This window comes from Pseudomonas sp. BR20, assembly GCF_050780135.1.
In the GTDB taxonomy this organism is placed as follows: domain Bacteria; phylum Pseudomonadota; class Gammaproteobacteria; order Pseudomonadales; family Pseudomonadaceae; genus Aquipseudomonas.
In genome coordinates this window covers 3399070-3627560 of the sequence record NZ_CP172012.1, presented here as the reverse complement: position 1 = coordinate 3627560, position 228491 = coordinate 3399070, and the positions used below count along the sequence as shown (strand labels likewise).

At 59.4% G+C, this 228491-nt stretch carries 197 protein-coding genes and 11 pseudogenes (2 of these 208 only partly in view); 119 read left to right on the top strand and 89 right to left on the bottom strand.

Translation table 11 applies throughout. The annotated features are described in order from the left end of the window. Together ACHPFG_RS16730 and ACHPFG_RS16725 are read left to right on the top strand one after the other, a co-directional pair. Positions 1-161 carry the 3' portion of a hypothetical protein gene (locus tag ACHPFG_RS16730; protein ID WP_431699859.1) on the top strand. It extends 28 nt beyond the left edge of the window, so only the last 161 of its 189 coding nucleotides appear in the window; its start codon lies beyond the left edge, outside the window; it ends in the stop codon at positions 159-161. After that, on the top strand, positions 158-412 hold the full coding sequence (locus tag ACHPFG_RS16725) for a hypothetical protein (RefSeq protein ID WP_431699858.1): 255 nt from the start codon (positions 158-160) through the stop codon (positions 410-412). The genes ACHPFG_RS16730 and ACHPFG_RS16725 overlap by 4 nt, the downstream gene beginning before the upstream one ends. A 31-nt stretch (positions 413-443) precedes the next feature. Here ACHPFG_RS16725 and ACHPFG_RS16720 read toward each other — a convergent pair whose 3' ends face one another. Beyond that, positions 444-653, bottom strand: a complete 210-nt coding sequence (locus ACHPFG_RS16720) for a hypothetical protein (RefSeq protein WP_431699857.1) — start codon at positions 651-653, stop codon at positions 444-446. A gap of 74 nt (positions 654-727) precedes the next feature. Here ACHPFG_RS16720 and ACHPFG_RS16715 point away from each other — a divergent pair, with 74 nt between their 5' ends. From ACHPFG_RS16715 to ACHPFG_RS16595, 25 genes and pseudogenes are all read left to right on the top strand, one after another. Continuing rightward, positions 728-1351, top strand: coding sequence for a putative metallopeptidase (locus tag ACHPFG_RS16715; protein ID WP_431699856.1), 624 nt, complete (start codon positions 728-730; stop codon positions 1349-1351). Between the two features lie 31 nt (positions 1352-1382). Then, positions 1383-1844, top strand: coding sequence for a DUF2280 domain-containing protein (locus tag ACHPFG_RS16710; RefSeq protein WP_431699855.1), 462 nt, complete (start codon positions 1383-1385; stop codon positions 1842-1844). Next, complete coding sequence (locus ACHPFG_RS16705; RefSeq protein ID WP_431699854.1) at positions 1831-3132, top strand: terminase large subunit domain-containing protein; 1302 nt, start codon at positions 1831-1833, stop codon at positions 3130-3132. The genes ACHPFG_RS16710 and ACHPFG_RS16705 overlap by 14 nt, the downstream gene beginning before the upstream one ends. Beyond that, on the top strand, positions 3129-4547 hold the full coding sequence (locus tag ACHPFG_RS16700) for a DUF4055 domain-containing protein (protein ID WP_431699853.1): 1419 nt from the start codon (positions 3129-3131) through the stop codon (positions 4545-4547). The genes ACHPFG_RS16705 and ACHPFG_RS16700 overlap by 4 nt, the downstream gene beginning before the upstream one ends. Then, complete coding sequence (locus ACHPFG_RS16695) at positions 4522-5607, top strand: minor capsid protein (protein ID WP_431699852.1); 1086 nt, start codon at positions 4522-4524, stop codon at positions 5605-5607. Before ACHPFG_RS16700 ends, ACHPFG_RS16695 begins: the two co-directional genes overlap by 26 nt. A 36-nt stretch (positions 5608-5643) precedes the next feature. Beyond that, entirely contained in the window at positions 5644-6072 is a 429-nt protein-coding gene (locus ACHPFG_RS16690; protein ID WP_090403891.1) for a hypothetical protein, read from the top strand. Positions 6073-6188: 116 nt separating this feature from the next. Beyond that, positions 6189-6917: a hypothetical protein gene (locus ACHPFG_RS16685; protein ID WP_431699851.1), complete on the top strand. Its 729-nt coding sequence runs from the start codon at positions 6189-6191 to the stop codon at positions 6915-6917. A 12-nt stretch (positions 6918-6929) separates the two neighbouring features. Further along, entirely contained in the window at positions 6930-7895 is a 966-nt protein-coding gene (locus ACHPFG_RS16680; protein ID WP_431699850.1) for a major capsid protein, read from the top strand. A 48-nt stretch (positions 7896-7943) separates the two neighbouring features. Next, positions 7944-8528 carry a hypothetical protein gene (locus ACHPFG_RS16675; protein ID WP_431699849.1) on the top strand — a complete coding sequence of 195 codons (585 nt, stop codon included), beginning with the start codon at positions 7944-7946 and terminating at the stop codon, positions 8526-8528. Between the two features lie 59 nt (positions 8529-8587). Continuing rightward, positions 8588-9091 carry a DnaT-like ssDNA-binding protein gene (locus ACHPFG_RS16670; RefSeq protein ID WP_431699848.1) on the top strand — a complete coding sequence of 168 codons (504 nt, stop codon included), beginning with the start codon at positions 8588-8590 and terminating at the stop codon, positions 9089-9091. Positions 9092-9126: 35 nt separating this feature from the next. Continuing rightward, on the top strand, positions 9127-9348 hold the full coding sequence (locus ACHPFG_RS16665) for a hypothetical protein (protein ID WP_431699847.1): 222 nt from the start codon (positions 9127-9129) through the stop codon (positions 9346-9348). Positions 9349-9367: 19 nt separating this feature from the next. After that, positions 9368-9736, top strand: coding sequence for a hypothetical protein (locus ACHPFG_RS16660; protein ID WP_431699846.1), 369 nt, complete (start codon positions 9368-9370; stop codon positions 9734-9736). Beyond that, positions 9733-10329, top strand: a complete 597-nt coding sequence (locus ACHPFG_RS16655; protein WP_431699845.1) for a hypothetical protein — start codon at positions 9733-9735, stop codon at positions 10327-10329. The genes ACHPFG_RS16660 and ACHPFG_RS16655 overlap by 4 nt, the downstream gene beginning before the upstream one ends. Continuing rightward, the gene (locus ACHPFG_RS16650) at positions 10326-10742 is read left to right on the top strand and encodes a DUF4128 domain-containing protein (protein WP_124363520.1); all 417 of its coding nucleotides are present in this window, start codon (positions 10326-10328) and stop codon (positions 10740-10742) included. The genes ACHPFG_RS16655 and ACHPFG_RS16650 overlap by 4 nt, the downstream gene beginning before the upstream one ends. A gap of 387 nt (positions 10743-11129) precedes the next feature. Further along, positions 11130-11801 carry a phage tail protein gene (locus tag ACHPFG_RS16645; RefSeq protein WP_124386749.1) on the top strand — a complete coding sequence of 224 codons (672 nt, stop codon included), beginning with the start codon at positions 11130-11132 and terminating at the stop codon, positions 11799-11801. A 2-nt stretch (positions 11802-11803) separates the two neighbouring features. Continuing rightward, on the top strand, positions 11804-12184 hold the full coding sequence (locus tag ACHPFG_RS16640) for a phage tail assembly chaperone (RefSeq protein ID WP_124363518.1): 381 nt from the start codon (positions 11804-11806) through the stop codon (positions 12182-12184). Then, a complete protein-coding gene (locus ACHPFG_RS16635) occupies positions 12181-12504 on the top strand; it encodes a DUF1799 domain-containing protein (protein WP_431703485.1) in 324 nt (107 codons plus the stop codon). The genes ACHPFG_RS16640 and ACHPFG_RS16635 overlap by 4 nt, the downstream gene beginning before the upstream one ends. A gap of 27 nt (positions 12505-12531) precedes the next feature. After that, the gene (locus tag ACHPFG_RS16630; RefSeq protein WP_431699844.1) at positions 12532-15588 is read left to right on the top strand and encodes a phage tail tape measure protein; all 3057 of its coding nucleotides are present in this window, start codon (positions 12532-12534) and stop codon (positions 15586-15588) included. Beyond that, entirely contained in the window at positions 15588-15926 is a 339-nt protein-coding gene (locus ACHPFG_RS16625) for a phage tail protein (RefSeq protein WP_231421714.1), read from the top strand. Before ACHPFG_RS16630 ends, ACHPFG_RS16625 begins: the two co-directional genes overlap by 1 nt. A gap of 11 nt (positions 15927-15937) precedes the next feature. Beyond that, positions 15938-16690 carry a phage minor tail protein L gene (locus ACHPFG_RS16620; RefSeq protein WP_431699843.1) on the top strand — a complete coding sequence of 251 codons (753 nt, stop codon included), beginning with the start codon at positions 15938-15940 and terminating at the stop codon, positions 16688-16690. Between the two features lie 2 nt (positions 16691-16692). After that, positions 16693-17454, top strand: coding sequence for a C40 family peptidase (locus tag ACHPFG_RS16615; protein ID WP_431699842.1), 762 nt, complete (start codon positions 16693-16695; stop codon positions 17452-17454). A 161-nt stretch (positions 17455-17615) separates the two neighbouring features. Continuing rightward, positions 17616-18392, top strand: a pseudogene (locus ACHPFG_RS16610) (PAS domain-containing protein); the annotation flags it as partial. 99 nt (positions 18393-18491) lie between these two features. Further along, entirely contained in the window at positions 18492-18929 is a 438-nt protein-coding gene (locus tag ACHPFG_RS16605; protein WP_431703484.1) for a methyl-accepting chemotaxis protein, read from the top strand. Between the two features lie 240 nt (positions 18930-19169). After that, on the top strand, positions 19170-19520 hold the full coding sequence (locus ACHPFG_RS16600; protein ID WP_431699841.1) for a hypothetical protein: 351 nt from the start codon (positions 19170-19172) through the stop codon (positions 19518-19520). A gap of 52 nt (positions 19521-19572) precedes the next feature. After that, positions 19573-20154 (top strand): tail assembly protein, encoded by a 582-nt coding sequence (locus tag ACHPFG_RS16595; protein WP_431699840.1) that lies wholly within the window; start codon positions 19573-19575, stop codon positions 20152-20154. 47 nt (positions 20155-20201) lie between these two features. Here the strand turns inward: ACHPFG_RS16595 and ACHPFG_RS16590 are convergent, their stop codons facing one another. Continuing rightward, positions 20202-20540 carry a YceK/YidQ family lipoprotein gene (locus ACHPFG_RS16590; RefSeq protein ID WP_431699839.1) on the bottom strand — a complete coding sequence of 113 codons (339 nt, stop codon included), beginning with the start codon at positions 20538-20540 and terminating at the stop codon, positions 20202-20204. Positions 20541-20617: 77 nt separating this feature from the next. Here ACHPFG_RS16590 and ACHPFG_RS16585 point away from each other — a divergent pair, with 77 nt between their 5' ends. From ACHPFG_RS16585 to ACHPFG_RS16550, 8 genes and pseudogenes are all read left to right on the top strand, one after another. After that, entirely contained in the window at positions 20618-24193 is a 3576-nt protein-coding gene (locus ACHPFG_RS16585; RefSeq protein WP_431699838.1) for a phage tail protein, read from the top strand. A 331-nt stretch (positions 24194-24524) separates the two neighbouring features. Beyond that, complete coding sequence (locus ACHPFG_RS16580; protein ID WP_431699837.1) at positions 24525-25181, top strand: hypothetical protein; 657 nt, start codon at positions 24525-24527, stop codon at positions 25179-25181. Between the two features lie 9 nt (positions 25182-25190). After that, positions 25191-26549 carry a pyocin knob domain-containing protein gene (locus ACHPFG_RS16575; protein WP_431699836.1) on the top strand — a complete coding sequence of 453 codons (1359 nt, stop codon included), beginning with the start codon at positions 25191-25193 and terminating at the stop codon, positions 26547-26549. A gap of 1 nt (position 26550) precedes the next feature. Further along, the gene (locus tag ACHPFG_RS16570; protein ID WP_431699835.1) at positions 26551-26946 is read left to right on the top strand and encodes a hypothetical protein; all 396 of its coding nucleotides are present in this window, start codon (positions 26551-26553) and stop codon (positions 26944-26946) included. A 59-nt stretch (positions 26947-27005) separates the two neighbouring features. Then, a complete protein-coding gene (locus tag ACHPFG_RS16565; RefSeq protein ID WP_431699834.1) occupies positions 27006-27539 on the top strand; it encodes a glycoside hydrolase family 19 protein in 534 nt (177 codons plus the stop codon). Next, a complete protein-coding gene (locus ACHPFG_RS16560) occupies positions 27536-27856 on the top strand; it encodes a DUF6527 family protein (protein ID WP_431699833.1) in 321 nt (106 codons plus the stop codon). The genes ACHPFG_RS16565 and ACHPFG_RS16560 overlap by 4 nt, the downstream gene beginning before the upstream one ends. Further along, entirely contained in the window at positions 27841-28377 is a 537-nt protein-coding gene (locus tag ACHPFG_RS16555) for a lysis system i-spanin subunit Rz (RefSeq protein ID WP_431699832.1), read from the top strand. The genes ACHPFG_RS16560 and ACHPFG_RS16555 overlap by 16 nt, the downstream gene beginning before the upstream one ends. Positions 28378-28445: 68 nt before the next feature. Further along, positions 28446-28583: pseudogene (locus ACHPFG_RS16550) on the top strand (DNA adenine methylase); the annotation flags it as partial. A gap of 13 nt (positions 28584-28596) precedes the next feature. Here ACHPFG_RS16550 and ACHPFG_RS16545 read toward each other — a convergent pair. From ACHPFG_RS16545 to ACHPFG_RS16530, 4 genes are all read right to left on the bottom strand, one after another. Continuing rightward, entirely contained in the window at positions 28597-30249 is a 1653-nt protein-coding gene (locus ACHPFG_RS16545; RefSeq protein WP_431699831.1) for a ShlB/FhaC/HecB family hemolysin secretion/activation protein, read from the bottom strand. A 3-nt stretch (positions 30250-30252) separates the two neighbouring features. Continuing rightward, the gene (locus ACHPFG_RS16540) at positions 30253-36348 is read right to left on the bottom strand and encodes a YDG domain-containing protein (RefSeq protein WP_431699830.1); all 6096 of its coding nucleotides are present in this window, start codon (positions 36346-36348) and stop codon (positions 30253-30255) included. 1161 nt (positions 36349-37509) lie between these two features. After that, the gene (locus ACHPFG_RS16535) at positions 37510-37677 is read right to left on the bottom strand and encodes a hypothetical protein (RefSeq protein WP_431699829.1); all 168 of its coding nucleotides are present in this window, start codon (positions 37675-37677) and stop codon (positions 37510-37512) included. Between the two features lie 976 nt (positions 37678-38653). Further along, on the bottom strand, positions 38654-40219 hold the full coding sequence (locus tag ACHPFG_RS16530; protein WP_431699828.1) for a methyl-accepting chemotaxis protein: 1566 nt from the start codon (positions 40217-40219) through the stop codon (positions 38654-38656). A 159-nt stretch (positions 40220-40378) separates the two neighbouring features. Between ACHPFG_RS16530 and ACHPFG_RS16525 the strand changes: the two are divergent. Continuing rightward, positions 40379-40681: pseudogene (locus tag ACHPFG_RS16525) on the top strand (hypothetical protein); the annotation flags it as partial. An 11-nt stretch (positions 40682-40692) separates the two neighbouring features. Here ACHPFG_RS16525 and ACHPFG_RS16520 read toward each other — a convergent pair. From ACHPFG_RS16520 to ACHPFG_RS16495, 6 genes are all read right to left on the bottom strand, one after another. Continuing rightward, positions 40693-41604: a DMT family transporter gene (locus tag ACHPFG_RS16520; protein ID WP_431699827.1), complete on the bottom strand. Its 912-nt coding sequence runs from the start codon at positions 41602-41604 to the stop codon at positions 40693-40695. Between the two features lie 264 nt (positions 41605-41868). After that, positions 41869-42831 carry a GNAT family N-acetyltransferase gene (locus ACHPFG_RS16515; RefSeq protein ID WP_431699826.1) on the bottom strand — a complete coding sequence of 321 codons (963 nt, stop codon included), beginning with the start codon at positions 42829-42831 and terminating at the stop codon, positions 41869-41871. A 462-nt stretch (positions 42832-43293) separates the two neighbouring features. Then, positions 43294-43800: a ClbS/DfsB family four-helix bundle protein gene (locus ACHPFG_RS16510; protein WP_431699825.1), complete on the bottom strand. Its 507-nt coding sequence runs from the start codon at positions 43798-43800 to the stop codon at positions 43294-43296. Positions 43801-43899: 99 nt separating this feature from the next. After that, positions 43900-44226, bottom strand: coding sequence for a DUF2388 domain-containing protein (locus ACHPFG_RS16505; protein WP_431699824.1), 327 nt, complete (start codon positions 44224-44226; stop codon positions 43900-43902). A 71-nt stretch (positions 44227-44297) separates the two neighbouring features. Next, positions 44298-44885: a hypothetical protein gene (locus ACHPFG_RS16500; RefSeq protein ID WP_431699823.1), complete on the bottom strand. Its 588-nt coding sequence runs from the start codon at positions 44883-44885 to the stop codon at positions 44298-44300. 49 nt (positions 44886-44934) lie between these two features. Further along, positions 44935-46173 carry an MFS transporter gene (locus tag ACHPFG_RS16495; RefSeq protein WP_145338632.1) on the bottom strand — a complete coding sequence of 413 codons (1239 nt, stop codon included), beginning with the start codon at positions 46171-46173 and terminating at the stop codon, positions 44935-44937. Between the two features lie 155 nt (positions 46174-46328). Between ACHPFG_RS16495 and ACHPFG_RS16490 the strand changes: the two genes are divergently transcribed. Then, on the top strand, positions 46329-47141 hold the full coding sequence (locus ACHPFG_RS16490; protein WP_431699822.1) for a class I SAM-dependent methyltransferase: 813 nt from the start codon (positions 46329-46331) through the stop codon (positions 47139-47141). Between the two features lie 136 nt (positions 47142-47277). On the opposite strand, the gene ACHPFG_RS16485 is transcribed toward ACHPFG_RS16490, so the two are convergent. After that, positions 47278-47664 (bottom strand): TIGR03067 domain-containing protein, encoded by a 387-nt coding sequence (locus ACHPFG_RS16485; RefSeq protein ID WP_431699821.1) that lies wholly within the window; start codon positions 47662-47664, stop codon positions 47278-47280. A 393-nt stretch (positions 47665-48057) separates the two neighbouring features. Here ACHPFG_RS16485 and ACHPFG_RS16480 point away from each other — a divergent pair, with 393 nt between their 5' ends. Together ACHPFG_RS16480 and lpxO are read left to right on the top strand one after the other, a co-directional pair. Then, the gene (locus tag ACHPFG_RS16480) at positions 48058-49365 is read left to right on the top strand and encodes a Wzz/FepE/Etk N-terminal domain-containing protein (protein ID WP_431699820.1); all 1308 of its coding nucleotides are present in this window, start codon (positions 48058-48060) and stop codon (positions 49363-49365) included. Positions 49366-49629: 264 nt separating this feature from the next. Then, positions 49630-50529, top strand: a complete 900-nt coding sequence (gene lpxO, locus ACHPFG_RS16475) for a lipid A hydroxylase LpxO (RefSeq protein WP_431699819.1) — start codon at positions 49630-49632, stop codon at positions 50527-50529. Between the two features lie 18 nt (positions 50530-50547). On the opposite strand, the gene ligD is transcribed toward lpxO, so the two are convergent. Next, complete coding sequence (gene ligD / locus ACHPFG_RS16470; protein WP_431699818.1) at positions 50548-53025, bottom strand: DNA ligase D; 2478 nt, start codon at positions 53023-53025, stop codon at positions 50548-50550. 24 nt (positions 53026-53049) lie between these two features. Further along, positions 53050-53889 (bottom strand): Ku protein, encoded by an 840-nt coding sequence (locus tag ACHPFG_RS16465; protein ID WP_431699817.1) that lies wholly within the window; start codon positions 53887-53889, stop codon positions 53050-53052. A gap of 184 nt (positions 53890-54073) precedes the next feature. On the opposite strand from ACHPFG_RS16465, the gene ACHPFG_RS16460 reads away from it, so the two are divergent. Beyond that, entirely contained in the window at positions 54074-54388 is a 315-nt protein-coding gene (locus tag ACHPFG_RS16460; protein ID WP_431699816.1) for a hypothetical protein, read from the top strand. A 12-nt stretch (positions 54389-54400) separates the two neighbouring features. Next, positions 54401-55558 carry a PQQ-dependent sugar dehydrogenase gene (locus ACHPFG_RS16455; protein WP_431699815.1) on the top strand — a complete coding sequence of 386 codons (1158 nt, stop codon included), beginning with the start codon at positions 54401-54403 and terminating at the stop codon, positions 55556-55558. Positions 55559-55600: 42 nt separating this feature from the next. Here the strand turns inward: ACHPFG_RS16455 and ACHPFG_RS16450 are convergent, their stop codons facing one another. Together ACHPFG_RS16450 and ACHPFG_RS16445 are read right to left on the bottom strand one after the other, a co-directional pair. Beyond that, on the bottom strand, positions 55601-56080 hold the full coding sequence (locus ACHPFG_RS16450; protein ID WP_431699814.1) for a DUF1348 family protein: 480 nt from the start codon (positions 56078-56080) through the stop codon (positions 55601-55603). 54 nt (positions 56081-56134) lie between these two features. After that, complete coding sequence (locus tag ACHPFG_RS16445; protein WP_259242482.1) at positions 56135-56698, bottom strand: TetR/AcrR family transcriptional regulator; 564 nt, start codon at positions 56696-56698, stop codon at positions 56135-56137. Positions 56699-56823: 125 nt separating this feature from the next. On the opposite strand from ACHPFG_RS16445, the gene pssA reads away from it, so the two are divergent. Together pssA and ACHPFG_RS16435 are read left to right on the top strand one after the other, a co-directional pair. Next, complete coding sequence (pssA, locus tag ACHPFG_RS16440; RefSeq protein ID WP_431699813.1) at positions 56824-58167, top strand: CDP-diacylglycerol--serine O-phosphatidyltransferase; 1344 nt, start codon at positions 56824-56826, stop codon at positions 58165-58167. 208 nt (positions 58168-58375) lie between these two features. Then, positions 58376-62044, top strand: coding sequence for a hypothetical protein (locus tag ACHPFG_RS16435; RefSeq protein WP_431699812.1), 3669 nt, complete (start codon positions 58376-58378; stop codon positions 62042-62044). 42 nt (positions 62045-62086) lie between these two features. On the opposite strand, the gene efeO (ACHPFG_RS16430) is transcribed toward ACHPFG_RS16435, so the two are convergent. The 6 genes from efeO (ACHPFG_RS16430) to ACHPFG_RS16405 all read right to left on the bottom strand — a co-directional run bounded on the left by efeO (ACHPFG_RS16430) (position 62087) and on the right by ACHPFG_RS16405 (position 69011). Beyond that, the gene (gene efeO, locus ACHPFG_RS16430) at positions 62087-62905 is read right to left on the bottom strand and encodes an iron uptake system protein EfeO (protein ID WP_431699811.1); all 819 of its coding nucleotides are present in this window, start codon (positions 62903-62905) and stop codon (positions 62087-62089) included. Positions 62906-62930: 25 nt separating this feature from the next. Continuing rightward, positions 62931-64235, bottom strand: a complete 1305-nt coding sequence (efeB, locus tag ACHPFG_RS16425) for an iron uptake transporter deferrochelatase/peroxidase subunit (protein WP_431699810.1) — start codon at positions 64233-64235, stop codon at positions 62931-62933. A 14-nt stretch (positions 64236-64249) separates the two neighbouring features. Then, entirely contained in the window at positions 64250-65452 is a 1203-nt protein-coding gene (gene efeO / locus ACHPFG_RS16420; RefSeq protein WP_431699809.1) for an iron uptake system protein EfeO, read from the bottom strand. 10 nt (positions 65453-65462) lie between these two features. Then, positions 65463-66308: an iron uptake transporter permease EfeU gene (gene efeU, locus ACHPFG_RS16415; RefSeq protein ID WP_431699808.1), complete on the bottom strand. Its 846-nt coding sequence runs from the start codon at positions 66306-66308 to the stop codon at positions 65463-65465. A gap of 115 nt (positions 66309-66423) precedes the next feature. Next, positions 66424-67416 carry a hypothetical protein gene (locus ACHPFG_RS16410; RefSeq protein WP_259242485.1) on the bottom strand — a complete coding sequence of 331 codons (993 nt, stop codon included), beginning with the start codon at positions 67414-67416 and terminating at the stop codon, positions 66424-66426. Then, a complete protein-coding gene (locus ACHPFG_RS16405; protein WP_431699807.1) occupies positions 67413-69011 on the bottom strand; it encodes a J domain-containing protein in 1599 nt (532 codons plus the stop codon). Before ACHPFG_RS16405 ends, ACHPFG_RS16410 begins: the two co-directional genes overlap by 4 nt. Before the next feature lie 127 nt (positions 69012-69138). Between ACHPFG_RS16405 and ACHPFG_RS16400 the strand changes: the two genes are divergently transcribed. Then, positions 69139-70155, top strand: a complete 1017-nt coding sequence (locus ACHPFG_RS16400; RefSeq protein WP_431703483.1) for an AraC family transcriptional regulator — start codon at positions 69139-69141, stop codon at positions 70153-70155. 19 nt (positions 70156-70174) lie between these two features. After that, positions 70175-70699 carry a hypothetical protein gene (locus ACHPFG_RS16395; protein ID WP_431699806.1) on the top strand — a complete coding sequence of 175 codons (525 nt, stop codon included), beginning with the start codon at positions 70175-70177 and terminating at the stop codon, positions 70697-70699. 127 nt (positions 70700-70826) lie between these two features. Here ACHPFG_RS16395 and ACHPFG_RS16390 read toward each other — a convergent pair whose 3' ends face one another. From ACHPFG_RS16390 to glnH, 14 genes are all read right to left on the bottom strand, one after another. Next, on the bottom strand, positions 70827-72242 hold the full coding sequence (locus tag ACHPFG_RS16390; protein ID WP_092489102.1) for an efflux transporter outer membrane subunit: 1416 nt from the start codon (positions 72240-72242) through the stop codon (positions 70827-70829). Next, positions 72239-75418 (bottom strand): efflux RND transporter permease subunit, encoded by a 3180-nt coding sequence (locus ACHPFG_RS16385; RefSeq protein WP_431699805.1) that lies wholly within the window; start codon positions 75416-75418, stop codon positions 72239-72241. Before ACHPFG_RS16385 ends, ACHPFG_RS16390 begins: the two co-directional genes overlap by 4 nt. A 15-nt stretch (positions 75419-75433) precedes the next feature. Beyond that, on the bottom strand, positions 75434-76675 hold the full coding sequence (gene mexE, locus ACHPFG_RS16380) for a multidrug efflux RND transporter periplasmic adaptor subunit MexE (protein WP_090410005.1): 1242 nt from the start codon (positions 76673-76675) through the stop codon (positions 75434-75436). 257 nt (positions 76676-76932) lie between these two features. Continuing rightward, a complete protein-coding gene (locus tag ACHPFG_RS16375; protein ID WP_431699804.1) occupies positions 76933-77781 on the bottom strand; it encodes an HNH endonuclease in 849 nt (282 codons plus the stop codon). Then, positions 77778-80234, bottom strand: a complete 2457-nt coding sequence (locus tag ACHPFG_RS16370; protein WP_431699803.1) for an AAA family ATPase — start codon at positions 80232-80234, stop codon at positions 77778-77780. Before ACHPFG_RS16370 ends, ACHPFG_RS16375 begins: the two co-directional genes overlap by 4 nt. Before the next feature lie 5 nt (positions 80235-80239). Beyond that, positions 80240-82450, bottom strand: coding sequence for a GMC family oxidoreductase (locus ACHPFG_RS16365; protein WP_431699802.1), 2211 nt, complete (start codon positions 82448-82450; stop codon positions 80240-80242). Beyond that, complete coding sequence (locus ACHPFG_RS16360; RefSeq protein WP_431699801.1) at positions 82447-82959, bottom strand: sorbitol dehydrogenase; 513 nt, start codon at positions 82957-82959, stop codon at positions 82447-82449. Before ACHPFG_RS16360 ends, ACHPFG_RS16365 begins: the two co-directional genes overlap by 4 nt. Beyond that, positions 82956-84323 carry a cytochrome C gene (locus ACHPFG_RS16355; RefSeq protein WP_431699800.1) on the bottom strand — a complete coding sequence of 456 codons (1368 nt, stop codon included), beginning with the start codon at positions 84321-84323 and terminating at the stop codon, positions 82956-82958. The genes ACHPFG_RS16360 and ACHPFG_RS16355 overlap by 4 nt, the downstream gene beginning before the upstream one ends. 156 nt (positions 84324-84479) lie before the next feature. Further along, entirely contained in the window at positions 84480-84995 is a 516-nt protein-coding gene (locus ACHPFG_RS16350) for a sterol desaturase family protein (protein WP_431699799.1), read from the bottom strand. A 276-nt stretch (positions 84996-85271) separates the two neighbouring features. After that, positions 85272-86177 (bottom strand): MurR/RpiR family transcriptional regulator, encoded by a 906-nt coding sequence (locus tag ACHPFG_RS16345; protein ID WP_431699798.1) that lies wholly within the window; start codon positions 86175-86177, stop codon positions 85272-85274. 40 nt (positions 86178-86217) lie between these two features. After that, the gene (locus ACHPFG_RS16340; RefSeq protein WP_431699797.1) at positions 86218-87279 is read right to left on the bottom strand and encodes a C45 family autoproteolytic acyltransferase/hydolase; all 1062 of its coding nucleotides are present in this window, start codon (positions 87277-87279) and stop codon (positions 86218-86220) included. 9 nt (positions 87280-87288) lie between these two features. Then, complete coding sequence (gene glnQ, locus ACHPFG_RS16335) at positions 87289-88011, bottom strand: glutamine ABC transporter ATP-binding protein GlnQ (RefSeq protein ID WP_027605666.1); 723 nt, start codon at positions 88009-88011, stop codon at positions 87289-87291. After that, on the bottom strand, positions 88008-88664 hold the full coding sequence (gene glnP, locus ACHPFG_RS16330; RefSeq protein WP_027605667.1) for a glutamine ABC transporter permease GlnP: 657 nt from the start codon (positions 88662-88664) through the stop codon (positions 88008-88010). The genes glnQ and glnP overlap by 4 nt, the downstream gene beginning before the upstream one ends. A 30-nt stretch (positions 88665-88694) precedes the next feature. Next, entirely contained in the window at positions 88695-89438 is a 744-nt protein-coding gene (gene glnH, locus ACHPFG_RS16325) for a glutamine ABC transporter substrate-binding protein GlnH (protein ID WP_027605668.1), read from the bottom strand. 360 nt (positions 89439-89798) lie between these two features. Here glnH and ACHPFG_RS16320 point away from each other — a divergent pair, with 360 nt between their 5' ends. Together ACHPFG_RS16320 and ACHPFG_RS16315 are read left to right on the top strand one after the other, a co-directional pair. Next, the gene (locus ACHPFG_RS16320; RefSeq protein ID WP_431699796.1) at positions 89799-91127 is read left to right on the top strand and encodes an aspartate aminotransferase family protein; all 1329 of its coding nucleotides are present in this window, start codon (positions 89799-89801) and stop codon (positions 91125-91127) included. 11 nt (positions 91128-91138) lie between these two features. Beyond that, the gene (locus tag ACHPFG_RS16315; protein WP_431699795.1) at positions 91139-91702 is read left to right on the top strand and encodes a carboxymuconolactone decarboxylase family protein; all 564 of its coding nucleotides are present in this window, start codon (positions 91139-91141) and stop codon (positions 91700-91702) included. An 18-nt stretch (positions 91703-91720) separates the two neighbouring features. Here the strand turns inward: ACHPFG_RS16315 and ACHPFG_RS16310 are convergent, their stop codons facing one another. Genes ACHPFG_RS16310 through ACHPFG_RS16295 form a run of 4 tightly spaced genes read right to left on the bottom strand, consistent with a single transcriptional unit; the run spans position 91721 to position 96367 of the window. Beyond that, positions 91721-92230: a response regulator gene (locus ACHPFG_RS16310; protein WP_431699794.1), complete on the bottom strand. Its 510-nt coding sequence runs from the start codon at positions 92228-92230 to the stop codon at positions 91721-91723. Next, complete coding sequence (locus ACHPFG_RS16305) at positions 92227-94542, bottom strand: ATP-binding protein (RefSeq protein WP_431699793.1); 2316 nt, start codon at positions 94540-94542, stop codon at positions 92227-92229. Before ACHPFG_RS16305 ends, ACHPFG_RS16310 begins: the two co-directional genes overlap by 4 nt. Further along, the gene (locus ACHPFG_RS16300) at positions 94539-95192 is read right to left on the bottom strand and encodes a response regulator (protein WP_167655294.1); all 654 of its coding nucleotides are present in this window, start codon (positions 95190-95192) and stop codon (positions 94539-94541) included. Before ACHPFG_RS16300 ends, ACHPFG_RS16305 begins: the two co-directional genes overlap by 4 nt. Continuing rightward, positions 95189-96367, bottom strand: coding sequence for a sensor histidine kinase (locus ACHPFG_RS16295; RefSeq protein WP_431699792.1), 1179 nt, complete (start codon positions 96365-96367; stop codon positions 95189-95191). The genes ACHPFG_RS16300 and ACHPFG_RS16295 overlap by 4 nt, the downstream gene beginning before the upstream one ends. A 166-nt stretch (positions 96368-96533) precedes the next feature. Between ACHPFG_RS16295 and ACHPFG_RS16290 the strand changes: the two genes are divergently transcribed. Continuing rightward, the gene (locus ACHPFG_RS16290; RefSeq protein WP_259242499.1) at positions 96534-97052 is read left to right on the top strand and encodes an SgcJ/EcaC family oxidoreductase; all 519 of its coding nucleotides are present in this window, start codon (positions 96534-96536) and stop codon (positions 97050-97052) included. Positions 97053-97301: 249 nt separating this feature from the next. Here the strand turns inward: ACHPFG_RS16290 and ACHPFG_RS16285 are convergent, their stop codons facing one another. The 7 genes from ACHPFG_RS16285 to ACHPFG_RS16255 form a co-directional block, all read right to left on the bottom strand. After that, positions 97302-99389 carry a TonB-dependent receptor gene (locus ACHPFG_RS16285; RefSeq protein ID WP_431699791.1) on the bottom strand — a complete coding sequence of 696 codons (2088 nt, stop codon included), beginning with the start codon at positions 99387-99389 and terminating at the stop codon, positions 97302-97304. Between the two features lie 83 nt (positions 99390-99472). Beyond that, positions 99473-99862: a DUF2946 family protein gene (locus ACHPFG_RS16280; RefSeq protein ID WP_431699790.1), complete on the bottom strand. Its 390-nt coding sequence runs from the start codon at positions 99860-99862 to the stop codon at positions 99473-99475. A gap of 325 nt (positions 99863-100187) precedes the next feature. Then, on the bottom strand, positions 100188-101819 hold the full coding sequence (locus tag ACHPFG_RS16275; RefSeq protein WP_431699789.1) for a dipeptide ABC transporter ATP-binding protein: 1632 nt from the start codon (positions 101817-101819) through the stop codon (positions 100188-100190). Beyond that, on the bottom strand, positions 101816-102700 hold the full coding sequence (locus tag ACHPFG_RS16270) for an ABC transporter permease (RefSeq protein ID WP_431699788.1): 885 nt from the start codon (positions 102698-102700) through the stop codon (positions 101816-101818). Before ACHPFG_RS16270 ends, ACHPFG_RS16275 begins: the two co-directional genes overlap by 4 nt. A 3-nt stretch (positions 102701-102703) precedes the next feature. Continuing rightward, on the bottom strand, positions 102704-103654 hold the full coding sequence (locus ACHPFG_RS16265; RefSeq protein WP_431699787.1) for an ABC transporter permease: 951 nt from the start codon (positions 103652-103654) through the stop codon (positions 102704-102706). Continuing rightward, positions 103651-105264: an ABC transporter substrate-binding protein gene (locus ACHPFG_RS16260; protein ID WP_431703482.1), complete on the bottom strand. Its 1614-nt coding sequence runs from the start codon at positions 105262-105264 to the stop codon at positions 103651-103653. Before ACHPFG_RS16260 ends, ACHPFG_RS16265 begins: the two co-directional genes overlap by 4 nt. Positions 105265-105308: 44 nt before the next feature. After that, a complete protein-coding gene (locus tag ACHPFG_RS16255; protein WP_431699786.1) occupies positions 105309-107741 on the bottom strand; it encodes a TonB-dependent receptor plug domain-containing protein in 2433 nt (810 codons plus the stop codon). A gap of 507 nt (positions 107742-108248) precedes the next feature. Here ACHPFG_RS16255 and ACHPFG_RS16250 point away from each other — a divergent pair. From ACHPFG_RS16250 to ACHPFG_RS16185, 14 genes and pseudogenes are all read left to right on the top strand, one after another. Continuing rightward, entirely contained in the window at positions 108249-109637 is a 1389-nt protein-coding gene (locus tag ACHPFG_RS16250; protein ID WP_431699785.1) for an MFS transporter, read from the top strand. Positions 109638-110230: 593 nt separating this feature from the next. After that, entirely contained in the window at positions 110231-113128 is a 2898-nt protein-coding gene (locus ACHPFG_RS16245) for a PAS domain-containing sensor histidine kinase (RefSeq protein ID WP_431699784.1), read from the top strand. Beyond that, the gene (locus ACHPFG_RS16240; protein WP_145338659.1) at positions 113128-113757 is read left to right on the top strand and encodes a response regulator; all 630 of its coding nucleotides are present in this window, start codon (positions 113128-113130) and stop codon (positions 113755-113757) included. Before ACHPFG_RS16245 ends, ACHPFG_RS16240 begins: the two co-directional genes overlap by 1 nt. A 277-nt stretch (positions 113758-114034) precedes the next feature. Beyond that, positions 114035-115105: a methyl-accepting chemotaxis protein gene (locus tag ACHPFG_RS16235; RefSeq protein ID WP_272954106.1), complete on the top strand. Its 1071-nt coding sequence runs from the start codon at positions 114035-114037 to the stop codon at positions 115103-115105. Positions 115106-115118: 13 nt separating this feature from the next. Beyond that, positions 115119-115487, top strand: a complete 369-nt coding sequence (locus ACHPFG_RS16230; RefSeq protein WP_027605685.1) for a response regulator — start codon at positions 115119-115121, stop codon at positions 115485-115487. 33 nt (positions 115488-115520) lie between these two features. Further along, positions 115521-115838 (top strand): STAS domain-containing protein, encoded by a 318-nt coding sequence (locus ACHPFG_RS16225; RefSeq protein WP_131696443.1) that lies wholly within the window; start codon positions 115521-115523, stop codon positions 115836-115838. Positions 115839-115842: 4 nt separating this feature from the next. Next, on the top strand, positions 115843-117987 hold the full coding sequence (locus ACHPFG_RS16220) for a chemotaxis protein CheA (RefSeq protein WP_431699783.1): 2145 nt from the start codon (positions 115843-115845) through the stop codon (positions 117985-117987). Continuing rightward, a pseudogene (locus ACHPFG_RS16215) lies at positions 117984-119528 on the top strand (methyl-accepting chemotaxis protein); the annotation flags it as partial. The gene ACHPFG_RS16220 and the pseudogene ACHPFG_RS16215, both read left to right, overlap by 4 nt. 147 nt (positions 119529-119675) lie before the next feature. Further along, positions 119676-120428 carry a methyl-accepting chemotaxis protein gene (locus ACHPFG_RS16210; protein ID WP_311772004.1) on the top strand — a complete coding sequence of 251 codons (753 nt, stop codon included), beginning with the start codon at positions 119676-119678 and terminating at the stop codon, positions 120426-120428. 3 nt (positions 120429-120431) lie between these two features. After that, complete coding sequence (locus ACHPFG_RS16205; protein WP_431699782.1) at positions 120432-120944, top strand: chemotaxis protein CheW; 513 nt, start codon at positions 120432-120434, stop codon at positions 120942-120944. A 55-nt stretch (positions 120945-120999) separates the two neighbouring features. After that, complete coding sequence (locus ACHPFG_RS16200) at positions 121000-121524, top strand: chemotaxis protein CheW (RefSeq protein ID WP_431699781.1); 525 nt, start codon at positions 121000-121002, stop codon at positions 121522-121524. 21 nt (positions 121525-121545) lie between these two features. Beyond that, entirely contained in the window at positions 121546-122349 is an 804-nt protein-coding gene (locus ACHPFG_RS16195; protein ID WP_431699780.1) for a CheR family methyltransferase, read from the top strand. After that, positions 122342-122860, top strand: coding sequence for a chemotaxis protein CheD (locus tag ACHPFG_RS16190; RefSeq protein ID WP_431699779.1), 519 nt, complete (start codon positions 122342-122344; stop codon positions 122858-122860). The genes ACHPFG_RS16195 and ACHPFG_RS16190 overlap by 8 nt, the downstream gene beginning before the upstream one ends. Next, positions 122857-123927: a protein-glutamate methylesterase/protein-glutamine glutaminase gene (locus tag ACHPFG_RS16185; protein WP_131696437.1), complete on the top strand. Its 1071-nt coding sequence runs from the start codon at positions 122857-122859 to the stop codon at positions 123925-123927. Before ACHPFG_RS16190 ends, ACHPFG_RS16185 begins: the two co-directional genes overlap by 4 nt. A 30-nt stretch (positions 123928-123957) precedes the next feature. On the opposite strand, the gene ACHPFG_RS16180 is transcribed toward ACHPFG_RS16185, so the two are convergent. The 8 genes and pseudogenes from ACHPFG_RS16180 to oxdA form a co-directional block, all read right to left on the bottom strand. Beyond that, positions 123958-125598, bottom strand: coding sequence for an AMP-binding protein (locus tag ACHPFG_RS16180; RefSeq protein WP_431699778.1), 1641 nt, complete (start codon positions 125596-125598; stop codon positions 123958-123960). A gap of 116 nt (positions 125599-125714) precedes the next feature. Next, positions 125715-125954: pseudogene (locus ACHPFG_RS16175) on the bottom strand (methyl-accepting chemotaxis protein); the annotation flags it as partial. 15 nt (positions 125955-125969) lie between these two features. Continuing rightward, positions 125970-126647 (bottom strand): annotated as a pseudogene (locus tag ACHPFG_RS16170) (PAS domain-containing protein); the annotation flags it as partial. A 355-nt stretch (positions 126648-127002) separates the two neighbouring features. Further along, complete coding sequence (locus ACHPFG_RS16165) at positions 127003-128262, bottom strand: GTP-binding protein (RefSeq protein ID WP_431699777.1); 1260 nt, start codon at positions 128260-128262, stop codon at positions 127003-127005. Beyond that, on the bottom strand, positions 128259-128921 hold the full coding sequence (nthB, locus tag ACHPFG_RS16160; RefSeq protein WP_431699776.1) for a nitrile hydratase subunit beta: 663 nt from the start codon (positions 128919-128921) through the stop codon (positions 128259-128261). The genes ACHPFG_RS16165 and nthB overlap by 4 nt, the downstream gene beginning before the upstream one ends. A gap of 40 nt (positions 128922-128961) precedes the next feature. After that, the gene (nthA, locus tag ACHPFG_RS16155) at positions 128962-129546 is read right to left on the bottom strand and encodes a nitrile hydratase subunit alpha (RefSeq protein ID WP_431699775.1); all 585 of its coding nucleotides are present in this window, start codon (positions 129544-129546) and stop codon (positions 128962-128964) included. A gap of 84 nt (positions 129547-129630) precedes the next feature. Further along, positions 129631-131145 (bottom strand): amidase, encoded by a 1515-nt coding sequence (locus tag ACHPFG_RS16150; protein WP_167655304.1) that lies wholly within the window; start codon positions 131143-131145, stop codon positions 129631-129633. 332 nt (positions 131146-131477) lie between these two features. Next, positions 131478-132536: an aliphatic aldoxime dehydratase gene (oxdA, locus tag ACHPFG_RS16145; RefSeq protein ID WP_431699774.1), complete on the bottom strand. Its 1059-nt coding sequence runs from the start codon at positions 132534-132536 to the stop codon at positions 131478-131480. A 241-nt stretch (positions 132537-132777) separates the two neighbouring features. On the opposite strand from oxdA, the gene ACHPFG_RS16140 reads away from it, so the two are divergent. Beyond that, a complete protein-coding gene (locus ACHPFG_RS16140; protein WP_431699773.1) occupies positions 132778-133713 on the top strand; it encodes a helix-turn-helix domain-containing protein in 936 nt (311 codons plus the stop codon). Between the two features lie 172 nt (positions 133714-133885). Here the strand turns inward: ACHPFG_RS16140 and ACHPFG_RS16135 are convergent, their stop codons facing one another. Continuing rightward, entirely contained in the window at positions 133886-134467 is a 582-nt protein-coding gene (locus ACHPFG_RS16135) for a helix-turn-helix domain-containing protein (protein ID WP_431699772.1), read from the bottom strand. After that, positions 134464-134667, bottom strand: a complete 204-nt coding sequence (locus tag ACHPFG_RS16130; RefSeq protein WP_431703542.1) for a hypothetical protein — start codon at positions 134665-134667, stop codon at positions 134464-134466. The genes ACHPFG_RS16135 and ACHPFG_RS16130 overlap by 4 nt, the downstream gene beginning before the upstream one ends. On the opposite strand from ACHPFG_RS16130, the gene ACHPFG_RS16125 reads away from it, so the two are divergent. Next, positions 134624-135517, top strand: coding sequence for a DMT family transporter (locus ACHPFG_RS16125; RefSeq protein WP_431699771.1), 894 nt, complete (start codon positions 134624-134626; stop codon positions 135515-135517). The two genes, ACHPFG_RS16130 and ACHPFG_RS16125, sit on opposite strands and share 44 nt — an antisense overlap. A 228-nt stretch (positions 135518-135745) precedes the next feature. Next, positions 135746-137554 carry an ABC transporter ATP-binding protein gene (locus ACHPFG_RS16120; protein WP_431699770.1) on the top strand — a complete coding sequence of 603 codons (1809 nt, stop codon included), beginning with the start codon at positions 135746-135748 and terminating at the stop codon, positions 137552-137554. 52 nt (positions 137555-137606) lie between these two features. On the opposite strand, the gene ACHPFG_RS16115 is transcribed toward ACHPFG_RS16120, so the two are convergent. After that, positions 137607-138350, bottom strand: a complete 744-nt coding sequence (locus ACHPFG_RS16115) for a GntR family transcriptional regulator (protein WP_431699769.1) — start codon at positions 138348-138350, stop codon at positions 137607-137609. A gap of 136 nt (positions 138351-138486) precedes the next feature. On the opposite strand from ACHPFG_RS16115, the gene ACHPFG_RS16110 reads away from it, so the two are divergent. From ACHPFG_RS16110 to ACHPFG_RS16095, 4 genes are all read left to right on the top strand, one after another. Next, a complete protein-coding gene (locus tag ACHPFG_RS16110; RefSeq protein WP_431699768.1) occupies positions 138487-139326 on the top strand; it encodes an ABC transporter ATP-binding protein in 840 nt (279 codons plus the stop codon). Continuing rightward, the gene (locus ACHPFG_RS16105) at positions 139323-140324 is read left to right on the top strand and encodes an ABC transporter substrate-binding protein (RefSeq protein ID WP_431699767.1); all 1002 of its coding nucleotides are present in this window, start codon (positions 139323-139325) and stop codon (positions 140322-140324) included. The genes ACHPFG_RS16110 and ACHPFG_RS16105 overlap by 4 nt, the downstream gene beginning before the upstream one ends. A 13-nt stretch (positions 140325-140337) precedes the next feature. Further along, entirely contained in the window at positions 140338-141087 is a 750-nt protein-coding gene (locus ACHPFG_RS16100; protein ID WP_431699766.1) for an ABC transporter permease, read from the top strand. 61 nt (positions 141088-141148) lie between these two features. Further along, positions 141149-143521, top strand: coding sequence for a hypothetical protein (locus tag ACHPFG_RS16095; RefSeq protein WP_431699765.1), 2373 nt, complete (start codon positions 141149-141151; stop codon positions 143519-143521). Positions 143522-143595: 74 nt separating this feature from the next. Here the strand turns inward: ACHPFG_RS16095 and ACHPFG_RS16090 are convergent, their stop codons facing one another. From ACHPFG_RS16090 to glcD, 4 genes are read right to left on the bottom strand one after another with little or no spacing between them, the layout of a single operon-like run. Next, entirely contained in the window at positions 143596-143997 is a 402-nt protein-coding gene (locus ACHPFG_RS16090; protein ID WP_131696426.1) for a heme-binding protein, read from the bottom strand. After that, the gene (gene glcF, locus ACHPFG_RS16085; RefSeq protein WP_431699764.1) at positions 143994-145235 is read right to left on the bottom strand and encodes a glycolate oxidase subunit GlcF; all 1242 of its coding nucleotides are present in this window, start codon (positions 145233-145235) and stop codon (positions 143994-143996) included. Before glcF ends, ACHPFG_RS16090 begins: the two co-directional genes overlap by 4 nt. Positions 145236-145238: 3 nt before the next feature. Continuing rightward, positions 145239-146303: a glycolate oxidase subunit GlcE gene (gene glcE / locus ACHPFG_RS16080; protein ID WP_431699763.1), complete on the bottom strand. Its 1065-nt coding sequence runs from the start codon at positions 146301-146303 to the stop codon at positions 145239-145241. Next, positions 146303-147802, bottom strand: a complete 1500-nt coding sequence (glcD, locus tag ACHPFG_RS16075; RefSeq protein WP_431699762.1) for a glycolate oxidase subunit GlcD — start codon at positions 147800-147802, stop codon at positions 146303-146305. Before glcD ends, glcE begins: the two co-directional genes overlap by 1 nt. A gap of 232 nt (positions 147803-148034) precedes the next feature. Here glcD and glcC point away from each other — a divergent pair, with 232 nt between their 5' ends. From glcC to ACHPFG_RS16025, 10 genes and pseudogenes are all read left to right on the top strand, one after another. Next, positions 148035-148802: a transcriptional regulator GlcC gene (glcC, locus tag ACHPFG_RS16070; protein ID WP_431699761.1), complete on the top strand. Its 768-nt coding sequence runs from the start codon at positions 148035-148037 to the stop codon at positions 148800-148802. 133 nt (positions 148803-148935) lie between these two features. Continuing rightward, positions 148936-149148 carry a hypothetical protein gene (locus ACHPFG_RS16065; RefSeq protein WP_053187656.1) on the top strand — a complete coding sequence of 71 codons (213 nt, stop codon included), beginning with the start codon at positions 148936-148938 and terminating at the stop codon, positions 149146-149148. Between the two features lie 134 nt (positions 149149-149282). Further along, entirely contained in the window at positions 149283-150227 is a 945-nt protein-coding gene (locus ACHPFG_RS16060; RefSeq protein WP_339450595.1) for a fatty acid desaturase, read from the top strand. A gap of 30 nt (positions 150228-150257) precedes the next feature. Then, positions 150258-151289 (top strand): ABC transporter ATP-binding protein, encoded by a 1032-nt coding sequence (locus tag ACHPFG_RS16055; protein WP_339450597.1) that lies wholly within the window; start codon positions 150258-150260, stop codon positions 151287-151289. Beyond that, on the top strand, positions 151286-151915 hold the full coding sequence (locus tag ACHPFG_RS16050) for an ABC transporter permease (protein ID WP_339450599.1): 630 nt from the start codon (positions 151286-151288) through the stop codon (positions 151913-151915). Before ACHPFG_RS16055 ends, ACHPFG_RS16050 begins: the two co-directional genes overlap by 4 nt. After that, positions 151915-152598 carry an ABC transporter permease gene (locus ACHPFG_RS16045; RefSeq protein ID WP_339450601.1) on the top strand — a complete coding sequence of 228 codons (684 nt, stop codon included), beginning with the start codon at positions 151915-151917 and terminating at the stop codon, positions 152596-152598. Before ACHPFG_RS16050 ends, ACHPFG_RS16045 begins: the two co-directional genes overlap by 1 nt. Positions 152599-152647: 49 nt before the next feature. Then, entirely contained in the window at positions 152648-153553 is a 906-nt protein-coding gene (locus tag ACHPFG_RS16040) for an ABC transporter substrate-binding protein (RefSeq protein ID WP_339450603.1), read from the top strand. A gap of 36 nt (positions 153554-153589) precedes the next feature. Then, positions 153590-154918 (top strand): LLM class flavin-dependent oxidoreductase, encoded by a 1329-nt coding sequence (locus ACHPFG_RS16035; RefSeq protein WP_431699760.1) that lies wholly within the window; start codon positions 153590-153592, stop codon positions 154916-154918. Between the two features lie 34 nt (positions 154919-154952). Next, a complete protein-coding gene (locus tag ACHPFG_RS16030; RefSeq protein ID WP_339450606.1) occupies positions 154953-155735 on the top strand; it encodes a phosphate/phosphite/phosphonate ABC transporter substrate-binding protein in 783 nt (260 codons plus the stop codon). A gap of 289 nt (positions 155736-156024) precedes the next feature. After that, positions 156025-156398 (top strand): annotated as a pseudogene (locus ACHPFG_RS16025) (OprD family outer membrane porin); the annotation flags it as partial. A gap of 210 nt (positions 156399-156608) precedes the next feature. Here ACHPFG_RS16025 and ACHPFG_RS16020 read toward each other — a convergent pair. Next, on the bottom strand, positions 156609-157016 hold the full coding sequence (locus ACHPFG_RS16020; RefSeq protein ID WP_431699759.1) for a hypothetical protein: 408 nt from the start codon (positions 157014-157016) through the stop codon (positions 156609-156611). 152 nt (positions 157017-157168) lie between these two features. Between ACHPFG_RS16020 and ACHPFG_RS16015 the strand changes: the two genes are divergently transcribed. After that, complete coding sequence (locus ACHPFG_RS16015; RefSeq protein ID WP_339450609.1) at positions 157169-158023, top strand: AraC family transcriptional regulator; 855 nt, start codon at positions 157169-157171, stop codon at positions 158021-158023. 186 nt (positions 158024-158209) lie between these two features. Here the strand turns inward: ACHPFG_RS16015 and ACHPFG_RS16010 are convergent. Continuing rightward, positions 158210-158347 (bottom strand): annotated as a pseudogene (locus tag ACHPFG_RS16010) (methyl-accepting chemotaxis protein); the annotation flags it as partial. Continuing rightward, positions 158347-158809 (bottom strand): annotated as a pseudogene (locus tag ACHPFG_RS16005) (chemotaxis protein); the annotation flags it as partial. The pseudogenes ACHPFG_RS16010 and ACHPFG_RS16005, both read right to left, overlap by 1 nt. 361 nt (positions 158810-159170) lie before the next feature. Between ACHPFG_RS16005 and ACHPFG_RS16000 the strand changes: the two are divergent. Then, the gene (locus ACHPFG_RS16000; protein ID WP_431699758.1) at positions 159171-161417 is read left to right on the top strand and encodes a TonB-dependent siderophore receptor; all 2247 of its coding nucleotides are present in this window, start codon (positions 159171-159173) and stop codon (positions 161415-161417) included. A 590-nt stretch (positions 161418-162007) separates the two neighbouring features. Continuing rightward, positions 162008-163927 carry a Tat pathway signal sequence domain protein gene (locus ACHPFG_RS15995; RefSeq protein ID WP_431699757.1) on the top strand — a complete coding sequence of 640 codons (1920 nt, stop codon included), beginning with the start codon at positions 162008-162010 and terminating at the stop codon, positions 163925-163927. 513 nt (positions 163928-164440) lie between these two features. Here the strand turns inward: ACHPFG_RS15995 and ACHPFG_RS15990 are convergent. Further along, positions 164441-164833, bottom strand: a complete 393-nt coding sequence (locus ACHPFG_RS15990) for an MAPEG family protein (RefSeq protein ID WP_431699756.1) — start codon at positions 164831-164833, stop codon at positions 164441-164443. 210 nt (positions 164834-165043) lie between these two features. Continuing rightward, positions 165044-165925 (bottom strand): SDR family oxidoreductase, encoded by an 882-nt coding sequence (locus ACHPFG_RS15985; protein ID WP_431699755.1) that lies wholly within the window; start codon positions 165923-165925, stop codon positions 165044-165046. A gap of 93 nt (positions 165926-166018) precedes the next feature. On the opposite strand from ACHPFG_RS15985, the gene ACHPFG_RS15980 reads away from it, so the two are divergent. Further along, complete coding sequence (locus tag ACHPFG_RS15980; protein ID WP_431699754.1) at positions 166019-166624, top strand: TetR/AcrR family transcriptional regulator; 606 nt, start codon at positions 166019-166021, stop codon at positions 166622-166624. A gap of 199 nt (positions 166625-166823) precedes the next feature. Here the strand turns inward: ACHPFG_RS15980 and ACHPFG_RS15975 are convergent. The 7 genes and pseudogenes from ACHPFG_RS15975 to ACHPFG_RS15945 all read right to left on the bottom strand — a co-directional run. Then, positions 166824-167027: pseudogene (locus ACHPFG_RS15975) on the bottom strand (OprD family outer membrane porin); the annotation flags it as partial. A 130-nt stretch (positions 167028-167157) separates the two neighbouring features. Beyond that, positions 167158-167391, bottom strand: a complete 234-nt coding sequence (locus ACHPFG_RS15970; RefSeq protein WP_431699752.1) for a helix-turn-helix transcriptional regulator — start codon at positions 167389-167391, stop codon at positions 167158-167160. A gap of 128 nt (positions 167392-167519) precedes the next feature. Next, on the bottom strand, positions 167520-168050 hold the full coding sequence (locus ACHPFG_RS15965; protein ID WP_431703481.1) for an AraC family transcriptional regulator: 531 nt from the start codon (positions 168048-168050) through the stop codon (positions 167520-167522). 279 nt (positions 168051-168329) lie between these two features. Continuing rightward, complete coding sequence (locus ACHPFG_RS15960) at positions 168330-169748, bottom strand: sugar porter family MFS transporter (protein ID WP_131696418.1); 1419 nt, start codon at positions 169746-169748, stop codon at positions 168330-168332. Positions 169749-169844: 96 nt separating this feature from the next. Further along, positions 169845-170804, bottom strand: coding sequence for a sugar phosphate isomerase/epimerase family protein (locus ACHPFG_RS15955; RefSeq protein ID WP_431699750.1), 960 nt, complete (start codon positions 170802-170804; stop codon positions 169845-169847). Then, the gene (locus ACHPFG_RS15950) at positions 170801-171829 is read right to left on the bottom strand and encodes a Gfo/Idh/MocA family oxidoreductase (protein WP_431699748.1); all 1029 of its coding nucleotides are present in this window, start codon (positions 171827-171829) and stop codon (positions 170801-170803) included. Before ACHPFG_RS15950 ends, ACHPFG_RS15955 begins: the two co-directional genes overlap by 4 nt. Positions 171830-171842: 13 nt before the next feature. Beyond that, positions 171843-171971 (bottom strand): hypothetical protein, encoded by a 129-nt coding sequence (locus ACHPFG_RS15945; RefSeq protein ID WP_259242521.1) that lies wholly within the window; start codon positions 171969-171971, stop codon positions 171843-171845. 198 nt (positions 171972-172169) lie between these two features. Between ACHPFG_RS15945 and ACHPFG_RS15940 the strand changes: the two genes are divergently transcribed. Beyond that, a complete protein-coding gene (locus ACHPFG_RS15940; RefSeq protein WP_339542025.1) occupies positions 172170-173195 on the top strand; it encodes a LacI family DNA-binding transcriptional regulator in 1026 nt (341 codons plus the stop codon). 108 nt (positions 173196-173303) lie between these two features. Here ACHPFG_RS15940 and ACHPFG_RS15935 read toward each other — a convergent pair whose 3' ends face one another. Next, entirely contained in the window at positions 173304-174206 is a 903-nt protein-coding gene (locus ACHPFG_RS15935) for a LysR substrate-binding domain-containing protein (RefSeq protein WP_339542024.1), read from the bottom strand. 158 nt (positions 174207-174364) lie between these two features. On the opposite strand from ACHPFG_RS15935, the gene ACHPFG_RS15930 reads away from it, so the two are divergent. From ACHPFG_RS15930 to ACHPFG_RS15880, 11 genes and pseudogenes are all read left to right on the top strand, one after another. Continuing rightward, on the top strand, positions 174365-174910 hold the full coding sequence (locus tag ACHPFG_RS15930) for a sugar ABC transporter (RefSeq protein ID WP_339542023.1): 546 nt from the start codon (positions 174365-174367) through the stop codon (positions 174908-174910). Between the two features lie 4 nt (positions 174911-174914). Then, on the top strand, positions 174915-175241 hold the full coding sequence (locus ACHPFG_RS15925) for a hypothetical protein (RefSeq protein ID WP_339542022.1): 327 nt from the start codon (positions 174915-174917) through the stop codon (positions 175239-175241). Between the two features lie 21 nt (positions 175242-175262). After that, entirely contained in the window at positions 175263-176102 is an 840-nt protein-coding gene (locus ACHPFG_RS15920; protein ID WP_431699746.1) for an MBL fold metallo-hydrolase, read from the top strand. Between the two features lie 263 nt (positions 176103-176365). Beyond that, a pseudogene (locus tag ACHPFG_RS15915) lies at positions 176366-176491 on the top strand (hypothetical protein); the annotation flags it as partial. A 202-nt stretch (positions 176492-176693) separates the two neighbouring features. Then, the gene (locus ACHPFG_RS15910; protein WP_431699744.1) at positions 176694-176852 is read left to right on the top strand and encodes a hypothetical protein; all 159 of its coding nucleotides are present in this window, start codon (positions 176694-176696) and stop codon (positions 176850-176852) included. Between the two features lie 372 nt (positions 176853-177224). Further along, positions 177225-177542, top strand: coding sequence for a helix-turn-helix domain-containing protein (locus tag ACHPFG_RS15905; RefSeq protein WP_057008794.1), 318 nt, complete (start codon positions 177225-177227; stop codon positions 177540-177542). After that, entirely contained in the window at positions 177535-178821 is a 1287-nt protein-coding gene (locus ACHPFG_RS15900; RefSeq protein WP_431699742.1) for a type II toxin-antitoxin system HipA family toxin, read from the top strand. Before ACHPFG_RS15905 ends, ACHPFG_RS15900 begins: the two co-directional genes overlap by 8 nt. Positions 178822-179364: 543 nt before the next feature. After that, positions 179365-180810: a hypothetical protein gene (locus tag ACHPFG_RS15895; protein ID WP_431699740.1), complete on the top strand. Its 1446-nt coding sequence runs from the start codon at positions 179365-179367 to the stop codon at positions 180808-180810. Continuing rightward, the gene (locus ACHPFG_RS15890; RefSeq protein WP_431699739.1) at positions 180810-181616 is read left to right on the top strand and encodes a hypothetical protein; all 807 of its coding nucleotides are present in this window, start codon (positions 180810-180812) and stop codon (positions 181614-181616) included. The genes ACHPFG_RS15895 and ACHPFG_RS15890 overlap by 1 nt, the downstream gene beginning before the upstream one ends. Continuing rightward, positions 181617-183107 carry a hypothetical protein gene (locus ACHPFG_RS15885; RefSeq protein ID WP_431699738.1) on the top strand — a complete coding sequence of 497 codons (1491 nt, stop codon included), beginning with the start codon at positions 181617-181619 and terminating at the stop codon, positions 183105-183107. Then, positions 183107-184159 carry a hypothetical protein gene (locus tag ACHPFG_RS15880; RefSeq protein ID WP_431699737.1) on the top strand — a complete coding sequence of 351 codons (1053 nt, stop codon included), beginning with the start codon at positions 183107-183109 and terminating at the stop codon, positions 184157-184159. Before ACHPFG_RS15885 ends, ACHPFG_RS15880 begins: the two co-directional genes overlap by 1 nt. A gap of 263 nt (positions 184160-184422) precedes the next feature. Here ACHPFG_RS15880 and ACHPFG_RS15875 read toward each other — a convergent pair whose 3' ends face one another. Beyond that, a complete protein-coding gene (locus ACHPFG_RS15875) occupies positions 184423-185337 on the bottom strand; it encodes a LysR substrate-binding domain-containing protein (RefSeq protein WP_120448544.1) in 915 nt (304 codons plus the stop codon). A gap of 268 nt (positions 185338-185605) precedes the next feature. Here ACHPFG_RS15875 and ACHPFG_RS15870 point away from each other — a divergent pair, with 268 nt between their 5' ends. From ACHPFG_RS15870 to pgm, 4 genes are all read left to right on the top strand, one after another. Further along, positions 185606-186628 (top strand): zinc-dependent alcohol dehydrogenase family protein, encoded by a 1023-nt coding sequence (locus ACHPFG_RS15870; protein WP_131696393.1) that lies wholly within the window; start codon positions 185606-185608, stop codon positions 186626-186628. Positions 186629-187333: 705 nt separating this feature from the next. Beyond that, positions 187334-188734 (top strand): hypothetical protein, encoded by a 1401-nt coding sequence (locus tag ACHPFG_RS15865; RefSeq protein ID WP_431699735.1) that lies wholly within the window; start codon positions 187334-187336, stop codon positions 188732-188734. Next, positions 188731-190137, top strand: a complete 1407-nt coding sequence (locus ACHPFG_RS15860) for a PLP-dependent aminotransferase family protein (protein ID WP_431699734.1) — start codon at positions 188731-188733, stop codon at positions 190135-190137. Before ACHPFG_RS15865 ends, ACHPFG_RS15860 begins: the two co-directional genes overlap by 4 nt. 96 nt (positions 190138-190233) lie before the next feature. Then, entirely contained in the window at positions 190234-191877 is a 1644-nt protein-coding gene (gene pgm, locus ACHPFG_RS15855; RefSeq protein ID WP_431699732.1) for a phosphoglucomutase (alpha-D-glucose-1,6-bisphosphate-dependent), read from the top strand. A 65-nt stretch (positions 191878-191942) separates the two neighbouring features. Here pgm and ACHPFG_RS15850 read toward each other — a convergent pair whose 3' ends face one another. Continuing rightward, positions 191943-192638, bottom strand: coding sequence for a pirin family protein (locus ACHPFG_RS15850; protein WP_131696389.1), 696 nt, complete (start codon positions 192636-192638; stop codon positions 191943-191945). A 218-nt stretch (positions 192639-192856) separates the two neighbouring features. Here ACHPFG_RS15850 and ACHPFG_RS15845 point away from each other — a divergent pair, with 218 nt between their 5' ends. Continuing rightward, positions 192857-195304, top strand: a complete 2448-nt coding sequence (locus tag ACHPFG_RS15845) for a UvrD-helicase domain-containing protein (RefSeq protein ID WP_431699731.1) — start codon at positions 192857-192859, stop codon at positions 195302-195304. A gap of 144 nt (positions 195305-195448) precedes the next feature. Here the strand turns inward: ACHPFG_RS15845 and ACHPFG_RS15840 are convergent, their stop codons facing one another. Next, positions 195449-195721, bottom strand: coding sequence for a DUF1652 domain-containing protein (locus ACHPFG_RS15840; protein ID WP_027605770.1), 273 nt, complete (start codon positions 195719-195721; stop codon positions 195449-195451). 257 nt (positions 195722-195978) lie between these two features. Here ACHPFG_RS15840 and ACHPFG_RS15835 point away from each other — a divergent pair, with 257 nt between their 5' ends. Genes ACHPFG_RS15835 through ACHPFG_RS15820 form a run of 4 tightly spaced genes read left to right on the top strand, consistent with a single transcriptional unit; the run spans position 195979 to position 199753 of the window. Beyond that, entirely contained in the window at positions 195979-196788 is an 810-nt protein-coding gene (locus ACHPFG_RS15835; protein WP_145338129.1) for a helix-turn-helix transcriptional regulator, read from the top strand. Positions 196789-196837: 49 nt separating this feature from the next. After that, entirely contained in the window at positions 196838-198244 is a 1407-nt protein-coding gene (locus tag ACHPFG_RS15830) for an NAD(P)/FAD-dependent oxidoreductase (protein WP_431699729.1), read from the top strand. Between the two features lie 27 nt (positions 198245-198271). Beyond that, positions 198272-198613, top strand: coding sequence for a cupin domain-containing protein (locus ACHPFG_RS15825; RefSeq protein WP_431699727.1), 342 nt, complete (start codon positions 198272-198274; stop codon positions 198611-198613). Between the two features lie 60 nt (positions 198614-198673). Beyond that, entirely contained in the window at positions 198674-199753 is a 1080-nt protein-coding gene (locus ACHPFG_RS15820) for a polyamine ABC transporter substrate-binding protein (protein ID WP_431699726.1), read from the top strand. 342 nt (positions 199754-200095) lie between these two features. Here the strand turns inward: ACHPFG_RS15820 and ACHPFG_RS15815 are convergent, their stop codons facing one another. Next, a complete protein-coding gene (locus ACHPFG_RS15815; protein ID WP_167655342.1) occupies positions 200096-200881 on the bottom strand; it encodes a helix-turn-helix transcriptional regulator in 786 nt (261 codons plus the stop codon). 200 nt (positions 200882-201081) lie between these two features. Here ACHPFG_RS15815 and ACHPFG_RS15810 point away from each other — a divergent pair, with 200 nt between their 5' ends. The 8 genes from ACHPFG_RS15810 (at position 201082) to ACHPFG_RS15775 (ending at position 211746) form a co-directional block, all read left to right on the top strand. Further along, positions 201082-202446: an APC family permease gene (locus ACHPFG_RS15810; RefSeq protein ID WP_431699724.1), complete on the top strand. Its 1365-nt coding sequence runs from the start codon at positions 201082-201084 to the stop codon at positions 202444-202446. A 9-nt stretch (positions 202447-202455) separates the two neighbouring features. Then, positions 202456-203559, top strand: a complete 1104-nt coding sequence (locus ACHPFG_RS15805; RefSeq protein WP_431699723.1) for a P1 family peptidase — start codon at positions 202456-202458, stop codon at positions 203557-203559. 366 nt (positions 203560-203925) lie between these two features. Further along, positions 203926-205359, top strand: a complete 1434-nt coding sequence (locus ACHPFG_RS15800; RefSeq protein ID WP_431699722.1) for a serralysin family metalloprotease — start codon at positions 203926-203928, stop codon at positions 205357-205359. A gap of 49 nt (positions 205360-205408) precedes the next feature. Beyond that, complete coding sequence (locus ACHPFG_RS15795) at positions 205409-205777, top strand: AprI/Inh family metalloprotease inhibitor (protein WP_431699720.1); 369 nt, start codon at positions 205409-205411, stop codon at positions 205775-205777. Positions 205778-205879: 102 nt separating this feature from the next. Then, positions 205880-207631: a type I secretion system permease/ATPase gene (locus ACHPFG_RS15790; protein ID WP_431699719.1), complete on the top strand. Its 1752-nt coding sequence runs from the start codon at positions 205880-205882 to the stop codon at positions 207629-207631. Further along, entirely contained in the window at positions 207628-208941 is a 1314-nt protein-coding gene (locus tag ACHPFG_RS15785; protein WP_431699717.1) for an HlyD family type I secretion periplasmic adaptor subunit, read from the top strand. The genes ACHPFG_RS15790 and ACHPFG_RS15785 overlap by 4 nt, the downstream gene beginning before the upstream one ends. Before the next feature lie 2 nt (positions 208942-208943). Then, a complete protein-coding gene (locus tag ACHPFG_RS15780) occupies positions 208944-210281 on the top strand; it encodes a TolC family outer membrane protein (RefSeq protein WP_131696376.1) in 1338 nt (445 codons plus the stop codon). 40 nt (positions 210282-210321) lie between these two features. Further along, on the top strand, positions 210322-211746 hold the full coding sequence (locus ACHPFG_RS15775) for a polyurethane esterase (RefSeq protein WP_431699716.1): 1425 nt from the start codon (positions 210322-210324) through the stop codon (positions 211744-211746). A 113-nt stretch (positions 211747-211859) separates the two neighbouring features. Here the strand turns inward: ACHPFG_RS15775 and ACHPFG_RS15770 are convergent, their stop codons facing one another. Next, positions 211860-212084 carry a YgdI/YgdR family lipoprotein gene (locus ACHPFG_RS15770; protein ID WP_131696374.1) on the bottom strand — a complete coding sequence of 75 codons (225 nt, stop codon included), beginning with the start codon at positions 212082-212084 and terminating at the stop codon, positions 211860-211862. Between the two features lie 184 nt (positions 212085-212268). Between ACHPFG_RS15770 and ACHPFG_RS15765 the strand changes: the two genes are divergently transcribed. Beyond that, positions 212269-213918 (top strand): VRR-NUC domain-containing protein, encoded by a 1650-nt coding sequence (locus ACHPFG_RS15765; RefSeq protein WP_431699715.1) that lies wholly within the window; start codon positions 212269-212271, stop codon positions 213916-213918. Further along, entirely contained in the window at positions 213915-216176 is a 2262-nt protein-coding gene (locus ACHPFG_RS15760) for an ATP-dependent DNA helicase (protein ID WP_431699714.1), read from the top strand. Before ACHPFG_RS15765 ends, ACHPFG_RS15760 begins: the two co-directional genes overlap by 4 nt. A gap of 131 nt (positions 216177-216307) precedes the next feature. Here ACHPFG_RS15760 and ACHPFG_RS15755 read toward each other — a convergent pair whose 3' ends face one another. Beyond that, entirely contained in the window at positions 216308-217258 is a 951-nt protein-coding gene (locus tag ACHPFG_RS15755) for an alpha-E domain-containing protein (RefSeq protein WP_065941447.1), read from the bottom strand. 2 nt (positions 217259-217260) lie between these two features. Continuing rightward, positions 217261-218670 carry a circularly permuted type 2 ATP-grasp protein gene (locus tag ACHPFG_RS15750; protein WP_131696370.1) on the bottom strand — a complete coding sequence of 470 codons (1410 nt, stop codon included), beginning with the start codon at positions 218668-218670 and terminating at the stop codon, positions 217261-217263. 452 nt (positions 218671-219122) lie between these two features. Between ACHPFG_RS15750 and ACHPFG_RS15745 the strand changes: the two genes are divergently transcribed. From ACHPFG_RS15745 to ACHPFG_RS15735, 3 genes are all read left to right on the top strand, one after another. Continuing rightward, positions 219123-219668 (top strand): hypothetical protein, encoded by a 546-nt coding sequence (locus tag ACHPFG_RS15745; RefSeq protein ID WP_431699713.1) that lies wholly within the window; start codon positions 219123-219125, stop codon positions 219666-219668. 72 nt (positions 219669-219740) lie between these two features. After that, positions 219741-219953: a hypothetical protein gene (locus ACHPFG_RS15740; RefSeq protein WP_431699712.1), complete on the top strand. Its 213-nt coding sequence runs from the start codon at positions 219741-219743 to the stop codon at positions 219951-219953. 11 nt (positions 219954-219964) lie between these two features. Then, positions 219965-220099, top strand: a complete 135-nt coding sequence (locus tag ACHPFG_RS15735; protein WP_256221203.1) for a hypothetical protein — start codon at positions 219965-219967, stop codon at positions 220097-220099. A 71-nt stretch (positions 220100-220170) separates the two neighbouring features. On the opposite strand, the gene ACHPFG_RS15730 is transcribed toward ACHPFG_RS15735, so the two are convergent. The 6 genes from ACHPFG_RS15730 to ACHPFG_RS15705 form a co-directional block, all read right to left on the bottom strand. Then, a complete protein-coding gene (locus tag ACHPFG_RS15730) occupies positions 220171-221523 on the bottom strand; it encodes a cation:proton antiporter (RefSeq protein WP_431699711.1) in 1353 nt (450 codons plus the stop codon). A gap of 93 nt (positions 221524-221616) precedes the next feature. Continuing rightward, complete coding sequence (locus ACHPFG_RS15725) at positions 221617-222870, bottom strand: EAL domain-containing response regulator (protein WP_167655353.1); 1254 nt, start codon at positions 222868-222870, stop codon at positions 221617-221619. Between the two features lie 9 nt (positions 222871-222879). Continuing rightward, positions 222880-223266 (bottom strand): response regulator, encoded by a 387-nt coding sequence (locus tag ACHPFG_RS15720; protein ID WP_131696366.1) that lies wholly within the window; start codon positions 223264-223266, stop codon positions 222880-222882. Beyond that, positions 223251-224600 (bottom strand): sensor histidine kinase, encoded by a 1350-nt coding sequence (locus ACHPFG_RS15715; RefSeq protein ID WP_259242553.1) that lies wholly within the window; start codon positions 224598-224600, stop codon positions 223251-223253. The genes ACHPFG_RS15720 and ACHPFG_RS15715 overlap by 16 nt, the downstream gene beginning before the upstream one ends. Before the next feature lie 204 nt (positions 224601-224804). Further along, entirely contained in the window at positions 224805-225368 is a 564-nt protein-coding gene (locus ACHPFG_RS15710) for a GNAT family N-acetyltransferase (RefSeq protein ID WP_145338116.1), read from the bottom strand. Between the two features lie 18 nt (positions 225369-225386). After that, complete coding sequence (locus ACHPFG_RS15705) at positions 225387-226310, bottom strand: universal stress protein (RefSeq protein ID WP_431699708.1); 924 nt, start codon at positions 226308-226310, stop codon at positions 225387-225389. Between the two features lie 233 nt (positions 226311-226543). On the opposite strand from ACHPFG_RS15705, the gene ACHPFG_RS15700 reads away from it, so the two are divergent. Continuing rightward, positions 226544-227617, top strand: coding sequence for an NAD(P)-dependent alcohol dehydrogenase (locus ACHPFG_RS15700; protein WP_145338115.1), 1074 nt, complete (start codon positions 226544-226546; stop codon positions 227615-227617). A gap of 37 nt (positions 227618-227654) precedes the next feature. Next, positions 227655-228491: the 5' portion of an MgtC/SapB family protein gene (locus ACHPFG_RS15695; RefSeq protein ID WP_431699707.1), read on the top strand. Its footprint extends 396 nt past the window's final position; 837 of the gene's 1233 nt are visible here — the first part of the coding sequence; it begins with the start codon at positions 227655-227657; its stop codon lies off the right edge, out of view.

The following is a 228491-nucleotide window of genomic DNA, read 5'->3' as shown; positions in this document are numbered from 1 at the left end:
ACCAGCGCCATCATCTGATGGTGGTAGCCAGTGATGGCGCCCACGTAATCCCGCACGCTCTGGTTCAATCGGTGATCACCGGCGAAAAGTCTTCCTCGATCCTTACCGAACCGGTGGTGAAGCGTATCATTGAAGAGTGGCTACAGCAGGTGACCACATGAGCGTGAAGCTCGTTGAGCTCAAACGCGAGGGCTGGCGAGATGCTGCCAAGACCCTGCGCAAGATTGCCGATGGCCTCGACGCGGGAGAGCATCCCGAGTGCACCGTAGGCGCCTTGACGCTGATCGGTGCGAAGGGAGAGGTGACCGTGTTCGGCCTCGACCCAAAGTGCGACGACCTGCAGTGCCTGGGTGCGATGCGCCTGGGGGAGCAGAAGCTGATTGATGTGCTGCTGGATGGCGGGGAAGGGTAGGCGTGCCGCAGGTGAGTGCGGCAAGGGTGGATCACTTCACTTTCAGGGCTTCTTGGATCTGGTCAATGTACCCAGACAGCCTGCGCAGTTCGTTCTCAAGGTCATGCGGCTTTGCTGAGGACACAGCTCCCAGTATCAACTCAAGCGCAATAGATCCTGCTATCCCGCGCTGCGCGTCAGGTTGAAGCTTGTTGTAGGCGTGATTGCCTACAGTGGCGATTGCTTTGAGTGCGTCTGACATGTTGCATTCCTTGCTGTTGAATTGATATTCACCAATACCGGCAACGAGCCACTATTACAAGCGTAAGGTGATCTATGGATAGGCCATACCCTCCATCGTCGCTTCTTGAGCTGTCCGAGCTTTCTTACTTCGGCATTCGCCTGACACCGGCACCTGAGGTGTGGGAATGGCTCCAGGCTGAGATCCTCGCCGACACCGGCACCATTCACAACGAAGACCATGCCCACCTACTGGATGCAGGCATCCGGATCATGTGGGCGTCGTCGAGCTTCGAGAAGCAGGGTAGGACAGTCCTGGGTCAAGCCGAGCAGGTAGCGTTCCGTGCCGGTGGTTGGCAGAAAGCCCGGATGGAGCAACAAATGCGTGACTGGTTCGGCGACGTGCCGGCCTTCATCATCACCCTGGCAGCCGATTACTGCGCCCAGTGCAGCGACCTTGAGTTCTGCGGCCTGATCGAACATGAGCTGTACCACCTGGCTCACGCGACCGACAAGTACGGTCAACCAGCATTCACCCAAGACGGTGCACCGAAGATCAAGCTGCAGGGCCACGACGTCGAAGAGTTCATCGGTGTGGTCCGCCGCTACGGTGCGAGCCCTGACGTTCAAGCGTTGGTGGATGCTGCAAACAGTCCTGCTGAGGTGGGGAAATTGAACATTGCGAGGGCCTGCGGAACCTGTCTGCTGAGATCGGCCTGATTCTTGACAGGCTCTAGACGGATGAGAATTTATGGCAGCCCTGAAAAATGAGGTGAAGAGCTTCATCGTTCAGGCGCTGGCGTGCTTTGACACCCCCTCCCAAGTGGTGGAAGCCGTCAAGAACGAATACGGGGTTGTGGTGAGCCGCCAGCAGGTGGAGACGCACGACCCAACCAAGTCGGCCGGGAAGGGGCTTGCGGTGAAGTGGGCGACCCTGTTTCACGACACCCGCAAGAGGTTCCGCGAAGAGACAGCTGACATCCCGATCGCCAACCGCGCCTTCCGCCTACGCGCGATGAACCGATTTGTGGAAAGGGCCGAGTCGATGAAGAACATTGGCTTGGCTATGCAGATACTGGAACAGGCGGCGAAAGAAACCGGCGATATGTTCGTCAACCGCTGCAAGAAGGAAGAGGCGGGCGACGAACCGGTGATCCCGAGCCGCATTCAGGTCGACGTGGTGGACGCGAGGAAGCCGAATGCCGAGCCTTAACGTTCCGCAGGCTCAGTTCCTCACGCTGCCCCACAAATTCCGTGCGTTCGTTGCCGGGTTCGGCTCAGGCAAGACCTGGGTGGGCTGTTCTGCACTGAGCAAACACTTCATGGAGTGGCCCGGCGTCAACGCTGGGTACTTCGCGCCGACCTACCCGCAGATCCGGGACATCTTCTATCCGACCATGGATGAAGTGGCCTATGACTGGGGGCTGAAGACCAAAATCAACCAGGCGAACCACGAGGTTCACATCTACAGCGGCCGGCAGTACCGCGGCACTGTGATTTGCAGGTCGATGGAAAAGCCGCAGACGATTGTCGGTTTCAAGATCGGCCATGCCCTGGTGGATGAGCTGGACGTGCTGACAGCCATCAAGGCGCAGCAGGCCTGGCGCAAGATTATTGCCCGGATGCGCTACAACTTGCCCGGGCTGAAGAACGGGGTGGATGTCACCACGACGCCGGAAGGCTTCAAGTTCGTCTTCCTGCAGTTCGTGAAGCAGTTGCGCGACAAGCCCTCGCTAAAAGAGATGTACGGCCTGGTGCAGGCCAGCACCTTCGACAACGAGCTGAACCTGCCGGATGACTACATCGCCTCCTTGATGGAGTCGTATCCGCCGCAGTTGATCATGGCGTACCTCAGGGGCCAGTTCGTCAACCTGACGTCGGGAACGATTTACACGGCGTACGACCGCAAGCTCAACGGGTGCTTCGACACCGTACAGCCCGGCGAGCCGCTGTTCATCGGGATGGACTTCAACGTCGGCAAGATGGCGGCGATCACCCACGTCAAGCGCGATCAAGGCTTGCCCAGGGCAGTGGATGAGCTGATCGACGGCTACGACACGCCCGACATGATCCGCCGCATCAAGGAACGCTACTGGCAGCACGATGGGAATGACTTCAAGAAGACATGTGAAATCAGGATCTACCCGGACGCCTCGGGCGATTCGCGCAAGTCTGTGAACGCCAGCATCACCGACCTGGCCATGCTCAAGCAGGCCGGGTTCACGGTCATCGCTCCAGCGGCAAACCCGCCGGTGAAGGACCGAATCAACGCAATGAACGCGGTCTTCTGCAATGCGCAGGGCGAGCGCCGCTACCTGGTCAACCCGCTCACCTGTCCGACCTACGCCGATGGCCTGGAGCAGCAGGTGTGGGGCGCGAACGGGGAGCCAGACAAAACCGCCGGCATCGATCACGCGAACGACGCCGGCGGCTACTTCATCCACCGCGAGTACCCGATCATCAAACCGGTCACCGCTATCAAAATGGGATACGCCCGATGAGCAACGACGTCTCCTTCAAGCGGGCGGAATACACAGCAGTGCTGGACCGCTGGGCCACCGTTCGCGACGTCTGTGCCGGCCAGCACCGGGTTGTCGATCGGCTCCCGTACATCAACGCACACGATAAGTCGCCGGAGAACGAAGATCGGAATCGGGCTTACCGAGAGCGGGCAGTGTTCAAGAATGCCACCGGTCACACCCGTAACGGGCTGCTGGGCCTGGCCTTCCATAAAGACCCGACCCTCACGGTGCCGAAAAAGCTGGAATACCTGCAAGACAATGCCAACGGCTCCGGAGTGAGCATTTACCAGCATTCACAAGGCACGCTTGAGAAGGTGCTTGAGGCTGGCCGCCACGGCCTGTACGTCGATTATCACCAGGACGACGGCATCGGTGGTCACTCGGTGATCCTGTCTTATTGCGCTGAAGACATCATCAACTGGCGCACGGGCATGGTGAACGGTCACAGTGTGCTGACGCTGGTGGTCCTGCGCGAGTCTCCGGAAATTCCTGACGGCTTCGGCTACAAGACGGCTGAGCAGTATCGGGAGCTGGCGCTTGAGGATGACGGTTTCGTTTGTCGTGTTTGGCGCCGGTCCGGTCCGAAAGGTGGCGGGCCGCTGGCGGTGATCGAAGAGTTCAGGCCGGAAGGCGTCACCGGGCGTCTCAAGGAGATCCCGTTCACCTTCGTCGGCGCGCAGAACAACGACCCAAGCATCGACGAGTCGCCGCTGTACGACATCGCCATGATCAACCTGGGCCATTACCGGAACAGTGCCGATTACGAAGACAGCGTCTTCTGGTGTGGCCAGGCCCAGCCATGGATCAGTGGGCTCGACGAGTCCTGGCGCGACTGGATGGAGAAAAACGGCATCTACGTTGGTTCCAGGGCCCCGATGATGCTGCCCGTTGGTGGCGCTTTCGGTTATGCGCAGCCCACGCCCAACACGCTGGTCAAGGAGGCCATGGCCGACAAAAACCAGATGATGATCGAACTGGGCGCGCGGATGGTGGTTGCGTCACTTGCTACCAAGACCGCAACGGAGTCCCGCGGCGATCAGTCGGCATCGACATCAGTTCTTGCTGGGTGCGTAGCGAACGTCAGCGAAGCCTATACACGGGCGATTATGTGGTGCTGCACCTACATGGGCATTACCGACAAGAAGGTCGCCTACCAGGTGAATCAGGAGTTCGTCGAACTGTCGGCTGATCCGCAGATGATCACGGCCTTGGTTGGCTTATGGCAGAACGGCGGATTCGCCAAGGCTGACTTGCGGGCTTACCTGCGCAAGCTTGGACTGATTGCACCAGAGCGCACCGACCAACAGATCGACGGCGAGCTGGAGGAGCAGGGCGACGGTCTTGGGCTGGACGACGAGGGCAAAGTAGATGGCAGCGAACCAAGCAATACTTGACGCGACCATCCGGCACGCCGTCTTCCTCGAAAAGCTCAAGGCTGGAGAGGTGGCCAAGTTCGCCCCCTTTCTCAAAGAGATCGACCGATCGATTCGCGACCGGCTCACCCAGTCGGACCTGACTGAGTACAACGTCAAGCGCCTTGAAGCGTTGCTGAAGGAAGTGGATAGCCTGCTGTTAGGCATCTTCGACCGCTACAGCGCGCAGCTGAACCTTGACCTGGTGGACATCGCCAACTACGAGGCTGAATTTGAGGCGACCAGTCTTTCCAGATCGGCGCCGGTTGGCGTATCGCTAGATGTTGTTGCACCGACGGCCGCAGCAATTCGCACCGCTGTACTGACGAATCCGCTAAGTGTGCGCGGCACAGGCGGCGGGAAGCTGCTGAAGGCCTTCATCAAGGACTGGACAGGTGCAGAGCGTGATCGGGTAACCGGTACGATCCGGCAGGGCTTTTTCGAAGGGCAGACGAACTTCCAGATCATCCGCAACATTCGCGGTACCAAGGCCGCAGGGTACAAAGACGGCATCCTGGTCACCACCAACCGCAATGCCAGCACGGTCGTGCACACCGCGATTCAGCATGTGTCCTCCCAAGCACGGATGGAGGTGGCCAAGGCCAACAAGGACATTGTGTCCGAGGTTGAGATGGTCTCCACGCTGGACAGTAAGACCAGTCAGCAATGTAGGTCGATGGACAAACGACGGTTTCCGGTTGATTCAGGGCCTCGGCCACCGTTTCACCCGAACTGCCGAACTACCTTCATCCTGCTGACCAAGCTCAGTGAAATGTTCGCCAAAGGCGCTACCCGCGCTTCAGTGGGTGCCGATGGCGGCCAGCAGGTCAGTGCGAGCCTGGATTACTACCACTGGCTCCAGCAGCAGCCGCCATCGTTCCAGGACGTGGCCATCGGACCTGTACGGGCCAAGCTGTTCCGGGAGGGCGGGTTGACCGTCGAGCGCTTCACTGAGCTGCAGCTTGATCGCAATTTCGCTCCGCTGACCCTGGCGCAGATGAAAGGGCTTGAGCCTCTGGCATTTGAAAGAGCAAACATTTAGATTTCGTACCTTAAATGGATTTCAAGGTAGCGTAAAATGTCGAGATATAAGCAGCTTTCAGATGCATACGCGGTGAACACTCAGGCGTTGATTGTTTATAGGCAAGAGGCGAGAGATGCGCTCACGAAAATTCGTGATGCCGTTCGGAAGCACCTCGGGCTCATTGTTGTCGACACCGATATAGTGCGAATAGTCTCAGAGAATGGATCAAACGTTTTCTCGACTCTTGCAGTGCTTGAACATGGAGAGTCGGTCCACTTCGAACTTGTTGTGAGCCTTGGCGGCGACGGTGGACTACCGAAGTCAGACATCGCCATCCCCGCAGTGATCGGTAAAAAATCGAACCACATCAATTTATCTATACCTGGAATAAATTTTGAAATTGTCCTGGATAGCGATGATCGCTATCAGGCAGTCGCCGAATCGGTCTTTGAAGCCATTCTCAGCCGGCTGGAAAAATTCTAATAATCATTGATAGCTGCGCTCCGTAATTGGAGGGCTAACAAACAAGACCTCGGTTAATTGCCGGGGTTTTTTTATGCCTGCAAAGCGGGCCGACCAAACCCAAGGGGTGCATCAACGTGGCAGAAGAAAACGAAATCGACCTGGAAAACCCGGCAATCAAGGCCGCTATCGCGACTGCCGTTGAAGCCTCCGTGACTGGGTTGAAGTCCAAAAACAATGAGCTGCTGGGCAAGCTGAAGGAAACCTCCGGCAAGCTGACCCAGTTTGAAACACAGTTTGAAGGCATCGACATCGACGCAGTCAAAGGCCTGCTCAGCCGCGCCGGGCAGGATGAAGAAACCAAGCTGCTGACCGAGGGCAAGGTGGACGAGGTCTTCAACCGTCGCACCGAGCGCCTGCGTGGCGACTACGACAAGCAGTTGAAGACCATCAGCGAACGCGCCGAGAAGGCTGAATCCTTCGCTGCCAAGTTCCAGGGCAAAGTCCTGGGTGACTCGGTGCGCGGCGCAGCACTGAAAGCCGGCGCACTGCCGGAAGCAACCGACGACATCATCCTGCGCGCCAAAGGCGTGTTCACCCTCAACGAAGATGGCGATGCGGTCGCCGTTGATGAATCCGGCCAGGTCATCCTCGGCAAAGACGGCAAGACCCCTCTGACTCCGCTCGAATGGGCGGAATCTCTGCGCGAAAGCGCACCTCATCTGTGGCCAAGGGCCTCAGGGACATTTGCCCCGGGCGGGGGTGGCGGCAAGGCTGCATTCAAGCGCTCCGAAATGACCTCCGAGCAGAAGCGCGATTTTCAGCGCAAGCACGGCCAAACCGCATATCTCGCACTGCCCAAGTAAGGGGATTGACCCATGGCTACAACCGTTAACAGCGACCTGATCATCTATAACGATGAGGCGCAAACCGCATACCTGGAGCGTGTCCAGGACAACCTGGATGTGTTCAACGCATCGTCCAACGGCGCGATGGTCCTGGACAACGAGCTGATTGAAGGCGACTTCCGCAAGCGCGCTCTCTACAAGCTGAACGGCTCCCTGGAACACCGCGACGTTAACTCCGACGGCAAGGTAACTGCCAAGAAGATCAGCGCCGGCGAAGCTGTCGGCGTCAAAGCTCCCTGGAAATACGGCCCTTACCAGACCACCGAAGAGGCATTCAAGCGCCGCGGTCGTCCGGTCGAGGAGTTCTCCCAGATCGTCGGTGCCGACGTTGCTGACGCGACCCTGGAAGGCTTCATCCAGTACGCAACTGCTGGCCTTCGTGCCGCCATCGGCTCCAACGCTGACATGGTGGTTTCGGCCAACATCGAAACCGACGGCAAGAAGACGCTGACCCGTGGCATGCGCAAGTTCGGCGACAAGTTCGGCCGGATCGCTCTTTGGGTCATGCATTCCAGCGCTTACTTCGACATCGTCGACGAAGCGATCACCAACAAGATCTACGAAGAGGCCGGTGTCGTGATCTACGGTGGCCTGCCGGGCACGCTGGGCAAGCCTGTACTGGTGACTGACACCGCGCCGGCGGACGTGATTTTCGGCCTGCTGCCAAACGCCGTGACCATTACCGAGTCGCAGGCCCCAGGCTTCCGTTCCTACGAAGTGAACGACGAAGAGAACCTGAGCATTGGCTACCGCGCTGAAGGCACCGTCAACATTGATGTGCTGGGTTACAGCTGGAAAGCCACCACTGGCGGTTCCAACCCAACCCTGGCTGCGGTCGGTTCCGCTGCCAACTGGGTCAAGCACGCGGGCAGTAACAAGGTCACCGCTGGCGTGATGATCACGCTCACCGCAACGCCTCCGGTCAATGGTGGCTAAAGTCTCAAACTCAACGCGCGGTCAGAAATGGCCGCCTTGGAGAAACACATGGAATTGACTTACAGCAACCAGCTCAATGGCTTCGACCCGGAGAAGCGCTACCGCAATCCGGAACACTTCGATAAGCCTGAAGCCGGTGTGACCAGCGTGCTGGTGATTGGCGATTGGCCAAACGTGGTCGACGCATATGAAGGGGCCGGTATTGACGTGTCGGTGAGGGAGGCTAAGCGTGTGCAGATGGTTGGCGCCACCAACCAGGCCGACCTCGAAAAAGTCGTTGCGGCTTTGCGTGCTGAGCATGGATCGATCGAGATCCTGATTGGTGGCCTGGAAGCTGGCGAGATGCACCGTCCCGAGTCGGGCGAACTGGCGTCGCGCTTGTTTGATCTGCTCGGAACCATCCATACCTCGGTTAGCACCCTGACCACTGAACGCGACGACCTGCTCTTTACCGTTAAGGAGCTGCGTGAAGAGTTGGAGGTGCTGAAGACGGCGACCATCACGCCGCCAGCTGACGAGGCCAGTGAAATCGTGGCGTTGAAAGCGAAGCTGGACGAAGCGAAGGTGCCGTACCGGGCGAACGCCTCGAAAGACTCCCTGGAAAGACTCGTCGCTGAGTTGGCCAAGGAGTGATACTGCTGGCTGCCGGTGACCCAGCGGCCAATCTTCAAACCATTCAAGCGAGTTGACACATGACACTCATCATCGAGGACGGCACCGGCAAGCCTGACGCCGAAAGCTACGCGAGCGCCGAGGACCTGGCCCTGTATGCCGTGAAGTTCGGCACGGTCATCCCTGCGGGCGCTCTTGAGCAGGAAGCGTTGCTGCGCCGGGCCGCCTTGGTGATGGATGGCATGACATGGAAAGGCCGCAAGACCAGCGGCGAGCAGGCCTTATCCTGGCCGCGCCGGGAAGTGCTGCTGGATCGCGAGATCAAGCCGGACAACTATCTGCCAGCGCGCATTCAGTACGGCCAGATGGCCCTGGCCGCCGAGATCCATCAGGACGACATCGACCCAATCGACAGGCGCAAAGGGGCTGTAACGCTGGAGCGTGTCGAAGGCGCGGTAACACGCGAGTACGCCACGATTTCCAACACCAGCGGCCGACTGTTGCCCGCGGCGCCGGACCGGCCGAGTGCTACGCAGTTTGCCGACTACCTACAAAAGCGCGGGCTGTTTGCGGTTCGCGCATAGTGGTAGCGTTAGAGCTCAATCACAGGAGTTCTACCATGGCTGATAAATACACCGACGAAGAACAGCAGGCGTGGGATCTTTATTTTTCTGCAGCGCTGCCTCTTGCAAAGGCCGAGGGGGAAGCTACTGGTAGCAAGGTTGACGGCTCTTGGTCCGAGGTGCTTAAGCAGGCCGCGGGTATTGCTGACAACATGGTTGAGGAGCGCAGGAAACGGAAGCCTTTGCCTGAATATCACATAGGTATGTTCAGCGTTTAATTTCATATCTGGAGCCATCATGGACTTTTACGACGAAATGGCCGTGATGGCTCTGGAAATGATCACAGAGTTCGGCCATCCCGTGACCATCAGCAAAACGGAGCCGGGCGAGTACGACCCTGAGACGGGCGGCGAAGCGCCGGGCGCAACCATCGAACAGATCGCCCGGGGCATCCTGCTCGACTTCACTGGCCAAGAATTCCAAAACAACAGCCTCATCAAGCAGGGCGACAAGAAGCTCAAGATCGCGGCGCAGGGATTGGGCTGGGTGCCGGGTCTGCTCGACAAAGTGGTCGCGCAGGGGCGCACCTGGTCAATCGTGCCGCCGCTGAAAGAGGTTAACCCGGCCGGAACGCCAATCTTGTATGAGCTGCAGGTACGGTCGTGAGCCGGGCAGGCGCCGGACAGCCCGGCAGTTTTGCGCTCAGCCTGGCCGAGTTCGTCGCTCAGACGGGTGAAGCCATCGACGCCAGCGTGCGCGAGATCATCATCGAGGTCGGCAGCAGCCTGATCCGCATGTCTCCGGTGGGTAACCCGGAGATCTGGGCCCAGAACGCTGTAGCGACTGAGTACAACAAGGCCGTCGACGATCACAACAGCGCGCTGCGCAGCGATCCGGCCAATCTAACGAAGGGCGGCAGGCTGAAGAAAGGCCGCAAGCTCAACGACGGTATGGACGTCAAGGCGCCTGAAGGCTACGTCGGCGGTCGGTTCCGCTCGAACTGGCATATCTCGCTGGGTGTTGTCGAGAGCGTCACCTTCGACGAGGTAGACCCAAGCGGCGCTGAAACCACCGCTGCGCTGGTTTCAGCTATGAGCGATTTCACCGCCGGCCAGATGGCCTACATCATCAACAATTTGCCCTATGCGATCCCGCTGGAGTTCGGCCACTCAACTCAGGCCCCTGGCGGCATGGTTCGGGTAACCGTGGCACGGTTCCAGCAGATCGTGCTGGAGGCCATCAGGAACAATCAGGTATGAGCCACAAGTTAATCCGCGCTTTGCTGGAATCGCGCCTGAAGGCCTGGGCATCCGCCCGAATGCCTGCGTTGCGCATCGCCTACCAGAACGTGCCCTTCACCCCGAACAGCGGCGAAACGTACCTCAGGGCGTTTCTTCTACCAGCCGGAACCGACAGCAACGACTTGGCCGGCGAGCATCGGCTCTACACTGGTCTATTTCAAATCACCATCGTAACGCCGACAGGCAATGGTCCTGGCGGTGCCGAGACGATTGCCGATGAACTTGCCGCGCTGTACCCGTTGAACGATCGTCTAATCCGTGACGAGCTAACGGCTTTGATCATGACTCCTGTTGAGCCAGGCCCCGAGCAGACTGAGGACACAGCCTTCACCCTGCCGGTGTCCTTCCAATACCGCGCCGAAACCTACTGAGCCCCTAGAGTACAATCCCATCACAGATTGGTTGGGCGGACCCGTGATGGAAGAAAATAGGAAGCAACGTCTTCAGTATTTGAGCGAGTTGGTAGATGACCACTGCTATCGGAATCGTGATGAAATTAGCGAGAGCGACAGGTGCCTTTGTACTGGCTGCGGCGCATGGCTGAAACCTGAAGAGATCATCAAGTGGTACGAGGATCGGCATGCTTGCTGCCCCATTTGCGGGCTCACCGGCGTCGTCGTCGGTTCAAAGTCTGGAATCCCTCTAGACGAGGTTCGTAGCAATATGGAACTTGAATAGCGCCAAACAAATTCGCCCGTTGGGCAACTCCGGAACCCGCCATTGAGCGGGTTTTGTCATTTCTGCACAGAGGAAAACCCATGTCTGTTTATTTCCCCAACGGGGCAACACTTTCGATTTCCAGCGGATTCGCTGCCGCCAAGCTGATTTCCGCAATCAGCAACGCAAACCCGGGTGTTGCTACCAGCGCCGCGAACGGTTTCGCCAATGGCGATATTCTGCTTGTCACCTCCGGCTGGGAGGACATCAACGAGCGCGCCGTGCGTGTATCCAACGCCGCCGCCGGCGCATTTACCCTGGAGGGCATCGACACATCCAATGTTGCTTTCTTCCCGGACGGCATCAGCGGCGGTACCGCCAAGAAAGTTACCGGCTGGGTAGCCGTCAACCAGGTGATCGGCAACTCCATGTCCGGTGGCGAGCAGCAGTACTGGACTTATGCGCCGCTTGAGGCTCGTCGCGACAAGCAGATCCCAACCACCAAGAACGCACAGGCTTTCGCCTTCCAATTGGCTGACGATGACAGCCTGGCTTGGTACGAAGAGCTCGATAAGGCTGACCGCGAGAAGGAAGTCCGCATCCTGCGTATGTCGCTGCCCAACGGCAAAACGATCTACTACGCTGGCTACGCATCGTTCAACAAGACGCCGACTCTGGTGCGTAACGAAGGCGCTGCTGTCTCCTTCGGGTTCACCATCAACGCGGAAATCACTGCGTATCGCGCGCCTGTTGCTGCTGGCGGCGGAGCTTAATCATGGCGAAATTCAAGATTGCCCAGGCGCCGACATTTCTGGGCGCGGTGATGATCCCCGTCGTTGGCCAGGAGCCAGTGAAGGTTGAATTCACGTTCAAGTATCGAAACCGTATCGAATTGGCAGCCCTGTTCGATGAGTGGAATCAGCGGCGCAAGGACGGCCAAGAGCGCTTTGGTGAAAAGCCAACGGTATCGGAAATTATTGCCGTGGATACCGAAAACCAGATGCAGCAAATCAAGGATCTGGTCGTAGGCTGGGAGTTCGACGACAAGTTCGATGACGAGAGCATCAAGGCCTTGGTGACTTCGTGTCATGGGACGACCGAGGCCGTCGTGGATGCGTACCAGGCAGCTTTCGCCAAGGCTCGCACGGGAAACTGATCCGCGCCGCCCGCGCCCTGTATGAGTCCCCGCCGGATGCCGAGCAGATCGCGGCTTTTGGCTGGGACGCAGAGGACATGGAAGAAGAGTTCGAGGTTTGGCCGTGCCTTTGGCCTGCCTTCCTCCTATTCAACCGAATGTCCACCCAGTGGCGAGCAGGCGCCGGCGGCGCGATCGGTCTCGACTACAGCTGCATCCGCGATGTGGCCGGCTTCCTCGGCATCAAGAAAAAGAAACTCGCTGAAATCTTCCCAGACCTCCAGGTGCTGGAAGGCGAGGCTCTGCGCGTCATGGCGGAGGAGAGGGAAAACAGCCCGTAACCGCGGGCACTTATTCAAGGTGAGTCGATGAACATTGCAGAACTCGGCGTCAAGATCGACTCGGCCGATGCAATCCAGGCGAAAACGAGTCTGGATGAAATGGCGAAGGCCGGCGGCCGGGCCGAGCAGTCCGCCGTTTCGCTGATGAACGAAATGCAGGCGCTGGAAAAGTCTCTGTCCACCAGCGCCAAAACCACCCAGGACTTGGCAAAGCAGCGTGACGCCCTCGCCAAGCTGACCAAGACCGGCGCCTATGGCGAGGCCGAGGCAGCGAAAATCTCGGCACAGCTCGACAAGCAGCAGGTGGCCCTGGCCAAGTCTGCGATGGATGAGCAGAAGGCCTTGAACAGCTTGCTGGGGGCGATTGACCCTGCCCGTGCCGCGCTGGCTAAGCTGGACACGCAGGTCGAGCAACTGGGTAAGCATCTCGACGAGGGTCGAATCAGCCAGGACCAGTACAACAGCGCCCTGGCCAAGATCGACAAGGATTATGGAAAGCTCGAAAAGACCACCACCGGTTTCGACAAACTGCGACTCGGCACCCGCCAGGCACAGGAAAACGTTGTACAGCTGGGTAACGCGCTGTCGTCGGGTGACTGGGGGAGTGGTGTTCGTGCCGTGGCTCAGTTGGGCGCCGGCGCTGGTGCAGGTGCCGCGGGTTTGCTCGCCATCCTGGCGCCTCTAGCGCTTGCCACAGCAGCCGTGGGCGCCCTGGCCTATGCCTATCACCAAGGCAGCGAAGAGCAGGACAGCTACAACAAGTCGCTGATCCTCACCGGCAACTACGCCGGCCTGAGTGCCGGACAACTGGGCGACATGGCGCGTCAGGTCGGCGCTACCGTCGGGACCACCGGGCAGGCAGCTGCGGCTCTGGCCATGCTGGCAGACAACGGCAAGATCGCCGGCGAGAGTTTCGCCAGTATCACCCAGGCCGCCGTTTCGATGCAGGAGGCGACCGGCAAGGCTGTCAGCGAGACCGTATCCGAGTTCGTCAAGTTGGCAGACGAGCCGGTCAAGGCATCCGCGGCGCTTAACGAGCAGTACCACTACCTAACCGCCTCGGTTTTCTCTCAGATCGCCGCTCTTGAAGAACAACGCGATCACGCTGGCGCCGTGAAGCTGGCCACCGAGTCCTATGCCGACGCTATCAACGAGCGCACGCCGAAGATTCTGGAGAACCTGAGTTTCTGGGAGAAAGGTTACAACGCAGTCGCACGGGCCGCCGACAGCCTCAAGAATATCGGCCGTCCGGACATCGGCGCCGACATCGAACAGGCCCGCCGAGACTTGGCAAGTGCGCAGTCCGGCGACGTTGGTCTGTTCCAAAACAAGCAGGAGATGATTGATCTCTATCAAAACCGCTTGAATATGCTTGAGGACCAGAAGGCGGCTCAGGCCGAAATCGCCAAGCTGGAAGGCGACCAGGCGAAGGCTCAGCAGTCTGCAATCACTTCGATGCAGAAGGTTGATGCTCTCACCAAGTCTTCATGGACGAATGAGCAGAAGCGGGCTGACGCGCTCAAGGACTACAAAAAACAACTCGACGATATCCGCAAGGTAGCGCCGAACGATCCTCGCCTGGCCCAGGCAACGGTCGATAAAAACATCGCGAACATCAACGACAAATTCAAGGATCCGAAAGCCGCCGGTACGCAGGTCGATCTGACCAGCTTCAATACCGCCAAAAACGACCTGGCGGCGATCACCGACACCTACAAAAACTACCAGAAGGAACTGGAGGCCGCGCAAAAGGCCGGACTACTTTCGGAAGAAGACTACCTGCTTCGCCGCCAGGCCCTGATCGGCAACGAGCTTGATCAGGTCACGGCGGCCTACGAGGCCGAGATCTCGGCCCTGGAAGCATCCAAGGCCAAGAAGAGCACCTCGGCGGCGCAGAGCATTCAGCTCGACCAGAAGATCGCCGACGCGCGCGCAGGAATGGTCAAGGCGCAGAAGGATGCCGACAGCCAGCTTGAAGTGCTCGCCACCAACGAAACCGGGCGCCTGGCAAAGCAGGAGCGGGCGATCAGCACGTACGTGCAGGCGCTGGGGCAGCAACAGCGGGCTTTGGAATTGGCAGGCCAGCGCGCAGTGCTCGGCGTTGGGCAGGGCGATCGACAGAACGCGCTCAGCGGCGAACTGAACAGCCAGCAGGACCGGTTTGCTCAGCAGTCGCTGGAGCTTGCCAACCAGAAATCCGACCCGTCGCGCAACATGTCGGAGGAAGAGTTTAAGCGAAAATCGCAGGCTCTCGCAGACGCGAACAAGGCCGCCACCGACCAGATCCGGCAGAACTATGCGGATGTGGAGAATGCCCAGGGCGATTGGACGAAGGGCGCAACGGCAGCCTGGGATAACTACCTGGATTCGGCGCGCAACATCGCCGGGCAAACCAAAAGCCTGTTCGGCAACGCCTTCAGTTCCATGGAGGATTCCATCGTCAACTTTGCCATGACCGGTAAGGCGTCGTTCTCGGACTTCGCCAAATCGATCCTGGCCGACATGGCGCGTATCGCTACCCGCCAAGCCAGCTCCGCGTTGCTGGGCAGTCTGGTGGGTGCAGCGGCAAGCTACCTCGGAGGTAGTGCTGCTGGCGGCGGCAATGGGCTGGCTGCCGGGTCTGCTGGCGCCACATCGTCAAACCTCGGCGCCTCTTCGGCCGGCTACTCCAACACCTACTTCCCGCAAGCCAAGGGTGGCGCGTGGTCGAGCGGTGTGCAGATGTTCGCCGACGGCGGTGCGTTCACGAACTCCATCGTCAGCAAACCCACGGCTTTCGGGATGGCCAATGGCAAAACCGGCGTCATGGGTGAAGCTGGTGAGGAGGCAATCATGCCGCTGACCCGGACGTCGAGCGGCAAGCTTGGGGTTATGGCCATGGGCGGCGGTGGGGCTGGCGGAACGCAGATCAATGTCGAGGTGCATATCGATGGCGACGGCAACGCTACCGCCTCGGCTGATGCACCTGGCTATGACCTCTTCGGCAAGGAGTTGGCGACGTTCGTAGAGCAGAAGTATCAGGAACTGCGGAGCAGGGACATGCGCCAGGGCGGCGTGATCAACAACGCAATCAAGGGGCGATGATGGCTATCGAACGATTCACCTGGGCGACAGAGAAGGGCGCGGAGGGCGATATTGCCCAGCGCGTCCGCTCCAAGCAGTTTGGCGATGGCTACGAGCAGTCGGTCGAGGATGGCCTCAATAACCGGTCGCAATCATGGCCCGTGACCTTCACGGGCTTGAAGGGGCGCATCAAGGACATCATGGCGTTCCTCGACCGGCACAAAGGGGCGAAGGGCTTCCTGTGGGAGCCGCCCCTCGGTGAGCTGGGCCTCTACAAGTGCAACGGCTACAAGCCAGTGCACCGTGGAGGCCAGGTCTACGCCATCACCGCGACTTTCCAGCAAACCTTTCATCCCTGAGATAACTGCCCATGGCCCTGATCACGGACATCCAGAAACTGGAGCCCGGCGGCGAGATTCGCCTGTTTGAAATTGACGGTACCGAATACGGCGCCGATTACCTGCGCTTCCACGGGCACGCCATCCCGCACACGCCAGAGGAATTGCTGGTCTATGAGGGCTCGGAAGAAGATCTGCCCGCCAAGTCGATTATCTGGCAGGGCCAGGAGTACGCGGCGTGGCCGGTGCAGATTGAGGGTATTTCCTCGAGCAGTGACGGCACCGCCTCTCGGCCTACTTTCGCCGCCGGCAACGTCAACGGGCGCGTCACGGCGCTGTGCCTGGCTTTCGAGGACATGCTCAAGTTCAAGCTGACGGTACGCGAGACGCTGGCACAGTACCTGGATGCAGCGAACTTCCCTGACGGTAACCCAACTGCCGACCCAACCCAGGAAGCGCTGGAGATCTGGTACATCGACCAGAAAACCAGCGAGGACGGTGAAGCGGTGGTCTGGGAGCTGTCCTCCCCGGGCGAGATCGATAACCACGGGCTTCCCGGGCGCCAGATGACAACCTTCTGCCACTGGGCCATGACCAATGGGTATAGGGGGCCTGATTGTGGCTACACCGGCGCGGCCATGTTCGACGACGAGGACAACCCCACGGATGACCCTGCCAAGGATCAGTGCAAGGGCTGTCTGTCGTCGTGCAAGTTGCGCTTCGGTGAGAACAACGAACTGTCCTTCGGTGGATTCCCTGCCGTTTCCCTGATTGCCCGGAGTTGACCATGCGCAAGCACATCATTGCGGCCATCCAGGCGCATGCGGCGGCCGAGTACCCGCGCGAATGCTGCGGCCTGTTGATTGCCGTCGGACGAGCGCAGAAGTACTTCCCGTGCCGGAACATCGCCACGGAGCCTAACGAAGAGTTCCGCCTCGACCCAGAGGACTACGCTACGGCGGAAGACATGGGCGATGTGATCGGTATTGTCCATTCACACCCGGACGCCACCAGCAGGCCGTCACCGCATGACTTGGCCATGTGCGAGGCCACGGCCTTGCCCTGGCACATTTTGTCGTGGCCCGAGGGCGACATGCGCACGATCATCCCAACGGGCAGCACGCCACTGCTCAAGCGCCCGTTCGTGCACGGCGCCTGGGACTGCTGGCAGGTTTGCGCTGATTGGTATGCCCGCGAGTGGGGCCTGGAATTCGAAGCCTTCCAGCGCACCGATGGCTGGTGGGAAAGCGCGGAGAACGCCAGCCTGTACGAGGAGAACTACGAGGCCGCTGGTTTTGTACGCGTCGACCGACCGCAGCGAGGGGATATGATCGTTATGCAGGTAGGGCGAACGGTTCACCCGAATCATGCCGGGATCTACCTGGGCATCGATCCGGCGTTACCTGGTGAAGAGGCGGGCACTTTCGGCCCAGGACCGTTCCTCCTGCACCACCTATACGGCAGGCCGTCCGAGATCATCGTCTACGGCGGCCCTTGGAATGACCGGACACGCCTGATCCTCAGGCACAAAGGTTCTCAGAGCCATTAAGATTCCATATAGGAATAGTGAGATCGAGTTTTTCAGCTTTAGAGTGTCGCAACGTCTTTGTTTTACTAAGCTTCGCGTAGCAAAACTGTTTTCCCTCGGATGCCCTCAATTTACGCCAGGGCATGCCGATAGAATTGCTATGACCTAAGAGGCGATTTCCTATGTTCAACGCTAAGCTTAAAAAGCAGCTTCAATCACAAGAAAACGAACTGCTTGAGCTACGCCAGCTACGCGATGGCCTGAACCGTGAAATGTTGACGTTGAGTATTGACTCGACATTTAAAATTACGGAATGCAACGAAAACTTTGGAGCGGCGCTGGGGTACGCCCCGGGTCGACTTCTAGGTCGTGCCATGGCAGAGATTGTTCCACAGTACGTTTCCCAGTTGCCATGCTTTCATAACTTCCGAGCAGCAGTTGCTGCAGGCAAGTCTATAACCGATGATTACAGATACCTTCATGCTGATGGTTCATTGGTGTGGATTCATGCACATTGGCAGCCGATCATGGATGCGGGCGGCCAATTGATTCATGTCACTTGCTATGCGACAAATATTACATCACGAGTTGAAAAAGCTTCAGAAAATGCATCATTCATTGAGGCGTTATTACGCTCTACGGCGGTAATCGAGTTCGATCTCTCTGGGCATGTACTAAAGGCAAACGATCAATTTTTAAAAGCCATGGGCTATAACCTGGAACAAGCCAAAGGGAGCCACCACCGTATTTTCTGTAATCCAGAGCAAGTTTCGTCTCAGGAATACAAGGATTTCTGGTCAACTCTGAACAGGGGTGAGTTCGTTGCTGGCCGATTCGAACGTATAGACAGCCGCGGCCAAACAGTATGGCTGGAGGCAACCTATAACCCGGTTTACGACACCGAAGGGAAACTTTGCAAAGTGGTAAAGTTCGCGACGGTAGTATCCGATCAGGTGGCCCGTGAGCAAGAAGTCAGCGGTGCAGCTCAAACAGCATTTGAAATATCTCAGCAAACTGATGTCAGCGCACAGCGAGGAGCTGTCGTAGTCAACGATACTATGCATACAATGCGTAAAATTGCCCTTGACATGCAGGCGGCCTCCGGGGGAGTAGAAGCGCTGGGCAAGCAGTCACTGTTGATCAGCTCCATTATTCAGACGATCAGTAGTATCGCCCAGCAAACCAACCTTTTGGCTTTAAACGCAGCTATTGAAGCTGCTCGCGCAGGCGAGCAAGGTCGAGGATTTGCCGTTGTGGCTGATGAGGTTCGCCAGTTGGCTGGGCGAACCAGCACGGCGACTGAAGAAATCGCGTCGGTTGTGTTGCAGAATCAGAAACTGGTAGATGAAACCGTCGCGGAGATGGCAAATAGCAAATCCCAAGCCGAGCAAGGCCTTGACCTTGCCACTCAGGCAGGCCAAGTCATTGTTGAAATTCAAGATGGAGCCAAGCGTGTGGTTGAGGCCGTGGGTAGGTTCGCTACGCAGGTGGCTTAGCAATTGAGTGGGCTCTATAAAACTTTCAGCTAGGGTTTGACGTTCGTCTCATTGGGAAATCATCGCAAGGAAACATTGGCAATGTCTCAATACTTACAATTGGCGAAGCCAGATGCAAATATCACATCGTATAAATGCCGGTTAACCTCTTGCGAATCCCAAGATCCACACATGTGTGAGGTTTTCGTGTTGCTCACTTGTAGGTGATAAAGTCTCGCCATATCTCAGCGAGGGAACGACATGAAATTATTTATTGGGGCGTTGGCTTTGGTTGCGCTGGCGGGGTGCTCGACTCCATCAGACTTGATGGCGGGAAAACCTGTCACGACGCAATTTACGACGAAGGATCCGCGTGAGGTCGCAGTATGCGTGTATCCAGCTTGGCAGGATTACCGTTCCAATGCTGTGATGAGCGAAACCACAACTGGTTATCGCATCGTTGCTGGATCTGATGCCGGACAGACGGACGACGTTTTGGATATCGAGCGCGTAGGCCAGGGAGAGGGAAGTATCGTGAAGCATTACCAGCGAGCTGCATGGTCGCAAATTGGGCGCGGTGGACTTCTGCCAGCCCTAAATAGATGTCTTTGAGTTAAACCGTAAAGGCCGCCTTCGGGCGGTTTTTTTATGCCTGGAGAAAGCCATGTCAGCATTAGCAATCAACTATCAACCAATGACGACGATTCTGCTTTACGGCCAGCTACGCCAGTTCGGCAGATCATTCCGATTAGCTGTGAGATCACCAGCTGAAGCGATCAAGGCGCTATGTGTGCAAATATCAGGGTTTGAAAGGTTTATTTCAAACGCCAAATCGCGAGGGATAGAGTTTGCTGTTTTTCGGGGTAAGAAGGCTATTGGCGAGAAGGAGGTAGCGTTTTCAGGCGCTGGTGACATTCGAATCGCACCAATTATTACCGGTAGCAAACGAGCCGGTCTCATCCAGACAATCATCGGTGCGGTACTGATAGCTGTGTCTTTCATCCCTGGATTTCAGGTACTTGCTGCACCAGGCATTGCGCTTGCGGCCGGTGGGGTAATCCAAATGCTTAGTCCGCAAGCCACGGGCCTCAAGACTAGCGCCGCGCCAGAAAATACGCCTGGCTACGCTTTCGGCAGCGCCAAGAACACCACGGCATCGGGAAATCCGGTCCCGCTCTGCTACGGAAAGCGGCGGGTGGGTGGCGCAATCATAAGTGCCGCGATTTACGCGGAAGACCAGATGTGACCACGCATGGAGCAAGCTGCTGGTCTCTTTAGATTTTTCTTCTTTGACTATTCAAATCTTGCCTTTTTTATATCTCCGTGTTTGCTCTGTAGATAAACCGAATAAGGCAAAAGCAAGGTATCGGCAATTCCAGATAGCCCCATATCCAGTAAAATCAGTGAGGCAGATGGGTACCCGTCGTACCCAGTAGTGTGGCGTGGCGCTGCATCGAGTGTGCAGTAGTCGAAAACAGCACCGCTATAAATCCTCGGTACCGACTCACAGTGCGATTTCCACCTAGCTAATTTATTACTCGCGACCGCGTCGTCTCGGAAAGTGGTATTCACAGTTCCACAGCCGGACGCGGCTAATGCTGCGATAAGCACGAAGGCGATTTTGTATTTCATCAAGTTGGCTCCTTGCCAGAAAATTCAAGGTTACCCCAAGCCGCGATATCGCGGTTTTTTATTGCCTGGAGGAAAGTATGGGCGCAGCACGCGAGATTGACGTCTATGGCGCCAAGGGAGGTTCCGATAAACCGAAATCCCCAATCGAGGCCCCAGATAGCTTGCGCTCTGTCGCTATCGCCAAGATGCTGATTGCTGTTGGAGAGGGTGAGTTCGAAGGCACTCCGACCGCCAAGGACATCTACCTCGACAACACCCCGCTGCAAGACCCCCAGGGAAACATGAACTTCCCGAACGTGAAATGGGAGTGGCGCACCGGAGCGGTGGATCAGACCTATATCCAGGGCATCCCCGCGATCGAGAACGAAACCACCATCAGTACCGAGCTGCGCAGCGGTACGCCATGGGTCCGAGCCATCAACAACACGCAGCTCTCTGCTGTTCGTGTGCGTTTCGCCTGGCCGGCGATCCAGTCTGTGGATGCCAGCGGCAACATCAACGGTTACCGGATTGAGTACAAAGTTGAGTTGGCCACCGACGGCGGCGCCTACCAGCAGGTGCTTAGTGAAGCGGTCGACGGCAAGACCACCAGCCTTTACGAGCGCACCCGCCGCATTGATCTTCCCAAGGCAACCACCGGCTGGTTGATGCGTATCACGCGGCTGACCATCAACCAGAACAACAACAAAATCTCCGACACGATGCAGATTGCCGGCTTCACTGAGGTCATCGATGCGAAAGTTCGATACCCAAACACTGCGCTGCTCTACATCGAATTCTCCGCTGAGCAGTTCCGCAGCATCCCGGCCGTAACGGTCGAGACCAAGCTGAAGAAGATGCAGGTGCCGAGCAATTACGATCCGGTGTCGCGTACTTACTCAGGTGTCTGGGATGGCACGTTCAAGCAGGCATGGACCGATAACGCGGTCTGGATGACCTACGATATCACCACGGCCGACCGCTTCGGCCTAGGCCGCCGCATCAAGCCATGGATGGTGGACAAGTGGGAGCTGTACCGAATCTCGCAGTACTGTGACCAGCTGGTACCGGACGGGAAGGGCGGGCAGGAGCCGCGCTTCATCTGCAACCTGAATCTGCAAAGCAAGGCTGATGCATGGTCGCTGCTGCGCGACATCTCGACCATCTACCGAGGCATGACTTACTGGGCCCAGGGCCAGGTGTTCACGCTTGCGGATATGCCGCGCGCTACTGATTTTGACTTTGCTTATACCGCGGCGAACGTGATAACCGAAGGCAAGCAGCCGTTCAAGTATTCCAGCGCATCGGAGCGCACCCGCTATACCCGGGCGCTGATCAGCTACGACAATCCGCTCAATAACTACGACACTGGCGTCACCGCAGTGACCGACTCCAAGCTTCAGCGGCGCTACGGGGACAATCCGCTGGAGATCAGCGCTATCGGCTGCACCCGTGAGTCGGAGGCCCAGCGCCGCGGTAAGTGGGCGCTGCTGACCAACTCCAAGGACCGGGCGGTTACTTTCAGCGTCGGCCTGGATGGGCGTATCCCGTTGCCTGGGTATGTGATCCCGATCGCTGACGAACTTATTGCAGGTCGGCCTGTGGGCGGGCGTATCTCGGCAGTGAATGGCAAGGTGATCACACTCGACCGTGATACCCAGGCCAAACCCGGTGACCGGCTGATCCTCAACCTGCCCGACGGGAAATGTGAGGGGCGTACCGTGCAACTGGTCAGCGGGCGCCAGGTCACCGTGACCGTGGCTTACTCTGTGCCGCCTGAGCGCGAACTGGTGTGGGCGCTGGATGCTGATGACCTGGCCATCCCGCTTTATCGCGTGGTCAGCGTGGCCCGGCCAGAGCCCGGCGTGTTTGAGATCTCGGCGGTGCAGTACGACCCGAGCAAGTTCGATCACATCGACACCGGCGCGCGCCTTGAAGAGCGGCCAATCAGCGTTGTGCCTATCACCGTAGTTCCTGCCCCCGCGAGCGTCGACATCACGTCGAACTACTCCGTGGACCAGGGGCTGGCCATCAGCACCATGAACATCTCGTGGCCCGCTGTGGCTGGCGCGGTCGCGTATGACGTGGAGTGGCGCAAGGACAGCGGCAACTGGATCAAGGTGCAGCGCACAGGCTCGACGAGCGTGGACGTCACCGGCATTTACTCGGGCGCCTACCTGGCCCGGGTGCGTTCGGTGAGCGCCTTCGAGATCTCTTCGATCTGGAAAAGCTCGAACCTGACCAACCTGGAAGGGAAGGTCGGCCTTCCGCCGGCGGTTTCGTCCCTGACCACCACCAGCGAACTGTTCGGTATCGGTATCAAGTGGGGCTTCCCTGCTGGCGCCGAGGACACCCAGCGCACCGAGCTGTGGTATGGCCCGGCGAACGACCTTGCGGCCGCAACCAAACTGGCGGACCTGGCATATCCGCAACACGATTACCGTATGCAGTCGCTTCTGGCTGGCGCCACGCTGTTCTTCTGGGCCCGCCTGGTGGACCGTACCGGCAACGTCGGGCCGTTCTATCCGGTCGGCAATGGCGTAATGGGCCAGGCCAGCTCAGATGCGGAGCCGGTACTGGAGTTGATCGCCGGGCAGATCGGCCGCACTGAACTGGGCCAAGAGATCGTCGACGAGATCGACAAGATACCGGGTCTGCAGGCGCAGATTGATGCGCTCGACGGTCTGTCGGCCTATGACCCTGAGCAAACCTACATCGAGGGTGACCTGGTGGTGGTGGGCAAGAGGATCTACCAGGCCAACGGCCCGGTGCCCGTCAACACTGCGCCGCCTAACGTCGGTTACTGGATAGACGTGGGTCAGGTGCTGGTTACCGCCAACGGCCTGGCGCAGCAGGTGGAGATCAACATTACCAGCATCACCGAGTTGGACGGTGTGGTCACGGCCCAGGCGTCGAGTCTTCAGGCGTTGCGTTCGGCCTATCGGGATGACTCCGGAGAGGGCGACCTGGCGGATGCGCTCCAGGGCTACAACGCCTCGGCGAGTTTCGCGCAGGAAGTGAAGACGCGGGCATCGCAGAACGAAGCCATGGTGCAGCGCCAGACCGAACTCACCGCGTCGGTGGGCGAAGTCGCGGGCACTGTGACCGATCTGGAAAGCGTCGTGGTCACGGATCGCCAGGCCACGGCCCAGGCTATCCAGCAGATCGGCGTAGAGCTTGGCGAGACCTCAGCGGCGGTTCAAACCGTGAGCCAGGCCCAGGTCGACACCGACGGCAAGCTCTCCACCATGTGGTCCGTGAAGATGCAGCTCAATCAAAACGGGCAGTACGTGTATGCAGGTGTCGGCCTCGGAATCGAGAACGTTGAAGGGGTTCTGCAAAGCCAGTTTCTGGTCAGCGCTGACAGATTCGCCCTGGTCAACACCACTGCTGGCGGAGCTGTAAGCATCCCGTTCGCAGTGCATGGCGGCCAGGTGTTCATGAACTCGGCCTTCATCCAAGACGGCACTATCACGAACGCCAAAATCGGAAACTACATTGCGTCCAACAACTATGTTGCGGGCGTTTCCGGTTGGAAGCTGTTCTTCGACGGGACTTTTGAAATCAACAGCGCTTTCGGTGGCCAGGCGCGGCAGGTCATCAATAGCTTCGGCGGCAAGGTCTTCGACGAGAACGGAATCAAGCGCTACCAGTGGGGAGACCTTTCCGCATGAGCTACGGGGTAAGAGTTTGGGGGCCGACCGGCCTCCTTGAGCTTGATGAAAACTCGTTCACAGTTCGGATTGTTTACTCGGAAATCGTTCAGTCCGGCGGCGGGCAGGGCAGGAGCAGGTTCATCGCCATTGCCGGAGTTTCGCCAGCCACTCACTCAGCTGTCTGCGTTCCTATCGCTGCGTACGACACTACTGCACAGAGTAACTATGCAATTCAATATACGCCGCTAGTTTCAAATGGCGGGGTCACGGTGTATTACGGATTTCCTGGTACGAATACTGGCCCCATTGGATTAAGCCCACAAAGGCTCCTAGTCACGAGGTACAGGTAATGTCATTTGGCGTTGAGTTTTCAAATAATAATGACGTTGTCGTACTGGATTCGGAATTCTCACGACTCGTGACACTAGATAGAGGCACTTGGAGCGGTAATGGTTCTGGTGTGTTTGTTCCTTTTGCGAAGGTCATTACCTCTGAAGAACCTCCCCTTGTGTTTGTAAGACTTAACCAATCGAACACACTTTCCTTTTGTGTGATCAATGGGGCATCCGGTAATTGGACGGGATTTTCCTTCAAGGGAATCTCCGGGACGGGGACTTCAGGATCTTGGTTTGCGAGTGCGTTCAAATCGGTACCTACAGCTAATTTCGGTTTCAGAATTTGGGATGCTTCATCAAAGTTGCTTTTTGATAGCGGAACACCGGCGGCGCAATTCACGAGGACGATTACCGGCTGGAGTTACCTCGGGGCTGTGCAGACTGATCAGGGTGTTTCTAGATTGAGCTGGACGGCCTATACCCCGCTTGATACGGGCGACTATATGCTTCTGAATAATATTGCGATGGATGTTGCAGGCGGTACGTCTCGACAAGGAAACATGTATGCAGTATGGGATTACGCAAACAACAGACTAGTTATTCAAGTTGTTGGTGTCGATATTCAAACCACCTTATATACCCCAGTTGTCTGGGCCAAACCAATTTCGTAGGGTGATTATATGGGCTGGTACAAAACGGGAACAGTTTCTGTAACGGCGGGCAGCAATGCTGTGATCGGCACGGGCACATCCTTCATCGCGAACGGGAGGGTGGGTGACGCTTTTCGCGGTCCTGACGGAAGATGGTATGAGGTTTCCAATATCGCCAGTGATACGGCGCTGTCTATTGCCCCGAACTATCTTGGCGTAACGGCCGCTGGTGGCAGCTACTCTCTCGCCCCGATGCAGGGTTACGTCAAGGATTCGGCTGACGCTTTACGTGCGGCTACTCAGGTGATTGCAAGCACAGCAACCGACATGACTGCGCAAGTCGGCTTAGCTCAAGCTGCGGCGGCTTCTGCGACCGCTTCCAAGGATGCAGTAACAACGCTGGAGGCATCGGCGACCCAGAGTAAAAATGCTGCAGCTTCTTCGGCGACTACAGCGTCTAGCGCCAAAGATCAGGCAGTGCAGAGTGCGAGCGAGGCCTTGGCCAGCAAGAACGCATCCAAAACCAGTGAAACAAATGCGGGAAACTCTGCAACAAGGGCGGAGGCGGCAGCCGCCTCGGCTGCGAATAAGGCATCGGCTGGAGCTAACAGCGACATCACATCCTTGAGCGGTTTGACGACAGCCCTTTCCGTAGCACAAGGCGGGACCGGCGGTAAAACTCAGGCTGCCGCACAAACAGCTCTTGGCTTAGTAAAGGCGGCCGCAAGCAGTTCAACGGCCGGGGAGGTTCTACAAGTTGGGCACGCTGGGTGGAATGGTGGTGTCGCGATCCTCATGGGCGCCGGCACCGACTGCAATACCATTCAACGGTCTGGCTTATATGCTCTAAATGCAACTTATACAAATGGTCCGGCTAACTTCTCGGGCGGCCCAATTTATATAAGGGTGTCCGTGCATGGTGCTGCGGCGTACATAACTCAGGAAGCCTTCGGCATCACCAGCAACCTTAGGGCGATTCGGAGCATGGTTGGCGGAACATGGGGCGCATGGGCGGCTGAGGGCGCCTTCTCAGGATTGGCCGGATCTCCAACTGATAACTCAGCATTAGCAACCTCCCTAAATTCAAAAATCAGTATCGTTTCCAGCGGCGGCACAGCTACCAATGGATGGATTAAGTATTCAGATGGGACTATTGAGCAATGGGGGACTGTGAGCGTTAGTAATGACCAGGCTGGGGTTGTGTTCTCTTTCAATACACCTTTTACGACTGCGATACGGTGCTTTTTGACAACTACCGCAATGATCGGGCGGGGAGCAGCGGCTGAAGCAAATAATACGGCTATCCCGATAAGCTTGACTCAGTTCAGGATTGCCTCGGGGCACTCTAATACGCCGATCAATGTGACTTGGTACGCGAAAGGAATTTGATATGTATTTCGACCGCGAGACGATGACTTTTCAATCTGAGTATCAGGAGGGCTTTGTTCTTCTGACAGATGAAGAATATTGCCGATTACTTGATGGGCGCGGGGAGGGCAATAGCATTGTGCTGGATGATTCCGGCATGCCATCTCTGGAGCCTATTCCTCTGCCTACAGAAAGTGATTTACAGGCTGTTTCTGAGAGCGCCTGGCGTATCGCCGAACTTCCCGTTGTCGCGCGTCAGCTGGAAGCCATCGAAGAGGCTGATGCAGATGTGCCGCCCGTGGATCTTCTATCCGGTACTCGAAAGCAGTGGTTGAAGTACCGAGGCCAGGTCAGCAACTGGACCGACGCCAATGCGGATTTTCCCGACGTTACCAAGCGCCCGGTCCGACCTGCCTGATTAATTCACCGAACACCGCCACCCGCCCTGAGCGGGTATTTTTTTGCCTGGAGAAAAGCATGCCGATCACTGAGCAGCAGTTGCTGCAGATCCTCCCGAACGCCGGCCGCCAAGCCGGCGTTTTTGTTCCTGCCCTGAATATGGCCATGAACCGTTACGGCATCGTGGGCACCGCGCGCGCTGCTGCATTCATCGCCCAGGTCGGCCACGAGTCGGGCCAGTTGCGCTACGTGCGCGAGATCTGGGGCCCAACAGCTCAGCAGGCCGGCTACGAGGGTCGTGAGGACCTGGGCAACACTGTGCCGGGCGATGGCTCCAAGTACCGTGGCCGTGGCCTTATCCAGATCACCGGGCGGGCGAACTATGCCGCGTGCGGGGAGGCACTGGGCCTGGACCTGATCAGCAAGCCTGAACTGTTGGAGCTGCCACAGAACGCGGCGATGTCGGCGACCTGGTTCTGGTCTACCAAGGGCCTGAACGCGCTGGCTGACCAGGGCGAGTTCGTGAAGATCACCCGGCGCATCAACGGCGGGATCAATGGATTGGCAGACCGCCAAGCGCTGTACGGCAAGGCGCTGGAGGTGCTGGCGTGAGCGAAATAAAAACGATCTCCCGCGTCCTGGGCCAGGCGGCCGACGGCTCGCTGTGGTTCTTCTGCAATGGCTGCGATCTTCCGCATAGCCTGAATGTTGGAACTGGCCCTGGCCCACGCTGGGGCTACAACGGTAATGCCGAGGCGCCAACTTTCACGCCTTCTGTGCTATCGCGCTATGGGATGCATGGAAAGGATGTGGTCTGCCACTCATTCGTCACCGATGGTCGAATCCAGTACCTGGACGACTGCACGCATGCTCTGGCTGGTCAAACTGTCGATCTGCCGAATTGGGAGGAGTCATGGGCGAATTGGTAGCGCAGTACAAGGTCGCGCTGATCCTATTTTCGTGCCTGCTGCTGCTCGGCATTGGTGCTGGCGCCGCCTGGCAGGTGCAGGACTGGCGGATGGGCAAGCAGCTCGCCGAGCAGCTGGCGGCGCAGGGCTTCGCGCACCAGAAAGCCCTGGACGCGATCACCGGCGAGGCCTGGCGGCAACAAAAGGCAGAGCAGGACAAGCGCCTGGCCACCGAGCAGCAGCTCGCCACCCAAGACCAACAACACACCAAGGAATTATCCGATGCCCAGCGCAACCAGGCTCGCCTGCGTGACCAGCTTGCTACTGCTGATGTCCGGCTGTCAGTCCTCATCGCCGAGGATTCAACCAGTGGCTGCAACGTGCCTGCCCCCACCAGCACCGTCGGCATGGTTCATGCAACCCGTCGTGCCCAACTTGACCCAGCGCATGCGCAACGAATTATCGCCATCACCGACGACGGCGACCAAGGACTGATCGCTCTGCGGGCTTGCCAGGCGTATGTGAACGCTATTTCCCGCTGACCTACATTTGAGGTCGCAAAAATTAGCATGACACCCAATGAACACCTACCTTGCAAAGGATTGCAAAGATGACAAACCCAATCGTTCGATGGATGGGCGGCAAGCACCGCATGGCTGACAGCCTGATTCCGCTTTTTCCGCCGCATGAACGCTACGTCGAAGTATTTGCCGGCGGTGCCGCGCTTTACTTTATGCGGCCCCAGGCCCAGTGGCCGATTACTAGAAGAACCTCACCACCTGCGCCCAAACCCGTGGGCTACGCTCGACGTCGCTTTGCGCATCGGCGTTGCCGAGCTTCCACGCGGCTACGGTGTTGATCTGCCAGCCGTACGCGGCCCAGCGTGCGCCGACGCCTGCAGCCGAGAGGCTGCGGTGGTTTTCGCCGTTGCTCCAGGTGTCCTTGTTCAGGCGCACTTCACCGTGGTCGGCGAAGGTGCTGAGTTGCCAGGCATTGGTCAGCGCATAACGCAATTCTAGGTTGGCCAGCCAGCCCTGGTCGCCGGACGCCTCACCCTGCGGGTAAGCACGCACACCGTAGGCACCACCGAGGCTGATTTTCTCAGAGCTGTCCAGGTTGCCGTCGGACCACTGGCCTTGCAGTTGACCATACAGGCTGAAGCGCTCGCTCAGGCGTTGCAGGCGCACCAGGCTTGGATTGAGCTTGTTGAACTGGCCGCGCGTGCCAGCGGTGAGGTCGTCGCTACGTTTGGCTGCCGCGCCGTCGATATTCAGGCTGCCCTGGCTCCAAGCTAGGGCGAAGCTGTTGATGCCCCCGCCGAACAGGGTGTCACGGCTGTTGCCGCTGACAGTAGTTGTGATCATGCGTGAGCGCTTGTCGCTCTTGCTGTCGAACTGGTCGATGTCGTCCTTGAGGCGCTTGTCGTCGAATTGTACTTGCGCATACAGAGAGAAATCGCGGCTGCGTACCAGCGGCTGAATTGCGTACAGGCTCGTGATCCGCGCATTGCCGTGGGCCTTGAGGTCGGCGAAATCCTTGGCTAGCTGGTAGTCCATGTCCGAATAGGCCACGCCCACTTGCGTGGCCCAGGGTCCAATCGGCAACTGGTAGGCGATGCGCCCGTACTGCTGGTCTTCATCCGAACCTATGGCGCGCAGCGACAACCGATCACCCAGGCCCAGCGGGCTGTTGACGTTGAGCGTGCCGCCCAAGCGGTACTCGCCAGTAAAGCGGTTGCCGTAGTTGTCGGCATCCACCGAGCCGGACAGCAGCGGGCCGGGTTGCACGTCCACCAGCAGGTCGGTAGCCCCGACTGATGCACCCGGTTTAAGGGTGGATTTCACCTCCACCCCGGGCGTGTCGGATAGCAACAGCAGGCTGCGCTCCAGTTCGGCGCCGCGCACGGCATCACCGCTCTTGAGCGCCTCAAGTGGCGTTAGTGCTACGTCGGCAACCCGTGAAGTGTTGTTGAGCACGACCTCGCCATAACGGCCTTCCATTACCGCGATCTGCACCACGCCGCCGTCGATTTCCTGCGCCGGAACGTAAGCACGCGCCAGCGGATAACCGCGCTCGCGGTACGCCAGGGTGATGCGGTTGGCAGCTACCTGTAACTGGCCGAGCGTAACCGTGCGGCCTTGCAGGTCGCTGAGCAGGGGTAACAGCTCAGCGCTAGCGATGGCACTGTTGCCTAGCAAAGTAAAACCTCTGACTTGCAGGCTTGGCCCGTTGCCGGTCGCCTCGGTCGAGGGGGCATCTGGCAGGTTAAGCTCCAGGCGCTGCTTGCCTGGCAATTGCAACGGGCGTTGATCGATGTTCTGTTGTGACTGGCCGGCGTCCGGCAAGGTGGCCGCCACCACGGACAGCGACAATAGAGAAACGGCACTGCCGATCGAAGAATAAGCAAATCGCATGAATCAGATTCCTTCTGGCAGACGTATACCGTCGCTAATGACTTGCAGGTTTAAGCCAACATTGAGGGGGTTGGTAACCAGCATGTTCTGGTTCAAGGCTTTAGGCTCATTGTCCTGTTGCTTGGCTGGCGTCAAAACGCTTTGGCCATTCGACGCCAGTACGCTGATATAGGGCTGGCTGCTGGCCGTAATTGGTGTGGCTGGCGTGGTTGCCGCAGGGCTGACCAGCAAGGTGCCGTCCTGGTAGTTGATGTTGTAATTGCTCAAGGCTGCGCCGACCGCGTTGCTGGCGACGATGGCATAGCTGCCGGCTGTAGCAGTGGTGGGTTGGCCCAGGCTGCTGAGGCTGACGGTGCTAATGCTGTCAGCACCCAGCAGGCCACTGGCAGTGTAACCGCTCAAGGCGATGCTTTGCCCGGCAACCTTACTGGCGTCATTGGCGGTGAGGGTCAGCGCGGCCTTGCTGATATCAGCAGTCAACCCCACGGGTTGAACGATTCTGTAGTTGTTGGCATCGGTGCCGCTCAGGGTGTAGCCGCTGACGGTGACGGTTTTGTTCGTGTTTGCATTGGCGTCGGCAAAGCTTCCACTACCGGTGCCTACAACCGAAACAACGTCACTCAGCAGGGCACTCACGCTGGCACTACCGGCAAGCGTGGCGGTGGTCGTGGCATCATAGGTTTTGTTTACGCCGGAAATACCGGATACCACCAGATCGGCCTTGCTGATCGACGCGGTCAGGCCGGTCGGTTGCGTAACGACGTAGTTGCCAGCGTCGGCGCCGCTCAAGCCGTAGCCTGATACCGTCACTGTTTTATTGGTGCCGACATCCTTGGTAGCAAAGCTGCCGGCCCCACTGCCACCCAGTGAAACACTATCGCCATTGACGATTCCGGAGTACGACACATTCGTGGTGTTGAGGGCTGCCGACGTTGTGGCATCGTAGGTTTTATCGGAGGCGGTGATGCCCGTCAGTGTGATCCCCTTGGCATTCACGGCGTAACTGCTTCCGGCCACGCTAGGCGCATTGTAATTGCTGGCCAGGCCGCCGTTGCTGCTGCTGCCCAAGCTCAGGCCCGTGGTGCTGGCGAGTGCCGCACCGCTTTGCACATTTTTGCTGGTCAAATTCGAGGCGTCACCGGCCCCGGTGACGGTGAAGGTTTGGCCGGCCACGCCGGTCGCCGTCAAGGAGCTGCCCGCCACGGAAGTCGTGCCATCGTAGGTTTTGCTGCCGGACACGATGACATCGGCCTTGTTGATGGTGGCGCTCACGCCGGCCGGCTGCACCAGGTTGTAGTTGCTGGCATCGGTGCCGCCCAGCGCATAGCCGGTGACGGTAACGGCCTTGCCAACGCCGGCATTGGCGTCGGCAAAGCTGCCGGTGCCGGTACCCGTGACCGTGACGCTGTCGCTGCCCAGCGCACTAACCGCAGCCGTGCCGCTCAGAGTGGCGCCGGTGGTGGCATCATAGGTCTTGTTGGCAGCGGCGATACCCGATACGGCCAGGCTGGCCTTGCTGATGCTGGCCGTCAGGCCGGTCGGCTGGGTGACCACGTAGTTGCCGGCGTCGGCGCCGGACAGCGTGTAGCCGCTCACCGTCACGGCTTTGTTGACACCGATATCCTTCGTCGCAAAACTGCCCGTGCCGCTGCCGGCCAGCGACACCGAGTCGCCCGAAACCAGGCCCGAGTAGGCAACGCTGGCGGTGTTGAGTGCGGCCGTGGTAGTGGTGTCGTAAATTTTATCGAACGCGCTGATTCCGGTCAGTGTGATCCCCTTGGCCGTCACGACGTAACTGCTTCCGCTGGTGCCAAGCACGTTGTAGTTGCTGTTTAGGCCGCCATTGCTGCTGGTGCCCAGACTGAGGCCGGCGGTGCTGCTGAGCGTGCTACCGGTTTGTACATTCTTACTGGCCAGATTGGAGGCATCACCCGAGCCCGTGACGGTGAAGGTCTGTCCTGCAACTCCGGAGGCCGTCAGCGTGCTGCCTGCCACGGTAGTGCTGCCGTCATAGACCTTGCTGCCGCTCAAGGTTGCGTTGGCCTTATTGATGGTGGCCGTCACGCTGGTCGGCTGTACCACGTTGTAGTTGTTGGCATCGGTGCCGCTCAGCGTGTAGCCGGTTACGGTAATGTTCTTACCGATACCCGCATTGGCGTCGGCAAAGCTGCCACTACCGGTGCCGACAACCGAAACGACATCACTCTGCAGAGCACTTACGCTAGCACTACCGCTGAGTGTGGCGGTGTTCGTGGCATCGTAAGTTTTATTAACACCGGAAACCCCGGACACCACCAGATCAGCCTTGCTGATCGACGCGGTCAGGCCGGTCGGTTGCGTAACAACGTAGTTACCGGCATCGGCGCCGCTCAAACTGTAACCAGACACGGTGACCGATTTATTGATGCCTACGCCCTTGGTCGCAAAGCTACCGGTACCGCTGCCGCCCAGAGAAACATCATCGCCGTTGACTATTCCGGAGTACGACACATTCGTGGTGTTGAGGGCTGCCGACGTTGTGGCATCGTAGGTTTTATCGGAGGCGGTGATGCCCGCCAGTGTGATCCCCTTGGCCGTCACGGCGTAACTGCTTCCGCTGGTGCCAAGCACGTTGTAGTTGCTGTTTAGGCCGCCATTGCTGCTGGTGCCCAGACTGAGGCCGGCGGTGCTGCTGAGCGTGCTGCCGGTTTGTACATTCTTACTGGCCAGATTGGTGGCATCACCCGAGCCCGTGATGGTGAAGGTCTGTCCAGCCACACCAGTAGCTGTCAGTGTGCTGCTCGCCACAGAGGTGGTGCCGTCATAGACCTTGGTGCCACTCAAGGTCACGTCGGCCTTGTTGATGCTGGCGGTTACACCAGTCGGTTGCACGAGGTTGTAGTTTCCGGCATCGCTTCCGCTCAGCGCATAGCCGGTGACCGTGACGGCTTTGCCCGTATTGGCATTGGCGTCGGCAAAGCTGCCTAAGCCTGTGCCGGCAACCGTGACGCTGTCGCTGCCCAGCGCGCTGACCGCCGCCGTGCCGCTAAGGGTGGCACCGGTGGTGGCGTCATAAGTTTTATTGAGGGCGACGATACCCGACACCGCCAGGCTGGCCTTGCTGATGCTGGCCGTCAGGCCGGTCGGCTGGGTGACCACGTAGTTGCCGGCGTCGGCGCCCAACAGCGTGTAGCCGCTCACCGTCACAGCCTTGTTGACACCGACGTTCTTCGTCGCAAAACTGCCCGCGCCGCTGCCGGCCAGCGAGACCGAGTCGCCCGAAACCAGGCCCGAGTAGCCAACGCTGGCAGTGTTGAGCGCGGCCGTGGTGGTGGCGTCGTAGGTTTTATCGACTGCGCTGATGCCGGTCAACGTAATGCCTTTGGTAGTCACGGCATAGCTGCTGCCAATAGCGCCGAGCGCATTGTAATTGCTGGCCAAGCCACCGTTGCTGCTGCCGCCCAGGCTCAGGCCCGTGGTGCTGGCGAGCGCCGTACCGCCTTGCACATTCTTGCTGGTCAAATTCGAGGCATCACCGGCCCCAGTGACGCTGAAGGTCTGGCCGGCCACGCCGGTGGCCGTCAAGGTGCTGCCTGTCACGGACGTCGTGCCATCGTAGGTTTTTGTTCCCGCCAAGGTAAGATCGGCCTTATTGATGGTGGCGGTCAGGCCGGTCGGCTGGGCGACCACGTAGTTGGTGGCGTCGGTGCCGCTCAGCGTAAAACCGGTGAAGGTAACGGCTTTGCCAACGCCGGCATTGACATCGGCAAAGGTGGCGGTGCCGGTACCGAGTGTGACGCTGTCGCCGCTGACGATACTGGCGGCGGCACTGGCACTGCCGGACAGGGTGGCCGATGTGGTGCCATCATAGGTTTTGCTGTTGGCAGTCACGCCAGAGAGGTTGATGGTTTTGGCCGAGATCGAGGCGGTCTTGCTGTCGAGACCGCTGATGAAGTACTTGTTGCTGTTATAGCTGATGACCGTGGCGCCATCGCTGGCGGTGCTGGTGACGGCACCGGTGCCAGTAGCGGTAACGCCGGTGATGGTGACGGTTTTGTTGACGCCGGCACTCTTGTCGGCAAAGGTGCCCAGCGCACTGGCGGTATTGAGCGTCAATCCGGTCGGCAGGGCCACTACGGAAGTCAACCCTGACACGGACGTTGTCGCGGAGCCATCGTAAATCTTCGAGGCTGCCGTGCCGCTCACATTGATGGCCATATAGGCCGTCAACTGACTGGGGTCACTAGCCATATAATCGCCATAGGGCGTCGGAGTGTTATAGCTGCTCGGATTGTAATAGATGGAGATGGTGCTTGCGATATCATTCAAATAAAGGGTGTTTAGGTGGGGACCTTCAAAATTGACCGTGCCTGTCCCTGTGGCGGTATTGTCTGCCCTGAGCACGACATTGCCGGAAGCGTAAGAGAAGATGCCACCATCAAACGTATCGCCGGTGGTTGGGTTGCCTGCATATTTCACATTATTAGATGTTTTGAAATCAATGTTACGGTAGGCACTCAGCGTGAGCGTTTTGTTACCGGTGTCCCAATTGATGCCTACATTGCCGTTGTCATAGTCAGTCGTGTTGCCGATCAAATCGAGCACGATGATATCGCCATTACCGGACGCTCCCGTACACGACGTACCCGTGCAACTGGCCGAAGATCCGGTGGTCTTGATGGTCACGTTGCCATGATTGAGCGCAGCCGACAAAGCCCGCGAGTCGACATTGATAGCGTAGGAAACACTATTCAAACCGCTATTAAAGACACTTTTATTACCTATCGTAATATCATCGGGGTCCAGCAGCCAGTCGCCTGACACTCCATGGGGCGCTGCTGTATTGACAGCCGCGCTGGCGTTGATGTTCAAGCTCTTGCCGGAAGTTTCCACTTGGCCGCCGTTGCCTGAAGTGCTGCCGCCGCGTGCCGTGATGCTGCCGTTGAACTGCGTGGCGCCATCCGACCAGACCGCCACACTCCCGCCCTTGCCGGCGGTGATGGCATCGGCCTTGATGGAGGCGCCAGCCTCGACTGTGGTTGTCTTGGCATTTTGTTCGGGGCCGGCGCCGAGGAAATTGCCACCGATCAGCGCGGTGCCCCCCCTAGCATCGCCGGAAACGTCAATGGCGCTGGTGGCCAGCAGCTTGACCGCGCCACCCAGCACTTTCACGGTGCCGCCGGTTTCGCCGCTGCTGACACCGGAGGCATTGAGCATGCCGCTGTTCGTGACGGTGTTCGTAGCACCCGCTTCCAGGACAATCTTGCCGTTCTTCTCGCCGAGGGTTTGCGCCTCAATCACGCCGGTGTTGTTTACCACGGTTTTGACTAGGGCGTCGCCGGCGCTTGCGGTAAGCAGCACCTGGCCGCCATCGGCTTTGATCAGTTTATGGTTTTCCACCAAAGCATCGACCACCACCTCATCGACCTGCACTTTAAGCAGGCCATCACCTGCAAAATCCAGGGTGACCGCATTGCCAGCGGCCAGGGCCACGGTGCCCTGGTTGGCGACGATTACGCCGTTGTTGCTCACCGTACCGCCCAGCAGGGCAACGCTACCGCCATCAGTTGCAGTGATTTGGCCGCTGTTGATGACGTTGGCGTTGCTGCCATCGCCCTTGAACCTGTAGTTGCCAGCTGCGAAATCGCTGTCGCTGATGTTCAGCGTGGAGGCAACCAGGCCGCCGACATTAACCTGCGAACCGGCACCGAACAGCACCCCGTTGGGGTTGATCAGGAACACCCGGCCATTGGCATTGAGCTGGCCCATGATCTTGGAACCGTCGGCACCGAGTACACGGTTCAGTGCAATAGAGTCGCTGCCAGGTTGGTTGAAGGTTACCTTGTGGCCGGCGGCTATATCGAAGCTCTGCCACTCGATGGCGAGTTTGTTGCTGGCTTGGTTGATGACCATCTGGTTGGCGCTTGGCGTATTGATCTGGCCGCTGCCAGCCACCACGATGCCACCCGCTGGCAGATCGGCGGCTATAGCTGCGGCCGGCAGCAGCAGCGTTGCCGCTAGTACGGCACCTGCGCCCTTGCCGCGCCGACGGGCGCGTTCATCCGTAACGTTCCAGGTGGCGAGGCTTGGGTTCCAGACAAGGGCATAGGTGCGGTTCATGGTTAATCCCTTTAACGATAAATACCGACCGGTTTTTCGATGCGCAGGGCGACAAGGGGAACCGGAAATTTAGCTCGCGGGCCGATGCTGATCTGCAGGCCTGGCAAGATGAGTGATTAAACATGAAAGTGTTGGCAATTCGCTACTACTGGAATTAGGTTATTTCACCGGTTTTCGAGTGAAGCGATTGCTAGCTGTAGCGGGAAATGCCGGGTGCACGATTCCAGTCCGCTTCTGAGTACGTCTCGCGTTCAAAACGGTTTTACATAGCCTCGGCCGAAAGCGGTCATGATGTGTCTCGTGTCTTTGGCTTTCTGATGGATTGTGTTCGGTCGGCAGGAGGTCAGGGAAGGGTTATGCAGTTTCGGCATGGGCTGAAATTTGCCCGCTGGGACCAATCTTGGGACCAACGGGTGAATTTCGGTGGTTTATCGTTGATTGCTCATGACGACTTGACCCAGTAAACACTGATCAGCAGTAATCATCAGAATGCGTTTCATACCGCATGGTGATGTTAGCTGTGGAGATCAATTACTTTACCTATCAATGGGTTGCGAGCGTGGCGGCAGGAGCCTTCAGGCATGCATCAACAGCGACATCAAGGCGCGAAACCCGGTCGCTGAGCAAAAAATGGGGGATGTGTGTTGGAATTTGGCGCGCATTGTCGCATATGTGAGGCGACAGTTGTATGGCGGCCGACGAGGGATATTCAGCGCTCTGAATGTGGCAAGCCATTGCGGGTGCAGGTCGGATGCCTGCTTGACGTACTCCGAGTTCGTTGGCGGCGGGAAAATGGAAGGTGTTTCCAGCACCTGACCTTTGTTTTTTTCGCGCGCTCAGCTGCTTTCCCTGGCGAATAGAGGGCTTTGCAGGGGGCTATCATTCAACAAAACGAAGCGCTCAATAAATCGTATTGGGCCAGTGATAGTGCTCGTACATCTTCGCTATCTGGTCTGCTTATTCCAGCGTGAAGGGTCAACCTCCTTTTTGTTGCTCTTGGGTAGGGGAGCGTTTCACTGCGCCGGCTGCCGTTCCACATAAACCGGATGCGGATCGATCCGTCGTTGAGTTGTTCTGCTGCTGACATGTGTGGTCCTGGCCGCGCGGGGCGGCGGAGAGTAGCCCACCGGTTTCCGGCAGGCTTATTCAGAGGGGAAAGGGCTACATCAAGGAGGCAACATATGCCCCTGCGGTTTGCTGCCGCATACCCTGTCGCGTTTTAAGATTGATGAAGCCCAGCCGAAGCAATGGCGCGCCGGTGATGACCAGTTTTGTGACTGTCGAGCGCTCGACCTTTAGCGGCGCGGCGATGTGGTTTTCTGTAGGCATGAGGAGTCTTTGCCGGGCCATGCCCGGCGGTGGAGTAGATTGATTTGAACTGCTGATTCCATCAGGTGCCGAAACAGCTACCACCCAGAGGACATAGCGATGACTAAAGAAAAGAAGAAAGAGCCCGAGCAGGAAACCCCGGCGCACTCCACCGAGCAAGAGCGCGAACGCTTGAAGGACTTCAACAAGGACGGAATTCCGCCTGGTTCAAGCTGATCGTCAAGCAGCGCGTGCTTGTCGCTGTTCTGTTCGCCATGCCGTCCTGACCTGGGCCATTCCTCAGGTTGCCGGTGCCGAGGGCAAGCGCTCCGCTGCGGTGCTGCCGGCTGCTTGTTACGACATCACCAATTGGGATAATGAGGGCAAGCTGGAGTCGACCCGGTACCGTTGGCGCTCAGGGATCCGCAAGACATTGGATGACCCAGTGAACGAGGCGCTCACTGCCGCTCAGGAACTGCTCGACGCAGAGGGATTAATCGAAGGCCGCGCGGCGTAGCAAAGAGCCGTTGCAACGAGTGAGAAAGTGAGAGAAGGATTTATCCATCCTGTCAATCTTGCGCATAAGGGATTGATATTAGAGAGCCTCGTCACTGGACGGTTTTTTTTCGTCCGCTCGTCGAGGCAGAAGCACTTTCTGTCTAATTAATCCCTCCCAGTTATACGCGCAACCCCGCGCTACAGACAGGAGATGATTTATGGTGGATGACAATAATGGTCCTGCAGCGGCATATCCGGGACCAAAAGAGGAAGTGCCTGAGACGGGCGAAGGTCATGACTCCGGTCTTGAGCAAGCTGAGTCCGAGCCCAAGCAGGGTACTGGTGAGAGTCCAGAGGATTGGAATCCGCCGCCTGGAAACCCAGGATCGGATCAGGACGCTCAGAATGATCGCAGCAACGGCGGCGCTAAGTAGTCTTCAGCGGTTAAAAGTTAAAACACAGAGCCCGGCCATCGGCGGGGCTCTGTGTGTCCGATTAGCTACAGGCGAAATTGGTTAACCATTCGGTTCAGTTCAGCCGCCAGCTTCGACAGTTCCGAACTGGCTAACGCGGTCTGGTTTGATCCTTCAGAGGCCTGGCTCGACAAATCGCGGATACTGACCAGGCTTCGATCCACTTCCCGGGCTACTTGAGCTTGCTCCTCGGATGCTGTGGCAATCAGCACGTTGCGTTCCGTGATGTTGTCAATGGTTTCGGTAATTTCCACCAATGCCGAGCCAGCACCACGCGCTGTGTCGAGTGTTGTTTGTGCTTGGATGTTGGTATTGCTCATTGCAGAAACGGCGGCTCCAGTGCCTTTCTGGATGGACGTGATCATCTGTTCGATCTCGCTGGTTGAAGTTTGCGTTCTATGCGCGAGCGCTCGGACTTCATCGGCTACCACTGCGAATCCGCGGCCTGCTTCTCCTGCCCGGGCGGCTTCGATTGCAGCGTTGAGTGCAAGCAAATTCGTCTGTTCGGCGATGGCCCTGATGACGTCTAGCACCTTACTGATGTCGGTAGCCATCACCGCGAGACCTTGAACCTCATTGGATGCGTCTCCCACGCTTGAGACCATCAGGCTAATCGCTTCGACGGTTTCATCCACTCGTGCGCGGCCGGCAATAGCCGCCGAATTGGAGTGTGTAGCGGCCTCAGATGCCGCAGAGGCATTTCGGGCGACTTCTTCAACTGCAGCGCTCATCTCGGTAACAGCCGTAGCGGCCATTTCTACCTCGTGGCTCTGTTGCTGCATGCCGGTATTCGCGTTTTCGGTTACGGCATGCATTTCCTCGGATGTTGATGCCAGCTGGTTGGATGAGTCGGATATCGACAGAAGCGTGGTTCGCAAGTTGGCCTGCATCGCTTTCAAAGCATGCATCAGCCGCGCTACTTCGTCGGTGCCTTGCACATCGATCACTTCGCTAAGGTCGTTTTTCGCGATCCGCTCAGCGATGGCCAATGATCGATTCACTGGGGTGGTGAGGCTTCGGGTGTACATCAAAGCAAGGACGATCGCAGCCAGCGTACTCACCAAAATGAAACCGCCGACGATCAGTTTGCTTTGTTCATAAATACGCGTTGCATCTCTGCCAGCATTCATTGCTTTATTGTTATTGAGTTCGGTCAGGTTCTGGAGAACGGTGTTTACGCCATCCGCCCCAAACTTCATTACCTCGCTGGACAGCTTGACTGCATCCTCGAATTTCCCGGCACCTGTAAGGGCCAAATATTGATCCTGAACGACCTCATACGTGCTGTAACCTTTCGCCAACTCCTCGATAAGCTGTTTGCCTTTAGCCGTTACGATGAGCGGTTGGAGTTTCTGAATAAGATCCTTAAAACTTCCGCGCGATGTTTGGACCTCTACAAGCGCTTGAGCTCTGCGCTCGGCAGGCTCAATAGGGTTACGCAATCTCGAATTATTATTTCGAATGCTTAAAAACTCGCGGTCCATCTTGGCGAGTATCGAAATGCTGGGCACCACGTTGTTTTCTACAAACTTTTCAGCGTCGTTCAAGCTTGATGCCTGGATGAGAGCTACCACTCCCAACCCAATAATCATCGAGCAAAAAAACCAAAGCTAAGTGCGGAGCGTGGGGCGATATTGAGTTTGCGCAGAATCATACTGATACCTCTTCATGATCCCATTCTATCGGCAGCAAACTGAGCAGCAGCCCGTTCATCGCTGCTACGCATTCTATTGCTACGAGTACGAAGGCATTTGCACCTGTTTCTAGCGTCTGCATATGCAGACGCTTTTCTTTGCCGGTTCCTTTCGAAGGACCCGACCGACCGAGCCATGAACAGCGCCGATATCGGCACGTTGAAGCGCCTAAACGAACTGCTGAACCAGGAACGCGCAGCCAGTAAAGAGGCCGAGTCCCGCGCCGGTCAGTTCGCCAAGGAACGCAACGACCTTGCCGCCGCAGTCGGCCGCATGGAAGGAAAAATCGAAGCCCTCACCAGTCAGGTGGGCCGGCTCACCGAGCGCGTCACAGAGCAGAGCGAAGAGATTCACCGCCTGTTGTTGTTGGATCAATCCGAAGCTGTTGAGGGTTCTTGCTTCGGCTTGCTCTTGCTGAGAACGAACCACACAGCTAAACAGATGAGCCCGCCGCCGTACAAATGCGCGGCCGAAAGATGTTCATCAAGGAACATCACACCCCACAGCACGCCGAAGGGAGGGATTAGGAAGGTCACGGTCAGCGAACGCACCGGCCCGATATCCGCGATCAAGCGGAAGTACAGAATGTACGCACACGCAGTGCAGATGAAACCCAGCGCAACCAGTGCTATCCAGACCTCTGGGTTACCCCAGCTCGCCGGTGGGTTTATTGCGGTTGAGATTCCGAAAAACGGAACGAGAAACAGCGTCGCGCCAATCTGACTACCAAAAGCTACGAGTTTCGCGTCAAGCCCACCCTTGTCAGCTACCCATCGTTTAGTCAGAAATCCTGCTGCACCGTAGCAACTGGTGGCGACTAAACATGCCAACGCGCCCATGACCACGTTCATTGAAAGTGTGACGGGGCCGGTGCTGGTCAGCAACGTAATGCCCATAAGCCCGATCAAAACGCCGACACCTTTTTTCAGTGTCAACGAATCGCTGAAACACATCCAACCGATCAAGACGCCCATCATCGGTGTGGTCGCATTGAAAATTGCTGAATAGCCGGCAGGTAACAGCAGTGCCGCCACGCTATACATCAAAAATGGGATGCCCGAATTGATAACGCCCAAGACCATGATCTGCTGCAGCTTGCCTTTGAAGTCGACTTTGGTTTTTAAAATGGCAAGAATGACGGCCAAGCCAATAGCACCCAACAACACGCGAAAAAATGCAGTCGGCAATGCGCCCAAAACAGGAGCCGAGATGCGCATGAAGAGGAAGCTGGCGCCCCAGATCGCCGCCAGAGCAAGTAGTCGAACATAATCGGATAATTTCATGGGCTGCCTTCAGCGCTGTTCGTTAACTCAAAAATGACTCGAGAATTGCATAGCTAATGCCGCGCAATCCAAGAATTTATTGGAGTGTTTAAGGGGAAAAGGCCAGCTATACGGAAGCCATGGTGGACTTCTCTAAGTTTGGAGTCTCATCGTAAGAATCTTCGAAATGTGCTCGCACTCCGATTCTTGCTGCCGAAAATGTATGTGCGTTTGGGCATCACGCCTTTCGGCGTCTGATGGATGAGTACTGAGCCAAAGGCGCAGTTATAGGTGGAAATCGCCCGCAGCCTCCGGCTGGTAAAGCACTTTCTTGATCTCAATCCGGCGGGTCCGATCAGAAATTCGCCAGTCGATGGCATCTCCCTCCTGATAGCCAAGGATGGCGGCGCCTATATCAGAAGACACGGAATGCTTCCCTGCATTGCTGTCCGCGTCTTCAGGGTAGACCAACGCCACTTCGAGCTCTTCGTCGTCCAGTTGCAGCAAAGCCCTAGAGTTCATCGTGATGACATTGCACGCCACCTGCTGCGGCTTGACGACAATGGCTCGTTCAAGCTCATGTTCGAGCTCAACAACCGCCGAGCCTTGCTCGAACGCGATTAGACCGTAGAGCCTGGCCTTGTCGATTTCAGTGATGTAGATCCTACTGGAGTCGCCACCGGCTCCTTCGCGTAAGAACTGGAGATAGCGTTCCTCCGTCATGGAAAATGACTTCAATGTCGGCGTTTCGCTCTCAAGCATAAAGCCGCTGCGCAAAAAGGCTTTTAGCGAGCGCGAGTTGTCCGGGTGAATCTTGGCGATGAGCTTCTCGGCCCGCATGTCGAGGAAAGCCAGTTTCATGCCTTCGCGGATCGTGCGGGCGCCTAGGTTTCGGCCCCATTTGTCGCTGTCTCCGATGACCAGGACTATCTCGCAATTTGAGCCGGTCTTGACCAGACGGACAAAGCCCACCGGGGCGTCATGCCGGTCATAGGCCATAAAGAATCTGCCGCCCCGGTTGAATAGATGGGTCAGGATCGGCAACTGAGTTCGATCAATGGCTTGCTCGATGGAGCGGGAGACATGACGCGAATCGCTCAGGTAGCAGGTGACGCGTTCATCCTCTAACCAATTCATTAATGTCAGCGCATGCGCCCGAGTAATTTCAGGGCAGAGCGAAATGAAAGGCCTGTTCATCTTAACCACGCTTATTTGTAAAGGATGGAAGGCCTTCATGGATATGAACATGGCGGCTCTTCGGCAACCGGGCATTTTAAGATATACCGCGTGTAATGGCGAACATCCTAGAGAGTTTGAAGAAACCATCGTTTTGCCGAGCCCATGCCCAAACCAGTCAAGCGCTCAAGCCTCGATGAAGCCGACTACATTCGGAATGATCAGCGCTGTATCGTTCTGTCCCTCTCTTCCGTAATGCAGTGGATGCTGAACGGCACCACCCATAGCGAGATGCCTATTTTGGGTGGCAACTTCATACCAACTGGCGTTCTGATCGCCGCATAAAGTCGACGCTGCTTTGCAGGTCGGATGCCTGCTTGACGTACTCCGAGCTCGTTGGCGGCGGGAAAATGGAAGGTGTTTCCAGAACGTTGCCTTCGCTTTTTCCGGCGATCCGTGTGTTTCCTGGCGAATCTCAACGTGTGCGGGGCGGGATCGTTGATTTTATAGCGCTGAACAACCGCGGCTGCATTTTCAGCCTTGCACCTTCAGCCACGCACGAATGCGCGTTCGGGCATTGGCGTAAGGAGACGAAGTATTGAACTGAATCATGCGGCCCTTGGGCCATTTTCCGTACCAGGCGCTGCCATAGAGTTCATCCTCTGACCTTGCCGTGATCGTCGCCGCGAGCCGTGTTTTTGCTTCTACCAGACGGGCAATCAGTTCTTGCCATTCGAGTGCGTTGTGATCTGCATAAAACTTCTGCGCCAGCAGGCCGAGCTGGTTCCATTTGAAGCCGATCTCAGGAAACTCAACCGGTTCACCCCGGTCGTCGCGGTCCAGCCATTTCAGTACCAACTCGTTCCATCCAATCAGGTAGGCCACCAGATCGGCCGGACTCATGGTGGTACCGTCGACATGACCCTTCAGTGTGGCTTCACGCGCACGATCAGGCGCAACCTTGGCCAGATCGCTCATCAGCGTGTTGAAGGTCGTCGTAATGGCCGCAAGCAATTCTGCCTTGGAGGCTGGAACAGCCATGAGTTCCTCCTTCTATCTGCTCTTACGACTGGCACGGAGGGTATGGAAAACTCAGGTTTCCCGAAGCGTTGAGATCAGTCTCGACGAGGCCCCCCGCGCTCAGTAAGTGGTTGCGATCGCCTGCGCGAGCTGCATGTCGGTCATGGGACGCGTGTGAGGGGCCGAGCGGTAGTGTAGAGATGCCTGCTCAAACTGAGCGCCGCGAATTTCGCCCTCGGAGCCAATGAATGCAAGGGCATCATCCTTCGCTTTTTTCATTATTGAGGGCGAGTAGACCGTAAATGCCGTGGTCCCGCCGAGGATAATGGTCGGGAACAGGGTGGTGGCGCTCAGCGCTCTCTCGACCGGATTCTCCACATACCATGCCATAGCGTTGGTGCTGATCGATGCCATGAGGGCGATTGTCAGCGTCTTCCAGGAATTCACTCTTCGATGCTTCCATTGCGTTCGAAGGACGCACGATAACAGAGTCGGCTGAGCGCCAGAAACTCGGCCCGTCAGCAATTAAACACAGGCGCATAACGCTCTTCGCGTTTCTTGAAATGAATCGGGGCCATAGGGACTTTTTCACCGTTGACGAATATGTCCGGGAAGGTGAGCGTGAAATCATCCATATCGCCTTGACCCAACGCTGTTCCTTTGAACCCGTCGTGGAATGTTTTCCTGGGGTCGAAACCAGTTTTGAGTTGTTCAATGGTGACAGGATAACTTTGCCCATTAGCCAGCGTGACCGTGACAACGGGCGATGCCGCGCTGACCCAAAGCGCCGGGTCGGGCTGTTTGACGGCTGCTGTGCGCTGCACCGAGGTAATAGATGGGTAGAGCCGCCCAAACAGGCGCAGTTCAGCTGCGGTTGAGCGCTGGTTGCCCGGCCAACTGGAGGTGCCGGGTGGCGCCACATAGACCAGCACATGAACCCAGTTGAGTGCTTCTGACAGCGGGGCATAGCTCATCGCCGCTTTCGGGCCGGGGCAGGTGCGCGAAAGCAGGGCGTTGCTGCCCACCGTCGACTCCGGATGCAGATAGGGCCCCGTGCTGCATCCTGCAAGCAGAAGCAATAGCGGATACAGGATGTTTTTCTTCATAGGGGCAACTCCATTTGCTGTTTGGGTTCGGCGCACAGTATCGCTTATATCAGGCGGCAGATGCGTGGGGCGCGAAGATGGGCTTCGCCAGCGTCTCCGGCATCGCCAGCCATAACAGCGCCAACGCGACGAAAGCCACACCGGCCAGGGTGAGGAATGCTGCGTTGTAGCCCGCCTGTTGCACCACGAACCCGGCCAAGCTGCTGCTCAGTGCCGCGCCCAGGCCAAATACCGTGGACAGCGCGCCCAGGCTGACGTTGAAACGCCCGGTGCCCTGGGTCAAGTCCTTGACGATCACCGGGAACAGCGCTCCGAAAATCCCCGCGCCGATACCGTCGAGCATTTGCACAGCCACCAGCCAATAGGGATCGCTGGACAGGGTATAGAGCACACCACGCAGCGGCAGAATCATGAAGCCGAACAGCAGCAGCGGTTTGCGCCCCCACACGTCGGCCTTGCTGCCCACCAGCCAGGCCATCGGCACCATCACCAATTGTGCGGCGACAATACACGCCGAGGTCAGCGGTGTGGCCATCTGCAGGTTGATCTGCGAGAGCTTCTGGCTGACCAGCGGCAGCATGGCTGCATTGGCCAAATGGAACAGGGCGCAGCAGATGGCGAACAGCAACAGCGGGCGGTTCGCCAGCAGCACCTTAAGCCCGGACGGCTGCTCGTGATCGGCCGCGTGGGCGGGGTCGAAGCCTCGGGCAACCTCATGGTCGATAGCCTTGGCCGAGACACAACTGACCGCGACGACACTGGCCACCGCCATAAAGGCCATCAAGTAGAACACCACAACGGGCCCAAACAGATACGCCAGGCCACCGGCGAGCAGTGCAGCCACAGCGTTGCCGGCATGGTTGAAGGTTTCATTGCGCCCGGTGCGGCGGGTAAAGGCACGTGGTCCGGTAATGCCCAGGGAAATCGCGGAGATGGCTGGAGCGAACACCGAGGCGGCGACGGCGCTGGCCGCCTGGGTCAAGGCCACGAGGCTGAATGAACTGACGAAGGGCAGCAGCAGGCAACTGCCCGTCACCAGCAGGGCGGCAATGGCAATCACTGCGCGTTTGCTGTGCGTGCGGTCGATCAGTGCGCCCGCCGGGCCCTGGGTGATCAGTGCGGCGATACCCGCCAGGGTCATGACCACGCCGATACTGGCGGGGTCCCACTTGTGAACCGCCAGCAGGTAGATGGCCAGGTACGGGCCAAGGCCGTCGCGCACATCCGCCAGGAAAAAATTCAGGCTGTCCAGGGACAGGGTATTACGCAGGTCGGAGGCTCTGGCCATGGCGCAGTCTTCGGAAGGGGCGTTCAACGGCTGAACACTCGATGGGCTAATGACCTGTGCGCTCCACATTAAGTTTCGCCCGCTCCCCCGGGGTTTTAATCCTTGCCCACTTGGCTTATTTTCTGATCCCCCCTGTAAGAATATCTGGAGACGCAATGGACATGCCCTCAGCTCAACAAGCGATTGCCTGCAACAAGGACGCCTGGGACCAATCCGCCGACCTGCACAAAACCACCGAGACCTGGAGCGCACTGCTTGGCGGGGTCCGCGACCCTGATTTTTCGTGCCTGGACTCCACCCTTACCGGGCTGTTGCAAGACATCGGCGTTGCCGGCAAAGAGGTGGTGCAGGTGTGCTGCAATAACGGTCGCGAAAGCCTGTCGCTGTTTGGCCTGGGCGCGCGCTCGGTCGTCGGTGTGGATCAATCCCGGGCGTTCCTGCAGCAGGCCCGCGAGCTTGCCGACGTTTCGCCCCATAACCCGGAGTTCATCGAAAGCGATATCCACCAGCTGCCTTCCCGCCTGCACGAGCGCTTTGACATCGCCTTGGTGACCATCGGCGTGCTGGGCTGGATGCCGGATGTGGCACTGTTCATGCGCCATGTTGCCAGGACCTTGAAACCCGGTGGCACGCTGGTGATGTATGAAACCCACCCGTTTCTGGAAATGTTCGACCCGCGCGCGCCAGACCCGCTCTTGCCGGCCAGTTCGTACTTCCAGCGTGAGCCTTTTGTGCTGCAGGAGTCGATTATCTATGAGGGGCTGGGCGAAGTGGCGGGGCCGACCTCCTATTGGTATGTGCACACTCTGGGAGATGTAGTAAGCGCGGCGATTTGCGCTGACTTGCAGATCAACCACTTGCAGGAGTATGCCCATTCCAACCGCGAAGAACTGTACGACCAGTACGAGCACCAGCCTGCTCAACTGCCCTTGTGCTTTACGCTGGCCGCCACCAAACCGTGCGTCTGAGTGGAATTTTGCACGCAAAAAAGGCCCGCCAGGGCAGGCGGGCCAAAGGATTCACTGGAGTAGATAGGTCTCACCCTATAGAGCTGAAAGTAAAGGTATTGTGAAAACGCTGTCGCAAGTTCGGATGGCGTGCGCCTCAGGAGCGCCGTATGAAACTGCGCATGGTTTGGCCTGCACCCGTCCTGAATGAGACGGGCCTGGGCATACCTTCATCCGCCGCAATGAACACAAACGTATCCCCTTCGAGGCGATAGCTGGCGGGCAAGTGCTTGCCGGCGTCATCGCCTATGGCGTCTACCCAGGTGATGCTCTTGGGGCGCGTGGTGCTGTCCAGGAAAAATCGGCCAGCCAACAACACCTCGCCACTGACGGTCCTCACTTCGAAGCGGTCGCTGATAATAGTGGTTAATGCACCCGGAGCGCTGTGGGCATCGATGGGATTGAGCACGCCACTGTCTTCGAGTGAGGTTTGCTCCCAGGTGCCTTGAAGGGCTTGAATATCCGGGTCTGAAGTGGATGACATACAAATTCCTTTTGCTGAAAAATTAGTTGCCGGTCGTTCTGAACAAAGCGGTGTTTTCTTTATCTAAAGCGAAAGTCTATGTAGGAACTATCCTATTTTCTATTTTTTTGTAATTTTGCGTTTACCGGCAGGCAATTTGCGTTATTTTGCCTGCCTGTCGGGTAACGTCTCGTAACGAATCGTCTGTACTCAAGGTGGGTGCCACATACAACAGTCGTGTAACCGAAATGAAACCTCCCGCTGCTTAAGTGTGAGGGCTAAGTTAAATAGATGGCCTTTTGATGGCGAAGTGCCGCATTTGTGGTATGCCGGGAAGTTGCCCCCTGTTTATTCGTCGTTAGTCCGATCTGGGTGTTTGGGCGCCGGATTCCAACTCATCAGAGTGTACGAACTTTGAACAATACCCCCCAGCGTCATCAATATTTGGTATCGGACGAAATTGATCTTCTCGAACTGTTTCACGGGATATGGAAGCAAAAAAAACTGGTAATCGGTTGCACGATTCTGGCGTGTGTTCTGGGGGTAGGCTATGCGTTTCTTGCACCCAGGGTTTACCAGGTCAGCAGTGTGCTACGACCTGCGGCGATCAATGAGTTGGATGCTCTTAACCGTTCCGAAGTCTACAAGTTGCCGCCAGCCGAGGCCTTGGCCAAGGTGGGGGCGCAGCTGGACTCCTATGAGGTTCGGCTGGGCTTTTTCAGGGCTAATCCTGCGCTGTTCGAAGCCTTCCAACGCCCAGGGCAAAGCCTGGAGCAGAGCTTTGAAGCGTTCAACCAGAACTCCATAAACCTGGTGACGCCTGATCCGAAGAGGCCTGACGCGGCCAGTTCCTATCTGCGCCTGGAAATGCAGTACCCCAAGGGAGTTGACGGCGCGGCCATTCTCAACGGCTTCGTCGACTACGCCATTGCGCAGGAGCGCAACCAGGTGGCGTCCGACCTCAAGGTGATCGTTAATAACCGCCTTAACGAACTCAAGGGCAAGATCGATGCTGCGCGTACCAACTACGAGGCGGATAAAGCGTCGAAGACCGCCATGTTGCTGGAGGCTGACGAAGTCAAACGCGCTAGCTTGCAGGACGAGCTCACGGCCTTGCGGTTGCAGATGAAAATGGAACGCACCAACCGCTTGGCCGAACTGGCCGAGGCGATCTCGATTGCCAAGTCCATTGGCATCAAGAACCCCACCACTCCCTCTGCCCTGGATCGGAATGGACCTCGTGGCTCGAACCAGTTGACGAGTATTGTTTTGACCAATCAGCCGATTCCTTTGTATTTCATGGGCACCGAAGTGCTGGAGGCGGAGAGGGCTGCGCTGCAACAGCGTACCAACGATGATTTCACCAACAGCAGGGTGGCCGAGATCGGCAAGGAACTTCGCATGCTCGACGTCAACCGCGAAGTCGAAATACTCAACGGCCGCAAGAACGAAGATATGTTCCTGCAGGACGTAGAGCCCCTTCGGGCGGAAGAGGCGCGGTTGCGCGGACTGAATATCGACATGAGCATGCTGAAACTGGTCACCGTGGATCGCCAGGCACTGGAACCGCTGAGTCCGATAAAGCCAAGGGTGGGCGCGATCATCGCAATCAGTTTCGTGGGCGGGCTGGTGCTGGGAATATTCTTGGCATTAATTCGACATTTTGTGCAAGCACGGCGTAACCGTGCCGTGTTCGATGATCGCCGGTCGCCACACCAATAGGTCGGGCTGAATACGGCGTGGGGTAGTTGCAAGGTCGGCCGCAGAGGCGCCAGCCCAGCACCTTCAGTAGACAGGTTTTCACAATTCTTGATTAACTTTTGGTTACAAACTGTGGCTAAATAACTGCCACGGACCACGTATCGGGTCATTACCCAGCCGATCGTGCCAATTGTGTGAATTGTGATTTCAGACGCTGCTATCCATCCTCAGCCGTTGTGGGCGCGCAGGAGCAGCCTGTTTTCTTCTGACATGTGACGAAATCTCTTGAAACTCATCATTGTTGTTCTTTACGTTGCCTCCATTGCGTATGTACACCTGCGTGGTCGGGTGCGGCATAAGCTGGGCCGCCAACTCAGTGATCATTCGACCTTCCTTGCACCGATCAACTGCTTTCTTTACCTGTTCTCCAAACTGCCCGGCCGCCCTTATTTATCACCCAGCGATTTTCCCGACCTGAGCCCGCTGCAAGAGCACTGGGAGGAGATTCGCCGGGAAGGCCAGGCCCTGATGCGCGCGGGCGAAATCAAACGCTCCGACCAATACAACGACGTAGGCTTCAACTCGTTCTTCAAGTCCGGCTGGAAGCGTTTCTACTTGAAATGGTACGGCGACAGCCACCCGTCGGCGATGAAGCTGTGCCCCCGTACCACCGAGCTGGTGCAGGGCATAGGCTCGATCAAGGCGGCGATGTTCGCCGAGTTGCCACCGGGCTCCAAACTGGTGCGTCACCGTGACCCGTATGCCGGTTCCTACCGTTACCATCTGGGCCTGGACACGCCGAATGATCCGGGCTGCTACATCAATGTGGATGGCGAAAGTTACTACTGGCGTGACGGCGAGCCGGTGATGTTTGACGAGACGTATATTCACTATGCTGAAAACACCACGCAGCAGAACCGCATCATCCTGTTTTGCGATATCGAACGCCCGATGAAATACCGTTGGGCCGCAACCTTCAACCGCTGGTTCAGCCGCAATGTGATGGCGGCCGCAGGCTCGCCCAATGACGCCGGTGACAAGACCGGCGGGCTCAACCGTGCGTTTACTCGCCTGTACAAAATCCGTTTGCGTGGCAAAGAACTGAAAAAGCGCAACCGCACGCGTTACTACCTGGAAAAGTGGGCGATCTTCGCTGCCCTGGCAGCCATCTTCCTGCTGATCTGAAGCGGGTCTGGGCGCCACTCATTTCGGTGGCGCGGCGTCTAATTGGTCCCACATCTTCTTGTTGATTTTTTGCCGATTGGCATAGCCCGCCCACGGGTCTTCCTTCAAGCCTTGCAAACGTTCCAGCAAATTGGCCACCGTCCATTGCTGGGCACTGCGCAAGCTTTTCAACTCTTCACGACTGACGGGTACCGACACGGGCAGGCCCGGCCGTGCGCGTACCGAATAGGCCGCCACTGTACTGGCGCTACGGGCATTGCGCAGGTAATCGATAAAGATCTTGCCTACGCGGTTTTTTGGCCCGGAGGTGGCAGTAAAACGCTCGGGCAACTGACGGGCCATGAACTGGGCGATGGCTTTGGCGAAGGCTTTTACCGTGTCCCAGCCATCCCGCCGCGCCAACGGTACGATCAGGTGCAGGCCCTTACCGCCGCTGGTCTTGACGAAGGCCTCGAGCCCCAACTCGTCCAGTACCGACAGGGTGAGGTGCGCGGCCTCCAGCATGACTTTCCAGGGCAGCGCCGGGTCTGGGTCCAGGTCCAGTACAAACAGGTCCGGCGTTTCGATCTTGTCCGAGGTGGCGCCCCAGGTGTGAAACTCGACGCTGCCCATTTGCACGGCCCCGATCAGGGCTTTCGTCGTGTCGATCTCCATCAGGCGCGCATGGCCTGGGTCCAGCGCCGGGTCCAGTTGTTTGATATTGGGAATGGCCAGGCGTTCCGAGTGCTTCTGGAAAAACTGCTCACCCTCGATGCCTTCCGGAGCCCTGAGCAGGGACACGGGGCGATGGCGCAGGAAAGGCAGGATCCACTCGCTGATGCCCTCGTAGAACTGCGCCAGTTGATGTTTTTGCGTGCCGCTCTGCGGGTCGATGACACGCTCGGGGTGAGTGATGTTTACGCCGCCGCGTGGCTTAGGGGCTTTCACCGCTTTGAGGGAGTTTGCCGCGCGCGGCTGTTCATGGATGATCTGCGTTGCTGGCTTGTCGGTACGCAACCCCACGAAGGCTGCCTGGCGCACCACGCCTTCACGGGTCCACTCCGTAAACTGCACTTCGCCGACCAGGCGCGGTTCCACCCAGTGCACACCTCGTGCCTGGGCGCTGGTGAGGGGTTTTTCCAGGGGCGATGCGTCGCGCTCCAGCGGGGTGAGCTGTGCGTAGATGTTTTTCAATGAGGCTTGGTCGAAACCAGTGCCCACCCGCCCGGCGTAGACCAGCCCGCCATCGTCATTGACTGCCAGCAGCAGCGCGCCAAAACCGCTGCGTGACCCCTGGGGCCGGGTGTAGCCGACAATCACGAACTCCTGGCGCAGGCGGCACTTGAGTTTGATCCAATCGGTATTTCGACTGGAGACGTAGGGGCTGCCCTTACGTTTGCCGATCACGCCTTCCAAGGCCAGGTCGCATGCACTTTCGAAGATATCGCGTTGATTGGCGGCAAACGCTTCGGAGAAGCGCAGCAGTTTGCTGCGGCTACCAGACAAGGCGTTCTTGAGCGCGGCGCGACGCTCCTCCAGCGGCGCCTTGCGCTGATCGCTGCCGTTTAAAAACGGCGCGTCGAACAGGTAGTAGACGATGTCCAGACTGCGGCCGATATCAAAGGCGTTTTGAAGCGCCTGGAAGTCGGGCAAGCCCTCGTCATTGAGGCTGACCACTTCGCCGTCGAGCCAACTGTCTTTGAGCTTGAGGGCCTGCAGGGCCTTGACCTGGCGTGGCAGGCGTTCGGTCCAGTCGTGGCCGTTACGTGTAAACAGGCGGACCTCGCCGTCGCGGATGCGGGCGAGCATGCGGTAACCATCGAACTTGATTTCGTAGTGCCAATCGCCTTCTGGCGCGCGGTCTACCAGGGTTGCCAATTGCGGTGCGAATTGCTCGGGGAGGGCTGTCGCCTGCTTCTGTGGTTTGGCGCGAGGCTTGGCCTTGGGTTTACCGATGGATGCATCACTGAGGACGCTCTTTGGCTGGGCCTCCACAATGTCATAGTCGGCCGCGGAGCGGGCCTGTTGGTCGTGTTCCTTGATCAGCAGCCACTGCTCCTTGTCGCCGCTGCCCTTCAGGCGCGTACGCACCAGCGCCCAGTCACCCGAGAGCTTCTCACCGACCAGGGTAAATTTGAGTTTGCCGGCGGCGTAGGCCTTGTGCGGGTCGCCATGGGGTTGCCAGATGCCGCGGTCCCACACGATCACGTCGCCGGCGCCGTACTGGCCGGCCGGGATGCTGCCCTCGAAACCGCCATAACTGAGGGGGTGATCTTCAACATGCACCGCCAGGCGTTTCTGGCTCGGGTCCAGGCTCGGCCCCTTTGGCACTGCCCAACTGAGCAGCACGCCGTCGAGTTCCAGGCGGAAGTCATAGTGCAGGTTGCGCGCATCGTGCTTCTGGATCACGAAGCTCAGGGCCGATGCCTCGCGCTTTCGACCTGCTGCGCTACCTGATGGCTCAGCGGTGACCTCGAAATCGCGCTTGCGGTTGTATTCGCTCAGGGGCTTTGCCATGGAGTTCTCCTGTATATGGCAGGCTCAAGAGGCCTTTTTGCCGGCTTTTTTCGCCGCCGGTTTTTTCGTCGTTGGTTTGCCGGCCAGGCTGCGTTTGAGCAGCTCGGTCAGGTCGATCACATCGGCCGACTTGCGTTCCTCGCTGCCTTCCTGGGATTCCACGTCTTCAATCTTGCCGGCCTTGGCTTTCTTCGCCACCAGCGCCATGATTTTTTCCTGGAAACTGTCGCGATAGTCCTCGGGCTGCCAGTCGGCGCTCATGTCTTCCACCAGACGCTTGGCCATGTCCAGCTCGCCCTTGGCCAGGTCGGGTTTGGTCACGTCGCTGGGGAGTTCCAGTTCATCCAGGCTGCGCACTTCAGCTGGCCAGCGCAGCATCACCAGCACCAGCGCCGACTCCAGGGGCATCAGTGCCGCCAGGTGTTGCTTGGTGTGCAACACCACATTGGCCAGGGCGACCTTGCGGGTTTTCTTCAACGTTTCGCGCAGCAGTGCGTAGACCTTGCCACCGCGTTTATCCGGGGCCAGGAAGTAGGGTGTGTCGATGTTCTGCAACGGAATTTGGTCACTGGCGACAAACGCGATGATCTCGATGGTCTGGGTCGACTTGGGGTGGGCCGAGCGGATCTCATCTTCGCTGAGTACCACATAGCGGCCTTTCTCAAATGCCACGCCCTTGACGATATTCTCCTTGGTGACCTCCTTGCCGGTACTCTTGTTGATGCGCTTGTAGCCCACCGGGTCCATGCTGCGCTTGTCCAGCCAGTCGAAATCCACGCCCTGGGCGGACGTGGCCGAGACCAGCGATACCGGAATATGAACCAGGCCGAAACTGATGGCGCCTTTCCAGATTGCCCGTGGCATACGTGCGATTCCTTAAGAAGAAGCTGTGTTCTGGTGACTCGACGGCTGCGTGAAAAGTTTCCCCCGGCAGATGCGCGGACAGATCGTGTTACACCTGATGAGAAACTATTTAGTTACGAAAGCCGAACCCAGGGCGTAGCGTGGTATCGAAAGCACGTACTCCTCGCCCCAGAGAGGCTTTGTCATGAACAGCTGTGTGCGACATCTCGCGGTGCTGGTGTTAGGCCTGGCACTTGGGCCATTTGCCCACGCGCAAAACCTGCCCGGCAGAAGCGATTCCAATAACGGTCCGATCCACCGGGCCAATCCCAACAGCATGCAGGGCACCCAGCCCAATACGCCGGCGGTGCGTGGCATTCAGACCGTGCCGACCCCGCGTGCGCCGACCCTGGAAAACGGTGGTATCGGCAATCGCTATCCGCAACGCGATGCGACCCCCAGCCGCCCGGCCACCGACACCAAAGCCCCCACCTATGATGCCAACGGCAATCGCCGGTAAGGACGCTGTCTTATGTTTATACGCAAAACCCTGCTAGCCACCCTGTGCGCCACCACGCTGCTTGGGCAGACGTCCGTTTATGCGGCCGATGCGCAGCAGTTCCCCAGCGAACAAGGCAGCATTTTCGCGACGCCGATCGCCAAAGGCCTCGATCACCCGTGGGCCGTGGCATTTCTACCCGACCAGCAAGGTTTCCTGGTGACCGAGCGTCCAGGCCGCCTGCGCTTTGTCAGTCCGGACGGCAAGCTGTCTGCGCCGTTGACCGGCGTGCCTGAGGTGTGGGCCAAGGGGCAGGGCGGTTTGCTCGATGTGGTGCTGTCGCCGGACTTCAAGCAGGACCGCATGGTCTACCTGACGTACGCCGAAGGCGGTGGCAAAGGCGGTACGGCCGGCACGGCAGTGGGTCGCGGGCGCCTGGCGACGGACATGAGTGGCTTGAACGATTTCAACGTGATCCTGCGCCAGGAGCCGAAGCTCTCCACCGGCAACCACTTCGGTTCGCGCCTGGCCTTCGACCGCGATGGCTACCTGTTCGTGACCCTGGGGGAAAACAACGATCGCCCGACCGCCCAGGACCTGGACAAGTTGCAAGGCAAAGTCGTACGGATCTACCCGGATGGCCGCGTGCCCGATGACAACCCGTTTGTCGGTCAACCCGGGGTACGCCCCGAGATCTGGTCCTACGGCCAGCGCAATCCGCAAGGGCTGGCGCTGAACCCATGGAGTGGCACGATCTGGGAAAACGAACACGGGCCGCGCGGCGGTGATGAAATCAACATTATCGAGCGGGGCAAGAACTACGGCTGGCCGCTGGCGACTCACGGCATCAACTATTCGCTCACACCGATTCCCGAGGCCAAGGGCAAGACCGCAGAAGGCACCGTGGCGCCTCATCATGTGTGGGAGAAATCACCGGCTATCAGTGGCATGGCTTTCTACGACGCCGATCGGTTCAAAGCGTGGCAGCACAACGTGTTCATCGGTGCGCTGGCCAGTCAGGAACTGATTCGGTTGCAGTTCGACGGCGACAAGATCATCCATGAGGAGCGTTTGCTGGGCGGCTTGAAGGCACGTATTCGCGATGTGCGGCAGGGGCCGGATGGCTTTCTGTATGTGCTGACGGATGAGGATGATGGGGTGCTGTATCGGGTAGGCCTCAATCAGGATTGAGCAATAAGCCGCAAGCTTGAAGTTTCAAGCTTGCGGCTTCAGTCAAAGCCCCAGGGCGGACAACCCCGGATGCTCATCCGGGCGTCGTCCCAGCGGCCAGTGGAACTTGCGCTCGCTGTCCTTGATCGGCAGGTCGTTGATGCAGGCAAAACGATTGGCCATCAGGCCATTCTCGTCGAACTCCCAGTTCTCATTGCCATAGGAGCGGAACCAGTTACCCGAGTCGTCGTGCCATTCGTAGGCATAGCGCACGGCGATGCGGTTGTCGGTAAAGGCCCATAGCTCTTTGATCAGCCGATAATCCAGCTCCCTGGCCCATTTTCGAGTGAGAAAACCCTTGGCCTCTTCGCGGTTATGGGCGAATTCGGCACGGTTACGCCATTGCGTGTCCAGGGTATAAGCCAGCGACACCCGGTGTGGGTCGCGGGAATTCCAGCCGTCTTCGGCCAGGCGCACTTTTTCAATCGCCGATTCACGGGTAAACGGCGGCAAGGGCGGACGTGTTTCTGCGGTAGATGACATCAGGTGGCTCCTTAAAACCCTACAGCGTTATCGAAAGTTGCCAGGCATGTGGGTTCACAGTCCCAATAACGTTCGCGCCATGCATTGCGCGTTATCAGCAGCTGTTGAATCACCCATGACCAGGGCAACGGTAATGGCGCCATCGATCAGGATCAGCAGTTGCGCGGCCTGCCGTTCGGGGTCGGGGGTACCATGTGCCTGGCACAGTTCGAGTGCGTACTCGAACAATTTCTGTTTATGGGCCTTGGCCAACAGGCGTACCGGGTCGTGCGGGTCGCCGGTTTCGCCACTGGTGTTGATAAAGGCGCAACCTCGAAAGTCCGCCGAGGCGAACCAGGCCTTGAGGGCGTCGAACAGCGCGAGCAAGCGTTCGCCGCTGCCATCGACGCGCTCCACTTCGCCGTGCAGCCATTGCATCCAGCGCTCGTCGCGGCGCTGCAGGGCTGCGATCACCAGCTCATCTTTATTGGCGAAGTAACGGTAAATACTTTTTCGCGAGACGCCGGCGGTTTTCACCAGGAAGTCCATGCCGGTGGCGGCGATGCCGTGGCGATAGATCAACTTTTCAGTGACGTCGAGGATAATGTCGCGAGTTTCATTGTGGGTCATGTCGTTCATGCTTATGAAAGTAGAACGATCATTCTTCTTGGTCAATAAAAATTTTACTCTCTGGCGCTGCGAGACCTGAGCACCCCCATGGTGTAAGCTCGGGGCCTCCTCGGATTCGACCCATTGCGAGCCCTATGCCGTCGTTCTTCAAACGCTCCCTGTTGCCCAAGCTGCGTGGCTTCCCCCTCACTCCCGACGCCCTTGACGTGCTGTCCGGCGCTGACGCGTTTCGCCGCTGCCTGCTGGAAAAAATTGCCCAGGCCACTCGACGCATCTACATCGTTGCGTTGTACCTGCAGCAGGACGAAGCAGGGCAGGAGATCTACGACGCCCTGCACGCCGCCAAGGCGGCGCGGCCGGAGCTGGACATCGTGGTAGTGGTCGACTGGCTGCGCGCCCAGCGCGGGCTGATTGGCGCCGGCAAGCAACCGGGCAACAGCGCCTGGTACCAGGCCATGACGCAGCGCCATGCCAGTGAAGTGCCGGTGTATGGCGTGCCGGTGCAAACCCGCGAGCTGTTCGGCGTACTGCACCTCAAGGGCTTTGTGATCGATGACAGCGTGCTGTACAGCGGTGCCAGCCTGAACAACGTGTACCTGCACAAGTTCGATAAATACCGCTTCGACCGTTATCACCTGATCCACAGTCAGCCGTTGGCCGATTCGATGCAGCATCTGGTGGAGCACGGCCTGGTGACCTCCAAGGCCGTGCACCGTCTCGACCTGCCCAACCTGCCGACCACCCGCAGCCTGCGCAACGACATCGGCGACCTGCGCAGCCGCCTCAAGCACGCGGCCTACGACACCACCGCAGGGCAGTTACCCAACGGTCACCTGTCGGTCAGCCCGTTGCTCGGCGTGGGCAAGAACAACCCGTTGAACCGGGTGATCCTCGAACTGATCGCCAGCGCCCAGCATCAACTGACTATCTGCACACCGTACTTCAACCTGCCGCTGCCGGTGACCCGGGAAATCAACCGCGCCCTCGCGCGTGGGGTGACGGTCGACATCATCGTCGGCGACAAAACCGCCAACGATTTCTACATCCCGCCCAGCGAACCCTTCAAGGTGATCTCGGCACTGCCGTATCTCTACGAAATCAGCCTGCGCCGTTTCGCAAAACGCCATCAATCGGTGATCGACAGCGGCCAGTTGAACCTGCACCTGTGGCGCGACGGTGACAACACCTACCACCTCAAGGGTATGTGGGTCGACCAACGCTACACCTTGCTCACCGGCAATAACCTCAACCCTCGGGCGTTCCGCCTTGATCTGGAAAACGCCTTGCTCGTCGATGACCCGCAAGGCCAGTGGCTGGAACCGCGACGTGCCGAGCTGGCGCAGATTTTCCAGCACACTACGCGGATCGAGCGTTACCAGGATTTGCAAACCCTGGTGGATTATCCCGAGGCCGTCGGCAAGTTTTTGCGCCGTGTCAGCCGTGTACGAATCGAGCGGTTGTTGTACCGAATTCTCTAGTAACGGGTGCGTTGCGGCAGACTCGACTTCTTGAGACTTTGCCTCTGCAGCGGCTTTGGCGTGTGCTGTACGTTTTCTATTGACTGTTCTAAGGGACTAGAACTCTCGCCGTTCAATTGGCCAGGGGTTAATAGATATGTACACCACTCGATTCAACAGTACTGTCCCGGCGCTCAGTGAGTTTCAGACGCCCTCCCAGGGGGCGGTGTTGCACCCTGTCGCTGTACCTGACAGCCGGTCCAAACGTGCTGCTTTGGATACCGTAACGTCTCGGCGCCATTTCCCCAGCGCCGCTGTTGCCGCTGCCGCGGATATCACGCTGCACAAAAGGCTGGTTCAGTGGTTGACCACGGGCAGCGCGCCCGAAAACCTCATCCCGCCCAATGCATCCATCGCCCCCTTTCTCCAGATGTACAACGCCGCAATCAATGAGCCGGCCGTGCTTGCCTGGTTTGAAGCCAAGGGCCTGAAGCTGTCGACCGTGCGGGTCTTTCGAGATTCGGTGGCAGGCACGGTGACGCGTGATGGCAAGGATACCTTTGAGCGGTTTACAGCCACGGATGGTTCGGGCTGGTGGGAGGTGAGCACAAAGATCAACGCCATCCAGCAGGTTCTGTCACCCCATGACCTGGGTGTGCCCGTTGCTGAAAGCCCGACCCAAGGTGCGGTGCCACGGGACGTGGTGCTGGATTTCTACGGGGTAAGGCCGCCGCTCAATGAACGGGCCTCGGCGGCAACGGGCATACAACTCAAGCGCGAGGGATGGCCCGCGATTTCTTCCACCTTGCGTGATCAGTGGGAGAAACAGTTCAAGCTCCTGCTGCAACAGAACGATGACCAGGCAGTGCGCCGGCAATTGGTTGGCCAGTTGCGGCCGATGATCGCGGGCAAGGCGGACGGCGAATCACTCAAGCTGGATAACCATACGGTCTCCGTTGCGAGGGGATCGACCCTGGATCAACTCAGTCAAGAGGCACGAAAGCAGTTCAATGCCTTTCTGACGACGCCGACCTTCCGGGATTTCCTGACGAAAGTGGGGTTCGCGGGAGAGGGCCGCACATACAGGTTGTCCGAGGGGGAGTTCCAGATGCGCAACGCTGCCGGTCCATGGCGATCGTTGCAGGCGTATTTCGACGATGAAATCCAGAAAACCCTGGCCGCCGGCAGCGAAGAAGCACAACAGTCTGCCCGCCAGATGAACGCGAATCTCGATGATTTGCTGCAGATGAGTGGCAAGACCGGGAATGCCCTGTACAGCACTCGCACCTATGACGCGCGGCAGGCGTTGGCGTTTTATGCCCCTGATGTGCCGCAGACCGTGAGTGACGTGCGTGCCACATTGAGTTGGTTCAATACGTCGTTCCCGCCGCCGCTGCCGGCAGCCGATTACGCAGCCATGCTGCCCTATGAGCAGAGCGTGGGCGCCGCTTTGTCGGCCGATGCTCGTGAGGTATTGAAAGGCATGGCGCCAGCGGTGGTGTCATTGCTTGGACGCTTTACAGGCTCCAGTGTGGTTGAGCAATCGCCGCATGATCCGGACCGCCGTCTTGCCGACTTTTTCGATTCGCCACCGTGTATCGCCAAGGCCGACGAATTGGCCAAGCGGCTGAAGCTTTACGCCGTGGCCGACGGCCAGCCCTTGAGTAAAGCCAAGCGCCATCAACTCCTCGCGGCGGCGCTGAAGCTGAGTGTGAACGCTCCAGTGCCCGGCCAGCCAGGCGTGGTGGCCGGGTATTGGCTTTACCAGCCAGGCAACCTGGGCCGCACACTCAAGGATGTGCGCCAGGACGTGGAAAAACACCTGGAAAGCAAAGGGGTCGATGCCACGCTTTCGTCCCTGTTCGCCCACCTGTTCCTGGCCCACTGCGCACCGGAGATGCTGATCAAGGCCGATCCGGATGTGCCGAGGGAGGCCGCGCAGGCCTTCAACCGTGACCCGCAAAGCATCAAGATCGGCTCCACCGGCTGGCTGGAAATGCGCCTGGGCTGCGCAATAGCCGATGCACTGTCCGGCGCGGGCAGTTCGCGATTGATGAACCTTACGCAAATCATGGCCCTCTCGCGGCTTGACGCGGGTGGTGCAACACAAGAGACGCTGCTCAAGACCCTGGCGACGAGGCCCTTGTTGGACTGGGCGGTCATGACCGGTATTTTCCCCATGACCCACGACGGCCAGTACTCCCCAGGGGATTATCAGGCCGCAGCACAGGCCTTTACCTCGCGGGAGAAGCAGATCCGCGAGGCCTTCAGCACGCTGACGAAAGAGCCGCCGACTCAGCGCAGCTTGCTGATCGAGCAACTGGTGCCGTTGTTCCCGGAAATGACCGCCGATGAAATACGTGAATTCAGGCTTGAACTGGACACTGACGTGCCCTTTGATCCTCGCCAGCATGCTCACTTGGAATCCCGTCGGCCGTTGCTGACCGATGTCATTCTGACGGAGCAGGTTCGCGATGACCCGTTGCTGGCCGTCGATCATTGGCTCAATACCCGGATCAGTGGGGAGCGACGCTACCGGTTCACCCATCCTGGAGTTTCCCAGGCAACCTTCGAGGCGCGCATCCGGCAGGTGCCAGAGATTGCCCCATTGGTGGAGGCCGCCGTTGATCGGCACATTGCCGATACCCGCGTGGCTCAGGCTACTGCATTGAAACTGATGATTGCCCAGTTGCCTGCGCAGGAACGTCTAGCGCTGGAGGCAGGCAAAATAGAATTTTTCACCGTACGCCAGGAAACCGGGGAAGCCCTGGAGGACGATCAGGGCCCCGACTCCAAAGTCGACGAAAACTGCGGCAAGCATGGTCTGCTGCTGCGTTATGAAACGGGCGCGGTAGAACCCAGGTTCGGTTACTACGAGGTGTTCCCGCGATCGATGCAGATGGTCAAGCGCACCGATTTGCCTTATCGGTTGACACTCAACGGTACTGTCGAGGAGGGCCGCAAGCCCCACGGGCCATTTGCTTATGTGCGCACTCCGTTCCGGCTGGGGACTGAACAAGCCTTGGATGTGAAGGCCTACCGTTCAGGTTCGCCACCGCGTACGGGGGCCAAATCGAAGGTGATTCTCGACAAAGCCTCCACAGAACTGCCGCCGACGCCGCTGCCACGTCCTGGGGATACGGCGATCCAGCGTGTGCCCGATACCTTTGCTTCGACCAAAACCCAGCGAATTGTCAGCGATTTGCTGGCGCACAGTTTTGACGACAAGCGCGAGGCGCTGATTGAGTTTGCCAACCAACCCACGGGTTTACAGAGTCGACGCACCTATCCGTTTACCTCCGGCAGTCAGCTGTTCAACGCCGAGACCGCTCGTATGATGCTGAGCCTGATCCCGTTTGTGGGGGCGATTTCAGATATTGCACAAGGCAATGTGAAGGAGGGACTCAAGGGCTTGCTGATTGATTTCGCTTCGTTCGCCGCCACAGGAGGGCTGAGTGGGGCGAGCCGATTTTTGCGCGGCGTAAAAAAGTTGGTGCTGTTCAATGGCAAGTCATTCAGCCTGCCAGGGCTCAAAGACGCCGCGCCGTTGCTGCGTAGCCTGTTCAATCCTCTGGACGGTACGGTTGACGTCTTCAAATCGGGATCGAATACCATCGATGCAATGCGCAAAATCATGAAAGGTGAAGTCGCTCGCCTGGCGCCCGGCCTCTATATGCCGACCACGGCATTCGAGAAGTGTCGCTGGGCGGTGGGCGTTCAAGGTTGCCTCTTCCCGGGAGGCGTTCGATCGTTCAGGGCTGTGTCGGGCGTTCGAACGGGCAACGTGGGGGCTCTTGAAATCCAGGCGATCCAGAAAAATGCCGGGTGGTATGCGATCAATCCCAGCTCTGGCGAGCCTGAGGGTGCACCGCTGAAGCATTTCAGGGTTCGGGATTGATAGGGGCCGCCCAGGCTCATTGCAAACCTGGGCGACCACGGATCAGTTCAGGCCCAGCTTGCCACGCAGGGTCGACAGGTCTTCGGCCAGGGTGTTAACCGGACCCACCAGCGCCTTGCGGTCGTTTTCCTTGACCTTGTCGTAGGTCTCGAAGCCGCCGTCCTTGGTCTTGTACTTGGCCAGGATCTTGTCCACGCTGGCGAAGTTCTTGTCGACCTTGGCCAGGAAGGCCTTGTCCTGTTTCTCGATCTGGCCACGGAACAGGTCGACGATTTTCTTCGCGCCGTCGATGTTGCCCTGGAAGTCATACAGGTCGGTGTGGCTGTAGCGGTCTTCTTCACCGGAGATCTTGGTGGCCGCGACTTCTTCCAGCAACGCTGCGGCCCCGCCGACAACTTTCTCCGGCGGGAAAGTCAGGCCATCGACACGGGTTTTCAGGTCGTTGACGTCGGTGTTGAGCTTGGCCGTCAGGGCTTCCAGGCCTTTGGTCGAGTTCTGCGAGAACAGCGCGTACTCGATGCGGTGGAAACCGGTGAAGTCTTCGGCGGTCACGCCTTTTTCGTGGTCATCGACACGGGAGTCGATCGAGGCGTCGAGGTCGCTGAACAGCTCGGCGATCGGCTCGATGGACTCATAGTGCACACGGGTCGGCGCGTAGAGCTTCTTGGCGGTGGCCAGGTCGCCTTTGTTGATGGCATCGGTAAAGGCCTGGGTCTGGGTGACCAGCTCGCCGATTTCCTCGGTAACGTAGATCTTGTAGTCCGACACCGGGCCTACCAGGTCCAGCGGCGCGGTGGCGGCGAAGGCTGCCAGCGGCGAAAGGGTCATTAACAACGACAACGCGATAGTCGACTTCTTCATGGGACGTTTTCCGCTCTGGTGTGTTTTAGGTGTTGGCAGTGGTTTGAAGGTGCGTGGCAGCGAGCAGCGTGCGCCCAATGAAATCCTTGGGCCCCGTGACCCCCGGCAACGTGAAGAAGTACCCGCCGCCGACCGGCTTGAGGTATTCCTCCAAGGGTTCGCCGTTGAGCCGGGTTTGCACGCTGATAAAGCCTTTCTCCAGGTCAGCCTGATAGCAGATGAACAACAGCCCCATGTCCAGCTGACCGTTTTTATTGACGCCGTTGGAGTAGTTGAACGGCCGACGCAGGATCAGATTGGCCTGGGTCTGCGGGGTACGCGGGTTGGCCAGGCGGATATGGGCATCGAGCTTGGTCAGCTTGCCTTCCGGGTCCTTGCGGTAGTCGGGCACCTGGGATTCTTTCTGGCCATCCATGGGGGCACCGGTGGGCTTGACGCGGCCGATGATGCTTTCCTGCTCTTGCAGCGGTGTGCGGTCCCAGCGTTCGACGAAGTTGCGGATGATGCGCACCGCCTGGTAGCTGCCATGGGCCGCCCAGCTTGGTTCGTCGCTGCCGGGTTGGACCCACACAATCTGGTCCATGGCCTTGCTGTCGTTGGAGTTAGGGTTGGCCGAACCATCGCGAAAACCCAGGAAGTTGCGCGCGCTCTGCGCCGGCTCGCCGGGCTTGGCCGGCGCCTGGGGCGGCACGCTGCCTTCCTGCTTCCAGCGCACCAGCAACAGGTCGGGCAGGTTCTTCACGATGTCGCGCAGGGCGTGGATATTGGTGTCCGTGGTGTTGGAGCTGAATTGCAGGCTCAGGTCGCCATGGCACTGCGCCGGTTCCAGCGCATCGTTGGGGAAGCCGACCATGCGGCTCAGGCGCTTGGGTTTGACGGCGGCCAGGCCAAAGCGCTCATCGAACAACGATTCGCCGACGGACACGGTGATGGTCAGGTTATCTGGCGTGACCACCGGGCCGAGGATCCCCGAGTCGGTGGGCGGCAGCTTCGGGTCGACCTGGGGCACGGTGCCGCCGGTCATCAGGAAGCCGATGCGCTCGTTCAAGGTGCGGAACAGGCGCTCCAGGTCTTCGCGGTCGCTGGCCAGGACATCGAACGCCACGACCATGCCGCAGGCCGGGCGCGGGGTGACGATGCCGCTTTGGTGCTTGCCGAAGAAGTCGTGGTGGTCCTGGGTCTTGTCACTGCGCGGTGCGGTAGTGACTTGCTCTGCGGCAGCCGCCATGGCCGGGCAGGTCAGGGTGCTGCCGGCGATGGCGGCACCGGTTGCGGCCATGCCCAGGAGGACACGGCGACGTTGTGCTGAAAACTGTTCTGAATCACTCATGTGTGCGGTCGTCTTCACTGCAGGCCGGAGAGGCCAAGGGCGGGGTCGATTCCATCGAGTGCGGCGGCCAGAGCCTTGGCCTTGTCTGCGATCTGCTTGCGCTGATCGGCGGTAACGCTGTCGTATGTGGCGTAGCCTTTGTCGAGCTTGAAACCCTGGAGCTCGGTATCGAAGGCGGCGAGGGCGCTGTCGACTGTCGGCAGCAGGTCGGCGGCGGACTTGGTCAGCAGCGGACGCATCAGCTCGACCACCTTGTGCGCGGCCTCCAGGTTCGCGGCGAAACCATTCAGGTCGACATGGCTGTAGCGCTCCTCTTCACCGCTGATGGCACGTACATCCGCCAGGCTGTTGAGATTGCGCACTACGATGCTGACCAACTGCTCCGGCGGCAGGGACTGCGCCAGCAATTGCTGCTTGAGGGTGGTGACATCCGTTACCAGGCGCTGCGCAATCGGCGCCAGGCCATCAAGGCTGCGTTGCTGGAACAGGCTGTATTCGAGGCGATGGAAGCCGCTGAAGGCCGGGTCTTGCTCACGTTTTTCAAAATAGTCGGCACGGGCGTTGATGGCGTTGTCCAGCTCGGCCAAACGCTGTGAGGCCGGGGCCAGACGTTGGTAAGCCTCACGGGCCGGAACGTACAGCGCTTGCGCCTGTGGCAGGTCACCAGCGTCGATCGCCTGTTGCAGGGCGGTCACGGCCTTGACCAGGGCACCGCCCTGGCTGCTCAGGTACACGCGAAATTCCGACAATGGGCCGATAAACGCCACCATCGACGGCTTGGCCTTGGCCTGGGCATCGGATTCAGCGGTCGGCGTCACATGCAGGGTGCCGCGCGGGTTGCTCAACAGGCCGCAGGTGATCGCATAGTCCCCCGGCAACAGGTTGGCGTTGATTACCTGGCTCAGGCCGGGGGCGATGTTTTCGCGCTCTTCGACCACCAGCACGCCGTCGAGGATTTCCCATTCCACCGCGCGGTCGGAACGGTTGATGATGCGAAAGCTCGCGCGCCCGGCCGGAACGGTCAATGCATTGGGCTCGCAGGCATGGCCATGGATGGTCACGGCGATTTCATCGTGGTTGGTCTGACGCTTGCTGGCCGCCAGTTGCGAGGCGTAATAGAACAGGCCACCGGCGGCGATCATCACGACCACCGAGCCGGCCAGCGCCCAGCGCAGGGCGCGGGGGGGCGAAGCGGGTTGAGGCGTTGGGTTGGACAAGAGACGGTCCTTACTGGCTGGAAACGGAAGAAGGGCTGGCGGCAGGCTTGGCCGGTGCCGCGGGCAGGAAAAACATCACCAGCGCCACCATCAGATAAATCAGATAGGCGCCCAGGGTGCTGATGGTCGGTGCTTCCTGGTAGCCGAACATGCCGGCCAGCACTGAGCCCAGAGGGCTGTCCATCGGCAATGCGGCGCTGAAATCGAACAACACGGTCTGCCAGTGGTTCCACACGCCCGCTTCGTGCAGGGCTTGCACCGAGTTGGCCAGGATGCCGGCGGCTACCACGAGGATGAACAGGCCGGTCCAACGGAAAAAAGCACCGAGGTTCAGGCGCATGCTGCCGGTGTAGATCAGGAAACCGACGATGATCGCCAGGACCAGGCCGAGCAGGGCACCGATCGGCGCGCCTGGGCCTTCGCTCTGTTGGAACACTGCCAGCAGGAAGAACACGGTTTCCAGGCCTTCGCGGGCGACGGCGAAGAACACCATCAGGATCAATGCCATGACCTGGTGTTTGGAACCGGTCAGTGCCTGATCAAGCGAGGCGTGCAGGGAATGCTTGATGGAGCGCGCCACTTTGCGCATCCAGAACACCATGGAACTGAGGATGCCCACGGCGACCAAACCGACAATGCCTTCGAACAGTTCCTGTTGTTTTTGCGGGAACTCGGCGCTGACCAGTTCCAGGCCACCGCCCACCAGCAACGCCAACGCGGCGGCGAGGAAGACCCCGATCCACACTGCCGGCATCCACTGGCCACGGCCGGTCTGTTGCAGGTAACTGGCGATGATGCCGACGATCAATGCTGCTTCAATGCCTTCGCGTAGCATGATGAGAAAGGGGACAAGCATTCGGCACCAGAGCGTAACTAGATAGGAACCTAAGTTGTAACATAATGATACTCATTACTAAACAGACAATCTTGACGATTGCTGAACAGCGGCTGAACGGCCCGGAGAAGGCCGTTCAGTAGTCCTGCCCGACGGCCTGGTTATAGGTATCCACCAGCAAGTCAAAGCGGCGTTGTGTTTCAAAGTAATCGGCGTTTAGCCGCTCTGGGTCGGGGGGTTCGCTTGAATGACGGGCAAGTGTTTGCAGCGCGCCAAGGTAGTCGTAACCGGGTTGTCTAATCCGCTGCCACAGCTGTTGGGCCTTGGCGTCGGAGATGGGTAGGTTGGGGCGCAGGTACTGCTGGGCGTGATCCCAGCTCTGCTGTAAGTCGCTCAATGCGTCCGCCAATTGCTTGGGGGATCGCGGGTCAAGGCTGTGCATCGTGTCGCGGGTCTGCAAGATCAGGCCGGGGATAAGCGCCATTTGGTGTTCGTCACGCACCTGCAAGTGTTGCAGCTGTTGCAGGCGTATCCGGCGGTCGGCTGCGTCCACGGCGGCGCGCAGTTCGGATGAGACCGTGAGGAATTTTTCCGCCACAGGGAAGAACCGCGCATCGCTGATCGCCCGCTGCGCAGGGGTAAGGCCTGGGACGGTTGCGTTGGGGTAGAAGTCGAACTCTTTCACCGATGAATAGACCTGCAGCAGGTGGTCCATATAGTCATTGCGAAGCGCGGCGATCTGCGGCAGGTATTTTTGCAGTGCGCTTCTTTGCGAGGACGTCAGCAGGCACAGGTCCGGGCGTTTGGCGTCGTAGTCCAGCAGGCTCAATTGCGGGCCCTGTGCGCGCTGATACCGTTCGGGGAAACGCTCGATGATATCCAGGCTCGGGTCGTTGGCGCGGGGGCTGCGGCTGCGGTAGTTGGAGTACGCCACTCGCCAATTGCTGTCGACCCGGTTGAGGCAGTCGATCACCGGACGCAGCGCCTGGGCTTGCTGGTGTTCAAGTGCTGCCGGGCGGTTGGCCCAGGTTTTCAGCGGGGCGAGCATATCGGTATTCGTCAGCAGGCCCACGGTGCTCAGCGCCAGGGGCACGATGGTGCACAGTGCAGCAAGGGTGATGCGGTTCATGGTGTACACCCCTGCGCGCCGGCTTTAAGGCCACTGCAAGGGCTCATCAGAAACGGTTGCAAGCCCTCGTCACGGTGGATGCGTTGGTTGTTTGCGAATATCAGCGCGGCGCTCAACAACAGGGCGCCGAGGCCCAGGCAGGTGGCCCATTGGCGTGTCGACGGTCGCGCAGGCCAACGCCACGTCAGTGCTGAACGTATCGACGGTCGCCCGAGCACGCGCTGCGCCAGCCCCAGGCCCTGCAGTGTCAACACATAGCCGGCGAACGCGTAATTGCCGAGGATGATCCAGATCAACAGGCCAAGCACCCAGCACGGCAGAATCTCGCGGATCACCAACGGCGGCGGCCGGCGAAAACTCAGCCAGGGCGATAGGTGGGCGGCGAGCTTCTCGTCAATCTCGCCGTAACCATCAGTGACCGGGCGCCAGATCGCCAGGATGAGCAACGCCGGTATGGCGATCAGGAAGGCCCAGGTTGGGACCATGCCGAGGGATTCCATCAAGGTGTGGTCGGTCAGTTGCTGGTCGTGGATCGCCCAGCCGACGGCCATGCCCAGCAACGCCACAAACATTGGCCAGGGGCGGCTGGTGCGTTCCCAGTCGCGCCAGAAGTAGGGGTCTTCATCGGGCATCTGTGCGCACAGGGCCGGGTACTGGTTGAGCAGGGTTTCGCTGAGAGTACGGCAGGCATTCCAGTCGGACTCGCCGAAGCGTCGAGCAAAGCGTTGGCGTTGTTCCAGTGTCATGTCGCCGAACAGCAACCTGGCCGCGCGCGCCTTCGGGTCACGGCTGTTCAGGCTGGCCTGGTGGTAGGCCTGCGCACTGAAACGCTCCAGTGCATGGCGTGCCTTTAACGCCGACCATTCGGGTTCGGGGCAGTGGTTTTCCAGGTGTTGATCGGACCAGGCCTGCTCGCTGCACAGGCTTTCAAACAGCGCCTCGGACCAGAACGTGCTGGCCAGCAGCGTGCGCGCGAGTACGTCATCGAGCCGCGCATGGCGCGCCAGGGGCTTGAGCCATTCGGTGTCATGCAACTCGATCAGGGCGGCGTTGAAGGCCTCGACCTGTTGTTGATCGAGTAATTCGGTCAACCGCTGCTCAACCTGGGCAAACATCTGCTCCAGCAGCGCGGCCAGGCGATAGTCGGGCAGCCGCGCCGGGGTTTCCCGTTGCCAGGGGGTGAGCCAGTGCAAGTGCGTCACGGCCCAGTCCGCAATCGCGGGTTCCGTGCCACTCAGGCAGCGTTGCAGCAGCAAGGCTTCAAATGCCTCGGTGCATTCATTGTCCTGGGCGTGCTGATAGAGACGCGCGAGATTGGCCGGCGTGGCATCGGCCACCAGGGCCTGCGCCTGGTCGTAGCGCGTGTCGGGCTCGGCGGTAGCGGGCAGCACCGTGTCGACCTGCAACGCTTGCGGCACTTCGACGGGCGCTTCATAACGGCTCCATTGCAGCGCGTGCTCATAGGCCTCGCGCAGGCGCTGGAAGCCGACAGGGTCTTCGTCCGGGCGATGCTGTTTGAGTAACACCGCGTATTGGCGCTTGATACTGCGAGCATCGGCGTCGGACGGCAGCCCAAGTACTTCCCAGCAACTCATCGATACAACTCCCTGTCGGTAAATCCCGGCGCAGAATACCCGAGACCCAAACCCGAGTGCCTACTCTTTTGCCGCGTGACTGCCTAAGATGGCCGCACTTCACGCCACACAGGGCACGGCAGCGCCAATGTTGGAAAAAGACACTATCTCCCTCCACCTCGTGCGCGAAGCCTTGTTGCAAAGCTGCGCACCGGGTCCGGCCACTGTCGAAGTGTTGAGCAAGGTCGGTATCGATCCGGCATTGCTGGAGCAACCCGACGCCCGCGTTCCGGCTACTGCCTACGCCCGTTTGTGGCGTTTGCTGGCAAGGCGCATGGACGATGAGTTCTTCGGCATGGACCCGCGCAAGCTCAAGTCCGGCAGCCTCGAGTTCCTTTGCCGCGCCGCCATTGCCCAACCCAGCCTGGCGGCGGGCCTGCAAACCGCCCTGGGTTTCCTCTCACTGATGCTGGAACACATGCCAGCCCAGCTGGTGCGTCAACAGAGCCTGGCGGAAATCGTGTTGCACGAACCAGAAGCTGAGCCCAATCGAGCGTTCACCTATTTCACCTATTGGATGATCGTGCACGGCGTCGCCTGCTGGCTGGCGGGGCGACGCATTCCGATCCTGGCCATCGAACTGCGCTGCTCGCAGCCGGACTTTTGCGATGACTACCAGGTGATGTTTTCGGACAACCTGCGTTTTGATCGGCCACGCACCCGCATGATCTTTTCCGCTGACTGCCTGGACCTGCCGATCAAGCGCAGCCCGGAAGAACTCAAGCGCTTCCTCGCCCACGCGCCGGCCAACATCCTGGTCAAATACCGCAACCCGGACAGCCTGGCTACGCGCATCAAGCACGACCTGCGGCAAATGCCTCCCGACACTTGGCCTGAGACCGAGGGCCTTGCTGCCATTCACTGTATTTCCGCCTCGACCTTGCGCCGCCGCCTGGCGGAAGAAGGCCAGAGCTACCAGGGGCTCAAGGACAGCGTGCGCAAGGAGTTGGCGATCGTGTGGCTGGCTGAACCGCAGATCAGTTTTGCCCAGATCGCCGAGCGATTGGGGTTTGCCGATACCAGTTCGTTCTACAAGGCGTTTCGCAAGTGGGTGGGGTCCAATCCTGGGCATTACCGCAGTTTGATTCTTAACGATGCCGGATAAGTCTTCAGGGAGACAGGTCGTGCTTAAGTCATGGTTTATCTGTATTTGTTGCGCTTTGTTCCCGCTCACCGCCTGGTCGGCCCTGGGTATCGGTGATTTCACCCTAGGCATGCCTCGCTCGCAGGTCATGGACATCCTGCAACGTTATTTTCCGAAGGTGGAACTGGAGAGGAACCTCTCCTATTCGGTGCCGATGCCTTACTACCGCGCGTTGGAACCGTCACGCCCGTATCAATTGGGCGATGTGCCGATCTACGTGGTGGAGGCGTACTTCGACGAAGCCGACCGCCTCAAGCAACTGAACATCGCCTTTAATATCACCGACCCCGAGCGTCTCAAGCCGTTGATACCGTTGATGCGCGAAGCACGCTTGGTTCCGGACACGAACGGGCGCTATGAGGTGATGGTCGAGGAGGGTGAGCTAACCTATTGGGTTTCCAGAATGTTCGAATGGACTACTGTGGAGATCGCTGACAAAGCCGCGTCGAAGGTCAATATTCCGATGCGTTTTCACGTTGATCAGCAAATCAGAGCGACCAGGTAGCCACCCGGCCAACCCAACATGGAGGTTGGCGCTCTGGCGTTGCTGCAGCCAAAAAAAAGCCCCATGACCAAATAGACCACGGGGCTAAAAATTGGCTGGATGCGACCAACCAAAGGAGCTCTTTACGTTACTGGGCAGTCGCCACGACGGTGTCCGGCTTCCAGCCACCCCCCAGCGCCTTGTAGATCGCCACAATCCCGCGATACAGGTCCACTTCGGCCTGGGCCTGGGAGTCTTCGGCGGCGAGGCGTTCGCGTTGCGCGTCGAGCAGGACGAGGAAGTCCACGGTGCCTTCGCGGTAACGGATCGCGGCGAGGTCGGCGGCGGCGCGGCTGGATTCGCTTTGGCGGATCAGCGAGACCAGGCGTTGCTGACGCTTGCCGTAATCACTGAAGGCATTCTCGGACTCTTCCAGCGCCAGCAGCACTTGTTGCTCGTAGGTCGCCAGGGCGCCATCGGCTTCGGCGTCTGCGCCACGCAGGCGGGCGCGTACGCTGCCCAGGTCGAAGGCGGCCCAGGTGATGCTCGGGCCGAGTGCCCAGGCATTCGCGGCGGACGAGCCGATCTGTGAACCGCGCCCGGCGGTGAAGCCGAGGAAGCCGCTGAGGCTGACCCGTGGGAACAGGTCGGCCTTGGCCACGCCGATACGCGCGGTGGCGGCGGCCAGTTTGCGTTCGGCGCTGAGGATGTCCGGGCGCCGTTGCAGCAGTTGCCCCGGGTCGCCGATCGGCAACGCCTTGGCAATCGCCGGCAGGTCTTTCGGGCTCAGGTCCACCGTCAGCTTGTCGGGACGCTGGCCGAGGAGGGTGGCGATGCGGTTACGCTCACGCACCTGTTCGGCCTGCAGTTGCGGCACGCTGGCTTCCACTGCGGCGAGGCGTGCGTCGGCGCGCTCCACGTCGAGTTGGTCACCCACACCGGCGTCGCGCAGGCTGACGGTGATGGTGCGCGAGTCCTGCTGGTTCTTCAGGTTGTCGAGGGCGATGCGTTCCCGCAGTTGCGCGCCGCGCAGTTGGCCGTAGGCGTCCACCAGTTCGGCAATCATGGTGACTTGCAGTTGGTACAGGTCGGCCTCGGCGGCTTGCTGGTCGGCGTCGGTGGCTTCCAGGTTGCGCTGGATGCGCCCGAACAGGTCCAGCTCCCAGGCCATGTCCAGGCCCAGGTCGTACCGCTCGGTCTTGACCCGGCTGGTGGTCTGGCCGGGGATCTGGCCCTTGCCCTGGTCGCTGCTGACGCGGCTGGTAATCGTCGGCATGGCATCGTTGCTGGCGTCATCGCGGATTGCACGGGCAGCGCGCAGACGGGCAAACGCCACGCGCAGGTCACGGTTACCTTGCAGCGATTGCGTGACCAACTGGTTGAGGGTCGGGTCGTCGAACTGCTGCCACCAGATGCCTTCGAACTTGGCGTGGTCATACTGCTTGGCGTCCGCGGCGGCGGTGATGTTCGCCGCCTCCGGGGTCTGGGTTTTGTAGTCCGGGCCCACGGCACAGGCGCTCAGCGCCAGTACCAGCAAGCTCGGCAGGAATACTTTCACGCTCATTGCTGTGTCTCCAGCTTCAAGGCCTTGGCCGCTTTGCGCGCTTCGCTGCGCTCCACATAGCGACGGATCAGTACGTAGAACACTGGCGTCAGCAACAGACCGAAGAAGGTCACCCCGATCATCCCGGAGAACACCGCCACGCCCATGGCATGACGCATCTCGGCACCGGCACCGCTGGACAACACCAGTGGCACCACACCCATGATGAAGGCGAACGAGGTCATCAGGATCGGCCGCAGACGCAAGCGGCAGGCTTCCAGGACCGCAGCGAGCGGGTCGAGGCCTTCCTGCTGTTTGTCCTTGGCGAACTCGACGATCAGAATCGCGTTCTTGCATGCCAGGCCCACCAGTACGATCAGGCCGATCTGGGTGAAGATGTTGTTGTCGCTACCCGAGATGATCACCCCGGTAATGGCCGACAGCAGCGTCATCGGTACGATCAGGATCACCGCCAGCGGCAGGCTCCAGCTTTCGTATTGGGCGGCCAGAACCAGGAACGCCAGCAGTACGCAGAGCGGGAACACGAACAGCGCGGTGTTGCCCGAGAGGATTTGCTGATAGGTCAGGTCGGTCCACTCGTAGGTCATGCCGTTGGGCAGTTCATCCTTCAACAGTTTTTCAATCGCCGCCTGGGCCTGGCCGGAGCTGTAGCCCGGTGCCGCGTTGCCGTTGATTTCGGCGGTGATAAAGCCGTTGTAGTGCATCACGCGGTCCGGCCCCGAGGTGTCGCTGACCTTGATAAAGGTCGCCAGCGGGATCATCTCGCCTTTGTTGTTGCGCACTTTAAGCTGACCGATCTGGTCGGATTCCTGGCGGAACTGTTGCTCAGCCTGCACGTTGACCTGGTAGGTACGCCCGAAGCGGTTGAAGTCGTTGGCATACAACGAACCCAGGTAGACCTGCAGGGTGTCGAAGATGTCGCTGATCGCCACGCCGTGGGTCTTGGCCTTTTCGCGGTCGATGGCGGCATCGACCTGGGGCACGTTGACCGTGTAGCTGGTGAACAGGCCGAACAGCTCCGGCACGCCGCGGCTCTTGGCGATGACGTTCTGCACTTCTTTGTACAGCTCGTCATAGCCCAGGTTGCCACGGTCTTCGATCTGCAGGCGGAACCCGCCGATGGTGCCCAGGCCCTGTACCGGCGGCGGTGGGAAGATCGCCATGTAGGCTTCTTCGATGTTGGCGTACTGGCCATTCAACGCACCGGCAATTGCCCCGGCGGACATGCTTGCGTCTTTACGCTCATCGAACGGTTTCAAGGTCACGAACACAATGCCGCTGTTCGGACTGTTGGTGAACCCGTTGATTGATAGGCCGGGGAACGCAATCGCGCTTTCCACGCCGGGCTGCTTCAGGGCGATTTCCGACATGCGCTTCATCACGTTTTCGGTGCGGTCCAGGCTCGCAGCGTCGGGCAGTTGGGCGAAGGCCACCAGGTATTGCTTATCCTGCGCCGGTACGAAGCCGGTCGGGGTGTGGGCAAACCCGAAGAAGGTCAGCACCATCAGGCCGGCGTACACGAACAGGGCAATGCCCGTGCCGCGAATCACCCGGCGTACGGTACTCACGTAGCCATGGCTGGACTTTTCGAAAAAGCGGTTGAAGGGACGGAACAGCCAGCCACCGAGGAGCTTGTCGAGGACCTTCGAGAAGCGATCCTTCGGTGCGTCGTGACCGCGCAGCAACACGGCGGCCAGGGCAGGGGACAGGGTCAGCGAGTTGAACGCCGAGATCACCGTCGAGATCGCAATGGTCAAGGCGAACTGTTTGTAGAACTGCCCGGTCAAGCCACTGATAAACGCCGCTGGAATGAACACCGCACACAGCACCAGCGCCGTGGCGATGATCGGGCCGGTCACTTCGCTCATGGCTTTTTCAGTCGCCGGGAACGGCTCCAGGCCCAGCTCGATATTTCGTTCGACGTTCTCCACCACCACGATGGCGTCGTCCACCACGATACCGATGGCCAGTACCAATCCGAACAGCGACAGCGCGTTGAGCGAGAACCCGAACAGGTGCATCACCGCAAAGGTACCGATCAACGATACCGGCACCGCCACCAACGGAATGATCGAGGCGCGCCAGGTCTGCAGGAACAGGATCACCACCAGCACCACGAGGATCAGCGCTTCGAACAGGGTGTGTACCACCGCTTCGATGGAACCGCGCACAAAGATCGTCGGGTCATAGGCGATGCGGTAATCCATGCCGGCCGGGAAGCTCTTTTTCAGCTCGGCCATCTTGCTGCGCACATCGTTGGAGATGTCGATGGCATTGGAGCCGGGACGCTGGAAAATCGGAATCGCGACGGCCGGCTGGTTGTCGATCAGCGAGCGCAGCGCGTATTGGCTCGACCCCAGCTCGACCCGGGCGATGTCCTTGAGGCGCGTGATTTCACCGTTGGCGCCGGCGCGGATCACAATGTTCTCGAACTCTTCCTCGGTGACCAGGCGACCCTGGGTGTTCACCGACAACTGGAAGCTGGTGTCAGACGGTGCGGGCTGGGCGCCGAGGGCACCGGCTGCCACCTGGCGGTTCTGCTCACGGATCGCGGTGACCACATCGGTCGCAGTCAGGTTGCGCGAGGCGGTCTTGTTCGGATCCAGCCATACACGCAGGGAGTAGTCGCCCATGCCGAACAACTGCACGTCGCCCACGCCGCCCAAGCGGGCCAGCTCATCCTTGATATTGAGGATCGCGTAGTTGGACAGGTACAGCATGTCGTAACGCTGATCCGGGGAGGTCAAGTGCACCACCATGGTCAGGTCGGGGGAGGCCTTGTCCACGGTGATACCGATGCGCGTCACTTCCTCAGGCAGTTTTGGCTGAGTCCGCGTCACCCGGTTTTGCACCTGCACCTGCGCATTGTCCAGGTCGGTGCCCAGGGCGAAGGTGATGGTCAGGGTCAGCTTGCCGTCGGCAGTCGATTGCGAGGACATGTACAGCATGCCCTCGACGCCGGTGATGGCTTGCTCCAACGGCGCGGCCACGGTTTCACCGATGACCTTGGGGTTGGCGCCCGGGAAGTTGGCACGCACCACCACGGTCGGCGGCACGACTTCCGGGTATTCGCTGATCGGCAATTGGAACAGCGAGATCGCACCGGCGATCAGGATCAACAGCGACAGCACCGCTGCGAAGATCGGCCGCGAAATGAAGAACTTGGAAAAATTCATCTTGAGTCGTATCCCTTAACCGCGTGGAGTCGCAACGGCTGCGAGCTTGGGCGCGGTTTTTTCCGGCGCCACTTGCTCCAGGTTGCTGGCTTCAAGCGCTTGTCGTTGTTGGGCCAAGGCGGCGAGGGTTTCCTTGCTGGCCATCGGGATGGTTTCCGGGGCGACCGGCGAGCCGGGGCGCGCGCGTTGCAGGCCCTTGACGATAATGGTGTCGTCCTTGTTCAGGCCGCTGCGCACGATGCGCAAGCCTTCGATCTTCGGCCCCAGTTCCACCGCGCGATACGCCGGCTTGTCGCCTTCCATCACCAGCACGAACTTCTTGCCCAGGTCGGTGCCGACGGCCTCGTCGTTGATCAGCACGGCGGAGTAGGTGCCGCTGCCGACCAGCTTCAGGCGCGCATACAGGCCAGGGGTGTATTCGCCCTTGCTGTTATCGAACACGGCGCGACCACGGATGGTGCCGGTGGCCGGGTTGACCTGGTTGTCGACGAAGTTCATCTGGCCCAGGTGCGGGTTGCCGGTTTCGTTGGACAGCCCCAGGTACACCGGGGTGGTGGCGCCACGGCGGCCTTGGCGAGCCAGTTCGGTGTACTTGAGGTACACACGTTCATCGGCGTCGAAGTAGGCGTAAACCTTGTCGGTGGAGACCACGCTGGTCAGCGCGGTAACGTCGGCGGTCACCAGGTTGCCGGCGGTGATTTCGGCACGGCTGACGCGGCCGCTGATCGGCGAGGTCACACGGGTAAAACTCAGGTTCAGCTTGGCCAGGTCCAATTGCGCCTGGATCCCGGCGACGGCGGCGCGGGCTTCCTGGGCGGCGGTGGTGCGCGAGTCGGCCAGTTCGGCGGAGATCGCATTGCTCTGGCGCAGGCGTTCGCCGCGCTGGGCTTCGTTATCGCTGCGGGTGGCGGCGGCTTTGGTTTGAGCCAGTTGGGCTTCAAGGCGGCGCACTTCGGCCTGGAACGGACGCGGGTCGATCTGGAACAGCAGGTCGCCTTTCTTGACCAAAGCGCCTTCGGTGAAAGCGACTTGGTCAATCTGGCCAGAGACCCGTGGACGAATCTGTACGGTTTCGGGCGCTTCCAGGCGACCGGTGAACTCATCCCACTCGTTGACCGGCTGCTCAAGCACCTTGGCTACGCTGACTTTCGCCGCGGGCATGGCGGCCGCTTGTTCCGGGGTCTTGCCGCACGCGCTCATCACCACCACGGCCAGGATCGCCAGGGGGAAGCGCAAATGTTTGAGTGACTGTTCCATGAGGTGCATCCGCCAATGTATTTGAGATGGGCGGATCATGCGCGGCGAGGCGGTATGTCACGAATCGAATGAAGCAAAGGTAACTATCATTCGGAATGATATAAGCGCGGGATCAGCCCTCTAGCATGAGGGTTTCGTTAGGGTGCTATCAATGGGCGTGATGACAAAAGACTGTTGTTGCGCGTGTAACGAACCTCTCAGGTCGGTTGTGTTGAGCCTACCTATCCAGATGGCGGCGTAGCTTGAAGTCTGCGCGATCAGTCGAACGCAAGCTGTTGCTGGATAGCGCGAATGGGATCATGAGCGAGTTGCTGTTTGCGTGACCGAGTGTGTTTGCGGCCGGATGTTTTCGGTGCCGCATCTTTGGCGGCGTCATCTGGAATCACCCACAGTGCGCTGGCCTTGCTGCCGTCGTTCAGCCGTTCGGCAATCGTTATTTCCATGGCATGGCGAAAGGCTTGCAGTTCTGGGCGGTCTGTTGAATCGCCCTGGGCATCCAAGTCATCGATGGTGCGTTGCCAGCCCGCCAGTGCGGGGTAGCTGCGCTTAAGGCTGCGTTTGCCGACCACAGCGCTGAGTAATTGGGTGCACAGGTGTTGTCCTTGGGGCGTGAGGCCGTGATAGCTGACGAACTCCTGGCGATTGGTTTCCATACGGATGAAGCGGATATGTTCATCGTAGCGATGGTGACGGGGATGAAAGAAGGTCATGACGTCTGCCGTGGGGTAAAGCGCCGGGGCCCCAGGGAACTTGCCCCAGTCGGCCTTGCCCTTGACCGAATTGCAATCGACACACGCAATTGCCAGGTTGCGCGGATGCAAGGCGAATTGAGGATAGGTGTCGCGTGACAGCACGTGTTCGATGGGTGCTGCACTCGCATGGTTAAGCAACCAGCGCTTGCAGTAACAACATCTGGGCTCTTGGCGGCTTTTCAGCGCTAAGCGCAAGCGTTTTTTGAGCGCCGCACAGTCGGCTTTGGCGGGGTCGCCCAGCTTGCCCCAGATACTTTTATCAAAAGCCTTTGCCCCCTTGCGCAATGCGTGCAGAAACTTGCGCTGTTCGCTGTAGACGAGCGCTGCCTTCGGCTCGCCGGTGGGGCGGGTCATGCTGGCAACGCCTGTTGCGCAAGGGCAAAGGTTTCGGTGATGGCAAGACTCGCGTGTTCGATGAGTTGCAGGTCCTGTTGGTAGCGCTTGTCTTCGGCGTCGCCGGAGGTCTTCATGATGGTTGTCATGTATTCCAGTGCTTTTCTGAGGTCTTCATGTTGTTGGGCATACTTACCCGCCTGGCCCCTGTTGGTTGCTCGAATAGCCTCGGTCACAAGCGCCGCGCAGCGCTCGGCGACTTCCCGGTTGTGTGGGGTGTAGGTCTCGAAGCCCTTGAGCAGGATGGTCTCTACTGAGTGGCGCTGTTCAGGCGCAATTTCTGTCAGTTGATTGTCCTTGGCCATAAAACAATGGCTCAGGTTGTCCTTGGCATTGGCAACCAGGGTCGGTGAATGGGTGGCAATCACGAACCGGGTTTGCAGACGTTCTGCCATCAGGCTGAACAGGCTCGGCAGCAACTGCTGCCAACCGACATGCAGGCTCACTTCTGGCTCATCGATCAGCAGCACTTTGCCGGGGCCGGCGCTTGCCATGATTTTGGCGAACAGGAGCAGCACCTGTTGTTCGCCGGAGCTGAGGTCGGTGAATTTCAGCAGGTTGGAATGGCCTTGGCGACTCAATGCGAGACTCAGTCCCTTGAGGGAAACATGTTCACTGACCGCGAGTGCAAGGGGAATGACTTGGGCGGCCAGGTCGAGTGGTCGCAGCAGTTCGTTGAATGCACCACTGGGCGCAAGGTACAGGCGCTGTTTGAGGCCCAGGCGCTCAAGCAGGTTTTCCAGCAACGCCAGGCGCTCAGGTAGCTCGACCGTTTCGACCAACAGGTCGATCAACTTGCGCTCGATGGTTTGCGATGAATACCCGGTACTCGTCCGGTCGCCCAGGTAGCGATAATGAGGATACTTCTCGCGATTGCCCAAGGGAAAACGGTCAATCGGCCCAACCACAATGGCCACACTGGCGGTGGACTGTTGCTGCAGGTGGTCAACCAGAGAAGCCAACAACAGGCTTTTGCCGGCACCATTGTTACCGATGACGTAGGTGCAGGAAGATACGCTGCCTGGTTGCGCGAGCAAGTGCTCCAGCGGGCGCCGGTCGAGCAGTGAAATTTCCCGTACTCGATCAACGGGCGGAACCCGAGTCCCGCCGATGCGGGTCCTGAGCACATCCTTGGTGTCCAGTTCTACGCAAACGCCGTCGACATCCTCATACCCAGTGTCGAACCATTGGGCAAACAGCCCTTTGAGTGAACCCAACAGCTTCGACTCAGGGTATTGGCTGAAGCGCAACGCTCCATCTGACCGCCATATCTGGTAAATCGCTGCTGAGAAGTAGGCGAGCTCTTCTGCGCTGACCCCCCGAATGCCAGACAGCAATTTGCGTGTGTCGATGCACAACGTTCTGTCTGCCTGGGATTTTTGGCTATTCAACAACCAGGCGTAGTAGCGGGTGGCGTTGCCAGCGTCGTTATAGCTCGTGAAATCGAACACGGCTTCAAGCAGGTCATTGCTGGACAGGTGTTGCTTGAGTTTATCCAGGGAGGCGGGGGTTGGGGTCCGGCCAGGCGTGAACACCATCAGCGTTCTCCCCGTTAACGTGCCTTCTTCGGTCCGTTGTAACAGTGAGACGAAGGGCTGTTTCAAATAGACCGGGTTATCCAGCAGTGACAGGCCCTCACGTTTGAAGTCATTCGGCAGACCTTGGATCAGTTCGGCATCGACGCCTTGCACGATCAGTCTGAGTCGGGTCAAGTGGTGCAGGGCCGCGCTACCTTCAACAAGCAAGTATGCAAACCGGCCCTGATGGAGGTCGAAATGCTTGACGAAGGCTTCGCCACTGTAGGGCTCCAGGTCGATCAGCCCTTCATCGCGCGCCAAGCCGGTGGCGAGTGCTCCGCTGATCTGGGCATGCCGCCGGTCGAAACGGGCTTGGGTGGCAAGAAAATAAAAAAGTGCGTCGAACAGGTTGAGGCACTCTTCTCCGTCCAGTTGCTCCGTGACCTCATCCAACAGCACTGAAAGCTGTTCGTAGGTCTGTTCGTCGCATGCAGTGATTTTTTCGACGAGGCCACAGTGCTCCATCAGCATGTGCACGCTGGCCTGAATGGTGTCGTGGTAGACCCAGTACTTAGTCTCCCGCTCCTTGACCCATTTAGGGCTGTCCCAGTCCACGATTTGCACGGCGAGGACATAGAGCAAAACCTGCTGGAATTGAGCGTCTGTCATTTCGCCCTGAAGCTGACTGGCCTGTGCGCGTGCTAATAGCTCGCCGAGCCAGATATGACTTTCTTCCATGAATGTCCACCTGTTTCCTATGACATTAAAGACCGGGGACCGCCCCCGAGGTGCATGGGTTTGAAGTTTACCTATCGATTCGAGTAGTGGCGAGTGGCCATTTTCGACTGTCTGCCAGCCACCTTCAAAAAATGGGCTGCGGGTTTTCCCCGCAGCCAAGGACCCTACGTGGTACCGAACCCCACCAACACTGTCAGCGCCCCCTGGTTATCCCCCAACCCAATGCCATAACGCCCCTCCAGATCATCGTTGATACACAGCTGCAATTCCCCGGTCTGCCCCGTTGGAATTTCCGCCAGGTCACCCACCAGAAACGGTGTCCCGCTGCTGCTCACACGGCCAATCAGCGCGCCCTCATTAGCCCCCGCCAAGGTGTAGCCCGCCTTGGCGATCAACCCCGGGCTGCCGTTGCCATCGACCATGCCGCCCACCGGGCTGGCCAGCCACTTGCCGCTGACATAACGCACCACGCGAGGGCTCGGGCCGCTGATCTGCACGCCGGTACCTTGCCACGGCTGGTTGGCCTGCACCTGTACCGTCGCAGCTTTAAGCTCATTGCACAGGGTGTCGCCGGCCTGGATCGACAGCGCGGCGATGGTCAGGCTCGGGTTGGAGGTGCCGGTGGTGGGGAACACGCCATCGCCCACCAGGAACAGGTTGTTGTGGTCCCAACTGCGTTGGGTCTTGTCCACCACCGAGGTCTTGGGGTCATCACCCATGCGGTAGGTGCCCATCAAGTGCCCGGCACCCTGGAACGAATAGGATTGCCCTTGGTAGGTGAACACCCCAGGCGGGATGTCGGCAGTCAGTTCGGTAGCCCCGAGCAGTTCGGTGATGACATGACTGGCCAGAATACGCGCCTGTTTGAAGCCCTCCTTGGTGTAGTCGGACAGGTCGTAGTGGATTTCCGGGCGCGGGATACCCAGGCGGTCCTTGTATTGGCCGGAAGGCACGATGTAGCAGTTGGCGTTATTGGGATCCTCCTCCACTTGCTCCACCAGGAAGCCCACCCGAAATTGCCGCGTAAGCAGGTTGTTCAACTGTTGCACCAGCGCCGTGCCGAACAGCACCTGGGGCGCGCCCGGGTTGTTTGGCAGCGGGTTGGTGTGGCTGACGTTGGTGCCATCAATCAGGTCGGCGACGGTGGTGTACGGGTCGCCGATCGGCCAGTTGAAGCCCTCGTTGCCGATCTCGATCCGCCAGGCCGCGCGCTGGCTGCGGAACGCGCCGTCGCGCAGGCTTTCGATGCCGGAGGTGGACACCGGGCCGCGATACGGGAACACCGTCTTGCCCTCGGGCATCAGGCCCCAGGCCAGGTAGATCGGGTGGTCTGCCAGGCTTCGCCCGACCTGGCCGCTGCTGTTGGCCACGCCCTTGGGCCAGGCGCTGCTGGTGGAATTGAGCAGCAACTTGGGCGTCTCGATGGCATGGGCGGCGATCACATAACGTTGCCCGACGGCAACGCCCGTGCCGGTCGGTGGTCCATCACCGAGCTGGTACTGGATGAACTCGATACCGCTGATGCTGTTGTCCGCCGCGACGGTGACCTTGCTCGCCACGGTCTTGTACAGCACCCGCACATTGCCGGTGTTGAGCGCGTTGTTCATGGTCACCGTGGCATCGTACTTGGCCTGGATCGGGCAGATCGGCGTGCAGTTGGTGTTGCCTGCGCATACCCGTCGCCCGGCATACGGCTGCGAGTTGCGTCCGGCCGGCGTCGGGCTGACCACCAGGGGCAAGCCCTGGAACGCCTGGCCCTGCACCGCGTTGACGAAGCTGCCATCGACCAGCGACAGCGGGATGCTGGTCATCGGGTATTCATAGTTGGCCGGGAAGGTAATGCCCAGGTACGTCTGGTCGGCCACATTCGCCGCCACACCGATTTCCGCCTCGGCACGGCAATACGCGCTTTGCAGGTCGTTGTAGCTGATCGGCCAGTCCACCCCCACGCCGTACAGCGATTTCATTCGAAAATCATTCGGCAGCATGCGCAGGCAAGTGGCGACCCAATGCCAAGTGGTGCCGCCGCCCACGCGCTCATAGGTACTGGTGAACGGCAACGGGCCTTTTTGCACCAGGTAGCTGATGGCGGGGTTGTTCCAGCCATTGATCAGGTCGGCGATGGTCGCGCGCGGTGCGTTCTGTTCAGCCGGGTTGCGCGCCGGGCTCAGGGTGCTCACCGGTGGATAGGGTGATTCGGGCGTCTTCAGTGTCGCGGTGTAGAAACGCTCCAGGTACTGGTTGCGATTGGGCGGGATCTCCGGCCCCGATTCCAGCACCAATACTTGCACCCCGGCCAGCCCCAATTGATAGGCAATGAGGCTGCCTGCAAGGCCCGCACCGACAATCACCACATCTGCTTGTTCGCTACTCATGACGATGCTCCTGGCTGCGTGCTGGCGGTGACCCCGGTGAAGTCTTCCAGGCTGGGCGGCGGACTGTTCCAGTAGCCGAAGAAGAACTCGCTGTAGCCCATGGGGTGGGCCTGGGCAATACTCCACGCCCAGCTCTGGGTGTAGGCCTCGTCACTGACCACGGTTTGCTCGCCGACTGGGAACGCACCCTGGGTATACGGCTGGTACCACACGCCCAGCAGCCAGAGCTTCATGATCGCGCGTGCCACCTGGGCGGTTTGCGTCGGTGCCGGTTGGCCGTTCTGCATCAGGATCGCTGTGCCGATTTGCTGCGGTGTCGCCTGCTCGGCCGCCAGCGTGGCGTACTGGGCCAGCAGGGCGCTGAGCACGCTTTGCCCGACACGTGGGCCGATGAAGTTGAGAAAGGTGCTGGGCAGGCCGATGGGGTCCACGGAGGGCGCCAGCAGTTCCTGATCGATGCCGGTGAGCACCACGCTCAAGCCGGTGAAATTGTCCAGGTCGGTACTCATGGCTGACTCCTTGTCACACCGGTGGATTGGGCGCGCTCGAGCAGGTAGGTGAAGTCCGCGAAGCTGGTGCGCGGCGACTGGGTAACGTGGGTGGCGGCATTGCCGTGGCAGGCGATGCAGCTCGATGACGCTTGGGGCACGGTGCCTTGGATATAGGTCTCCAACGTGGCATTGGCGAGGAACGATGGTGCCGGGTTGCCCAGCGGCTTGGTGGCAGAGATCTGGCACGGCGGCTGGCCGCTGAGCGTCGGCCACTGGGTGCTGATCAACTGGTAGTTGGCCCATACGCTGTTGGGGTTAACCGTGCGCAGCAGGGTCTGGTAGGTGGTGTTGAGGGCCTTGGTTTCATTGGTCAACGGTATCTCGCGCACGATCTGTGAGGGCGTGGCCTTCACCGCCGGGTTCCACGGCCTGGGCGGCGGCTGGTTGGCCTCGGCCTGGCTGCTGGCGTTGTAGAACAGGTACGGGCCTTTGCGCTCGGCGGGCGGCGTGGTTTTTTCCGGCACATTGTCGACGTGCTCAAAGGTCGACCACACCCACTGCGGCGCGCTGGTGGTCTTGTGCACGATATGCAAGCCCACCAGCCCGACCGGCTCGGCCACGCAGGACTCGGCCACCACCGGCCCTTTGCTCGGGTCGCTGTTGCCCGGCGTATACACCAGGGCGTCGACGCTATGGAAGCTGGCGGGATTGTCGTTGCCGTCCAGCACCTTCCACGAGGCCTTGACCATCAGCGAACCCACCTCACTGGTGTGCGGGTTACCGCAACTGAACGCCACGGCATTGGTCGGGCTGGCGGCAAAAAACGCCTGTTGGCCTTGAATGCTGTAGAGGCCGTTGTTGACGATACCGTCGAACATCGGTTGGTTGACCACGATTTCATTGCGCGTGTACACGCCGCTCTGGTCCACCAGAGGGCCGCTCTCAAACGGCTGGATAAACTCGTCGAGCACATCCGGGACCTTGCCCATCTGTTGCAGCAAGCGCCCGGAACCCTTGCCTTCACAGGCTTTCGGTACGCTGGCGGGCGCGTGAAAAGGCAGCGGCTTCTGCCCTTGGGCCAGGAATATCTGATAGCTCTCCTTATAGCTTTCCCACACGGTGGCCGCGTCCTGCTGGCCGATCTGCACACCGTTATTGGGTTGACCCGTGTCCAGGGCCGGCCAGTTCAGCGCAATGAACGTCTGCCACGACATTTCATCGAAGTTGGCTTGCAGGCTGTCGAGAGAGAAGGGCGGGGTCGCCGTGACATCGAAGGGTATTTGCGTAGACAACGTGGGGGCCGCGACGACCAGGGGGCTCAGCAACGCGCCAAACAGCGCACAGCCGAACCCGGGCCGGGGGCGATGGGTTTCCATTCTCATCGGTATCTCCTAGGCATCAGGTGCCGGGAGACAGTGGGTCCGTCATGGACTCTTCAATGCGCCTCCTGGCACGGGCTAGAGCGTAGATAAGGTTGGCGGCGCAGGAGTGTGGGCGGCTAGATTTGTTCGTAATAAAAACAATCGCCAAGCAGAGGTTCAGGCGTGCTCTGTTCGAATATAAGTGCGAAACACATGGTCCCACAGCGGTGAAGAAACCCCGAAGTTCTTCTCGATGCCTTTGCGGTGATGCAGGTCGTGATTGGCCACCAATCCCGGAATAAAGGCGTAGGCCCAATGCTGCGGGCGGTGCATCACGTAGTGCAGCGAGATGTAGACGAAATAGCCGGCTACGGCACCGATAAAGGCCGAGGTGAGGCCGGTGAACCAGGCGAGCAGCAACAGCACGGCGAAGGTCGAGCTGGTTTTCCAGCTGGACACGCCGATGTAGGCCAGCACGTCGATATGGTGCGTCCAATGCTCGCGGCGATACAGCGAATGGAACAGGAAACGGTGCGCCGAGTACTCCACCAACGTCCAGGCCAGCAGGCCCACGAGCGCCAGCCCAGGGTCAAAAGGCGCCAGGTAGAGGGCGAAAGCCACGAAAATCGGAACGGTGAAAAAATCGAGGTAATAAGCGACTGACGACATCAGCCATTTATTGGAAACAGCCATGTGCGGAATATCCCTGTAGTGCTCAATGGATGGGCGCGCGATTTTCAGCTGTTGCGCTGTTACACACAACTGTTCGCGCAGGCACTGGAAGCAAAATGAGGGGTCTGTCACATCGTCGTAATACTGCGAACGGCGGGCGCGGGTTGTGGGCCGACCCCACGCACAGGGCCGGCAGTTGCTGCTTGCCTTACGAGTAAAAGAGATTAATCAGCACGTCCGCGGCGATCAACGCCACGGCGAGCATAAACAGTACCCGAAGGCTCATGAGGAGGGCGCTTACAGCGATGCGTTGAGTTCGTCGATCAGCGTCTCCCGGTACTTCAACGCCGATATCGACAACTCACCGAGCTTGCTGGCGACCGCGCTTAGCAAGCCCTGCGCCAGCAACATAAAGGCACACATACTGTTGCTGAAGAACAAGCTGTGATTGGGGACATAGAAACTGTGCAAGGCGACCTTGGCCAGTGGTGAGCTGGCAGAGTCGGTCAGCGCGATGACCTTGATCCCATGGCGAGCGGCGACCTCGGCCGTGGCCAGGACGCTGGGGGTGTAGGGAAAACAGCTGGACACCACCAGTACGTCACCCTTGTCCAGTTGTGCGAGGGCATCCGCCACACCTTGGCGACTGGAATCCAGGGCCGCCACATCCGGACGCAACATCCCCAAGCCGTAGGACATGAACAGCGCCAGTGAATTGAACTGGCGCATGCCATGGATCCGAACCCGGCGGGCACTGGCCAGCAGTTCCACCGTCTGTACAAACACATCGGGATCGACCTGCTCGATCATGCTGGCGATGTTGGCGCTCTCCTGGCGGCCCAGGCGCGTCAGCTGATTGAGGATGTCCTTGTCTTCATGATTGATGACCAGCCGTGAGGCCTGATCACTATAGAAATGCTTGCCTTCGGTGATCTCTCGGCGAAACACATCCTGCAATTTGCTGAAACCGCCATAACCCAGCCGTTGCGCCAGCCGGGACAGGGTCGAGGCGTTGACATCCAGTTGCTGTGCCAGCTCGCTGATCGAACACACTGCCGTGCGTTGGGGGGATTCGATCAGCGCCATCAGCACGCGCCTGGAACTGCTGCCCAACGCAATATCGACCTCACGCCGCTCGATGGCCGCGAGCAGTTGCTTAAGGCCGTCCAACGTGTCGGGAAGTGCTGCCGGGACTTTATTCATTAACGGTATCCATTATTCAGTGAGCGCCTGCGCTCCACCCTCAACGACCTGAACAAGCGTCGATCAACGAGCGGTGGACCACACCTTCAGCATCGGCTTGGTCAGTGTTCGGTTGCGTATAGACGCGCCACTCTACAGTGTTGGCGCTGATCAGAAAAACACCGGTTGCCAGGGTGTTTTCGTTGTCCGAATCATCCGCTGCGCAGCGGTAGACAGGCAGGTCCTGCCCCGAAGTGTCGCGCAGGATACTCAGCGCTACGCTGGCGTCCAGATCGCCAGGAAGCTGTTGCAGGCGTTGGTCGATACACTGCTGTCGGGCACCTGAGCTGGCGGTGATGCGCTGTTTCACCTGGCTCAACGACAGCGACACCAGGTGGTTTGAATGCCCTGCCGGCCATTGGATTTCGCTGACATTGCTGCCATCGGCGCTGGCCTCCACACTGACGACTCGGGCGCTCCCTACCTGGCCGAAGGTGTGGTGAAACGCCCCGGCGCGATCAGTCCGGGTTACCACGGCAATCGCCTCGTCGATACTGCCGGCGTCGAGGGTCGCGCGCGCCAGGATCTGTCGAGGAATGCCAGCGGGAATGCGTGCCGGGCGAATGTTGTTGACGGTCGCCACCAGGCCGCGCTCATTGATCGCCAGCGTGTGCCCAGGCAAAGACCCTGGATAGATAAAACTGCTGAACGCCAGGCCCGATTCGGGCGTGGCGTGCAAGAGCGCGCAATGCCCCTTGAGCTGCGGCAGGCCGTCTTCGTTATGGGCGATCAGCGTACCGGCGCGGGTTGGGCCAAACACTGTCGTGCAGCCATCCACACTCTGTTCATGCACGTAGTCACCTCGGCAATTCCACATGAACACTTCGTCAAGTGGCAGCTGCAATCCGTCGGCCAGTCCCTCGATTTCCTGCCAGTAATGGGGGAACTCGGTTCGCACCTGTTGACGCATCTGCAACGCCGCGGGGGTTTGCGCCTGCAAGGCCAGGTATTGCCAGAGTGCAAGAGGGCGTAAGTGCCCATGCACGGCGTCCCGACCGAAGACACCCAACCCGCGACCAATCGCGTAAGCGCTTCCATCAAGATGAATAGAGGGCAGTGTCATGGCATCTCCTCAGGATACGTGTTGCAGGAATTCCCGCAGGCGGGCACTGGGTGGGTTGGCGATCAGTTCAGCGGGGGCTCCGTCCTCGGCGATGCGGCCCTTGTCGATGAAGATCAGGCGCGTGGCGACCTTGCGGGCGAAGTCTACTTCATGGGTGACGATGACCATCGTCATGCCCTCATCCGCCAGCGATTTCATGACGGTCAGTACCTCGTGGCGCAACTCCGGGTCGAGGGCGGAAGTCGGCTCGTCGAACAGCATCAACTTGGGCTTTACCGCCAGCGCCCGGGCGATCGCCACGCGTTGCTGCTGGCCGCCCGACAGCTCGGAAGGGTAGTGATCGGCACGGTCGGCCAGGCCGACTTTGGCCAGGAGTTCGGCGGCGAGTTTCTCCGCCTCCTGGCGACTGGCGCCGCGCACGCGCACCGGGCCGAAAGCAACGTTCTGCAGTGCGGTCATCTGTGGGAACAGATGGAACTGCTGGAACACCATGCCCGCTTCCTGGCGAATCAGGCGTTCGTCGACCTTGGGGTTATTGACCTCCAGGCCATCGACCATCAGTTGGCCATCGGTGACTTCCTCCAGTTTGTTGATGCAACGCAGCAGCGTCGACTTCCCTGAACCCGAAGGGCCAATGATCACCACCACTTCACCGCTGGCGATCTTGAGGTTGATATCGTGCAGCACCTGGGTGCTGCCGAAGTGCTTGGAAACACCTTTGAACTCAATCATAGGATTTTCAGCCTCGATTCCATGCGCCGCAGCACATAGCTCAGCACCAGGGTAATGATCAGATAAATGACGGCAACTGCAGACCAGATCTCCATGGCGCGGAAATTACCGGCGATGACTTCCTGGCCCTGGCGCGTCAGTTCGGCAACGCCGATGACAATGAACAGCGACGTATCCTTGATGCTGACAATCCACTGGTTGCCCAGCGCCGGGATCATGCGTCGAAACGCCAGCGGTGCGATGACGTAGCGCAGCGTGTCGCGCCGTGACAAACCCAACGCCAGCCCCGCTTCGCGAAAGCCACGATGGATCGACAGCACCGCACCACGGGTGATCTCGGCGATGTAGGCGCCGGAGTTGAGCATGATGGTCACCACGGCTGCGGTGAAAGGGTCGATGCGCACCGGAACCATCATGGGCAAGGCGAAGTAGATGAACATCACCTGCACCATGATCGGGGTGCCACGAATCAGTTCAATGAACACAAGCGCTGCGCGGCTGCTGAAAAAACCGCCGTAGGCGCGGGCAAAGCCCGCGACCACGCCGATAACGGCGCCACCGATCAGACCCAGGATCGAAATCCACAAGGTCAGCTTGGCGCCTTCGAGCAGTACCGGCAGCGCATCCCAAATGGCGCTCCATTGGAAATGCATGCTGGATTCTCTATTGATGAGGGGCGGGGATTATTTCGGGTCAGTGCCGAACCATTTGCGGTAGATCTGCGCATAAGTACCGTTTTCACGGATCTTTTTCAGCGCGGCGTTGACCGGTTCACGCAGTTCGCTGCCTTTGGGGAAACCGATGCCGTACTGCTGGGCGAGCATCTGCTGGCCGACCGCTTTTACCTGGCCTTCGCCGGCGGTCTTGATGTAGTACAGGACGTTCGGCGTATCGTGCATGGCGGCATCGACACGGCCCGTGCGCAATTCAAGGTAGGCATTGTCGATATTGGGGAACTGACGCAGGTCGCTGGCCTTCAGGTTGGCCTTGGCATAATCCGCCGCCGACGTACCGCTTTTCACCGCCAGGGTCTTGCCGGCGATGTCCGCCTCACCTTTGATCGTGTCGTTGTCGCTCTTGACCATCAGGAGAAAGCCGCTGTCGTAGTAGCCGTCGGAAAAATCGATGGCTTGCTTGCGCTCTTCCTTGATGGTGATACCGGCCAACGCCACGTCGACATTGCGGGTTTGCAGGGCAGGGATGATGCCATTGAAATCCATGGGTTTGAGCTGGTAGGTGACGCCCATTTCTTTCGCAATCGCCGCCCACAGGTCGATATCGAACCCCACGTATTCGTTGCCTTGCTTGAACTCGAAAGGCACGAATGCCGTATCGGTGGCCACCAGCAATTCCTTGCCGGCCGCGAACGAGCTTGAGGTGGTGAGCAGTGCCATGACCGCCAGTGAGGCCTTCAGAAAGTTCTTCATGCGTGTTTTCTCTTCAGGGGGATACAAGCCCCAAGGCAAGCCTGGGGCGGTGGGGATAGCGGCAGTTTAATTTTTGAGTGATGCATCACGACTCACTCCATTTTTTTATTGTTGGCCCGGCTAGCCACCCGAGAAAGGAGGCGCACGAAACATTTGCTCTTTTGCAAAATATACATGCATTTAATTTGCATGCAACTATATTTTGCTTGTCGTGATTCAGTCCGATAGGGTGTTTTAATCCAGTAAATACTGGCTTTTATAGCGATTATGTCGGGCTTTCTGGTGTTGAGCGGCTTGCAAAAATTAATTGCATTTAAAATCCATGCATCTATTATTTGCAAAAATATCGGGAGCGGCACCATGAGCCACGTCTTTCATCGCAGCCTTACACATAGCTACCCAATGGCCGTCCGGGGCGAAGGGCCTTATCTGATCGACAGCGACAACCGTCGTTACCTGGATGCCAGCGGTGGGGCGGCGGTGTCATGCCTGGGCCATAGTGATCCACAGGTGATCGAGGCGGTGCGCCAACAGGTGGGCCAGTTGGCCTACGCACACACTTCGTTCTTCACCACCCAGGTCATGGAAGAACTGGCGGATTTCCTGGTTGCCCGGGCACCCGAAGGCATCGCATCGGTGTACTTCGTCTCGGGTGGGTCCGAAGCGATAGAAGCGGCATTGAAATTGGCCCGCCAGTATTTCATCGAGGTGGGCCAGCCTCAGCGCAAGCACTTGATCGCCCGTCGCCAGAGCTACCACGGCAATACCCTGGGGGCATTGGCCACGGGGGGGAATGAGTGGCGGCGCAAGCAGTTTGAACCGTTGCTGATCGACGTCAGCCATGTCAGTCCCTGCTATGCCTACCGTGAGCAGCAACCGGGCGAAACCCCGGAGGCCATGGGCGTGCGCCTGGCGGCGGAACTGGAGGCGGAGATCCTGCGGTTGGGGGCAGAAAATGTCATGGCGTTTGTGGCCGAGCCCGTCGTAGGGGCGACGCTGGGTGCTGTGGTTGCAGTGCCGGGCTACTTCAAGCGCATTCGCGAGGTGTGCGACCGCTACGGGGTGTTGTTGATCCTTGATGAGGTCATGTGCGGCATGGGTCGCACCGGAACTCTGTTTGCCGCCGAGCAGGAGGGCATCACGGCGGACCTGATCACCATCGCCAAAGGCCTGGGCGCGGGCTACCAGCCGATAGGTGCAACGTTGGTGAGTCAGAGAATCCGTGATGCCATTGCGGCGGGCTCAGGGTTTTTCCAGCATGGTCACACCTATATCGGCCACGCCACCGCCTGCGCGGCGGCACTGGCGGTGCAAAAAGCCATCGAGTCCCGCGGCTTGCTGGACCGGGTCAATCACCTGGGCGCAGGTTTGCGTGAGCGTTTGCTGGCGCAGTTGGGTGAGCATCCGCACGTGGGTGAGATTCGCGGGCGCGGTTTATTCCAGGGCATTGAATTGGTTGCCGACCGAACCAGCAAGACCCCGTTCGACCCCGCGCTGAAGCTGCACGCCAAACTCAAGCAGTCCGCCATGGCGGCCGGCCTGATGTGCTATCCGATGGGGGGCACGGTGGATGGGTTACGGGGCGATCATATCCTGCTGGCGCCGCCGTTCATTCTTGAGGACTGTCACTTGGATGAGATAACCGACAAACTCCTGAGTGCGGTGAACAGTACGTTGAAAAGCCTCTGAGGAAATAGCGCATGACGATTCAATCGCGGCTCAGCGAATTGACTGAAGCCACCATGGACGACGCTCAGCGCGCAGTGCTCAAGGACATTCTTGCGGGACCGCGCGGCAACCTGGATGGTCCATTCCTGGCGTGGATTCAAAGCCCGGAACTGGCCAATCATGCGCAGCGCCTGGGGGCGTTCTGTCGGTATGGCACGCGGCTTGAACTGCGCCTGACCGAACTTGCAATCCTGTTCACTGCCGCCTGGTGGCAGTCCCAGGCGGAGTGGCAGATTCATGAGCCCATCGCTCGTTCGGCGGGAGTGGCTGATGCAGTGATCGAGGCGTTGCGTGAGCGCGCAGTTCCGGTCTTCACGCGTGAGGACGAGCAACTGGTCTATCGGCTAGGCATGACGTTGTACGAGACGCGCCGTATCGACGACGCCCTGTATGCGCAGGCGATCCAGGCGTTCGGGGAGCCCGCCGTGGTCGAGCTGGTCGGGGTTTTCGGCTATTACGCCCTGGTGGCGATGACCCTGAATGTGTTTGCCGTTCGCCGTGAGACCGACACACCGCTTCCATTTGCCGAACCTTGAAAACCGAGCCCGCGGGCACTAGCAGCGTCGTATCGCCGCTGACCCCGGCTGGGCCTCGACGTTGCCGGGCGTGGCGGTAGCACCGCGCCGCTGCAACAACTCAATCTGGTCCGCCGGCACCAGCGTACGCAGGGTCTTGTACAGCACCCGGGTTTCCAGCAGGTTCCACACCCGCAGCATGGTTTCCAGCGCGTCCAGGGGTTTGCTGATGAAGTCCCGGGCGCCCAGGGCCAGGGCGCGCAGGCGCGTGTCACGGGTCGCGTCGGCAGTGAGCACCAGGATCGGCAGGTATTCACCCTGGGGGATGCGCCGGTTGAGTTGTTCCAGCACCGCAAAGCCGTCGAACTCCGGCATGTGCAGGTCGAGGATCACCAGGTCCGGCTCGAAGCTGTTGAACAACTCCAGGGTGCGCAGCGGCTGGGTGCTGCTCAGCACGTTGGTCAGCCCTTCGCGCGCCAGCAGTTGCTCCACCAGGTCGAGGTTCGGGCGTTGGTCGTCGATGATCAGGATACGCAGGTCGAGGTTCACGCGGGCTCCGGAAAAGCTTGGTCGAGGTGGGCGAGAAACGCCGGCACGTTGATCGGTTTGTTCAATACCGCGGTGGCGCCGGCCTCCTGCAAGGCCTGGCGGGTAAGGTCGCTGGCGTCGGCGGTGATCATCAGCACCGGTGTGTCGCGGGTGATCGGTGACTGACGCAAGCGTTGCAGCACCTTCAAGCCATTGATGTCCGGCAGGGACACATCCAGCAGAATCAACTGTGGCGCATGCTGCGCGGCGAGGTCCAGGCCCAGTTGGCCTTGCATGCTCGACAGCAGTCGTATGCCGGGCCGGCGCTGCAGCAGGGTTTCGATCAGCGCCAGGCTGGAGAGGTTGTCTTCGATGCACAACACCTTGCCCTCGAAGGTGCTGACGACGGGGGCAGGGCGCTTCAATTCGGTGTCGATGCCGGGCGTGGCGATGCTCGGGGCGTGCGCCACGCGCACGAAGGGCAGTTCCAGAGTGAAGCGCGAGCCGATGCCGGGTTGGCTCTGCACCGTGAGTTGGCCGTCCATGTTTTCCAGCAGGCTTTTACTCAGTGCCAGGCCCAGGCCGCTGCCTTCCACATTCGGGTCGGCCCCCAGGCGCTCGAAAGGCTTGAACAGTTGGCCGATATGATCGGCGGCGATGCCGTTGCCGGTATCGCATACCGACACGCGGATACGCTGCCCATGGATGCCGACCTCAATGCTCACCTGGCCATCGCGCCGGTTGTATTTGATCGCATTGGACAGCAGGTTCAGCAGCACCTGGGTCAGGCGCTGGCGGTCGGCAACGATGCCCGTATCCGCCGCCAGCGCCGGCAGCGGCTGCAACTGCACGCCCGCGTCGGTGGCCATGGGCGACACCAGCGTCAGCGCCTCTTGCAAGGTGCCCGCCAGCGGGATCGGCACGATATTCAACGCCAGGCTTCCGGCCTCGATCTTGGCGATGTCCAACACTTCGTTGATCAGCGTGAGCAGGTGCTGGCCGGCGCGCAGAATGTGACCGACATCGGCCTTTTGCGCCTTGGGCGCGTCCATGTCCAACAACTGCGCAAAGCCCAGGATCGAGTTGAGCGGGGTGCGCAGTTCATGGCTCATGCGCGACAGGAACTCGCTTTTGGCGCGGCTGGCGCGTTCGGCTTCCTCGCGGGCGGTGCGCAGGGCGATCTCCGCCGCACGGCGGTCGGTGATGTCGCGGGTGATCTTTGAAAACCCGCGCAGGGCGCCGGTGCCGTCGTACTGCGCCGTGATCACCACGCTGGCCCAGAACCGCGTGCCGTCCTTGCGGCAGCGCCAGCCTTCTTCGGTGTAATCGCCGTTGCGGGTGGCCTCGCGTAACGCCATGTCCGGGTGCTGCGGGCATTCCTGGGGCAGGTAGAACACCGAGAAATGCTGGCCGATGATCTCCTGTTCGGTATAACCCTTGATCCGCTCGGCGCCATTGTTCCAACTGGTGACATGGCCCGCCGTGTCGAGGGCGAAGATCCCATAGTCCTTGACCCCATCAATGATCAGCCGCAAGCGTTCTTCGTTGTCGCGCAACGCGCGCTCGCGTTCGGCCAGCAACAGTCCGGCTTCCACCAGGCTGGTGCCCAACTGGCCGATTTCGTCTTGTTCCGGCGGCTGTGGCAGCAGCGGCGAGCCCAGGGCCAGGCGCTGGGCATTGCGCTGCACATTCTGCACCCGGGCGACAATACCCTTGGACAGAAACAGCACCGCGACAATCGCCCCGAACAGTCCGCAGATCGCCGCCAGCCAGGTGGAGAGCAACAAGCGTTGGCGGGTCTCGGACGCGGCGGCGCTGCGCTCGGCCAGCAACGACTCCTCAAGGGTGAGCATGCTACTGATGTGTTGGCGCAGGGCATCGAGGATGTGCTTGTTGCTGATCAGGATGGCACTGATGGACTCCGGTGTGGCGTCGCTGTCCTTGAGCATTTCCTCCAGCCCGTCGACCTTGCCGTCGATCAGCGGCTTGATCGCGCTGAGTTGCTCGCGCACCCGTTGATCGCGTACGTTGCGGTCCAGTCGGCGCAGGGCTGACTCGATCTGGGGCTTGGCGTTCAGGTAGCTGGGCAAGAAGTCTTCGCGGCGGGTGAGCAGGTAACCGCGCACACTGGCGGCGGCTTCCGCGAGCAGGGTATGCACGGCCTGAATATCGCTTTGCACGCGCAAAACGCGGCGCACATCCTCTTCGGCGCGGGCGGTCTGGCGTTCCGTGGTGTAGATCAGCACCAGGGACAGCAACAGCACCACCAGTGGCAGTGAAATCACGACCAGCGCCTTGCCGCGCAGCGGCAGGTCGGCCCAGCGCCGCTTCATGTTGGTGTCACCAGGCCCAAGGCGATGCCCCGCACGGCGGCCTGGGTTCGGTCGGCCGCACCGAGCTTGCCGATCACCCGCTCGACATGGGCCTTGGCCGTGCCGGTGGTAATGCCCAGGTGTTCGCCGATGGCCCGGTTGCTCATGCCGTTGGCGACCAAACCGAGGACCTGGCGTTCCCGTGGGGTGAGCGGTTCGCTGGGGGCGGCACCGCTGGCCTGGCGTTCGGTCATGCGCCGCAACAGCCGGGCGCTGACCGCCGTGTTGAGCGCTTCGCCGCCAGCGGCCACGTGTTGCAGCGCCTGGATCACCTCGGCACGGCTGGCGTCTTTGAGCAAGTAGCCCACCGCACCGGCATTCATGGCCGCCTCCAGGTACTCGGGGCTGTCGTCCATGGTGAACATCACCACTTTCACCGCGGGCAGGCGTTGTTGCAGCAAGCGTGCAGCGCCCAAGCCGTTAAGCCCGGGCATGCGGATGTCGAGGATGACAATATCCGGCAGCAGTTGCTCACACAGCTCCACCGCTTGCAGGCCATCGCTGGCTTGACCGACCACCTCGAACTGCGGATGGCCGGCCAGCAGGGACACGAAACCGGTGCGCGTGACTTCATGATCGTCCGCCAGCACCAGGCGCAAGACGTGGGTCATTGTGGTACTCCAATCAAGTGGGCTGGCACGCGGGCGTGCAGTTGGGTACCGCCGTCGACTGCGCTGACGCAGGTGAAGCTGCCGCCCAGCAGGCTGGCGCGCTCCTGCATGGTGGCGAGGCCCAGATGCTGGGCGTCGTCGAGGGATGGCGCTGACGTGAAGCCTTTGCCGTTGTCGTCCAGCCGCAGGGATGCCTGGCCGTCGTGCAGTGCCAGGGTCAGTTGCACTCGACTGGCGCGCGCATGCTTGAGCACATTGTTGATGGCTTCCTGGCCGATCCGGAACAAGGCGATTTCCACCTGGCTGGGCAAGCGCGTCTCACAGTGCGCCTGCCACACCACGCTGATTCCGGCGTCACGCAGGCGGTCGGCTTCTTTATCGAGGGCTTTGAACAAACCGAAATCATCCAGCACCGTGGGACGCAGGCCCGCGATCAGTTGCCGGCCCTCGCCGACCGAGTGTTGGGCCAGGGTAAGAATCGCCTGCAGGTCGGCGGCCAACGCGTCTGGCAGCGGCGGGCAGCGCCCGGCAAAGCCCTGCAGCCGTTGGTGCAGACCCGCCAGGGTTTGCGCCAGGCCATCGTGCAGGTCGTAGGCCACACGCTTGCGTTCGTCCTCCTGGGCGCGAAGCAAGCGGTTGACCAGGTCGGACAGGGTTTTGTCACGGAGCTTGAGGGTGGTCAGCAGCCGATCGTTTTCCAGGTGGGCCGCCAGCAGGGTGGCGAGCAGCTGCAGGGATTCGCTGTCTTCGTGCTCCGGCGCCCGCAGGCTGACGCTATTGCCCAGCACCAGTACGCCAAAGGCATGGCCATCACCGGCGCGCAACGGCACTTGCAAGACGCTGGGCAAGTCCTCTGCTGGTCGTTCCTGCCAGCACGGCGTGCGCAGGCTGCGGTCGGCGAGGGCGGCCAGGCTGCCCAATCGCGCCGGGTTGCCATGGCGGGCGCTGGTGTAGGCGACGCCCTCGGCGTCCCACTCCTGCAGCAGCCCGTGGTCCATCGCCAGAAACGCGCAGGCGCGCGCGAGCACGTGTTCGCGCATGGCATCGGGGGCCAGCTGGCGCAGTTGCTGGCCGGTATCCACCAACAGGCGCAGGCGCGCCGTACGGCTTTGCGATTGGCGAAAATGCGCGCGCATGGCCAAGGCGCTGCCGGGATCATGGGGCGTGTCATGCATGGGTGATGCTCCATTTTGCTGCGGGCGCGAGGGGTAACTATTAAACAGGGTCGGGCACCTTGGGCGCTATCTGCCAAATGGCATAGGTAAATACCTCCGGTTGGCCGATGGCGGGCAGCGGGCAGGTTGGCAAAGTGGCCTCAACGACGACCACTGGAGTAACGCCATGAAATTCAAGATCGCCCCAATCGCCCTGATGTTTGCCCTGAGCGTACCGTTTGTTCACGCCGCCGAGACGGCCCCGTATGTCTACCGTGAGGTGGCCCAGGCGCCAGCCAATGTGAAAGACCGCGAGATTGCCAGTTTATTCGACCGCTGGAACAGCGCCTTGCAGACCGGCAACGTGAAATCGGTGGTCGACCTCTATGCGCCGGGCGCTGTGTTGCAGCCGACCGTGTCCAACCAGGTGCGCACGACGCCGGATCAGATCAAGGACTACTTTGACCACTTCCTGGCGCTCAAGCCGGTGGGCCAGATCAACTACCGCGAGATTCGCCAGCTGGGCAGCAACGTAGCCATGGACAGTGGCGTATACACCTTCACCCTGACCGAGTCGGACGGCAAGGTGCGCCATGTGCAGGCACGCTACACCTTCGTCTATGAGCAGGTGGGTGGCCAGTGGAAAATTCTGAATCATCACTCTTCGGCGATGCCTGAAGTGCAGGCCAAGCACGCCAAGCAGTAATGACTGGAAGAAAAATGCCCATCCCTTGGCGGGGGTGGGCATTTTTTCGTTGTGGCTGGGAGATTGTTCCTGTGACGGATCCATAGCCTGGCGACATTTGACTGATTGTCTCCTATCCAAATGTGGGAGGGGAGGCACTACCTCTTCGACGCAGCGCTGTCGCCCAGTAAACTGGAACCTCTGTGGCGAGCGGGACAAGCCCGCTCGCCACAACAGCGCTGTCTGCCGGACGTTCAGCGTTGAGCCCATTCAGAAGTCCAGCGTCACCCCGCTATACAACGCACGCCCGTCACCCGGTGAGTGCAGCGACGCTTTGGCACCGTCCGGGTCATACCAGGCGTACTCGTAGTAGCGGTTGGTGAGGTTTTTCAGTTGCAGGTCGACGCTGAGCGACTCGGTTACCCGGTACGTCGCCCCCAGGTTCATCAGGACATAGCCGCCGTAAGTGCCCTGGGTGTTCTCGCGTTCCAGGTAGTAGTGGGTCTGGCCGTTCATCCACGCGGTGAGTTCCAGGGCCGGCGTGGCCTTGAAGCTGACGCCGGCGTTGTACAGGTGATGGGGGATGTGGTCGATTTCCTGGCCCTTGCTGTTGGGCAGCGTCGCGCTGGGCTGGAGGATTTTTGAGTACTGCCAGGCATAGGCCAGCCAGATCTCGGTGCGTTCATTCGGGTGCAGGTTCAACTGCGCGTCGTAACCCCAGCGGCGGGTTTCGCCGACGTTGTCCGACTCGCCGCTGGGGTCATTGAGCCTGCGGCTGACTTCGCCACTGGCTTCCTGTTGCCAATACGCCACGCGGCCGTCGACCCAGTCGGCAGGGGTGAATTTGATCCCGGTTTCCCAGCCTTCATTGATGGACGGCGCCAGGTCGGTGTCCCTGGGCGGAATCTTGTAGGCCGCCGCGCCGCTGCCGACCTGGAACGTGCGCCCCCAGTTGGCGTACACGCTGGCCACGTCCCAAGGTGAGTACACCACGCTGAGCTTGGGTTGCCTGATCAGCCCGTAGTCGTTGATGTCGTAGTCCAGGCCGGTCATTTCATTGGTGAAGTTGCCCTGGATCTTGTCGACGCGATACGCCGGGATGATCTTCAACGACTCGAACGGCTTGATCTCGGCCTGCATGTAGGCGCCGTAGGTGTCGAAGTCGAACTGCTGGTCGCGAGTTTGCGCCAGGCGCGCGCGGTCCTGGGTGCGGTAGCGCTCGCTTTTGTTCTGTTGCTGTTGGGTATCGGCGCCGCCTTCCAGGGCGAAGTCATACAACCAACTGACTTGCGGGCGCCAGGTCAGGGACGTGAGGGCGCCGTACTGGGTTTCGTAGGCGTCGCGCTCCTGCTGGGCACTGGTGCGCCAGTACTGGGTCCAGCGTCGGTCATCGAACGTGTTGACGTAGGTTTTCGCCGACCAGGCAAGGGTGTCGGCCAGTTCGGTGTCGAAATGCACACTGACCTGATTCATGCGCCGTGTGCCTTTATCGCTGGCGTTATAGCGGTTGGTCATGGTCGGGTGTCGGCGCGCATCGTCCTCGCTCAAGTAACCGGGCTCCTGTGCCTCGGTTTCGTAGTGACGGGCGATCAGGCCGATGCGGTAGCTGTTGTCGTCAGGGGTGTAGAACCATTTGCCGGACATCGAGAATTTGTCCGCCTCGGCATGGTCGCGGTAACCGGCGGATTTCTGGTAGGCGAAGAAGTAGTTCTGCGTCCAATTGCTGCCCTGGATGCCTTTGGCGAACTGCGTTTCCTGGGTGTTGAAGCTGCCATAACGCAGGCGCGCCTTGGTGTAGTCTCCGCCCGTGCGGGTGAGCATATTGACGTTGCCGGCGATGTTGTTCAGGCCGTAGCGCGCATCGCTGGTGCCGCGCACCACTTCGATACTGTCCAGCTCCAGCGGGAAAATCATGTCCATGAAGGGCATGTTGCCGTCGTTGCTGTTGCTCGGAATACCATCGATCAGCAGCTTCACCGCATTCACTTCACCTTCGCCGTTGAAGCCGCGAAAGGAAATCTTGCCGGAGGTGGTGCCCTGGTTGAATTCGGTGAGCATCACCCCTGGCGCGCGGCTGAACAGCTCCCAGCTGTAGTTGACCGGCATTTTTTCGAGGATGTCGGCGCCGAGGATATCCACCGAGCTGAGCACGCTGGCGGTACTCAACGGGCCGCTGGCGCCGCTTGCACCCTGGACCGTGACGATGCCGAGGGTCAGGGCCGAGTCTTCGCTTTTGCCGGCTTGAGCAAGGGCTGAACATAACGGGTTGAGGGCGAACAGGCCGGCTGAAATCAGCGGCCACAGGCAACGGGACACGGCGTGACGCTGCGCACGCGGCGCAGTCAAGAGAACAGGCATGGACATACTTCCTGATAGCCAAAAACTGCAAGGACGTTCCAGTCACCCGCATAGGGCAACTGATAACGCAGGGTTCGGGGCGATCAGGCGACAGGAGAGGCGCGCGGGTTCAGGTCCGGCCAGCGAACCTTGGGTTGCAACGTCGGCAGTAACGGGTTGTCGAGGGCGATATCGGGTGTATAGCGCGGCAGCAGATGCCGGTAATGGCTGGAGGGCAGGGCGGCCAGCCCGGCATGGCCACAGCAGCAATCGCTGTGCTTCATGGCGGTGGGCGCCGGGGCCTGCTGCGAAAGGTCGATCAGCTTGGCAAAGTCTGGCGGCAGGGCTTGCGACGCGCCCCCGGTGCAGAACCCACCCCAAAGCATCAGGCCGCTGTCCGGCGTTTGCAGGGCACGGCTCAGCGGCATGGCCAGCATGTTGAGCAACAGGGCCAGGCAGGCGATCCAGGGGCTGATACGTTTGAACATAGCCATCGAAGCAATCGACGCAAAAGGGCGGGTATTTAGCCGCAGTTCAGGCATGAAGTGAAACGCGCTATTTTGCCGCAGCACTGTCTCCGGCTGATGAGAGAGGCGTGGCGGCCCCCGGAGGAAGTGGCAGTGTGGTTTCGACACCCTGGCGTGCACCGGTTGCTGAGAGGGTCATTGAGGTTTATCTCCCGGCCTTACTCAAACATGGGCGCCCGGCTTTGGTTCTATCCGACCGGGCTCGTAGCTTGAGTGAGCAGTGGTGACGTTTGATCCCACACAAGAGTGTTATCGATTGCTTCCTTCCTGAGGCTGCGCGACGCAATCAGGCTCAGGCGGCGCTTGCCGTGAGGTGACGGCCTGGGATGGCCGCAACCAATTCGCGGGTGTAGTCAGTGGCCGGCTGGTTGAAGATCTGCGCCACCGAGCCTTGTTCAACCACGCGGCCATTGTGCAGCACCAGCACCTCATGGGCGAAGTTGGCCACCACTGACAAGTCGTGGGACACCAGCACATAGGCGATGCCCATTTCCCGTTGCAGCTCTTCCAACAGGTCAAGGATGCGTGCCTGCACCGACACATCCAGGGCGCTGACCGGTTCATCCAGCAACAGCAGGTCGGGTTTCAATGCCAGGGCCCTGGCGATGGCGACCCGTTGGCACTGGCCGCCCGACAGTTCACGGGGCAGACGATCCAGAAAGCTCACCGGCAGGTGCACGCGGCTGATCAACTCCCGCGCTGCCTGTTCCAGGGCGGCGCCCTTGAGCAAGCCAAACGACACCAGCGGCTCAACAATGCTGTCGAACACGCTGAAGCGCGGGTCCAGCGCCGCGAAGGGGTTTTGTTGCACCAGTTGCAGGCGTTGACGCAGCGGGCGGAAGTCGCGCCAGCTCAGGTCGGTGACGTCTTGCTGTTCGAACCAGACCCGGCCCAATGTCGGCTTTTCCAGGCCGAGGGCGATACGCAGCGCGGTGCTCTTGCCCGAGCCGGATTCGCCGACGATGGCCAGCGTCTGGCCGGGGTACACCTCCAGGCTCAGATCTTCCAGGGCCACGAAGGTCGACGCCTCGCCCTTGACCTTGGGCAGGGCAAACGTCTTGCCGACGTTGTGCAGGCTCAGGATCGGCTTATGCCCCAGGTCGAGGTTGAGCAACGGTTCACGCCGCTTGGCGAAGGCGGGGGCGGCGGCGATCAGCGCGCGGGTGTAGTCGTGGCTGGGGTGCGCGAGGATCTGCCGTGGCGGACCTTGCTCTACCACTTCACCCTGTTGCATCACCAGGATGCGGTCGGCACGGTCGAGCGCCACGCCCAGGTCATGGGTGATGATCAACAGGGAAATGCCGCGCTCCCTGACCAGGCGCTGCAAGTGGTCGAGGATCTTGCGCTGCACGGTCACGTCGAGGGCACTGGTGGGCTCGTCGGCGATGATCAGGCGCGGGTTGCCGGCCAGGGCGATGGCGATCAGCACGCGCTGGCGCATGCCGCCGGAGAGTTCATGGGGGTACTGGCGTGCGCGCAGTACCGGCTTGTCGATGCCCACCTGGTGCAGCAGCTCGACAATGTCGGCGTCGACAGCGGGGTAGCGTTTGCCCTTGGCGAGGACCAGCGCCTCGGCAATTTGCTGGCCGATGCGCAATGTGGGGTTGAGGCTGACCATCGGGTCCTGGGGCACCAGGCCGACAGTGCGGCCGCGCAAGGCGCGTTTCTTACGTTCGCTGGCGTGGGTCAGGTCGTTGCCGTCGACCCACAGCTCGCCGGCGCTGATCCGCGCGTTATCGGGCAGCAGGCCGAGGATGGCGTTGGCCAGGGTCGACTTGCCCGAGCCGGACTCGCCGACAATCGCCACGGTCTCGCCCTGGGTGAGTGAAAACGACAGGCTGCGCACCGCCGGATTGATCTGGCCGCCGGAACGGTAGTCGACACTCAGTTGGCGCACATCGATTAAAAGCGGCTGGGTGCTCATCGCTGGATCTCCTCGAACGTGCGGGCGATATGGTTAAGGCTGAACACCACGGCCACCAGGAACAGGCCGGGCAGCAAGGACACCCAAGGTGCGGTGATCAGGAAGTGGCGGCCGTTGGCGATCAACGTGCCCCATTCCGCTGCCGGTGGTGCAGCGCCGAAACCGAGAAAACTCAAGCCTGCGGTGGCGAGGATGGCCGCGCCGAAATCCAGGGTCGCCAGCACGGCCACCGGGCCCCAGGCGTTGGGCAGAATGTGCCGCAACAACGTGCGGCCCCAACTGGCACCGCCCAAGCGTGCGGCTTCGACATAGGGCAGGGTTTTCACCCGCAGCACTTCGGCGCGGGTGGTGCGGGCAAAGCCTGGAATGATGCCGATGCCCACGGCAATGGCCACCGGCACCGTACCGAAACCGATGGCCGTGACAATCGCCAGGGCCAGCAGCAGGCCGGGCAGGGCCAGCAACACATCGACAAAACGCATGATTACCGCATCGATACGGCCACCGGCAAACCCGGCCAAAATGCCCAGCCCCAGCCCGCCCACCAGTGCGATGCCGACGGCCAGGGAGGCGGCCAGCACTGACAGGCTGGCGCCGTAGACTACGCGGGTGAACAGGTCGCGGCCCAGTTCATCTGTGCCGAACCAGTGGGTCAGGTTAGGTGCGCTGAGTTTGGCGGCGGGCGCGGTGGCGTAAGGGTCGAAACTGCTCAGCAGCTGCGGTGTCACAGCGGCGACCAGCGAGAACAGCACCACCAGCACCGCCAGGCTGAACCCCGGCCGGCGCAACAATGGCAGGAGTATCGCCGTTACGCGTTGCAAGGGGCTGCGGCGTTGCCAGAGTGTTTCGCTGCGGCCGAGTTTGCGGGTAAGCGTCGTCATGGTCTAGGACACCTTGGGCGTGTGGGAGATACGCGGGTCGAGCCAGGGGTAAAGCAGGTCCACCAGCAGGTTCACCAGTACAAATGCCGCCGCCGAAACCGCGACGATGGCCAGCACCACCGGAATGTCCTGGCGCAGCACCGCTTCTTGGGCCAGGCGGCCGATGCCGGAGCGGGCAAAGATGGTTTCCACCAGCACCGCACCGGACACGGTGTTACCCACCTGCAGGCCGATCAGGGTGAGGATCGGCAGCGCAGCATTCCTGAACCCATGACGGGCCTGCACCTGGCCCCGGCTCAAGCCCTTGGCGTAAGCGGTGACGATATAGGACTCTTTCCACACGCCCTGGAAGCTGCGTTGCAGCACCTGGGCGTACACCGCTGCGCTCGGAATCGCCAGGGTGATCGCCGGCAGCACCAGGCTTTCCAGACCGCGGCTGCCGGTGGCCGGGAACCAGCCCAGGCCGAAGGCGAACACCTGGATCAACAGCAGGCCCATCCAGAACACCGGCACCGAAAAACCCAGGGACGGCAAGCGCGCCAATGCCTTTTTCAACGGTTGCCAGCGGATATACGCGGTGAGGTAAGCCAGGCCGATACCGCCGAGCAGCGAGAGCACAATCGCCAGGCCGGCCAGGGAAAGGGTCTGGGGAAGGCGCTCGGCGAGCAATTCGGCCACCGGGCGATTGAGCGACAGCGACTGCCCGAAATCACCGTGCAGTGCACCCAGCAGCAGGTCGATATATTGCTCGAACAGGCCTTTATCCAGCCCGTAGTAGGCGCGCGCCTTGGCCAGGTCTTCGACCGACAGGGCGTCGGCTTCCATACCGGACGCACTGAGCATGATCGACAAGGTATCGCCCGGCAGCAGATAGAGGATGAAGTAGGTGATGCTATAGGCCCCCCATAGCACCAGCAGCGCCTGGCCGACCCGGCCGATCAGGTAGCGGCTCATGGCGTGCCGACCTCGATGTCACCCAACAGGGCAAAGCCTTCGGCGGTCCAGCGGAAGTTTTTCACCTTGGGCGACGTCGCGGCCTGCCACACGCGCTCATACACCGGGAACGCCGAGCCTTCGTCGATCAGCAGGTCCTGCAGGTCGCCGTAGGCTGCCGCGCGTTGGGCGCTTTGGGTGGCGGTGATGCCGGCGTCAAACAGGCCCTTGGCGCGTTCAAGTACGTGTGGCTCAAAGATGTTCGTCGCCACGGTTGAGCTGTTGGCAGTACGTGGATCAAGGATGGTTTGCAGGATGATCGGATCGGCGCGGGTCATGTAGCTGATCGTCAGGTCGTAGTTGCCGGCGGAGTTGTTGGCGACCCATTCGGCACGCGTTACCACACTGAGTTTTACCTCAATGCCCACTTTGCGCAGTTGATCCTGAAGCAGCACATCGCCGGCGGTCTCGGCCTGCATGACGTTGTAGTTCAGGCTCAGGCGCTTACCGTCCTTCTGTCGGTAGCCGTCTGCGCCTTTGGCCCAGCCGGCAGCGTCCAACAGGCGCTCGGCGCCCGCCGGGTCATAGGCGAGCTTGGCGCCCTGGCTCTTGAAGTAAGGCGTGGTCACATCAAAGATGCCGTCTACCACCGCGAACTCGGCGTTGTAAACGGTACTCGCGTAGCTCTTGCGGTCGATGGCTTTCTGCACGGCGAGGCGCACCTGTTTATCGGCCAATACGCGACCGCCACGGGTGTTGGGAAACAGGTTCAGGGAGGGCCCCGGCAGCGAGCGGCTCTGGAGGGTCGCGCCCTTGGATTGGAACAGTTTCAGGTCGACTTCCGAGAACGGGTTGCGTGGCCACAGAATGTCGGCCTTGCCTTGCAGGAACAGGCCGTTACGCACGCTTTCCTCGGGGATGTAGGTGACGTCCACCGCATCCAGGTGCGCTTCGCCCTGGTTTTTCATATTCGCCGACGCCCAGGCGTAACCCTTGCGCTTGGTCAGGTGCGCGCCGACTTCCGGGGTGTAGCTGGCCAATACGAACGGGCCGGTACCGATGATCTTGCCGAGCGAACGTTCCTTGACGCTCAGCGCGTAGGAGGCCGGTGCGAGGATGGCCAGGTTGGTGGTGGAGGTCGCCTGCAGGAAGCCCGCATTGGGCTTGGCGAGCACCAGCTTGACGGTGAAGTCGTCGACCGCTTCGGCGTGATCAAAGCCCGCCAGGTACGTCGCGCCGAAGGTGGCCGGCAGCTCGGTCGCCAGTGCCTTGTTGCTGTCAAAGGCGGTTTTCACGGCCTTGGCATCGAAGCGTTCGCCGTCGCTGAAGGTGACGTTGTCGCGCAGGTGGAAGGTGTAGGTCAGCGCGTCGTCGCTGATTTCCCAGCTTTTCGCCAGCCAGGGAATGATCTTGCCGGTTTCCGGATCCTGGTCGGTGAGGGATTCGGCGATATTGCGCAGCAGCACGCGGTGTTCGAGCCAATAGACTTGGAACGGATCAACGCTGACCAGGATGGTGTTGTCGCCAAAAAAGGCGATGTTCAAGGTCTTGCCGGCCTGGCTGTCACTGCCCGCAGGCGAGCAGGCGGCCAGGCTTAACGCCAGGACGCAAGGGGCCAATAGACGGCTCATCAAGTTGGAGGTGTTCAATGGGATGCCCTCGTATGGCGATTGGCTTAGAAGTCGTAGGCCAGCTTGGTGTACCAGTAGCCGCCGCCGGGGTAGAACGGCGGGTTACCGTAGGGCGCCAGGCCCAGGTTGCTGTAGACGGCGTGCCGGTCGGGGCGCACGTCGAAGATATTGGTGCCGCCGATGCTGACGGTGATCTGGTCAACGAAGGTGTAGCTGACGTCCAGGTCGGTGATCCATTTCGCGCCGAAACTGCGGTCGCCGGTGGGGTTGACTGCCAAGGTCTTGACCGCACCGTAGCGGCTGGTTTGGAGGTTCACTGCCAGGTCCTCGACCTTCCAGTTGGCGCCCAGGATCCATTTGGTCTTGGGCGAGGCTTCAGTGAGATCGCCTTCGCGGTCGCGGCCCACCAGGGTTACGCCGGAGTTGGCCAGCGCACTCGGCGTGTCCCGGGTGCCTTCGATGGTGGTCTTGTTCCAGTTGAAGCCCAGGCTCCAGCGCACATCGCCCCAGGCATCCAGCGGCGTGGTGTGGTCGGCGACCACGTCCAGGCCACGGGTGCGGGTATCGAAAGCGTTGGTGTAGTAGTTGACCCAGGTCCCCGAGGGCACGCCTTGGGCGGTGAGGATGCCGTTGATCACGCCGTTGCCCTGGTCGTAGATATTGCTGGTCAGGGCGATGCGGTCGTCGATGTCGATGAGGTAAGCGTCGGCGGTAATGCTGGTGCGCGGTGCCGGCTGCCAGGTCAAGCCCAGCCCGAGGTTGCGTGACTTTTCCGGTTTGAGGTCATCGCCACCCAAGGCCTTGGCCAGGTTGCTGCCCGACGGGGTCAGGCGGGTCACGGCAGGCACCACGTTGCCGTTCACGTCGACCGCCACCCGGTTGTCGGCCACGGTGTAGCCGATCTGGGTCAGTGACGGTGCACGGAAGCCGGTGCCGACGGTGCCGCGTACGGCCACGCTGTCGATCAGTTCGTAGCGCGAATTCACTTTGAGGCCGAAGGTGTTGCCCGAGTCGTCATCGTAATGTTCGACTCGCCCGGCGACGTCGAGAAACCAGCGTTCGGTCAGGTCGAAGCCCAGGTCCAGGTAGCCGGCGTAGTTGTTGCGGATCAGGCTGACTTCGTCCTCCGGGCGAATCGTCACCGCCGCCTGTGCGCCCGATGCCGCCGGGTAGGTGCCGGTGATATAGGCCTCGGGGTCACCGGCGAAGGTGCTGAAATGTTCCCAGCGGTGCTCCAGGCCGGCCGACACCTGCACCGGCGAGGTCAGGTTGAACAGACTGTCGTAGCGGCGGGTGACGTCCAGGTTGTTCACCCACTGTTCGAAGCGAAAGGTCGCCAGGTTGTCGAACTTGGTCGGCGAGGCGGTGCCCAGGGACGGGTTGATATTCAGGTCGCTGGAATGGTGGACGTTGTTGCGTCCGTAGGTGGTGCTCAGGTCCCAGTTCCACTCGGCCGCTTGGCCCTTGCCGCCGAACAGCAGCTGGTAGTCGCGGTCCTTGATGTTGTTGAGCGGGTAGTAGCCGTCGGGGAACACCTCGGGCACGGCGGCCCGGCCGGTCGGCAGGCGGAAGTAGTTGGCGGCCTCGGCATCGCGCTCGCCGTAGGTGGAGAACGAGTAGAGCGTCAGGTCTTCCAGTGGCAGTTCGGCGTTGTAGGCGAGGTTGAAGGCCTTGAGGTCGGGGTCGCCGTTCTTGATTGCCACACGGTCCCAGGCCGCTTCCTTGGCGGGGTCGTTGAAGGCGCGCACGCTGCTGTCGGCCTTGTCATTCCAAGCGGCCTCGCCGCGTTTGCGTGCGTCTGCGGAGAGGTGGAAAAAGCCGCCGTCGCCGAGCTTGAAACCCTGGTCGCCGGCCACCTTGATCGTTTCACCCTGGCCGGAAAACAACTGGCCGTAACTGGTTTCCAGGTGCCCGCCGCTGTTACCGGTCTTGAGGATGATATTGATCACCCCGGCCACGGCATCGGAACCGTACTGGGCCGCCGCGCTGTCTTTGAGCACCTCGATATGGTCCACCGAACTGACCGGGATCAGGTCGATGTCCACCGCATTGGCGCCGCTGTTGTCGATCGACCCGCGCTGACCGGTGGCGCCGTTGTGCCGGCGTTTGCCGTTGACCAGCACGAGAGTATAGGCCGGGCCGAGGCTGCGGTTGCTCAATGGGCGCGTCACCGAGTTGTAGCCGGCGATGTTGGTGCCGAAGTTGAACGAGGGCAGCAGCTTGGCAATCGCCTCGGACAACTCGGCGCGCCCGGTCTTGAGCAACTGCTCGCTGTTGATCACATCAATCGGCGCCGGGCTGTCGGCCACGGTGCGCTCCTGGCCACGCAGGCCGGTGGAGATCACGGTGACAGTGCCGAGCTGGGCATCACCGCTGGCGGGCTCGGCGAAGGAGGGCGCGGTGGCGAGCAGCAGGGAGCTGGTCAGCAGGGACAGGTGAAACTTCTTGAGGGGGAGCGGGGCGGCGAGGTCTGGCATGTCGAGATCGGTCCATTTAGCCTGATGCAGGCTCCTGATGGTCGGGGGTACGTCCTCCGCCAGGCATGGGGTCGGTCTGTGAAGTGAAGATATTCCTATAAAAAACCTGAGGGAAAGTCTTTTTTGGAATAAGCTAATTATCAGATAATTTTATCTTTATCGTGCACAAGATCATCTATTTTAATTATTTATCGTCGCGTTGGCGTGGATTGAATGTCCGGCTCACAACACAGCGGAGGGACAAACACGTATCAAGACGTTTCGCCTCCCCAAGGCGTCGATTAATGGCCTGGCGCGCCGTATCGGGGTGCGTCGCCTCACCATACCTCCAGGGTATCCATGCAGACCTTATCCATATTGGACGGTCGTAACCCCGCGTATCAGCCTGAGCCGGCCGTTGTAAAAGTGGATTCATGGCCTACCTGGCCTTGGAGGCTGCTGCGATCTCGGCTGAAGCGCGCTCCATCTGCAGACATTGACTCACAACAACAAAAAGAGAGCACTGCCATGCGTACCCATGATGTCTATTCGATTATTGATAATGCCCCGTTCAATCGCTTTCACTGGTTGATCGTGAGCCTGTGTGCATTGCTGTTGGTCTTTGACGGCTACGACTTGTTCATCTATGGCGTGGTCCTGCCGTCGATCATGCGCGAGTGGGGGCTCACGCCCTTGCAGGCCGGTGCCTTGGGCAGCTATGCGCTGTTTGGCATGATGTTCGGTGCGCTGCTCTTCGGCACTCTAGCGGACCGCTTCGGCCGCAAGAAAGGCATCGTGTTCTGTTTTGCATTGTTCAGCATTGCCACCGTGATCAACGGCTTTGCCAGCAGCCCCACCGAGTTTGGCGTCTGTCGGTTTATCGCCGGGCTCGGCTGTGGTGGGCTAATGCCCAACGCAGCCGCGTTGATCAACGAATATGCGCCGAAAAAAGCACGCAGCACCTTGATGGCCTTCATGTTCAGCGGCTACTCCCTGGGAGGCATGCTGGCGGCCAGTGTGGGGATTTTCATGCTGCCCAATTATGGCTGGTCATCAATGTTTTTCGTCGCGGTCATCCCGCTGCTGCTGTTGCCGCTGATTGTGTGCTGGCTGCCTGAATCCATCGGTTTCCTGATCCGCCAGGGCCGTCTCGATCAGGCACGGGCGCTGCTTAATCGCCTGTCGCCGGGTACCCTGATCAACGCGGAGGATGAGTTGGTCATCACCGACCTCAAAGGCAAGGGCGCCTCGGTGGCGGAGTTGTTCCGCGAGGGATTGGCGGTGCGCACGGCGATGCTCTGGACGGCATTTTTCTGTTGCCTGCTGATGGTCTATGCGTTGAGTTCGTGGCTGCCCAAGCTAATGGCTGGCGCCGGCTACAGCCTGGGATCAAGCCTATCGTTCCTGATTGCGCTGAACCTGGGGGGAATTGCAGGGGCGCTTATCGGCGGTCGGTTGGGTGATCGGCTGAACCTGGTCAAGGTGGTGATCTGCTTCTTTAGCACCGCAGTCGTATCGATCAGCCTGTTGGGCATCAACAGCCCGATGCCGGTCCTGTACCTGCTGATCTTTATCGCGGGGGCCACCACCATCGGCACGCAAATCTTGCTGTACGCGGGGGCGGCGCAGCTCTATGGCCTGTCCATTCGTGCCACGGGCCTGGGCTGGGCGTCCGGCATCGGTCGCAACGGTGCCATCGTCGGCCCGCTGCTGGGCGGCGTGCTGATGGCGAGCGAACTGCCCCTGCAATTGAACTTCATGGCCTTTGCCATTCCCGGTGCCGTTGCCGCGCTGGCGATGAGCGTGTTCGCCCTGAACGAGCGGCGCAGCGATGTCGCCTTGTCGACGCCCCCAGGCGTTGTGATCCGCCAAACCGTCGATAACACGAGCAACTCTATGTACAAACAGTGCAAATAACACTGGTAAATGAGCCGAATTCATGCAGCATTTTGAGTGTTGGACTAGTTGCAGTGTATTAAACCGCTCGGCATAAATTAAGGAGGGTTTGTTGATAGCTTTAGTTGCTTCTGCCGGTTTGCTTATTGGTGTGGTGTCGGGAGGGTGATAAGGGTAAGGCAGTGTCATCCGAGTGTGCTCACCGTCCTGTGTTGACGTGTATTTTCGGTTTGGTCGTTATCTTGATAAGTCATCGAAGTTACTCAAGGAAAAAGACAGCGTAGACGCCTAAACGCAGCTTCGCTCTGATGTTCGCTTGTCAGTAACGGGGTGTTTGCTCTCGAAAGGATGAGGTTTGGCGTTCATTGGTGTCATAAACTTTGGTCTGGCTGGCGCAGCCCGTAAATGAGGCTACGATAATCTACAGCGTCGCTGTAGAGACTATCCGTATGGTGCTGCTGGTGTGAATCTTACAGGGATATGTATTCAATCGAATGGGCGGCTACAGGCTTCGCCGGGAAACTGAATTCTTATTCGTCGACCATAAAAACCTTTCGAAGCGTTTACGGTAGGTTATTTCCTGGTCGTAAGAGTGGACGTTTGCAGGAGCTGCGATGGCTGACAAGGAAGTGCTGCAAACCCTTAAAGGCGTACTAGCCTGCCTTTCGGGTGCGGTTGTTGTCCTGGATCGATCTGCTTTGGTCGTCGTGGGTAACCCTGCGTTTTCGGCGCTGCAGCTCCAGCATGGAGTACCGCCTGATGCAGGGGCCGAGTTTCTCGCCCTGCTGCGCCCAGAGGACTACGGGCTTTTTTATGCGGCGATCGAGAAGGCCGATGGAAAGTCCCGGGTGTTTTTTGAGGCGACAGCGAGGGGAGTGGGCCGGTTGGGCGTATCGATAACGCCGTGGCAGCACGACTACTTTATCGCTGAGATTACCCCTGGCCTGGAACTCACTCGGTCTCCCGCCGACGGCGAGCGCTTTTCAGATATACCCCTTAAATCGATTTTCGATTCATCCGGTACCGGCTTGGCACTCGTGGCGCTTGATGGTCGGTGGCTGCGGGCCAATAACGTGATTTGCACGCTGCTGGGCTACAGCGAAGCGCAGCTGAAAAATACAACATTCATGGCATTGACCCACCCCGAAGACCGTGAGGTGGGCAAGCAGTTGATAGAAGAATTGAAGGACGGTGCACGGCAGGGCGCCACCTTGCATAAACGCTACATCCACCACGACGGTCAGGTTGTCTGGGTACGCTTGACCGTGGGTCTGGTGCGGGACGACCAGGGGCAGCCGATCTGTTTTGTCTCCCAACTGGAAGACATCACCGAGAACTGGCAACTGCGCGAAACCTTGCTGGGCAGCGAGCTCAAATTCCTCACCCTTGCGGAAAACTCACCCAATATCATTGTTCGTTACGATCGCAACCTGTTGCGCACGTACGTCAACCCGACGTTCCTGCTCTTGACCGGCCTGTCCTACGACGAAGCGATCGGCGGCAGCCCCATGCAGGAGTCCGGCGACTACCTGAATCAACTGCGTCACGTGGCATCCACAGGCGAGACGGCTCAATTTCTGAATAGCTGGGTGGTCGCGCCCAGTGGTGATTATGTGAGTTGTGTGGTCAGCTTGATGGCCGAGCGCAGCCCTTCAGGTGAGGTGGTGGGGGTGCTGGCGCTGGCCCACGACATCACTGAGCTGCGTAAGCAGCAAGTGCTTGAAGATGCGCGTTTACGCATATTCGAAACCATGGCCACGGGGGCTCCTTTAGACGAAACGCTGACGTTGCTGGTGGGCTACCTTCAGTTGGCCTTGCCCCACCGTTCCTGTGGCGTCGTGCTTGCCGACCCGCAAAGTCTCGGGTCGTCGGCACGCAAGCCTTCTGCCGCGACTCTTGCAGAAGGCGTTCCTTCATTCTGGTCCGAGCCCATCGTGGATAACCAGGGGCACATCCTGGGTGCTTTCGAGTTATCTCAGTCGCCTGGTTCCCTGCCGCAAGAGAGCGACCTGCAGCGCGTACGCCAGACCTGTCACATTGCGGCCATTGCCATTGAGCGCTTGCGCTCCGAATCGTTACTCAGGGAGCGCGAGCGCCGTTACCGGGATATTTCCGACCATACCCTGGACATGTTGTGCCTGCTGGAGGTTACGCCACTCGGTGACCTACGCTGCGTTGAGGTCAACCCCGCGTTGCTGCAGGTGCTTGGAAAACCGCATGTTGATGTTATCGGCGAGGCGCTGGAGTCGATTTTTGGTCGGTCGAACGCGCGAAAAATCCAGACGCTCTACGAGCAGTGCAGGGCCGCCGCTCGGGTGGTGGAGTCGGATGAAGGCATGCTGGTTCGCAACGAAGTCCGTAACTTGCATTTTACCTTGGTGCCGGTGGCTGATTCCGGCAGCGCGGGCCAACGGGTATTGGTGATCTGTCGCGATGTGACTCATCTGACCAGGGCCCGGCAAAAAGAACTGGAACGCCAGCACGACATCAACGCACTGGTGGAAAACAGCCCGGACGCGGTCGCCCGATTGAGTGCTCAAGGCGAAGTGCTCTATGTCAATGCGCAGTTGAGGAAGTGGGTGGGCGGTGCCTGGCCGGAACTGATGGGCATGCCCATGGATGAGGTGTTTCCCCTGAACGCTCAGTCCCAGCTTTTTCGAGAGTTGGTGGCCCAGGTGATTCAGCAGAACAAAGCCACGGAGCAAGAATTTTTATTGTCGGGTTTGAAAACCGCGCCCAAGGTGGTGTTGATCCATTTTGTCCCTGAGCTTGACGGCCAGCGCGTCGTCAGCGTACTGGCCGTGGGGCGCGATATTTCCAAGCTGCGCGCTGCGGAACGCCGCCTGGCCAATTCCAACGCCCAATTACGTGACCTGTCGACCCGCCGGGAAACGGCACGGGAAGAGGAACGCAAACTGATCGCCAGGGAAATCCATGATGAACTGGGCCAGCACCTGACGGCACTGCGCATGGGCATCTCGTTGTTGAGGTTTCAGTTCGGCACCGATACGCCTGAGCTCACCCCTCAGGTCGAGCGCTTGATGGCCCTGACCGATAAGACGATCCAGGTGGTGCGTGATGTCTCTACCAGCCTGCGACCCTCCGCGCTGAACCTGGGGCTGGTGTCCGGTCTTGAATGGCTGACAGCCGAATTCGTCACCTCTACCCGGGTTCCCTGCGCGTTGAACCTGCCTTTGATTCCCTTGACCCTTCCGGACACCCACGTTACCGCTGCATTTCGCATCGTGCAGGAGTCATTGACCAACATCGCCCGCTACGCCGAGGCGACACAGGTCAGCGTGACCCTGACCCCGCAGGAGACGCACTGGCTGCTGGAGGTCCAGGATAACGGCAAGGGGTTTGACCCCGATGCCGTCGGCCGCAAGACGTTGGGCCTGGCAGGCATGCGTGAGCGTGGCCTGATGTTGGGCGGCAAAGTGATCATTTTCAGCCACCCCGGACAAGGCACGACGGTCCAGGCTTTCATTCCGATGCACAAGGATAGGTATTGATGATTCGAATGCTGATCGCAGATGACCACACCATCATGCGCGAAGGGCTCAAACAGTTGTTCTCGCTGGTCGCCGATTTGCAGGTAGTGGCCGAAGCCGAGAGTGGAACGCAACTGATCGAATTGTTGCGTCAGGTCGAGATCGACCTGTTGCTGCTCGACATGAATATGCCGGGCATCAGCGGCGAGATCTTGATCGCGCGCCTGCATACCCAGTACCCGAACCTGCCGATTCTGGTGTTGAGCATGCATAACGAAATCCATATCGCGCAACGGGCATTACGTGCCGGTGCGCTTGGCTACCTCACCAAGGACCGCGATCCCGAAACCCTATTGGTGGCGATCCGTCGGGTGGTCAGCGGCCAACGTTACCTGGACCCTGGGCTGGCAGAACAGATCGCGCTGCAGAGCAGTGGCTTGAAGCAGCAGACCTTTGTCGAGAGCTTGTCCGATCGCGAATTCCAGATCCTGCGCTTGCTGGCGCACGGCATGAGCGTCAACCAGATTGCCGAGCAACTGGTCATCAGCAACAAGACGGTCAGTACCCACAAGACTCGGCTGATGGAAAAAATGGGATTTTCCTCCACCGCCGACATTGTGCGTTTCGCCATGACCCTGGGTATTTCGTGACGCACGTACGGGGGTAGGAATTTTCCTAGCCTGATTCCCGGTATCCCTACCCCAGAATAGGGATGCTCCGATGGTGGCGGTGCCATTATTGGGCCAGTATCTCCTTCAAGCAGCCGAATTACCGATCAGGCGGTGACGACAGGCTTTGACTGGGAGATACACCGTGACCGATCAGACACCATTTCCTAGCGCTGCTCTGGCTCTGTTTCCCGTCGCCTCTGCGGGCCTGCTCGGCGGACTTGCGATTGCCTACAGCGAGCGCTTCAGCCTGGAGGCGATGGTGGCAGGGGCCGCGTTGTTTACGCTGTGTATTGGCATGGGCTTGTGGACGAACAAGCGGTACCAGGCACACTGCAATCGCCTTCAGCAACAACTTGATCAAGCGGCTTCGGTGCCGCCGACGCTGGCCGTCGATAACGGCTTGGCGCAAGTGTGCGTCAGCGTGCTGCCGATCTGGTCCCGGCAGATAGAAGCGGCTCGCTCGATCAGTGAAACGTCGATCCTCAAGCTCAGCGAACGTTTTGGCACGCTCTCCTCAAACATCAGCCACAGCGTGTCCAGCAACGGCGGCCAGGATGCCTCGCAACAATTGGTCGACTTGCTGGAAGTCGGCCAGCATGACCTCAATTCCATCGTCCTGGCTCTGCGTGCTGCGCTCTCCAATAAAGAGAATGAGCTCAAGGAAGTCATGCAACTCTCCGGGTTCACCGAGCAACTTCAGCAGATGGCCAAGTTTGTCGGCGACATCGCCAGTCAAACCAACCTGCTTGCCCTCAACGCGGCTATTGAAGCCGCGCGAGCCGGGGAGGCTGGACGAGGGTTTGCGGTGGTCGCCGATGAAGTGCGCAAGTTGTCGAGCATGTCCGGCGAGACCGGGCGCAAGATCAGCGAAACCGTGATCACCGTCAACGCCGCCATTGCCCGTACGGTGCAAATGTCCCGCCACCACGCCGAACAAGACACCCTGACCCTCGCCGATTCGGAGCGCGTGGTCTCGCAGGTCATCGAACATTTTCGCGCGACCGCCCAGACCATCGTGCGCAACAGCCATGACCTGCAGCAGCAGAGTGCCAACGTCGCCGACGAGATTGCCCAGGTGCTGGTTGCCCTGCAGTTCCAGGACCGCGTCAGCCAGATGTTGACCTTGATTACCCACGACCTGGACAAGTTGCAGCAGCAACTGGACGAGCGCAATGAGTTGAGCCTCAGCGGACATACCCTGGCGCCGATGACCAGCGACCGTTGGCTGCACGAGCTATCAACGGCTTACACCATGCCGGAGCAGCACGCCATTCATGACGGTAAACCGCATGCGAAGGCGGATGCCAACGAAATCACTTTCTTCTAGAGGAGCTTTTCCGATGAGCAAAACCATTCTGATCGTCGACGACTCGGCCTCCATCCGGCAAGTGGTCAGCATCACGCTCAAAGGCGCCGGTTACGACGTGATCGAAGGCTGTGATGGCAAAGACGCCCTGAGCAAATTGGATGGTCGCAAAATCCACCTGATTGTCAGTGATGTGAACATGCCCAACATGGATGGCCTCAGTTTCGTCAAGGCCGCCAAGCTGTTGCCGGCCTACAAGTTTACGCCGGTCATCATGCTGACCACCGAAGCCAGCGATGCGATGAAGCAGCAAGGCCAGGCTTCCGGCGCCAAGGCCTGGATGGTCAAGCCCTTCCAGCCGGCGCAAATGCTGACTGCCGTCTCCAAGTTGATCCTGCCATAGCGATGACCAGCGACCGCTGGCCAGGAGGTTTGCATGAAAAGCTCCGTCCCGATGCTGCGTCGAATCCAGGTCATGGAGGGCCCGCTGACGATCTATACGGCTGCCGAGCAAAAGGACGTGCTGTTGTCGTTGTTTCCACTGGCCCATGAAGTGGAGTTGGACCTGTCCAATGTCGATGAGCTGGACAGTGCCGGGTTGCAGCTGTTGATCCTCATCAAACGCGAGTCCCTCAAGGAGGGAACCCAGCTGTTGCTGAGCAACCCCAGCGCTACGGTGAGCGAAGCACTGCGCCTCAGCGGTCTTGACGACTACTTCACCAATGCCTGTTTCACCCAGTCGGTCGGAGCGTAATCGTATGGCCCAGCCCATGAACATGGATGATGTGCTGCAGACTTTCATTGCCGAAAGTCGCGAGCTTCTGTTGCAAATGGAAGATGCGCTGCTGCAGATCGAGAAGTCGCCGCAGGACCTGGACACCATCAACGGCCTGTTCCGCGTGGCCCACACTATCAAAGGCTCGGCCGGCTTGTTTGGCTTGATGCCGATCGTTGAGTTCACCCATGTCGCCGAAAGCGTGCTGGACCGGGTGCGCAGCCTGGAGGTGCGCGTCGATGAGGCGCTGAGTGCGTTGTTTCTCGACGCCCGCGACCATATCGGCCAATTGATCGACCTGCTGGCGGCGGATGGCAACCTGGACCGCTTGGATGAACCGTTGCGGGCTCAGGGTCAATCGCTCATTGAGCGGCTGTCGCTGTATCTGGAGGCGGCGGTCTCGACACCAGCGCCGGCCCTGCAAGCGACGTCGCCGGCGGATGAGCAGGGCGGCAGTCCCGGCCATTGGCATTTGTCCCTGCGCTTTGGCCCGGATGTGTTGCGCAATGGCATGGACCCCTTGGCGTTCCTGCGTTACCTGAGCACGCTGGGGCGTTTGCTGCACACCGTTACCTTGTTCGATGGCTTGCCACCCCTGGCCGCCATGGACGCGGAAACCAACTACCTGGGGTTTGAACTCGCACTGGCCAGCGACGCCCCCCTTGAGGTGATCGACGGCGCCTTTGATTTTGTCCGCGAGGACGCGCTCGTGCAGATCCTCGCACCACACGCCACGGTGCAGGCATGTCGCGCCCATCTCGACGCACTACCCGAAGACAATGCCGGGCTGCTCGAGCTGTTGGTGCGTTGCGGCACACTGAGCGAGGCCCAGGCCTTGCTCGTGACCCAGGACGCTGAGCCCGCACCGGTCGAGACGCGCAGTGAGCCTGATGCCCAGGATCCGACGACGCCGTTGATCAAGGCCGGCAAGGCTGCGGCGAGCAACGAAGCCAGCCTGATTCGGGTCGATGCCGCCAAGCTGGACCAACTGATCAACCTGGTCGGTGAGCTGATCATCGCCGGTGCCGGCGCCAACCTGGTGGCGGTGCGCAGCGGCATCGGCGAGATGATCGAAGCCACCAGCCTGTTATCGCGATTGGTCGAGGAAGTACGCGACTCGGCACTGACCCTGCGCATGGTGCAGATCGGCGCGACCTTCACGCGCTTCCAGCGTGTGGTGCGGGACGTCTCCAAAGAGTTGGGCAAGGACATTGTGCTGCACATCGGCGGCGGTGAGACCGAGCTGGACAAGACCGTCGTCGAACGGATCGGCGACCCGCTGACCCATTTGGTGCGCAATGCCATGGACCACGGCATCGAACCTGCCTCGACGCGCCTCCAGCGTGGCAAGCCCGCCCAGGGCACGGTACGCCTGAACGCCTATCACGAATCCGGCAGCATCGTGATCGAGGTGTCCGACGACGGCGGCGGCCTGGCCAAGGACAAGATCCTGGCCAAGGCCCGTGAGCGCGGCTTGGTGGGAGAGGGCCAGCAGCCGTCGGACAAAGACATTCTGAATTTGATCTTCGAGCCGGGATTCTCCACCGCCGACCAGGTCAGCAACCTGTCCGGGCGTGGCGTGGGCATGGACGTCGTGAAACGCAATATCACGGCGTTGCGCGGCAGCGTCAGCCTCGAGAGCGAACTGGGGCAGGGCACCACTGTGCGGATCCGCCTGCCGCTGACGCTGGCAATCATTGATGGCTTTCTGATCGGAGTGGGCAAGGCTTCCTATGTCATTCCGCTGAATATGGTCGAGGAGTGCATCGAGCTGGCGCCTCAGGCGGGAGCCGAAACCGATTACCTGGACCTGCGCGGGGATGTGCTGCCGATCCTGCGGTTAAGGGACCTGTTTGATGTGCAAGAGCCCGGAGGCAACCGCGAGAACGTGGTCGTCGTGCAATACGCAGGCCTGCGGGCCGGCCTGGTGGTAGATCGCTTGCAGGGGGAGTTTCAAACCGTGATCAAACCACTCGGCAAAGTGTTTGGTGACGCCCATGGGCTGGGCGGGTTCACGATCCTCGGCAGCGGAACCGTCGCCCTGATTCTGGACATACCCAATTTGCTGGGACGTATTGCCAAGGAAGCCACCCACCGTTCGATCCCCAATTCTTTATCGACTCAATGAAGCGTCATCAGGAGTGCCTCGCCATGACCGTTATCAGAAACATCATGTTGTTGGTTTTCACGGCAATGCTGGGTGTCGTCGTGTTGGGTGGCACCAGCCTGTATCTGGCTGGTGAAATCAATACGAGCGCCAGCTATGCCAACGTCAATACCGTGCCCAGCCTGCTGGAAATCGACCGTGCCGCAACAGCGTTCACCGACCTTCACGCCTTGCAATGGCAGCGCTTGAACGATCCCGGAAAAAATCTGGTCCCCAGTTACGCGGACAGCGTGGCACAGGACTTCAGTGTGGTTGGCAAAGCCCTGGATCGCTATCAGGCCGAGTTGACCTCCGACGAGCATGACGCGTCGCTGTTGAAACAACTGCGAAGCCGCTTGGGCGAGTTCGCCACCTTGCAAACACGTTTCGACAAGCTTATCGACGACGGTGATCAAGCGTCGGCCCGCACATTGCTTGAAGCGAGCCAGCCTTTGCAGACCGCCGTGATCGCCGGCATCAGCGATCTGCGCGAATACAATCTGGAGCAGGGCCGCAAAGGCCAATTGTTCGCCACCGCCACCGAGAAGAACGCGCGCTACATCATCCTGTTGGTCAGCGGCCTGACCTTGTTGGCGACCTTGCTGATCGGTGCGCTGCTGGGGCGTAGCCTGATGCGCCAGCTGGGCGCCGAGCCCTCGGTGGTTCGTGCTTTCGCTGCGCGTCTGTCCGCCGGCGAGCTGAATGCCAAGGCGACGCTCAAGCAGGGCGACACCACCAGCCTGATGGCGAGCATGCAACAGTTGGGCGCGAACCTGCACGCGTTGATCGTGGAGATGGACCGTATGTCCAGTGAACACGACAAGGGCGAGATCGACGCACAGATCGATGCCGGCCGCTTTCATGGCAGTTACCGCTCCATGGCCCAGGGCATCAACGATATGGTCAACGGCCACATCGCGGTGAAGAAAAAAGCCATGGCCTGCATACGCTCCTTTGGAAACGGTGATCTGTCTGCCCCCCTGGAACAATTTCCCGGCAAAAAAGCCTTTATCAACGAAAACATCGAGCTGTTGCGCACCAACATCCTGGCGCTGATCAACGAAATGCAGCACATGTCCAGTGAGCATGAAAAAGGTGACATTGACGTGATGATCGACGCCGGGCGCTTCTCGGGCTCGTACCGTGACATCGGTCAAGGTATCAATGACATGGTCAACGGCCATATCAGCGTGAAGAAAAAAGCCATGGCCTGTATTCGCGCGTTCGGCGAGGGTGATTTGTCCGCTCCGCTGGAGCAGTTCCCCGGCAAAAAGGCCTTTATCAACGAAAACATCGAGCAACTGCGCGCCAATATCCTGGCCCTTGTCGAGGACACCAGCCAGATCAGTGACAGTGCGCTGATCGGCAAGCTGGACACCCGGCCTGACGTGGCCCGGCACCAGGGGGATTTCCGCCGCATCATCCAGGGGATCAATGGTTCTCTGGACGCAATCATCGTACCGATTACCGAGGCCATGGAGGTGTTGTCGGCGATGTCCGGTGGCGACCTGACTCGCACTATTACCGGTGACTACCAAGGCAAGTTCCTCGAGCTGAAGAACTCGGTCAACGACACGGTGGAAAAACTCTCGGAAATCATCGGCGAAGTGCGCGGGTCAGCGGACTCGCTGTCGAGTGCCTCGGAAGAGATCTCCGCCACCGCCCAAAGCATGGCCCAGTCGGCTTCCGAGCAAGCGGCATCGGTCGAACAGACCTCGTCGTCGATGGAGCAAATGTCGGCGTCCATTTCCCAGAACACCGAAAATGCCAAGGTCACCGACGGCATGGCGGGCAAAGCCAACAAGGAAGCGTCGGAAGGCGGTCGTGCCGTGAAGGACACCGTGGCGGCGATGAAAACCATCGCCGAAAAAATCGGCATCGTCGATTCCATCGCCTACCAGACCAACTTGCTGGCGCTCAACGCAGCGATCGAAGCGGCACGGGCCGGCGAGCACGGCAAAGGCTTCGCGGTGGTCGCGGCCGAAGTACGCAAACTGGCGGAGCGCAGCCAGATCGCCGCGCAGGAAATCAGTGAAGTGGCCAAGAACAGCGTGGCCTTGGCCGAGCGGGCGGGCAACTTGCTGGACGAGATAGTGCCTTCGATTGCCAAGACCTCCGACCTGGTGCAGGAAATTGCGGCTGCCTCGGAAGAGCAATCCATCGGTTCCGAGCAAATCAACAGCGCAATGTCGCAGATGAGCCAACTGACCCAGCAAAACGCGTCGGCCTCCGAGGAGCTGGCGGCGACGGCCGAGGAAATGAGTGGCCAGGCCGAGCAGCTGCAGGAACTCATGGGGTTTTTCACCGTGCAAAGCAAACGTGCCGGACGCAATGTCTCGACGCCCCAGATCAGCCGCGCGATGTCCACGCAGGACCATGACAGTCGCTCCTTGGACGGCGGTTTCGTCCGCTTTGGGAGTTGACCCATGGGCACCTCAGCGGTCATGCAGGGCGCTGTCGAACCTGCGCCACCAGTGGATGAACCGTTGCAGTACCTGACCTTCCTGGCGGCTCAGGAGATGTACGCGGTCAATACCCTGAGTGTTCGTGAAATCATCGAATACAACCAGGTGACCACCGTACCGATGATGCCGGCATTCCTGCGGGGGGTCATCAATCTGCGCGGCTCAGTGGTGCCGGTCGTGGACCTCAAGGCACGCTTTGACAAGGGGACGACGGAACTGGGCAGTCGGACCTGCATCGTCATCCTTGAGGCCGCGAAGGAGGGCGAATCCCAGGTCCTGGGGGTGGTGGTGGATTCGGTCAGCGAAGTCATCGAGATACTCGACATTGATATCAAGCCCGCACCGGCGTTCGGCAATCATATTCGCACCGACTTCATCCGGGGGATGACCAAGGTGCGAGGCGAGTTCGTCACGCTCCTGCAGATCGAGCATGTGCTGTGTGTCGATGAGATGGCCGGCCTGATGTCTGTTTGACGAGCACAGCAGCGCCTGCGGGCGTGACTGGAACGTATTTGATCCGAGGTGAATCATGGCCCTACCCATCGACAGTCCAGGCAATGCCACAGTCTCGAGCCCGAGCCAGTACCTAACCTTTGTGCTGGGGGAGGAGATGTTTGCCGTGGGCACGCTCAACGTCCGGGAAATCATCGAATACGGGCCGATCACCAGCGTGCCGTTGCTGCCTCCCAGCATACGCGGGGTGATTAATCTGCGTGGCGCTGCGGTCCCCGTGCTCGACCTGGGGGTGCGCTTTCGCGGCGAACGCACGGTGCAGACCCCAAGGACCTGCTTTGTGATCATCGAGGTACAGGCCAATGCCCAGCGCAAACCGGTGGGCATCATCGTCGATGCGGTCAGCGAGGTACTGGAGATCGCCGATCAGGATATAGAGCCTTCGTTGAATTTCGGTACCGATGTGAGGGCCGATTTTTTACTGGGTATCGGCAAGCTGGAAAGCGGTTTTGTGCTGTTACTGGACATCGGTCGCGTGTTGTCCCTGGAACAGGTCGATGCGCTGGCCAACCTTGAGTCTTCGCTACCTTCGATCGCCTGAGTGTGCTGTGGGAATGTCCTTATGAACGTGATCCTTTCTGACGCCGAGTTCGCGCAGTTTCGTGACCTCATTTATCAAATCGCGGGCATCAGCCTGTCCGATGCCAAAAAACAGTTGGTGAGCACTCGCCTGGCCAAGCGCTTGCAGGTGCTCATGCTCAACACTTACGGCGCTTACTACAGGGTGTTGATGAAGGACAGCGCGGAGTTGCAGGTGGCGGTGGATCTGCTGACGACCAACGAAACCTACTTTTTTCGTGAGCCCAAGCATTTTGATTTCCTGCGTGATGTAGCGTTGCCCGAACTGCGTGGCAGCGGACCGGTACGCATATGGAGTGGCGCGTGCTCGACCGGTGAAGAACCCTATACCCTGGCGATGGTCCTGGCTGACAACCTCGCCGGCCGGCCCTGGGAGATTGTCGCATCGGACATCAGTAGCCGGGTGTTGGACAAAGCCCGCCTTGGGCGTTATCCCCTCGACGGCACACGTGGCATCCCTGAGGCGCTGCTGAACAAGTATTGCCTCAAGGGCGTGGGTGCCAACCATGGTTGTTTCATGGTCGACCCGGCGCTGGCGGCAAGGATCACTTTCCAGTCGATCAATCTGAATAACCCGCTGCCGAAACTGGGGATGTTTGATGTGATCTTCCTGCGCAACGTGATGATCTATTTTGACAACGACACCAAAGTGCAAGTGGTCAAGCGACTGATCAGCCACCTCAAGCCGGGCGGGTACTTTCTGGTCAGCCATTCGGAGAGCCTCAACGGCATTACCGACCAGCTGCGACTGGTCAAGCCTTCCATCTACCGGAGGCCACATGCCTGACAGCCGACCGTCCAACGAGGTGTTCCTGAATCCTGGCGATTGGTTTTTCGGCTCGGGTGCGATTCGCCTACGTACGGTGCTGGGGTCGTGTGTTGCCTTGGTGTTCTGGCATCCCCGGCGCTTGCTGGGGGGCATGTGTCACTACCTGCTGCCACAGCGTGCCGTGGCCAAACCCGGCGTCCTGGATGGTCGCTACGGCAATGAGGCGCTTGAATTGTTGCTCGCTCGAATACAGTCGATCAAGGCCCGGCCTGCGGAGTTCAGGATCAGCGTATTTGGCGGCGGGAACATGTTTCCTGGGTTTGTGCGCTCGGACAACGATTACGTCGGCCAGCGCAATGTCGAGCAGGCCATGCGCCTGCTCGATCTGCATCATTTGCAGTGTCAACACTTTCATGTGGAAGGCGTGGGTTATCGGACCATTGTGTTCGATCTCACCAGCGGCGAAATAGAACTCAACTACCTGGCCTTGCGAACCCCTAGCAGCCCTCATGGAGAGCGTGCGACATGAGCCTTATCAAAGTGCTGATCATTGATGATTCCGCCGTAGTGCGTCAGGTGCTGACGGCGACCCTGGGGCAAGACCCCGCTATTGAGGTGATCGGCGCGGCGGCAGACCCGGTGTTTGCCATGGACAAGATGAACAAGCAATGGCCGGATGTGATTGTGTTGGACGTCGAGATGCCACGGATGGATGGCATTACGTTCCTGAAGAAGTTGATGGCCGAACGCCCCACGCCCGTGGTCATCTGCTCCACGTTGACCGAAAAGGGCGCGGCCACGACCATGCAGGCCCTGGCGGCCGGCGCGGTCAGTATTGTGACCAAGCCACAACTCAACCTGCGTCAGTTTCTGACCGACAGTTCTGATGAATTGGCGGGCGCCGTCAAGGCCGCTGCGCGGGCCAACATGAAGCGTATGGTGCCGTCCAGTGAACGGGTACCGGCAAGGCTGACGGCCGACGTCATATTGCCCGCGGGTACCCAGGCGATGGCGCGCACCACCGAGAACATTGTCGCCATTGGTACGTCCACGGGCGGCACCCAAGCCCTGGAGTTGGTGTTGACCGCCTTGCCCAGGGTTTGCCCGGGAATCGTGATCGTGCAGCACATGCCCGAACACTTCACCGCTGCGTTTGCCGAGCGCCTCAATCGACTGTGCGAGATCGAGGTCAGGGAGGCGAAGAACGGTGACCGGGTTATCCCCGGTTGCGCGCTGATTGCCCCCGGTGGGCGGCACATGGTGCTCAAGCGCAGCGGCGCCCAATACCAAGTGGAAATTGTCGACGGACCTCCGGTCAGCCGCCATCGACCTTCGGTTGATGTGCTGTTTCGTTCGGTTGCCCGCAGTGCCGGGAGTAACGCGTTGGGGATCATCATGACGGGGATGGGCGACGATGGCGCCCGCGGCCTGAAGGAAATGCACGACAACGGTGCCCGGACCCTGGGCCAGGATGAAGAGTCCTGTGTGGTGTATGGCATGCCCAAGGAGGCGTTCAAGCTGGGTGCCGTGGAGCGTGAGTTGCCCCTTGAGCAGATCTCGGCGGCGATTCTGCAATCCATGCATCAGCGCCGCTGACTGTTCAGCCTGGGCATAACGGCCACGCTTTCATGCATCGAGCGCCTGCTGCCGGGCAATTTCCTGATTGCGCAGAATGAAGCGCTGTAACTTGCCACTGGGGGTCTTGGGGAGCTGGTCGACGAACTCCACTTCCCGGGGATAAGCATGCGCGGCCAGGCGTTGCCGCACATGCAGGCGCAGTACTTCGGCCAGCTCGGCACTCGGCTGGTACTGGCTGCCGAGTACGACAAAGGCTTTGATCAGCTCGGTGCGCTGCGGGTCGGGCTTGCCGATCACCGCCGCTTCGATCACCGCCGGGTGTTCGATCAGCGCGCTCTCGACGTCGAACGGCCCGACGCGGTAGCCGGACGTGGTGATCACATCATCGTTGCGGCCAACGAAGCTGATACTGCCGTCGTCATTCAGTTCCACACTGTCGCCGCTGAGGTAATAGCGGCCCACAAAGGCCCGAGTGGGCATACCCAGGTAGCCGTCGAACCAGCAAAGGGGCGAGCGCTCGCGATCCACCGCCAGGACGCCCGGCTGACCCGCCGGCAATTCCCGATGCACCTCATCCAGCACGACGATGCGGTAGCCGGGCACCGCATAACCCGCCGAGCCCTCACGGACCGGGTGACGCAAACCATGGTGATTGCACAACACCATGCCGATCTCCGTCTGGCCGTAATGGTCGTGAATGGTCACGCCGAGTTGTTCGGCAAACCAACGGATCACGTGTGGGTTGAGCGGCTCGCCGGCACTGCTGACGGCACGCAGGCGGCCGCGCACGGCGCCGGCGAACGCTGCGCCTTCGGCAATCAACAGGCGATAAGCCGTGGGTGAGCCGGCCAGATGGGTGATTGCGTACTTGGCAATGACTCGGCACGTACTCTCCACCGTGAAAGGGCCGTTGTAGAACAGTGTGGCATGACCACACGCCAGCGGGCCGGTCACTGCGTAATACAGGCCATAGGCCCAGCCGGGATCGGCCAGGTTCCAGAAGCGGTCGTCCTCACGCAGGCCAATCGAATCGCGCATATAGCCCTTGAAGGCCAGCATGGCGCGCAGCGGCACTTCCAGCGGCTTGGCCGGCCCCGTGGTACCCGATGTGCACATGAGCAGGAACGGCGCGTCGGCGTCCAGCAGCACCGGTTCGCATTCGGCGCTTTGGCAATCCAGGGTGCTCCAGAACGGGTAATCGCTTGGGTTTTGCGGGCAGTCGCCGGTGATGACGACGCTTGGGCAGTTGGCAATCTCATCCAGCTTGGGACGGTTTTGGGAATCCGTTACGATCCAGCGCGCGTTGGAGCAGCCCAATCGTTGCTCGATCGCCTTGGGACCAAATGCGGTGAAGAGCGGTTGATAGACAGCGCCCACCCGCCAGGTCCCCAAGATGGCAATCAGCAGTTCAACCGTGCGTGGCATCAGGCCGGCAACGCGGTCGCCCGGTTTTACCCCTTGCTCGCGCAAAAAATGACCGAAGCGTGCAGCGCTGGCCTGCAACTGGCTGAATGTGTATTGCGTGGCGCTGCCATCCTGCGCTTCGCAATACAACGCCACGGCGTCGTCGTGGGCGTGTCGGTCGCAGCATTCGACGCAGGCGTTCAGGGCAGCGAGGTCGCCGTGCAAAGCCCGTTCGGCGGTCTGCTGGTAATTGAAGGATGTGGCCACAGCTTGATAATCACGCATAACGATACCTGGTTCTTATTGTTGGGTGTGTACTGCCAATAGTTGCGTTGCCCACGACTTGCCCATTGAACGACGACGCGTCGCTGAGGGGGCTAGCTGTCCATCATGTCGGCCGCTTGCTGGGTCGCCTGGCTGGTGCGGGTCGCCAGCTTGCGAACTTCATCGGCGACCACCGCGAACCCGCGTCCGGCTTCGCCAGCGCGGGCGGCCTCAATGGCAGCGTTCAATGCCAACAGGTTGGTCTGGCTGGCGATGCCCTGGATGGTGGCGACAATGTGCGTCAGCTTGCGCAGGGTCTCCTGCATCACTCGGTGCTGGTGTTCCTGAGCCTCACGCAGGGTGTTTTCTTCATGGTGGGCATGGATATCGGTGATGGCGCCCACCACTCTTTGCGGGGAACCGTCCTCTGCGCGGCGCGTTTGCCCACGGCCGCGAAACCAGCGGTAATTGCCACTGCTGTGCTTGAGCCGATAATCGACATCAAAGGGTGTTTTTCCGCTGCGGTCTTCGACGTGGGCGACAAACGCCGCGATTGCCCGCGCGCTGTCGTCTGGATGCAGGCGTGAGGTCCAGCTTTCCAATGTATTGGGAAATTCCTCAACCGTGGTGTAACCCAGCAGTCGCCGCATTTGCGAAGACCACCAGATGGTGTTTTTCGGGTTCGCCGGATCACCCGCCACCACCTCAATGTCCCAGAGCCCGTCATGGAGCATTTCACGGGAAATCTCGAAGCGTGTGGCCGCCAGTTCGAGTGACTCTTCGTGCAGGCGCTGTTCATGAATGTCACGCAGGTTTCCGCCGATGGCGACCGGTACGCCTTGCGCATCGCGGCGCGCGACTCCGCTGATCCTGCACCAGCGATAGTCACCGTCTGATGCAAGGGCCATGCGTACGTCCAGCGTAAAGGGGGTTCGCCCGCTGCGATCAGCCAGGTGCCGGGCAAGCGCGTCAAGATGGCGTTGCCGGTCCGTCGCGTGCAGTTGCTCGCTCCAGCGGCCAAGTAGATCAATACCTTGGGTCGGGATCGACGCGGACCCTGTCCACCTCATGGGCCACTCCGGCGCGGGTGCAGCAACACCTGTCGGTTCCAGTTCCCAAAACAGTTCACCTGCGCCTTGAGCGATAAGTGCCCAGCGAGCCTCCCGTTCCTGCAGAAGCGCGTCGCGGCGGGCCAGGTGCTCGGCCAATTGGGTGGCTTCCAATGCCAGCGCGTGTGTCTGTGCTTTCAGTGCTCGCCGCTCTTGCAGCAATGTCTCGACGCCCGCCAGGATGCGTCGCAATAACGGGTTGCTCGACGACAGCGGTGTACTTGCCTGGTCAGGCTCATCCAGTCTGTCGGCAAGCGGAGCCAATACCCAGCGGTTGGTTCGGCTGAAAAAGAGCATGGGCCACCTCTATCTCGGATCAAATGGGGTCAATCGCCATGGGCTGTGTGGGTATGCGGACAAGGGCCCGTTGGTCAAAGGCTGTCGCCCCTGGCAGCGCTTGCCAGGCCAGGGGGCCGGCGGTGATTTCCCGCGCGCTCAGCAGGCAGTGGTCGAGCTCGCGCTGTAACACGTCGGTGTCGAGCCCCTGGCCGATAAACACCAACTCCTGCCGGCAGTCGCCGACCACGCTGTCCCATTTGGCCATGATGCTCTGCAGCCGATATTCATCCTGGGGCCATTGCGACGGCTCGATGAAGTTCCACCAGTGCCCGACATAGTCCCACTGGAACCGCTTGCCGCTTTGCACCAGCAGGCCGGTTTCCAGGTGGCGGCTGGCGAGCCAGAAGTAACCTTTACTGCGCAGCAACCGCCCGTTGCACCAGGGCCGCTCGAGAAAGTCGAGCAACCGTTGCGGGTGGAAAGGCGCGCGCTCGCGGTACACCCAGGACGTCACGCCGTAGGTGTCCGACTCGGAGACCGCCGCGTCTGCCGCTTGCATTTTCTGCATCCATCCCGGCGATGCGGCAAGGCTGGGTAAATCAAACAGATGGGTGCCAAGGAGGCTGGCTAACGGGACGTTACCGTGGGCCATCGGCAGGATCCGCGCAGTCGGGTTGAGGCTCGTGAGGATCGCCTGCACGGCCTGGTAGCGCGCCGCATCGATCAGGTCCAGCTTGTTGACGAGAATAACGTTGGCGTACTCCACCTGTTCGATCAGCAGATCGGCCAGATGGCGCTTGGGCGCGTCCGGCGTTGCGTCCTCCCGGTCAACGGTGTCCGGTGATTCGAGCAGTTCCTGGAAACGACTGCCATCGACCACCGTTACCAAGGTATCCAGCCGCGCCAGTTCGCTGAGACTGAAGCCCTCAGCGTCAAGGAAGGCGAACGTCTCCGCGACCGGCATCGGCTCGGAGATCCCCGTGGATTCAATCAGCAGGTAATCGAAACGCTGCTGGCGTGCGAGCATACTGATCTGCTCGAGCAAGTCGGCGCGCAGGGTGCAGCAGATGCAACCGTTGCTCATCTCGATCAGCTCATCGCGACCCCGGTGCAGCGCAACATCGCGCTGCACCTCTTCGGCATCGATATTGACTTCGCTCATGTCATTGACGATGACGGCCACGCGCAGGCCTTCGCGATTGCGCAGGATATGGTTGAGCAGGGTGGTTTTGCCGGCGCCGAGGAAGCCCGAAAGGACCGTCACCGGCAGTCGGCTTGCCTGGGCGCCGTCTGTCATGGGTTCACCGCGCCCGCGCCGGCGGCCTTGTCCAGGTAGCTTTCGAACAGGTCGACCACCACAAAACCCTCATCGGCCGCATCCCCCCACAAGTCTTTCACGGCAAACTCGACGTGGTAGGTGGGTTGATGGGCGGCGCTTACATCGCCATGGCCAATCGCGTCCGGGAACGGCCATTTCTCTGACGTCCGGTGCAGGACCACGCCTTCCTTGCCGCGCACGTAGGCGGGCATGCGGATGTGTCCGGTCACATATTCGTCTCGCACGATCACCCGATCTCCCACCTCGAAGGGCGGCCGCCCCGTGATCGCCGCGCGGCCCTCGGCATGGGCGGGATTCGCCAGCTTGAAGTGGGAGCCCAAGGCCTGATCAAGCTCAGCCTGGGTGATCACGCCGGTTTCGACCAGCAGGGTGGCGGTCGCGATGACGTAGCGTTCGTAGTACTGGGTGCCGACATGCTGGCGCACATCCAGGCGTTCGACGGCGTGACGCACTTCGTCCACGCTGAACTTTTTCAAGTGGTCGGCACCGATGAACATCAAGCTGTAGGCCAGATGCTCCCAGTCCTGCTTGAACACCTGTTTGTAGCTCAGGCTATTGATGGTGTGAGGGACTTTTCCAAAACCTTGGAAACCGCCGAGATCGTGAAAGCCATCCATAATCAAAACTCCGGGAGTGAACGATGATGAGGTGTTGTTTTCAGCCCACGCGGGGCAGGGCGACGCCAATCAGCACGTCTTTGGTCACCAGCGTTCGAAGCTGCTCTTCGCTCATGTGTTCTGAACCTTCAGGCCTGACCGGCACGACCAGGTAGCGGCTTTCGGCGCTGGTATCCCAGACCTTGACCACCATGTCCCGCGGCAACTCCGTTCCCAGTTCGCGCAGTACCGTACGCCCCTCCCGGACCAGGCGTGCGCGAAACTCGAAACCCTTGTACCACTCCGGTGGCAGGCCGAGGACCGGCCAGTTGGTGCAGGAGCACAGGCTGCAGACAATCACGTTCTTCAGCGTCGGCGTATCCTCCAGGGCGACGATGTATTCGCCCTGGGGGCCGGTGTAGCCGAACTGGGCGCACGCAGCGGTGCCGTCCTTGAGCAACAGTGCCCGGAACTGCGGATCGACCCATGCCTTGGCCACCACACGGGCGCCGTTCTCGGGGCTCCATCCGTGCTCCATCAATTGCGTGAGCTGCTCGACATAGCCCTCCGGGATGAGTTCCTTGCTCTTGAGGACTTGAAACAATGCCCAGGCTCTTTCGCCGGGCGTTGAAGTAGCTGTACTCATGGGGTTATTCCTATCAGTCAACACGGGGGTAAAGTCATTGGATTTCTTATTGTTCTTCGGGCGCCGGCGACGCCCGTAGACGGCTCAGAGCGTGCGCCAGTCCACGGATGCTTCAAACGCCGCCGCAGCCTGGTAAAGGGTGCCTTCGGCATAGTGTTTGGCGACGAGCATCAGCCCGACGGGCAGGCCGTCTACCCGCCCGCACGGAATCGACATGGCGGGATGCCCGGTGATGTCCTGTGGCGCGGTGTTGCCGATCATTTCCAGTGCGCGCGCCACGTACTCAGTGATCGAGCAATCGGCCGGTGGGTGGGGTTGGGCGATGATCGGCGTGGTCGGCATCACCAGCAGGTCGTAGGTCTGGAGTGCCTTGTCATAGCCCTGTCGGGCAAAGCGCGCGAGGTTTTGCGCTTTGGCGTAATAACGCCCGTTGTAGTGGGTGAGTCCGTATTGACCGACGAACATGCACAGCTTGAGCGACGCGGATAATTGGTCGGCCTGTTCGCGCCAGCCGGCCTGTTTGTCCAGCAGGCCGACATCGTAGAGGCCTTTCCAGTTAAAGCCCGCGCCGTTGCCATGCATCATCTGCATGGTCAACCCTTCGCAGCCGATGGGGTGCCACAACGACCCTGCCAGGTTGTGCTCGGGAACGGACACCGGCTCGACATGCGCGCCCAACGCCTCGAGACGGGCGATGGCGTCACGCACTTTCTCGGCGACGCGAGGATCCTGGTTGGCAAGCGCAAACCCCTCTTGCAACACGCCGATCCTGAGCCCGCGCACACCCCTCGCCAGGTAGCTCTGATAGTCATCGACCTGCGGCGAGGCCTGGCGTGGGTCAAGCCCATCCGCGCCGGCCATGGCTTGCAGCATCAGCGCGTTGTCGCGCACGTTGGCGGTGATGGGGCCGACATGATCGATCGTGGCTTCAATCGCCATGACCCCGGAGTAGGGCACCAGGCCGTGGGTCGGCTTCATGCCATAGGTGCCGCAGAAGGACGACGGGATTCGGATGGACCCGCCTTGATCACCGCCAACGGCCATGTCCACCTCTCCGGCTGCGACCAACGCCGCACTGCCCGAGGAAGAACCGCCGGCGGCGTAACCGTGACGATGGGGGTTGTGCACGGGGGCCGGATCAGAAGTGTGGCTGCCGCCGGACAAACAGTAATGCTCACAGGTGGCCTTGCCCAGGATCGTCACCCCGGCATCCAGCAGACGCGTGACCACGGTGGCGTCGAATGACGGTACGAAACCGGCCAGCGGCGCCGCGCCGTTCATCATCGGCACACCCGCCAGGGAAATGTTGTCTTTCAACGCGACGGTTTTGCCGGCCAGCAGGCCCTCACGGGCACCGTTCACTTCAGCCCGGCAGTACCAGGCGTTCAGCGGGTTTTCCTTGTCCGAGGGCCGATAGCCCGAACTGCGTTCGTAGCGTATGGGCGGAACGAAATCAGGCAGTTCGTCGACCAGGTCGTAGGCATCGAAACTCGGTTGCATCAGGTCCAGATACTGCGCTGCCTGTTCAGGCGTCAGCTGCATGTGCAACTGGGTGGCGAGGTCCTGCAGTTGATCAAGCGTGGGACGAATAATGGCCATGATTTTCCTTGATTTCATCGGTGATCGGTGGGAAGACGTGAGGCTGTTCAAACACTTCCTGCACCTTCGGGGTCGGATCATTCCGGGTGGCAATGGAGAACAAATTAGGCCTGTTTTGCCACGGCGGCTTGGTTGAACAGGACACTCGTTTGGCTGAAAAGGACAGCTCATCCCGGTGCCACTTCAAGGGCTTGGCTTTTGACAAACGGCAGCATTCCCAGCACGACTCGACGAGACTTCATGGTCAAATGCCTGTCAAAAAGTGGCCCCGACCTCATGCGCTAGAGATGAGGGCCAAAAAATAATCGGGACGAAGGGGGCGGTGCCGGGTGTCAGCTTTGCGCGACACCTGCATCACGCAACATGCCGGTCTGCGGGTGGCAGTTGATGTACTCGAACAGCTGGCTCTTGGCGTCCGAGACCGACACTTCGTGGTACAGCCGCAACTTCACCAGGCCGGCCGCCACGCGGAAGAAGGTGACGAAGATGCGCAGGTGGGTGGGATGGGATTCCGCCCAGCGTTCCAGTTTCTCGACCGAACGCCAGTGGCCGATGTTGTAGCTCATGTCGAGGAAGTTGCCGTCGAGGTCGATGTTGCGTACGAATCGATTGCTGTAGCAGCCCAGGGGCGCCCCGTTATCGCGCAGGAAATCCATGCCGTCCTGCAACGTCGGCAGGATTTCGTCGAGGTACAGTGAACGCTCGTCAGCCTCGGCGTCTGCCCAATCCTGGCCGGAGCGTATCAGCGCGATGTTGTCATGGCCCATGACGATGACGCGGCCACCTTTGGCCGGGTCGCCCAGCACCACCTTCAGTTCGCCCGTGGGGCTCATCCAGTCCGTCTGGGACGCCGGGAAACGATCGCGCATCGAGCCCCAGTAACCGTGCTCTTCGATCTCGCCGCTGGTCGTGTCCATGATCGCGCCCACCCCCGGCAACTGCTTCTGGAAGGCGTAGAGGGTTTCGAATTGCTCGGCACGCGGCGCGGTGATTTCGCGAAAATAACCCAGGCCGTCGTTCAGGCGATCCGGCGATGCCCACCAGTCATTGACGGGCGGTGATCGCAACCAGCGGTAATAGGCTGCGGCGTCCTTCCAGTAGCCGACGATCATCAGGTTGTCGTAGCCACTGTTGTCCGTGTGATGGGTCAAGTCGTGGGTCTGCGGGCCGTCGGGCAGGCTGAAGCTGCCGACGATGTCGCGCATGGCCTTAAGGGCGCGCGCACGCTGCGCCTCACCGCGAAACTGCACGCCCAGGTAGGCCATCACCACTTGCTTCAAGTGTTCGTCGGCGCGGCCGACCCACATAGGGAAGGGCGGCTGGTAGTCCTCGGGCACACGGCGGGACAACGTCCGTGGGCATCTAAGGTGTTTGTCGATCGCAGATTCCATGGGCGGCTCCTTGTTTTTTTCAGGTTCAGGCGTAGCGGGCTGGACAGGCCGTGAGGTCATAGTCAGGCATGTGCGAACCGCCTCGCTTTGTTCGCCAGGACAACCGTTTGGTTGGAAAAGACAGGCGCCGGACGCCAGGGCTCAGGAGCGATAAAGGGGGCTGGGCGTGGTCTGAATTTTGCTTTCCAGGATCGACCGGCAGCGTGTCGCTGCTTCAAGTCGTTGCATTAAGGTGAGTGCCATGGCTCAGAACAATCACTATTCCACCCTTGCCGTTTCGCAACCGCGTCGCTTCGATTACTGGAAAGAAGTGGTGTGTCGCCATTGTCTTATGGCTGACAGCAAACCCTCGACCCAGAGCGATTTCAACGGAACGCTCCAGGTCTCCGGTGTGGGGGCGTTGGATGTCTCCAGGCTGTCGTCCCCGCTGCATCATTGGGTCCGTTCCGAGCGGCATTTACGCAGTGGCCCCGCAGAAGACCTGTGGCTGGGCTTCACCCTCAATGGGTATGGCGAAATTGAGCAAGAGGGGCGCAAGGCCACACTGGGGGCCGGTAATTTGTTCCTTTATGACGCAACCCGACCGTTCCGATTCAGCCTGGGGGGGAGCGAAAACCACTTGATGCGCATCCCTCGGCAGTTACTGACTGAGCGGTTGCCGCGTGTGGCGGAATGCACCGCAATGGTGCTGGATGACCGCCGCCCCGGCGTGGTGCCGTTGCGCGAGATGCTGCGCCAGATGGCGAATACTCCCGTGCTTCTGGAGGATGGAGGCATTTGCAATCGTTACTCCAACACGATAATCGACCTGCTCGTGATCAGCCTGGAACTCCAGGACCTGAAGACGACTCATCAGGAGCTGGATCTTTATGCGCGGATAATGACCTACATCCAGCACCACTTGAGCGAGCGAGAACTGTCGATCGAACTGATCGCCCAAGCCCACCACGTGTCCACCCGAACGGTGACCCGTGCATTCGCCCGTCATCAGAAAAGCCCGGTCGCAGAGATCTGGAAAGAACGGCTGAATGCCAGTCGGGCGGCCATCGAGTGCGGCCAGGTGCGTAGCGTTTCCCAAGCCGCACTGGACTTCGGTTTTTCCGATTTCTCCCACTTCAGTCATGCTTTTCGCAAGGCGTTTGGGGTTGCGCCGCACACGCTCTTGACGCGCAACTGACGGGGCCCCAAAAAAAGGCGGGGGTTATTGGCGTCCTGCTCGATAAAATTGACGAGATGAAAGGGTTAAGTTGCTAGCGATCCCCCTGCCGATTCAAGCCCGAGTCGCGACCGACGCAGCCTCGCCGGGGCTCGGCAGCTACGGATTTGACAGGCGTCAAGGTGCTCCCACTTCAGGAATGCTCGATCACCATCACCGCCGTGGTGTCCGCCTCAAGTGCCTCGAACACATGAGGCACATTCGCCAAGTAGCTGATGTAGTCGCCGGCGTTGAGCAACACCGGGCCACTCGCCGGGCCGATACGTGCACTGCCACTGCACAGCACCACATGCTCTACGGTGCCCTGCGGGTGAGGCTGAGACAGACGAACTTCGCCGGGCTGCACCTTGAGTCGGTAGATGTCGCGCTGTACGCCGGCCGGGCAATCGGCAAGCAGTGTCGCTGCGTAATGGGCCGTCTCGGCATAGGCGGTCATGCCCTCGTTAGCGCGAATCACCCGCAGGGCCTGCCGGGGTTGTTCGAAGAACCGGGTGACTTGCAAGCCCATGGCCATCGCCAGCGACCACAAGGTTTCGATGCTGGGGTTGCCGATGCCCGACTCCAATTGAGACAAGGTCGACTTCGCTACCCCGGCGCGCTTCGCCAGCTCGGTCAAGGAAAGCCCGGCGGCCAGGCGCTCGCGCTTGATTGACAGCGCCAGCAGATCGATTCGACTCGGATTATTTCCCGGTAGGGTGTTCGTTATATCGGTCATTTGTTTTCTAAATCATCCTTTAATGGGTTGACGCTCTGGGGGGGTGTGTTCAGTATATCGGCCATTAGTTCATTATAAAGTTGTATTTGCCAGCCTATTTCCCCGCGAACGGTGGCTTGGGCCATGGTGATGTCGATAGCAAGGAAGCCGTGAGTGATGAAGTCGAAAACCCGTGGGACGCTCGAAATGATCTCGGCCATGGCCATCTCCGGCACAGTCGGCTGGTTCGTCGTCATGTCGGGGCAGAGCCCGGAGGCGGTGGTGTTCTGGCGTTGCCTGTTCGGCGCCCTGGCGATGCTGGTCGCGTACCTGGTGCCGGGGGGGCTGCGCAGCGCGCGGATCGCTGCCCGGCCATTCATTCTGGTGTGCCTGGGCGGGGTGGCGCTGATCCTCAACTGGGTGCTGCTGTTCGGTGCCTACACACATGCCTCTATCGCCATTGCCACGGTGGTCTACCACGTTCAGCCGTTCATGCTGGTCGGCCTGGGTGCGCTGTTTTTTGCCGAACGCCTCAGTGTCGCCAAGGTCGGCTGGCTGCTGTTGGCCTTCGCCGGGCTGATGCTGATCGTGTCCGCCAAGGGCCATGGGCAGGCCACCGGCGCCGACTACCTGCTGGGCGTCTGCCTGGCCCTGGCTTCGGCCTTTTTCTACGCCGTGGCGGCGGCGATCACCAAGCGTCTCAAGGATTTTCCCGCGCACCTGATCGTGCTGATCCAGATGGTGGTCGGCGTGCTGGTGCTGACACCGTTCGTGGACTTCACTGGGGGCGAAACGCTCAAGGGCGCCTGGACTTACCTGATTATTATCGGGGTGGTCCATACCGGGCTGATGTCGACCCTGCTGTACAGCGCCATCCAGAAAATCCCCACGGCACTGGTCGGGGCACTGTCGTTCATCTATCCGATTGTCGCCATCCTGGTCGACTGGGTAGCCTTCGCCCATCCCCTCAGCACCCTGCAGGTGATGGGCGCAGGCGCGATCCTGCTGGCGGCGGCGGGCATGAATTTTGGCTGGTCGCTGGGCCGCGCGGGGCGTCAGGACGTGACGTAAGGTCGGGCGCCCAACCGCCATCGAGTCAAAAGACGTCACGCCAAGCACTGGCGGCGACGCGCCTGGGAAGAACATCCATGAATACTCGTGGTTCCGGTGTCACGGCCTGTCATAATCCGGGGGGGGGCGCGCCTGGATCCGGAAGCGAGTGGCGCAGTGACCCACCCATATCCATGGCTCTCGGCAGTCCGGCCCGCTTTCACAACCCTCAAGGAGTTCGTGCCATTCATGGTGCTGTTCAATCGATTGAGCGCGTTTTCGACCCAGGCGCGCAGGGCACTGGGACTGGTGTGGGAAACCTCACGGCCACTGTTCACGGGGCTGTTGCTGGCGACGATTGTCGCCGGACTGCTGCCCGCACTGGCCGCCTGGATTGGACAGCGCATTGTTGATGGCGTGGTCCACGCCATGCAGGTTCATGCGGCCGGCAGCCAGGCCCCCGTGTGGCCGGTGATGCGCTACGTGCTGGCCGAGGCCGGTGTGCTGGCGTTGTTGGCGGCGGCGCAACGGGCGCTGTCGATGCAGCAGTCGCTGTTGCGGGTGAAGCTGGGCGTGAAGGTCAACCTGATGGTCCTGGAGAAAGCCCAGACCCTTTCGCTGCTGCAATTTGAAGACGCTGAGTTCTACGACAAGTTGGTGCGGGTGCGCCAGGGTGCTTCGACGCGCCCGCTGAGCCTGGTGACCAAAGGACTGGGGTTGGTGCAGAACCTCATTTCGCTGGTCAGCTTTGCTGTCCTGTTGGTGCACTTTTCGCCGTGGGCCCTGTTGATTCTGGTGGTCGGTGCGTTGCCGGTGTTCTTCGCCGAGACGCATTTTTCCGGCAATGCGTTCCGCTTGTTCCACCGGCGTGCACCGGAGACGCGTCAGCAGAACTACCTGGAATCCTTGCTCTCCCACGAGTCCCATGCCAAGGAGGTCAAGCTGTTTGGCCTGGCACCGCTGTTCCTCCAGCGCTATCGCGACAACGCCCAGCGTTTGTATACCGAGGACCGCCAATTGACGCTGCGCCGCGATGCCTGGGGCTTCGCATTGGGCCTGCTGGGCACCGCAGCGTTTTACCTGGCCTACGCCTGGGTGGTACTCGACACCGTGCGTGGCCAGACGAGCCTGGGCCAGATGACCATGTACATCGTGCTGTTCAAGCAGGGGCAAGCCGCAATCACCGCCAGCCTCAGCGCCATTGCCGGGCTGTACGACGACAGCCTGTTTCTCTCGGACCTGTATGAATACCTTGAAACCCCCGTGATCACCCCGCGCGGCCGACTCACCCAAGGGGCGCGCCCTGGCGATGGCCTGCGCTGCGAGCAGGTGGGTTTCACCTACCCCGGTGCTGAATCTGCCGCGCTGCGCAATATCAACCTGCACTTGGCTCCGGGGAAAAGCCTGGCGCTGGTGGGTGAAAATGGCTCCGGCAAAACCAGCCTGATCAAACTGCTGACCCGTCTGTATGCCCCGGATGAAGGCCGCATACTGCTGGATGGCAGCGACCTGCAGGAGTGGGACGAACACACCCTGCGCCAGCGCATCGGCGTTATTTTCCAGGACTACATCCGCTACCAGATGACCGTCGGCGAAAACCTGGGGGTGGGTGACGTCGACGCCCTGGACGACCAGGTACGCTGGCGCAGCGCTGCCACTCAAGGCGTGGCGGCCGATTTTATCGAGCGCCTGAGTCATACCTATTCAACCCAGCTGGGACGCTGGTTCGGAGGTCAGGAACTGTCCGGTGGGCAGTGGCAGAAAGTCGCCTTGTCGCGGGCGTACATGCGTCAGGATGCCGATCTGCTGATCCTCGATGAACCCACCGCCGCGCTGGATGCCGGGGCTGAGGCTGCGGTGTTCGAGCACTTTCGCGAGCATGCCAAGGGCCGCATGACCCTGTTGATTTCCCACCGTTTTTCCAGTGTGCGCAGTGCGGATCACATTATTGTGTTGGAACGCGGGCAGATTCTGGAGGAGGGCAGCCATAGCCAGCTGATGGCTGCGGGTGGACGTTATGCCGAGCTGTTCGACGTTCAGGCGCGGGGTTATCGCTAGGAAACCCACCGCCGCGTATCTTCCGATCCCTTCAAGCGACGTGTGCGGATCTCTATTTGGCAGGGCCGGATTTGAACACGCCGCTGAGCACAAACGCATAGCGTTCCGGGCGGATAAAGAAGGTGGTGCGGTCGCAGCAGCGCCCGTCGGCAAAGTAAGAGCTGCGCTCCATCACCAGCAGCGCGGTGCCGCGTTTGACGTGCAGGGTGTTGGCCAGGCTGGTATCGGCCGTTTGCGCACGAATGGTCAGGTCGGCACGGGTGACGGCCATGCCGGTGATCGACTCCAGGATCGAATAGATCGGTTGATGCTCGACGTCCGTCCAGACCACGCTGGCCAATTCGGCGGGTAGATGACTGCGGCCCAGGGCGATGGGTTCGTCATCCACGAAATGCAGGCGCTCCAGCAGCAGGCAATCGGGGCCGCCTTCAAACAATTCCCTCAAGGCTTCCGGAACCGGCTGCAGCGTGTGGCTGATCACCTGCATGGTCGGTTTGAGCCCTTGCAATAACAAGGCTTCATGGAAACTGCGCAACGCATCCAGGCCATGCCGAACCTGTTTCGCGGCGACGAACGTGCCCTTGCCTTGCTTGCGCTCCACCACGCCGTCGTCGCTTAGCTTGCCCACCGCCAGGCGCACCGTGACGCGACTCACGCCAAAGCGTTCGCCCAGTTCGGCTTCTGACGGCAGTTTGCCGGTGGGTTCGAAATCGCCGCGCTGAATCTCTTCCAGCAAACGATGGGCGATCTGTTCGTAGAGCGAGGTGGTGCTGTCGCGCAGAATGGACGTGGACACGGTCGGCTTCCAGGATCCTCGGAGTGGGGCGGTGCGCCTTCACTTCTAAGGTTATAAAAATAGGTTATTGGGACAACTTGTATTAATACGTATTATGTCAGGCATTCCCATTGTAAACGACCTGACGATACTTGCCATGCCCGACTCCTTGCCTTACGCACCGCCGCAAGCCGACGCCCTGACGGTCGATCACATCAGTTTCAGCTACCCCAACGGGCATCGGGTGTTTAACGCTTTCAGCCTGAACGCCAAGCCGGGTGAATTCGTCGCGATCCTCGGACCGTCCGGCTGCGGAAAAACCACGTTGCTGAATCTGTTGTCGGGCTTTCAGCAACCCCAGAGCGGCCAGATCAGCATCAACCAGACCGCCGTGCGACCGGAGCGCTCGGAGTTGGGGTATGTGTTTCAGGCGCCGCAGTTGTTTCCCTGGCTGAGCGCGCTGGAAAACGTGCGTTTTGGCCTGCGGATGACGGCGCAGCTCAGCGAGGCGCAACAGCGTGCCCAAGCGTTGCAGTATTTGCGCCTGGTCGGCCTGGAGAGTGCGGCACAGCGCTTGCCCCATCAGTTGTCGGGCGGCATGCAGCAGCGCGTCTCCCTGGCCAGGACCTTGGCATTGGAGCCCAGCGTATTGCTGATGGACGAACCTTTTGCCGCGCTGGACGCCATCAGCCGCAACAGCATGAATGAAGAGACGCTGCGGATCTGGGCCGAGCTGGGTCAGACCGTGCTGTTCATCACCCACGACATCGACGAAGCGGTGTTCCTGGCCGACCGGGTCATTGTGCTCAACATCGCCCCCGGCGGTATCCATAGCGAACTGGATATCCATTTGCCACGCCCGCGTTCCAACCTGAAAACCCGTCGCCTGTCGGCTTTTCTCGATTACCGCAATGAGCTGATGGAGCGCATTTCCCACGTCATGGGCGCGGCCGAAGCCATCGCTAACCCCACCCGTCAACCCGAGTTAACCGCATGATCAAACGTTCGCTGCTTGCTCTTTCCTTGTCTGTTGCCGCCTTGGCGAGCAGTACAGGTGCCCTGGCCACTGGAGAGAAACCCCTGCGTGTGGGGTATGTGTTCGCCATGGCCAATGCCCCGGCGCTGATCGCCGACAAGCAGGGTTACTACCGCGAGGAAGGCTTGAATGTCGACCTCAAGGCCTTGGGCGATGGCCCGGTGATCCAGCAGGCGCTGGCCGCCAATGAGCTGGACGTGGCCTATGTCGGCACGCCGCCAGTGTACCAATGGTTCTCCCGAGGCTTGCAAAGCCGGATTCTGGCCAAGGTCAATTACGGTCAGGCGGCGGTGATTGTCGATGCAAAGAGTCCGATCAACCGCCTGGAGCAGCTCAAGGGCAAAAAACTCGCCGGGGTCAAGAAGGGCAGTGGCATGGACGTGCTGTTGCGCGGCTATGTGCTTAAAGAAAAAGCCGGGCTCAACCCGGACAAGGACCTCGACATCATCGACATGCCACCCGGCAACATGAACGCGGCGCTGGAGCGCGGCATCGTCGACGCGGCGTTTTCCTGGGAACCCTTTGTCAGTCAATCGTTGCTGCGTGGGTCGAGCCGGATTCTGCTCGACGTCAACCAGGCGCTGCCGAACTACCCGTGGTACGTGGTGATCGCGCTGCCCAAAACCTTGCAGGAACGACCGGACGACGTGGTCAAGCTACTGCGTGCGCACCGCAAGGCGATCGCGTTTCTCAACGAGCATCCCGACGAGTCGAATCGCATCATCGCCGAGGCGTTCAAGCTTGAAGCGGTCCAGGGTCCTGACGGCAAGACCATTGTCCCGGAGGCCATCGTCGCCCAGGCGCGGACGCGCTTGGGCTGGTCGGCGGACTTGCAGCCTGCGGATATCCAATTCATCCAGCGCCTGATGAATTATTCCCACGACCTGGGCTTTATCGACACCACGCTCAAGACCGAGCAGATCGTGGATACCGCCTACCTGGAAAAAGCCTCGCGCTGAGTCTGAGCCTGTCATGTCCTTGCCAAAACCGAATTGGGGATGGGCTTCGCTGCCATTCCTGCTGTTGATCTGGATGGCCCTGGCCAGCCGCTTTCCCACCTACATCCTGCCGCAGCCCTGGGATGTCGCGCGCGAAGCCGGGCGCTGGTTCAGCGACAGTTCGCTGTGGCAGCACCTCAGGGCGAGTGTCCTGGAGGAAGTCGGCGGCTTCTGCGCGGCGGTGCTTGTCGCGATTGTGCTGGGCACGGCCGGCGGCTTGTCTTCGCGCTTTCGCGATTTCATCTCGCCGCTCAACAGCCTGTTCATGGCGATCCCGCCGATTGCCTGGGCGCCGCTGATCATGATCATTTTCGGCCTGGGTTATGCCTCCATTGTGCTGGTGATTTTCATTGCCGCGATGTTCCCCATGGCGGTGACCATCCAGGAAGGCGTGCAGAGCATTCGCGGTGGCGAAGTCCGCGCGGCGCGCACCTTGGGCGCCAACCCCTGGCAACTGCTGGCGCACGTTTACCTGCCGGCCTCATTGCCTTTCGTGACGGCGGCCTTGCGCATCGGTTTCAGCCAGGGCTGGCGGGCATTGGTCGCCGCAGAAATGATCGGCGCCTCCCAGGGCATCGGCTGGATGGTCTCCACCGGCGGGCAGATCGGCAACAGCAGCCAGGTGCTGCTGGGCATCGTGCTGATCGGACTGATTGCCTGGCTGATGGAGAGTTTTGTGTTCCGGCGCATCGAGCGCCATTACCAGAAATGGCGCGTGCAGTAAGCATCGTCCTTTGCCTTAGAACCCTTTCAAACCTTCAGTGGACCACTGCACGAGGTGTCATGTGAGTAACGTATTCGATCCCCGCGAAGCCGGGCATTACATCGCCCCCCAAGGCCTCTACGAACGCAACAAGAAACGCCCGTTCCTCGGTAGCATCGACTGTGACCGAGACACGCTGATTGCCGGGCAGTGGGATGAAATCACCCTGGTCTACGAGGTCGGCGGCAGCGGCCTGGCGGATGGCGCCTGGTTGAAACTGGCATTCAAGTTCTACTCCGATTGGGCACTGTTCCAGACCTCGAATCCGGCCGGTCCCAACTACGTCAGCGCCGAGTATCAGGCGGGCGAGTTGGTCCCCGGGCAGAGCCAGGCCACCGTGCAGCACCTGAAAGTGCGCTTCGACCAGAAGGGCCACGAACGGCCTTTCCAGAAAGCGATCATCATCGACATCATCGACGGCTACCTGAATCCCGGCGACACAATCACTATTCGCCTGGGCGACCGTCGCCAGGGCGGGGCGGGCACGCGGGTGCAGAGTTTCGTCGAGAAAGACTTCCGTTTCCGGCTGTTTATCGACCCCTTGGGCAGCTCGAAATTTGCCGAGGTGCCAGGCGATCCGTTGCTGAACATCGTGCCGGGACCGGCGCAGAGTGTGCAGCTGATTGTGCCGCGCCTGGTCAGCGCTGGTGAGGCGTTCGACGTGCTGCTGCGGGTGGACGATGCCTGGGGCAACACGTGCCGCAATCTGCCGCTCATGGGTGTGCTGACCCTGGTTGATCCGGAAGGCGGCGAGCGCCAACAAGCGTTTACCCTGGCCAATGAAGGGTGGGCGACGGTGCGGCTCGAGGGGTTTGACCTCGGGGCGGTGGGTGAGTGGCGTTTGTCCGCCGAGGTGCAGGCGCCTGGGGTGCGTGGCGCCCAGGCTTTTGTCACGGTTGACCCGGCCGGCAGCGCATTGCGCCCGCTGTACGCCGACCTGCATGTGCACTCCGATGACACCGTGGGCACCAACGACACGCTCTACAACCTCAGCTACGGCCGCGATGTCGCCGGCCTCGATGTGCTCGGCTACACCGCCAACGACTTCAATATCACCGAGCAACGCTGGGATCAGGCGGTGAAGCTGATTCACGAACTCAACGAGCCCGGCCGCTTCGTCTGCTACCCCGGCACCGAGTGGTGCGGTAACTCCTGCGCGGGCGGCGACCGCAACGTGGTGTTCCTGCATGATCGCAAGCCCGAGTTTCCGTTCGACAACCAAGGGCGGTTGGTTCGCTCTTTTGAATGGAACGAGTTCACTGCCGGCACCATCAAACCGGGCGCCTGGCCGGTGGACGAGTTGTACGCGGCCTATGCGAAAGACCCGGAAGGTCACCTGATGATGCCCCATGTCGGCGGGCGCCGCTGCAACCTCGACTGGCACCACCCGGAGCTGGAACGCTTGATCGAAGTCGGCTCGGCCTGGGGCCAGTTCCATTGGGTCTACGCCGAAGCTCTGCAGCGTGGCTATCGGGTCGGCGCCGCGGCGAACAGCGATGAGCATCAGGGCCGTTGCGGCGGCGGGGTTCCGGCCACAGCGGTGTTCGGTTCTCGCGGCGGGTTGACCGGTGTCGTCGCTGAAAGCTTCGATCGCGCAAGTGTCGGCAAGGCGCTGCGTGCCCGGCGCACCTTTGCCACGACGGGAGAGCGTTCGTTTGCCAGCCTGCGTCAGGGCCAGCACTTCATGGGTGAAGTCTTCACGGCCGATTCGAATGCCACGCTGGACTATCGATTGCTGGGCGAGGCGGGCTGGGAGCAGGTAGACCTGTTCGATGGCGATAAACTGATCTGGTCGCGCAATCTGCATCAGGAGCTGGGGTTTTCCGCCCAACGCATCCGGCTGCGCCTGGGCGGCGCACGCATCAAGGACCGCTATCGCGGCGCCTACTGGACCGGAGAAATCCGCGTGACGGGAGCGGTCATCAACGGTTTTCGCGCCTTGGGCCTGGATCACCCGGAGCAAACCGTATGGCGCAAGGACGCCACGACCCTGGCCTTTCGCACCGACACCAACGGCGACACCGACAGTATCGAAATCGACCTGTCGCAATTGGCCGGCGCGACGTTGCAGATCCGCAGCCGCATCGACAACTACATCAAGGTCGGCGATCCGTCCGAACCGCAGGCCTACGTGCATGCGCCGACGGTGCTGATGGAACTGTCCGGCGAAGAACTGCTGGCGCAATCCCAGGTGATCGAAGAGTTGCCAGGGGCTGAGCTGAAAGTCTCCCTGGAAAGGACCACCGCCGAACCGCTGCCCCGTGAGCTGCAAGGGAAGATCGACCTGGCGCCACTCACTCTGCAACCGGGTCGCGAGCATCCGTTGTTTATCTGCGCGCGCCAACGCGACCAGTCCCGGGTGTGGACCTCGGCGCTGTTCCTGACGCTTGCTTAAGACCGTCTTGGTCGAACCTGTTCGGGAGAGCGCAAAGAAACCTGTGGCGAGCCCGCTCGCCACAAGGGTCCGGTTCAGCTCAGGCATTGCGCGCCGGCTTTGGCCACCTGTGCATCCTGGCCAGACTTGACCCCGGACACACCGACGGCGCCGATGACCTGGCCGTCGACGATGATCGGCACACCGCCTTCGAGGGAGGTCAACAAGGGCGCTGACAAAAAGGCGTAGCGCCCGCCATTGACCATCTCTTCATACCCTTTGGACTCACGCCGACCCAGTGCCGAGGTGCGGGCCTTTTCGGTGGCGATGTAGGCACTGACCGGCGCGCAGCCGTCGAGGCGTTCAAGGGCCAGGGGATGGCCGCCGTCATCGACAATGACGATGGTCACGGCCCATTGATTGCTGTGGGCTTCGGTGCGTGCAGCCGCAAGGATTTGGCTGACTTCGGTCTGGCTCAGTACGGCTTTGGTTTTCATGGGGATTCTCCAGTACTGGGTGAGGACAACGCGGCCTCGACCAGTTCGATCCAGTGCCTGACCGGGGTGCGTCCCGCTCCGTCGAGGTGGGACTGGCAGCCAATATTGGCGGTGACGATGACGTCGGGGTGGCCGCTTTCCAACGCAGTGAGCTTGTTATCGCGCAGTTGTCGCGATAATTCGGGCTGGGTCAGCGAGTAGGTGCCCGCTGAGCCGCAGCACAGGTGGCTGTCGGGAACAGCGGTCAGGTTGAATCCCAGGCTTGTCAGCATGGCTTCAACGGCACCGCCGAGTTTTTGCGCGTGCTGCAACGTGCAGGGGCAGTGGAACGCCAGGCGCTGGTCGCTGTGTACGCCGAGCTTATCCAGCGGCTCGCCGCGCAGCACTTCAACCAGGTCCCTGGCCAGGGCACTGACCCTTTTTGCCTTGTCGGCATACACCGGGTCGGTGCTGAGCAGGTGGCCATAATCCTGAATGAAGGCACCGCAGCCGCTGGCGGTTTGCACAATGGCCTCGGCACCGCTTTCAATGCTCGGCCACCATGCATCGATGTTGCGCCGGGCACGCTCAAGGCCAGCCGCCTGAGCGTCGAGGTGATAATCCACGGCACCGCAGCAGCCTGCCTCATGGGTCGATATGACGCTGATCCCCAGTCGATCCAGCACCCGCGCCGTGGCGGCGTTGGTATTGGGTGACAGACTCGGCTGCACGCAGCCCTCAAGCATCAATACCTGTCGGGCGTGGCGTGGGGTCGGGCGCGGTTTGACCGGGTAGGCGCGGTGAGACAACTTGGCCTGCAAGGTGTTGGGCAACAACGCCCGAAAGAGCTGGCCACTGCTGATCAGTACGTTGAATAGCGCGGGATTGGGGACGACGTTGCGCAACCCCTCGCGCAGCAAACGCTGACTGAGTGGGCGCGGTACCGCTGCGTCGACCACCGCCCGGCCGATGTCGAGCAAATTGTGATAGTCGACGCCGGAGGGGCAGGTGCTTTCGCAGTTACGGCAAGACAGGCAACGGTCCAGGTGCTCCTGGGTCTTGCGCGTGACTTCATTGCCTTCGAGCACCTGCTTGATCAGGTAGATGCGTCCCCTCGGGCCATCCAGTTCATCGCCCAGCAGTTGATAGGTCGGGCAGGTGGCATTGCAAAAACCGCAGTGCACGCAACTGCGCAGGATGCTTTCGGCTTCTTCAGCGCGAGGCAGTCGGCGGGCGTATTCGCTCAAAGTGGTCTGCATGGTTCAAAGCTCCGCGTACAGGCGACCGGGGTTGAAGATGCCCCGTGGATCGAGTTGCTGCTTCAGATTCCGGTGGTAGCGCATCAACGTGTCGGGCAGCGGTTGGAAGGGACTGTCGATCAGGCCCGGGTGGTAGCAGGTCGCATGCCCGCCGGCTTTTCCGACCACCGCGCGAATGACACTCGCGTCGGCGTCGGATTTGAGCCAGCGCTGGGCGCCCCCCCAATCGATCAATTGCGTCCCTGGCAGCGACAATCGGGGCGTGTTGTGCGGCAAGGACAGGCGCCAAAGGGGCAGGTCCTCATCGAAGAAACTCAACCGGTGTTCGTTCAGGTCATGCCAGTAGGCAGCGTCCAGACACTCACCGCCCAGGCGGTCATGGGCCGCCGCCACCGAGCCTTCACCCCCTTCGAGTCGCAGGTGCAGGCGCTGGCCATCGTGACACGCGGCGCTGATCGGCAGCGGTTGCTGCCCCCATTCCGCCAGGCGCAGCAAGGCACGGTCGGTGTCCAGCTCCAGGCTGATGCTCAAGGTTTGCCGTGGTTTGGGCAGGACCTTGAGTGACACTTCGGTCACCACCCCAAGCGCGCCGTAACTGCCGGCCATCAAGCGCGACAGATCGTAGCCGGCGACGTTCTTCATGACCTCGCCGCCGAAGCGCAAATGCTTGCCCTGTCCGGTGATCAGCCGTGTTCCGAGGATGAAGTCGCGGACCGATCCTGACCACGGGCGCCGTGGCCCCGAGAGTCCGCAGGCAATCATGCCGCCCACGGTGGCGTGTTCACCGAAGGAGGGCGGTTCGCAAGGCAGCATCTGTTGCGAGGCGTCCAGCACTTTTGCCAACTCCGCCAAGGGCGTGCCGCAACGGGCGGTGATCACCAGTTCCGTCGGGTCGTAGCTGACGATGCCACGGTGGGCGCGCGTGTCGAGGACTTCACCTGTGACTGCGCGTCCAAGGAACGCCTTGCTGTTGGAGCCCTGGATACGCAGCGGCGTGGCGTTGTTCAGCGCCTGGTTGACCTGCTCCAGCAGCGCTGCGCTGGCGTCGATAGCGTGTTCGCTGTGCATCAGAAACGCTCCAGGTCGGGGAAGGGCATCTGACCCAGATGAACGTGCATGGCGCCAAACTCGGCGCATCGATGCAACGTCGGGATATTTTTGCCCGGGTTGAGCAATCCGCCTGGGTCGAATGCGGCTTTGACGGCGTGGAACACGCTCAGCTCATCGCTATTGAACTGGGCGCACATCTGATTGATCTTCTCGCGGCCCACACCATGTTCACCGGTAATGCTGCCGCCGACCTTCACGCACAATTCGAGGATCTTGCCGCCCAGGGCTTCGGCGCGATCGAGTTCGCCCGGTTGATTGGCATCGAACAGGATCAGCGGGTGCATGTTGCCGTCGCCGGCGTGGAAAACATTCGCCACCCGCAGGTCGTACTCGGTCGATAACGCCGCGATAGCGTGCAGCACGCCAGGCAGTTCGCGGCGCGGTATCGTCCCGTCCATGCAGTAATAATCCGGTGAGAGGCGGCCCACCGCCGGAAACGCATTCTTGCGCCCGGCCCAGAAACGCACGCGTTCGGCCTCATCGCGAGCCTGGCGCACTTCGGTGGCGCCGGCCTGTTCCAGCACTTGGCGCACGCGGTCGCAGTCGTCGTGGACGTCGGCTTCTACGCCATCGAGTTCACACAACAGAATCGCTTCGGCGTCCACCGGGTAGCCGGCGTGAATGAAGTCTTCGGCGGCGCGAATGGCTAGGTTGTCCATCATTTCCAGGCCGCCTGGGATGATGCCGGCGGCAATGATGTCACCCACCGCACGGCCAGCCTTTTCGACGCAATCGAAGGCTGCCAGCAGCACTTTGGCCGTTTGTGGTTTGGGCAGCAGCTTGACCGTGACCTCGGTGATCACCCCGAGCATGCCTTCGGAGCCGGTGAACAACGCGAGCAGATCGAAACCCGGAGAGTCGAGGGCCTGGGACCCCAGGCTCACGTGTTCGCCGTCGACGGTTAGCACCTCGACGTTGAGCAGGTTGTGCACGGTCAGCCCGTACTTCAGGCAATGCACGCCACCGGCGTTTTCCGCCACGTTACCGCCGATGGAACAGGCGATCTGCGAGGAAGGGTCCGGCGCGTAATACAAGCCAAATGGCGCAGCCGCTTGGGAAATCGCCAGGTTACGTACCCCCGGCTGAACCCGGGCGGTGCGGGCGGCGGGGTCGATGTGCAGAATGTTGTTGAAGCGCGCCATCACCAGCAACACGCCTTTTTCCAGCGGCAGCGCACCGCCGGACAAACCAGTGCCCGCACCACGAGCCACAACCGGTACACGCCGCTCATGGCAGACTCGAAGCACGCCCTGCACCTGATCGATGTGGCGCGGCAGCACCACCAGCATGGGCGTGGTGCGATAAGCGGAGAGGCCGTCGCATTCGTACGGCTTGAGCGCTTCGCGCTGGTGCAGGATTTCCAGATCAGGCAACCGAGTCTGCAGGGCCTGCAACAGCGCCTGTTTGTCGACGTCAGGCAGGGCGCCGTCGACGCGTTCATCGTAGAGAATGTTCATAGTCGGTAGGCGACCCTCAGTTGTTTTTATTCGAGGTCTGTTCCGATGCAGCTGGCTTGCATCATTCGCCCGAGGCGTTTTACTGTCTATGGGTTGTTGGTCTGGTCGAACCAGTTGTTTAATCGTTGTTTCTTTATTCGGTTAAAAAAGACCATCAAAAACAGTCGATTAGCCGGGTGTTTGAGCACTGGGGAGTCGGACGCTGAAGCTGGTCATACCAGTTGGAGATCGCATGGACAGCACAGAAACGGGCCGTACCCAGCAAGTTGCCGACGTGGTCTGTGAGCGGATCGAGCGCCTGATCGTCGACGGCGTGCTCAAGACCGGGCAACTGTTGCCTTCGGAGCGGCGGTTGACGGAAAAACTCGGCGTCTCGCGTACCGCCCTTCGCGAGGGACTCAAGGTGTTGCGCGCTCGCGGGATTATCAACACCGAGCAAGGCAAGGGCTCGTTCGTGGCCGACCTGTCGGGGCCGGGCTTGGCGTCACCGCTGCTGCACCTGTTCAGCTCGCAGCCGCGGACGCTCTACGACCTGTTCGAGGTGCGCAGCGTGCTCGAGGGCGAATCCGCCCGCCTGGCGGCCCTGCGTGGCACCGACGCCGATTTTGTCCTGATCACCCGCGCTTATGAGGCATTGCTCGATGCCCACGGCCATTTGCTGGAGGCGAGCGAACATGCTCGGCTCGATCATGCGTTCCACCTGGCGATCTGCGAGGCTTCGCACAACCCGGTGCTGGTGCAGACCTTGCGCTCGCTGACGGACTTGCTGCTCAACACCGTCTTCGCTTCGGTCAACAACCTCTATCACCGTGAACCGCAGAAGCGCCAGATCGATCGCCAACACGCACGGCTGTATAACGCCGTGACCGGGCGCCTGCCGGAGCAGGCGCGCAAGGCGGCCATCGCGCACATCCAGAGCATCTGCGAAAACCTCAGGGAAATTGAAAACGAAGAGCAACGGCTGATTCGGTCCACGCTGCGACTTGAGGGGTGGGCGTGATGCAGCGCCTGGATCTATTATTCATTTTAGGAATAAGCATAATAGAATATATTCCTTGATCGTATTAATCCTCATGCTACCTTGCTGTCACCGGACCGCCGGATATGTTCAATCCTATTGTTATGGTACGACTATGTCTGGCGCCCGAATCTTCCAAATCAGCCTTGAGGCTCTGTCGCATGACGGCGCCCACGCAGCGATTTATCACGCCGGCAATATCCGCATCAGTTCTTTTTCCTCCATTGCCGTTCCATTCGTTACCGGCAAACCTCTCCCTTGTCAGGCCAACAGCGAAGCCTGCAGTGCAATCAGCGAAGGCTTGGCGTTTCTTCTCTACGCCATGTGAATCGTGGTTGTTGGGTACTTCCATACGGTTAATCCAGCCAATCATCTTCAGGTAATCCCGGTTTATGGGGTTGCAGCTTGAAGTGTGAGTGATTGGGCGCCCGTTCCGAGCAAGATCTATCGCGACTGACAACAATGCCAAACTATTTGGATGACGCTCATCGAGCGGAAATCGTCAAGCTGAGCACTACCGTAACCAGTAAAACCGAATGGCCTACCTGGCTTTTGTTAGTCGGGTTCTATCTGGCCTGGGCGTTGATTGTTTTTTATGGGCAAGTACTTGGCGAAGTATTCAGCCTTGTCCTGTTGGTGCCACTGGTTGTGCTGTGGATGTCGATTCAGCATGAGCTTATCCATGGACATCCAACCCGTTGGCCCGCCCTAAACAAGGCCTTGGGATTTTTGCCGTTTGCCATTTGGTATCCCTATGACATCTACCGGGACACACATTTGGCACATCACAACGACGAAGTGCTGACGGTACCGGGACAAGATCCGGAAAGTCGTTATGTCACCGGTGCTATTTGGTTGCGCTCGCCTCGGTATATCAGAACGGTGTTATGGGTAAACAAGACCTTGGGCGGTCGTTTGCTTATAGGCGCGCCCTTGGCGGTGATAACCCTCGTGGGTGGCGAGATCGGAGGGCTGTTTCACACCGGGCGAATCGCTTGGCGGATGTGGGTTGCTCATCTACTAAGTGTTTGCGTAGTGCTGGCTTTGGTTGAGCAATACAGCGCCATCAGTGCCATACAGTACTTATTCCTGGTTTCGTTGCCGGCCTTGTCGATTGCCATGATCAGGTCGTTTTACGAACATCGACCGTCGACGCTTCCGGAACACCGCACGGTTATCAATGAATCGTCAGGGCTGTTGAGTTGGCTGTTTCTCAACCTCAATCTTCACTTGGTTCATCACGATCTTCCCGGTTTGCCCTGGTTTTACTTACCCCGGGTGTACAGAGCCAGGCGTGAACAATGGATCGTGCGAAACAATGGCTATGTCATTCATGGCTACTTCCGGTTATTGCAGAAACATCTGGTCAGTCCCGTGGATTGTCCTCGCCATCCTGCTGAGCACTAACAATAGGCAAGCTAATGTGGGCGTTGGAAAATGATACGTTTTGAAGCCATCAGAAAAACTCATAAAGGCAGCCCGCGAATGGCTGTGAGCGATTTAACGCTTCACGTTCGGGAGGGTGAGATCTGCGTATTTGTCGGGCCCAGTGGGTGCGGCAAAACCACCATTTTGCGCATGATCAACAGGCTGGATACCCAGGACAGTGGGCGCATCTGTGTCAACGGCGTCGCGACCGATGAACTTGACGTCGTTACGCTACGCCGCGGCATTGGTTTCATGATGCAGAGCGCAGCCTTATTTCCTCACCAGACGGTTGCCGAAAATATTGGCGCAGTCCCGCGGCTGCTGGGCTGGAGCAAACATAAAATTCGCCAGCGCGTGAGCGAACTCATCTCCCTGGTTGGGCTTCAGCCGGAATTTCTGGACCGCTACCCTAATCAGCTCTCGGGCGGGCAGCAAAGTCGTGTCGCCCTGGCGCGGGCATTGGCCTCGGACCCACCGGTTGTATTGATGGACGAACCCTTTGCCGCCCTTGATCCGGTGATACGCGAGCGACTGCAGGATGAACTGGTTGCGCTTCAGAGACGTTTGCATAAAACCATTATCCTGGTGACCCATGATATGGAGGAGGCCATCAAGATTGGTGATCGGATTGCCATCTTCGAGGGCGAAGGAAAACTTGTTCAGTTCGATACACCTCACAACATCCTTGCCCATCCTGCCAGCGAGTTTGTGAGGAACTTTATCGGCAAAGATCCGCTGTTAAAAAGACTTTCGCTGATGAAGGTTTCTGATCTTCCGGTGGATGAGGTCAGCTGTGAATTCACACTTCTACTGGATGACAAGTCGAACCCGTTGAAGTGGGTCGGTGAAGCGGACGTGCCTGTTCCGGAGCTGACAACGGTGTCGAGTAACGACTCATTGCATCACGCACTGGTTAAAATTCTAACGGCGCCGATCGGTGTAGTTGTTCGCGTGGACGAAGCAGGCGGTTACGAAGGTTGCCTCTCGATTGCCAGCCTTCACAGCGCACTCAATGAGCGCCGCTTCGGAAGTACACCATGATTGACTGGTCCTGGATCGTTGAAAACTGGCAGCAGATCGGCCAGCTGTTAGTGGATCATATTCAACTGGTGACCCTGGGCCTGTGTATAGGGGTGCTGTTAGCGGGCGCAATGGTGCTCTTGACGTTGTGGCGGCCAGGATTGGCGCGGCCGATGATTTATGTCTGCGGCATACTCTTTACCATTCCGTCCCTGGCACTGTTTATTTTGATAATGCCTTTTACCGGATTATCCAAGACCACGGCGGTCATTGGCTTGAGCCTGTATTCCTTGCTTATTGTGTTGCAGAACACCTTGGCGGGGCTTGCGAGTAACCCTGCGGACGTAGTGGAGGAAGCGCGTGCGCTCGGGTATACGCGCATGCAGAGATTCCTCGGGGTTGAACTTCCGCTGGCGCTGCCTGCGTTATTGGCAGGCTTGCGAACAACCTCGGTTACTTTGGTGGGGCTGGTGACTGTTACTGCGTTGATTGGTCAAGGCGGATTGGGTCAGCTATTCATCTCCGGGCTGGCTCAAAGTTTCACTACGCCTGTAGCGGTCAGCTTGGTCCTGACCGTGATGTTGGCGTTATGTTTTGATTTTCTGTTTTATTCAATCAATAAATGGCTGGTGCCTTGGGTGCGCTGATGAACATGATCGCAAGTGTCTACCTTTGGTTTTCTCTTCCTGATAATTGGTTGGGTGAAAACGGCATACTGACTCGGTTGGCAGAGCATATTTATTATGTGTTCTTGAGCCTGGTTATTGCTTGTGCAATAGCGTTGCCGCTCGGCGTCCTGTTGGCTAACTACCGCAAAGGCGCGCAGGTGGCGATAGGGCTGTTCAATATTGGGCGGGCATTACCGTCCCTGGGGATTGTGATACTTGCAATCATGCTTATTGGCTATGAAACCAGCACGGTGATTATCGCGTTGGTGACCATGAGTATCCCGCCGATATTAACCAATACCTATGTTGGCATCGATCAGGTGGATTCGTCTCTGAAGCAGGCTGCCAGATCGATGGGCATGCGCAGAGGGCAGATGTTTATTCAGCTTGAGTTGCCGCTGGCTTTTCCGCTGATCTTTTCTGGATTCCGGTCAGCCCTGGTGCAACTTATCGCCACGGCCACCATCGCTGCTTATGCCGGCTTCGGCGGGCTGGGCAGGTTTCTTATTGATGGACTGGGCCGAAATGATACGCCGCAAATCATTGGCGGCGCGCTGATGGTATCGGCACTGGCGATTGTCAGTGAGTGGCTTTGTTCAATGATAGAAACACTCATGGTTCGAAAGTGGCGGGCGGGAAATGCTGAACTAAACGCTACATGACCCAGTGCATTTGAAAGTGCGTATTAACTTTGCAGAGGTGCAGACCCAAATGAAAAACAAACAACGTACGAAGGCTCGCTCAGCGCTCTCGGCTTCATTGTTGCTGGGGCTAGGCTTGCTGGTGGGCAGCACATTTGCCAGTGCTCAGTCCATCACCATTGGAGGGGCCAATTTTTCCGAGCAGACGATTCTCGCCAACATCTATGCGTCAGCCTTGAAAAATCAAGGGATAGACGTCAAGACCCGACTCAATCTGGGCAACCGCCAGATCATCGCCCAGGCCCTGGAAAACGGCGATATAGACGTCGTCCCCGAATACCTGGGGTCACTGTTGAGTTTCTATGACGACAAGAGCGCCCTGACCACCCAAAAGGAGATTCTCAGCGCTTTGCAACAGAAGTTGCCGGCGGACCTCCAGCTGCTTGAGCCTTCGTCCGCAGGCTCCATTACCGCCTGGGCTGTCACCAAAAAAACCGCAGAAAAGTACAACCTGCGCACCTTGTCCGACCTGGCGCCCGTTTCGGGTGATTTCACCCTGGGTGGGCCTCCCGAGGTCGCCACAGCTGCGTTAGGCCTGCCCGGGTTAAAGGCGGTCTACGGCATCAACTTCAAGAGCATCAAGTCGCTGGATATGGGCGGGCCGTTGTCGCGGCTGGCGTTGAACTCCGGCGCTATCGACGTGGCCACGGTGGTCTCCACGCAAGGCATCCTGGCGAAAGAGCCTTGGGTTGTCCTTGAGGACGACAAGCACCAACAGCCCCTGCAAAACATCACGCCACTGGGGCGCAAGGCGTTGCTGACCCCGGAAGTCACCCAGGTGCTTAATGAGGTCTCTGCAAAACTGACCGATGACGACCTCAAGCAACTCAATCGCCTGGTTGATATCGATCACAAGGATCCCGCGAAAGTCGCGGCGCAGTGGGTCGCCGAACATACCGTCAAGACGGCCCAGTGAAAATAAATGCGACGCTGGTAAGGTCGCGGAGGCGTTATGTCGAATAAAAGTATGATTTTGAATTTGTTCTTTTTTAACCCCCAGGGCGATCATCGTTTTTCCTGGCGCCACCCGCTGGCACCGACCCAAGAGATATTGACGCTGGGTTACTACGTAAAACTGGTGCAGGCGGCGGAGGCGGCGAAGTTTGATGCGGTTTTTGTTGCGGATCACGTCGCGGTCTGGGACTCCGTGGCCAGCGGGCTGAGGCACTATGCCAACGCCCGCCTTGAACCGATTACGCTGTTGTCCGCACTGGCTGCGGTTACCGAGCACATCGGGCTGATGGGTACGGCTTCGACTTCCTATAACGAGCCCTTCAACCTCGCGCGCTATTTTGCTTCGCTGGACTACCTCAGTGCAGGGCGAGCCAGCTGGAATATCGTGACTTCCTGGCTGGAAGAGGAGGCTTCGAACTTCGGATTGTCAGGCGTGACGAAACACGGCGATCGTTATCTGCGGGCCGAGGAATTCATCCATGTCGTCAAGCAGCTTTGGGACTCCTGGGAGGAGGGTGCGCTTGAATTTGACAAGGGTACCGGCGACTTTGCCGACCCATCGAAAATTAACCCGATCAACCACAAAGGCGCACATTTCAGCGTACGTGGGCCGCTTAACGTGCCGCGCCCACCCCAGGGTTACCCGGTCCTCGCTCAGGCGGGGTCTTCTGAAGCCGGCAAGAACCTGGCCGCCGCCCATGCGGACGTGCATTTCTGCTTTATCAATTCGGTCGAAGAGGGGCTGGCGTACAGGGCCGATTTGAATCGCCGACTCGAGTTGAAGGGCAGGCACTCCAGTGATCTGAAAATCATCACCGGTGTGCTTCCGGTAGTGCTCGAGGATGAGACTGAGGAGGAGCGACGTCGGCAACTGGAGGACAGCCTGATTATCGATGCCGTGGCGATTGACCTGGTATCCAGCTACACCCGTCTGGACCTGACAGGACTATCGCCGGACGGCCCGTTGCCAGCGTTACCGGATGAGTCTGAGTTTGATGGCATTCGAACCGAGCTGGCCCTGCTCAAGCAGTACGACACCTCCTTGTCCATTCGCGAAATAGGGCGCCGGTTGGTCAAGAGCTCCAGTACCTGGCTGCTGATCGGAACGGCGGAGCATATTGCCGACAAGCTTTCAGCGTTATACGAATCGAATGCCGTCGATGGCTACAACCTCATGTTTCCGTTTTTACCCACTGACTTCGAAACATTCACCCGTGGCGTGGTGCCTCTGCTGCAGGCCAGAGGGGTGTTCCGCCAGGAATATGAACCGGGGACGCTGAGGGATCGCTTGGGCTTGAAGACGCCGGCCAACCGTTTCCTGCTGTGATCAGCGTCAATCGAACCCTCTGAATGGATTTCATATGACCAGCGATCTATCCATGTACCTCGCTCCCGCCAGGGTTTTACACGCACAGGACGCCTGGCTTGAGCGCATCCTGGCGATTCTCGGCGAGCACCGTGGGCAAAAACAGATTGTTGAACTCGCGGCGCACTGGCTTTCCCCGGATCTGTTGTTATCCCAGACCTGCGGCTATCCATTCGTTAAGTCGCTGCGGGGAAAGGTGAGGCTGGTAGGGCGCCCGAGCTATGAGCTTACCCATAGCTCGGGAGGGGGCCATTGCAGTTTGCTGCTCTGCAGGGCTGATTCGGCCGTGACTGACCTGGCAGGTTTCCAGGGCAGCCATGGCCTGATCAATGCAGCGGATTCCAACTCGGGAATGAATTTATTTCGCCACACGCTGGCCGGTATCAGCGACCGAAGTTTCTTCTCGAAACTCACCTTCACCGGATCCCACAGGGAGAGCATGCGAAGGCTGAGAGAGGGCGAGGGTGATTTGGTGTCCGTCGACAGTGTCACCTACGACTATCTTGCGAGAGATAACAGTGACGAGATCGAAGGCCTCAGGATCCTGATGCGAAGTGTGCGCAGTCCCTGCCTGCCTTACATCACCTCGATTGGTCAAACGGCTGCGGACGCCGCTTCAATCAGGAACGCAATGAACGAAGCCTTGGGGCAGCTTCCTGAGGTGTCCCGTGATCTCGCGATCAAGGAAGTCCTGCCGGCCAGCGAGGCTGATTATGAGTGTCTCCTGGAGTATGAGCGCAGTGCGGTCAATCGCGGCTTTTCGTTTGTATCGTCCTGAGCGGCCCCACCTCGAACACCTGCTACTCAGCTGAAAGCAAAGGCTCGCTCACTGCCAGTCTACCGGTACCATCAAGCTCAGACCTTAGTGAGCTACATCAGGTCATACAGACGGATGCCTTGAGCCAACGCTATGACATGAACATCGGAGTTCACAGGCTGGGGGATCGCAAGATAGTTACCTATTACGAATGATAGAGACGCAGCAAAACAAATGGTCCCCCACTGCGGAAGCTCTGGGTGTTGCATTCGAGGTCTAAAACTACAATCACCGCTGAGCCACACTCGACTCAGGCGACAGCGCTTGGATGCGGGTCAACGGCACCCGCGGCGGCACCTTGGCCAACGACAGTTATAACGCGAGTTACGACAACGCCAGGGAAAAATCCTGACAACTGCGCCATGACTTCAACTTCGCAGTACTCGGTGTACCGGGTTTGATGTTAATGAACCGATATATCAGCGGTGATCATGTTCATACAGGATCGATCACAGATGGCAAAGAAGGGGGGGGCGAGAGTCCGAGTTGGCGGACGTCGTGCAGTCCGGCGCGCTGAAAAGTCTCAGCGTGAGATGGCGGAACTCCAGTGTGCGCAAGGATTTCAGCACCCATGAGTTTGATGAAAACCGGATGTTTATTAATTATCCCCTCTCTCTGCTTTAACGCGTCTTTCGTTCGCACACCTTGATAAGTAAGCGGCGTTCAGAAACGCCGCTAATTTTTATCGAAAGGCCGTGCTTGATTGCCTCGTACCAGGTTCTAAACAATGAACAGATAATGATATGGCCGTACTCAAGCGTGGTGCGCGGATGGTTTCGATTGCTGAAGGGCACTCCTAACTTGCTGGCATGGCTCGTTGATCTGCAGTCGACATCAGTGCTCTTCGGCTTTCATGAGCTCAGGTTCTAATAATTTCGCCGCCAGCACCAAGGCCTCGTCTTCAGTAGCTGTCATCAGCATGGGATAGCCCCAAAACTTCTCGTAAACAACTGCGAAGGCTTTGCCTGCCAAGCGTTTGGTGAGACTTGATTCGATATGAATCGAGGCTTTGACATACTTCTTGAGCTCACTTTTATGGCGCTTCATCCACAGAGCCATTTGTTTCATTTCGTCTGGTGAGTGTTCGGTTTGCTCCTTATCCAGCCCTTCATTGTTGAGGAGGACGAAGGGTTCATGGCGAGCAAGCAAAGCTTCGAACTGGACAAGTGAGTCTTCCTGGCTATAGCTCTGTGTAGTTTTTTGCAACCATACAAGCGGGAATTGGTTAGCCTCTATACGCATTTCAATACTCCTCCGACGAGATCGCCAAATCTGTGTGATGGTCTGCAGTTTCAGGATACCCTGTAAGCGGGCCGGCGCGATTGCACAGGTTGGCCACAATATTGTTTAACTCAGCCAAATTCTTCTGGGTTTAGCGAAGGGGCACACCTGCTATGGCGAACACTGTTAATAGAGACACGGTTCCCAAGTGGGATGTCGATAGCATTTCTCGGCCAGTCGTTGCGCTCAGCGCCTCGATGGTGGGCAAGGACTGGGAGCAAGCAAGCCATCAACATCGTAAGGCGCAACTGCTTTATTCAGTGCGCGGTGTTCTCAATTGTCAAATTGAAGATGGCGTATGGATCGTTCCACCGCAATGTGCTGTATGGATACCCGGTGGTTTGCCACATGCGACACGCGGCTCCGGAGAAACAGAATGCTATTGCCTATTTGTCGAACCCGACGCAGCCCCGGATCTTCCGCGAGGTTGCTGCACGATTGGGGTATCGCCACTGTTGCGTGAATTGCTGCTCAAGGCGGCGGGATTCTCGGAAGACGCCGCCACTAGCGCGCGCGAAGACCGTCTGATCGCAACGTTGTTGGACGAATTGTCGGCAGCCCCCGTGCAGGACCTGCATTTGCCGATGCCTCGCGACAGGCGTCTGCGCAGGCTCGCTGAAATGCTCCTGGCCGACCCTGCGGTCAAGATTTCAGTGCACGATTGGGCCTCTCGCATAGGCATGAGTGAGCGCAGCATGAGTCGGCTTTTGCTGCAGGAAATAGGGATGAGCTTTGGGCGTTGGCGTCGGCAGTTGCATGTCATTCTGTCACTGCAACGCATGATCAAAGGGGAGAGCGTACAAACCGTTGCATCGGAACTCGGGTATGAAGGCCCTAGTGGCTTTATCACCATGTTCCGCAAAACCGTAGGTAAGCCCCCTGTGCAATATCTCTCCACCCGCTCAAGTGCTCTTACTGTGGGGGATTCTTTGCATGTGCCTTCAATCCTGCTTCCGGATGACGTTTAACTTCGGCGAGTAAGCGGTCTCGCCGATAAACTGCGCGCTTATTCGTTACGCAACCCGCGTGTTCATGTGCATGCGTCCGAGCATCAGGTCCTGCATGATTAAACCGGTTGCCACCTTGGCAGCGGCAACTGATCTATTTCACTTGTACGTTGCATGGCCCGCGTGAAAGGCCGCTGCTCAGCGAGCAATCATGCCTGCGGCTTGTTCGGTTGCTTCAGTAGTACGCGTCGCGAGTTTACGAACCTCGTCGGCCACGACAGCGAAACCGCGCCCAGCCTCACCTGCACGTGCGGCTTCAATAGCCGCATTCAGCGCCAGTAGATTTCGATGTCGAATGGGGTTTTTCCGGAATTATCATTCAAGTGCGCGCCGAAAGCGTTAAGGCTCGCCAAGACATTCGGGAAATCACGTTCGTCATTAAACCCAAGAAGATTGCGAAATTGCGGCGACCACCAAAAGCGGTTCTTTGGATTAATGGGATCGCCAGCTACAACTTCCATATCCCAAAGACCCTCGCTGGAGGCGCGATTCACCCAGTCGAATCTGATGGCATGGGTTGAAGCGCTAGCTGCCGACTCGCGAAGTAGTTCACGTGCAGCTTCAAGGTCGTTTTCAAGTTGGCTTATGCGCGATTGGGACTCACGCTGGGACGATTCGAGAGTCCCCCAGGCATCAAGGATTACTGGGGCCTCCTTGCAACCTTTGACATCAGGTGTTTCGCCGCTTTTGATGGAAGCTATCAGTTGTTGGTGCATAACGATCACGGCGTAAGAACGGGATGGACATAGCACGGAACTCGATAGACTTGATGGGCCTCCTCGATGGCACGTTTATATCTATTTTTGTCGGCATACTTTTAAAACTGTAGACCTGATCAAAACTTAAATTGAGGGGGGGCTGTGCTCGATTGCAGTCGGGAAACGCCCCGCCGCAAACATTGGCTGAACTGAAAAATAATCTGGCCATCCCTCGATATCTGGCAACGGCTGCATGTTGCTAAATTGCGCGACAACGAATGCTAATCAGTTTCACCTGAGATTAGTTCGTCACCTCTGTTCTCCGGTCTGGTTTCGGTTGAGTCGTCGGTCTTCAAATCCGCTTCTCAATGGTCGGCCGTTGTCTGTTTTTTCTTGATAAGGAACGACTAATGTCGAGTTCGTTGACTTACTGCGGTGGACGGCACCATTGCGCGCCTCAACGTCTGGTGAAGAAACCAGTTGCTGCAGCGCTGCTTGTGCTTTTGGGGCATTCGAATGGCGTGATGGCGCAGGACACGGTCGAGGCCGATGAGAGCACTCCGTCTCAGGGCGTGATGTACCTCCCATCGCTGACGATAAGCGGGACAGGAGCACCCGGCGGTGCCGAGACAGAAGGGACAGGACTTTACACCATCGGCCAGACCACGGCCGCGACTCGCTTGCCGCTCACGCTTCGGGAGACGCCGCAATCCGTTTCAGTGGTGACACGTCAACGCATGGACGATCAAAAGCTGGATTCAGTTCAGGGGGTGCTGGAGAACACGACTGGCATCTCGTCGTACCAATCAGACAGCCAACGCACGAGCTTTTATTCCCGAGGCTTTCTGATCGACAACATTCAGTATGACGGCATACCGGCTGTCATCGGCGATGTCATAAACGGCAGCGGTATCAGCGACCTGGAAACTGCGTTTTATGACCGTGTCGAAATTGTGCGCGGGGCGAACGGACTTCTCACCGGCACGGGCAATCCGTCGGCCGCAGTCAACCTGGTGCGCAAAAGACCAACGCCGGAGTTTTCGGCCTCCACCTCTATCAGTGCGGGGTCGTGGGACAGTTTTCGAGAGATGGGGGATATTTCCGTACCCCTGACAACCGACGGTCGCGTTCGGGCACGTATGGTAGGGGTCAATAATGATGGCCACTCTTACCTCGACGGTTATCAAACACAAAAGCAAGCGCTCTACGGAATCATTGAGGCAGATCTCACTGAAGACACTACTTTGGGTATAGGTTACGACTACCAGAATAGTTCTCCTAAGCGACCGACCTGGGGCGGTACTCCTCTATGGTTCAGCAATGGTTCAGAGGCAGAATGGTCGCGTTCCAAATCTGTGGCAGCGGACTGGAACCGCTGGGACAGTACCCGGCAGAGTGCTTTTACCGAACTGGAACACCGGTTTGATAACGGTTGGAAAGTCCGGGGTGTGGTGAATCAGTACCGTACTAAGTATGACACCCAGCTAATGGGGAGTTCTGGCACACCTGACCAGGATACTGGATTAGGCAGTTTTCCTAATGGCGCTTATCCGATCGCGTTGGCCGGCAAAGGTAAAAGCCGTCAAAACACCTTTGATGTGATGGCGAGCGGTCCCTTCGACTTGATGGGGCGCCAACATGACCTAGTGCTGGGAGGTATGAGTTCTCGATATACCTCGAACAAAGACGACGTCAGCCCCTTTTTTTCAGGGTTCACGCCCGTCAATATCTACGATTGGAACAGTCACTTCCCCAAGCCTGACTTTGATGCAATGCCGTCAATACCGACCAATACCGAGATTAAGCAGCGCGGTTTCTACAGTACGGCGAGATTCTCTTTGGCTGATCCATTGAAGTTGATTATCGGCGGTCGGTTCAATCGGTACGAGATCGACGAGACCGCAGGCGGGACGCCGTTCAGTTATAAAAAGAGTAATGAATTTACGCCTTACGCAGGTTTGATATACGACATCAATAGTACGTATTCTGTCTATATCAGCTACACCGGTATCTTTAATCCGCAGACATCATTCCGAGACAGTAACGGCAACGTCCTCACCCCCACTGAAGGCAAGACGAAAGAAATGGGTCTCAAGGCGGAATACCTGGGTGGACGGCTAAGTGCGTCTGTCGCAGTGTTTGACACCGAACTGGACAATGCTGCACAAGCGGACGGCAGTCTTCTTACGCCAAGCGGAGCCCAGGCTTACAAAGGTGTCGACGGAACCAAATCCCGTGGGATCGAGTTTGACATGCAGGGTGAGGTTGCTACCAATTGGAATGTCTACGCTGGCGTTGCTGCTTTCACGGCCAAAGATGGTAATGACGCCAGGCTAAATGCTCAGGTGCCACGCACTACCGCTCAGATGTTCACGACGTACAGGTTGTCTGGAATATGGGAGAAGCTTACGTTGGGTGGAGGCGTAAGATGGCAAAGTCGCTTCTTGAGCAGCAGTACCAGCACAAGGGTGGCCGAACAGGATCCCTATGCATTGACGTCACTGATGGCGCGTTATGAGCTGACACGTCACATGGATGTATCAATCAATGTTAATAATGTATTTGATAAAAAATATGCAACGCAGAAGGGCGACTTCGACACGGTAAGTTATGGAGCGCCGCGGAATGCATTTCTAACAGTGAACTACAAACTTTAGCTCGAGATGGTTACCTGTGCGACCTGATCCGGCCGCCCCTGTGGCTAAAGCGTCATTGCTACCATTTGTCTGCGCTCCAGGTTCAACCGACAACAAAGGTGGCGGGCCGCAATCACCAGGCAGGAGAACGGCTAATCAGTATTTTTTTGGATGAGGGCTCACATTGCTGCTGATGTCGAGTCCAGGTTTTTGCATTCTGCGGGGATCATTGAACATATCAAAACTGGAAGGTACTAAGGCTCTGTCCAGGCGCAGGTGAGCGCCTGGTAGAGCACGTCACGCTTCTCAAGCTGGAAAATGAGAGACCCAGCCGGAGCGATCTCATCCTCAAACGACTCAAAAACTTACCCAGCAGTGTCGGTCTGCCGTCATTGAAGCTCCTCAAGGAATTTACAGCCATTATGAACGACGCTAAAAAACTGACTCTAGTGGCTGCTCCACCTGGCACAGATTTCCATCGTGGTAACGGTTTCAATAAGAGGTTCGTCGCTTCCAGATGCTGGGTACTTGCAGTGTCGCTTGGTGGGCTGTCGACATTAGCTTCCGCCGCGTCTCAATCCCCGCCGTGTGAAACACCACCGGGCGGGATAATGTTCATTACTCAAGACTGCGTCGATCCGGAGTTCGACCGCCCGGTAATAGATAGCCGAGAAGATTTGAAAAGCCCTGTTCTGACGCATCGCGTTTCCGGGCACTTCGAAGGCACCGATGTAAAGTTCAGCTTTTTCTTCCCGCCGAAAGCCCAATGGAAAGGGCGTTTCTTCCACAAGGTTTATCCCTTGGGAGACGGTAGCGTTCCGGACCGGGTAATCAAATTTGGCGCCGACAGCGGTGCGTATACCGTGGATACTGTTTCGCCCTCTGGCTATCGAGCCAACGCGGCGGCTGCAAAGTTCTCGAAGATGGTCGCCGGAGAATACTATGGACTGCCCGCTTCTCAGATCCACGGCTATATCTATGGTGGCAGCGGCGGGTCTTATTTGACCATTGCTGCGGCTGAGAACTCGTCGGGGGTATGGGAGGGTGCCGTCCCATTCGTCATTGGCGTTCCAACATCCATTCCTACCAATTTTTTTGTTCGTGCTTTCGCACGTCTTGTACTCGAAGATAAGGCGGCACACATTGCCGACGCTATGCGACCGGGAGGTAGCGGCGATCCTTTTGCAGCACTTGACGCCACGCAGGCCTCGGTTCTTGCGGAGGTCACGGCAATGGGCGTGCCCCTGCGCGGTTGGGATAATTACGCCTACATCCTGGGTCTCAACGACCCGCAAGGTTTACTGGGGTTTGCCAGTTCGGTCAAAGGCATTGATCCCGGTTATGCAGATGACTTCTGGAGTAAACCTGGCTACCTCGGTACCGCGCAATCCACTCTGGGCACTCTTGTACGAAGGGCGAAAATTGAGCGCGTAGTGTCGGTTCAAAGGATAGATCGTGACTCGGCTGGTAAGCCATTAAGCTTGCACGTGGCCGGGTTGTCGCGCCTCAAAAACAGCTCTTGGTTGGACTTCACCCTCGAAGGGGCAGAAGGGGGCAATCGAAAATTGCTTGGGTCTTTGGATGCCGAGCACGGAGTCATTACGCTGTCCGCGCAAAATCAAGCCGACATGCTCAACACTCTGAGAACTGGAACCAAGATTCGTGTCGACAATCGCTGGGCAATTGCGTTGACCTCCTACCATCGGCATCAGGTACCGGTTTCTGGCGGATTTGCTGTGTGGGATCAATTTCGCAATGCAGACGGTTCTCCGCGCTACCCGCAACGCCCCCAAGAGGTAGGATCAATAATCAGCGCAGGTGTCAGCGGAGGCGGTAGCTTCACCGGCAAGATAAACAGCAAGATGATAATCATAGCCAATGCACTTGATGTCGATGCCTACCCTTGGGATGCCAACTGGTATGGCCAGCGATTGAAGGCGGGAGAGGGGAATCAGTACGACGCGAAGGTGCGAATCTGGTTAAACGATAATGCAGACCATTTGGATGGCAGCGTTGTTGCCTCGGGCGCGGCTGACAATCAGTTTGTGAGACTTGTAGATTACAACGGCATCCTCGAACAGGCCGTCAGGGACGTAAGTGCCTGGGTGGAAAATGGTACAGCGCCGCCTCGCTCCACTCAGTATGGGCTCAATAATGGCCAGGTCTCATTACCTGCAGACGCATCAGCAAGGCAAGGCATCCAGCCTGTTGTGAAACTCACGTCCAGGAGCGGTGAGAGAATCATTGCCAAAGTCGGGGAGCCCGTCACGCTGCTGGGTGACATTACCGTCCCGCCATCTGCCGGCAAAATTGTGAAAACGGAATGGAGCCAGACGGGGAACGATGATTTTCTAGACGCTCCGCTTCCTCATCAGCCGTCAGAAACGCTCGCTATACATAAAACACTCACCTACTCGGAACCTGGCACCTACTATCCCGTGCTCCGCGCTACCGTCCAGCGTGAGGGTGACGCCACGGCGGAGTTTACGCGGGTCGGAAATCTGGCAAGAGTGCGAGTAGTAGTGGAGTAGGAAATGTCCAGGTAATTTCTCACGAATTCGGCCATAGGCCATTGGTGCTGCGAGTAACATGCAACCGGTAGGCCGGGACTTGTTTCGCAGCGATGTTCCTGCTGATAGGTTCAGGGTTTGAGAGCAGCCGTAGCTGGTGTCCGTGCCGGTTCAGCTGCCGTTCGCGGCGCTCTTCATCCCAGCGATAGAACCCTTGCCCGCTGCGCAGACCGGTATTGCCTGCGGCCACTTTCTCCCTGAGCAGCTCGATGAGTCCACAGTACGGGCATCGCTGAAAAACCGCCTGCTGTCGCAGCAATCAAACCGACCAGTTGCAATCCAGGGTAGCCACTTAGGGTGCTGGCGAACCACCCCAGCGCTGAGAGCTCTGCAGCAAAAGCGAAATGACCTGCGCGCTCCTGGCCGCGATCAGAGGAGGCACACAGCAGAGGCATCAAAATGATCGCTGCTAACTTGAAAGTGCAGCCGCAAGTCCGACATTTAAACTGCATGCTGACCGCATTGCACGCCTAATTAGACTCCACCAAAATACCTGCAAATGCAAAGCACAGCCGATGAGGACAGGACTAAAAGAGTTGCAATAATGCCGGCGTTACGACCAAAAATATTATTGGTTGTAAACGAAAGTGCATAGCCATGCAGAATGCGACCAACAAGCAGTATTGAACCAAGTGCGTGCAGTTGCCATTGCGGTGAGCCGCTTAATTCTAGAAGTCCAATCAGCAAGAGTGCCAGTGGAACGTACTCAGCGAAATTGCCGTGTCCTCTGATGCGCCGAAACATGACGGGGTTGCCACCGTCACCAAAACTGGGACTGCCGGGACCTACTCTTCCAATAATTACTCGGACACTTAGCACAACGAACAAAATTGCAAGTAGTCCGCTATAGAGGATTGTAACTTTCATTATGTGTTCCTTGCCCAAAGAGGGGGCTTGGCTAGTGTCTAAAGTCGCTCGCTTCGAAGTGTTGTGCAGTCCGTGTAGTGGTCATCTTCGCTCTTTCAATTGCGCTGCGTTAGTCGGAGCTGAAGCATTGCTACTGGACGTCTCCCGAGGAAGAATGCGATTTTGATATGGCGGAAACAGGGCAAGAAATAGTTTGCCCTGATACAGGAGTTAAGCGTCAGCGCCGCCTAAAATATTTTCAAGTTGCATTTCTTTTAAAACACGGTCTTGAATGGGCTGCTTGGCAGCGTTAATTTCATCAACACCCCAAACCATGCCGACAGCTGTGCGCGTAGGGCGTTTGCCAGCAGGCATATCTGCTAGCGCTAAATAAGTATCTACGACCAGCTGTGGATCGGGTGCTTGGTCAGACTGCATGAATTTCGCGAACTCAGCGAACATAGCGCCAGGTATCTTTGCCAATTCACCATAACTGTCAAGCACGTCAAGACGGGAAGGCTCTTGCCCGCCTGCACTCAGACCTGTAGGGAACGGGCCTGGTTGTACGATGGCAACATCAATACCGAAGGGAGCCACTTCGTAACGTAAGCCTTGGACGTAGCCTTCCAGAGCGTGCTTGGTGGCGGCGTATGTAGAGAAATACGGCGCTGAAATCTGGCCGACCATTGATGAGGTGTTAATGATCAGGCCGGACTTGGCTTCCCGCATCGCGGGCAGGACAGCCTGTATAATACGCATAGCGCCATAGTAGTTGGTTTCCATCTGTTCCCGGGCTTGGGCAATACTAAATGCCTCCGTAATACCAAGGTACATTACGCCTGCATTGTTAATCAAAATATCAATCTTGCCCGCTTTAACCAGCAAACCGGCAACGGCTGTTTTGACGGATTCGTCGCTGGTGACATCCATATCTACAACATGGATGAGGTTGCTATACGCTTCCAGCTCGGCCTTGACTGCGGCGTTCTTGCCTTCTGTGCCACGCATGGTAGCGAACACTCGGTAGCCCTTGTCGGCAAAGTCTTTCACTGCTTTTAGGCCAAATCCGCTGCTGCTACCGGTGATGACTACGTTTTTTTGTGCTTCGCTCATTTTTCTTTCCTACCTGGCTGTAAATTAAGTACCGTGTGGTACGATAATGTGGGGTGGCGTCATGTGTCAAGTTAAAATACTGGGTGGTACGAAATGATTTTAGATCCAACAAAACCTTCAAGGGGACGACCTAAGACCCTAGACCGCGATCACGTTTTGGATGTGGCAATGGAAGCCTATTGGAAAGAGGGTGTACGTGGTTTATCCCTTAATGAGATTTGCAGAAGATGTGATATATCGAAGCCAGGACTTTATCGTGAATTTTGGAATGAAGATGGCTTGATGAAAGCGGTTATTCTTAAATATCAGGAACAGGTGCTAGATTCTGTGCTGCGGATGTTAAACACAGAAATGCCGTTTCGAGAGGCGCTTGATAACCTAGTGTCATTTGCCACCTCAGTGAGTGATAGTCAAGAAGTTCCAAAGGGATGTCTTTTGATAAAGATGCGCGAATCACGCATGCACTTGGGTGAAGCAACACGAACACAAATTGACTTCATACAGGAGCAAGCTTTGGCTGCCTACAGGAAATGGGTGGAGCGTTCAAAGGCCAAAGGTGAGTTTTCTGCAGACATTTCATCAGAGTTTGCATCTGCTTATATCGATGCACAGTTAAGTAATGCTGCGTCGCAGATATCTCGTGGTGAGGATCCGCAAATTGTAAAGAAAATGCTATTAGTCGCTTTTTCTGTGTTCTGAGGAGTATGACTCTTTGCTCAGTGTTTCTGGTTAGATGAAAAACCAGTGTACTGTCGCCGAAATCGTTTACGGCCTGAGCGCTGCCCTTTGGGTAGGCGAGTTGACGCGAAATAAGCTCGTCACGACCGGCAGCGGACGGTGCCTTCCTATGACGTTGGTGGGGGCGGCTGGACGGCTGCTGGCGCAGCCGACCATTCCATCAAAATTTAAATGTGTACCGGAAAATCAGGCGGTTTTCGTTGGCGCTATCGCCGTACGTCGACCGATTGGTCGAGTTGCGCCACTGCGCTGACACATTTTTGAACGGCCCACTCTGGACGGTGTAGGTGATATCGGTCACTCGCTCCCATTCCTTACCGTCCTCTCCTCCGAGTCGTAAGCGGGCAGCCTGACGTGTAGTCAACCGCCAGATAGGTGAAATGATCGGCTTTTACAGGCTTGTACCCAAAGGCCGTGAGCCGTTCGAAGTCGGTTGAGTTGCGTTGTGGTGCAACGCAGTGCACGAAGTTGGGCGGGGCGTAACAGGTGGGAGGTTATTCTTCCAGGTGGCCGCGTCGATAGGCGCCAGGGTTGACGCCAGTCCATTTCTTGAAAGCCCGATGAAACGCGCTGGTTTCCTGGAAGCCGGTGGCGGCGGCGACTTGCGTTACCGTCATATCGCCACGCGACAGCAGGTCAATCGCCATGTCGCGGCGAAGGTCGTCCCTGAGGCTTTGATAATGCGTGCCCTCTGCCTGCAAGCGGCGTTGCAGCGTGGAGTTGGACATGTGAAGTTCCACCGCCAGGTCATCACGTTCGGGCCATTTTTCCGGGCTTGATCCACGCAAGTAACGTCTTATCTGCGCGCTAAGGCTATCGTCGTTGCGGTATTTCACCGCAGGCTACCGGGAGATTCCTAGAGGAAGGTACCCACCGTGGCCGGCGACGGCGCGATTTTCATGTCGAGGAATTTTTCGTCGAAACTGACCATGGTCATGGGCGCGTTGTACTCGATGACCTCGCAGAAGCGCATGCGGTAGTCGCTCTGATCCTCGGGCCTGGGCGCCCGAAAACTGAGCTTGCGCAGGGGGATACGCTGATTGACCAACCAGCATGAAAGCCCGTGTACGAGGATGAACCAGGTGCCATAGGCAAACAGGCGGCGCAATACACCTCGGTCCTGCACCACGACAAATGCCAGACCGTCCTTGACCTGCAACTCGCCATGAATGTCATCCAGTACTAGCCGCAGGAATGACAGCATTCGCTGCAACGCCTGGCCCAAGGTGCTGCAGTCCAAGAGCGCATGGCACATCAGTTTGAAGCTGCCGCGACGCATGGGATGACCGTCGATGCCAAAAAATTCATCGTCCAGCAGGTTGGCTATCTCCACCCACTGTCGGGCAAAGGAGGTCGCTGAGACCCTGGCTTTTGGGGCGTTGAGCAGTTGAGGGTCGAGTCTGCATTGACTAACGCAACTGTCAGGTCCAGCTGCCTTTGCCTGGCGCTATACAATGCTTCATGCACCAAGGCAATCGACGTAGTGCCTTTGTCCTGGAGGGGCGTCATGGATATTCTGCACAGGTGTGATTGGCAATAATGTAGGGCTAACGCCGGTTCACCGCCAGCGCGACGAGCCGCTTCAGCAGAGAAGAGCCGCTTCCCAAAAAAGGCGACGAAATAGGAAGCGGAAGAACGGAAGTCAGCGTAGAGACTTCATCCTCGTCTAACCATACAACCGCTGTTCAATCTCTTCGAGCGTGCTGCCTCGTGTCTCCGGTACCCACACTGCAACGAAGGTCAGGGACAGAAGTCCTGCTCCCACGAACACAAAGAAGGTTTGGCCGATCCCGATCGTTGCAACCAAGGATGGAAAGAACATGCCGATCATCACGTTGGTCAACCAGAAGGCTGCGATCGCCATGCCCATGCATCCGCCACGGATGCGCATTGGGAAAATTTCTGCCAAAAGTACCCAGAAAGCAGGCCCGATCAGCCCTTGCATGGAGGCCAAGAACATCGCCATGGCGCCGAGGATGAGCATGGCGCGGGTGACGGAGGGGTCGACAAAAACTGAAACCAGGCCAATCAACAACAAAGACAATGTGGTGCCGGTGAAGCCGAGCAACATCATTGGGCGACGCCCCACGCGGTCCAGCAGAGCAATACCCACGAACGTTGCGCCAATCGAGATAATGCCGTTTACGACATTGGCGATCAGTGCGCTACGTTGTTCCAGGCCCGCTTCTGTGAGGATCTGGGTGCCGAAGTACATGATTGAATTGACTCCGGTCAGCTGCGACGTAACAGCGATACCGATGCCAATCAAAAAGATTCGTCGCGCGCCTTTTTGAGACAGATCGCGCCAGCCACCTTTTTTGATGAATCGCTCGTTGCTGATCTGCTGAGTGATGGCCTCCATCTCAGCCTTGGCGTAGTACTCCTCCCGTACCAGTTTCAGTACCTCCAGGCCCTCTCTGAAGCGCCCTTTGGTGGCTAGCCAGCGCGGGCTTTCCGGCATGTAGAGCATACCCAACCAGAGTGCCACGGCTGGCAGGGTTGCCAAGGCAAGCATCCATCTCCAAACACCATCGAGATCGCTGAACAAATTGCCCAGTGTGGCGTTGGTGGTGAAGGCCAGGAATTGCCCGGTGACGATCATCAGCTCGTTGCGAGTGATGATGCGACCGCGGATGCTGGATGGGGCCATTTCCGCAAGATACGCCGGCACGACGACCGATGCGCCGCCCACCGCTAACCCCAGCGTGAAGCGGGCGGCCACCATGACGTTGAGGGTGGGCGCCAGCGCACAAGCCAACGCGCCAAGAAAAAACACTACGGCGAGGAAAAGAATGATACGGCGGCGACCCTTGAGGTCCGATAGGCGACCGCTGCACAGCGCCCCCATCATTGCGCCGATCAATAGGGCGCTGGCGACCAAGCCCTCCGTAAATGGCGTCAGGCCCAGGTCATCCTTCATATAGAGCAGGGCGCCATTGATGACGCCGGTATCGAAGCCGAACAGCAGGCCGCCAAACGTGGCAATCCAAGTCACTTTTTGCAGGTAGCGCTGTGCCTGGCGTTTTTCAGGACTTACATAGGCGGCTGAAGTGTCTGCCGTATTTCCGTAGGAATTAATTGTCATTGTGATATTCCTGACTGAAACTTATGGGGATGCTCACTCGCCATTGCGGTGAGCGATTTAATATGGAATTACATTGGTTTCTTCTCGTGGTGCGATTCAGATGGACTGGGGTTTGAAATCGCTGGCGGCAACCGGCATGACGCTCTTTAGCAGTCTTACGGACTTTTCCAAGCCCTCGAGGCTGTTGAGTAAAACGTCCTCATGCTCAATCGATAGCCAGCCATCGTAGCCAGCCATCTTCAAGCGGTAGCAGAATTGCCGCCACCATTGCTCACCGTGGCCGAATCCAAGCGTGATGTAGGACCAGCTTCGGGATGAGATATCCATCAATGAGCCATTTTCCAGGAGTGAATCCACGGCCTGGACTGGCGCGTTAAGCAAAGTATCTTTGGCGTGCACATGGTAAATGGCGTCGCCCAGTGCCTCGGCGGCGACCAGCGGGTCAGCGCCCATCCAGAACAGATGCGAGGGATCCAGGTTGGCGCCTATCACCGGTCCGATCGCATTGCGTAGTTTCAGCAGCGAACGGACGTTGTAGACGCACTGGTTACCGTGCAATTCCAAAGCGATACGCTCCACACCGTTCTCCTTGGCCAGATCAGCGATCTCGTTCCAGAAGGGCAGCAGGCGTTCTTCCCATTGATAGCGCAGCATTGTCTGGGTCTCGGGAGGCCATGAGGCAACCACCCAGTTCGGCATCCTGTCGCCGGCCCGACCCTCTGGTAAGCCGGACATGGTGCAAACGGTCTTGACTCCCAGTTCACCGGCTACGCGTATCGTGTCCTTGAGACACTGGCCTTGCTCGGGCTGCGTGGGATGCAAAGGGTTGCCGTTGGCGTTCAGGGAAATGATTTCCAGGCCGTGCTCCTGGAAGCTGCGTTTGAGTGCCTGGCGTTCCTCGGCGCTGGCGAGCATCTGCGCCAAGTTAAAGTGCGGCGCGGTCGACCATCCGCCGGTGTTGATCTCCAGGCCCGACACTTCCAGGCGTTCAGCCTGCTTGAGCATCTCCCGCAATGGCAGGTTACCGAGGCTGTCGGTGACGAATCCCAGCTTCATGACGTAGCTCCTTCTCGCGATCGGTAGAGGGGCGGTACTTCCAGCGTTGGCAAAACTACCCGGCGACGCTGATTGAGTGCCTCGATACCAGCTTGGGCGACGATGGCTGCGCAATAGCCGTCCCAGGCATTCGCGGCATGGACAGGGAATACGCCTGTGTTGATGAACTCCACGAATGCTTTGTTCTGCAGGCGGTAGGCGTCGGCGAAACGCGGCCGCCAATCGGCAGCGTACCGTTCAAAGCCCTGAAGACGGGTATTGAAACGAGCATGTACGGGTGTGGCCAGTTGCACGGAACCCAGCTCGCCCACGAGCTCGCCACGCACGTCGTACCCGTAATGGGCGTTGTTGTTGATTTCGATGTTCACCAGATGGCCTTCCCGGGTTTCCAGCACCATGAATACCGGGGCACCGGCGCCATCCTCAGACGTGCGGGTAGGTTGGAACACTGAAATGGCAACGTATTCAGTGTCGAGCACGTGACGGGCCACATCGAATTCATGAGGCGCGGAGTTACTGATCGCCATTTGCCCGCTGAAGTTGGCGGGAGCTTCTACGTTGCGATGGAAATTGTGCATCATCACAGCCCGACCTATCACGCCGTCGCCCAAGGCACTTTTCATTTCCCTGTACGAAGGGTCAAACCGGCGCATGAAGCCCAGTTGCACGAATTGGCGACCCCGGGAGGCCTCTTTGTCGATGACCGCCAGGCACTGGTCCGGGCTCTGAGACAGCGGCTTTTCACACAGTGCAGGTTTCCCAGCCTCGATGGCTGCCATGGTCAGGACCGCATGGGTTTCGTCCGGGCTGGCGATGATGATTGCATCGACATCGGACCTTGAAAGTGTGAACAGTGGATCAGTGGAAACGTCAGCGGCGCCATAACGGTCAGCTATCAGCTTCGCTCGCTCTGGCGACGCATCACACACCACATGCAACGTGGCTCCCGGAAGGTCCTGGGCAATGATGCGGGCGTGATCTTCCCCCATAATCCCTGCGCCGATAACGGCGATTCGTATGCTCATATTCAACTACCTATCAATGGGCGAAAGTCATCAACGCGGCGTCGAACTCGCGAGCGTGTTGATTGAGAAAGGCGGTGCACAATGGGGCAAAAGCGGCGTAGCCGCGGCGGTCGAAATCAACCGATGGGGACGAGTTACTCATGGGGCGATCCTGGCGGTTTGTTGTGTTTGTTATGCCTCGATTATTAGCACCGAAAAAGCAATCATCAAGCAGCGCCATAGGCGGTTTATGATGTAAAACACCTCAAATACGAAGATGCATTCACGCCTGTTATTGCTCTTGAAGCAATCATTAGCACTGTGTATATGGTGTAAATAACATCAAAAAAGGGCTGGCTATATGACCATGCAAACATCGGCGCGTTTATGGAAGGGGCCCACTGTTCAACAGGTCGCCAAGGTGGCCAGGGTCGGGGTAGCGACCGTTGATCGTGTGCTGAATAACCGTCCCGGCGTACGGGAAAACACCCGTCTGAAAGTGCTGGCGGCGCTGGATAAGCTAAAAAAAGATTTGGCTGACGGCATGGCAACTTTGCAGATCAAGCTATTTTGCGATTCGGGTGAAACCTTCAATGCTACGTTGGCCGGTGCCGAGGCGTTGGTGAACGCTTCGACACCTGGCGTCGTCGTGCATGGCTACTATGTACCGACTAACCAGGTCGATCCCGCCACTTTTGCTGATCAGGTTCAGGCTGAGGGCGCCTCAGCGGATGGTGTGATCGTCGTATCGCGCGAGCACCCGGCGATCAACCGAGCGATTCGCAAACTGTGCAGCCTGGGTATCCCCGTCGTGTGCCTGACCACCGACCTGCCTAACTCCGGGCGTAGTGCTTACGTTGGCAATGATCAATATGCGGCGGGCAGTGTCGCTGGATTGCTGATCGGCAATGTTTTACCTAAAGAGCCCGCGAAAATCCTGCTGGTGACCAGTGTGCCGTTTCGCTGTCAGCAGGAGCGGGAGATGGGGTTTCGCAGGGTGCTTCGTTCCGAGTTTCCGTATCTGAAAATCGACGAACGAGTTATGTCCGACGATCGCCCTCAGACCACGACTGAACAATTGACGCGCTATTTTTCCAAGCACAACTATCCGGCAGCCATCTACAACGTGGCCGGCGCCAATCGGGGTGTTGCTCAGGCCATAGAGACTATTGCGGCTGAGGATCGGCCTATTTTTGTCGGTCATGAGCTGACGGTTCATACGCGGGCGATGCTTGAGTCCGGCGTCATGGATTATGTTATCTCTCATGATTTCGTTGGCGAGACTGCCGCAGCGGTGCGCTGGATACGAGGAGCGATTGAGGGAGCGGCGACAACGCCACCTTCAACACAGATCCTGATTCACACCCGATACAACTGTGGTGCGTAAGGTCACGTTGCGGTCGGTATCCAATTTTGTACTTCGACCACTGCGTCCTCGAAGCCTACATAAAAGCGTATGGGACAACCTGGTGGCAGGCCTGCAAAAGGAGGTTCCCTACGATTCAACCGTCGTTGTTTTCTTCGCTTCGTCTAGCATCCATTGAGCAAACGCTTGTATTGGCTCTCTGCTCAATGCGATGGGCTCGGGGAGGATGAGACAGAAGGTTTTGGAAGTGGTTTTCCCCTCTGGCCACGGTGCGACCAGACGTCCTGACGCAAGTTCGGTTTCAACGTAAAGACGCGGGACCAGCGCAACCCCGAGGCCGGCCAATGCAGCCTCGATCAACATGCCGTGAAGATCGTAGCGTGCACCAATCGCTGGATTGGTAAGTGGGATCCCCGTTTCCAGGGAATAGCGCAGCCAGGCATCCGGGTTCTGGCGTCGGTGCAGGCGTGGAAGCATGTCCAGTGTTGCTGCTCCTGTGCTCTCCTGGAGCAATGCAGGATGACAAACAGGAACCAGCACCTCATGCAAAAGGTGGTGAGTCCGCATCCCCGTCCAGGCTGGGTGCTCGAAATGGATGGCAGCATCGAATCCGCTCCCGGCAAGAACGAAGGGGTCCATGCGCTCGGCCAAATGCACAGTGATATTCGGGTGCTTTTGCTGGAATCGTGTCAAGCGAGGGATGAGCCATCGCATCGCGAACGTCGGGATAGTGGCGATGTCCAGGCTCGCGCCATCGTTCGGCTGCCCCATTAAGTACTGACTGTCCCGATCCAAGCGGTCCAGCGATTCGCGCACTTGGGCCGCGTAGCGTTCCCCGTTGGGCAGGAGCCGGACACGATTGCCGACTCGCTCGAATAGCGCGACACCGAGGAAGGCTTCCAGCCGGCCAATCTGGCGACTGATGGCGCCTTCAGTCAAAGACAGTTCCTCTGCCGCGCGCGCGAAGCTGCCGTGACGAGCGGCCGCTTCGAATGCTGTCAATGCCGTGCTGCTCGGGATTTTCTTTCGCATAAGCGTTTCCGTTGTGAAGATGGCGATCCAGCTTAGCTTGATCTTTTGTCACTGAAGCGTACCGAATAATCGTTTTATGCGCCGAGATCAAGGTCATACGATGATGAGACATCAACAAAGAGGGCCGGACGTACAAGAAGTCCGGTAGCGAGTGATCCATGATCTACACCGTTGAGTGCAGCTTTGCCGACCCCGCCAGCGAAGCAGAGTGGAATGATTTCTATAGCCTGGAAAAACTACCCGCGCTTATTTCCGTGAGCGGGTTCCATACCTCGCAGCGCTTCAAGGCGTTGAGCACGGGTTGCCCTGTGTACCTGGCCATGCACTCGATCGACGGTCTGGCTGTGCTTGAGGGCGATGAGTATCGCCAGAAGGGCGGGGGCAACTTCGCACGTTGGCAGCAGCACATCACCGATTGGCACCGCAATCTTTATGGCGCCCTTGAGCGTGCGCCTGCCGTCGGTGAAGGCGAGCATCTGATCGTGAGCGCAATCGGTCCCGAGCCGCTCATCGAGATGGGGCTCACGCCTGAGCATATGTGGGCCGTCGCATTGGAGAAGTGTCCTGAAAACAGGTGGCTGGCGAAGCTGGATAGCGCCATTAGTCTCGGTTTGGATGCGCTTCCCAAGGGCGTGCATCTCTATGCCCCGATGACCGCGCAATTGACGAGTCACGACGGCACAGTGCCGCAGACCCAGGTGTAGGACCATGCCTAACCTGACGATCTTCATCCAGGCGGAAAACATGCCGCCCGAAGCGTATCTGTCGGAACTCACTGAAGAATGCACTCGGCTTTGCACGAACGTCCTCCAGGCTACGTTGGACAACGTGCATGTCATCTATGTCTCAGTTCGCCAAGGGCGCGGGCATCCTGCTTACGCGGAAATCAGGTACCGCCTCGAACCGCTCCGAACGCCATCAGTCATGGACGCCTTCACGGCGCGATTGGATGTGGCCATAAAGCGCCATACAGGGCTAACGGCGCGCATCCGTTGCTTCGGCTATTCGCCCCCCGCCATCTACGCGCGGAACTGATGACGCGCAAGGAGTACCGCAATGAGCGACATGAAATTTCCGGGCCAGCAGATCGGCGAGTTTTCGATTACGGCCATCAGTGACGGATACCTTTGCGCAAGTCTGGATCTCCTCTCGAATATCGATCCTGCGGAGGCGTCCAAGTTGCAGCAGGACGCAGGCGTGAGCGACCCATCCTCGATCCACATCAACTGTTACCTGGTGCGTGGAATGGGCCGCACGATCCTCATCGATGCGGGGGCTGGTGGTTTCAAGCAGTGGGGCGGCAAGCTAAAGGCGAATCTCGCACTTGCTGGCGTGCAACCCGCTGACATTGACACCATTCTTCTGACCCATGCACATCCCGACCATGTTGGGGGGCTGCTTGACGCTTCAGGGGAAGCAGCCTTTCCCGATGCAGAGCTAGTCGTCCACCAGCGTGAGGTTTCTTTCTGGGAGGACGATGGCAATCTCAGTCGAGCAAGTGAGCGTGCTCGTGGCAACTTCCTTTTTGCTCGGAAGGTGTTCGATCAGTATCGGGAGAAGACGCGCATGTTTACTGATAGCGAAGTTCTCCCTGGCATTAGTGCGATGCCCCTTCTGGGGCATACCGCAGGGCATTCCGGTTATCGTCTCGATTCCAATGATCGTAGTCTGCTGGTTTGGGGAGATATCGTTCATTTCCCCCAAATTCAGATTGCTCGTCCCGACGTATCCATTGCATTCGACCAAGATCCGCTTCTTTCCGCCGAAACACGATCCAAACTATTGAATGTTGTTAGCTCGGATAAGATTCTTATCGCGGGTATGCACCTTGGCGAACTCGGATTTGCACAGATCGAGCGGATAGGTAAGACCTACAAAATTTCCTACGAAACTTAGCGGCTGTTCGAGATGCCTACGATGCATCGGCTGCGGCGAATGAGGTCATTGATCCCACAGCGCCTATTGCGGTGCTGCTGGCGATTTGGGCATCGGCGCAGTCGTTGCCGTTGATGGTACTGCTGACGGGCCTGCTGGGTGCGTTGACCTATGCGGAGGGACCCGCTTTGCAGGCGCGGGTGATCGGGTTGTCGCACACCCACGCGCCGCAGGCACCGGCAGTGGCGGCTTGGCTGAACATCGCCGGCTTCAATGGCGGCATCGCGCTGGGCGGCGCACTGTCGTTCATCTATCCGATCGTCGCCATCCTGGTCGACTGGGTTGCCTTCGCCCATCCGCTCAGCGCCCTGCAAGTGCTTGGCGCGAGCGCGACACCACACGCCATCTGAACCATCGTTAAATCAAGGGAGTTGATCGTGACTGTGATCTTGTGTGGCCGGGGAGGCTGCCTTCCGCCTCCGATAATTGAAAATCAGCAAATTTCCAGCGGGCTGGATACCACGCCCGAATGGATAGAATCGCGCACGGGCATTCGTGAGCGTCGAATGGTCAGTGATGGGTTGAGCATGTGACCGCCGTGGATAGCCAGGATTGACCTGGGTGGTGTTCCAACTCAGCTACCTGTGGCTGTGGCTGGTGTGGCTGGTGTGGCAGGTGCTGTCATATGACCTTGCGGGTTGGCGTACCTTGCTGGTCGCCACCCATCTGGCTCAGCAGCAGTGCTTGCAGCTCTTTTGCGGGCCGTTGTGAGTGCCCGGTCATCCAGCGTTTAAGTGTGCGACGGTTTGAATCAAAGACTCTCAGGGTCGCCAAAAACATTTTGACTAGGCTCTAGAACGGTGGTTTCAGGTCGCGAAATTTTTAGCGTGCCCCCATCTTTGCCCCCAACGCTAACTGGGCTCGGGCGGAAGGCAAGCCTTCACCCAGAATACGGTTCTTAACGGCCCCCAATAGTTCTCCCAGTTTTTGGCTTCTATGGTAGATAAATCCATTAAATTGTGGCTAACACTAGAAATTAATCGATAGGGCACAGGTTTTTGGAATTAAGTCGCTTGATAGATGGCGGGCGTTAATTCTATAATTTTGTGGACTAACTGGCACGGAATGGGCTTGGTGCACACTATGTTGGATTTAAGCTTCAGCAAGCCGAGCGAGGTCGTCAAGCGCCTCTGCGATCGCTTGCGTACAGAGCGCTTGGCGCTGGACATGACACAAGCCGACTTGGCCGGACGTGCCGGCATCGGCACAAACACGGTGTCCAACCTTGAAGCAGGGCGCAATGTCGGATTCGAGAACGTCGTTCGTGTGGCGATGGCTCTTGGTCGAACCAAGGAACTTGAAGGCCTGTTCCTGCCAAAGCTCGACAGCATCGAGGATATTCGGCGCTACGAAAACAGCGCCAATCGTCTCCGTTCAAAGAGGAAGTCCGGCAATGCTTGAGCAGGTGAACGTCTTCTACGAGGGCTGGGGTGAGCGATGGCAATGGGGGACGCTGGTATCCACGACCGCCTTGACCGGTCGCCCGCTGATCGTGTTTGAGTACAGCAATGAAGCCAGGCAAAGGGGCTTGGAACTGTCCTCCTACACGCTCCCGTTGGTGGGGGCTCAGTTGCGCCAAGATTTTCCAGACCACCAACTGTACTTGCCAGGGCCTGTTTACGACTCCTTGCCCGATGGGTGGGGCATGTTACTGATGGACCGTATGTTCAGGCGCCGCGGGCTCACCACGGCGCGCATCGGCTCACTGGAACGGCTAGCCTACATCGGTAGCAATGCAATGGGGGCCATAACGTTTGAGCCCGTGGCACCAGAAGGGCAGGAGTCTGAAGTCCATATCCCGCTGGAGCAGCTTGCCGCCGAAGTGCAGGAAGTGCTCCATGGAGACGGTGGCGAGTTCCTGCAGACGTTGCTGCTGGTGGGTGGCTCGCCTCAAGGTGCAAGGCCTAAGGCCCTCGTCTATCGCGATCCAGAAACTGGCTGTTTTACCACTGCTGTTACGGCGGGCTTTGAAGCTTGGTTGGTCAAGTTCCCGGCGAAAGAAGAGCATGCCGAGGTGTGCGCTATCGAAATGGTCTACGCCGAGTGCCTGCGCATGTGCGGCATCGAGACCCCTGACACGCAGTACTTCAGTCTGCCTAATGGGTTGGCAGCGTTTGCCAGTAAGCGATTTGACCGTCGGGATGGTCTGCGTGTACCCATGCAAAGCCTCGCGGCCTTTACGGGGGCAAATTACCGGTCTCCGGGGGTGTTGGACTACGTCAACTTCTTGCGGGCAACACAGATGTGTACCAACGACGTGCGAGAGATGGCGGTGGCCTTCAAACGTGCGGTCTTCAATGTTGCGTTCAACAACCGAGACGATCATCCCAAAAACTTTGCGTACATCATGTCGCAAGACGGTCAGTGGAGATTGTCGCCGGCTTACGACGTGACCTTCTGCGAGGGGCCGAGTGGATATCACCAGATGGATGTGATGGGGGAAGCCCTGTCGATTTCTCGCACGCAAATGTTTCGGCTTGCCGAGGAAGCCGAGGTGCCCCCGGACGTTGCCGGCAGAATGATTGACGGCATTTGCGATGTGGCGAGCCGGTTTGCAAGCATCGCCGAGAACCTATACCCACAGGTTATTACTCGAGACACCTTGCGCACGATCCAAGGCCGCATCGATCAGAACGTAGCTCGGTTACACCACGGTCATGCGGGCAGCAGTCGCCGCTGAAGATCGGGAGGAGCGGGCGACTCTCATAATCAATGCTGCCGTGTGCTTCAAGCACGTAGGGCCCTGTGCCGCCGAAGACGTGGGTGTTGCCGGATGACCAAGGCTTGGTATTGATTTGAGCCTTAAACTCACCTGATTGAGTTGGGATATCGCCTTGGTACACACAGTGAGCGTCGCCGCTACCGTTGACGCTTCATTCCTTGGCAAGCACCAGCTCTGATCCGAAGTCAAGAATGTTGGATCGGAAGCGAACCTCAAACACGCCCTTGCGACATAGTATGTTCCTGCATCTTTGGGTAGCCACGCTAGGGTGGGTATCCCAATGTGCCAATCAGCGGCGCTGACCATTTGTCCAAAATAATACAATTCTGTACTGACTTGTTGCCCTTATCTGTGCGCATTGGCATTATTTAGCCATCACTCGATGCCGGCGCAGGGATGGCCGCGACACGCTGCCTATTTCTGTGCGCTTAATTTGGCGCCAGCCTAGTGCTCATCTATCTCTGCATACCCCCCAATGTCTAACCTTTTGCGGTTCTATAAATGAGTTTCTTTCGAAAGCTCTTGGCTTTCATTGTCCAACTATTCAGTCGGAAGGATGAGCCTGATAGCGATGTATTGCCGAAAATTGATCCTGAGAAAATCCAGAAAGAGCTGCGCGTCGTTGAGCTGGCGCGGCTTCGCGGAGCTGCCGGAGTCCCCTCCAGTACTGCGACGCAGCTTTCAGATGTCGAGCACAGCATTCGGGGCAAATTGGGCGGAATGCGTGAACAGATACTTAAGTACGGTGAGCGATCCCTAAAAAGCGCCGACAACCGCTTGGACTCCATTGACGTGACCCGCGACATCAAACGCACTATCGCACTTGGCGAGGAGTTTGAGCGAAACGCCGATCAGGACATTTCCAAAATGGATGGCGAGTTGACGGAGCTTCAGCAAGCCGCCGAAGACAAGGCCCATGCGCTCGAAACTTTTCGTGAGCAAAACAAGTTGCAGCACAGGACTGCTGATGCTGCTGATGGGGATGCCAAATGGAAGAGTGGTGGCTTGCTGTTTGCGATGACGGTGGCCGAAGGCTTTGGAAACGCCTTTTTGTTTTCTGAGGGTATGGCCAGCGGATATGTGGGTGGGTTTGTCACCGCATTAATGCTGTCAGCGTTCAACGTGTTTGTATGCTTCTTTCTGGGCAGAGCAAGCGCCTATAAAAACCATGTCAAACCGTCCCGGATGTTCGCAGGCTATTTTGCGTTCAGTGCGGCTGTTCTCAGCATGGTCACTGTTGGCTTAGGAACTGCCTATTTCCGTTTTGTCCTGCCTCAACTTGAAGATGAATCGCAATCAGCTGTCGAGTTGATTCGTGCTTATTTACATGATTCGATCCTTCCATTTCAGGACATCAGCTCATGCGGCTTATTTGCGCTGACGGTCATTTTTGGAGTGGCAGCAGTCTATAAGGGCTACACCTGGACTGATCGTTATCCAGGGTACGCGAGGGTTTACCTGGCTTACGAAGACGCTCAACGCCGCTATGTCTTTGCTATTGAGGCGCTGCGGCATGTGCTGGAACAGCGCAAGCTTGAATCCCTGCTCCTGATCGATCAGAACGTTGATCGTGCAGCGGCAGCCATCCAGAATTTCAAGCGCAGCATGAGCCAGAAAACGGTCATCAAGAAAGTCGTGGATGAGCGGATGGTACTGGCCGACGAAACGCTCACTAACCTGGTCCGTAAGTATCGGATTGAAAACGAAATGGCCCGCCCTCGCGATAATCCGCCGCCAGCCTATTTCGACGAGCCGGTGACATTTGTTGAGGTCACCATGCCTGACTTCGGCACCGAGAAGGATGAGATCAAGCTCGCTGAGCAGGAACGCTTAATGAACGAAATGATCGCGAACCTGGAGACGATAAGGGCGCGAATTCAATCGTCGTTTAATCAGAAATACGATCAAGTACAGCCGCTGCAGCAAATCGTTTTAGGGAGAGCATGATGGCAATTTATGCCCAGAAAAAAGGGCTTTCCGGTAAAACTTTCGGGTTGCTGGTTGGTGGTGTCGCTGTAGCTGCGGCTGCCTTGATGTTTTATTTCAATGCCACGCGTGAAACCCTCGATAAGGAGACGCTTTGCCCGTCCACAGGTCCCAAAGGGCAATACGTGGTGCTTATTGATAACACCTCACCTTTCCCGTTTACTCAGAAAATCGCTTTAGGTCAACGGCTTAAAACGATGGTCAATGAGGAACTCCCCGAAGGCTACCTGCTCTCCGTGTTTCTTCTCAGTGAAGATTTTAAGAGCAATGAGAAGCCGTTATTTGAGCGCTGCAATCCTGGTCAGTGGAAGGACAGGAATCAGCAGATGAGCAACAAGAAATTTGTCGAGCGCGACTTCAACCAGAAATTCGTAAAGCCGTTTGACGACATCATGCACAAAATCTCGCTCGAAGAACGCAGCAAGAACTCCCCCATTTTCCAGATGCTGCAGCTAGTTGGCATCAATGGGTTTGAGCGCGCGCATGTGTCGGGTGAGCGCAGGCTGGTGATTTACTCTGACATGCTGGCGAACATGCCGGAGTTCAGCATGTATAAGGCCAACCTGCCGCCGTACGCGGATTTTCGTAAGACCGCTTATGGGCAAAATGCAGTGGCACCGGGCCTGCAAGGCAGCAGTGTAGCCATCAACCTGCTGGCAGCTGATCAGAAAGCCCTACAGAACACCAAGCTCTCCATGTTCTGGGAGCAATACTTTCAAGATAACGGCGTATCTGTGGAAGGTTTTTCCCGGGTCGAGGGACTATAAGTGGACGTCAATAAATCGATCAAGCGCGTCAGCACCTACTTTGCGCTCGCGGTGCTGCTGAAAATCAGTTTGTCCGTCGCCAGCCTGAAGTTAAATGACCCCTTTTGGCTAGGGTTGGTCTTTCCTCTGGCGGTAATGATTGCATATTGGATTGTCGGCTATCTCGTTCGAGAAAAATGGGACAAGCAACTCACCGTAGCTAAGTTTGCCGATTCGGTTTACTACTTGGGCTTCCTGTTCACTGTCGCCAGCATCATTATCTGCTTGCTCGACATTGAGAGCATGGGTGACAACCTTAATGGTATGGCAACGCGATTCGGTGCCGCGATGGTTAGTACCGCGTTGGGTATGCTGGCGCGGATTATTCACACAGGGTTTCGTATCGACGCTAATGATGCGGTCCGAAGTGTCGAAGAACGTGCGATTCACGCGGCCGAAAACCTGGCTATCTCCTTTGACAACACTTTTCAACAGCTTGAAGTCTTCCGGGACAAGGTAGACGTCGCTTCTCGCGAAGCAGTGCAGAGTGTGAAGGAGCAGGTCAAGGCACTTTACGAACACAACATCAGTGCCACCGACGCTTACTTTGCCAATGCTACGCAGCAGAGCAATGAAGCCTTTGCTCTGATACTTGAAAACACCCGGCAATCCAGCGACAACTTGTTGAGCACGATCAATGAGCTGACCGAAAAGAGCGCGATTACGCTACGGCAGATGGAAGATAACGCATTGGATTTTGGCACGATGGCACGTGATCGTGTGGAGCAAATGATCTTTCCTGATGACCTGTTCACCCGCAAACTGGGTGGTTCAATCGAAACATTGGCAGGCACAACGGACAGCGTGAATGAAGGCGTTGCCTCCTTGGCAGAAGATGTTAAAACCGCTACGCGCCAAGTCACCACCGCCATTCGTAGTTTGAATGCTAAGACTCAAACACTCGATGAGAACCTGGTAGCCGTCGGTGCCATTGTGACGAGCCAGGAGCGCCTGGTGGATGCGATGAGACTACAGAGCAAAGAGGTGATGGAAAGTGTTGAGCGCGTACAGAAAGAGTACCTGGACTCGCTGGACGACCAGCAAGAGGATTACCTCAAAGAAATCAAGGCTCGTCAGCAATCGGTAGAACGCATTGCAGATAAGCTGGATGCTTTGAATATCCGTATTGAAAGCGCCGATACTGTAGAGCGCCTGGGCAGGGACATCGCCGATGCTCTGAAAGGTGTGCACGAAGTCAGTCAAACCAATCGGGAGATTTTGGCGGAGAGTCTTGAGCAGAGTTTGGCGCCGCTGGTTCGGGCTCTGGTTGAAAGTAACGAGAAACACCAGGGGGTTGCAGCGAGGATGGAGGAGAGCAATCGTTCGGTCCAAGCCGCTCACAGCCAGTTGGATGCGCTGATTAACAAGATTGATGATCTCACTGCGGTAGAGCAGGGCTCATCCACTCACTACGTTGAGCCAGAGAGCCTGGCTGAAGCGAGATCCGCCTGATGAGCGGAAAGAATGATCAAGTGTTTCAGCTCTCGCTTACCGAGATCTTTATCATCGTCTGCTTCATATTGCTGCTGCTGATGGGGTACCAGATTTTTAAGTTAACCCATAAAAATCAGGCGTTGAATGAAAAAATGTTGGCCTTCCAGGATCTGGATGTACGTGAGAATGCGATCAACAAGGCGGCCGAGGCACTGAAAGCGCGGATGACTGCGTTAGGCGTGCGTAAGCCCGATGAGATCATCAGCAAGCTGGTGGACGCATCGAAAGCAACTGCAGAGCTGGATCGCTTGAAAGTACTCATGACCCAAAAAGATCAGGAGCTGACTGCACTCGCGGCAATCGAAAAAGCCTTGATAGAGGTTGCTGGGCAGAAAAAAGGCGCCGACGCCAAACAGCTCATTTTAGAAACGATGATGTCGTTTGAGCAGCTAAAAAAGCTGGTCGTCGATCCTGCTGATGAAAGCGGCGTACAGCCTACGGATGTGGTGAAACGCGTCGCGGCGCTCAAGGCTCAGGACGACATGCTAGCGGCTGCATTCGGGACAAACGCCGACCAAACGAAGGACCAGCTCCAAGAGGCCATCAAGCACGCCGTTGCCATCGCACAGGCGGAAAAAAGCGGTACAAGTCCAATTGAATTACAGAAGGCCAATAAAGACTTACGAGGCCAGGTTCAGTTCTTGCAGAACCGCTTGAATAAGGGCCGGGGAGGTGACCTTCCGCCGTGTTGGGTGAATGAAGTCACCGGTAAAGCGGAGATGTTTCTCACGGTAAAACTGAGTGAAAACAATCTCTCATTCGAACCCGCATGGCCGACAGCGCGTCAGGAGGATGCGATGGCGTTGCCAGGTATTACAGAACTGATGGCCAATACCACGCGTACGTATGAAAGCTTTACTCAAGCGGCCAAGCCGGTGTCCGATTTGGGCACACAAAAAGAGTGCAAGTACTACGTGCGATTGGTGAGCCAGATTCAAGATGCGGTTACCTCTGATCGGCGCCGACTTATGGTTGAGAATTTGTTTTACAAGGTTGAAGTCAGGCGATAGAGGCGTGTTGGCGAAGTAAGGGGGTGTGCGTCCGCGCAGGTATCTAAGTAGGCGTTACCTGAGCAAACGGTAAATACGCCTACTGAACGCCAGAATTAAGGTCGATGGTGTCCGCCTGTTTTAGACCTGGGGGCATCCTTTTCAAACCATCCATAGCATGCCCTCAGATATGCCCCCAGATGCCTCGTACTCTGGAAATGGGTAGATCTCCATGGCCTATGAAAAGCCGGAAATGATCAGGCTGAACAGCTTCCCGACGACACCTAAAGACTCTCAGGATCGCCAAAAAACATCTGAATCCGCGACCGCAACCACCGCTCTCCCGGATCATTGTCCTGCGACCCTCGCCAAGCCATATGCAGCTCGAACGAGCGCACCGGCAACGGCGGTTCTTCCGCGCGCAAACCACCCGCAGCGGTCAGTGCCTCGGCCGCGTAGTCCGGCACGATGGCGACAATGTCGGTGCCCGAGAGCAGGGTGCCCAGCCCGTTGAACTGTGGCACCGCCAGCACCACATGGCGCTTGCGGTCGAGTTTCTCCAACTCTTCATCAATGAACCCGCTCAAGTCGCCGGCGAACGACACCAGGGCATGGGGACGGGCGCAGAAGTCGTCCAGGCTCAGGGAGCCCGGCACGCTGTCGGCGCGCAGCAGTTTCGGCAGGCTGCGGCGCAGTACTTTGCGCTTGGCGTTGGCCGGCAGGTCGGCGGTGTAGCTGACGCCGATGGAGATTTCGCCGGAGGCGAGCAGGCCGGGCATCAAGATGTAATTGACGCGGCGCACCACCAGTACAATGCCGGGCGCTTCGGCGCGCAGACGTTTGAGCAGTTGGGGCAGCAGGGCGAATTCGACGTCGTCGGACAGGCCGATGCGGAACACTGCGGTGCTGGTGGCCGGGTCGAACTCGGCGGCGCGGCTGACGGCGGTGGAAATCGAGTCCAGGGCCGGGGAGAGCAGGGCGAAGATTTCCACGGCGCGGGCCGAGGGCTCCATGCTGCGCCCGGTGCGCACGAACAGCGGGTCATCGAACAGCCCACGCAGGCGCGACAACGCGGCGCTGATGGCCGGCTGGCCAAGGAACAATTTCTCGGCGGCGCGGGTCACACTGCGCTCATGCATCAAGGTTTCGAATACGATCAAGAGGTTAAGGTCGACACGACGCAGGTCGTTACGGTTCATCTTGTATCCTGGAAGAGTCAGCTTTACTTGACGAGAACGGTCATACAAGAGCCCTGAGGGTCCATTCAGACGCGTGACCGGTATGAATCTTACGGGGAAAGGCTGGTACTCTGCACCGGCTAATTGAGTTTTCCTACCATACTTGAGGTCTATTCCTCAGATGCGGAATCAATGACAGACATGTCGACTATTAACGGCGACCGGTGGTCTTAGCCGGAAAGCCCAGATAGAGTTCATGGCAATAGAGGTTACTTTGACGAGGTTTGCGATGTCCCGCACGATCCGCTTTCACAAGTTTGGTCCGGCCGAGGTGCTCAAGTGCGAAGAGCATGTAGCCGCGCAGCCCGCACCGGGCGAAGTGCAGGTGCGTGTCGAGGCGATTGGCATCAGCTGGTATGACATTTTGTGGCGCCAGAACCTGGCGTCTTCCCACGCACGCCTTCCATCCGGCCTTGGCCATGAGATGGCCGGGGTGGTCGTAGCCTTGGGCGACGGCGTGGATGACTTGGCAGTGGGCGATAAAGTGGCCAGTTTTCCGGCCGAGAGCCCTAATGATTACCCGGTGTATGGCGAACAGATCGTCCTGCCCCGTTCGGCCCTGACCCGCTATCCGGACGTCTTGAGCCCCATCGAAGCCAGCGTGCACTACACGCCGCTGCTGATTGCCTACTTTGCGTATGTGGACTTGGCACGGGTCAAGCCCGGGCAGTTTGCCCTGGTGACCGACGCCAGCCACTGCGCCGGCCCTTCGTTTGTGCAACTGGGCAAGGCCCTGGGCGTGCGGGTGATTGCTGCCACCAAGGACAGCGCAGAGCGCGAGTACCTGCTCTCTCTTGGCGCAGAAAAAGTCATCGTCACCGAGGAACAGGACCTGCTGATGCAAATCAACAAGTTCACCGAGAACCGCGGCGTCGATGTGGTGTTCGATGGCTTGGGTGGCCCGCAGATGTCGTTGCTCGGTGATGTGCTGGCGCCCCGTGGCAGCCTGGTGCTGTATGGCTTGCAGGGCGGTAACCAGACACCGTTCCCGGCGTGCGCGGCGTTCCAGAAGAACATTCAGTTCTTCGTGCACTGTATCGGCAACTTCACCGGCAAACCGGAGCTGGGCATCATCCAGGATCAGGTAGCGTTGCAGCGCGCGTTGCGTGACATCAACCAACTGACCGCCGATCGTGTGCTCGTTCCCCTTAAAACCACGGTGTTTCCGTTCAATCAGTTTGTCGAAGCCCACCGTTATATGGACGAATGCCCGTGCCGCGAGCGGGTTGCTTTGCAGGTTGCGGCTGTTTGAGCTGTAGGAGTATTCGTAAATGAGTGCTCCGACGCCTGAGTGAATGGGGCAAATGCGCCATTTGACAGGGCTTAACCCGCCCGCCCCAGAAGGTGCCGACCTGGCACTTTAGCCCGCAAATCCGGCCCTTCCTCCCTGACGCCGCCCTGAATCCCAGCGCGGCGTCGTTGTATGTGCGCCATTTACGCGACATCGGTTGCTCATCTGAACTGGTTTTCGGCCCGCTTCTGTATCTATTAATCATTATTCCAGCACTGATAATTGCGCCTTCACTTTCATCTCAAGGATTGAGCAATGATTGAATCTATGACTCGACTGCAGATAGTTATTCGAACTATCGACGCGGCACGCATGTGTGCTCAGCAAGACAGGTACTTTCATAAAGCGTACCGACCATGCAAATGGAAAAGTTGTTTGAGCCTATTGTCGGACACTTCTTTAAAAGGCTGGTTAAAAAAGCGTAGGAGCTTGTCGGAAGAGTCCTAAGGCTAGCTTTTTAAAAGGGGTTTTCCATTGTTTTCATTGGGTTGTGCGCATGTGCGGGTGAGAAATGCTCCCCGGCAATTCATGTCGTTTTGTTGCGCGGTGCTAGTGTCTGAACATCGACGCACAATACGGGGCGCGATTTTCCTACACGCAAAATAGGCCAAGCAAACACTGTCAGCACTTGCTTGAAACTGATATTTCAACTCAGGTAGTAGAACTATGAGCACTATTCACGAACAGGCTATGAATCATGTTTACCAGCAAGTTCTGCAACGTCTGATCGGGCACTTCACTCGCGCGGGACGAACCGCTCTCCAGTTACTGGTCCAGCGAATCATTGTCGCGGCAGGCGGGATGGAGCAGGTGGGGGATTTCAAGGTACTGGTGGCTCACGGTGGCGGTGAAGTCAGCAGCTATACCCTGGCGCTGCTCCGAGCTGCCCAACTGACCATTGCCGGTCGCGCGCCACGCACCTTCCAACTGAGGGTCGCGACGTTACGGCACGCGGGCATGACTGAGGGGCAGCTCGATACCCTGAATCGCGGCTACGGCCGGCTGTTTCTCCACGATGATCCGCGCGTCGAGTTGTTGATGGTGGAAAATCAGGAAGTACAACCCTTCAATCACCAGCGCCCGGCGTCAGCGATCGGGCGACAGATCAGCCAGCGCAATATGTTGATGGTGGGCCATGTGAGCGCCGGGGACTGCCGCGCCACACTGTGCAACGACACTTACCTGGCCGTCGGCGATTTTTACCAGCGTGTCACCACTTGCAATGGCGGCGTCCACGCGCTGGTCAGTGGTGACTCGCCGCGCAAGCAAAGTCAGTTTCTTGCCTGGCTCAAGAAAACCGCCCTGGGCGCAGGCATCCGCGTTCCCAAGGGCCATCCACTATCGCTCAACGCGTTGTTCGCGCGCATGGACGAGTGGAGCATCGGTTATTACCGTGATGTGTTCGGTGAGCATTACACGGCCAGTGATAATCCCAGTACGGTGGGGCATCGTCACTTGGCTTACATCGGCATCGCCGACCTGCTGGACGATGTCGACATCGCGTCAACCACTCTGCTGACCGAGTTCATGGCTTACGTTCCCGATCCACTGGGCTTTCACTTCAGCCATCCGACCTATTCCAATCCGTTGCTGATGGCTCATCTGCGTGGGTTACAGGCCGAATGCCTGCGTGAGCTGGATTATGAAGAAGGCGTCGAAGGTTTTGTTCAGCAGGCCGCCGCGTACATGCGCCGTCTGCGCATGCCCGACGATTTGCTCATTCAGGCCGGGACCCGCGAAGGGCGCATGCTATGGAGTACCTACGCTCAGGAGTTCTTCGGTTTGGATGAGACCCAACTGACCTGCCTGCTGTTTTCACCGTTTCTTCATCACGGAGAGCGATTGGAAGGTTATTTGCGCCAATGTCATCCGGGCATGCTGGTGGCGTTGCCTGAGTTGCACAAAGTCCTCCAAGGCAACGGTTCCGCCGAAATGCTGCAGCAGTGGGTAACGGACACCAGCGGTTTACCGATGCCCTTGTTGCAGCACCTGTACCGCAAACGACCGCTGGCCAGTGAGAACGGCATGCGTCGCGCCGCGCAGGCCGTGCCATTGTTCGGGCAATGACGCTGCGCGACGAGCGTCAGGCGGATTTCGCGTATCAAGCGGTCTATCGCTACATGATCAGTCTGATCAACGAGGTCAGTACTGACACTCGGGTAAAACTGCCGTCGTTACGGCAGTTGGCCGGGCGCTTGAACGTGTCGATTTCGACGATCCAGTACGCCTATGCGCTGCTGGAGAAGGAGGGCAGAGTCTATTCGGTGGCCAAATCCGGCTATTACGCCTGGCCGATGTCGGCAAACCCGCTGGCGTGGGCCGGCGGGGATCTGCTTGACCGCCTCTACGCAGCGGCACGGCGCCCCGGCATGGTGGTACTCAGTGGCGACGATCCGGCATTGCTGGGCGCCCTGGATGAAACACTGCTGCGGCTGGAGCGGGAACTGGTGCGCCAGTACCCGTCGCATTTGCAACCCTGGTCCCAGCCTTGTGGTGTGTGGGAGTTACGCGCGGCGCTGGCCGCGCGCTATACCTCGTCGCCCACACGCTGCTGGCATGCCGACGATGTGTATATCGGTGCCGACCTGCGCGGCGTGCTGGATATCCTGATCGAAGTACTGGGCCTGCGGGGTACCACCGTGATTGTCGAATCGCCCTGCGACTGGCTGATCCTGCGCCTGTTGCAGGACGCCGGGGTGCGCATCATCGAGTTGCCCTGGACGCCGGAGGGCCGCCTGGATAGAACCGCGCTGGGGACGCTGTTGCGCGATGAGCCGGTGCATCTGGTGTTGCTCTCGTCTTCCGTCAGCCTGCCCAGCGGGGTGGCCATGTCGATCGACGAGCGTCTCGACGTGGCACACCTGCTGGGTCAGTCCGGTTGCTGGTTGCTTGAAAACGACACCTTTGGTGAGCTGGGTTTCGAAGCCCCCCACACGGCATTGCGAGAACTGGTGAACCCTGAGCGGCTGATCGTGTTTTCTTCGTTCGAGAAAGTGCTCGGCTCGGAAGCCCCCTACGGCTACGTGCTGTGCCGGCGCATGAGCAATGAGTTGCAGCGCCAGTTCCTGCTGCGTTCATTCCGTTTATCGTCGATCCGTCAGCGTGCGATTGCCCGTTTGTACCAAAGCGGGCGGATTGACCAGCACCTGCGCACACTGCGCCAACGCTTGAGCGAGCAGGCGGGGCACATGAGCCAGCGCCTGGAGCAGTATTTGGGCGACCAGGTGACTTATCGGATGCCGGCCGCCGGTGCCGCGTTCTGGCTGGCCTCCACCCGTGCGGTGGACATGCGCCAGGCATTTCAGCGCCTGCTGGCACGGCAGGTGGTGATCGCCCCCGGTGAACTGTTCAGTGTCAGTGGGTTGCACCAACAGAACCTGCGCGTGAGTCACACCTTTCACGGGCAACCCAATCTGGATATTGCCCTGGAAGTATTGAGCGACGCATTGCGCCAGGCACAGACTGGTTGAAGTTTCTCATAACGATGTAGGATCGATACCGTCGCGCAGTAGTCTAACTCTCAGTAAACTGCCATTTTTCCGAATCCTTCTATCCGAGGTTTATGCATGACAATCAGTCCTTTTGCGGGCAAACCGGCGCCGGCCCAGTTGCTGGTGGATATCCCGCGACTGGTCACGGCCTATTACACCGGCCAGCCTGATGCAGCGATCTCCACCCAGCGCGTAGCCTTTGGTACCTCCGGGCACCGTGGCAGTTCGTTCGAACTGAGCTTCAACGAATGGCATGTGCTTGCCATCAGCCAGGCCATCTGCCTGTATCGCGAAGCCCAAGGTATCAATGGCCCGCTGTTCGTTGGCCTGGATACCCATGCGCTGTCGACCCCGGCCGGTGCCAGCGCTCTGGAAGTGCTGGCCGCTAATGGTGTGCATGTGATGCTGGCCGAAGGCGATGAATACACACCAACCCCGGCAATTTCCCACGCCATCATCTGCTACAACCGTGGCCGTACCAGCGGCCTGGCCGACGGCATCGTTATCACGCCATCCCACAACCCGCCGCAAAGTGGTGGCTACAAGTACAACCCGCCCAACGGTGGCCCGGCCGATACCCACGTCACCAAGTGGATCGAAGCCAAGGCCAACGAGTTGCTGGCCAATAAACTGGCCGGGGTCAAGCGCATCACCCATGCACAGGCGCTCAAGGCCGACACCACGCATCGCCATGACTACCTCAACAGCTACGTGGCCGACCTGATCAACGTGATCGACATGGACGCCATCCGCAGCGCCGACCTGCGCCTGGGCGTGGACCCGCTGGGCGGAGCAGGGGTGCGCTACTGGTCGGCGATTGCCGAGCACTACCGCCTGAACCTGGAGGTGGTGAACACCGAAGTCGATGCCACGTTCCGCTTCATGAGCGTCGACTGGGACGGCCAGATCCGCATGGACCCGTCCTCCAGCTACGCCATGCAGGGCCTGATCGGTCTCAAGGAGCGCTTCGACGTAGCGTTCGCCTGCGACCCGGATCACGACCGTCATGGCATCGTCACTCCGTCCGGCGGCCTGCTCGCGCCGAATAACTACCTGGCGGTGTCCATCGACTACCTGTTCCAGAACCGTCCCGACTGGCGCGCCGATGCGGCCGTGGGCAAGACCGTGGTCAGCAGCGGCCTGATCGATCGCGTGGCCGCACGGATTGGCCGTCGCCTGTACGAGGTGCCGGTGGGGTTCAAGTGGTTCGCCGATGGCCTGTTCGACGGCTCATTGGGCTTTGGCGGGGAAGAAAGCGCGGGTGCCTCGTTCCTGCGTAAGGACGGCACGGTGTGGAGCACCGACAAGGACGGCCTGATCCCGGCATTGCTGGCAGCGGAAATGACCTCGCGCAAAGGCCAGGACCCGAGCCAGATCTACCGTGGCCTCACCGATGCCTTGGGCGAGCCGTTCGCCATTCGTGTCGACGCCAAGGCCACCCCGGCGCAGAAAGCCCTGCTGGGCAAGCTGTCGCCAGAGCAGGTGACCTCCACGCAACTGGCCGGCGAAAGCATCCAGCAGATCCTCAGCCATGCGCCGGGCAATAATCAGGCGATCGGCGGGTTGAAGGTGATGACCGAAAACGGCTGGTTCGCCGCGCGGCCGTCGGGCACCGAGGACATCTACAAGATCTACGCCGAGAGCTTCATTGGCGAGGACCACCTCAAGCTGCTGGTGGAAGAGGCGCAGGTGCTGGTAGACGGCGCTATCTCCCAGTAACACCGCAACCCCAATGTGGGAGGGGGCTTGCCCCCTCCCACATTTTATTAGGCCAAAGCGTTGGATCAGGCGAGGTCGACCAACACGATCTCGCTGTCTTCAACCGCCGTGACCCGCAACACCTGCTCATCCTCAATCGCCACCCCGTCTCGAGCTTGCGCCCGCACGCCATTGACTTCAATCACCCCCGTCGCCGGCACCAGGTAAGCCCGACGCCCGCTGTCCAAGCGGTATTCCGCGCTTTCCCCGGCTTTCAGGTTCGCCGCTACCAGGCGGGCATCCGCGCGGATGCGCAGGCTCTCGCTGTCACCGGCCTTGCCACTGGCCAGGGTCACAAACCCCTCGCGATCACCTTTCGGAAACGGCTTGGCGCCCCAGGAGGGTGGCAGGCCGGCCTCGTTCGGGATGATCCAGATCTGGAAGATCTTGGTCGGCGTGGCTTCCAGGTTGTACTCGCTGTGAGCGATCCCCGTGCCTGCGCTCATCACCTGCACATCACCGGCCTCGGTGCGGCCCTTGTTGCCCAGGTTGTCGGCGTGGCTGATGGCGCCTTCACGCACGTAGGTAATGATCTCCATGTCGCGATGGGCGTGCTGCGGGAAGCCGGTGCCGGGGGCAATGATGTCGTCGTTCCAGACCCGCAGGTTGCCCCAATGCATGCGCTTGGGGTCGTGGTATTCAGCAAATGAAAAGTGGTGATGGGCGTCAAGCCAGCCGTGGTGGGCGCCGCCCAGGGCGTTGAAAGGTCGAAGTTCAAGCATGATCGTCTCCTGTTGATGGCGCTATGATCCGTGAGCTCATCATCGATAAAAAGCGTAAAAAATGCCTGATTCCTATCGGTGGATTAGATTGATTGCTGGCGCTTTGACTTTCACTTCATCGCCTAACTGCATGACCGTAAAGCAATTGGCTGGAACTGAGCGCCGATTCCGGCGACCATGGCGCACTTGTCAAAACCCAGCTCATCGCAGGAGTCCGCGTGCCGCAACACAAGCCTGATCTGCCCCCCGAACTGCGCCCATTGGCGGAAATGCCGCTGCTCAAACGCCTTGCCGCACGCCTGTTTGGCCATGGCCTGACGCGTTTGCGCGCACAGCATCGGTTTTCCTGGTTGCACGGGCAGGCCGATGGTTTTCGCAGTGGTCACGAGGCCGGCGTGGAGTATGGCTATCGCGAGGGCAAGGCCGATGGCATTGAGGAAGGTCGACAAGTCCTGTTGATCCGCGACTTCCGTCCCGATGAGCACCGCGCGCCCGGCGTCGATGACAGCCTGTTCGACGATTGGCGGCTGCCCTTGACCGCCGACGTGAAGAAACGCATCAAGGCTGATGTGGCTCGGTTGTTACCGGCCCATGCCCAGCCGAGCGCGGCGCAATGGAAGATGATCTTCAGCGACACGCCGTCAACCTCGGTGATCGCCGGTGCCGGCGCGGGTAAATCCACCTCGCTGGTACTGCGTATTTTGCTGCTCACCCATTACCTGGGCTTCGAATTGAGCTCGATGACCGTAGTGACCTTCACCCGCGAGTCGCGCAAAGACTTCATCAACAAGCTCATGGAAATTCTCAACCTGTGGGGCCAACCCCTTGGCATGAAAGAAGCCCAGGCGGTGGTGCGCACCTTTCATTCGCGCATCCTGCCGATGGTCCGCAGCCTGCCGGGTTTTGAACGCCTGCAGGCTTTCGAAAACCTCAGCGCCGGTTTCGAAGACGCTGACAGCAACCCGTTCGACCTGCGCATCAGCGACGCCCAGCGCCAGCAGATGAATGCCTGTTATCACCGATTGCATGGCCAGAACCCGCGCTTTCGTGAACTGATTGCACCGTTGGCACGCCACGGCCTGCAGCTGCGCGAACTGGAGCGTGATCATCCCGATGTACAGAAGCGCGTAGCGGTGACCGAACTGGCCGCCAAGCGCGACGAAGAACTCTGCGATGTGATCGAAGACCTGTGGTTTCGTGCCGGCGCCTGGCCGATCAAGGGGATTGAGCCCAGTCGCCAGCGCTTCGAAATCAATGGCGCGCAGTTTCACTGCCACGGCTATATCCCGGAGCTGGATGCGTGGGTAGTGCTGGGCTTTGACGCCAGGGAAAACCCCCAGATCAGCCGGCCGAATTCGAAGCTGTCGGTACGTGCAGAGTGGGCGGTAAAGCGCACCTTGTTTCAAGCTTTCTGCCGTAAGCCTTTGATATGGCTGGATAGCTATGATTCGTCAAAGCGGCTTTTAAGCAGCCTAGCAGGGGATGCCAGCGCAGGTCCCGGCTTTGATTACAAGGTCAAGGGCGAGCTGGCTTCGGCACCGCTGCTGGACAGTTTCGTGATGGCAGCCGGCTTTATCGAGAACCTCGGCCTGGACGTGCCGACCGCTGTCGGCCAGATGAGCTTCGCCAAGGACGACCCGGACCGGTTCTTCTTTGAAGCCCTGAGCATTTTCTGGAAGGCCCTGGAAGACCACCTGCTCGACCAATCGCCGCCGATCATGACCTATAACCGCATGTTTTCGCTGTTCGGCGAAAATACCCCGGAAAACCTCAAGCTCCTCAGCGATCCGCTGCTGCGGCCGATGTCGCACTTGATGATCGACGAATTCCAGGACGTATCGCCCCAGATCGTCTCGTGGATACGCGCCAGCCTGCGGGAAATCCGCAGCCGTGGCCCGGCGATGCATGTGGGCCGTGGTGCGCAACGTTCGTCCTTGCTGTGCGTGGGCGATGACTGGCAGTCGATCTACGGCTGGCGCGGCAGTTCGCCCAAGTACTTCATGGAATTCAACCAGGAATTCCCATCGCCGAGCACTACCCGCGTCATGCTCAGCGAGAACTACCGCAGCCATCAGCACATCGTCGACGCTGCGGAACATATCGTGCGCGCCGCACCGGCCATCCCGGGTAAAAAGGCCAAGGCCAGTGGCACGCCAAAAGCGTTGGTACCGGTCACCGTACTGGAGCGGGACGATGCGGCGTTGGGGCGGCAACTGCTGGAACACTATCAAAAGGGCGATTCGGTATTAATGCTGTATCGAAAAAGTAGCGATAAGCTACTGATTCAAGAGCATATTCAGTCGATTGTTAATGTTGATTCTAGCTTGCCTGCAGCGGCGCGCAGGTTGAAGCAGCTGACGTACCACAGCGCCAAGGGCCTGCAGGCGGATGCGGTGTTCCTGCTCGGTGATTGCCAGCATGTGACCAGTTCGCCCTACAAGAACCAGGTCTACCGCATGGCGGGCCTGGGCAAGGACGGGGACAGCGAACCTTATGACACCGCGCAAAAGGACGAAGTGCTGCGTCTGGCCTACGTCGGGATTACCCGGGCCGTGAGCCATTGCTACTGGTATGTGGAAAAACCTGAAGGCCAGGCGGTGAATGTGCCCAAGGCCTCGGAGCGGGTTGACGGCAAGAAAGCGTTTTTCGACGATCAGCGCCATTAGTAGGGGACAAATGCGATTCCAATGTGGGAGGGGGCTTGCTCCCGATAGCAGGGAGTCAGTCACCACCTACAGTGACTGAACCAGCGCTATCGGGAGCAAGCCCCCTCCCACAGTTGACCTTGTTTCCTGTTGGCGGGGCCGGAGTCAGGCCCTCAGCGACAACGGCGGCACAAACGACTCCAACTCATCCTCCACCGCCTCGATAATTCGCTCCACATCGGCAGCATTCATCACGGTGGCGCAGGGGATGCCGGCGATGGCAATCAGCGTCTCGCCGCTTGCCCGGTCGAACAGGCGGGCGACCATACTGCCGGGCGCATCCATGCTGCCCTCAAAGCCCATCGGATGAAAATGCCAGCGCATCAGCTGGCAGGCGTTGGGGAACGTCACTTTATTCATGTTGCCCACCTTGTTCATTGAGCGCTTCCTTTAGCTCGCGGCAGGGGGCCAGGACCGTCACTGGTCGTGGCGTCGGAGGAGTTAAAAATAGCATTCGTTCGCAAGCACAAGGTGATTTTTTCTGCCCCGTTCGGCGGTTGTCAGCCATTCACTTGACGTGGGTCAGCTCCTGCTTAGGGATGGGCAAAACGCCACTAGTAAGAAGTTCCAATTGGCCATTGTCGGCGCTGGCAAAATTCGGCAATCTCCGAGGTTTACCCGTCTCAGAGCCTTCCATGCCCGACATCGCGCCAGACGATGATTGCCATTACACCCACGCTACTCGTGATCTGGTGCTGCGCCACCACCTGTGCTGGCGTCATCGCGACCTTGAGGGCGTGATGTCCTACTACCACCCGGACATCCAGTACCACGACTTTTTCCAGAACCGTGTGATCGGTTACGCCGAACTGCGCGAGTACCTGCAAGCCAGCATGCCCCGCGAAGCCGACGAGGCCATTGAACATACCGACCGCATCCGCGCCGATGGTGACACTGCGTTCATCCAGTACCGCATCACCTTGCGCGGCGGTCAGGGGCTGGTGTCATTCCGTACCAGCGAAGCCATCACCGTCCGCGATGGGTTGATCTGGCGCGTCAATGAGTACGCGTCATTGGTGCATGAACAGCCCTCCCAGACCCCGCGTCCCAGCGTCAGCCGCCTGGGCCTGTCGCCTCAGCAATTGGGGCATATGGCCAATGACTTGCAGCAGTACTTCGAGCGCAGGCAGCCTTATCTGGATCCGGAGCTGGACCTGCAGCGCGTCGCCAAGGAGTGTGGCTACAGCCGCAATCAGATTTCCTACCTGCTCAACCAGGTCTTGGGGCAAAGTTTCTACCGCTACGTAAACCAGGCGCGGCTCCAGCATCTGCTGGCCGCACTGGATAAAGCGCAACTACCGATCAAGGTCGACGACCTGGCCTTCGCCGCCGGTTTCAATTCGTTGTCGGCGTTCTACAGCGCCTTTCGCCAGCACACCGGTCAATCACCCAAGGCCTACGTCAAACACATTTCCCTGCGTGCACGCGCGCAAGACAGTGAGTAACCCCGCGCCCTAGGATCAACCCTATCGAAATGTGGTAGGGGAGCTTGGCATGCCGGCATGGCGCAACATCAGTTTATGGATGGACCAGTTGGACGACCCGCTGATAGCGCGGCCGTCCCTCGAACATGATCTGGACGTCGACGTGGCCATTATCGGTGCCGGCTACACCGGACTGTGGACCGCCTACTACCTGAAACGCCAGGCGCCTGAGCTGAAGATTGCGATTATCGAGGCGCAAACCGCTGGCTTCGGTGCATCGGGCCGCAACGGCGGCTGGCTGATGGGCAATCTGCTGGGCGAAGACCGCTTGTTGGCCGGCCTTGGGCTTGAACAGCGCCGCGCCTCCTTCGACCTGCTGCATGGCATTCCCGACGAAGTGGCCCAGGTTCTGGCCCGTGAAGGCATCGACTGCGACTACCGCAAGGGCGGCGCGCTGTACTGCGCCGCGCGCTACCCCGAGCAGGAAGGCAGCCTGCGCGCTTACCTGGACACGCTCTACGCCCAAGGCCTGACCGAAGCCGATTACTGCTGGCTGAGCCCGCAACAGTTGGCTGGACAGATCCGCATCGCCAAGCCCTATGGCGGTATCCATGCCCCCCATGTCGCCACGATCAACCCGGCCAAGCTGGTGCGCGGCCTTGCGCGGGTGGTGGAGAACATGGGCGTGACCATTTATGAAAGCAGTCCGGTCACTCATTGGCATTCCGGCACTGTACGCACCGCCAAAGCCAGTGTGGGCGCTGCCTGGGTGGTGCCGGCTGTCGAGGGTTACGCGAATACCTTGCCGCCCTTGGGCCGATACCAGTTGCCGGTGCAAAGCCTGATCGTTGCCACCGAACCACTGCCCGCCAGTACCTGGGATGAAATCGGTCTGAGCCACGGCCAGGCCTTTGGCGAAAGCAGTCGCCAGGTCACCTATGGCCAACGCTCGGCGGATAACCGCCTGGTGTTCGGCGCCCGGGGCGGTTACCAGTTCGCCGGTAAATTGCGCCACAACTTTGATTTGACTGACAGCGAGGTGGCACTACGTCGCTACCTGTTCGGCGAACTCTTCCCACAGCTGAAAAAGGTGCGGATTACCCATTCCTGGGGCGGCAACCTCGGTATGTCGCGCCGTTTTCGCCCGCACATGCTCTGCGATCACAGGACCGGCATCGCCCTGGCCGGTGGCTACGGCGGGGAGGGCGTCGGCGCCACCAACCTGGGTGGCCGCACCTTGGCCGACCTGATCCTCGGTCGCGACACGCCGCTGATCCACCAACCCTGGGTGCTCCGCGAGCGCGGATTGGACGCGCTCAAGGCCTGGGAGCCGGAGCCGTGCCGCTGGCTCGGCTATAACGCGATCATTCGCAGTTTCGTCCATGAAGACCAGGTGCTGGCCAACCCCAACACCGCCCCTTGGCGCCGCAAGCTCGCGATCGGCATAGCCGGGTTCATGGAAGGTTTCATGCACTAAGTCGTTTCACTTACACGGGAAAACCCCATGAGCATCACTCACTTCAAAGACACGCTGAACGTCCACCTGCCGGACTCATCACCGGTGGCCGTGCCTCTGGGCGAGCCGGTCGCCGTGGCCTCGACCCTTAGCGTTGAACGCAGCGACGGCGTCGAGACCGGCATCTGGGAATGCACCCCGGGCCGCTGGCGTCGGCAGATCACCTCCCAGGAGTTTTGCCACTTTATCCAGGGGCGCTGCACCTTCACCCCTGACAACGGTGAAGTCGTTCACATACAAACCGGCGATGCACTGATGTTGCCGGCCAACAGCACCGGCATCTGGGACATCCAGGCAACCGTGCGCAAGACCTACGTACTGATTTTGTAACGCTTTGATCCTTGATCGCCTGCCATAAAAACAGCCCTAAAATCGCCAGGAAATCGAACCATGAAAGCCATTGCCCTGTTGTCCGTGATGTTGGTGGCCTCTATCAGCCACGCCGCCGAAACGGTGAAGATCTACAACTGGTCCAGCTACATCGCGCCGGACACCACGAAGAATTTCCAGAAACAAACCGGCATCGGTTTCAGCTACGACGTGTATGACAGCAACGAAACCCTCGACGGCAAGCTGATGACGGGTAACTCCGGCTACGACGTGGTGTTTCCGTCCAACCACTTCATGGCGCGGCAGATCCAGGGCGGCGCCTTGAAGAAGCTCGACAAGCGCCAGTTGCCCAACTGGAAAAACCTCAACCCCGTGCTGCTCAAGGCCCTGGAAAACAACGACCCGGGTAATGCCCATGGTTTCCCGTACCTGTGGGGCAGTACCGGCATCGGCTACAACATCGACAAGGTCAAGGCGGTACTGGGTGATAACGCACCGGTGGATTCCTGGGACCTGATCTTCAAGCCCGAGTACATGGAAAAGCTCAGTAAGTGCGGGGTGGCGATCCTCGACAACGGCCCGGAATTGCTGCCTATCGCCCTTAATTACCTGGGGCTGCCACCCCACAGTAAAAAACCCGAGGACTACAAAAAAGCCGAGGCACTGCTGATGAAAGTGCGCCCCTATGTAGCGTACTTCCACTCCTCGAAATACACCGGCGACCTGGCCAATGGCGACATCTGTGTGGCGGTCGGCTTCTCCGGCGACGTACTGCAAGCCGAAAGCCGCGCCAAGGAAGCCAAGAATGGCGTGAAGATCGGCTATCAGATCCCCAAGGAAGGCGCCGCAATCTGGTTCGACATGGCGGCCATGCCCGCCGATGCCCCCGATGAAAAGGCCGGCTACGCGTTCATGAACTACCTGCTGGAGCCGCAGGTGATGGCGGACATCACCAACTCCGTGCACTACGCCAATGGCAACAGTGCAGCGGATAGCCTGGTAGACCCTGAGATCAAGGCCGACACCAAGATCTACCCCAGCGACGAAATGATGGGCAAGTTATTCGCGCTGGAAGCGATGCCGCTGAACATCGACCGGATTCGCACGCGGGTGTGGAACACCATTCGTATGGGCCGTTGAAGAAGTCTGATGTGGGGGGAGGGCAAGCCCCCCATTTTTTAAAATTAAAATAACTTACTGATTTTAAAGGGTTAAAGTTTCACTCTGAAATCTGAGTCTTGTATAAACAATTTCAGGCGCCCGTATTCTTGTGGTGAGCGGGCTTGTCCCGCGTTGGGCTGCGCAGCGGCCCCAAAACCAGACGCAAAGGAGTGCCTGATACACCGCATTCGTCTTCATCACGGGCGCTTCGCACCCCAACGCGGGACAAGCCCGCCACAGAGGTCCCAATTTTCTGCGCGGCAGCGCTACGGCGAAGAGGTTGTGGGACCTCCCACATTTGGTTTGAGTACAACCTTGGTTTCACGGGTTTTCCAGGTCATGCCCCAACGACTGGATAAACAACGAAAACAGTTCCGGCTGTGACGAGATGTCCAGCTTCGCGTACAGATGCCGGCGGTGCACCTTCACCGTGTCCGGCGAGATATGCAGGCGTTCGGCCATGGCCTTGGAGGAGAACCCGCGCAGCACCAGGCGGGCGATTTCCAGTTCGCGGTCCGAAAGCACACCGCAGCCGAATTGGCTCAGCGCATCCCTGATCTGGCTGTCCATGGCTGGCGCGCGCCGGGTGCTTTGTTGCCAGTGCTGCTGCATCAAGGGCAGCACCCAGGCCGACAGGGTGGTCATCAGCCCGGTTTCCTCAACGCTGAATCGCCGCTGCATGCCCAGTGACAGCGACAACGTCCCCGCGCCCGGCAATTGCAGGATCAACTGCACCTCGTCTTCCAGCACATTGTCGTGAAAGTAACTGAGGAAATATTCGCTCTGGCGAAAATGGTCCGGCGCCACTTCCTCAAGGCGATACACACCGCTGGCATAACCCTCGCGACAGGCCTGGAAGAACGGATCGAGCAAATACAGGCCATTGAGGTACACCAGCATCGACGCCGGCTTGCTGCTCGGCTGGGCGTCGTATTCTTCCAGGGCCTGGGGCGGGCCCTCCACGGGGTAGAAGATCGCCAGCGCGTTATCGAAGGGTACGCATTGGTGCAACAACAGCACCAGCTGTTTCCAGAAACGCTCGGTGCCGATGTGCGCAACGGTGCGGCCCAGGCCAGCGTGCATGCCGACTTCACGAAACAGGCTCATGTAGCAGGCTCCCGCCAACAAAAGATCACCCCAAGGGTTCGGCTTTTGCCGGGTGCCGTCAAGGGGAGTACGCCAATAGGGGAATTGGCTGGCACTAGCCCAACCGTTATCGTCGGCAGCATCCAGCGGGAAACATATCCCGCCACTTTCAGACCTTTCGTTTCTGCCTCACACAAAGAACAACGACAGAGGATAACGATATGAGCACTTCCGCCACGCCCGATGGCGTGCTGAAACCCACCCTGAGCGTCTTCGATGTGGTGGCCATTACCGTTTCAGCGGTGACCCCCGCCAGTTCCGTCTTCGTGATCGCGCCTTTTGCCATCCAGCAGGCTGGCAGCGGCGTGTTCCTGGCGTTCGTGATGGCAGGGCTGCTGGCGCTGATGTTCGCGTTTTGCTACGCCGAACTGGGCCGCGCCCATAACAGCGCCGGTGGCGAGTATGTGTATGCCAAGCGCGTGTTCGGTGGCATGGCCGGCTACGCGACGTTCCTGACCGTGCTGGTGATGCTGTTGTTTATTCCTCCGGTATTGGCCACTGGTGCCGCAACCTATCTCAACAATGCTCTGGGTACCACATTCGACGCGCAAACCGTGGCCCTGGTGATCGTGGTGTGCAGCTACGCCCTGGGCATCCTCAATATCAAGCTCAACGCGTGGATCACCGGGACCTGCCTGCTGCTGGAAGTCGCGGCGTTGCTGGTGATCGTGTGCATCGGCTTCGGTAACCCGGTGCAGCCCGCCAGCGTGCTGTTTCAACCCCAGATCGTCGAAAACGGTGTATTGCATTTGGCGCCTTGGGCCCTGGTGATTGGCGCGGTGGGCATTGGCCTGTTTTCCTACAACGGTTACGGCCCCGCCGTGTTGCTGGCCGAAGACATGAAATGCGGGGGCAAGGGCGTGCACAAGGCGGTGCTGTGGTCCCTGGGACTGGTGGTGGTGATCGAGCTGGTGCCGATCACGGCGCTGTTGATCGGCGCGCCCTCGCTGAGTGCGATGATCAGCAGCCCGGACCCCATCGGCTACCTGCTCACCAGTCATGGCAATGAAACCCTGTCGCGCCTGGTCAGTGCGGGCATCTTCCTGTCGGTGTTCAATGCCATCGTCGCCATCGTTATCCAGATCGGCCGCGTGGTGTTCAGCAGCGGGCGCGATGCATTGTGGACGCCTACTATCAACAAGCTGTTCACCCGCATTCATCCGCGCTGGGATTCGCCCTGGCTGGCCACGCTGTTCCTGGCGATCCCGTCGGCGTTGCTGAGCTTCAGCTCCAACCTGGCTGACCTCACTTCGTTCAGCGTATTGCTGATCATATTGGTTTACCTGGTGGTGGCGTTGAGCGCATTGATGAGCCGCGTGCTGCTGCGCGACCGCGAGCATCCCTATCGCATGCCGCTGTGGCCGTTGCCGGCGTTGCTGGCTGCACTGGGCGCGGGTTACTTGCTGGTGACCTTGATCTACGCGGCGTCAGTACGCGACATCATGATCATCATCGGCTTGCTGGCCCTGTCGGTGATTCTGTATTGCATCAGCGGCCGGTCGAGTCCGGCCTTTCAGAAATTGTAAGGAGTGGTTATGCGTGCACGTCAATTGGGCATCACGTTGGGGCTGGGCACACCCGGTGAGTTGAATGCCATCACCGACGTTACCGGGGTTCGGGTCGGTCACAGTACGCTCAAGACCCGTGTCGACGGCAAACAGGTGCGTACCGGTGTCAGCGTGGTCCAGCCCCGCGCCGGGGAAGCGCGGTTGCAGCCGTGCTTTGCCGGGTATCACGTGCTTAATGGCAATGGTGACGCCACCGGCCTGGAATGGATCAGCGAGGCGGGTCTGTTGACCACGCCGCTGGCCATCACCAACACCCACAGCATCGGCATCGTGCGCGACACCTTGATTGCCCTGGAGCGCGAGCGCCTGGCGGACCCGGCGGTGTACTGGTGCATGCCGGTGGTGATGGAAACCTACGACGGTCTGCTCAACGATATCTGGGGACAGCACGTCAAGCCCGAGCATGTGCGCCAAGCGCTGGACAGCGCCGAACGCGGCCCCGTGCAAGAAGGCGCCGTGGGCGGTGGAACGGGGATGATCTGCCATGAATTCAAGGGCGGTATCGGCAGCGCTTCGCGGCGCTTGCCGGCAGAGCAGGGCGGCTGGACCGTCGGCGTGCTGGTGCAGGCCAACCATGGCAAGCGCCGGGAACTGCGGGTCGACGGTTATCCGGTAGGCCGCCGCTTGATGGACATCCCGTCACCCTTTGCCGAACGAGGCACGCCGGGCATGGGCTCGATCGTGGTGATCATCGCCACGGATGCGCCCCTGCTGCCGCACCAATGCCAGCGCCTGGCACAGCGCGCGTCTATTGGCATCGCGCGCACCGGGGGTGGCACCGAGGACTCCAGCGGCGACCTGTTCCTGGCCTTCGCCACCGGTAATCAGGATCTGCCGCCAGCAGACTACGCGCGCAGGGGCCTGCCGTTGAGCAGTACCTTACAGATGGTGAATAACGATCATATTTCCCCGCTGTTCAGCGCTGCGGCGGAAGCGGTAGAAGAAGCGATCATCAACGCGATCCTGGCGGGCGAAGACATGGTGACCGACGACGACGTACAGGTGCCGGGTTTGAAAGGCGAAACCTTGTTACAGGCATTGCACGACACGGGTTGGCGCGTGTCCCGGTAATAGGGGACAGCGCCGATATATAAATATAAATAGTGGCTGTTTAATGTTGCCAATGACACCGTGACAATATCGTGGATCCAATTATCTAGTGTGCCGCTCAACTTGAGCGGCTTTAGCGCTATTTAATATTTAAATAAGTGCCTGATGTCTTTTGTCGGACAAAGGCAACGCTACCCAATAGATACGGAGCTGAACTTGTTGGCGCTGTTTATAGGTCAGCTTTCATGCAGGAAAAGATGTAGACGAAAGATTTCAAGTTGTGTCAGTTTCGTGACGCCTTCAAAAGAGGCGAGTGATAGGACGATCTCGCCCGCGGGATTCCTATCGACCCAAGACTGATGCATGTGCAAACAAGGAAGTACGTTTATGTCAAAAGCAAAAGACAAGGCTATCGTGTCGGCGGCGCAAGCCAGCACCGCATACTCGCAGATCGATAGCTTCAGCCATCTGTATGACCGTGGCGGCAATCTCACGATCAATGGCAAACCCTCCTACACCGTTGACCAGGCGGCCACCCAGTTGCTGCGCGACGGCGCCACGTACCGGGACTTTGACGGCAACGGCAAGATCGACCTGACCTACACCTTCCTGACCTCGGCGTCCTCGAGCACCATGAACAAACATGGCATCTCGGGCTTCAGCCAGTTCAACGCCCAGCAGAAAGCACAGGCCGCGCTGGCCATGCAATCCTGGTCGGACGTGGCCAACGTCACCTTCACCGAGAAAGCCACCGGCGGTGACGGCCACATGACATTCGGCAACTACAGCAGCGGCCAGGACGGCGCAGCAGCCTTCGCCTACCTGCCCGGCACCGGTGCAGGCTACGATGGCACCTCGTGGTACCTGACCAACAACAGCTACACGCCGAACAAGACCCCGGACCTGAACAACTACGGCCGGCAGACCCTGACCCACGAAATCGGCCACACCCTGGGCCTGGCTCACCCTGGCGACTACAACGCCGGCGAAGGCGCCCCGACCTACAACGACGCGACCTATGGACAGGACACGCGCGGCTACAGCCTCATGAGTTACTGGAGCGAGAGCAACACCCACCAGAACTTCAGTAAAGGCGGGGTCGAAGCCTACGCCTCCGGCCCGCTGATCGACGACATCGCCGCGATCCAGAAGCTCTACGGTGCCAACTACAACACCCGTGCCGGCGATACCACCTACGGGTTCAACTCCAACACCGGGCGCGATTTCCTCAGCGCCACTTCCAACGCCGACAAGCTGGTGTTCTCGGTCTGGGACGGTGGCGGCAATGACACCCTGGACTTCTCCGGCTTCACCCAGAACCAGAAGATCAACCTCAATGAGGCCTCGTTTTCCGACGTTGGCGGCCTGGTGGGCAACGTTTCCATCGCCAAGGGCGTGACCGTCGAGAACGCTTTCGGCGGTGCGGGCAACGACCTGATCATCGGCAACAACGCGGCCAACGTAATCAAGGGCGGGGCCGGTAACGACCTCATCTACGGTGGCGGCGGTGCGGACCAATTGTGGGGCGGCGCGGGCAACGACACATTTGTGTTCGGTGCCAGTTCCGACTCCAAGCCAGGGGCGGCGGACAAGATCTTTGACTTCACCTCGGGCTCCGACAAGATCGACCTCAGCGGCATCACCAAAGGGGCCGGCCTGACCTTCGTCAATGCCTTCACCGGGCATGCCGGCGATGCGGTGTTGAGCTACGCCGCAGGCACCAACCTGGGCACCCTGGCCGTCGACTTCTCCGGGCACGGCGTGGCGGATTTCCTCGTCACCACCGTAGGCCAGGCGGCGGCCAGCGACATCGTGGCATGATGCACCGGCGCGGCGCTCAAGCGCCGCGCCTCCAGGATGGAGCGTACAGATGCAGCGTTTTTACAATGTGATCGCCTGCGTGTTGCAGGTGATGTTCGTGTCGGCAGGAGCCCACGCAATGGCGAGCAGTCTTGTTTTACCCTCCAGCGCCCAACTGGCCGGGCATTGGCAGTTGCACCAGCAGGATCAGGTGTGTGCACTGGACCTGCTCGAGCAGGCCAATGCCCTGGGCGGCGATGTGGCCTGTGTGGCGCAATGGCTGGGGGACAAGCCCCTGACGTGGTCGCCGACCCCGGACGGTATCTGGCTATTCAATGCCGAAGGCAGCGGGATCACCCATCTGAATCGTCAGAAAGAAGGTGAGTACCAGGCATGGACAAAGTCCGGCACCTTGGTGGAGTTAAAACGAGTGCCTTAGTTATTGTTATAAGTCTATAACTCGATTTTATTAGTTGACGGCCTCTATAAGAGAGGGTGGGCAACTTATGCGCGTAATTTGGTTCAAGGAAGATCAGAACATATGGCCAAGCCCCAGGCGGTTGCGCCCTTATTCAAGGCGCTGGGTGAATACAAGAGCATCTTGATCAGCATTGGCTGTTTCACGGCATTGATTAACCTGTTGATGCTGGTGCCGTCGATTTACATGCTGCAAGTGTACGACCGTGTGCTGTCCTCCCAGAATGAAACCACCCTGGTGATGTTGACGCTGATGGTCGTCGGCTTCTTTGCCTTTATTGGCCTGCTCGAGGTCATCCGCAGTTTTATCGTGATCCGCATCGGCAGCCAGTTGGAGCGACGTTTCAACTTGCGCGTTTACAAGGCCGCTTTCGAACGCAACCTGCAACGCGGCCAGGGGCATGCCGGGCAATCCCTGGGGGACTTGACCCATATCCGCCAATTCATCACCGGGCCGGCGCTGTTCGCATTCTTCGATGCACCGTGGTTTCCGATCTATCTTTTTGTGATTTTCCTCTTCAACGTCTGGCTCGGGGTGTTGGCCACCGCCGGCGCACTGCTGTTGATCGGCCTTGCGTGCCTCAACGAATACCTGACGAAGCAGCCATTGGGCGATGCCAGTGGTTTCTCCCAACAGTCGACGCAACTGGCCACCAGCCATTTGCACAACGCCGAAACCATTCAGGCCATGGGCATGCTCAGCGCGTTGCGCCATCGCTGGTTTGCCGTGCATGCACAGTTCCTCAGCCTGCAGAACAGAGCAAGTGACACCGGCTCGGTGATCACCTCGTTAAGCAAATCCCTGCGGCTATGCCTGCAATCGCTGGTGCTGGGCCTGGGCGCACTGCTGGTGATCAAGGGCGATATGACGGCGGGGATGATGATCGCCGGCTCGATCCTGATGGGCCGCGTACTCAGCCCCATCGACCAGTTGATTGCGGTCTGGAAGCAATGGAGTTCGGCCAAGCTGGCCTATCAGCGGCTGGACGAATTGCTGCGTGAGTTCCCGCCGGAAGTGGAGCAGATGAAATTGCCCGCACCCAAGGGCCAGGTCAGCTTCGAACAGGTCAGCGCTGGCCCGCCCGGACGGCGCATGCCCACCCTGCATCAGGTCAGCTTCAACCTCGGCGCCGGTGAAGTGCTGGGGGTGCTCGGCGCCTCGGGCTCCGGCAAATCCACCCTGGCCCGCGTACTGGTGGGCGTGTGGCCGACCTTGGCCGGCACCGTGCGCCTGGACGGTGCGGACATTCACCGCTGGGATCGCGACGACCTCGGCCCGCACATCGGCTATCTGCCCCAGGACATCGAACTGTTCAGCGGCAGCATCGCCGATAACATCGCGCGCTTTCGCGAGGCCGACCCCGAGCGGGTGGTGCAGGCGGCACAACAAGCCGGCGTGCATGAATTGATCCTGCGTCTGCCCCACGGTTATGACACGGTCCTGGGCGATAACGGTGGTGGCCTGTCCGGCGGCCAGAAACAACGGGTGGCCCTGGCGCGTGCGTTGTACGGCGGGCCGCGGTTGATCGTACTGGACGAGCCCAACTCCAACCTCGACACCGTCGGCGAGGCCGCGCTGGCCAGCGCCATTGTGCAGATGAAGGCCCAGGGCAGCAGCGTGGTGCTGGTGACCCATCGCTCTTCGGCCTTGGCCCAGGCCGACAAATTGCTGGTGCTCAACGAAGGGCGTTTGCAGGCATTCGGGCCGAGCCAGGACGTGCTGCGAGCGTTATCGGGCCAGCAGGAAGCACCGAAGGAAAAACCCGGTGTGAGTTTCAGCCGTCAGTATCAAGCCGGAAGGAATCCAGGCGCATGAGCAGTATCACTGTTGAACCACGTTTCAAAGAGCGCGACGCCCGGTTCTTTGCGCGCCTGGGCTGGCTGCTGACCGTGGTCGGTGCCGGTGGCTTTTTCCTCTGGGCCAGCCTGGCGCCCCTGGACCAGGGTATCCCGGTGCAGGGCACGGTGGTGGTGTCGGGCAAACGCAAGGCGGTGCAAACCTTCAGCCCCGGCGTGGTCAGTCGGATTCTGGTGAAGGAGGGGCAGTTGGTGAAGCAAGGCCAGCCGCTGTTCCGTCTCGACCAGACCCAGAATCAGGCCGACGTGCAGTCCCTGCAAGCCCAGTACCGCATGGCCTGGGCCAGCGTCGCGCGTTGGCAGAGCGAGCGCGACAATCAATCCGTCATCACCTTTCCCGCCGAGCTGAGCAGCAACCCCGATCCGGCATTGGCGTTGGTGCTCGAAGGCCAGCGCCAATTGTTCAGCAGCCGTCGCGAAGCGTTTGCCCGTGAACAGGCAGGCATCCGCGCGAATATCGAGGGCGCGACCGCGCAGCTCAACGGCATGCGCCGCGCCCGCAGCGACCTGACCGCCCAGGCCCAGTCCCTGCGTGACCAACTGAGCAACCTGCAACCCCTGGCCGACAACGGCTATATCCCGCGCAACCGGCTGATGGAGTACCAACGCCAGCTGTCCCAGGTGCAACAGGACCTGGCGCAGAACACCGGTGAGAGCGGTCGGGTGGAGCAGGGCATCCTTGAATCGCGCCTGAAACTGCAGCAGCACAGCGAGGAATATCAGAAGGATGTGCGCAGCCAGTTGGCCGACGCGCAATTGCGCAGCCTGACCCTGGAGCAGCAACTCACATCGGCCGGCTTCGATCTGCAACACAGCGAGATCAACGCACCGGCCGACGGTATTGCGGTCAATCTCAGCGTGCACACCGAGGGCGCCGTGGTGCGTGCCGGTGAAACCCTGCTGGAAATCGTGCCCCAGGGCACGCGCCTGGAAGTCGAAGGGCATTTGCCGGTGCACTTGGTGGACAAGGTCGGCACGCACCTGCCGGTGGATATTCTGTTCACCGCCTTCAACCAGAGCCGCACCCCGCGCGTGCCGGGGGAGGTCAGTCTGATTTCCGCCGACCAGATGCTCGATGAAAAGACCGGCGCGCCGTATTACGTGCTGCGCACCACCGTCAGCGAGGCGGCGCTGGAGAAACTCCACGGCCTGGTGATCAAGCCGGGCATGCCCGCCGAGATGTTCGTGCGCACCGGCGAGCGTTCGTTGCTCAATTACCTGTTCAAGCCGCTGCTCGACCGCGCCGGCTCCGCGTTGACCGAGGAATGAGCATGAAAGCTGTGTTCATCGCCTTGCTGTTCACCTGCGTTAACGCCCAGGCCGCCATGGGCCCGTTCGATGTGTACGAGCAGGCCCTGCGCAACGATCCGGTGTTTCTCGGTGCGATCAAGGAGCGCGACGCCGGCCTGGAAAACCGCACCATCGGCCGCGCGGGCCTGCTGCCCAAGCTGTCGTACAACTACAACAAGGGACGCAACAACTCCCAGGCCACCTTACCCGACGGGCGCGGCGGCAATTACCACGACGACCGCAACTACAACAGCTACGGCTCGACCTTCAGCCTGCAACAGCCGCTGTTCGACTATGAGGCGTACGCCAACTACCGCAAAGGTGTGGCCCAGGCGCTGTTTGCCGATGAAAGCTTTCGCGACAAGAGCCAGGCCCTGCTGGTGCGGGTGCTGAGCTACTACACCCAGGCGCTGTTTGCCCAGGACCAGATCGACATCGCCCGCGCCAAGAAGAAGGCCTTCGAGCAGCAGTTCCAGCAGAACCGGCATCTGTTCCAGCAAGGCGAGGGCACCCGCACCGATATTCTCGAAGCCGAGTCGCGCTATGAGCTGGCCACCGCCGAAGAAATCGAGGCGCAGGACGAACAGGACGCCTCGTTAAGAGAACTGGGCGCGTTGATCGGTGTACAGAGCGTCAACATCCACGACCTGGCGCCGCTCAACCAGGATTTTGCCGCGTTCACCTTGACCCCGGCCAACTACGACACCTGGCATGAACTGGCGATCAGCAACAACCCCACGCTGGCGTCCCAGCGCCAGGCCCTGGAAGTCGCACGTTATGAAGTGGAACGTAACCGCGCCGGGCATCTGCCCAAGGTCACTGCGTATGCCAGTTCGCGCCAGCAGGAGTCCGACAGCGGCAATACCTACAACCAACGCTACGACACCAACACCATCGGCGTGGAAGTGAGCGTGCCGCTGTATGCCGGTGGCGGTATCTCCGCGTCCACCCGCCAGGCTAGCCGTGCCATGGAACAGGCCGAATACGAACTGGAAGGCAAGACCCGCGAGACCCTGATCGAACTGCGTCGGCAGTTCAGCGCGTGCCTATCCGGCGTGAGCAAACTGCGCGCGTATCAAAAGGCCCTGAGCTCGGCAGAAGCGCTGGTGGTGTCGACCCAGCAAAGCATCCTCGGTGGCGAGCGGGTCAACCTCGATGCGCTGAACGCCGAGCAACAGCTCTACAGCACGCGGCGCGACCTGGCCCAGGCGCGTTACGACTACCTGATGGCCTGGACCAAATTACATTACTACGCCGGCAACCTGCGCGACACCGACCTGGCCAAGGTGGATGAGGCGTTCGGGCCAGCACCGCATTAATTGGCTTTCTCGACAATTCCAACAACAGAGAGGCAAGACCATGGGTGTGTTTGACTATAAAAACCTCGGGGCCGAGGGCTCCAAAGCATTGTTCGCCGATGCCATGGCGATCACGCTGTACTCCTATCACAACCTGGATAACGGCTTTGCCGTGGGCTACCAGCACAACGGCCTGGGGCTCGGTTTACCGGCCACACTGGTCGGTGCTCTGCTGGGCAGCACGGATTCCCAGGGCGTGATTCCCGGCATTCCCTGGAACCCGGACTCGGAAAAAGCCGCCCTGGAAGCCGTGCAACAAGCCGGTTGGACGCCCATCAGCGCCAGCACCCTGGGCTATACCGGCAAGGTCGACGCCCGAGGCACCTTCTTTGGCGAAAAGGCCGGCTACACCACGGCCCAGGTCGAGGTGCTGGGCAAGTACGATGACGCCGGCAAGTTGCTGGAAATCGGCATCGGTTTTCGCGGTACGTCGGGGCCTCGGGAAACGCTGGTCAGCGACTCCATTGGTGATCTGGTCAGCGATCTGCTCGCGGCCTTGGGCCCCAAGGATTACGCGAAGAACTATGCCGGCGAAGCCTTTGGCGGCCTGCTCAAGAACGTCGCCGACTACGCCAGCGCCCACGGCCTCAGCGGCCACGACATAGTGGTCAGCGGCCACAGCCTGGGCGGCCTGGCGGTGAACAGCATGGCCGACTTGAGCAGCAATAAATGGGCAGGTTTCTACAAGGACGCCAACTACGTGGCCTACGCCTCGCCGACCCAGAGCGCCGGCGACAAGGTGCTCAATATCGGCTATGAAAACGACCCGGTATTCCGTGCGCTGGACGGCTCATCCTTCAATTGGTCGTCGTTGGGCGTGCATGACAAACCCCATGAATCGACCACCGACAATATCGTCAGCTTCAACGACCATTACGCTTCGACGCTATGGAATGTGCTGCCGTTTTCCATCACTAACCTGCCGACCTGGATCTCGCATTTACCTACGGGTTATGGCGATGGGATGACGCGCATCCTCGAGTCCGGGTTCTATGAGCAGATGAGCCGCGACTCGACAATTATCGTCGCCAACCTGTCCGACCCGGCCCGGGCTACCACCTGGGTACAAGACCTCAACCGCAATGCCGAGCCGCACAAGGGCGATACCTTCATCATTGGCAGCGACGGCAATGACCTGATCCAGGGCGGCAAGGGCGCGGACTTTATCGAGGGGGGCAAAGGCAATGACACGATCCGCGACAGCAGCGGGCATAACACCTTTTTGTTCAGCGGGCAGTTTGGCCAGGACCGGATTATCGGTTATCAAGCGACGGACAAGCTGGTGTTCACGGATGTGCAGGGCAGTACGGATTATCGCGATCACGCCAAAGTGGTAGGCGCGGATACGGTGATCAGTTTTGGCGGCGATTCGGTGACGTTGGTGGGGGTGGTTGGCTTGTCGGGGGAGGGGATTGTTATCGGTTAAAACGGTGGGAGGGGGCTTGCCCCCGATAGCGGTGGCTCAGTCAATAGAGATGTCGACTGGAATACAGCCATCGGGGGCAACCTCCACATTTGATCAGTGCTGGCCGCTGGAAATCAGTTTTCCTTGCGCACCGTCGCCACGTCGTCGGCTTTGACACGGATACGCTTGCCGGCGATATCGGTGAACTCATAGAACCCGTCGGCGGTCTTGGTTTTTGGAGAGTCCTTGGTCAAATACTGCGTGCCATTTTGCAGCGTCACTACGGTTTGCGTCGCGCAACCGGCCAATACCAGAAAAGTGAGTGCAACCAGTGGCAGCCCCAAATTCTTCATGTTCATAACCCTTACCGTTAACCCTGAAAGTCCCGCGCCAAGGCTGCGGGCCATAAATTTTACGCCATTGACTCCCCATCTGATCACTTTTATACAAAAAGTTGCGTGCGCCATTTATCTATTACCGATTGCAACACAGTATGGGTAACGGCACTCTGTATGCATAACCAGTATTTGACCCGCGCGTGCCATGCCCAATCCCCTCGACGATCCGCTCTATTACCTGCATAACTTCCGCCAGGTCCTGCATTGGCTGGGGCAACGCTATGCCGATCTGCTCGACCCAGACGAACAGCATTTCATTCAGCAATTCGGCAGGTTGCCGCAAGCGTCCCAGGCGCTGTTGGTGCGCATGGTGATGCGCAAGGGCGTGCATTTTCGTGCGGGCAAGCTGCAATACGTGGAGATCGGTTGCCCCCATGCCGCTGCCGCGCCCCTGCGGGAATTGGGTTGGGTGGACGACAACCACCTGCTGGCATTTGAAGCATTATTCGCCTTGTTGCAAAAAGGCGAGATCCTCAGCAACTTCACACCCTGGATCGACCAGCCCAAGGGCAAGAAGGCCGATTGGCTGGAAGGGTTGGTGGCGCAGTTCACCGACGCGCGCAGTTTCGCCGACTGGTGCCCGGACCTCGCCGACACGCTGTACAGCCTCACCGTGATGGAGTTGTGTGATCGCCTGCGCCTGATGTTCTTCGGCAACCTGCACCAGGACTGGTCCGAGTTCGTGCTCGCCGACCTGGGTATCTACACCTATGAAAAAGTCGAGTTCTGCGCCGAATCGCGGGGGTTGCGCAGCCGCGCCGACGTGCACGGTTTTCTGTTCCTGCACCAATGCCAGCAGGCTTTTGAACGCGGTGAGGCGCTGGCGCAGGTGCTGGCTGAGGTCGCCACGCTGAACACCGATAACCCCTGGCTGGAAAAGCGCCGGGCCAAGCTGTTGTTCCAGCTCGGTCAATATTGCGAGCGCCGTGCCGAGTTGGACCTGGCGCAGCAGGTCTACCGCACCAGCGCTTACCCTGGCGCCCGCGCGCGGCTGATTCGCGTGCTGGAGCGCCAGGAGGATTACGTCCAGGCCATGGCCCTGGCGAACGCCGCACGACAGGCACCGGAAAGCGCCGCCGAATGGCAGCATATAGGACGGGTGTTGCCGCGCCTGCGCCGCAAACTGGGGGAGCCGGCGCTGCCCAAGGCCAAGCCCCGCGAGGTCACGCGCCTGGACTTGGCCCTTGCGTTGCCGGAGCCGTTAGTCTCGGTGGAGTACTGCGTGCAGGCCCACCTGAGCGAACCCGATGCACCGGTGCACTACGTGGAAAACGGCCTGATCAATTCGTTGTTCGGTCTATTGTGCTGGGAGGCGATCTTCGCACCGCTGCCCGGCTCGTTCTTCCACCCGTTCCAACGCGGGCCGGCAGACCTGCACAGCGAAGACTTCCACGCGCGCCGTGCCCCCCTGTTTGACGCGTGTTTCGCGCAACTGCAGGACGAGCGCTACAAGACCACCATTCGTCAACGCTACCTCGATAAGTGGGGGATCCAGTCGCCCTTTGTGTTCTGGAACCTGCTCAATGAAGACCTGCTGGAACAAGCCCTGGCCTGCCTGCCGGCCGAACACCTGCGCTACTGGTTCGAACGGCTACTGCTGGATATCCGCGCCAACCGCGCCGGCATGCCGGACCTGATCCAGTTCTGGCCGGCGCAAAAAACCTACCGCATGATCGAGGTCAAGGGCCCTGGCGACCGCCTGCAAGACAACCAGCTGCGTTGGCTGGAGTTCTGCGGCGAATACCAGATGCCCGTCACCGTCTGCTATGTACGCTGGGCGGAGCAACCGGCTTGAGCTACAGCGTGGCGGTACGGGCGCTGTGTGAGTTCACCGCCAAGGTGGGCGACCTGGACCTGCGCTTTACCCCGTCGCCCAGCGCCCAGGAAGGCATTGCCGGCCATCGCACCGTGGCCTCACGACGCAGCGCGCACTACCAGAACGAAGTGGCTCTCGAAGGCGACTACCAGCAGCTCAAGGTGCGGGGCAGGGCAGACGGCTATGACCCGGACACCAACCGCCTGGAAGAGGTGAAGACCTATCGCGGCGACCTTGGTGCCCAGCCCGCCAACCACCGGCAACTGCATTGGGCGCAGGCCAAGGTGTACGGCTGGTTGATGTGCCAGAAGCTTGGCCTCACGGATATTGACGTGGCTCTGGTGTATTTCGATATCGTCGGCGAAGGCGAGACCCTGCTCAATCAACGTTTCCAGGCGGCCGAGTTGCAAGCGTTCTTTAACCAGCAATGTGCACTGTTTCTCGGCTGGGCCCGCCAGGAAATGCAGCACCGCGAAGCGCGCAACGCTGCGGCGCAGACCTTGAGTTTCCCCCATGCCGACTTTCGTCACGGCCAACGCACTTTGGCCGAGTCGGTGTACAAGGCCGTCAGCACCGGGCGTTGCCTGATGGCGCAGGCCCCCACGGGGATCGGCAAGACCATCGGCACGATTTTCCCGCTGCTCAAGGCCTTGGCGCCCCAGCAACTGGATAAGGTGCTGTTCCTGACCGCCAAGACCCCAGGCCGCAAATTGGCGCTCGATGCCGCACATGTGCTGCAGATGCAGACCAGCAGCCCCGACCTACCGTTGCGCGTGCTCGAGCTGGTCGCGCGGGACAAGGCCTGCGAACACCTGGACAAAGCCTGCCACGGTGATTCCTGCCCTTTGGCCAAGGGCTTCTACGACCGCTTGCCCGCCGCGCGCATGGCTGCCTCCCAGGTGCGCCTGCTCAACCAGCGCAACCTGCGCGACGTGGCCCTGGCCCATGATGTGTGCCCCTATTACCTGAGCCAGGAGATGGCACGCTGGGCCGACCTGGTGGTCGCCGACTACAACTATTATTTCGACTTCGGCGCCATGTTGTTCGGCCTGGCCCAACTCAACCAGTGGCGCGCGGCGGTGCTGGTGGATGAGGCCCACAACCTGGTGGAACGTGCCCGTTCGATGTACAGCGCCAGCCTCGACCAGTACGGCCTCAAGACCCTGCGCGACAGCGCTCCCGACGTCTTGAAGAAACCTTTGCAGCGCCTGAACCGTGAATGGAACGCCCTGCACAAGGACCAGCTCGCGCCCTACCAGGCCTATGCCGAGCGTCCGGAAAAACTCTTGCAGGCCCTGAGCCTGTGTACCCGCGCCATGGGCGACTACTTCAACGATCATCCCGAGTCATTGACGGGCGACCTGCAAGCCTTCTACTTCGAGGCATTGCACTTCGCCAAGGTCGCCGAGCTGTTCAACGAACACTTCATCTTCGATATCAGCAAGCGCCAGTTCAGTGGCAAGCGCAGCAGTTCGACTCTGTGCCTGCGCAATGTGGTGCCCGCCGAATTCATTCGCCCGCGTTTGACCGCGGCACGCAGCAGCGTGCTGTTTTCCGCGACACTGAGCCCACGCCATTACTACGCCGACCTGCTGGGCCTGCCGGCGAACACGGCATGGATCGATGTGGAGTCGCCGTTCAAGGCTGAGCAATTGCGGGTGCGCATCGTCGACGAAATCTCCACCCGGTTTGTGCATCGGGATACCTCGCTGGCCCCCATCGTCGACCTGATCGCCCATCAGTTTGCGCAACAACCGGGCAACTACCTGGCGTTTTTTTCCAGTTTTGATTACCTGCAACAAGTGGCGCAACGGTTGGCTGAGCGCCATCCGCAGATTGCGCTGTGGCAACAGTCGCGAGGCATGGCCGAGGCCGAACGCCAGGCGTTTCTCGAACAGTTCACTGAACATAGCCAGGGCATCGGCTTTGCCGTGCTCGGCGGTGCGTTCGGCGAAGGCATCGACTTGCCCGGCGCGCGCCTGATCGGCGCGTTTATCGCCACCCTGGGCTTACCGCAATTGAACCCGGTCAACGAGCAGATGAAGGCGCGCATGGGCGCGCTCTTCGGCGCCGGCTACGACTACACCTACCTGTATCCCGGCATCCAGAAAGTGGTGCAGGCTGCAGGCCGGGTGATCCGCAGCCAGCAGGACAGGGGCGTGGTGATGTTGATCGACGACCGTTTCGGCGAATCGCGGGTGCGCCCGTTGTTGCCGCGCTGGTGGGCAGTTGATTGAGTTACCCCCATCGATCTCGCAGGCCAGGCAAAACCTTCAGAAAGGCCAAGTCAATGAGCCCGCTGATCCCGCAAAAGATCCTTGTTAAGGAAGGGTATTGAGCTGTGCGTGCGCTCCCCGGTACTGAACGGTCAGACCACTTCCAGGTAAGAACTGTGGATCGCACGCGCCAACTCGCGCACGGTGTCGATGAACTCCGTGAGACGGCTATGCAGGCCATCTTCGAGAATCTCATCAATCCCGGTGTACCTCAGCCGCGCTTCGAATTCCGCCGCCAAGCGCTGTGCCGTGCGCCCATAACTGCCAGGCAGGTCGGCGAGGATATGGCTCAACTCTTCGATACAGGCATGCAACGAACGCGGCACATCGCTGCGTAGCAACAGCAGTTCGGACACCGACCGCGCGTTCAGCGCATTCGGGTACAACTCGGTATACGCCTCGAACGACGACAACGCACGGAGCAGGGCGCTCCACTGGTAATACCCGCGTGCCGACAGGTCGCTGACTTCCTCCGACTCTTCGCCGAACATCTCGTAGCGCGCATCCAGCAGGCGCAAGGTGTTGTCCGCGCGCTCGACAAAGGTACCCAGGCGAATGAACCGATAGGCGTCATTGCGCATGATGGTGCCCGAGGTCGCGCCGCGGAACAGGTGTGAACGCTGCTTGACCCAGTCACAGAAGTGGCTGATGCCATGCCGCGCCAGGCCACCGGCGGCGATGCTGCGCATTTCCAGCCAGGTGGCGTTGAGGTTTTCCCACATGTCGGCAGTGATGCGTCCGCGTACCGCATGGGCATTGCCCCGCGCGGCGCGCAGGCAGTTGTAGATGCTGGCGGGGTTTTCTTCGTCGAGGGCGAAGAAGTGCAGCATGCGCTCGGCATCCAGGGTTTGGTGGCGTTCCAGGTAACTGTCCAGGGTGCCGCTGCTGAGCAACGACATGGCCAGTTCATCCAGGCCATCGCTACGCCCGGCCTGGGGCATCAGCGACAGCGAATAACTGACTTCGAGCATGCGCGCCAGGTTCTCGGCGCGTTCCAGGTAACGGGACATCCAATACAGATCTGCGGCGGTTCTACTCAACATACTCAGCCCTCCACCACCCAGGTGTCCTTGGTTCCGCCGCCTTGCGACGAGTTGACGATCAACGACCCTTCACGCAATGCCACCCGCGTCAGGCCACCGGGCACCAGGCGGGTTTCCTTGCCCGAGAGCACAAAGGGCCGCAGGTCGATATGCCGAGGGGCGATGCCGTTTTCGACAAAGGTGGGGCAGGTGGACAGGCTCAGGGTCGGTTGGGCGATATACGCATGGGGGCGCGCCTTGATGCGTTGGCGGAAGTCTTCGATCTCGGCAGCCGTGGCCGCCGGGCCGACCAGCATGCCGTAGCCGCCGGAGCCCTGGGTTTCCTTGACCACCAGCTCGGCCAGGTTGGCCAGCACGTGGGACAGCTCATCCGGTTTGCGGCACTGGAAGGTCGGCACGTTTTGCAGGATCGGCTCTTCATCCAGGTAAAACTTGATCATCGCCGGCACATAGGGATAGATCGATTTGTCGTCCGCGACACCGGTGCCGATGGCGTTGGCCAGTACCACATTGCCGGCGCAGTAGGCGGCGACCAGCCCCGGCACGCCGAGCATCGATTCAGGGTTGAATGCCTGCGGGTCGAGGAAGGCGTCGTCAATACGCCGGTAGATCACGTCCACGGCCTTGGGCCCGTCGGTGGTGCGCATGAACACCTTGAGGTCGTGCACGAACAGGTCGGCGCCCTCTACCAGCTCCACGCCCATTTCCCGCGCCAGGAACGCATGTTCGAAGAACGCGCTGTTGAAGCGCCCAGGTGTCAGCACCACCACATTCGGGTTGTCCAGGCGGCTGGCGCTTTTCAGGGTCTTGAGCAGCAGGTTGGGATAGTGGTCCACCGGCGCGATGCGCTGCTTGGCGAACACTTCGGGGAACAGGCGCATCATCATCTTGCGGTCTTCGAGCATGTAGCTCACGCCGCTGGGGGTGCGCAGGTTGTCTTCGAGCACGTAGTAGGTGCCGTCGCCGTCGCGTACCAGGTCCACACCGGAGATATGCGAATAAATGTCGCGGTGCAGGTCCAGGCCGACCATCGCCTTTTGATAACCCTCGTTGCCCAGCACCTGGTCCGCCGGAATGATCCCGGCCTTGATGATGCGCTGGTCGTGGTAGATATCGGCGAGGAACATGTTCAGCGCATTGACCCGCTGGATACAGCCGCGTTCGATCACGCTCCATTCAACGGCGGGGATGCTGCGGGGGATGATGTCGAAGGGGATCAGGCGCTCGGTGTCCTGCTCGTCGCCATAGAGGGTGAAGGTGATCCCGGCGCGGTGGAACAGTAAATCGGCTTCGCGACGACGCTGGGCCAGCAGTTCCGGCGGCGTGTTGGCCAGCCAGCGGGAGAAATCCTGATAGTGCGCACGGCACACGCCGTTTGCATCATTCATTTCATCAAAGAAAGATCGAGCCATTCCAGTACCTTGTCAGTGCCGAGGGTTGCCTTGGGTGGCACTGCCGCTTTAAAAAACGCATTTTTTTATGAGCCCGTGGCTGATGGTGCCATCGGGCCTGGTCCTTACTTTCTTATGGGGTCGGCTCTGGGTCGGGGGGTAACGAATGTTCCTGTATTCGGGCAGATGAATGGATAAAGCAATGCGTGTGCCGGAATGGGCATACAGCACTGGATTTCCCCTGGCGGAAACCGGGCCTGTTGTGGTGAGCGGGCTTGCCCCGCGTTGGAGTGCGAAGCGCTCCCAGGATTTTTGGGGCCACTGCACAGCCCAACGCGGGCAAGCCCGCTCGCCACAGCAAGCCCCCTCACCATAAAGGCGCGGCTTTCGCACCATGGTGGTGCATCAACAAACTTGAACTTCGCCCCAGCCCGATTCTTCTAACAGGTCTCAGCCCAGCACGGAGCACGGATGTGCCCAGAATCATTTCACCCGACACCCCGGAAGCGAACCTGACCGATCACAGCGAACACAACGCCAAGATCTTCGGCTCGCCCAAGGACCGTCTCGACTTCTACCGTCGCGAAATCCAGTACGAAACCTCGATCCTCGCCAACCGCACCGATGCCTACCTCACGGCGCAGTCGTTCCTGGTGATTGCCTTTGTGTCCGGCATGGGCAACCTCAACCCGGAGTGGGGGAAGTTGTTCACCCTGGTGGTGCCGGCGTTCCTGGCGTTGCTCGGTATCCTCAGCTCCCTGAATGCCTGGCCGGGGATTCGGGCCGCCTACGAAATCATCGATCACTGGCATTACAAGCAGAGCGAACTGCTGCGCAGCGAACCGGTGATGGGCATGGCCTACGATGAGTCGCCGCTGTTTTCCGAAATGGAGTCGTCCCATAAGGGCTATCGCAAGTCGCTGTTGTTCTCCATGCGCGTGCCGTGGTTGTTCATGGTGTTCTGGGTGATGCTGGGCGCCTATGCGTTTTATATCCAGGTGGATAACCCGGGCTCTTAAGCAATTGGAACTTCAGCGACCGGCGCGGGACCTTACCTTTACGCAGTCTGCGTTTTTCAAACGAGGTGACCCATGAGCACAGACAAAGACCCCCAGACCAGCAACCGTAACGACCCGGCGATCGACGGCGGCGAACCGGCCCCAGGCACGGCGGCCGATGCACCGAAAGACCCGAAACCCGCCGTCGACCCTAAAGCCAAGGAAAACGACTACAGTCCAGACTTCAAGCCTGAGCGCGAGCCCAAGCCTGAAACCGATGCCGATATCGACACCCAAGGTGGTTAGAGGAGACGGTCATGTCCAAAGAACTGGAAGAAGAACTCAACGATCCGGGCAATGAAGACCCGGGTTCATTGATGGATGATGCAGAAGTGCCGCTCAACGATCTGGACGACGCAGCGGATGTGGGCAATACAGAAAAGCCCGATTAATCCCAACTATCCGTAGATACCGTCTTATCCAAGAGGTATCTACGGCGATTGATACCCGCGCCTACAAAACGTCAGGACTGATCTCTCGCCTGAGCACGTCGTTCATACCACGCCAGCATCGGCTGGGTACTCAAGCCATGAACGACGACGCTCAAGGCGATCACCGACAGGGTCAGGTTCACCGCCACCGCGCTGCTGGTGCCGATAAGGCCATGGTTGAGCGCGTAGAACAGATAGTAGATGCTGCCGATCCCGCGAATCCCGAACCAGCCCATCAACCCGCGCTGCTGGCGATTGATCAAGCCGCCCCAGGGCATCGCGAAGACACTGATCGGTCGAATCACGCAAAACAGCAATGCCGCCAGCGGCAACGCCCGCCAATCCCAATGGCTGACGAGCACGATCCCCAGCAACGTCACCAGGAACACTTCCATCGAGCGCTCCACCAGGCTGCCGAACGAGAGCATGTCGCCCATCATCACCCCTGCGGCGATCTGGGTGTCCGCCAGCTCGCTCACATCCCCCTGCAGCGCGCGCTCCGGCTCCACTTCCAGATGGCCCACCACCGGCAGCGCCAAATGCTCTGACGGAGTGCGCGAGTTGCCGGTTGACCTGAACTCTGCCTGACGCAAGCCGAGCCCGGCGGCGAACACCGACAGAAAGCCGTAGCCACCCAGCGCTTCGGCAACCACGTAGGCCAGGGCGATCAGGGCCAGGGTCAGGTAGTCATTGGGGGAGAGCGTGCTGTCACTGTTGGTGATACGCAGCCACAGCGTTGCGCGGCCGATTCCGCGCCCCATCCAGTACCCGATCAACAGCCCGGCCGGCACTGCCCACAGCAGGTTCTTCAACGCCCAGCCGCCCAGCCAGTCACCGTCAAAGCCGCCGTGCTGCATGAAGACCAGGGCAAAAATCACGAAGGGAAAGGCCGTGCCATCGTTTAACCCGGCTTCCCCGGACAGACCGAAGCGCAGCGCATCGTAGTCCTGTGCATTGTTGACCTGGACCAGGCCCGCCAGCACCGGATCGGTCGGCGCCAGAATGGCACCCACCAGCAGCGACACCCCCCACGACAGCTCAAACACGTAATGCAACGCCAGGCAGCTGCCGAGGATGGTCAACAGCATGACCGGGCCGGCCATACCGAACGCGATGCGCCAGGTGCGATGGCCCAGGGGCAGGCGCAATTTGAGCCCGCTGACGAACAATGAAAACAGCACCGCAACTTCCGTGAGGTGCTCCATCCAGCGGGCAGACTGCTTGATGTCCAGGTGCAGCAGGTCCACCCCGAGGGGGCCAATGCCCACGCCCAGCAACAGGCACACCGCTGAGGTGGTCACCGGCATCCAGCGCAGGTAAGAAGAGGTGAGGGCAAGGGTCAGCAGCACGGCGCCGAGAACGGCCATCCATAGAATAAAAGTCATCGAGCAGTATCCAGGGCCGTGGTCTATTCACGTTCGAGGATCCTGGCCGGCTGCTGGTTCAATGTGATTGCATCGGTTTGAGCGGGCCCAGTTCTACAGCGAAGATGCGCGCTCCAGCAGCAGCCGTTCCAGGGTGGCGGCGGGCAACGGTCGGCTGAACAGGTAGCCCTGGATCTGATCGCAGCCGGCTTCCTTGAGGAACGCCAATTGCGCCTGGGTTTCCACGCCTTCGGCCACCACCCGCAGGCTCAGGCTGTGGGCCAGTTCGATGATGGTGCGGGTGATCGCGGCGTCCTGGGGGTTGCTGGTGACCTCACGGATAAACGCAATGTCGATCTTCAGCGTGTCGATGGGGAAGCGTCGCAGGTAGGCCAGGCTCGAGTAGCCGGTGCCGAAGTCATCAATGGAGATCTTCACGCCCATGGCACGCAAGCGTTGCAGGCTGGCGATGGTGTGTTGGGTATTCTCCATCAGCGAGCCTTCGGTCAGTTCTACTTCCAGCCAATGGGGTTCGACGCCGGTCTCATTGAGGATGCGCGCAATATCGGCAATCAGGTCGCCCTCGATGAGTTGATGGCCGGAGACGTTCACCGACACCTCAACGGCGCCGATCGCGCTGCGCTGCCATGTCGCAATCTGCTGGCACACGCTGCGGATCACCCAACGTCCCACCTCGACGATCAAGCCCAGGCTTTCCAGGACGGGGACGAACACCGCTGGCGACACCGCGCCGTATCCCGGGCGTTCCCAGCGCAGCAAGGCCTCCAGGGCGCAGATCCGCCCGTCGGCCAAAGCGACCTTTGGCTGGTAATGCAGGGTGAATGCCTCGTGCTCCACGGCCTGGCGTAGGGCGTTTTCCAGGTCCTGGCGAGCGAGGTCGTGCACGTTCATGCGCGTGCTGTCGCCGGCATGTTGGCGTAGCTGCTGCTCAAGCAACTGGCTATGGCGCTTGAGTTGATCACCGTGGCTCTTGAGCCGCAGCAGGTTGCGCACGCGCAGCCACAGCTCGACCCGTTCCACCGGCTTGCTGATGAATTCCTCTGCGCCGGTTTCCAGGCCACTGACCCGTGCACTCGACTCACTGAGTGCCGACAGCATGATGATCGGAATGCTCGCCGTGGCTGCGTCGCCCTTGAGCTGGCTGGCGACTTCGTAGCCGTCCATGCCCGGCATCATGATGTCCAGCAGGATCAGGTCAGGCGGCTGTTTGGCCACCAGTTGCAAGGCTTCTTCGCCGCTGCTGGCACTCAGGGTCTGGTAGCCCTCGTGTTGCAACAGGGTTTCCAGCAGCTTGCGAACCTGAGGTTCGTCATCAACGATCAACAGTGTTGCGGGTTGGCTGGCCATGGAGAGGACTCATCTGAGGGGCGAGGTGGTAGTGGGTTGCAACAACGTGTCGATCACCTGGTACAGCTCTTTGTAGCGCAACGGCTTGCTGATGTAGGCATCGCAGCCGGCCAACCGGGTCTTTTCACGGTCTTCCTTCATGGCCATTGCGGTCAGCGCAATCACCGGGATATGGGCGGTGTGCGGGTCCTGCTTGAGCAGCGCGGTAGCGGCCAGGCCGTCCATGCCCGGCAGTTGGATGTCCATGAGGATCAACGCCGGTTGGGCTTCGCGGGCCAGGGTCAGGCCACTCTCGGCGTCGGCGGCCCACACCACCGTGTGGCCGGCGTTGACCAGCAGCAGTCGGGCCAGGCGCATATTGGCCTCGTTGTCTTCGACGATCAGGATATGGGCCATTCAGCCTCCGTGCCTCGGTGGAGTGGCAGCCACACCACAAACCGAGCGCCCTGGCCTTCACGGCTGGCCACCGCAACACTGCCGCCATGCAGGTCGGTGAGTTGCTTGACCATCGCCAAGCCCAGGCCAGTGCCTTCGAATTTGCGCGCCAGGCTGCTGTCGATCTGGCTGAAGGCCCTGAACAGCTTGCCCATGTCGTCCTCGGCGATACCGATGCCGGTGTCGCTGACGCTCAATTCGAGGAACTGCTGGTGGGCGCTGGGTTGCAGGGCAAACCCGTGCATCGGCCAATCGCCGGGCACCTGCCCGACCTGTTCGCGGGCTACCTGGCGCACCGCCAGGGTCACGGAACTGCCGTGCTCGCTGAATTTCACCGCATTGGCCAGCAGGTTGTAGATGATCTGCTTGGTCTTGCGCAGGTCCAACGCCAACGTGCCGAAGTCGTCCTGGCTTTCGAGCTTCAACTGAATGCGTTGCAGGGCGGCTTTTTCGCGCACGATCAACAGGCTGTTGGCGAGCAGCCCCGCCAGTTCCACGGACTCCAGCTCCAGGTCCATCATCCCGGCCTCGACCTTGGACAGGTCGAGAATGTCGTTGATCAGTGACAGCAGGTGCTGGCCGCTGGTGAAGATATCGCCGATGTACTCCCGTTGGATCTCGCTCATGTCGCCCACCAGCCCGTCCTTCAACGCCTCGGAAAAACCGATCACCGCATTCAGCGGCGTGCGCAATTCGTGGGACATGGTGGCGAGGAATTCGGACTTCATATGGCTGGCATGTTCCAGCTCCAGGTTTTTTTCCTCCAGCGCGCGCTCAAAGCCTTTGCGTTCGGCTTCTTCCTGTTTGCGTGCGGTGTTGTCGGTGCCGATCAACAGGTAGCCGATGATGGTGTCATGACGATTGCGCAGCGCCGTCACCGACACCATGGCCGACAGGCGGCTGCCGTCCTTGCGGATATAGGTCAGCTCGTAAATATCCTCAATGCCACGGGAGGCCTTGAATACCAGGGCTTCGAAGCCCGGCGTGATCGGCGTGTCCAGCTCCAGGCTGAGGGCGGCGGCGCGGGTGATCAGTTCGGCGGGGTCGGAGATGTCGGCGGGGGTGATGCGGTTGAGTACATCGTCGGCGGCATACCCGAGCATGCGTTCTGCGCCGACATTGAAGATCTGGATCACGCCTTTTTCATCGGTGGCGATGCTGGAGAAGTAGGCGCTGTTGAAGATTGCGTCTTGCAGGGCACCGGTTTTCAGCAGGGTCTTCTGGCGTTTGAATTCGACGATTTTTTCGGCCCGCGATTGGGCTTCGGGCGGGGATACAGTAGCGGGTTTGTCCATGGCGGTGTTTTCCAGGCGGATCAAGCCCGGCCGTGTCGACGACAGGGCCGCAGAGCATGCTCACAGAAAATCGCGTGGACGCGATGAGGAGGAGATGAGGTCCCCGGACAATAGCAGATACCGCCCGTCGCGCGGTATGAATACACTCAAACGAACGTACGCCGGCACAGGGCGGCGGGCCGCCCTGTTAGCGTGCGGCGCGGCTTAGAGCGTCACACTGCTGATGACCTGGGTGCTGTCATCCGGGTCGATGACGCTGTGGAATCCCAAGGCATGGTTCAACTCGCGCAACGGCGCATTGGTTGCCGCGTCGACCGTGTACATGCGTTTGAAGCCATTGGCGCGCGCCGCCGTCATCAGGTGTTGCATCAAAATGCGCCCCAGGCCCAGGTGTTGCCACGCATCGGCGACGGTGACCGCGCATTCGCATGCATCCACCGTCGCCGCGGCATAGCGGGCCACGCCGATCTCGATGAGTTGGCCGTTGTCGTGCACCAGGGCGATAAAGGCCATGCGGTGCTGGTTATCGACATCCATCAATTGATCCATCAGCGTCTTGCCAGGCTCGTTGATTTCGCCCAGGAAGCGCGCGTGCCGCGATTCACGGGACAGGCCCTTGATGAAATTGTATTCCCGTTCACGGTCGTCGGCGCCGAGGGGGCGCACCAGTACATGGCGGCCATTGTCGAGTTGATCGAGCCAGTGCGGTTTCGGCAGTGCTGCGTAGGCGAGGGCGGCCTGCTGGTTACGTGCTTCGAGGGTAGGCATGGTGTGGGCTCCTGGCGGTCAGTCGAAGCGTTCGGGCGAGACCACCCAAACGCTGCATGGCATCTTGTACAGCAGCGATTCGGTGGTACTGCCCAGCAGTCGCGACAAGCCGCGATGGCCGACGCGACCCATGACGATCACATCGATGTTGTAGGCATCGGCGTAGCTGGCCAGGACCTTGGCCGGGCTGCCCAGGATCATATGGCGTTGCTCCGGCGGGATGCCGTTGCGCGCGGCCAGGTCATTGAACGCCTGGCCCTGCTCGGCGAACAGCAGTTTGGCGGCCTCAGAAGAGAAGAAGCCGGCGCCACTGCCAAATCCATACTCCTGGGTACTCAGGTCAGACAGATCGTGTGCGTAGACCACCTCCACCTCGGCATCACACGCGGTGGCGAGTTTGGTCGCTTCGTGCAGGATGCGGTCGTTGAGGCCTTCATAGCGGCCATCGCGATGAAACGGGTCGACCGCGGCCACGATCCTGCGCGGTAACCCATGCTGTACCCGGCTGACAAAGTGCAGCGGCACCGGGCATTCGCGCAGCAGGTGCACATCCAGCGAGGTGAACATCAGGCGCGAGAGCAGCGATTCATGTTCGAGCGCCTTGATCACCAAGGCCATCGGCTCTTCCTTGAGCCGAATCAGCAGTTCCTTGAGCGGGTTTTCAACCCAGGCGACTTCGGTGGTGACCGTCAGCCCGAGGTGACGCAACGGCCTGGCCTGGTCCTCCAGCCACTGGTGATGGCGCTCCACGTAGCCCAGGCGCATTTGCTCCAGGGCCTGCTCGTTGACCAGACCGGCAGTGGCCAGGCCTTCCAGGTAGTCGAAGGCCAGGATATGCAGCGCGGCGCCTTCGGCCTTGGCCAGGGCGGCGGCACGCTCGAATGCCGGACTGTGCTCCATCAGTGGCGAAACCAACAACAGGTAACGTGCTTGAGCAGACATGGTGATCTCCCTTGTGAACCCGTGGCGGTGAAGGGCATCGGGCAGCGGTGCCTTGGTCGATCATGCCCCTGGGGGCAGGGGCGCCATTGATCTGCATCAAGACGCCTGGCTGCCGGACAGGGCAGGCGACGTTCGGTCATGTGCATCGGCAAAGGGTTGACCATGATCAACGTTCAGCGCGCCGTCGCGGCGCAGTCTGGTCCCACCCCACACGCCCAGCAGGAGGTCACACCATGGCAACCATGAGAGCCGCTGTCTTCGTTGAGAAAAACCGCATCGTCCTCGAGGACAAACCGATCCCCGAGGTCGGCCCGCTGGACGCCCTGGTGCGGATCACTACCACGACTATCTGCGGCACCGACGTGCATATCCTGCGCGGTGAGTACCCGGTGGCCAAAGGGCTGACGGTGGGCCATGAGCCGGTGGGCGTCATCGAACGACTGGGCTCCCAGGTGCGCGGCTTCGTCGAAGGGCAACGGGTGATCGCCGGCGCAATCACGCCCAGCGGGCAGAGCTATGCGTGCCTGTGCGGCTGCGGGGCCCAGGACGGCCCCGACACCCGCCACGGTTTCCGTGCCGCCGGCGGCTGGAAATTCGGCAACACCCTCGACGGCTGCCAGGCCGAATACGTGCTGGTGCCCGATGCGCTGGCCAACCTGTGCCCGATCCCCGATGGCCTGAGTGATGAACAGGTGCTGATGTGCCCGGACATCATGTCCACCGGCTTTTCCGGCGCCGAGCGCGGAGAGGTCAACATTGGCGACACGGTGGCGGTGTTTGCCCTCGGGCCGATCGGCTTGTGCGCGGTAGCTGGGGCACGGCTAAAAGGTGCGTCGATGATCATTGGCGTCGACGGCGTCAGCGAACGCATGGGCGTCGCCCGCGGCCTGGGCGCGACCCATATCGTCGACTTCAAGCAAGGCAACGTGGTCGAGCAGATCATGGCCCTGACCGACGGCCGTGGGGTGGATGTGGCGATCGAGGCGTTGGGCACCCAAGGCACGTTCGAGTCGGCCTTGCGCGTGCTGCGTCCCGGTGGCCGCTTGTCCAGCCTCGGGGTGTACTCCAGCGACCTGCGCATCCCCTATGACGCGTTTGGCGCAGGCCTGGGCGATTACAGCATCGTCTCGACCCTGTGCCCCGGCGGCAAGGAACGCATGCGTCGCTTGATGGCGGTGGTCGCCAGCGGCGGGGTGGACCTGTCGCCGTTGGTGACCCACCGCTTTAAGCTCGACGACATCGAGGCGGCCTATGAACTGTTTGCCCATCAGCGCGACGGCGTCATGAAAGTCGCGATTACCCCGTGAAGGCAGCGCCAGCATTGGGCCGGGCCGGCGGGTACGGATGACGGCTTCCCTCGGAATCGCCGGAGCCGCCGCCGCGCTGGGGATCGGCATGCTGGTGGGGCTTGAGCGCGAGCGCAGCAAGGGGCAGGGTGAACGTCGTGCCTTTGCCGGTCTGCGCACCTATTCAATCACCGCGTTGCTGGGCTACGTCTCGCAGCAAGTCGGCGGCGCGCTGCTGCTCGGGTTGGTCGCGGTTTGCCTGGCGGTGATCGCCAGTACCGCGTATTGGAAGAGCCAGGACGAAGACCCGGGAATCACCAGCGAAGTTGCGTTGCTCACGGTGCTGGTGCTGGGCGCCCTGTGCGGAGCCAGTCCCGAGCTGGCCACGGCAATCGGCGTGGTCATGGTTGGTCTGTTGGCCTATCGCGACAAGCTGCACAACTTTGCCCGCAGCCAATTGACCGAAGCAGAAATGCGCGACGGCGTGCTGCTGCTGATTGTGGCGCTGGTGGTCTTGCCGCTGGCGCCGGATCGCTTCATCGGCCCCTATGGCGGGGTGAACCTGCGCACCATCTGCACCTTGACCGTGCTGCTGATGGCGGTAGGGGCGGTGGGGCATGTGGCGGTACGTATGCTGGGGCCTCGCTATGGTTACGCCATCGGCGCCGTGGCCTCGGGGTTCGCCTCCAGTACGGTGACCATTGCCGCCATGGGCCATCTTGTCGCCAAGGAACCGGAGCATCTGCGCACGCTCGCAGCGGCGGCAATTTTTTCGAATATCGCCACGGTGGCCCAGGCCGTACTGATCCTCGGTACCGTGGAGCCGGCGCTGCTGTCGCAGATGATGTGGCCATTGCTCGCCGGGTTTGCCACCACGGCGATGTATGGTGGATGC

Excerpts from the sequence above, each read along its gene's own strand:
- ACHPFG_RS16725 (WP_431699858.1), top strand. The coding sequence starts at position 158 with ATGAGCGTGAAGCTCGTTGAGCTCAAACGCGAGGGCTGGCGAGATGCT.
- ACHPFG_RS16720 (WP_431699857.1), bottom strand. The coding sequence starts at position 653 with ATGTCAGACGCACTCAAAGCAATCGCCACTGTAGGCAATCACGCCTAC.
- ACHPFG_RS16715 (WP_431699856.1), top strand. The coding sequence starts at position 728 with ATGGATAGGCCATACCCTCCATCGTCGCTTCTTGAGCTGTCCGAGCTT.
- ACHPFG_RS16710 (WP_431699855.1), top strand. The coding sequence starts at position 1,383 with ATGGCAGCCCTGAAAAATGAGGTGAAGAGCTTCATCGTTCAGGCGCTG.
- ACHPFG_RS16705 (WP_431699854.1), top strand. The coding sequence starts at position 1,831 with ATGCCGAGCCTTAACGTTCCGCAGGCTCAGTTCCTCACGCTGCCCCAC.
- ACHPFG_RS16700 (WP_431699853.1), top strand. The coding sequence starts at position 3,129 with ATGAGCAACGACGTCTCCTTCAAGCGGGCGGAATACACAGCAGTGCTG.
- ACHPFG_RS16695 (WP_431699852.1), top strand. The coding sequence starts at position 4,522 with ATGGCAGCGAACCAAGCAATACTTGACGCGACCATCCGGCACGCCGTC.
- ACHPFG_RS16690 (WP_090403891.1), top strand. The coding sequence starts at position 5,644 with ATGTCGAGATATAAGCAGCTTTCAGATGCATACGCGGTGAACACTCAG.
- ACHPFG_RS16680 (WP_431699850.1), top strand. The coding sequence starts at position 6,930 with ATGGCTACAACCGTTAACAGCGACCTGATCATCTATAACGATGAGGCG.
- ACHPFG_RS16675 (WP_431699849.1), top strand. The coding sequence starts at position 7,944 with ATGGAATTGACTTACAGCAACCAGCTCAATGGCTTCGACCCGGAGAAG.
- ACHPFG_RS16670 (WP_431699848.1), top strand. The coding sequence starts at position 8,588 with ATGACACTCATCATCGAGGACGGCACCGGCAAGCCTGACGCCGAAAGC.
- ACHPFG_RS16665 (WP_431699847.1), top strand. The coding sequence starts at position 9,127 with ATGGCTGATAAATACACCGACGAAGAACAGCAGGCGTGGGATCTTTAT.
- ACHPFG_RS16660 (WP_431699846.1), top strand. The coding sequence starts at position 9,368 with ATGGACTTTTACGACGAAATGGCCGTGATGGCTCTGGAAATGATCACA.
- ACHPFG_RS16650 (WP_124363520.1), top strand. The coding sequence starts at position 10,326 with ATGAGCCACAAGTTAATCCGCGCTTTGCTGGAATCGCGCCTGAAGGCC.
- ACHPFG_RS16645 (WP_124386749.1), top strand. The coding sequence starts at position 11,130 with ATGTCTGTTTATTTCCCCAACGGGGCAACACTTTCGATTTCCAGCGGA.
- ACHPFG_RS16640 (WP_124363518.1), top strand. The coding sequence starts at position 11,804 with ATGGCGAAATTCAAGATTGCCCAGGCGCCGACATTTCTGGGCGCGGTG.
- ACHPFG_RS16630 (WP_431699844.1), top strand. The coding sequence starts at position 12,532 with ATGAACATTGCAGAACTCGGCGTCAAGATCGACTCGGCCGATGCAATC.
- ACHPFG_RS16625 (WP_231421714.1), top strand. The coding sequence starts at position 15,588 with ATGGCTATCGAACGATTCACCTGGGCGACAGAGAAGGGCGCGGAGGGC.
- ACHPFG_RS16620 (WP_431699843.1), top strand. The coding sequence starts at position 15,938 with ATGGCCCTGATCACGGACATCCAGAAACTGGAGCCCGGCGGCGAGATT.
- ACHPFG_RS16615 (WP_431699842.1), top strand. The coding sequence starts at position 16,693 with ATGCGCAAGCACATCATTGCGGCCATCCAGGCGCATGCGGCGGCCGAG.
- ACHPFG_RS16605 (WP_431703484.1), top strand. The coding sequence starts at position 18,492 with ATGCATACAATGCGTAAAATTGCCCTTGACATGCAGGCGGCCTCCGGG.
- ACHPFG_RS16600 (WP_431699841.1), top strand. The coding sequence starts at position 19,170 with ATGAAATTATTTATTGGGGCGTTGGCTTTGGTTGCGCTGGCGGGGTGC.
- ACHPFG_RS16595 (WP_431699840.1), top strand. The coding sequence starts at position 19,573 with ATGTCAGCATTAGCAATCAACTATCAACCAATGACGACGATTCTGCTT.
- ACHPFG_RS16590 (WP_431699839.1), bottom strand. The coding sequence starts at position 20,540 with ATGAAATACAAAATCGCCTTCGTGCTTATCGCAGCATTAGCCGCGTCC.
- ACHPFG_RS16585 (WP_431699838.1), top strand. The coding sequence starts at position 20,618 with ATGGGCGCAGCACGCGAGATTGACGTCTATGGCGCCAAGGGAGGTTCC.
- ACHPFG_RS16580 (WP_431699837.1), top strand. The coding sequence starts at position 24,525 with ATGTCATTTGGCGTTGAGTTTTCAAATAATAATGACGTTGTCGTACTG.
- ACHPFG_RS16575 (WP_431699836.1), top strand. The coding sequence starts at position 25,191 with ATGGGCTGGTACAAAACGGGAACAGTTTCTGTAACGGCGGGCAGCAAT.
- ACHPFG_RS16570 (WP_431699835.1), top strand. The coding sequence starts at position 26,551 with ATGTATTTCGACCGCGAGACGATGACTTTTCAATCTGAGTATCAGGAG.
- ACHPFG_RS16565 (WP_431699834.1), top strand. The coding sequence starts at position 27,006 with ATGCCGATCACTGAGCAGCAGTTGCTGCAGATCCTCCCGAACGCCGGC.
- ACHPFG_RS16555 (WP_431699832.1), top strand. The coding sequence starts at position 27,841 with ATGGGCGAATTGGTAGCGCAGTACAAGGTCGCGCTGATCCTATTTTCG.
- ACHPFG_RS16545 (WP_431699831.1), bottom strand. The coding sequence starts at position 30,249 with ATGCGATTTGCTTATTCTTCGATCGGCAGTGCCGTTTCTCTATTGTCG.
- ACHPFG_RS16540 (WP_431699830.1), bottom strand. The coding sequence starts at position 36,348 with ATGAACCGCACCTATGCCCTTGTCTGGAACCCAAGCCTCGCCACCTGG.
- ACHPFG_RS16535 (WP_431699829.1), bottom strand. The coding sequence starts at position 37,677 with ATGCCTACAGAAAACCACATCGCCGCGCCGCTAAAGGTCGAGCGCTCG.
- ACHPFG_RS16530 (WP_431699828.1), bottom strand. The coding sequence starts at position 40,219 with ATGATTATTGGGTTGGGAGTGGTAGCTCTCATCCAGGCATCAAGCTTG.
- ACHPFG_RS16520 (WP_431699827.1), bottom strand. The coding sequence starts at position 41,604 with ATGAAATTATCCGATTATGTTCGACTACTTGCTCTGGCGGCGATCTGG.
- ACHPFG_RS16515 (WP_431699826.1), bottom strand. The coding sequence starts at position 42,831 with ATGTTCATATCCATGAAGGCCTTCCATCCTTTACAAATAAGCGTGGTT.
- ACHPFG_RS16510 (WP_431699825.1), bottom strand. The coding sequence starts at position 43,800 with ATGGCTGTTCCAGCCTCCAAGGCAGAATTGCTTGCGGCCATTACGACG.
- ACHPFG_RS16500 (WP_431699823.1), bottom strand. The coding sequence starts at position 44,885 with ATGAAGAAAAACATCCTGTATCCGCTATTGCTTCTGCTTGCAGGATGC.
- ACHPFG_RS16495 (WP_145338632.1), bottom strand. The coding sequence starts at position 46,173 with ATGGCCAGAGCCTCCGACCTGCGTAATACCCTGTCCCTGGACAGCCTG.
- ACHPFG_RS16490 (WP_431699822.1), top strand. The coding sequence starts at position 46,329 with ATGGACATGCCCTCAGCTCAACAAGCGATTGCCTGCAACAAGGACGCC.
- ACHPFG_RS16485 (WP_431699821.1), bottom strand. The coding sequence starts at position 47,664 with ATGTCATCCACTTCAGACCCGGATATTCAAGCCCTTCAAGGCACCTGG.
- ligD (WP_431699818.1), bottom strand. The coding sequence starts at position 53,025 with ATGGCAAAGCCCCTGAGCGAATACAACCGCAAGCGCGATTTCGAGGTC.
- ACHPFG_RS16465 (WP_431699817.1), bottom strand. The coding sequence starts at position 53,889 with ATGCCACGGGCAATCTGGAAAGGCGCCATCAGTTTCGGCCTGGTTCAT.
- ACHPFG_RS16460 (WP_431699816.1), top strand. The coding sequence starts at position 54,074 with ATGAACAGCTGTGTGCGACATCTCGCGGTGCTGGTGTTAGGCCTGGCA.
- ACHPFG_RS16455 (WP_431699815.1), top strand. The coding sequence starts at position 54,401 with ATGTTTATACGCAAAACCCTGCTAGCCACCCTGTGCGCCACCACGCTG.
- ACHPFG_RS16450 (WP_431699814.1), bottom strand. The coding sequence starts at position 56,080 with ATGTCATCTACCGCAGAAACACGTCCGCCCTTGCCGCCGTTTACCCGT.
- ACHPFG_RS16445 (WP_259242482.1), bottom strand. The coding sequence starts at position 56,698 with ATGAACGACATGACCCACAATGAAACTCGCGACATTATCCTCGACGTC.
- pssA (WP_431699813.1), top strand. The coding sequence starts at position 56,824 with ATGCCGTCGTTCTTCAAACGCTCCCTGTTGCCCAAGCTGCGTGGCTTC.
- efeO (WP_431699811.1), bottom strand. The coding sequence starts at position 62,905 with ATGAAGAAGTCGACTATCGCGTTGTCGTTGTTAATGACCCTTTCGCCG.
- efeB (WP_431699810.1), bottom strand. The coding sequence starts at position 64,235 with ATGAGTGATTCAGAACAGTTTTCAGCACAACGTCGCCGTGTCCTCCTG.
- efeU (WP_431699808.1), bottom strand. The coding sequence starts at position 66,308 with ATGCTTGTCCCCTTTCTCATCATGCTACGCGAAGGCATTGAAGCAGCA.
- ACHPFG_RS16410 (WP_259242485.1), bottom strand. The coding sequence starts at position 67,416 with ATGAACCGCATCACCCTTGCTGCACTGTGCACCATCGTGCCCCTGGCG.
- ACHPFG_RS16405 (WP_431699807.1), bottom strand. The coding sequence starts at position 69,011 with ATGAGTTGCTGGGAAGTACTTGGGCTGCCGTCCGACGCCGATGCTCGC.
- ACHPFG_RS16400 (WP_431703483.1), top strand. The coding sequence starts at position 69,139 with ATGTTGGAAAAAGACACTATCTCCCTCCACCTCGTGCGCGAAGCCTTG.
- ACHPFG_RS16390 (WP_092489102.1), bottom strand. The coding sequence starts at position 72,242 with ATGAGCGTGAAAGTATTCCTGCCGAGCTTGCTGGTACTGGCGCTGAGC.
- ACHPFG_RS16385 (WP_431699805.1), bottom strand. The coding sequence starts at position 75,418 with ATGAATTTTTCCAAGTTCTTCATTTCGCGGCCGATCTTCGCAGCGGTG.
- mexE (WP_090410005.1), bottom strand. The coding sequence starts at position 76,675 with ATGGAACAGTCACTCAAACATTTGCGCTTCCCCCTGGCGATCCTGGCC.
- ACHPFG_RS16375 (WP_431699804.1), bottom strand. The coding sequence starts at position 77,781 with ATGACCCGCCCCACCGGCGAGCCGAAGGCAGCGCTCGTCTACAGCGAA.
- ACHPFG_RS16365 (WP_431699802.1), bottom strand. The coding sequence starts at position 82,450 with ATGAGTAGCGAACAAGCAGATGTGGTGATTGTCGGTGCGGGCCTTGCA.
- ACHPFG_RS16360 (WP_431699801.1), bottom strand. The coding sequence starts at position 82,959 with ATGAGTACCGACCTGGACAATTTCACCGGCTTGAGCGTGGTGCTCACC.
- ACHPFG_RS16355 (WP_431699800.1), bottom strand. The coding sequence starts at position 84,323 with ATGAGAATGGAAACCCATCGCCCCCGGCCCGGGTTCGGCTGTGCGCTG.
- ACHPFG_RS16350 (WP_431699799.1), bottom strand. The coding sequence starts at position 84,995 with ATGGCTGTTTCCAATAAATGGCTGATGTCGTCAGTCGCTTATTACCTC.
- ACHPFG_RS16345 (WP_431699798.1), bottom strand. The coding sequence starts at position 86,177 with ATGAATAAAGTCCCGGCAGCACTTCCCGACACGTTGGACGGCCTTAAG.
- ACHPFG_RS16340 (WP_431699797.1), bottom strand. The coding sequence starts at position 87,279 with ATGACACTGCCCTCTATTCATCTTGATGGAAGCGCTTACGCGATTGGT.
- glnQ (WP_027605666.1), bottom strand. The coding sequence starts at position 88,011 with ATGATTGAGTTCAAAGGTGTTTCCAAGCACTTCGGCAGCACCCAGGTG.
- glnP (WP_027605667.1), bottom strand. The coding sequence starts at position 88,664 with ATGCATTTCCAATGGAGCGCCATTTGGGATGCGCTGCCGGTACTGCTC.
- glnH (WP_027605668.1), bottom strand. The coding sequence starts at position 89,438 with ATGAAGAACTTTCTGAAGGCCTCACTGGCGGTCATGGCACTGCTCACC.
- ACHPFG_RS16320 (WP_431699796.1), top strand. The coding sequence starts at position 89,799 with ATGAGCCACGTCTTTCATCGCAGCCTTACACATAGCTACCCAATGGCC.
- ACHPFG_RS16315 (WP_431699795.1), top strand. The coding sequence starts at position 91,139 with ATGACGATTCAATCGCGGCTCAGCGAATTGACTGAAGCCACCATGGAC.
- ACHPFG_RS16305 (WP_431699793.1), bottom strand. The coding sequence starts at position 94,542 with ATGAAGCGGCGCTGGGCCGACCTGCCGCTGCGCGGCAAGGCGCTGGTC.
- ACHPFG_RS16300 (WP_167655294.1), bottom strand. The coding sequence starts at position 95,192 with ATGACCCACGTCTTGCGCCTGGTGCTGGCGGACGATCATGAAGTCACG.
- ACHPFG_RS16295 (WP_431699792.1), bottom strand. The coding sequence starts at position 96,367 with ATGCATGACACGCCCCATGATCCCGGCAGCGCCTTGGCCATGCGCGCG.
- ACHPFG_RS16290 (WP_259242499.1), top strand. The coding sequence starts at position 96,534 with ATGAAATTCAAGATCGCCCCAATCGCCCTGATGTTTGCCCTGAGCGTA.
- ACHPFG_RS16285 (WP_431699791.1), bottom strand. The coding sequence starts at position 99,389 with ATGCCTGTTCTCTTGACTGCGCCGCGTGCGCAGCGTCACGCCGTGTCC.
- ACHPFG_RS16280 (WP_431699790.1), bottom strand. The coding sequence starts at position 99,862 with ATGGCTATGTTCAAACGTATCAGCCCCTGGATCGCCTGCCTGGCCCTG.
- ACHPFG_RS16275 (WP_431699789.1), bottom strand. The coding sequence starts at position 101,819 with ATGAGCACCCAGCCGCTTTTAATCGATGTGCGCCAACTGAGTGTCGAC.
- ACHPFG_RS16270 (WP_431699788.1), bottom strand. The coding sequence starts at position 102,700 with ATGACGACGCTTACCCGCAAACTCGGCCGCAGCGAAACACTCTGGCAA.
- ACHPFG_RS16265 (WP_431699787.1), bottom strand. The coding sequence starts at position 103,654 with ATGAGCCGCTACCTGATCGGCCGGGTCGGCCAGGCGCTGCTGGTGCTA.
- ACHPFG_RS16260 (WP_431703482.1), bottom strand. The coding sequence starts at position 105,264 with ATGAGCCGTCTATTGGCCCCTTGCGTCCTGGCGTTAAGCCTGGCCGCC.
- ACHPFG_RS16255 (WP_431699786.1), bottom strand. The coding sequence starts at position 107,741 with ATGCCAGACCTCGCCGCCCCGCTCCCCCTCAAGAAGTTTCACCTGTCC.
- ACHPFG_RS16250 (WP_431699785.1), top strand. The coding sequence starts at position 108,249 with ATGCGTACCCATGATGTCTATTCGATTATTGATAATGCCCCGTTCAAT.
- ACHPFG_RS16245 (WP_431699784.1), top strand. The coding sequence starts at position 110,231 with ATGGCTGACAAGGAAGTGCTGCAAACCCTTAAAGGCGTACTAGCCTGC.
- ACHPFG_RS16240 (WP_145338659.1), top strand. The coding sequence starts at position 113,128 with ATGATTCGAATGCTGATCGCAGATGACCACACCATCATGCGCGAAGGG.
- ACHPFG_RS16235 (WP_272954106.1), top strand. The coding sequence starts at position 114,035 with ATGGTGGCAGGGGCCGCGTTGTTTACGCTGTGTATTGGCATGGGCTTG.
- ACHPFG_RS16230 (WP_027605685.1), top strand. The coding sequence starts at position 115,119 with ATGAGCAAAACCATTCTGATCGTCGACGACTCGGCCTCCATCCGGCAA.
- ACHPFG_RS16225 (WP_131696443.1), top strand. The coding sequence starts at position 115,521 with ATGAAAAGCTCCGTCCCGATGCTGCGTCGAATCCAGGTCATGGAGGGC.
- ACHPFG_RS16220 (WP_431699783.1), top strand. The coding sequence starts at position 115,843 with ATGGCCCAGCCCATGAACATGGATGATGTGCTGCAGACTTTCATTGCC.
- ACHPFG_RS16210 (WP_311772004.1), top strand. The coding sequence starts at position 119,676 with ATGGCCCAGTCGGCTTCCGAGCAAGCGGCATCGGTCGAACAGACCTCG.
- ACHPFG_RS16205 (WP_431699782.1), top strand. The coding sequence starts at position 120,432 with ATGGGCACCTCAGCGGTCATGCAGGGCGCTGTCGAACCTGCGCCACCA.
- ACHPFG_RS16200 (WP_431699781.1), top strand. The coding sequence starts at position 121,000 with ATGGCCCTACCCATCGACAGTCCAGGCAATGCCACAGTCTCGAGCCCG.
- ACHPFG_RS16195 (WP_431699780.1), top strand. The coding sequence starts at position 121,546 with ATGAACGTGATCCTTTCTGACGCCGAGTTCGCGCAGTTTCGTGACCTC.
- ACHPFG_RS16190 (WP_431699779.1), top strand. The coding sequence starts at position 122,342 with ATGCCTGACAGCCGACCGTCCAACGAGGTGTTCCTGAATCCTGGCGAT.
- ACHPFG_RS16185 (WP_131696437.1), top strand. The coding sequence starts at position 122,857 with ATGAGCCTTATCAAAGTGCTGATCATTGATGATTCCGCCGTAGTGCGT.
- ACHPFG_RS16180 (WP_431699778.1), bottom strand. The coding sequence starts at position 125,598 with ATGCGTGATTATCAAGCTGTGGCCACATCCTTCAATTACCAGCAGACC.
- ACHPFG_RS16165 (WP_431699777.1), bottom strand. The coding sequence starts at position 128,262 with ATGACAGACGGCGCCCAGGCAAGCCGACTGCCGGTGACGGTCCTTTCG.
- nthB (WP_431699776.1), bottom strand. The coding sequence starts at position 128,921 with ATGGATGGCTTTCACGATCTCGGCGGTTTCCAAGGTTTTGGAAAAGTC.
- nthA (WP_431699775.1), bottom strand. The coding sequence starts at position 129,546 with ATGAGTACAGCTACTTCAACGCCCGGCGAAAGAGCCTGGGCATTGTTT.
- ACHPFG_RS16150 (WP_167655304.1), bottom strand. The coding sequence starts at position 131,145 with ATGGCCATTATTCGTCCCACGCTTGATCAACTGCAGGACCTCGCCACC.
- oxdA (WP_431699774.1), bottom strand. The coding sequence starts at position 132,536 with ATGGAATCTGCGATCGACAAACACCTTAGATGCCCACGGACGTTGTCC.
- ACHPFG_RS16140 (WP_431699773.1), top strand. The coding sequence starts at position 132,778 with ATGGCTCAGAACAATCACTATTCCACCCTTGCCGTTTCGCAACCGCGT.
- ACHPFG_RS16135 (WP_431699772.1), bottom strand. The coding sequence starts at position 134,467 with ATGACCGATATAACGAACACCCTACCGGGAAATAATCCGAGTCGAATC.
- ACHPFG_RS16125 (WP_431699771.1), top strand. The coding sequence starts at position 134,624 with ATGAAGTCGAAAACCCGTGGGACGCTCGAAATGATCTCGGCCATGGCC.
- ACHPFG_RS16130 (WP_431703542.1), bottom strand. The coding sequence starts at position 134,667 with ATGGCCGAGATCATTTCGAGCGTCCCACGGGTTTTCGACTTCATCACT.
- ACHPFG_RS16120 (WP_431699770.1), top strand. The coding sequence starts at position 135,746 with ATGGTGCTGTTCAATCGATTGAGCGCGTTTTCGACCCAGGCGCGCAGG.
- ACHPFG_RS16110 (WP_431699768.1), top strand. The coding sequence starts at position 138,487 with ATGCCCGACTCCTTGCCTTACGCACCGCCGCAAGCCGACGCCCTGACG.
- ACHPFG_RS16105 (WP_431699767.1), top strand. The coding sequence starts at position 139,323 with ATGATCAAACGTTCGCTGCTTGCTCTTTCCTTGTCTGTTGCCGCCTTG.
- ACHPFG_RS16100 (WP_431699766.1), top strand. The coding sequence starts at position 140,338 with ATGTCCTTGCCAAAACCGAATTGGGGATGGGCTTCGCTGCCATTCCTG.
- ACHPFG_RS16090 (WP_131696426.1), bottom strand. The coding sequence starts at position 143,997 with ATGAAAACCAAAGCCGTACTGAGCCAGACCGAAGTCAGCCAAATCCTT.
- glcF (WP_431699764.1), bottom strand. The coding sequence starts at position 145,235 with ATGCAGACCACTTTGAGCGAATACGCCCGCCGACTGCCTCGCGCTGAA.
- glcE (WP_431699763.1), bottom strand. The coding sequence starts at position 146,303 with ATGCACAGCGAACACGCTATCGACGCCAGCGCAGCGCTGCTGGAGCAG.
- glcD (WP_431699762.1), bottom strand. The coding sequence starts at position 147,802 with ATGAACATTCTCTACGATGAACGCGTCGACGGCGCCCTGCCTGACGTC.
- glcC (WP_431699761.1), top strand. The coding sequence starts at position 148,035 with ATGGACAGCACAGAAACGGGCCGTACCCAGCAAGTTGCCGACGTGGTC.
- ACHPFG_RS16065 (WP_053187656.1), top strand. The coding sequence starts at position 148,936 with ATGTCTGGCGCCCGAATCTTCCAAATCAGCCTTGAGGCTCTGTCGCAT.
- ACHPFG_RS16060 (WP_339450595.1), top strand. The coding sequence starts at position 149,283 with ATGCCAAACTATTTGGATGACGCTCATCGAGCGGAAATCGTCAAGCTG.
- ACHPFG_RS16055 (WP_339450597.1), top strand. The coding sequence starts at position 150,258 with ATGATACGTTTTGAAGCCATCAGAAAAACTCATAAAGGCAGCCCGCGA.
- ACHPFG_RS16050 (WP_339450599.1), top strand. The coding sequence starts at position 151,286 with ATGATTGACTGGTCCTGGATCGTTGAAAACTGGCAGCAGATCGGCCAG.
- ACHPFG_RS16045 (WP_339450601.1), top strand. The coding sequence starts at position 151,915 with ATGAACATGATCGCAAGTGTCTACCTTTGGTTTTCTCTTCCTGATAAT.
- ACHPFG_RS16040 (WP_339450603.1), top strand. The coding sequence starts at position 152,648 with ATGAAAAACAAACAACGTACGAAGGCTCGCTCAGCGCTCTCGGCTTCA.
- ACHPFG_RS16035 (WP_431699760.1), top strand. The coding sequence starts at position 153,590 with ATGTCGAATAAAAGTATGATTTTGAATTTGTTCTTTTTTAACCCCCAG.
- ACHPFG_RS16030 (WP_339450606.1), top strand. The coding sequence starts at position 154,953 with ATGACCAGCGATCTATCCATGTACCTCGCTCCCGCCAGGGTTTTACAC.
- ACHPFG_RS16020 (WP_431699759.1), bottom strand. The coding sequence starts at position 157,016 with ATGCGTATAGAGGCTAACCAATTCCCGCTTGTATGGTTGCAAAAAACT.
- ACHPFG_RS16015 (WP_339450609.1), top strand. The coding sequence starts at position 157,169 with ATGGCGAACACTGTTAATAGAGACACGGTTCCCAAGTGGGATGTCGAT.
- ACHPFG_RS16000 (WP_431699758.1), top strand. The coding sequence starts at position 159,171 with ATGTCGAGTTCGTTGACTTACTGCGGTGGACGGCACCATTGCGCGCCT.
- ACHPFG_RS15995 (WP_431699757.1), top strand. The coding sequence starts at position 162,008 with ATGTTCATTACTCAAGACTGCGTCGATCCGGAGTTCGACCGCCCGGTA.
- ACHPFG_RS15990 (WP_431699756.1), bottom strand. The coding sequence starts at position 164,833 with ATGAAAGTTACAATCCTCTATAGCGGACTACTTGCAATTTTGTTCGTT.
- ACHPFG_RS15985 (WP_431699755.1), bottom strand. The coding sequence starts at position 165,925 with ATGAGCGAAGCACAAAAAAACGTAGTCATCACCGGTAGCAGCAGCGGA.
- ACHPFG_RS15980 (WP_431699754.1), top strand. The coding sequence starts at position 166,019 with ATGATTTTAGATCCAACAAAACCTTCAAGGGGACGACCTAAGACCCTA.
- ACHPFG_RS15970 (WP_431699752.1), bottom strand. The coding sequence starts at position 167,391 with ATGTCCAACTCCACGCTGCAACGCCGCTTGCAGGCAGAGGGCACGCAT.
- ACHPFG_RS15960 (WP_131696418.1), bottom strand. The coding sequence starts at position 169,748 with ATGACAATTAATTCCTACGGAAATACGGCAGACACTTCAGCCGCCTAT.
- ACHPFG_RS15955 (WP_431699750.1), bottom strand. The coding sequence starts at position 170,804 with ATGAAGCTGGGATTCGTCACCGACAGCCTCGGTAACCTGCCATTGCGG.
- ACHPFG_RS15950 (WP_431699748.1), bottom strand. The coding sequence starts at position 171,829 with ATGAGCATACGAATCGCCGTTATCGGCGCAGGGATTATGGGGGAAGAT.
- ACHPFG_RS15945 (WP_259242521.1), bottom strand. The coding sequence starts at position 171,971 with ATGAGTAACTCGTCCCCATCGGTTGATTTCGACCGCCGCGGCTACGCC.
- ACHPFG_RS15940 (WP_339542025.1), top strand. The coding sequence starts at position 172,170 with ATGACCATGCAAACATCGGCGCGTTTATGGAAGGGGCCCACTGTTCAA.
- ACHPFG_RS15935 (WP_339542024.1), bottom strand. The coding sequence starts at position 174,206 with ATGCGAAAGAAAATCCCGAGCAGCACGGCATTGACAGCATTCGAAGCG.
- ACHPFG_RS15930 (WP_339542023.1), top strand. The coding sequence starts at position 174,365 with ATGATCTACACCGTTGAGTGCAGCTTTGCCGACCCCGCCAGCGAAGCA.
- ACHPFG_RS15925 (WP_339542022.1), top strand. The coding sequence starts at position 174,915 with ATGCCTAACCTGACGATCTTCATCCAGGCGGAAAACATGCCGCCCGAA.
- ACHPFG_RS15920 (WP_431699746.1), top strand. The coding sequence starts at position 175,263 with ATGAGCGACATGAAATTTCCGGGCCAGCAGATCGGCGAGTTTTCGATT.
- ACHPFG_RS15905 (WP_057008794.1), top strand. The coding sequence starts at position 177,225 with ATGTTGGATTTAAGCTTCAGCAAGCCGAGCGAGGTCGTCAAGCGCCTC.
- ACHPFG_RS15900 (WP_431699742.1), top strand. The coding sequence starts at position 177,535 with ATGCTTGAGCAGGTGAACGTCTTCTACGAGGGCTGGGGTGAGCGATGG.
- ACHPFG_RS15895 (WP_431699740.1), top strand. The coding sequence starts at position 179,365 with ATGAGTTTCTTTCGAAAGCTCTTGGCTTTCATTGTCCAACTATTCAGT.
- ACHPFG_RS15890 (WP_431699739.1), top strand. The coding sequence starts at position 180,810 with ATGGCAATTTATGCCCAGAAAAAAGGGCTTTCCGGTAAAACTTTCGGG.
- ACHPFG_RS15880 (WP_431699737.1), top strand. The coding sequence starts at position 183,107 with ATGAGCGGAAAGAATGATCAAGTGTTTCAGCTCTCGCTTACCGAGATC.
- ACHPFG_RS15875 (WP_120448544.1), bottom strand. The coding sequence starts at position 185,337 with ATGAACCGTAACGACCTGCGTCGTGTCGACCTTAACCTCTTGATCGTA.
- ACHPFG_RS15870 (WP_131696393.1), top strand. The coding sequence starts at position 185,606 with ATGTCCCGCACGATCCGCTTTCACAAGTTTGGTCCGGCCGAGGTGCTC.
- ACHPFG_RS15865 (WP_431699735.1), top strand. The coding sequence starts at position 187,334 with ATGAGCACTATTCACGAACAGGCTATGAATCATGTTTACCAGCAAGTT.
- ACHPFG_RS15860 (WP_431699734.1), top strand. The coding sequence starts at position 188,731 with ATGACGCTGCGCGACGAGCGTCAGGCGGATTTCGCGTATCAAGCGGTC.
- pgm (WP_431699732.1), top strand. The coding sequence starts at position 190,234 with ATGACAATCAGTCCTTTTGCGGGCAAACCGGCGCCGGCCCAGTTGCTG.
- ACHPFG_RS15850 (WP_131696389.1), bottom strand. The coding sequence starts at position 192,638 with ATGCTTGAACTTCGACCTTTCAACGCCCTGGGCGGCGCCCACCACGGC.
- ACHPFG_RS15840 (WP_027605770.1), bottom strand. The coding sequence starts at position 195,721 with ATGAACAAGGTGGGCAACATGAATAAAGTGACGTTCCCCAACGCCTGC.
- ACHPFG_RS15835 (WP_145338129.1), top strand. The coding sequence starts at position 195,979 with ATGCCCGACATCGCGCCAGACGATGATTGCCATTACACCCACGCTACT.
- ACHPFG_RS15830 (WP_431699729.1), top strand. The coding sequence starts at position 196,838 with ATGCCGGCATGGCGCAACATCAGTTTATGGATGGACCAGTTGGACGAC.
- ACHPFG_RS15825 (WP_431699727.1), top strand. The coding sequence starts at position 198,272 with ATGAGCATCACTCACTTCAAAGACACGCTGAACGTCCACCTGCCGGAC.
- ACHPFG_RS15820 (WP_431699726.1), top strand. The coding sequence starts at position 198,674 with ATGAAAGCCATTGCCCTGTTGTCCGTGATGTTGGTGGCCTCTATCAGC.
- ACHPFG_RS15815 (WP_167655342.1), bottom strand. The coding sequence starts at position 200,881 with ATGAGCCTGTTTCGTGAAGTCGGCATGCACGCTGGCCTGGGCCGCACC.
- ACHPFG_RS15810 (WP_431699724.1), top strand. The coding sequence starts at position 201,082 with ATGAGCACTTCCGCCACGCCCGATGGCGTGCTGAAACCCACCCTGAGC.
- ACHPFG_RS15805 (WP_431699723.1), top strand. The coding sequence starts at position 202,456 with ATGCGTGCACGTCAATTGGGCATCACGTTGGGGCTGGGCACACCCGGT.
- ACHPFG_RS15800 (WP_431699722.1), top strand. The coding sequence starts at position 203,926 with ATGTCAAAAGCAAAAGACAAGGCTATCGTGTCGGCGGCGCAAGCCAGC.
- ACHPFG_RS15795 (WP_431699720.1), top strand. The coding sequence starts at position 205,409 with ATGCAGCGTTTTTACAATGTGATCGCCTGCGTGTTGCAGGTGATGTTC.
- ACHPFG_RS15790 (WP_431699719.1), top strand. The coding sequence starts at position 205,880 with ATGGCCAAGCCCCAGGCGGTTGCGCCCTTATTCAAGGCGCTGGGTGAA.
- ACHPFG_RS15785 (WP_431699717.1), top strand. The coding sequence starts at position 207,628 with ATGAGCAGTATCACTGTTGAACCACGTTTCAAAGAGCGCGACGCCCGG.
- ACHPFG_RS15780 (WP_131696376.1), top strand. The coding sequence starts at position 208,944 with ATGAAAGCTGTGTTCATCGCCTTGCTGTTCACCTGCGTTAACGCCCAG.
- ACHPFG_RS15775 (WP_431699716.1), top strand. The coding sequence starts at position 210,322 with ATGGGTGTGTTTGACTATAAAAACCTCGGGGCCGAGGGCTCCAAAGCA.
- ACHPFG_RS15770 (WP_131696374.1), bottom strand. The coding sequence starts at position 212,084 with ATGAACATGAAGAATTTGGGGCTGCCACTGGTTGCACTCACTTTTCTG.
- ACHPFG_RS15765 (WP_431699715.1), top strand. The coding sequence starts at position 212,269 with ATGCCCAATCCCCTCGACGATCCGCTCTATTACCTGCATAACTTCCGC.
- ACHPFG_RS15755 (WP_065941447.1), bottom strand. The coding sequence starts at position 217,258 with ATGTTGAGTAGAACCGCCGCAGATCTGTATTGGATGTCCCGTTACCTG.
- ACHPFG_RS15750 (WP_131696370.1), bottom strand. The coding sequence starts at position 218,670 with ATGGCTCGATCTTTCTTTGATGAAATGAATGATGCAAACGGCGTGTGC.
- ACHPFG_RS15740 (WP_431699712.1), top strand. The coding sequence starts at position 219,741 with ATGAGCACAGACAAAGACCCCCAGACCAGCAACCGTAACGACCCGGCG.
- ACHPFG_RS15735 (WP_256221203.1), top strand. The coding sequence starts at position 219,965 with ATGTCCAAAGAACTGGAAGAAGAACTCAACGATCCGGGCAATGAAGAC.
- ACHPFG_RS15730 (WP_431699711.1), bottom strand. The coding sequence starts at position 221,523 with ATGACTTTTATTCTATGGATGGCCGTTCTCGGCGCCGTGCTGCTGACC.
- ACHPFG_RS15725 (WP_167655353.1), bottom strand. The coding sequence starts at position 222,870 with ATGGCCAGCCAACCCGCAACACTGTTGATCGTTGATGACGAACCTCAG.
- ACHPFG_RS15720 (WP_131696366.1), bottom strand. The coding sequence starts at position 223,266 with ATGGCCCATATCCTGATCGTCGAAGACAACGAGGCCAATATGCGCCTG.
- ACHPFG_RS15715 (WP_259242553.1), bottom strand. The coding sequence starts at position 224,600 with ATGGACAAACCCGCTACTGTATCCCCGCCCGAAGCCCAATCGCGGGCC.
- ACHPFG_RS15710 (WP_145338116.1), bottom strand. The coding sequence starts at position 225,368 with ATGCCTACCCTCGAAGCACGTAACCAGCAGGCCGCCCTCGCCTACGCA.
- ACHPFG_RS15705 (WP_431699708.1), bottom strand. The coding sequence starts at position 226,310 with ATGTCTGCTCAAGCACGTTACCTGTTGTTGGTTTCGCCACTGATGGAG.
- ACHPFG_RS15700 (WP_145338115.1), top strand. The coding sequence starts at position 226,544 with ATGGCAACCATGAGAGCCGCTGTCTTCGTTGAGAAAAACCGCATCGTC.